We start from the raw sequence: 211,238 nt of genomic DNA, 5'->3' as shown, positions 1-211,238 counted from the left end.
CGCCTCTTGTATCTGTCAAGCGGTTATTTTAAGAAGTTTTCAAAGTTTCCTGATCAACTTCAACCACTTGCGCTTCGTTCGACTTAACGTCTCACATCAGCGGGAGGCGAATTCTACAGCGTTACAACCTGCTGTCAACTGCCTTTTTCACCGCTGTCGATTCAAGCATCTGAACCGAAGCATTCCTCGCTACTACTTCGTCCAACTCTTTGATTATCAAGGAGTTTTCCGTTTCGTCTGCGCCGGAAGTGGGGCGAATTATAGACAGATCCGGAGAGGCGTCAAGTACTTATTTAAACTTTAGTAGCACCGCTACTGCTCTTGACCCGACGACGCTGGATACGTCCAGCAATTACGGGGATCCTGAGGACCAGAAGCAATGCGCCGATCGTTGCATATACAGACCACTCCTTCAGATCCGCCCGCACAATCCACAGCATATGCAGCAAACCCAGCCCCAGAATCAGGTAACTGAGCCGATGAAGTTTCTTCCAGCGGACTCCCAAACGGCGCTGGCTATAGCGATTGGAGGTGACCGCCAGCGACAACAGACCCAGAAAACCAAGCGCGCCGACAATGATATAGGGCCGCTTGAGCAACTCTACGCCCAATTGCCCCCAATCGAATCCCAGAATAAAGAAGCCATAACCCAGCATATGCAGCGACACATAGGTGAAACACCACAAGCCCAACTGGCGGCGAACCGCAATCCAGCCGGGCCAGCCGGTTGTGCGCTGTAACGGAGTCATGGCCAATGTGATCAAAAGCAACACCAACGTTCCCAACCCGAGACGATCCACTAGCACCTTCCCCGGATCAGGCCCTAACGCAAAAATCCAGGCCTGGTAGAGCCAATACGAGGGGACTACAGCTGCAGCGATGAACACCGACACTCGCCAGTAGATGAAACGCATCAATAGTTTTTCCGTAGATCCAGGCCTGCATAGAGAGAAGCAACTTGCTCCCCATACCCGTTGAACATCTCGGTCTGGCGAATATTCGGGCTGAACAGCCCGCTGGGTAGACGTCGCTCGTGCGCCTGGGTCCAGCGAGGGTGATCAACAGTCGGGTTCACGTTGGCATAGAAACCGTACTCGCTCGCCGCAATGCTTTGCCACGTGGTCTTTGGCTGCTCGCTGGTCAGGCTGATGCGCACGATGGACTTCACGCTTTTAAAGCCGTATTTCCACGGCACCACCAAACGCAACGGCGCACCGTTCTGATTGGGCAGCTCCCTCCCATACATGCCCACTGCCAGAATCGCGAGGGGATTCATCGCCTCATCCAGGCGCAGTCCTTCTACGTAAGGCCAGTCGATCAACGCGAACCCTGAGCGCTGACCAGGCATCGTCTTCGGGTCCTGCAGCGTTTCGAAGCGGATGTATTTGGCATTCGCCGTCGGTTCAACCTGCTTAAGCAGCTCGGAGATCGGGAAACCCAGCCACGGAATCACCATCGACCACGCCTCCACGCAGCGCAGACGATAGATACGTTCCTCCAGCTGATAGGGCTTCATGAGGTCTTCGAGCGCGTAGCGGCCAGGCTTTGCCACCTCCCCGTCGATGACAACGCTCCACGGCTCGGTTTTCAGGGAGCCGGCGTTTTGCGCAGGATCACCCTTGTCGGTGCCGAACTCGTAGAAATTGTTGTAGTGGGTCGCGTCCTTGAACGGCGTGATCGTCTCGTCCTTGACGGTGACGGCTTGCCACTTCGTCGCAGGCAATTTGCCTTTGAACCAGTCGGGGGCAGCGCCGGCTTCGACGTCGGCATAGCGAGAGGCTTCGTCGGCTTGCGCCCAACGGGGCATTGCACTGACGGCGAGCCCCGCAAGGCTGCTGCCGAGCAATGCGCGGCGGGAGAGGTAAAGGGATTCGGGCGTGACATCCGACTCTTTGCAATCGGATGTGGAGGGGATCTTGATCAGCATGATGACTCCGCAGTTATAGAGAAACTGAAGCATCTATAGCTGCGGAGTATGCGGGAAATAACGGTCGGCCAACTACCTCTGGCGACGCAGACGCAGCAGGTATTGGATCGGACCCGATGCTGCGTAGCCGAGGAAGATCAGCAGCAGAATGCGCGGCGGATCACTGAACACCACGGCAAAGACCAAGACAACCGCCAGAATCGCAACGAACGGCACGCGCCCCTTCAGATCCAGCTCTTTGAAGCTGTTGTATTTGATATTGCTGACCATCAGCATCCCGGCCGCAGCAACCAATAGCGCGACCAGGAACGACAATTTCGAACCCTGAATGCCGTAATCGCTGAAGGCCCAGACGGTGCCCGCGACGACGCCCGCGGCGGCAGGACTTGCCAGACCAATGAAGTAACGCTTGTCGGCCTTACCCACCTGAGTATTGAAGCGGGCCAGACGCAATGCTGCCCCCGCAACATAGATGAAGGCGACCATCCAGCCGACCTTGCCCATGTCGCCCAGTGCCCAGCCAAACGCCAACAGCGCCGGCGCCACGCCGAAAGCAACCATGTCGGACAGCGAGTCATACTCTGCGCCGAATGCGCTTTGGGTGTTGGTCATCCGCGCGACGCGGCCATCCAGACCATCCAGCACCATGGCAACGAAGATAGCGATGGCGGAGAACGCGAAATATTTGCTCGCGCTCACCTGATCACCCGCACTCAATGCGCTCTGCGCACTCATGGCGCTGATGATTGCGTAGAAGCCGGCGAACAGGTTGGCGGTGGTGAACAGATTGGGCAGCAGATAGATGCCACGATGGCGCACCTTGCGACCTTCGGCGTCATGACCCTCTTCAATGTGTTCATCAATCGGTAGCAGGCTTTCGGCGTCAGAAGCCTTGTTCGGCTCTTCGGGACGTTCGCTCATGGACAATACCTTGCAGCTGAAGAATTTCGACAAATGCTTGCGACCGGTCGGCCGACAAACGATGCAGCTTTATACCAGATGAGCCCCCATAACGAAAAAACGCGACCCGAGGGCCGCGTTTTTTCATGCAAGAACCGGATCTGTGATCTTAGTTCTTGGCTTGGTCGACGATCTTGTTCTTCGCGATCCAAGGCATCATCGAGCGCAGTTGCTCACCGATGATTTCCAGGCCGTGCGCCTTGTTGTTGCGACGCTTGGCGGTCATCGACGGGTAGCCGCTGGCGCCTTCGGCGATGAACATCTTGGCGTATTCGCCGTCTTGAATGCGCTTCAGAGCGTTGCGCATGGCCTGACGGGATTCGGCGTTGATGACTTCCGGGCCGGTCACGTACTCGCCATATTCAGCGTTGTTGGAGATCGAGTAGTTCATGTTCGCGATACCGCCTTCGTACATGAGGTCGACGATCAGCTTCAGTTCGTGCAGGCACTCGAAGTAGGCCATTTCCGGCGCGTAACCGGCTTCAACCAGCGTCTCGAAACCGGCTTTGACCAGTTCAACGGTACCGCCACACAGAACGGCTTGTTCGCCGAACAGGTCGGTTTCGGTCTCGTCCTTGAACGTGGTTTCGATGATGCCGGTACGGCCGCCGCCAACGCCCGAAGCGTACGACAGAGCGACGTTCTTGGCGTTGCCCGAAGCGTCCTGGTAAACGGCGATGAGGTCAGGGATGCCGCCGCCTTTGACGAACTCGGTACGCACGGTGTGGCCCGGTGCTTTTGGCGCGATCATGATCACGTCGAGGTCAGCACGAGGAACAACCTGGTTGTAGTGAATCGCGAAGCCGTGGGAGAAGGCCAGTGTTGCGCCCTTCTTGATGTTTGGCTCGATTTCGTTCTTGTACAGCTGGGACTGGAATTCATCCGGGGTCAGGATCATGACCAGGTCTGCAGCGGCGACAGCGGAAGCGACGTCAGTCACTTTCAGGCCGTGAGCTTCAGCTTTGGCGACAGTGGCCGAACCCTTGCGCAGACCAACAGTGACATCAACGCCGGAGTCTTTCAGGTTGCACGCTTGAGCGTGGCCCTGAGAACCGTAACCGATGATGGCAACTTTTTTGCCCTGGATGATCGAAAGGTCGCAGTCTTTGTCGTAATAAACTTTCATGAAATTCCCCTGATAACTTGGCCGCAAGGCCATTTGCAAAATTAGGTTAGATGCTCAGCACTTTGTCGCCGCGGGCAATACCCGTGACGCCGCTTCGTACGGTTTCCAGAATGGCAGTGGTGCCAATCGCCTGGATGAAGCTGTCCAGCTTGTCGCTTGTCCCGGTCAACTGCACGGTATAGACGCTGCTGGAGACGTCGACGATCTGGCCGCGGAAAATGTCGGTGGTGCGCTTGATCTCGGCACGCTGTGCGCCAGTGGCTTTCACCTTGATCAGCATCAGCTCGCGCTCAATGTGGGCGCTCTCCGACAGATCGACCAGCTTGACCACCTCGACCAGCTTGTTGAGGTTCTTGGTGATTTGCTCGATCACTTCATCATGGCCAACGGTGGTCAGCGTCAGACGCGACAGAGTCGGGTCCTCGGTTGGCGCCACTGTCAGGCTCTCGATGTTGTAGTTGCGCTGCGAAAACAGGCCGACCACACGAGACAGCGCGCCCGGTTCGTTTTCCAGCAATAGCGAAATGATGTGGCGCATGGTTATGTCCGCTCCGTCTTGCTCAGCCACATGTCGCGCATGGACCCGTCTCTGATCTGCATCGGATAAACGTGCTCACTGACGTCAACCTGGATGTCGAGGAATACCAGACGATCTTTCATGGCGAACGCCTCTTCCATCTTCGGCTTCAGATCCTTGAGATCGGTGATGCGCATGCCGACATGCCCGTAGGCTTCGACCAGCTTCACGAAGTCAGGCAGCGACTCCATGTAGGAATGCGAGTGACGGCCGCTGTAGCTCATGTCCTGCCACTGACGGACCATGCCGAGCACGCCGTTATTGAGCAGGATGATCTTCACCGGCAGGTTGTACTGCAGGCAGGTCGACAGTTCCTGGATGTTCATCTGAATGCTGCCTTCGCCAGTGACGCAGGCGACATTGTCATTCGGGAAGCTCAGCGCAACGCCCATCGCAGCCGGCAGACCGAAGCCCATCGTGCCGAGACCGCCGGAGTTGATCCAGCGATTGGGTTTGTTGAAGCGGTAGTACTGAGCCGCGAACATCTGATGCTGACCCACATCGGAGGTGACGTAGGCATCGCCTTTGGTCACTTCACACAGCGTCTCGATCACGGTCTGCGGCTTGATGACGCTTCCGTCGCCACGGTTGTACGGGAACAGGTCGCCGCCGGCACGCCATTCTTCGATCTGCTTCCACCACGTCGCGACCGATTCCTTGTTAGGGGTTTCGGCAAGCTCTTTAAGGGTCGCAACCATTTCGGTCAAGACGCTCTCAACCGGCCCGACGATTGGCACGTCGGCCTTGATGGTCTTGGAGATGGATGCAGGGTCGATATCGACGTGAATGATTTTGGCGTTCGGGCAGAACTTCGCCGGGCCGTTGATCACGCGATCGTCGAAGCGCGCGCCGACCGCAAGGATCACATCAGCGTGGTGCATCGCCAGGTTGGCGGTGTAGCTGCCGTGCATCCCCAGCATGCCGACGAACTGGCGATCAGTGCCAGGGTAGGCGCCCAGCCCCATCAGCGTGTTGGTGACCGGCGCGTTTAATTGCTGCGCCAGTTCGGTCAATGGCGCCGAACCGTTGCCCATGATCACACCGCCACCGGCGTAGATGACCGGGCGCTTGGCCGCGACCAGCATTTCCACGGCTTTGCGGATCTGGCCGGAGTGGCCACGAACCGCCGGGCTGTAGGAACGCAGCTTGGCCTTTTTGGGGAAGATGTATTCGAACTTTTCCGCCGGGTTGGTCATGTCTTTCGGGATGTCGACGACGACAGGGCCGGGACGACCGGATTGAGCGAGGTAGAACGCCTTCTTCAAAACTTCCGGGATTTCCGACGGGTGCTTGATCATGAAGCTGTGCTTCACGATTGGCCGGGAGATACCGATCATGTCGGTCTCCTGGAACGCGTCGGTACCGACCATGTTGCTCGGAACCTGGCCGGACAGCACGACCATCGGAATCGAATCCATATAGGCAGTCGCGATACCGGTGATGGCGTTGGTTGCGCCGGGACCCGAAGTCACCAGCACAACGCCTGCCTTGCCGGTGGCGCGGGCGTAACCGTCAGCCATGTGAGTTGCGGCCTGTTCGTGACGAACGAGGATATGGCTCACAGCCGGCTCTTTGAACAGCGCGTCGTATATATGCAGGAGGGCCCCGCCAGGGTACCCGTAGATGTGCTCTACGCCTTCGTCACGCAAAAAGCGGACGACCATTTCAGCGCCAGATAAAAGCTCCACGTTGTTCACCTCTAAAACGCCAGAATACCGTCCACACAAGCGAGGAGACGGGTCTTAATAGGTTTACTGCAAAGCAGAGCATGAGCGACGGTGGTCGCCGACTACGTCAGCACTGACTGAGCAAGTATTGGGATCGCCCCTTAAGTGTTTCGGGGTCTTCCCACCCAGCGCGAGGTAACGCGTTGCGGGTGTTACGGGTCGGCGCGGGTGTGCGCCTCATGATCTACCGAGACGGTCTGCTTCTGGCAGTCCCTCTACAGCGAACTTTGGATTGTTCGGATTCGCCCCTCTCAAGTCAAGTCATCGATGCGCTTTCTTCGTCCGCCTTCCGCCAAAAGGCACCGAATGAGGTCGTGGCGTCACGCTTGTGATAGGTTTCCGGCCATTGCCACAGAAGTAAGGAACCGGGAATGCGCTGGATGATACTTGCAGCGACGCTGACACTTGCCATCGCCCCGGCGGTCGGCCAGGGCGCGCAGATATACAAATGGGTCGACGCTCAGGGCGTCACGCATTTCGACGCCCAGCCGCCTGCCGGGCAGACAGCACAGGAAATCAATACAGGGAGCCCTGTCGCTGCGCCACCTGCCCCCCCGCCGCAGAACCAGGACGGCGCACGTGAGCAGGAGGCAGTCGACGCCAAGGTCAGGAAGCAGGTCGCCGCTCAGGAAGAGAAGCGTAAAGAGGCTTGCGACCAGCAGCGCACCAACCTGGCCCAACTGCAAAACAACCCTCGGGTACGACAGGAAGTGAATGGCGAGTTCAGAAGGTTCACGGAAGAAGAGCGGCAGGCCCGCATCGCCGAGGTCAAGAAGTACCTCGACGATCAGTGCAACTGAGGGTCAGACAGCTTCGGTAATCAACCGGTCGAAGTCTTTCAGCAGCGCCAGCAAGTTGCGCGCATCACGGATACGGCTGGCGTAAACCATCTCCGCCATTTCCAGGATGCCGGATGCCGCGGGCAACGGCAGATCCTGCTCAAGGATGATCTTCATGCGTGGCAGGAAGATCCATTGCAGCCACTGATCAAAATCCAGCGTGTCGACGCAGAAGGGTTCACGACTGGACAGCGACTCAGCGCTGGGCGGCACTTCCTTCCACCATCCCAGCACTCGCAATTCGCGCTCGATCAATAGCAACTGGTCGGCGATTTTCGGAAAGCGTTTATCCATTGGCTTTCTGCCGCGCCAGCGCTGCACCGGCAGCGTCACCCTGCTTTTCACGCGACTGGGCAATCAATCCCCAAAGACTGGCTTGAAGGCTGGCGCGACCGTTGGCGTAGGTCAGACCGCGACGCGCCAGTTGCTCAGCCTGAGGCGCATCACCCTGAGCCAGACGCACTTGCGCCAGACGGTAAAGGACCTGCGGCTCACGAGGGGCCACGCGTTGCGCCCGCTCAAGGCTTGATGCCGCGCCGTTGAGATCACCACCGGATTGCTGCTGCTGGGCGGTGGTCAACAACGCCAGCACCGGCCCATCGAGCTGCTCATCTTCCGACAATCCGCCGCTGGACGCCGACGGAATGCCAGTCGGTGCCGAAGCCGGCATGTTGTAAGTATTGCTGGTCGCTGGCGGCGGTGTGTACGTACTGTTCACCGGGGCTTGATTGACCGGCGCGGTATTGATCGGAGCCGTGCTGATCGGAGCCGTAGTGGGTGGCACGAACGTCGAAATCGGCGCGCCGCTGGCGTTGGCGCCGCCGGGGACCATGACCGTGACACCGGAATCTTCCTGGATCGTCTGCGACTGCGCTGGCGCCTGCACCGGCGCGCGGTAGGTGTTATTGCGTGTCGACGAAACGCGCTCGCCGTTTGAAACGCGTGACCCTGAGTCCACCACCGGAATCGCACTGCGCGTCTGGGACGCGCAACCGTTGAGCAAAGCCAGAGCCGTTACAGCCGGAATCCACCACTTGTTCACGTCACATCCTCTTTGCTTAATTCAACCAGGCTTAGTTCAACCAGCCCTTGACCCAGTCCATGACCGAATCGGCAGGCGCTGCAGGCCCACCGCAAGTCGGGCCGGGTTGCGGCTCACTGCCGCGAATATACGGCATCTGCACGGCGTTCGGGCAGCTGGCATCGGTGCCTTCGCCGGTACTGGCATTGACCCAGGCCTGCACGACGTTATCGGGCATCGCCATGTCCAGTGGCAGCGGATCGGCCTTCTTCATGAAGCTGGTCCAGATCTGCAGTGCGCCAGTGGCCCCGGTAAACGGCGTCTTGCCGTTGTCATCGCGGCCCATCCAGACGATCGCCAGCAAGTCCTGGCTGAAGCCGGCAAACCAGCTGTCGCGGGAGTCGTTGGTGGTGCCCGACTTGCCCGCCAGATTCAGCGTGCTCGGGAGCACGTTGTAAACCGATTTACCCGTACCTTCGCGCATCACCCGCTGCATCGCGTTCTGCAAGAGATAGATCGAACCCGGGTCGAAACGTTGCTGAATCTGGAACGGGTAGCGCTTGAGCGGCTCCCCTTCGGCGGTCAGTACGCTGCGAATTCCGCGCAATGGTGTATTGAAGCCGCCGCTGGCGATGGTCTGGTACATCGTCGCCACTTCGATCGGCGTCAGCGCGCCAGCACCCAGAAGCATCGACGGAAAGGCCGGCCACTCACGGGTGACGCCCAGCTTGGTCAGGGTTTTGAAGACATTCGGTATGCCCAGATCCAGACCCAGCTTCGCGCTGGACAGGTTGTAGGAATGCGCCAGGCCTTGATACAGGAAAATATTGCCGTGGGCTTTGTGATCGTAGTTCTGCGGCTTCCAGATCTGGCCGTCGGCGCCTTTCACCTGGAAGGGTTCATCGGGCACCCAGCTGGTCAGCGTGTATTGCTGCGGGCGCTCAAGAGCAGTGAGGTAGATGGCCGGTTTGACCAAAGACCCAATCGGCCGAACGGCATCCAGCGCCCGGTTGAAACCCGCGAAACCTGCCTGGCGGCTGCCGATCAGCGCCTGGACTTCGCCGGTTTCAGGATTGGTCACGACCATGGCCGTTTCCATCTCGTCGGCGCCTTTGCGGCCAGAAATTTTGGCGAAGCTTTCGCGCACGGCGGCTTCGGATTTCATCTGCAGAATCGGATCGAAGCTGGTGAATATCCGCAGGCCCTCCTCGGTCAAGTCTTCGTCGCGGTAGTCCTGACGCAACTGGCGTTTGACCAGATCAAGGAAATCCGGGAACGAGCTGTCGGCCAGCGACCCGACCTTGCTCACGCCCAGCGGCATCTTCTTCGCCGCAGCAACCACTTCGGGCGTCGCGACACCCTGCTGCTCCAGCAGATCGAGAACCAGATTGCGCCGTTCCAGCGCACGCTCCGGGTTGCGGCGCGGGTTGTAATAGGAAGGCCCCTTGACCAGACCGACCAGCAAGGCGACCTGGTGCAGCTTCAACTCCGATAACGGCTGACTGAAGAAATACTGACTCGCCAGACCGAAACCGTGCACTGCCCGCTGACCGTCCTGTCCCACGAACACTTCGTTGAGGTAGGCCTCGAGAATCTCCTGCTTGCTGTAATGGATCTCCAGCAGAACAGCCATCATTGCTTCGGTCAGCTTGCGAGTGATGCTGCGCTCGTTGGTCAGGTAGAAGTTCTTGACCAACTGCTGAGTCAGCGTCGATCCGCCCTGGCGCATCTGGCCAGCGGATGCGTTGATCCAGAACGCTCGCACGATCCCCTTTGGCGATACCCCGAAGTGGTGATAGAAATCCCGGTCTTCGACAGTGACGAGCGTGTCGAGCAGATAAGGCGGCGCCTGATCAAGCTTGATCAGAATCCGGTCTTCGAGATTCTTCGGGTACAAGCCGCCGATCATCAGGGGCTCAAGCCGCGCAACAGCGAGCTTGGCGCCATTGGCGGCGGTCAGCTCCGCGACGTAATCGCCGGAGAAGCGTACGTGGATCTGCTGGGCCGGATCAGCGCCTTCATAGAACTGAAAGCCGCGGGTGTTGAGATCGACACTGTTGCCGTTGACCGCAGCAGCGCCCGGCCCGTTGGCGACGCCTTCGCGGCGGTAGCCCAGTGCATCGAGCTCCAGAAGGAAGTCATCGCGTGACAGCTTCTGGCCGACGAACAGCTCCAGCGGCCGCGCATAGACTTTGGCCGGAATGGTCCAGCGCTTGCCGGAGAATTTTTCCTGAACGATGGAATCCAGGTAAACGGCGAAGCAGCCAAGGATCACCAGCCCGACAAGACTGAGTTTCAGGGCCCAGCCCAACAGGCTGCGCAGGCGGCTGTTGGTGGGTTTGGGGGATTTTTTCGGGGTACGGGATCGGGTCATGGCGGCGGATTATACGCACTTTCAAAGCCCCCGACAGACCACCCTTTAAGCGGTTTGCAGCAATGTCTCCAGCGGCCATAATGGCCGCCTTTCGCTACTTCTCTATCGACTTATCACCTTTCAAGGATCGTCCGTGAGCCAGACACTGATAGCCGCGCTGCAAAACCCCGCCCTGTTTCCTCACCCGGTCGAACAGTTTCAGGTCATCGAGACGCATATTTCCTGGGTACTGCTCACCGGCCCGTACGTTTACAAGATGAAGAAGCCGGTCAATTTCGGTTTTCTGGACTTCACCAGTCTGTCTGCGCGCCAGCATTTCTGCGAGCAGGAGCTGATGCTCAACCAGCGCCTGACGAACGATCTGTACCTGGAAGTGCTGCCCATCACCGGCAGCATCGAGGCCCCGCAGTTGAATGGCGAAGGCGAAGCGATCGAGTACGTGCTGAAAATGCGTCAGTTTCCGCAGGACGGATTGCTCAGCACCTTGCAAGCCAAGGGCGAACTGACCACCGCGCACATCGACGATATGGCCCGGCAAATCGCCGAGTTTCATCTCAAGTCGCCTAAAGTGCCGATGGAAAACCCGCTCGGCAGCGCAGACAGCGTCATGGCGCCGGTCACGCAGAATTTCGAGCAGATTCTGCCTTTCCTCAGCGAAAAATCTGACCTCATCCAGCTGGAAGCGCTGGAAGCGTGGGCCAACACCAGTTTCGAGCGTCTCAAGCCGCTGATGAACCAGCGCAAGCTGGACGGTTTTGTTCGCGAATGCCATGGCGACATTCACCTGGGCAACGCCACGCTGATCGATGGCAAGGTCGTGATTTTCGACTGCATTGAATTCAACGAGCCCTTCCGCATGACAGACGTCTATGCCGACATCGGCTTCCTGGCCATGGACCTTGAAGATCGCGGCCTGAAAAGCCTTTCCCGTCGGTTTGTCAGCCAGTACCTGGAGCTGACCGGCGACTACGCAGGCCTGCAACTGCTCAATTTCTACAAAGCCTACCGCGCACTGGTCCGCGCCAAAGTGGCGCTGTTCAGCCTGAATGCCGACGCCGACCAGGTGCAGCGCGCCGCGACACTGCGCCAGTATCGCAACTACGCCAACCTGGCCGAAAGCTACAGCGCGATTCCGTCCAACTTTCTGGCCATCACCCATGGTGTTTCCGCGGTCGGCAAAAGCCAGGTTGCGATGCGGCTGGTGGAAGCGCTGGGCGCGATCCGTCTGCGCTCAGATGTCGAACGCAAGCGTGCATTCGCCGACCATGAAGATCTGTATTCCGCCGACGTCAGCGCTGCTACTTATCAACGCCTGAATGAGCTGGCCGGTGTTGTGCTCCGCGCAGGCTTGCCGGTGGTCATCGATGCAACCTATTTGAAGCTCGCACAGCGGCAGGCGACTGCGCAGATTGCCGAGGCGATGGGCGTTCCTTTCCTGATCATTGACTGCGCCGCGCCAAAGGCGGTTATCGAGGGTTGGCTGGCACAACGTCGGGCACAAAATCAGGATCCTTCCGACGCCACCATGGAAGTCATTGAAGCGCAGCTGGCCAGTCGCGAGGCGCTGACCGCCGATGAATTATTGCGCAGCCGGCACGTAGAGACCAATGTCAGCGGCGATCTGGACACGCTGGTCGCCGACATTCGTCAGCACCTGCCGGGGCTCTGATATCCAGGGTCCACCAGTGGTCGAGTCGTGGAGGATATTGCTTCACGGCCCGACATTGGTGGCATTATAGTGGCGTCAGAATTCCAACAATGGAGACGTCAGATGAACCAGCCCAAACAGCTCGACTCGCCTCTGTTCGCGCTACTGCGAAAAGACGACGTGGCCGCCTTCAATCTCGAACGGCCAAAACAGGGCCAGGTTGATCTGTCAGGGGGAGATTTTCGCGGTCTTGACCTGCGTGAGCTCAATGCTGACGGGATCGATTTCAGCGACGCCTATTTCAGGTCCGCAGACCTGCGTGGCGTGGACTTTCGGACAACCAGGCTCGAGGGTGCGAGCATCGCCCACGCTCAGATATCCGGCGCGTACTTCCCGCCAGAGCTGAGTGCTGACGAAATCCTTATGTCGGTCAATTTCGGTACGCGCCTGCGTTATCGCACCCGCTAACGTCACACCCGCCAAACCTCGCTTATTTCTCGCCCTGCATGCTCAGCCGTGCCGGGCTCGCGCGCGCCCTTTCTTCTCGTTTGATCCCTACCGTTCGGCAGCTGCCCTCCATATCAACTGTTGTCTCTTCGCAGGTTCATTTGACGTCGTCTATGCTCAAGGGCATGGCTCGCCCTTTCAGTTTGTGTCGGGTCATTGGAGAAGTTTTTACATGGAATGACAGGACGGATTGCGCGTATGGACGACGAATTGCTTGGCATGAAGAACTTGGGGAAAACCTCGGTTCAATGGCTTCACGCTGCGGGTATCCACACTATTGCCGATTTGCGCCGACTTGGCGCAATCCAGGCCTATCGGGCCGTTCAGGTCAGGGGCTTCCGAGTCTCTAAGGCGCTGCTGTATTCACTGGAAGGCGCATTGTCAAATTGCTCCTGGAGCATGCTGCCTAAACAGTACAAGGATTCCCTGGACTTCGAATTGAAGAACGCCAGTCCCGGGGGCAATCCAGGAGCGCCGAGCGCCAAAAGCAAAATAGTGTGAACAACACTGTTGACTTACAAATGAGAATCACTATGATTATCACATCCAGTCGCGAGACTGGCCGATAACCTGAAAGGCTCCTTGGTTCGGACTCTCAGATTATCTCCTCATCAGGCTAATCACGGTTTTTGACCCGGCTCTTTGCCGGGTCTTTTTTTGCCTGCGATTTAAGCGCCTACGCCTAAGTGGCTTAACAGATCATCCAGCAGGCTGGTCGCCCCGAGCCGCAGCCTCCCCTGTTCAAGCCAGCGTGGGCCGAAGCGTGCCTTGACAAGATCCATGTGAACCCGCGCTTCATCGAGCGTCCGCACATTTCCGGAAACGTTGATGCCCACATGCGCGCCTGACTCGGCGATAGCCGCAATCAAAATCCGGCTGGCCTGGGGCGTCGCGTTGAGGATATGTTTCCCCGTGCTGGTTTTCAGGAAGTTGGCGCCCTCTTGAATCGCCACACAGCTTGCGCCGTGAATGACCTGCGGATCACGCAGCACGCCGGTTTCCAGCGTAACGGTCAAAGCTGACCGACCGCACCTGGCTTTGCAGGTACTGATGATGTCCGCGCCGATCTGCCTGTCCCCACCAAGCAGAGCATGGAAGGGATAGACCAGATCGATCTCGTCGGCACCCGCGAGGATCGCCGCCTGGGTTTCCGAATCGGCGGAACTCACAGAAGGCGAACCGCTCGGGAAATTAACCGCGGCCACGACTTTGATCTCCCGCGCATGAAGGCTGTCGAGCGTGCGCCGCGCCAGTCCCACGAATCTGGGCGTTACGCAGACGGCGGCAACATGCCCCACAGGTGTCAGGGCTCGATGACACAACGCGATAATCTTTTCCGGCGTGTCATCGGCATTCAACGAAGCCAATTCCATCAGACCAATAGCCAGTTCCGCCAGTGACGCATCGACCTCATGCACGTTAATTGCCTCATTTATCTCGTTCATTACACACCCTCGATGCCTTTGCTTGAGGCGACGATAATCGAGAACGGCTGTGCCTGAACGGCCACAAAGACGCAAAAGAGCAGGCCTACATGATTACAAGAATTGTCCGAAGGACATTGCCCGCACGAGGCTCGGAAATGGGGTGCAACGCAGAGAAAGGCAGCTCATGCCGGTCGATACGAGCCCATTTCAGCGAGCGATCACCAGCGGATGTCCACGCTCGGGATGGGGTTGCACCAGAACATCCAGACCAAATACCCGATTCAGCGCTTCTGGCGTCAGCACTTGCCGCGGTGTACCGGCTAGATGTGCGCGCCCTTGGCTTAGCAGCAACAGGTGATCGCAATAGCGGGCGGCCAGATTCAAATCATGCAAGATCACCATCACCGCACCGCCACGGTCGGCGAACGCGCGAACGGCCAACAGCGTGGTGTGTTGATGCAGCGGGTCGAGCGCCGACGTGGGCTCGTCCAGCAAGAGAATCTGGCCCTCCTCGCCCGGCCACACCTGCGCCAGCACGCGCGCCAGATGAACCCGCTGACGCTCGCCGCCCGACAGCGTCAGATAGCTGCGACCCAGCAGATGAAGCCCATCGGCCGCCGCAAGGGCGTGCTGGATAATTTCACCGTCGCGTTGCTGACCGCTGTCATGGGGCAAGCGGCCCATCGCGACCACCTCCTCGACCTTGAACGCGAAATTCAACGTCGAGGCCTGCGGAAGTACAGCCAGCCGCCGCGCCCGCTCGGGGCCACGCCATTGATTCAGGGAAATGTCGTCCAGCAGCACCCGACCGTGGGTCGGGGCAAGCTCGCCGCACAGGGCCGCCATCAGCGTACTTTTACCGGCCCCGTTGGGGCCCAGCACGCCGAGCATCTGACCAGGCGCCAATGCCAGGTCGATGTCGGCAACTACCTGCTTGCCATTACGCATAACGCCCAGGTCATTGGCGATCAACATCAGCGACGCCCTCGAACCAGCAGGAAAAGAAAAAACGGTGCGCCAATGAACACGGTGACAATCCCGATCGGCAGCTCCGCCGGCGCCATCACCAGTCGGGCGAAGATGTCTGCGAAGAGCAGCAACGTTGCGCCCGCCAGCGCTGAGGCAGGAAGCACAACGCGGTGGTCCGGCCCGGTCAACAATCGCACCAGGTGCGGCACAATCAGACCGATGAAGCCGATCAGCCCCGCCGCTGCAACGGCGGCTCCGACACCGAGAGCAATGCACAGGATCAGCTCTCGCTTGAGGCGTTCGACCTCGATGCCCAGATGGCGCGCCTCCGATTCTCCCAGCAGCAGCGCATTGAGCGCCTTGGCTCGGCGCGGCAGCCAGAGGATCACCGCCACGCAAACCAGCAAAAGAGGCCAGAGCCGGGCATAGCTGGCACCGTTGAGCGTGCCCAGGTTCCAGAACGTCAGCGTCCGCAGGCTCGCGTCGTCGGCCAGATACGTGAACAGGCCGATCACCGAGCCGGCCAGCGCAGTCATCGCCACACCCGCCAGCAGCATGGTGCTGACGCTGGTTCGGCCACTGCGGCGTCCAAGCCGATACACGATTGCGGTCACTCCAAGCCCACCAACGAAGGCGCAGATTGACAGGAGATAAGGCTGGAACGGTTCAGGCAATCCGCCCAGGGATGCGCCGGCGACAATGGCCACCGCCGCGCCCAATGCCGCGCCACTGGAAACCCCGACCAGACCGGGATCGGCCAAGGGGTTGCGAAACAAACCCTGCATCGCCACGCCGGACAAGGCCAGCACTGCGCCCACCGCTAGCCCGAGCAACGTACGGGGCAGGCGGATCTGGCCCACGATCAGTTCCGCCTGCTGCAAGTTGTCCTCCGCAACGGGCACGCCCACCAGATGGAGAACCGCGCGCAAGGTATCGATCATCGGCAGACTGACAGGACCTAGCGCGAGGGACAGCCATACCGCCAGCAAACAGGCTAAGCCCAGCGCGATCCAGATCACTTGAGAGGTGAAGCGCATAAAAAGGTGCATCCTCTATAAAAGGAAGGCTCAGTCAATCACCTCAAGGCGCGACCGACTGGATTTCGTTCATCGACTGGCGGGTTTGACTGCTGGCAGAATGCGCAGCCTGCCTCGCTCAGGAATTCGATAATTATTTGCAATTGAGCGTCAAACGCCAAGGAGACCATGCTGAAATACCTGTGCGACAGCGCTGCGCTGATGGAAGGCAAAAGCCTTGGATTCGAAGTTGATGAAATCAGGATTCTGGCCGTCCGGCGAGCGGGTCAGGTGTATGCGTACGCCAATCGGTGCCCTCATCGAGGGGTGGCGCTGGAATGGCAGGCCGATGAGTTTCTCGATGCCAGCGCCAGTCTGATCCAGTGTGCCACTCACGGTGCCCTGTTTCTCATCGAGAGCGGCGAGTGCGTGGCGGGCCCCTGCGAGGGCAAGTCCCTGCGGGCTATCGACTGCGGCGAGGACGCTCAGGGCATCTGGATCAACCCGGTTGCACCGGACTGAGCGGGCGCGTCTCCGTAAGGTGAATTTCGAGACGCCGATCAATGCGCACTTCGTCAGGGGTGAGCTGCACCCCATACGCGAGCACTTCAACCCCTGCCGCAGCCGCCTCTAGCAGGGCAGCGGCATAAGCTGCGTCGATTTCGGCGGCAGGCCGCACGGCATCGATGCCTGTCAGGTTCACGCAATACAGCAACATCGCGCGCACGCCCTCCCGGGCCAGGGCCGCCAGTTCGCGCAGGTGCTTCGCGCCGCGCTGAGTGACCGCGTCGGGAAACGCAGCGACCCGGCTGTCATCAAAGCCCAACGTTACGCTTTTGACTTCCAGGTACAGCGGGCCATCGGGGAAATCAAGACGGAAGTCGACGCGGCTGTTTTCCTGACCGTAGGCGACTTCGCGCTTGAGTGCCGTAAACCCTGCCAACTCCGTGATCACGCCGGCCAATAGTGCTTCTTCCACCAGCCTGTTGGCGCGCGCGGTGTTGACGCAGGCGAGCCGGCCCTGTGGTGTTTCAGTGATTTCCCAAGTGCCCGGCAGCTTGCGCTTAGGGTCATTGGATCTGCTGAACCAGACGCGGCCACCCGGCATCATGCAGTTGAACATGGAGCCCGTGTTGGGGCAGTGAATCGTCAGCAGCTCGCCGCTGGCGGTCTCGATGTCGGCAAGGAAGCGCTTGTAGCGCTGAATCAGCCGGCCTTCTTCAAGGGGAGGAGAAAATCGCATCAGCCTTGCCAGCTCCGCAGGCCACGACCTATTCGCTCGACCGCTTCCTCAAGCCTAGGCAGGCTTTGGGTGTAGGCGAAGCGCACATGATGGCCGGCGCGGTACCGACCGAAATCCAGCCCGGGTGTGAACGCGACGTGCTCGGTTTCCAGGAAGTGATGGCAGAACGCGAACGCGTCGCCGCCGAACGCGCTGATGTCTGCATATAGATAGAAGGCGCCCTCTGGCTCAACGGCGATGTTGAAACCCAGTTCGCGCAGCGCCGGAAGCAGGAAGTCGCGACGGCGGGCAAACTCGGCGCGACGTTGTTCGAGGATCTCCAGGGTCTGCGGCTCGAAACCGGCAAGCGCCGCACTTTGCGCCATGCTCGGCGCGCTGATGTAAAGATTCTGCGCCAGCTTCTCCAGATCACCGACCGCGGCCTCAGGGGCAACCAGCCAACCGAGTCGCCAACCGGTCATGCCGAAATACTTGGAAAAACTATTCAGCACGAAGGCGTCGTTATCGACTTCCAGCACGCTGCTCGCGTCCGTGCCATAGGTCAGACCGTGATAGATCTCATCAACCACGAGGTGGCCATCGCGTGCCTTGAGCGACGCGGAAAGCGCGGCGAGTTCGTCGCGGTGCAGCAATGTACCGGTCGGATTGGCCGGAGAAGCCACCAGTGCGCCGACGCTGTCCTCGTTCCAGTATTGAGCCACCAGATCGGCCGTCAGCTGATAACGCACGTCCGGCCCTACAGGCACCAACTGCGCGGCGCCCTCCACCAGACGCAGAAAATGCCGGTTGCATGGGTATCCCGGATCGGCCAGCAACCAGTGTTTGCCGGGATCGACCAGCAGACTCGCCGCCAGCAGCAACGCGCCCGAACCGCCAGGGGTAATCAGAATTCTGCCCGGATCGACATTCACACCGTAACGTTGAGCGTAAAAGCCTGCGATCGCCTCGCGCAATTCCGGCAAACCACGGGCCGCCGTGTAACGGGTCTTGCCAGCGGCCAACGCCGCCTGACCGGCCTTGATGATCGGCTCGGCCGTGGTGAAATCCGGCTCGCCGATCTCCAGGTGGATAACGTCATGCCCCGCCGCTTGCAGTTCATTCGCCCGCGCCAGCAGCGCCATGACATGAAAGGGTTCTATGGCGCGGCTGCGCGCACTGTAGGGCTGGGGCATGGGCCTTCCTTTGGTGAGGGGTGGCGAGATAATTCGCCGATTCTACTCATCCGCCCGGGCGGGCTACAGCGTTTATCGGGCTGAGCAGCAGCGACTTGCGGCCGGCAGTCCAGAAAACCGGGGGCTTACGTCGCAGGCGCTAAACTCAGCGCACTGCAAAATAGATAAAACCGGGCGCTCAGGCTGTGGTCATAGTCCACGTGCGTGCTGCAGGCCATCCTCGACAACCGGGAGTAGCGCGCTCCGATTCGATCTGGTAAGTTCGCCCGCTTGCAGCCGCAGGGCCGGCAGGTGTCGGCGATGGATCTTAACCTGTGTAATGGCTTAGAAGAGTGAGAGGCGGTCCGTTCATGCCCACCGAAGAAAAGCAAAAGAGCACCCCGGCAATCAGTGGTTTCGAACCTTACGTCGCGACGAAGGGTGAGGAATACATGGGCGACCCGATGCGCAAGCACTTCACCAAGATCCTGTCCAAGTGGAAACAGGAGTTGATGGTAGAAGTTGACCGCACGGTTGTTCACATGAAGGACGAGGCGGCTAATTTCCCTGACCCTGCAGACCGTGCAAGTCAGGAAGAGGAATTCGCGCTGGAACTGCGCGCCCGTGATCGTGAGCGCAAGTTGATCAAGAAGATCGACAAGACGCTGCAGCTGATTCAGGACAAGGAATACGGCTGGTGCGAATCGTGCGGCGTCGAGATCGGCATCAAGCGTCTTGAGGCCCGCCCAACGGCCGACATGTGCGTTGACTGCAAAAGCCTCGCTGAAATCAAGGAAAAGCAGGTCGGTAAGTGATCCTGTTGATCCAGTAGAAAAGGACGCCTCGGCGTCCTTTTTTGTTTCCCGGCACTGATCGCGCAAACGCGCGACGGTGTGGACTGGAAAGCGCCACACGAGCACGTCGCGCTTTCCCACACGACACGCCATGTCGTCCGGTATTTCGTACGTTTTATTTCCAGTACCATCAGCGCCCATGAAAACCCCCTCTTATATAGGGCGCTTTGCGCCAACCCCCAGCGGTTATCTGCACTTCGGTTCTCTGGTCGCGGCGCTGGCCTCCTACCTCGACGCCCGCTCGGTGGGCGGAAAATGGCTGATGCGCATGGAAGATCTCGACCCTCCCCGCGAGGTTCCGGGTGCCCAGGCAGGGATACTCCAGACGCTTGAAGCCTACGGATTCGAATGGGACGGCGAACTGGTGAGGCAAAGCGAACGGCATGAGGCTTACCAGGCGATCATCCATCGCTGGTTCAGCCACGGCCTCGCTTACGCCTGCACCTGTTCGCGCAAACAACTGGAAGGCTACAACGGCATTTATCCGGGCTTTTGCCGCAATGCGGGGCATTCACCGGAGGACGCGGCCATCCGCATTCGAGTGCCAGAGCTGGAATACCGCTTCGAAGACCGGGTGCAGGGCGAGTTTCGTCAACACCTGGGGCGCGACTCGGGTGATTTCATCATTCGTCGCCGGGACGGCTTTTACGCCTATCAACTGGCGGTTGTCCTCGACGACGGCTGGCAAGGCGTGACCGACATCGTACGCGGTGCTGACCTGCTCGATTCCACGCCGCGTCAGCTGTACCTGCAAGAGCTGCTGGGCGTGCCGCAACCGCGCTACCTTCATGTGCCGCTGATCACCCAACCCGACGGCCATAAACTGGGTAAATCCTACCGCTCGCCGCCACTGCCGCCCGATCAGGCCACGCCGTTGCTGCTTCGGGGTTTACGTGCCCTGGGGCAAAAGACGCCGGCTGAACTGGACGAGGCTACGCCCCGGGAGGTGCTGGATTGGGCCATTGCGCACTGGGATGCCGATTCGATCCCCCGCCTGGGCGCAATCGAGGAAGCTCGAATAGACTGAGCTGCCTCGGCCGATTCATAGGGAGGCAGCACAACGCTGGCGCAAACGTCGCTTGCAGCCCCATCGCCATCCGTTACCATGCCGCTCCATCATCGTCCGGTCAGTCAACCTGGGAGGCCAAATGTACATTTATCGATTGGTCCTGCTGCTGGTGGTGGGCATCTATCTGTTTTCCCCGGCCATCATGGACTGGTGGATCGACGCTACGGGCGCCTGGTACAGGCCGTACATGCTGTGGCTGATCCTGATTGTCGTGACCTTCATTCTGCAGAGCCAACGAGATGCCGATGAGCTTTAGCCTGACCCAGATGATTCTGGTCAGTGCCGCCTACCTGACGGTGCTGTTCGGCGTTGCCTGGATCAGCGAACGTGGCCTGATCCCGCGCTGGATCATCCGTCACCCCCTGACCTACACGCTGTCACTCGGCGTCTACGCCAGTGCGTGGGCGTTCTACGGCACGGTGGGGCTGGCTTACGAATACGGCTACGGTTTTCTGTCGAGTTACCTAGGGGTGTCCGGCGCGTTCCTGCTTGCCCCCGTCCTGCTCTACCCCATTCTCAAGATCACCCGCACCTACCAGCTCTCTTCACTGGCCGATCTGTTTGCGTTCCGCTTTCGCAGCACCTGGGCGGGCGCCCTGACGACCATCTTCATGCTGATCGGCGTCTTGCCGTTGCTGGCACTGCAGATCCAGGCCGTGGCCGACTCCATCGGCATTCTTACCCGGGAACCGGTGCGCAACTACGTGGCCTTCGCGTTCTGCGTACTGATCACGCTATTCACCATCTTCTTCGGCTCGCGCCACATCGCCACGCGGGAAAAACACGAAGGGCTGGTGTTCGCCATCGCCTTCGAGTCGGTCATCAAACTGGTCGCCATCGGCGGCATCGGCCTGTACGCGCTGTATGGCGTGTTCGACGGGCCGCAGAGCCTTGAACAATGGCTCCTGCAAAATCAGAGCGCACTGGCGGCGTTGCACACGCCATTGCAGGAAGGCCCGTGGCGGACGCTGCTGCTGGTGTTCTTCGCCTCGGCCATCGTGATGCCGCACATGTATCACATGACCTTCACCGAAAACCTCAACCCGCGCTCGCTGGTCAGCGCCAGTTGGGGTCTGCCACTGTTTCTGCTGCTGATGAGCCTGGCGGTACCCCTGGTGCTGTGGGCCGGCTTGAAACTGGGCGCCACCACCAGCCCCGAGTATTTCACTCTGGGTATTGGCATCGCAGCCCACAGCAAGACCCTGGCATTGCTCGGCTATATCGGCGGGCTTTCCGCGGCGAGCGGGCTGATCATCGTCACCACGCTGGCGCTGTCCGGCATGGCGTTGAACCACCTTGTGCTGCCGCTTTACCAGCCGCCTGCCGAAGGCAATATCTATCGCTGGCTGAAGTGGACCCGGCGCGGTCTGATTGTCGCGATCATCATGGCCGGCTTTGGCTTCTACCTGTTGCTTGGCGCCAAGCAGAATCTGGCGAACCTGGGCATTGTCGCGTTCGTGGCCACATTGCAGTTTCTGCCGGGCGTGCTGTCGGTGCTCTACTGGCCGGCGGCCAACCGACGCGGTTTCATGGCTGGCCTCATTGCCGGCATCGTGGTCTGGACCATCAGCATGTTGCTGCCGCTGATCGGCGACTTCCAGGGGTTCTACATCCCGCTGCTGAACATGATCTACGTGCTGGATGACACCAGCTGGCATATGGCAGCGATCGCCTCTCTGGCGGCCAACGTGCTGGTCTTCACCCTGATTTCACTGTTCAGCAATCCCAGTCCCGAAGAGGCAAGTGCGGCCGAGGCCTGCGCGGTGGACAACGTTCGCCGCCCACAGCGCCGCGAACTGCACGCGGCCTCCCCTCAGGAATTCGCCACTCAACTGGCCAAGCCCTTGGGCGCTAAGGCTGCGCAGAAGGAAGTCGAACAGGCGCTGCGGGATCTCTATCTGCCGTTCGACGAGCGCCGGCCTTATGCGCTGCGCCGTTTGCGCGACCGTATCGAAGCCAACCTTTCCGGCCTGATGGGGCCAAGTGTTGCGCAGGACATGGTCGAAACCTTCCTGCCGTACAAGTCCGGCAGCGAGAACTACGTCACCGAAGACATCCACTTCATCGAAAGCCGCCTCGAGGATTACCATTCCCGCCTCACCGGCCTGGCTGCCGAGCTTGACGCCCTGCGCCGTTATCACCGCCAGACCTTGCAAGAGTTGCCGATGGGCGTGTGCTCCCTGGCCAAGGATCAGGAGATCCTGATGTGGAACAAGGCCATGGAAGAGCTGACCGGCATCGGCGCTCAGCGCGTCGTCGGGTCACGGCTCGAAACCATCGTCGATCCCTGGAAGCAGCTGCTGCTGGGTTTCATCAACGTCCCTGACGAGCACTTGCACAAGCAGCGCCTGGGCCTCGACGGTCAGACTCGCTGGCTCAACCTGCACAAGGCCGCCATCGACGAGCCGCTTGCGCCGGGTAACAGCGGGCTGGTGATTCTGGTTGAAGACCTGACCGACACCCAGATGCTCGAAGACAAGCTGGTGCACTCCGAGCGGCTTGCGAGCATTGGCCGACTGGCTGCCGGCGTTGCCCATGAAATCGGCAACCCTATTACCGGCATTGCCTGCCTGGCGCAGAACCTGCGCGAAGAACGCGAAGAAGACAGCGAGCTGACGGAAATCAGCAGCCAGATCATCGAGCAGACCAAGCGCGTCTCCCGCATCGTGCAATCACTGATGAGCTTCGCCCACGCCGGCGGACATCAACACGCCGACGAACCGGTTTGCCTGGCCGAGGTGGCGCAGGATGCCATTGGTCTGCTGGCGCTGAACCGGCGCAATTTCGAAGTGCAGTTCTATAACCTGTGCAACCCGAACCACTGGGTGGACGGCGATCCACAACGCCTCGCACAGGTATTGATCAATCTACTGTCCAACGCCCGCGATGCATCGCCCGCCGGCAGTGCGGTGCGGGTGAAAAGCGAAGCCTCCGAACACACGGTCGATCTGATCGTCGAAGATGAAGGCAGCGGCATTCCGAAAGCCATCATGGACCGCTTGTTCGAACCTTTCTTCACCACCAAGGATCCGGGCGAAGGAACAGGACTGGGGCTCGCGCTGGTCTATTCCATCGTTGAAGAGCATTATGGACAAATCACCATCGACAGCCCGGCTGACCCCGAGCACCAACGCGGAACCCGGATTCGGGTGACCTTACCGCGACATGTCGAAGCGACGTCCGCCGTGAACTGAGACCGTCGAGAGAACCGAATCAATGCCTCACATTTTGATCGTGGAAGACGAAACCATCATCCGCTCCGCCCTGCGTCGACTGTTGGAACGTAATCAGTACCAGGTCAGCGAAGCCGGATCCGTGCAGGAAGCTCAGGAACGTTTCAGCATCCCTTCGTTTGACCTGATCGTCAGCGATTTACGCCTGCCCGGCGCCCCCGGCACCGAGTTGATCAAGCTCGGCCAGGGCAAGCCGGTGCTGATCATGACCAGTTACGCCAGCCTGCGCTCGGCCGTGGATTCGATGAAAATGGGCGCGGTGGATTACATCGCCAAACCCTTCGACCACGACGAAATGCTTCAGGCCGTCTCGCGCATCCTGCGCGATCGCCAGACGCTGCAAAGCATGCAGGCCGAACGCGCCGCCACCGCAAAAACTGCGACTGGCGACAAGTCCGGTCCGGACAACAGCAACGGCGAGATCGGCATTATCGGCTCGTGCCCGCCGATGCAGGACATGTACAGCAAGATTCGCAAAGTCGCGCCGACTGACTCCAACGTGCTGATTCAAGGCGAGTCCGGAACGGGTAAGGAACTGGTAGCGCGCGCGCTGCACAACCTGTCCCGTCGGGCCAAGGCCCCGATGATTTCGGTCAACTGCGCAGCAATCCCCGAATCCCTGATCGAGTCCGAGCTTTTCGGCCATGAAAAAGGCGCGTTCACCGGTGCCAGCGCCGGGCGTGCCGGTCTCGTTGAAGCAGCTGATGGCGGCACCCTGTTTCTCGACGAAATCGGCGAACTTCCGCTGGAAGCTCAGGCAAGACTTCTGCGCGTACTGCAAGAAGGCGAAATCCGCCGGGTGGGTTCGGTGCAGTCGCAGAAAGTCGACGTGCGCCTCATCGCAGCGACTCATCGCGACCTCAAGAGCCTTGCTAAAGTCGGCCAGTTCCGCGAAGACTTGTACTACCGCCTGCACGTGATCGCGCTGAAGCTGCCCGCATTGCGTGAACGCGGCGCGGACGTCAATGAAATCGCCAATGCGTTCCTGGCGCGGCAAAGCCTCAAGGCCGGGCGCAATGACCTGCGTTTCGCACCAGATGCCGAGCAAGCGATTCGACACTATTCGTGGCCGGGTAACGTCAGAGAGCTGGAGAATGCAGTCGAGCGCGCGGTCATCTTGTGCGAAAGCCCGGACATTTCTGCAGAGCTGCTGGGCATCGATATCGAGCTGAGCGACCTCGACGTGAATGAGTTCATCGGCCTTGCACCGCAAACGTCAGGCTCGTCGAGTTCCACGGCTGGCGAGCCAACCGAAGACTTGTCGCTGGAGGACTATTTCCAGCACTTCGTTCTCGAGCATCAGGACCACATGACGGAAACCGAGCTGGCTCGCAAGCTGGGTGTCAGCCGCAAGTGCCTGTGGGAGCGTCGCCAACGCCTGGGCATTCCGCGACGCAAGACCGGAGTGGCCAGCGAAACGTGAGTGCTCCCCCGCGCGGGCTCTGGCACGCGGGTTACAAGGGATGTGAAAAAACTGTTACCTCATAAAGGGTGACGTAACAAAACCGGGGCGTACGGTAACGAACCCCCGGTTTTTTTTCGCCCGTGCAAAATAGCGTCAATTTGCCACACCCTTGAATTCAGCGGCGTGCAGCACGTTTTTCCGAAGTTGGCACAGGTACTGCAATATGTATTCGTACAAGAACAACAAAAATCAGTCACCCGAAACACCAACATAATAAAAACAAGACGAATCGACTCACGCATAACAAAAACAACACGGCGGAGGCGCAGCTAACTGATTCTTTTGGAGAGGCGTTGCATTTGGGACTTGTCCCGCAACCAGGCCGAGAACAACAAAAACTACCCTTAGGTAGAGCCTGAACTGGTTGGATCGATAGATCACTGCCGCACAGCGACCAAAGCAATCCGTTTGCTCTTGACTCCCGATTGGGAGGTTTCACAGACGAAAGTCGTGAATCGGGCGGTTAACAAAAATAAAAAGCCCATCAGACAATAAAAATAAGAGCACGCACTTTGGGGGAGCTTCGGCTCCCCCAGTAGCATCTGCGATAAACCCCTTCCCCGATCCACACCCCGCACCAAGTCCACAGTCACCCCCCGTACGCACCCATCGCGCTGCCTCCTACACCATCCCTCGACTAAATGCTAGAATCCCCGCCCATCGTGCGGTCACTCTTCGAAATTGGCCGAATATTCCTTCAAACAGTGCCTCCCATGCTGAAGAAGCTGTTCCAGTCATTCCGTTCCCCACTGCGCAAGCCGCAGCAACATGTGCGCACAACGCCTGAAGTGCTCAGCAGCAGTCAGCATTCGTTGCAACGCAATCAATTCAGCCGCTATGCGGTGAATATCGTCGAGCGCCTGCAGACCGCCGGCTATCAGGCCTATCTGGTTGGCGGCTGCGTCCGCGACATGATGCTCGGCATCACGCCCAAGGATTTCGACGTCGCCACCAGTGCCACGCCAGAGCAGATCCGCGCCGAATTTCGCAACGCCCGTATCATCGGCCGCCGCTTCAAGCTGGTTCACATCCATTTCGGCCGTGAAATCATTGAAGTCGCGACCTTCCGCGCCAACCACCCGATCGACGACGAAGACGAAGACAGCAATCAGTCTTCACGCAACGAGAGCGGGCGCATTCTGCGTGACAACGTTTACGGCACCCTCGAAGACGACGCCCAGCGTCGGGACTTCACGATCAACGCCCTGTATTACGATCCGGTCACCGAGCGCGTCCTCGATTACGCCAATGGCGTTCACGACATCCGCAATCGCCTGATTCGTCTGATCGGTGATCCGCAGCAGCGTTACAAGGAAGACCCGGTGCGCATGCTGCGGGCCGTGCGTTTCGCCGCCAAGCTGGATTTCGGCATCGAGAAGCACAGCGCCACGCCCATTCGCCCGTTGGCGCCGATGCTGCGTGACATCCCTTCGGCGCGTCTGTTTGAAGAAGTGCTGAAGCTGTTTCTCTCCGGATACGCCGAGGCGACGTTCGAGATGCTCGTTGATCTTGAACTGTTCGAGCCGCTGTTCCCGGCCAGCTCCAAAGCCCTGGAATACAACCCGACTTACACCCACACGTTGATCAGCGAGGCGTTGGCCAATACCGATCTGCGCATCAAGCAGAACAAACCGGTCACGCCGGCGTTCCTGTTTGCCGCATTGTTGTGGCCTGCCCTGCCCGCGCGGGTGCTGCGTCTGCAAGAGCGCGGTATGCCGCCCATCCCGGCCATGCAGGAAGCGGCTCACGAGCTGATCACCGAACAGTGCCAGCGGATCGCGATTCCGAAACGCTTTACCCTGCCGATCCGCGAGATCTGGGACATGCAGGAACGTCTGCCGCGTCGCTCGGGCAAACGTGCGGACCTGCTGCTGGAAAACCCGCGTTTCCGTGCCGGCTACGACTTCCTGTTGCTTCGCGAGTCCGCTGGCGAAGAAACCGACGGCCTGGGTGAATGGTGGACGGACTATCAGGACGCCAATGATTCCGGACGCCGCGACATGATTCGTGACTTGGGCAGCAAGCCCGACGCCACCGGCCAGGGTCCACGCAAACGTCGTCGCAGCAGCAGCGGCAAGCGCAAACGCGCCGGCGTCGACGGGGCGGAATAACAGCCGATGATCGAGCGCGTTTACGTCGGCCTGGGCAGCAACCTGGCCGACCCCGCCGAACAGTTGCGAGAAGCGATCAAGGCCATGGGCCAATTGCCGCAAAGTAGCCTGTCAGGCGTTTCCTCTTTTTATGTCAGCGACTCGCTGTTACCGGGTCAGCCGCGTTACACCAATGCGGTCGCCGCCCTCGACACCTCGCTCCCCCCGCTGGCGCTGCTCGACGCCTTGCAAGGCATCGAAAACGATCAGGGCCGCGAGCGCCTCGAACGCTGGGGGCCGCGCACGCTGGACCTCGACATCTTGCTGTTCGGCGATCGCCTTATCGATGAGCCGCGACTGAAGGTGCCGCATTACCAGATGCAAGTGCGCGCGTTTGTGCTGTATCCGCTGGCCGAACTGGCGCCGGGGATTACCCTGGCTGATGGCCGCGCGCTGAATGAGCTGCTTGCCCAGTGCCCGTTCGAAGGCCTGGAGCGTTTGCCGAGCTGACGCCGTTCTGCGGGCACGTTGAAACCGGCAACACCCGGAATTGACTTCCCGCCCCCTCCTCACGAAGATAAGCGTCCCAAAGCCGGACGACCGGCCAAAAGGCGCGGATCAGGCCGTTGCAAACATCGCGAAACGACGATGTGCCTGCCTCCCAAGATGAATCACGCGTTGATCGCCGCAGTATTCACAGCGCCTGAATGAGGACTTTCCATGCCCGATATCACCGTTACGTCCCTGCTGGCTCTGAAGCAAAAAGGTGAAAAAATCACCATGCTGACCTGCTACGACGCGACTTTTGCCCACACCGCCAGCCAGGCCGGCGTGGAAGTGCTGCTGGTCGGCGACTCGCTGGGCATGGTCCTTCAGGGCCACGACAGCACGCTGCCCGTTACCACCGCTGAAATGGCGTACCACGTGGCTGGCGTCAAACGCGGCAACCAGGGCGCGCTGATTCTGGTGGATCTGCCGTTCATGTCCTACGCCACTCCTGAGCAGACCTTCGCCAACAGCGCCACGTTGATGCAAGCGGGCGCGCACATGGTCAAGATCGAGGGCGCGGCATGGCTGGCCGACTCGATCCGGCTGCTCGCCGAGCGCGGCGTTCCCGTCTGTGCACACATGGGTCTGACGCCTCAGGCGGTCAACGTGCTGGGTGGCTATAAAGTACAGGGTCGCCTGGAGTCGCAGGCGCGGCAGATGCGGGCCGACGCGATCACCCTCGAGCAGGCCGGCGCCGCGATGATTTTGCTGGAGTGCGTGCCAAGCGAACTGGCCCAGGAAATCACCCATGCCGTGAAGATTCCGGTGATCGGGATAGGCGCCGGCAGCGCCACAGACGGTCAGGTGCTGGTGCTTCACGACATGCTCGGGCTGTCGATCAGCGGCCGCGTGCCCAAATTCGTGAAGAATTTCATGGCCGGTCAGCTGGACATTCAGTCGGCGATCGCCGCTTATGTCAGCGCGGTCAAGGACGTCAGCTTCCCCGCTCCAGAACACGGATTCTCGGCATGAACACAGTTAAAACCGTTCGCGAGTTGCGCGCCGTCGTCGCCCGCGCACGCAGCGAAGGCAAACGCATCGCACTGGTGCCCACGATGGGCAACTTGCACAGCGGCCATATCGCTCTGGTCACTAAAGCGGTTCAACGCGCTGATTTCGTGATCGCCAGCATCTTCGTCAACCCGCTTCAATTTGGTCCCAACGAAGACCTGGCGTCTTACCCGCGCACCCTGGCCGCCGATCAGGAGCAATTGCTTCAAGCCGGTTGCCACCTGTTGTTTACGCCGACGGTCGAAGAAATGTACCCCCATGGCATGGCCGACCAGACCATCGTGCGCGTGCCGGTGGTGTCTGAAGGTCTGTGTGGCGGCAGCCGTCCTGGTCATTTCGACGGCGTTTCGACGGTGGTCAGCAAGCTGTTCAACATGGTGCAGCCGGACATCGCGATTTTCGGTCAGAAGGATTTCCAGCAACTGGCCGTCGTCAACGCGTTGGTGCGTGACCTGAATATGCCCATTCAAATCATCGGCGAACCCACCGTGCGTGCCGCCGATGGCCTGGCTCTGTCGTCGCGTAATGGCTACCTGACTGAAGACCAGCGCGCTGCGGCGCCCGCCCTGTACCGCGTCATCAAGCAGATCGGCACGGCATTGCAGAATGGCGAGCAGGATCATCAGCAGTTGATCAGCGATGGCGTCAAAGCCCTCGAAGCCGCAGGATTTCGCTCTGATTATCTTGAGATTCGCAATGCAGTCAGCCTGCGTCCTGCGACCCCGGATGATCATGATCTGGTGGTGCTGGGCGCGGCGTTCATGGGCAAGACGCGCTTGATCGACAACCTGCATCTGGTCAAGGAATAACCTGCACAACCGGCTGAAGGATGCACCCGGTCACGTGTAAAACAAAAGTCACGTGATCGGACGACCATCTGCGCCTATGCTCAGTGCGCTAAACCGAGTGTAAAGCGCAGGCCTCGGCCCTCGTAGGGCGCTGGCGATGAACTTAGCCGCACCCGGAATGCCATACCGATACAGTTCGTGTCAGACCAGCAACTTTACTCTGTGAGAAAAAGTACCGAGCAAAGGTAAAGCAAGGCGCAGACATCGGCGTTGCCGGGGACTAGTCTCTGACGCACCCACGAATTCATGTCCAATCCTGCTTTTCAGTGTCCAAAAGGCAGTTCAAGTACAAGGAAACCCGCAGCGATGGCGTACTACCGCACTCCTCATGACGTCACTACCCTGCCCGCCTGGCAGGCGCTCAAAGATCACCGCGAAGCGATGCAGCATTTCAGCATGCGCGAAGCATTCAACGCAGACCCCAAGCGTTTCGACGAATTCACGCTCAGCAGTGCCGGCCTGTTTCTCGACTACTCGAAGAACCTCATCACTGCCGAGACCCGTCAGTTGCTGGTGAATCTGGCCAACGAAGTCGGCCTGAAAGACGCCATCAAGGCGCAGTACGACGGCGAACTGGTCAACGCTTCGGAAGGCCGTCCTGCGCTGCACACCGCGCTGCGTCGTCCGGTTGGCGACAAGCTGCTGGTCAACGGCGTCAATGTGATGCCGGAAGTGCACAAGGTGCTGAACCAGATCACTGATCTGGTCGGCCGCATCCACGATGGTCTGTGGCGCGGCTACACCGAAAAGCCGATCACCGACGTGGTCAATATCGGCATCGGCGGCTCGTTCCTGGGCCCGGAGCTGGTGTCCGAGGCGCTGTTGTCCTACGCGCAGAAAGGCGTTCGCTGCCACTACCTGGCGAACATCGACGGCACCGAGTTGCACGAGCTGACTCAGAAGCTGCGCGCCGAAACCACGCTGTTCATCGTTTCGTCCAAAACCTTCACCACCCTCGAAACCCTGAAGAACGCCACCGCTGCCCGCGCCTGGTACCTCGCTCAGGGCGGGTCCGAAGCCGAGTTGTATCGCCACTTCATCGCGGTATCGAGTAACAACGCCGCGGCCGTTGCGTTCGGCATTCGTGAAGAGAACATCTTCCCGATGTGGGACTGGGTCGGTGGTCGTTACTCGCTGTGGTCGGCCATCGGTCTGCCTATTGCGCTGGCGATCGGCATGTCCAACTTCAAGGAACTGTTGTCCGGCGCCTACACCATGGACCAGCACTTCCAGAACGCCGAGTTCGAAGAGAACATGCCGGTGCTGCTGGGCTTGCTGGGTATCTGGTATGGCAACTTCTGGGGCGCGCAAAGTCACGCGATCCTGCCGTACGACCATTACCTGCGCAACATCACCAAGCACCTGCAACAGTTGGACATGGAATCAAACGGCAAGAGCGTTCGCCAGGACGGCGTGCCGGTCAAGACCGACACGGGCCCAGTCATCTGGGGTGGGGTCGGCGCGAACGGTCAGCATGCTTACCACCAGCTGCTGCACCAGGGCACACAAATGATCCCGGCCGACTTCATTGTGCCGATCGTCAGCTTCAACCCGGTGTCTGACCACCATCAGTGGCTGTACGCCAACTGCCTGTCCCAGAGCCAGGCCTTGATGCAGGGTAAAACCCGCCCCGAAGCCGAAGCCGAACTGCGCGCCAAGGGCGTACCGGAAGAAGAAGTGCAGCGTGTCGCGCCGCACAAGGTCATTCCGGGCAACCGTCCGAGCAACACCATTGTCGTCGAGCGCATCAGCCCTCGCCGCTTGGGCGCACTGGTCGCCATGTACGAGCACAAAGTGTTCGTGCAAAGCGTGGTCTGGGGCACTAACGCCTTCGACCAGTGGGGTGTTGAACTGGGCAAGGAGCTGGGCAAAGGCGTTTACAGCCGCCTTGTCGGCACCGACGAAACGGTCGCTGAAGACGCGTCGACCCAGGGCCTGATCAACTACTTCCGCGGTCGTCACCGCGGCTGAACTGCCGTCCTGTAACACCCTCGAAACCCGCTGTCTCGCAAGAGGCAGCGGGTTTTGTGCGTTTGAGCTTCTCAGTCTTCGATGTCAGGAAGCACCGTCGGGTCGAGTTGAACGGTGTGCTGCGCCGGATTGCGCATGCAGATGAACTGATTGTCACGCGGGCCTTCCTTGGGACCAACGCGGCGCAGGTGCATCAGGGACCCACACCAGGGGCACTGCGCGGTGAGGCGATTCACCCGCAGCCGTCCGGTCTGGCTGATTTCAAGGTAGTGCCGGGAGCCGAAGAAATGCTCGAACTTGCGTCGACGGAGGACGGCTGACATCCCAACGGAGATGACCGCGACGATGAAGGAAAACATGAACAACGTTGACCATGAGCTCTGGCCACCAAGGGGCGGCTGGAACACGGTGAAGTACAGCCCGAGCAGGCTGGCAAGGCCGGTGATGTAGCAGAAGACCGACACGTTATGGCTGTCGACGCTGCGCCCGCCAAACGCCGGATGGCGCTGAATGTGCAATTGCTCGGGTGTAAATGTCGGGCGCTCGTTGTGACTGATGTTCACGTTGGCGCCACGAAAGTCGCCGACGCCGACGTTCAGGCTGTGGTCGCCGCTTTGAGTGCCATGGTTATCGTTGGACAAAAGGGGGCTCCTGAAGCATGACAGCTGGGATGGCCGGCGATTGTCACTGGGTTCACAGGTGCCGGACATCAGCCCGATCCGGAACTCGGGTGGGAATCAGAGACACTTCCTGTCATACATTTCCGAAGGAGAAAGCTCGGGGCTCCGTCTGATCAGTCACCACACAACCAAGCGACAAAGGGCTTAAATTACCATCGTCATTCATGCAACCATGCTCTCCCTTGATCCAGCTGCCCGCGCTGTTTGCTTCACATCTTCACGCCCGGGCGGCGCCGCGTCGTACACCTTTGAGGATTCGCACATGCAAGACGTCGTAATCGTTGCCGCTACCCGCACGGCTGTGGGCGGTTTCCAGGGTTCGCTGGCGAATATTCCTGCGGTGGATCTCGGTGCTGCCGTCATCCGTCAGCTGCTGGCGCAGACCGGTCTGGACGGTGCGCAGGTCGATGAGGTGATCATGGGCCAGGTGCTGACGGCGGGGGCCGGGCAGAATCCTGCACGTCAGGCCGCGATCAAGGCGGGTTTGCCGTTCACGGTGCCGGCCATGACGCTGAACAAGGTCTGCGGTTCGGGGCTCAAGGCGCTGCATCTGGGGACGCAGGCGATTCGCTGCGGCGACGCGGAAGTGATCATCGCCGGGGGCCAGGAAAACATGAGCCTGTCCAACTATGTGATGCCGGGTGCGCGGACCGGTCTGCGCATGGGCCACGCGACGATGGTCGACACGATGATCAGCGACGGTCTCTGGGATGCGTTCAACGATTACCACATGGGCATCACTGCCGAGAACCTGGCCGATCAATACGACATCAGCCGTGAGGCGCAGGATGCATTTGCTGCGGCGTCGCAACAGAAAGCGACTGCCGCCATTGAAGCCGGGCGCTTCGTGGATGAAATCACCCCGATCCTGATCCCTCAGCGCAAAGGCGATCCGCTGTCCTTCGCCACCGACGAGCAACCCCGCGCAGGCACCACCGCTGAATCCCTGGGCAAGCTCAAACCGGCGTTCAAAAAGGACGGCTCGGTCACGGCAGGCAATGCGTCGTCGCTGAACGACGGTGCGGCAGCGGTCATTCTGATGAGTGCCCGAAAGGCAGAGGAGCTGGGTTTGCCGGTGCTGGCGCGGATTGCCGCTTACGCGAATGCTGGCGTTGACCCGGCGATCATGGGCATCGGCCCGGTGAGCGCCACCCGCCGCTGCCTGGACAAGGCGGGTTGGTCGCTGGATGAGTTGGATCTGATCGAAGCCAATGAAGCCTTCGCCGCGCAGTCATTGTCGGTAGGGAAGGAGCTGGGCTGGGACATGAACAAGGTCAACGTCAACGGCGGCGCCATCGCCATCGGCCACCCGATCGGCGCGTCGGGCTGCCGCGTGCTGGTGACCCTGCTGCACGAAATGATGAAGCGCGACGCGAAAAAAGGCCTGGCGACGCTGTGCATTGGTGGCGGACAAGGCGTGGCGCTGGCGTTGGCCCGCTAGAAGCAAAGGCTCTTGTAGGAGCGCGCTTGCCCGCGAAGAGGCCGGTGAATCAGACATATCTTCGGTGTCTGACCCAGAGCATCCGCGGGCAAGCGCGCTCCTACGGCCTTCGGCCAGAATCAAAAGCAATTCGTGTTGATCGTTCCCGCGCTCCGCGTGGGAATGCCGCCCCGCACGCTCCCCCTTCCGGCACGGGTGACGCGGAGCGTCAAGGGATGCATGCCCACGCGGAGCGTGGGCACGATCAACTCAGAAGAACCGGCGCCTCACTGCCAGCCAAACTTGCGAACATAGAACCCTTTCACCGCCTGGGTCAGCGCCACGTACGCGATCAGGATCAGCGGCAGGATGGCGAAGTACAGCGGTGGCAGTGCCTGCAACTTGAAGTAGTGCGCCAGCGGGCCCATCGGCAGGAAAATGCCCACGGCCATGATCACCCCGGTCATCACCATCAACGGCATCGCCGCACGGCTTTGCAGGAACGGGATTTTCGGCGTGCGGATCATGTGCACGATCAGCGTCTGCGTCAGCAGGCCCACGACAAACCAGCCGGACTGAAACAGGGTCTGATGCTCAGGCGTGTTGGCGCCGAACACGTACCACATGACCGCGAACGTGGTGATGTCGAAGATCGAGCTGATCGGCCCGAAAAACAGCATGAAGCGTCCCACATCCGCAGGCTGCCAGCGCTGGGGTTTTTTCAGCAGTTCCTCATCGACGTTATCGAACGGGATGGCGATCTGGGAAATGTCGTACAGCAGGTTCTGCACCAGCAGGTGCATCGGCAGCATCGGCAGAAACGGGATGAACGCACTGGCGACCAGCACCGAGAACACGTTGCCGAAGTTCGAGCTGGCCGTCATCTTGATGTACTTGAGCATGTTGGCGAAGGTCCGGCGCCCTTCCAGCACGCCCTCCTCCAGCACCATCAGGCTCTTCTCCAGCAGAATGATGTCGGCCGCTTCCTTGGCGATGTCCACTGCGGTGTCCACGGAAATACCGATGTCCGCCGTGCGCAGCGCAGGCGCGTCGTTGATGCCGTCGCCCATGAAACCCACCACGTGCCCGTTGGCCTTGAGCAGCCGAACGATGCGTTCCTTGTGGGAAGGCGTCAGCTTGGCGAAGACGTTGGTGGTCTCGACCGCGACCGCCAGTTCGGCATCGCTCATCCGTTCGATGTCACCGCCCAGCAGCAGGCCTTGGCGCTCCAGCCCGACTTCGCGGCAGATCTTCGCGGTGACGCGCTCGTTGTCGCCGGTCAGCACTTTCACCGCCACGCCATGCTCGGCCAGCGCTTTAAGCGCCGGCGCCGTGCTTTCCTTCGGTGGATCGAGAAACGCCACATAACCGATCAGGGTCAGGTCGCTTTCGTCAGCCAGACCATACGTGTCGCGACCTGCCTCCATAGGACGCGCGGCCACCGCCACTACGCGCAGCCCTTCTTCGTTGAACGCGGCGGTGACGCTCAGAATGCGCTCGAGCAGTTCAGGGGTCAGCGCTTCTTCGGCATCGCCGTGGCGCACGCGGTTGCACACGCTCAGCACTTCTTCCAGCGCGCCTTTGCAGATCAGCAGATGGGGCTCGCGCAGCTGTTGCACCACCACCGACATGCGCCGGCGATTGAAATCGAACGGGACCTCATCGACCTTGCTGAACGCAGTGCCGACTTGCAGCTCGCGGTGAATCTCGACGTGCTCCAGCACCGCGACATCCAGCAGGTTTTTCAGGCCGGTCTGGTAGTAGCTGTTGAGGTAGGCCATTTCCAGAACGTCGTCGGACTCATCGCCCCAGACATCCACATGGCGTGCGAGAAAAATCTTGTCCTGGGTCAGCGTGCCAGTCTTGTCGGTGCACAGCACGTCCATGGCGCCGAAGTTCTGGATGGCGTCGAGACGTTTGACGATGACTTTCTTGCGCGACAGAAACACCGCGCCCTTGGCCAGCGTCGAGGTGACGATCATCGGCAGCATTTCCGGCGTCAGCCCGACAGCAATGGACAGCGCGAACAGCAGCGCTTCCATCCAGTCGCCCTTGGTGAAGCCGTTGATGAACAGCACCAGCGGCGCCATCACGAACATGAAGCGGATCAGCAGCCAGCTGACTTTATTGACCCCGGCCTGAAACGAGGTCGGTGCGCGGTCGGTGGCGCTGACCCGTTGCGCCAGCGCGCCGAAATAGGTGTGGTTGCCGGTGGCCAGAATGACCCCCGTCGCAGCGCCGGAGACCACGTTGGTGCCCATGAACAGAATGTTTTCCAGGTCCAGCGGGTTGCCTGTTTCAACGTCCTGACGCCGCGCGAATTTCTCCACCGGCATGGATTCGCCGGTCATCGCGGCCTGGCTGACGAACAGGTCCTTGGCGCTGAGCACGCGGCAGTCCGCAGGGATCATGTCGCCGGCAGACAGCACGATCAGGTCGCCCGGCACCAGTTGCTTGATCGGCAGCTCAATGCGTTTTTGCTTTGCGTTATCGGAGGCGTCGAACGCGCTGTCGGCGCGGCGCATGACGGTCGCGGTGTTGCTGACCATCGCCTTGAGCGCGTCGGCGGCCTGATTGGAGCGCGCCTCCTGCCAGAAGCGCAGCAGCGTGGAGAGCACGACCATGGAGAAAATCACCGTGGCGGCTTTCATGTCTTCGGTCAGCCACGAGATGAACGCCAGCAGGGTCAGCAGCAGGTTGAACGGGTTTTTGTAGCAGTGCCACAGGTGTACCCACCACGGCAGCGGCTGTTCGTGCTCGACTTCGTTGAGGCCGTGCTGCTCGCGCAGGCTTTGCGCTTCGGTTTCGGTGAGACCGTCGGCGTGACTGCTCAGGCGTGCGAGCAATTCAGGCACATCGCTGCTGGCGCCCCGGGTCAGGGTTTGCGCGAGGGTGGGCGGCACTTCGCGGCTGACGGTGGCGTCGGTCACGCTGTCGAGCGTCGCCAGCCGGCGGAAGTGCCGGCCGAGTTTGCGGGTGCGGACAAAGTCTGCGAGGAATTCTTTCAGGAGGGTGTACTTCATGGTTATGTCCCCTGGACTGAAGGCTGCTGGAGCTGAAAGCACAGGAACCTTGAGCAGGTACGGCCGACCTCGGGGGCCGCGCTCGTTCATGAGCGGCCACCGCAGCTGGCCCGCGCAGCAAAAAGCCGCGCGCGTCCGATACGCAGACGAACGACAGACGCGTCGGTCATCACGCAGGATTGGGCGTCAGGGAAAGGACAGGGAGCGGGCTCTGATCAGAGTCCGCTGGCACTGCCGCTTCTCACGTTGTCGGCGAGATAGCGGCAGTGAAAAGACTGCGCGTTATCGTGCCGCGGATTGGCCGGTCGTCATCACCGGCTGACGTCTGTCACTCGAACAAGTACCCACTGTGGGTCTCCGCATTGGTTGAAAACGGGCGAAGCATACGCCCGGGTTGTATGAGAGTAAATCGCCAGTACTGAGGGTGTGGGGGTTAATGCGGATGTCTTCAGGGAAGGTTCAGGAATCGGCGGATGACGCCCGTTGTAGGAGCGCGCTTGCCCGCGAACGCGGTGGGTCAGCCGGCAAGTGAGGTGCCTGAATTGACGCTTTCGCGGGCAAGCGCGCTCCTACAGGGTTTGCGCCGGATGGGTGATTGTGGTGGTCCAAAAAACCGTAGGAGCCGGCTTGCTGGCGAACCGGTCGCAACACCGGCATTGACCTTGCTGATAAACTCGCACGCCCTCATTCCTGCCCCAAGGCCGAGCATGTCTTCGTTGAATCAGGCGCTCAGCGTCGCCCTCGATAATCGTCAATCCCTGCTGGCGGAACTGCACGCACAAGGCACCGATTGTTATCGCCTGTTCCACGGCAGCCAGGAAGGCGCGAGCGGGCTGACCGTTGACCGCTACGGCCCGCAACTGCTGGTGCAGAGTTTCCACAACAGCCTGGATCTCGACTCGCTGCTGGCGCTGCATGCCGCCGTTAATGCGCGGCTCGGCCTGGAACTGATGCTGGTCTACAACGACCGCTCCCAAGGCAACTCGCGGGTTGACCGGACAGACCCGATCTATAAAGCCGACGATGATGCGCTGGCCGATCTGGTCGGCCATGAATGGGGCCTCAATTACCGGGTGCGCGGTCGTCATGCCGGGCAGGATCCGCTGCTGTTTCTCGACCTGCGCAACGCGCGCGGCTGGGTCAAGCAACAGGCCGCCGGCAAGAGCGTGCTCAATTTGTTCGCCTACACCTGCGGCGTCGGCCTGAGCGCGGCGGCAGGTGGCGCGCGTGAGGTGTGCAACCTGGATTTCGCCGAGGGCAATCTGGCCGTCGGGCGCGAGAACGGCCTGCTCAATCCGCAGCTGCCGACCATGCAATTCGTTCAGTCCGACTACTTCCCGGCCATTCGCCAACTGGCCGGGCTGCCCATTGCTTCCCGTCGGGGCCACAAACTGCCGAATTACGTGCGCCTTGAGCAACGCCAATACGACCTGGTCCTGCTGGATCCGCCGGCCTGGGCCAAGAGCGCCTTCGGCACCGTCGATCTGCTGCGTGATTATCAGAGCCTGCTCAAACCCGCGCTGCTGACCACCGCCGAAGACGGTGTGCTGATCTGCTGCAACAATCTGGCGAAGGTCAGCCTGGACGACTGGCGCGAGCAAGTGTTGCGTTGCGCGAGCAAGATCGGCCGGCCCGTGCTCGACTGTCAGGTGCTGACCCCGGGCGCCGACTTTCCGTCACAGGACCAACAGCCCCCGCTCAAGACCTTGATCTTGCAGCTGTGATGCTCGAGCAGGCCTGACGAAATTTCCCACAAGGATTGAAGCGACTGGATTCGGAACCAGATTGGCGTGCCATACTCCAAGGACCTCCCATCGAGAGAGTCGGCGACCTACATGCCCAAAGGATTGAAACGCGCCATCGGCGCCCTGCTGGCCGTATTCGCCATCTACAGCGTGCTGGGGTTTCTGATCCTGCCAGGCGTGGCACTGCGAATCATCAATCAACAGTTGGCGAATTACGCCACGATGCCGGCCAGACTGGACCGTCTCGAACTCAATCCCTACAGCCTTGAAGTCACCCTCTGGGGCCTGAACATCGGAGCGCCGGGCAAGGAACAAATCGGTTTCGCACGGCTTTACGCCAACCTGCAAATCGACAGCCTGTGGACCAAGGCCCTGCACCTCAAGGCCGTCGAACTCGATAAACCCAAGACCGAGTTGCTGTTTGCCAAAGACGGCACGCTCAATCTGGCCGGACTGTTCAAGCTGCCCGCCAGCGAACCTGCTAAACCTGACGAACCCCCAAGCAAGCCGTTTCCGCTGCGTATCGGCGAGATCAAGCTGGCGGACGGTTACGTGCATTTCCAGGACATGCGCCCCAGCGAGCCCATCGAGTTTCTCTACGACGCGCTGAATTTCGAGCTGAAAAACCTCAGCACACTGCCGGAAGACAACGCCGACATGACCCTGGTCGCCGCCGGACCTAACGGCGGTCAGATCGACTGGGTCGGGCGTATCAGCCTGGTGCCTATCTCGTCCGAAGGCACGCTAAAAGTCACCGACGGCAAGATGGAGGTCTGGTGGCCTTACGTTCGTGACGCGTTGCCGCTGGTACTCAAAGACGGCGTGCTCAATTTCAACACCCATTACAAACTCAGTCTGGCCAAGGAAACCGAGCTGCTGCTGGACAACACGTCCCTGAGCGTTGCGCCCTTCGCGATCGATGCCCCGGACGGCAGACCGCTCGCCCGCCTGAAGAAACTGAGCGTGAGCGAGACGTCGATCGATCTGGCCAAGCAGTTGGTGAGCGTCGGCAAGATACGCAGCGAAGGGCTGGAAACCTGGGCGACGCGGGAGTCGGACGGCGAGCTGGACTGGCAGAAGCTGTTCGCCAGCCAGCCGTCCAAAGCCCAAACCCAAGCCCAGTCCAAGAAAGTCGAGGCTGAAAAACAGCAGCCCGCCACCGCCACCGGCACTGAAACCACCGCTAGCGCAAAACCAACAGCGCCGAGCAAACCGTGGCAGGTGTTGCTGCGCGACACGCAGCTGCGCGATTACCGGATTCATCTTGCCGACAAGGTGCCAAAAGAGCCTGTCGCGATTGATGTCGGCCCGCTGAACCTGGACCTGACCGGCTTCGACAGCCTGAACAAGTCGCCCTTCAAACTCAAGCTCGACACCGGCGTGAGCAAGCAAGGCAAGCTGACCGCCGATGGCGAGGTGAATCTGGCGCCCGTTCGCGCCAATTTGAATGTCACCACGCGCGACATCGACCTGCGGGTCGCTCAGTCCTACGTCACGCCGTTTATTCGTCTGGAAGTGCGCAGCGGCATGCTCAACAGCGATCTGGCGGTGGACCTGAAAAGCACCGAGCCTTTAGCGCTGGGCATTACCGGCAAGGCGCAGGTTGACCAGCTGCACACTCTGGACACGCTCAAGTCGCGGGACTTCGTGAAGTGGCAGCGGCTGAATGTCGACGGATTGAATTTCCAGTTGGGCGACAGCCTGACGATCGCCTCGATCAATGTCGATCAGCCCTATGCGCGTTTCGTGATCGCTGACGACCGCTCGACCAATATCGACGACCTGCTGATTCCCCAGCCTGCAGATCAGGCGCCTGCCGCGCCGAAAGCCAAGGCTCCCGCCAGCAGCGAAAAGCCGATGGGCATTCGCATTGGCGAGGTCAACATCACCAACGGCTCGGCCAACTTCGCGGACTTCAGCCTCACGCCGAACTTCGCCACGGCCGTTCAGCAACTCAACGGCAAGATCGGCACGCTGGATAACCGCCAGGACAAACCCGCGACGGTAAACATCAACGGCAAGGTTGATCGCTATGCGCCGGTGACCATCAAGGGCGCGCTGAACCCGTTCAACCCGATGGCGAGTCTGGACATCGCGACCAGCTTCAAGCGTGTGGAACTGACCACGTTGACGCCCTACTCCGGCAAGTTCGCCGGTTATCGCATTCGCAAGGGGCGTTTGAATCTGGACCTGCATTACCTGATCACCAAAGGCCAGCTGAAAGCCGAGAACAAGGTGGTGGTCGAGCAGCTGCAATTGGGTGAAAAGGTCGACAGCCCGGACGCGGTGAATCTGCCGCTGAAACTGGCGATTGCCCTGCTCAAGGACACCGATGGCAAGATTTCCATCGAGCTGCCCGTGACAGGCGATCTCAACAACCCGCAGTTCAGCGTGATGCCGATTGTCTGGCAGACCCTGCGCAATCTGGTGGTGAAGGCTGCGGCGGCGCCGTTCAAATTCATTGGCGGATTGATCAGCGGCGGTGGCGGATCGGAGGATTTGGGCACGGTGGCCTTCGCGCCGGGGGCTGATGAGTTGAGCCCTGAAGCGATGGCGTCGCTGGACAAGCTGGCGGCAGGCTTGAAAGCGCGGCCGGCGTTGCGTCTGGAGATTGAAGGCACCAGCGCTGAAGCGAGCGACGGGCCGTTGATTGCCCAGCAACGGCTTGAGCGCGAATACCAGAGCACGTACTACAAGATTCTTCAGCGCCGCGGCGACAAGGTGCCTGCGCAGCCGAGCGATTTGACGGTACCTGCGGATGAGAAGGCGCCGATGCTTGACGGCATTTATCGCACGCGCCTGAAACAGCAACCGCCGGCCGAGTGGGTGAATCTGGGCAAGGAAGAGCGTCAGAACAAGCTGCGCGAGGCGGTGCTCAAATCCTGGAGTTCAAGCGCGCTGCTGTTGCGTCAGCTCGGTCAGGCCCGGGCCGGAAGCATCAAGGACTATCTGGTCGACAAGGGCCAGCTGGCAGACGAGCGGGTGTATTTCATCGACACCACCCTCGGCCAGCCGGAAAAAGACGGCCGCGTCATCAGCCCCCTGCACCTCGACAGCGAGTAATGATTTTGACGAATGCGATAACGAGGATGGCGTTGGCTCTTGGTTTAACCGCGCTGATTGACGTAGCTCAGGCGGGTACGCTGCGCTGTGGCAGCCAGTTGATAAGCGAAGGTGACCGGATGTTTGAAGTGCAGCAGAAATGCGGCCAGCCGGTCAGCCAGGACATCATCGGCTACAAGGAAACCGTCAACGACTACCGCCAGGTGGATCAGGTGCAGGTCCAGGAATGGGTCTACGGCCCGAGTAACGGGATGTATCAGTTCCTGAGATTCGAAGGCGGGCGTTTGGTGAGGATTGATAGCAAACGCGGGAATTGATAGCGCATTCGGCTGCTCTTCAGTGGGACCGCGCGATGCAAGCCCTGTAGGAGCCGGCTTGCTGGCGAACCGGGTGGGTCAGTCACTGCTGCAGGGCCTGGGTGAATGCCTTCGCCAGCAAGCCGGCTCCTACAGATCGTTGCTCGGCGAAGATCCATCGTCGGCCGTGAAAACGGCGATCAAGCTGGCCGTTTCCCGGCTGAGCCGGTCCCACAAAGTGCAGCGCCCTCAACCATCAACGCTCGTGCAGTGCCTCGGCGCGGGCTTTTAGCACGGGTTTGAGCAGATAGCTCAGGATGGTTTTCTTGCCGGTGATGATGTCCACCGAGGCGACCATGCCGGGGATGATCAGCAGCGGGTGCTCATCGGTGCCGAGGTGGCTGCGGTCAGTGCGCAGTTTGATCACGTAGAAGGTGTTCTTCTTCTCTTCGTCCTGAATGGTGTCGGCGCCGATCTGTTCCAGCTTCCCTTTCAGCCCGCCGTAGATCGTGTAGTCGTACGCTGTGAACTTGATCATCGCTTCCTGACCCGGGTGCAGGAAGGCAATGTCTTGTGGACGAATGCGCGCTTCGACCAACAGCGTGTCATCCAGCGGCACAACTTCCGCGATGTCGCTGCCCGGCTGAATCACGCCACCTACGGTGTTGACCAGCATCTGCTTGACCACGCCACGCACCGGCGATGTCACCATCGTCCGGTTTACGCGGTCTTCAAGGCCTTTGGCCGTCGACTGCGCTTTCGAAAGGTTGGTGCGCGCTTCATTCAGTTGCGTCAGCGCGTCGCTGCGGAATTTGCCACGGGTTTCATCGATCTTGCGCTGCACTTCGGCAATCGCCGCTTGGGCGCGAGGGATCGCCAGCGTGGTGCCGTCCAGCTGACCACGGGTTTCCACCTCGGAGCGTTTCAGTCGCAGGATGTCCACCGGCGAGACGGCGCCTTGGGACACCAACGGCTCGGACATGCCGATCTCCTGGCGCAACAGGCCCAGGCTGCTGCGGTACTGCTCCTGCTTGGAGCCAAACTCGCGCAATTCCTGCTGACGCTGAATCAACTGCTGCTGCAAACCACCGATCTCATCGACCAGTTGCTGACGACGGCTCTTGTACAGCGACTCTTCGTTGGACGCCTGATTTGGCACCAGCTTGCGCGCTTCGGCGCTGATATTCAGGGGACGATCATCGACCTCGGCGCTCAGACGCTCAACGCGCAGCTGCATGGCCAGACGATCAGCCTCGGTTTCGCCCACATTGGACGCAAAGCGGGTGTCATCGAGGCGAATCAGCGGGGCGCCGGCGTCGACGATCTGGCCGTCATGGGCGTAGATCTGGGCGACGATGCCGCCTTCCAGGTTCTGGATTTTCTGGATCTTGGTCGACGGAATGGCCTTGCCCTCGCCCTTTGTCACTTCATCGATCACGGCATAGTTAGCCCAGACCAGCAGAAAGACGAAGAACAGGATCACGGCCCAGATGGTCAGCCGCACGATGCGCGGAGCGTCGTCCACCAACGCCTTTTTGACTTCCGGCAGTGCCTGGCCTTCCAGCGAAGGCGAGCCCTTGAAGTAGCCGAAGATGCCGCCACCGGAGTTTTGACCTGACTTAAGCAACACTGATCTGCCCCTTCTTCAACGCTTCCATAACGGCGGCTTTCGGGCCGTCGGCCACGATCTGGCCGCGGTCGATGACCACCAGGCGATCAACCAGGCTGAGCAACGAAGCTCGGTGTGTCACAAGAATCACGGTCTTTTTCTCGATAACGCCAAACAGGCGCTGCTTCAAACGTTCTTCGCCGGTGTTGTCCATGGCGCTGGTGGGTTCGTCGAGCAACAGGATCGGAGGATCGAGCAACAAGGCCCGCGCCAGGGCAACGTTCTGCCGCTGACCGCCGGACAGGTTCTGCCCGCGCTCGCCTACTTGCAGCTCGTAGCCTTGGGGATGAAGACTGGCAAATTCATGCACGCCCGCCAGTTCAGCGGCCTGCAGCACCATCTCGTCGTCCACGTAACGCGCGCCGGAAATCAGGTTGTCGCGCAGCGTGCCCGACAAGAGTTGTATGTCCTGAGCGACGTAGCCGATGTTATGGCGCACTTCGCTGACGTCGATCTGACGAATGTCGACGCCATCGACCAGCAGCGAGCCTTCATCCGGCTGATACAAACCCACCAGCAGTTTGGCCAGGGAGCTTTTTCCCGAACCGCTACGGCCGATGATGCCGACCTTCTCGCCGGGGCGGATCACCAGATTGATGTTGCGCAGCGCCAGGTTCTGCTGATTCGGGTACGTGAACTCAAGGTTGCGGAATTCCATGGCGCCTTGCAGGACCTGACGGCTGAGCGGGCGCTCGTCGAAGTTGCGTTCCTGCGGCAGCTCCATCATCTGATCGACCGAGACCATGGTCACTTTCGCTTGCTGATAACGGGTCAGCAGGCCGGACAGTTGCGCCAATGGGCCAAGGGCGCGACCGCTGAGCATGTAGCACGCCACCAGGCCGCCCATGCTGAGTACGCCGTCCATGATCATGTAGACGCCGAAACAGATCATCGCCACGCCCGCCAGTTGCTGGATCAGCAGGGTGATGTTCATGGCCAGACCGGAAAGCACTTTGACGCGTAATTCCAGGCGGCTGAGCGTGCCGATGGTGTGTTCCCACTGGTACTGGCGCTCGCTTTCGGCGTTGTTGACCTTCACCGCGTCGAGGCCGGCGAGGGTTTCGATCAGGCTCGACTGACGCTCGGCACCCAGCGCCATGGTGCGCTCAAGGGTGGAGGTCAGCGGTTTTTGCAGGAAGTGGCCGATACCCAGCGCCAGCGGGAAGGCAATGATCGGAATCCACACCAGATGCCCGCCCAGCAGCGCGATCACCAACAGGATGATCAGGGTGAACGGCAGGTCGATAAGGCTGGTAAGGGTCAGCGACGTGAGGAAGTCACGCATGCCCTGGAACTCATGGATATTCTGGGCGTAGCTGCCGACCCGCGCCGGGCGAAACTTCATTGCCATGCCGACGATACGTTCGAACAGCGTGGCGGAAATGATCAGGTCGGTTTTCTTGCCGGCCAGGTCCAGGCATAGACTGCGCAGGCCCTTGAGCAAGAGGTCAAACAGGAACGCGCCACAGATACCGGTCGCCAGCACCCACAAGGTTGCGGTGGCCTGGTTGGGCACGACACGGTCGTAGACGTTCATCACGAAAAGAGGGGTAGCGAGCGCGATCAGGTTGATCACGAAGCTGGCAGCGATCGCGTCGACGTAAAGCCAGCGAGACAGCTTGAGGGTGTCCTTGAACCAGGAGCGAGCGCGGGGAATGAGCGAGCCCTGGGTCACGTCAAATTTATGTTGCGGCTGTGCGAAAAACACTCGACCGCTGTAGTCCTGCGCCAGCGCTTCGGTTTCGATCAGCACTTCGCCGCCGTTGCTTTCGCTGATCAGCAGGCGAGCCGATTCGCCCTCCCAACCGAGCAGAACGGCAGAGCGCCCGTCCTTCAGCAACAGCAAGGCGGGCAATGCGATCTCGGGAATCTGAGTGAGTTTGCGTTGCAGCAAACGCCCCTGCAAGCCCGCCCGGGCTGCGGCGCGGGGCAGCAAATCCGGGCTCAGGCGTTGATCGGGCAATGGCAGACCGGTGGTCAGCATGGCCCGGCTCGCCGGCTTGTGATGCAGGGCACAGAGTGTCAACAGCCCGTCGAGTAGCGGATCGTCGTGCTGGCTGCGTGGATCATGACCTAATTGAGCTGAAGGTAATTCCAAGTCCACGCTGACACTCTCTTTCTTAACGGTTAAAAGAAGCTGACTCCGTCAAGAATCAGTTCATGCCCGGCAGCTGAACTGTCGGTTTCACATCGTTCTGCACAACCGATGCCATCGGGGCCACAACGCCCTGGCTTTTTAGCAATGTGCCCATGTCCGCCTTGATGCGGTATTGGGTGTACGTCTGCAGGTTTTTCAGTTGCACCAGACGCTGTTGCGCGGTGAACAACTCGTTCTCGCTGTCGAGAAGGTCGAGCAGGGTACGCTCTCCCAGGCTGAATTGCTGCTGGTACGAGGTACGCACGCTGTTGGCTCGCTCGACGTACTGCTGAGCGATCGGCACTTGGGCGTTGGCGTTGTTGTAGGCGTTCCAGGCCAGGCCCAGTTCTTCGTTCAACTGACGCAGCGCGTTGTTGCGGATATCCAGTGCCTGGCTCGACAGGTACGACTTGGATTGCAAGTCAGCCTTGTTGCTACCACCGGCGTACAGGTTAAAGCGCATGCGCACCATGGCTTCCCAGCCATTGTTGTGGCCTTCGTCGCCGCCAATGTTGTTATCGGCATTACGGCCCAGTTCTGCATCGAAACGCGGGTAGTAATTGGACTGCGCGGAGGTGTACTGCTTTTCAGCAGCCACGATGTCGGCTTCGGCCGAGCGCAGCACCGGGCTGTTCTCCAGCATCTGGCGGCGGGCTTCGTTGAGATCGGCAGGCATCATCGCGAACGGCGACGGTGCTTCAAGTTGATCAGCTTCCAGACCAACGGCGCTCAAGTAATTGGTTTGGGCGTCGGCCAGGTTGGTTTGTTCGGTGATCAGGTTGTTACGAGCCTGTGCCAGACGGGCATCGGCCTGGTCCATATCGGCCATACGACCTACACCGCGGGAAGTGCGCAGTTTGATTTGGTCGTAAATACGTTCGTGACTCTTCAGGTTTTCTTCGGCCAGCCGAACCATTTCACGTTGAGTAAGAACATCCAGATAGACCTGTGCAACAGTCAAAGCGGTACGTTCGGTTGTATTTAACAGCGAGTAGGCCCGGGAATTGGCGGTGGCTTGTTGACGCGCAACTTCGTTACTTGTTGCATAGCCGTCAAACAGCATTTGCTGAAGACGGATTGCTGACTCGCCGCGGTCCAGCGTCTGGTAATCGTGACGGCCGGTCGAGGCACGAGTGCTTGGCGTATCGGAACCGGCCCGGCCGTAGCCCGCCGTGACGTCGACACGCGGCAGGTAGCCGCCTTTTGCAGCACGTAGTGCGTAGTCCTGGGCGATACGGGCATTGATGCCGGCCTGCACCTCGGGATGCTCGTCCATGGCTTTTTGCATGGCGGACTGCAGCGTCTGGGCCTGGACGAAGCCGGCACAAAGGATAAGGGGTACAGCAGTGTAAAGGTGCTTACGCATTTTGGTGATTCCCGAGAACGTACTTGTTCAAAATGCAGCAATACACACTGCCGCATCGTAAAAATGGCCATTGAAAGTGAGCGTTTCGAGAGTGTTCTGAAGGGCGCTTGCGATCACACTGCAGAAATCCGCGATCTCATCAAATATCAATGTGACATTACGGAAGCGATTGTTTAGGATGTCGCCGAATAGGTCAATACTTTGGCAGAAAGTTAATTCCTGTGCCGACCTGCTGTTGATAAATTGACGCCAGATTACGTGCAACTTAATTAGTTCCCTAAGTTGTTATCCGGCATCGAAACAAATGCAAATCTTTACGTATTCCAGTATGAAGCGGCGTTAGTTAAGGCCGGTCGGCATGATGGATACCAACTGAACGGTAATTTCGGAGAGTCCCCCCCATGAGCAGTGTTGTTGCCATCGTCAAAAGCATTGTTGGCCAGGTAGTCGCAGTTTCCCCGGAAGGGATTCGTCGTGTGCTCATCGAGGGTGACCGGTTGTTCACCGGCGAGCAGGTTCTGACAGGCCCGGGAGGCGCAGTCACGCTGCAGCTTGCTGACGGCCGTCAACTGGACATGGGCCGCGACAGCCAGTGGAGCGCAGACGCCCCGGCTTCCACTACCAACCTTGCCGAAGCCACCGCACAAGCGGCACCGTCAGTGGCTGAATTGCAGCAGGCCATCGCGGCCGGCGCCGACCCGACCAAAGACCTCGAAGCCACTGCCGCGGGTCCGCAGGCAGCGCCAGGTGATGGCGGCAACGCAGGCGGCGGCCACAGTGTAGTGATGCTCACCGAGACGGCGGGCGAAGTGGATCCGACCATCGGCTTCCCGACCAACGGCCTGGGGACAACAACCGCGCCGCCTCCTACGCTGAGCAACGGCCTGGCGATCGACAACGGCAACGGCAACACCGTCGTGCCGCAGCCGACGGGCAACCTGACACTGACCGCCACTCCGACGTTGACCGAGGCCGGTGGCGCGCTGGTTTACACGGCGAACGTCACTCAGGCCCCGACGTCGGACCTGACGATCACCCTGTCCAACGGTTCGACCATTGTGATTCGTGGCGGCGACACGTCCGGCTCGACCACTGTTCAAGTGGCCGACATCAACACGCCGTACATCGACCCTTCAGTCATCAGCGCCACGATCACTGGCACAACGGGCGGTGGCGGTCTGGTCGTGACGACCGATCCGACTCCGGCGGTGACTAACATCACCGACACCATCGACACCACCACGGTCAGCCTCAGCGCTGCGCCGACGTCTGTCGAAGGCACCTCGATTACTTACACCGCCACGCTGACCAACCCGGCACAGACCCCGGTCAACGTCACCCTGTCCGACGGTTCGACCATCACCATCCGTGCGGGCGAGTCCACTGGCTCGGTTGTCGTCGCGGCTCCGGCGAATGACGTCTACAACACCGACACCGTTATCAACACCACGATCACCGGCGCAACCGGCGGCAACTTTGAAAATCTGGTGCCTGATACGGCGCCGGCTGTGGTGCAGATCGTCGACAGTATCGACACCACCGTTGCCAGCATCACCGGCACCCAGTCGGTGACTGAAGGCCAGGCCGCCACGTACACCATTACGCTGAGCAACCCGGCGCAGACCGAAGTTACGATCAACCTGACGTACAGCGGCACCGCAACCAACGGCACCGACTACACGCAAGTGGTCAGCGTGAAGATCCCTGCCAACAGCAGCAGCGTCACCTTCGACCTGAACACCCTTAATGACACGATCCCGGAAGGCGTTGAAAACGTCACCGTGGCGATCGGCGCCATCACCGGCGGCAACTTCGAGAACATCGTTGCCAGCGCGACCAATGGCAGCGTCACCACCACGATCATCGACAACGACGCTCTGCCGGTTGTCGACCCGAATGGCGGTGGTAACGGTACCAACAGCGAAACCACCTTCACCGAAGGCCAGGCCGGCGTTTCGATCGCCGACCAGTTGACCGTCACTGACGCCGACAGCCCTACCCTGCAAGGCGCGAAAGTCACCCTGACCAACGCTCAGGACGCCGACACCCTGGTGGTAGGCAGCCCGAACGCGAACATCGCGGTCAGCACCGCCACCGTCAACGGCCAGATCGTACTGACCCTGACCGGCGCCGCCACCGCCGCCGAATACGAAGCCGTGATCAAGTCGATCACCTTCCAGAACGGCAGCCAGGACCCGAGCGTCGTTGATCGCGCCATCACCGTGACCGTCAACGATGGCCAGAATGATTCCGTGCCGGCCACCAGCATCGTGCACGTCGTCGCCGTCAACGACGCCCCGACTGTCACGTTCACCAGCACCGATTACGTCGAAAACGGCGCTCCTCAGGCACTGGTCAACAACCTGCAGATCGGCGACGTCGACGGCGGCCAGCTGAGCGGCGCGAAGATCACCGTGACCGGCGTTCAGGCCGAAGACCTGATCGCTTCGACGTCCTTCCAGGGTGGCAACACCGGCACCACGGCTTCGGGCATCAGCTACACGCTGGGCAACGACGCCAGCGGTAACGTCGTCATTCAGTTGAGCGGCAACGCCTCGATCGCCGACTACACCACCCTGATCAACTCGATCACTTACGCCAACAGCAGTGATGCCCCGATTACCACCCCACGCGGCGTGACAATCGAAGTGACGGACGTGGACACCCACGGCACCAACAACCTGACGGGCAGCGCCACCGGCGAAGTCGACATCACCCCGGTCAACGATGCACCGACCGTCACCGACGCATCGGGCAGAGGCGACGAAGACACCGCCATTGCGGTCAAGCTGACCGGCGCTGACGTCGACGGCACCATCGACCACTTCAACCTGGTCACCCTGGCGGCCAACGGCACCTTCTATGCCGATGCTGCCGGTACCCAGGCGCTGACCAACCTCAGCAACATCGCCGCCACCGCCAACAGCGCGACGATCTACTTCAAGCCGAACGCCAACTGGGCGGGCGACACCAGCTTCACCTACACCGCTGTGGACAATCAGGGTCAGACCGCTGGCGCGCCAGCCAACGGCATCATCAACGTCACGCCAGTGGCCGATGCGCCGATCGTTACCGTTGCCGACGCGCAAGGTAACGAAGACTCCGCGATCAAGATCAACGTCGGCACCGCATTGGTCGACACCGATGGCTCGGAATCCCTGGGCCCGTTCATCGTGTCCGGCATTCCGGTCGGCGCCGTGCTGACGGATGGCACCCACAGCTACACCTCGATTCCGACCGGCGACGGCGCGGTCTACATCAATGGTTGGGATTTGACCAACCTGACCATCACCCCGCCGAAAGACTTCAACGGCCCGATCACCCTGCAAGTGAGCTCGACGTCGACCGAAGGCGCCAACAAGGATTCGGCCACCACGACACAGTCTCTGGTCGTCAATGTGACGCCAGTGAACGACGGCCCGGCGGTCAACTTCGACAGCGTGACCTACACCGAAAACGGTGCGCCGATCGCGCTGGTCAACAACTTCAGCATCACCGACATCGACAGCACGCAGCTGAGCAGCGCGAAGATCACGCTGACCGGCATTCAGGCTGAAGACCTGGTTGTGTCCCAGTACTACAAAGGCGGCACCACCGGTGTTACCGACCTGGGCATCACCTACACCCTGAGCAACGACGCCAACGGCAACATCGTGATCGACCTGACGGGCAATGCCTCGGTCGCCAACTATGAAACCCTGATCAAGTCGCTGACTTACGCCGACAACAGCGAAAACCCGAGCACCGTACCGCGTGGCGTGAGCATTTCCGTCACCGATCTGGACGCCAACGGCACCACTAACCTGACCGCCGTGCACGACGGCCAGATCAACGTGATTGCCGTCAACGACGCTCCGACCGTCAACGCGGCATTGGGCCAGGGCAACGAAGACACCGCCATTGCGGTCAAGCTGACCGGCGCTGATGTCGACGGCACCATTGACCACTTCAACCTGGCCACCATGGCCGAGCACGGCACGTTCTACGCCGATGCCGCCGGTACCCAGGCGCTGACCAACCTCAGCAACATCGCCGCTAGCAACAACAGTGCGACGATCTACTTCAAGCCGGACGCCAACTGGGCCGGTGACACCAGCTTCACCTACACCGCTGTCGACAATCAGAACCTGCCAGCCGGCGCGCCAGCGAACGGCATCATCAACGTGACGCCGGTGGCCGATGCCCCGATCGTCACCGTCGCTGACGCCCAAGGTAGTGAAGACTCCGCGATCAAGCTGAACGTAAGCACCGCGCTGGTGGACACCGATGGTTCGGAATCCCTGGGCCCGTTCGTCGTGTCCGGTATTCCAGTGGGCGCCGTGCTGACTGACGGCACCCACAGCTACACCTCGATCCCGACAGGCGATGGCGCGGTCTACATCAATGGCTGGGACCTGACCAACCTGACGATCACGCCGCCGAAAGACTTCAACGGCCCGATCACCCTGCAAGTGAGCTCGACGTCGACCGAAAGCGCCAACAAGGATTCGGCCACCACGACCCAGTCCCTGACCGTGAGCGTCGGCCCGGTCAACGACGCGCCAACCGTAACCTTCACCAACCCTGACTACGTCGAAAACGGCGCACCTCAGGCGTTGGTCAGCAACCTGCAGATCGGTGACGTCGACAGCGCTCAATTGAGCAGCGCGAAGATCACGCTGACCGGCATTCAGGCTGAAGACCTGATCGTTTCCCAGTACTACAAAGGCGGCACCGACGGCACCACCGGTACCACCGATCTGGGTATCAGCTACAAGCTGAGCAACGACGCCAACGGCAACATCGTTATCGACCTGACCGGCAAGGCGTCCATCGCTGACTACACCACGCTGATTAACTCGATCACCTACGCCAACAGCAGCGATAACCCGAGCACCACGCCACGTGGCGTGACCATCGAAGTGACCGACGTTGATGCCAATGGCACCAACAACCTGTCGGGCAGTGCCACCGGTCAAATCGACGTGACTGCGGTCAACGACGCGCCGGTAGTCAACGCCGCCTCGGGTTCGGGCAACGAAGACACCACCATCGCGGTCAAGCTGACCGGCGCTGACGTCGACGGCACCATTGGCCACTTCAACCTGGTCAGTGCGCCTGCACACGGCACCTTCTACTCGGACGCTGCCGGCACCCAGCCGCTGACCAACTTGACCAACATCGCCGCCAGCAACAATGGTGCGACGATCTACTTCAAGCCGGATGCAAACTGGGCGGGCGACACCAACTTCACCTACACCGCGGTCGACAACCAGAACCTGCCAGCCGGCAACACCGCCACGGGCACGATCAACGTCACGCCAGTGGCTGATGCCCCGATCGTCAGCGTCACCAACGCCCAGGGCGATGAAGACACCGCGATCAAGCTGGACCTGAGCGCGGCACTGGTCGACACCGACGGTTCTGAGTCCCTCGGACCGGTCATTGTGGGTGGCATTCCAGTGGGCGCGGTGCTGAGCGATGGCAACGGCCACAGCTACACCTCCATCCCTGTTTCTGAAGGCGGCGATGGCGAGGCTTACCTTACTGGCTGGAACCTGAGCACCCTGACCATCACGCCGCCGAAAGACTTCAACGGCTCGATCAACCTGCAAGTGAGTTCGACGTCCACTGAGCTGACCGGCCAGTCGGCAACCACGACTGTGCCCCTCACTGTCAACGTCGCGTCAGTAAACGATGCGCCAGTGGTCAATACGACCACAGGCAATGGCAGCGAAGACACGCTCGTTGCCGTCAAATTGACCGGCTCTGACGTCGACGGCACCATTGACCACTTCACCCTGGTCAACACGCCTGCCAACGGCACGTTCTACTCCGACGCCGCAGGCACCCAGCCGCTGACCAACTTGAGCGACATCACCGCGACCAACAATGGCGCGACGATCTACTTCAAGCCGGACGCCAACTGGAATGGCAGCACGCCGTTCACGTATACCGCCGTCGACAACCAGGGCACGGCTTCCACCACCCCGGCAACCGGCACCATCACCGTTACGCCTGTGAACGACGCGCCGGTGGTCAACTTCGGCAGCATCACCTACACCGAAAACGGTGCACCGATCGCGATCGTCAAAGACTTCAGCATCGCTGATGTCGACAGCACTGAGCTGAGCAGCGCGAAAATCACGCTGACCGGCATCAAAGGCGAAGACCTGATCGTTTCCCAGTACTACAAAGGCGGCACCGATGGCACCACCGGCACCACCGATCTGGGTATCAGCTACAAGCTGAGCAATGACGCCAACGGCAACATCGTCATCGACTTGACCGGCAAAGCTTCGGTTGCCAACTACGAAACCCTGATCAAGTCGATCACCTACGCCGACAACAGCGAGAACCCGAGCACCGCTCCGCGCGGTGTGACCATCGCCGTGACCGACGTGGATGCCAACGGCACCAACAACCAGACCGTCGTTCACGACAGCCAGATCAACGTCATTGCCGTGAACGATGCGCCGGTTGTTAACGCCGCTTCGGGTGCGGGCAACGAAGACACACTCGTTGCCGTCAAGCTGACGGGTTCTGACGTGGACGGCACTATCGGCCACTTCAACCTGGTCAACACGCCTGCACACGGCACGTTCTACTCCGACGCTGCCGGCACCCAGCCGCTGACCAACTTGACCAACATTGCTGCCAGCAACAATGGTGCGACGATCTACTTCAAGCCGGATGCAAACTGGGCGGGCGATACCAACTTCACCTACACCGCTGTCGACAACCAGAACCTGCCCGCCGGCAACACTGCCACGGGCACGATCAACGTCACGCCTGTGGCTGATGCCCCGATCGTTACCGTCACCAACGCCCAAGGCGATGAAGACACCGCGATCAAGCTGGACCTGAGCGCTGCACTGGTGGACACCGACGGTTCTGAGTCCCTCGGACCGGTCATTGTGGGCGGCATTCCAGTGGGCGCGGTGCTGAGCGATGGCAACGGCCACAGCTACACCTCCATCCCTGTTTCTGAAGGCGGCGATGGCGAGGCTTACCTCACTGGCTGGAACCTGAGCACCCTGACCATCACGCCGCCGAAAGACTTCAACGGCTCGATCAACCTGCAAGTGAGTTCGACGTCGACCGAAGGCGCCAACAAGGATTCGGCCACCACGACGCAGTCGCTGACCGTGAACGTCGCGTCAGTGAACGATGCGCCGCTCGTTAACACGGCCACAGGCAATGGCAACGAAGACACGCTCGTCGCGGTCAAGCTGACCGGCTCCGACGTCGACGGCACCATTGACCACTTCACCCTGGTCAACACGCCTGCCAACGGCACGTTCTACTCCGACGCCGCAGGCACCCAGCCGCTGACCAACTTGAACGACATCACCGCGACCAACAATGGCGCGACGATCTACTTCAAGCCGGACGCCAACTGGAATGGCAGCACGCCGTTCACCTACACCGCCGTCGACAACCAGGGCACGGCTTCCACCACCCCGGCAACCGGCACGATCACCGTTACGCCTGTGAACGACGCGCCGGTGGTCAACTTCGGCAGCATCACCTACACCGAAAACGGTGCACCGATCGCGATCGTCAAAGACTTCAGCATCACCGACGTCGACAGCACCGAACTGAGCAGCGCGAAGATCACGCTGACCGGCATCAAAGGCGAAGACCTGATCGTTTCCCAGTACTACAAAGGCGGCACCGATGGCACCACCGGCACCACCGATCTGGGTATCAGCTACAAGCTGAGCAATGACGCCAACGGCAACATCGTCATCGACTTGACCGGCAAAGCTTCGGTTGCCAACTACGAAACCCTGATCAAGTCGATCACCTACGCCGACAACAGCAACAATCCGAGCACCGCACCGCGCGGCGTGACCATCGCTGTGACCGATGTGGATGCCAACGGCACCAACAACCAGACCGTCGTTCACGACAGCCAGATCAACGTGATCGCCGTGAACGATGCGCCGGTGACCAAGTCAGCGTCGGCCACGGGCGACGAAGACAACACCGTTGCGGTCAAACTGACCGGCACCGACGTTGATGGCACTGTTGACCACTTCAACCTGGTCAACCTTGGGCAGCACGGTACGTTCTACGCCGATGCCGCCGGCACTCAGGCACTGGACGGCACCAGCGTCATCAAGGCGACCGGCAACAGCGCAACCGTTTTCTTCAAGCCGGACGGCGACTGGAGCGGCAGCACCCAATTCACCTACACCGCCGTCGACAATCAGGGTAAAGCAGACACCACGCCCGCCAACGGCACCATCAACGTGGCGCCTGTCGCCGACCAACCGCTGATAACGCTGGGCTCCGGCATTGTTCAGTCGACCGGTCTGGTCAAGGACGTCTATGTCGGCACGCTGAGCAATATGGGCACCGACGGTAAAGGCGCCAACGAAGCGACCCTCAAGGCCGGCTTCAACACCACCGTTGAACCGACCGCCCACAGTGTCGCGACCGCTGCACAGGATTCGTCCGTTGCCGCTGGCACCGGCGTCAAGCTGTCGGGCCTGATTTACCTGGAAGCCGGCCACACCTATAACTTCACCGGTACCGCAGACGACAGCCTGTTGATCACCGTCGGCGGACAGACCGCCGCCACCGCCACAATTGGCGAAAGCGGCGTCGTGCAGAACGTGGGCGCAGGCTTTGTTCCTTCGGCCTCCGGTTACTACACGCTGGATATTTACCACTACAACCAGGACGGCCCGGGCAATTACAACATCGGCCTGACTGACACGAACAACAGCACCAACGTCGCTCAAAACGTCGCCCTGGACGGCAGCGACGTGCTGCTGTTCGCATCGGTCGATGACCTCAAGGCTTCCGGCCTGAACGTCTCGCCATTGCACGAAGGCAAAGCGGGCGGCGGTGAGGGTTATTACACCGCTTACGAGTTGAACCACGGCACCGAAGGCAGCGCGATCAAGCTCAGTCCGGTCAGCGCGGTATTCGGCGACAGCCTCGACGGTTCGGAGACTCACGTCACCACCCTCAGCGGCGGCGCACCGGCCGGCTCGATTCTGACCGACGCAGCGGGCCACTCGGCCACCGTGACGACTCACGCCGAAAACGGCAAAACCGTGATGGACACGATCGACGTCAGCAACTTCGACCTGTCGACGCTGAGCATCACCACGCCTAAGGTCTTCTCTGGCACGTTCTCGCTCAATATCACCGCGACAGCCACTGAAGCGACGATACCTGGCGTGCCGAGCGCAGTTGCAAGTGCCAGCGACAGCAAGGCGATCACCGTCACAGTTGATGCCTGGAATGACGCTCCGACCGTGAACACGGCTTCGGGCCAAGGCAACGAAGACACCACCATTGCGGTCACGCTGACGGGTTCTGACGCGGACGGCACCATCGACCACTTCAATCTGGTGGATGTGCCTGCACACGGCACGTTCTACTCCGACGCGGCCGGCACTCAGCCGCTGACCAACTTGAACGACATCACCGCTACCAACAACGGTGCGACGATCTATTTCAAGCCGGACGCGAACTGGAATGGCAGCACACCGTTCACCTACACCGCCGTTGACAACCAGGGCCTGCAAGCCGCTACGACGGGCACGGGCAGCATCAACGTCACGGCTGTGAACGACGCGCCGGTGGTCAACTTCGGCAGCATCACCTACACCGAAAACGGTGCAGCGACGCCAATCGTCAACAACTTCAGCATCACCGACGTCGACAGCACCCAACTGAGCAGCGCGAAAATCACGCTGACCGGCATCAAAGGCGAAGACCTGATCGTTTCGCAGTACTACAAAGGCGGCACCGACGGCACTACCGGCACCACCGACCTGGGTATCAGCTACAAGCTCAGCAACGACGCCAACGGCAACATCGTCATCGACTTGACCGGCAAGGCTTCGGTTGCCAACTACGAAACCCTGATCAAGTCGATCACCTACGCCGACAACAGCGAGAACCCAAGCACCGCACCGCGCGGTGTGACCATCGCTGTCACCGACGCCGACGCCAACGGCAGCAATAACCAGACTGTCGTACACAACAGCCAGATCAACGTGATCGCCGTGAACGACGCGCCGGTGACCAAGGCAGCGTCGGCAACGGGCAACGAAGACACCACCATCGCGGTCAAGCTGACCGGCTCTGATGTGGATGGCGCGATCGACCACTTCAACTTGGTCGACATGGCTGCACACGGCACGTTCTACGCCGATGCGGCCGGCAAAGTGGCGCTAACCAGCCTGAGCAACATCGCGGCAGTCGGCAACGCTGCAACGGTGTACTTCAAGCCAGCCGCCGATTGGGCGGGCAGCACCTCGTTCACCTACAAGGCCGTCGACGATCAGGGTCTGGCGAGTTCGGTCAAAGCTACCGGCACCATCAACGTGGCGCCTGTCGCCGACCAGCCGTTGGTAACGCTGGGTACAGGCGTCGTTCAGTCGACCGGCCTGGTCAAGGACGTCTACGTCGGCACGCTGACCAATATGGGCACCAACGGCCAGGGCGCCAACGAAGCGACCATCAAGGCCGGCTTCAACACCACCGTTGCGTCGACCACTCACACCGTCGCCGCCGCTGCGCAGGACGCTTCCGTAGCTGTCGGTACCGGCACCAAGTTGTCCGGTCTGGTCTACATGGAAGCCGGCCACACCTACACCTTCTCCGGTACCGCGGACGACAGTCTGCTGATCACCGTAGCGGGCCAGACTGCAGCCAACGCCACATGGGGCGCGGGCGGCAAGATCCAGAGTGCGGGCTTCACGCCGACGGAGTCCGGCTACTACACCCTGGACATCTACCACTACAACCAGGCGGGCCCGGGCAACTACAGCATCAACCTGGTCGACAAGACCCTCAGCACCGGCGCCACTCAGACCGTCGCGCTGAACAGCACCAACGTGCTGCTGTTCGCAACGGTCGATGACCTCAAGGCGTCCGGCCTGAACGTCTCGTCGCTGCACGAAGGCACGGTTGGCAGCGGTGAGGGTTATTACACCGGTTACGAGCTGAACCACGGCACCGAAGGCACCGCGATCAAGCTGAGCCCGGTCAAAGCGGTGTTCGGTGACAGCCTTGACGGTTCGGAGACTCACGTCACGACCCTGAGCGGCGGCGCACCGGCCGGTTCGGTCCTGACCGACGCAGCAGGTCACACGGCCACCGTGACGACTCACGTCGAAAACGGCAAAACCGTGATGGACACGATCAACGTCAGCCCATTCGACCTGTCGACGCTGAGCATCACCACGCCTGACTACTTCAGCGGCAAGTTCACGCTGAACGTGACGGCGACGGCGACCGAAGCAACGGTGCCAGGCGTCCCAAGCGCGGTAGCCAGCGCCAGCGACAGCAAGGCGATCACCGTCACCGTCGAGTCTCAGACCTACACCTCGAGTGAAGGCCTGGCCGGCAGCGACCCGACGCCGATCACTGGCACCACCGGTGGCGACATCATCGTCGGCGACGTCAGCGGCACGACCATCGTGCAGGGCAAGAGCTACAACATCGCCTTCATCGTCGACAGCTCGGGCAGCATGGGCAAATCCCTCGACACGGCGAAGACGCAGTTGCAGTCGGTGTTCGAGAAACTGGCGAACGGCGCTCAAACGGCCAACGCTGGCAAGATCAACGTCCTGCTGGTGGATTTCGACACCAACGTGCGTTCGACCGTGTCGGTGGACATGTCTGACAAGGCTGCTGCGCTGAAAACATTGGCCGCTGCTCTGGCGACCATGACATCGGGCGGTACCACCAACTACGAAGATGCCTTCAAGACCACGGCGAACTGGTTTGCCGGCTTGAACAGCACCAACCCGACGGGCGAGAACCGCACTTACTTCATCACCGACGGCGAGCCTAACGTCTACCAGAACACCAGCACGGTGCTCGGTACGGTGAGCGGCACGACCATCACGCTGGCGACCGCGCTGGACAGCTGGCATCTGGGCAGCACGTACACGGTAAACGGCAAAGTCGCCATCGACACCGTGGGCCATGTGTACAGCTACGCCAGCAACAGCAACGGCGCGCTGGTCGGCACGCTTGCCAGCCACGCCGACGGCAAGGGCGGTCAGGAATACAGCCTGAATTCACCTGAAACCAACGGCAGCAGCGTTGTCCTGGCTGAAGCGGACACCGGCTACGCCCTGCTGCTGAAGCAGTCGCCGACCATCGAAGCGATCGGCCTGAGCTCGGCCGTCAAGACGAGCACGCTCGATCACTACGACAGTGACGGTCACGCGCAGACCAACGTCAACGCTGACGATCTGGCGAAGGCGGTACTGGGCGACCAGAAGGATATCGCGCCGGGCAGCGACACCCTCAACGGTGGCGACGGCAATGACATCCTGTTCGGTGACCTGATCACCTACAACACGCAGGGCGGCATCACGGCGCTGAAGGCGTTTGCGGCAGACACCCTGCACGTGAACGTGTCGACCATCGATGACAAGACGCTGCATTCGTTCGTGACCAACAACCTCGATGCGGTGGCTCACCTGAGCAATTCCTCGTCGACGTCGCAGGACGGCAACGACACCCTGCTGGGCGGCAATGGCAATGACATTCTGTTCGGCCAGGGTGGCGACGACATCCTCAACGGTGGTAACGGCAACGACATTCTGATTGGTGGTAAAGGCAACGACATCCTTACCGGTGGCGCAGGTACCGATACGTTCGCCTGGAAAGCAGGCGACACCAACAGCGGTGGCTTTGACGTGATCAAGGACTTCAACAAAGGCGAAGGCGACCGCATTGACCTGCGTGACCTGCTGCAAGGTGAAGACACCGACACCCTCAGCAAGTACCTGCAAGTCACCAATGATGGCCGTGACACCATTCTGCAAGTCAGCACCACCGGGCAGTTCGCGTCGAATGTCACGGCGGCTGCCGCGGCGACCACGGCCGATGTGCACATCAAGGTGGAGGGCGTGACCTGGAGCAATGCCATGGTCAACTCGCTGGTGAGCGGTGCGGATCCGACCATCAAAGTCGATCACCACTGATAGCTGAGCCAAGAGAGCTGTTGTACTGTGCTGGCAATCGTCCCTGACGGTTGCCAGCACAGTTAGTCCCCTGAGGAATGAGCCATGTTTTACGTTCAGCGCGATGCCGATGGAACGCTAGTTCGCGTGGAAGCAACAGCTTTTGCCGAAGCAAGCGAGCAACTGCCGCCCGATGACCATCAGGTGCAAGCCTGGTTTGCCAACGAAGTGGTCGAGAAAAGCCTGATCCAGCTCAAGTCCAGCGACATGGACATGATCCGGGTACTGGACGACTTGATTCAGGTCCTGACCAGCAAAGGCATCCTCACCATCACCGACCTCCCCGCCGCCGCACAGGCAAAATTGATGGATCGTACCCAGGCCCGGGAAACACTGGGCGGCCTGAGCGACCTGATCAATGATGATGAACAACGGCTGATCTGAAGCCCACCTCCCCGACCTTGGCGCTTACCCGCTTAGGGCATGCCATTCGAAAATAAGGCTGGCTGACGCGCTAGATGCAAGAGCGCGCGGGCCCGCGAATGCGTTTTCCGAGGCGACGGGCTTAACGCCTGACACGACGCCTATTGATCCACCCACACAAATCCGTAGGAGCCGGCTTGCTGGCGAACGCGTGCTGTCAGTTGCTAAAAGGGTGACTGACACCACGCATTCGCGGGCAAGCGCGCTCCTACAGTTGATTTGCGCCGTCCATCAATCTGCGTTCCCGCAGGTAATCCGCGTTTGATGACCATCCCACAGGTCTAAAGTCCCAAGATGAAATGGCAGGATCACGTTCTGCCTCTGCCCGAAGGGCGTAGGAGCGCGCTTGCCCGCGAAGGCGGTTTCCGACGCGCCGCGCTTCACGCCTGACACAACGGCCATTCATCAACCCACTCAATCCGTAGGAGCCGGCTTGCTGGCGAACGCGTCCTGTCAGTGGCTAAAAGGGTGACTGACACCACGCATTCGCGGGCAAGCGCGCTCCTACAATTTCACGCCTGCATCCAAAACATGCGTCGAGCGCCAATCGTCCTGCAGGAGCGTGGCTTGTCCCACGATCTGGCGCGAAGCAACGGCGCAGCCGACATATTAAAGACGACCGATCAGTACTGCTTACGTCGGACCTTGATGTCGCCCTGCTGGTATTGCTGATACCCCGTGTAGGGAAGCAGCACGGTATCGGCGACCGCGGAAAGGGCCATGTCCAATGCAATGGTGGGCGCAGACCAGTGGGGCCCGGAAACTGGCGGAGCGTTCAAGGTGCAGAACTGGTAAACCGCACCGCTGTAGGCACGGGGGATGGACTGGCAATTGGAGCTGTGGCGCGCCAAGGTATCTGCGGCCCCTTTTTCGTCATTGAGGGTTTTGATCGTGCCGCACCCCGATAGGGTCGCGATCATGCAGGCGGCAATCCATGGCTTCATAAGTGCTCTTCCATTGTTTGATTTGAAATAACGACGCGGGTCGCGTGTCGATGTAAACCCAAGCTTGACCACTCAACGCAATGGCGGACGACGCACCGCCGGCAGTCCGCGTTGGATCACGCCCCTGTTGGTCGGCAATATACCCGAAAGGATGGCATGGATCGCGGTCCGCCTCTGCCCGAAGGGCGTAGGAGCGCGCTTGCCCGCGAATGCACTTGCCGACGCCGCACTCCACCCCTGATACCACGACTACTGATCAACCCACGCAAATCCGTAGGAGCCGGCTTGCTGGCGAACGCGTTCTGTCAGTCGCTAAAGGGGTGACTGACACCACGCATTCGCGGGCAAGCTCCTGCACATAGCGCGTCAGCCATCGACATTGAGTAAAACAGCAAGCGCGTTCCTCAGCCCATCACTTCCACGGCGCAGGATCACCGAACAGCTGCCCCTGTACCCCTTCAATCCCCATCTCAACGATCACCCGGTGTTCGCCGTCGGTCTCAACGCGCTCGGCAATCAGCGGCAGGTCGATACTGTGTGCCGCGCGCTGGACCGCTTCGATGAACAACCGCTTGTGGCTCTCCTGGTCAATGGTGCGGATGTAGCTGCCATCGATCTTCAGGTAAGCCAGCCCCAGATGCGCCAGGTTGCCGATCATGCTGAAACGCCCACCAAACCGCTGCAGCGCCAGGGAATAGCCGGCTTCTTGCAGGCGGCGGGTCAGCTTCTCCAGCACCGCTTGCTCCGGCACTTGCTCCTCGCCGATCTCGAAGGTCAGGCGCGCGCCGAGTTTCGGGTGCTGGCGCAGGGCGTTGAACACTTCATTCAGCGCCGACGCATCGTTGAGCGTGGCCGCCGACAGATTCAGCGCCAAGCGCTCATTGTGCGTACCCAGATGCCTCAGTACCTGCTGCAGCATCAGCATATCCAAGCGGCTCGACCAGCCAAACCGCTCCAGCCACGGCAAAAAGCGCCCGGCCGGAATCGTCTCGCCGTCAGCATCGACCAGCCGCGACAGCACTTTGTAATGCAGCACCTTCGCGGCATCACCAGATTCAACCACCGGCTGAAAGAACAACTGAAAGCGCCCGTGCTCAAGGGCATGATCCAGGGTCATGTGCCACGCGTGCTGGTCTTCACCCAGATCGCCAATCGCGCCACGCTCGATGCAATACCACGATTGCTCGCCACCGCTTTCCGCCTGGGACAGCGCCTGATCCGCCAGCGTCAGCAGCGTCAGCGAGGCATCGCCCGGGCTGTACGGCGCCAGCCCCATATGCGCGACGGGCGAGACATCGGAGGCGCCGGTGGCTTCCAGACTCTGCAGCGCCGCCTCAAGATTCTGCACCAGTTGCACGGCTTCATCGTGAACCATGCCCGGCGCCAGCACGGCGAATTCCCCGCCACGGCTGCGACTGATGAGGTTGCGGGTTTCAGGGTATTTCTCGCAGTGACGCACCAACTGCTCCGCCACCGCCACCAGCAAGGCATCGGTACGCTTGCCACCCAGACGCTGGTTCAAACCGGCCAGGTCGTTGACGCGCAACATCATCAAATAGCCCGCGCGTCCGTCTTCCAGATGACTGACGTGGGCATTGAGCTGCATATCGAAATAACGACGGTTGGACAGCCCGGTCAGGCTGTCCTGATACGACTCGATGCGCAGCTTCTCACTGCGCTCGGTGCTTTCCTGAAACAGCGCCTTGAGCTTCTCGACCATCTGGTTCATCGCCTGCACCACCCGGCGCAGCTCCGGCGTGCGCGGCAGTTCGGGCAGAACGAGGAACTCGCGACGGCCAATCGCCTGGGACTGCGCCACCATGTAGTCCAGCGGCTTCAGCTGCCGACGCAACAGCATCGCGCCGAGAATCGCACTGACCACGCCACACACCAGCAACCAGCCAAGGCTGCCCAGCGCGCTCTGCCACAACTTGGCCAGCGCGAACATCGGGTGGCTCACCACTTCGACCCGCGCCGTCTGCTGCCAGCCACGGCTGACAATCGCCTCGCCGCCCGCCGGCTCAAGCCCGATGGCGTTGATGAACCACTGCGGCACGCCCTGATTGTCCGGCGTCGCACTGCGCTCGACGATGGCGTCGCCACTGGCCAGGTCCACCACCCGGATGCTCGCGTAATAACCGCTGTCGAAGATCGACGACACCATCAGCTCAACCATCGCCGGGTCGTCGATATTGGACGTCAGCGACAGCGCCAGCGAGGTCGCGGCGTCCTGGGCGTGGGAGCGCAACTGATTGACGTACTGCGCCCGCGAGCTTTCCAGGCTGACGACAAAACTCCCCGCAAAGGCAACCACCAGAAACAGACAGATCGCGATCAACAGCTGTTTGAACAGAGACATCAGTACTCCTAATTCTCGGGCTCGGTGGGGAAGCCTTCTGCAGACATTTTTTTCAGCACGTCCTGCCACCGGGACAGACGTTTGGTGTCGCTCACTTTCTTGTTGCCCTGCGCGCCCGGCAGCCACAGCCCTTCAGCGTTGAAGGCATACACCGGCAACAGGTCCGTGCGTTCGCTGGCGGGTTTGATGTCGTTGATCAAGCTGTCGAGCACCAGCGGCATCGCGTTCGGACTCGAGTAATACGTCAGCACCATGTGCGCGCGGTTCAGGCGCAGGGCCTTGACGTACGTGATCAGCAGCTTCTCGCTGGGCACGCCCAAGCGCCGAAGGCTGAAATACTTGGCGATCGCATAATCCTCACAATCCCCCGCGCCCTTGATCAGCGACTCGACCGGCGTCGCCCAGTAATCGACCTCGTGCCACAGGTCGATGTCTTCGGCGTAGCGCATCTGCTTATTGAAGAACAGATTCACGACGTTGAGCTTGTCCATCTCGCTGACCTGCTTCTCGGTCGCCAGCAAGTTCTGCCAGGCATCGATGCGCTGCTTGCCGGCGCCCAACGGCCCGTACAGCGCTTCGGCGCGACGGCTGATCAGGGAAAAATCCCAATCCGCGCTCAGATAGCCGACACACGCCGTGCACGTCAGTGCAAGCGCCAGCAGCATCCATAATCCGGGGCGCTTTTGAGCCGGGCGTGTCGCCAATTTGTCTCGTCCATCAGGCAATGGATAACGGAAAGCGATGGTGAGGGGTTGAGGGAGGAAACGCAATGGCGCGGTGAGATCATGCGCGGAAGCAAATGCCCGAAAACGCGACTCATGATAGGCTCGCGCCCCTTGATTTCATGACTCACCGGGTTGGTTTGGAAACGCGTATGGATATTGGTTTGAGCTGCACCGTCTGGGCAGGATGTGAACGTGCCGGTCATCTGGATGGCATCGGCGTTTACACCCGCTCTCTTTGGCAGGCGATGGAGGAGCTCAAGCAAAGCGAAGAGCCAGGCATTACCGTCAAGCCTTATGCGTTCGGCCGCAGTCTCCCCGAACTGGCCTGCGGCGTACCCAAGACGCTCTCGGCTGATTTCCGCATTCAGGTGCTGGCAAGCGGCTTGCTTAGCCTGCCGCTGCCCAACTCCTCCACCATCGCTCGCGATGTCGACATCCTCCACGCCTCCGATCATCAGATCCCGAGACTCAGCGGCGTGCCCGTGGTTGCCACGGTCATGGACGCCATTCCGCTGATTCATCCGGAGTGGATCCGCCAAAACCTCAAGACCCTCAAGGGCTGGCTGTTCGCGCGAAGCGTGCACAGCGCCGATCACTTGATCACCATCTCCGAGCACAGCAAGCAGGATCTGGTCACGCACATGGGGATTGCCCCCGAGAAAATCAGCGTGACGCCGCTGGGCGTGGACCCGGTGTATTTCGAGCGCATCCCCCTTGAAACCCGCGACGCTGTGCTGGACAAGCACCAACTCAAACCCGGTTTTTTCCTGTTCATCGGCACGCTGCAGCCGCGCAAGAATCTGCCGAAGGTGCTGGAGGCGTTCAATGCATTGCCAGAATCTGTACGCAAACAGCATCCGCTGATTGTGGTGGGACGTGATGGCTGGGCCAACGAAGATCTGATTCCACAGCTCAAGGCGCTGGAAGCAAAAGGTGAAGGGCGCTGGCTCAGCTACCTGCCGCAATCCGACGTGTTCGCACTGCTCCAGAGCGCCAGCGCGCTGGTGTTCGCGTCTTTGTACGAAGGGTTTGGCTTGCCGGTCATCGAAGCATTCGCTGCCCGGTGCCCGGTCATTGCATCGAACACCACGTCCTTGCCAGAGGTCACCGGCAATGCAGCCTGGGGCGTCGACCCACTCGACGCGTCGAGCATCTCGGCGGCCATGCTCGATGTGTTGAGTAACGAAGCGCTCCGGACCGAACGGGTTGAAATAGGGCTGGAACGCGCGCGTCAATTCACTTGGCAGGAATGCGCGCGGCAGACGCTGGCGGTGTACCGCAAAGTGTTGGCGGCACACCCCAAGGCGTAAGTGGCTGCAGGCTACTTAGGGGTGACTTTGGTGTTACTGGGGGCTGAATTATTCAGGTCCTTCAGCGCTTCCGAATCATCCCCGCCCAGCCACACGTTGACGCTGGCAACGCTCTCTTGCGAGAGCTTGCCCGCCCAGCGATTCAAGATGAACAGGTTGGTGATGAAGTCGTATTGGGATTTCAGCAAATCCCCACGGGCCTTGAATTCGTTCTGCACGGCGGTCAGTACATCCACTGCGTTCACCACGCCATAAGTGAATGCTTTCTGCGCGGCGATGCTCGATTGTTTGGCCGAGGACAACGCATTCTGCCCGGCGCGGATCTTGTCCACGGCAGACTGAGCAGTGAGGTACGCATTGGTGGTTTCCTTCACCACTTGCCGGCGAACGCCCTCAAGATCCTGCTCGGCCGCGTATTGCTCGTCATACAGCCCGCTCACCCGCGCGGAAGTCGAGCCGCCGCTGTAGATCGGCACTTTCAAACCGATGGTTGCGACATAGCTGTCACTGCGCGGGGTCAGGGTGTTGTCGTAACCGACATCACTCTGCGAAGCGCCGAGGTTAAAGCTGAGCGAGGGATAATGGCCGCCCTTGCCTTCACGCACTGCGGCATCGGCCGCCGCCAGATTGCTTTCATAAGCTTTGAGTCGCGGGTTGCTGTCGAGCGCCTGGGCAATCCAGGCGTCCAGCGGCAGCGTCGGTGCTTCCAGCGCGATATCGTTGCGGATCCGGCTCAAGCGATCGTTGATCGGCCGGCCAACGATTTCCGATAACCCTTCACGTGACAGGCGCACCTGATTGCGCGCTTCGATTTCCTGAGCAATCAGCAAATCGACCCGAGCTTTGAGATCCAGCATGTCGGTGACCTTGGCCATCTGCCTGGCGTACAGAGCGTTGACGCGATCGAGGCTGCCCTGGGTGGCGCGTCGCTCCGCCGAGACCAGCTCCAGCGCATCATCAGCAGCCAGCGCAGCAAAATAACGCTTGGCCAGATCAACCGTCGCTTCGGCCTGAGAGTCCTCGGACTGCGAGCTCTTCTGCAGCGTGACGCTCTTGGCCTTCTGATACCGCTCCCACGCCTCCTTGTTGTAGATGAGCTGACTCAGGTTCAGACCATAGCTTTTGTTGTCGTAGATATCCCGCGACTGCTCGTCCTTGCGCAGAATCCGATTGATGTTGCTGCTCGCCGACACCTGGGGCAGCAACCCACCAAACGCTTCACGCTCCTGCTGCCTGGCAGACCGAGCATGGGCGTAAGCCGAAAGAATGCGTGGATCTTCAAGCCGCGACTCTTTGTAGAGCGTCATCAGGTCCAGCGAATAGGTCGAAGCGCTGACCTGTTGTGGAGCGGCGGGCTGCGCAGCATTGGCACTGAACGCAAACAAACCAAAAAGCAGACCGGGAAGCATACGGACCACGGTCATTCCTCGATCATCGATTTGGCGAACATGTTGCGCGCAGGCTTGAGCAGGTACTGCAGCATCGTGCGTTCGCCGGCATTGATCAGCACCTCGGCCGGCATGCCCGGTTGCAGTTTGCGGTTGCCCAATCGCTGCATGCCTTCGTCGGTGACTTTCACGCGCACCAGGTAATAGCCCTCGCCAGTCTTCTCGTCGGTAAGACGGTCAGCCGAGATGCGCGTGACCTGTCCCTGAATCACCGGCGTGGTCGCAGCGTTGAACGCGCTGAAGCGGATATCGGTGAGCTTGCCGAGGGTGATGCGGTCGATGTCGTTGGTCGAGACATGCGCCTCCACGACCAGGTCCGAAGACTCCGGCACGATGTCCAGCAGCGGCGTCCCCGCGCTGACCACCCCGCCAATGGTGTGCACTTTCATGTCCAGCACCATCCCGTCTTCCGGCGCGCGAATGACGATGCGCGACAGCCTGTCCTTGAGCGCGCTGGCTTTCTCCTGCAAATCGAAGACCTGCGCCTGCACGTCACTGAGGTCCTTGGCTACGTCGGAGCTGAATTTCTGATTGGTCTGAACGATCTGCATCTCGGTTTCGTTGATCTGCAGACGCGTCTTGGTGATGGTCGACTGGTGGTCGGCGACCTCTGACTTGAGCATGTCCAGCTTGCGTTCCTGTTCGAGCAGGCGCTGCTTGTCAACGAAGCCCTGACGCAGCAGGTCCCTCAGCTCGGTGATCTCACCGGTGTAGGACTTTTCGAGACTGACCTTGGTGGCGATCATGTCGTTGAGGCCGATAATTTGCTGCTTCAACTGGCCGATGCGCTCTTTCTGCACCGAGATTTCGCCCAGCCGCGCGTCGTGCCGCGACCTGAACACCTGAGCCTCGCCATCAATGGCCTCACGGGCACGATCACTTTCGACGCCGTCGATTTTCAATGCCGGAATGGCCGGCTGATCGTCACGCTCGGCACGAAGCCGCGCCTCTTTGGCGCGGGCGGTGATGAGCTGGTTGCGGGTGGATTCGTATTCCGAACTGAGCTGACCATCGTCAAGGATGATCAACGGGTCGCCCTTGTGCACCGTGTCGCCGTCACGGGCAAGCAGCTCTTTTACGATGCCTCCCTCAAGGTGCTGGACGGTTTTGCGGTAGCTCTGCACGGTGACAACACCGGAACCGTAAACGGCGTTGCCCAGCGGGGCAAAAGCGGCCCACGTGCCAAACAAGCCGAAGGTCACCAGGACAATCGTCATCCCGACCCGGCGAATGCCGCGATCAGAAGTCGGCATGTCGTCAGACGGCTCGTCGAGCACGGTAATCGCGTTACTGGTCATTCAAGAATTCCTGTCAGGCGCTGGGCTGAATGGCGCCGGTCGATGCCGGCGCAACCCGGGGCGGGTTTTGACCCTGCGCTTGGCCCTGTGCCTGGGCTTGGGCTTGGGCTTTGGCCTGTTGCTGAGCCAGTTCGGCAATCACCTGATCACGTGGGCCATACATCGTCATCGCACCGCTGTTCAAGACCATGATCCGGTCCAGTCGCGAAAGAACATTGGGACGGTGGGAAATGATGAACACCGTCGCGCCGGTCTCTTTCATCTTTAGCAGCGCCACACCCAGCGCACGTTCACCGACCTCATCGAGGTTGGAGTTGGGCTCATCCAGCACGATCAACCGAGGGCTGCCATACACCGCACGCGCCAGACCAATGCGCTGGCGCTGGCCGCCCGACAGGTTGACGCCCTCGCTGCCAATCACTGTGTCGTAACCGTCGGGGAGTTGCAGGATCATCTCGTGGACGCCAGCCGTGCGTGCCGCGAGCACCACTTTCTGGGGATCGATCTTGCCGAAGCGGGCGATGTTATCGCTGATACTGCCTTCAAACAGCTCGATATCCTGAGGGAGGTAACCCAGGTGCGGACCGAGCTTTTGCTTGTCCCACGCACTGATGTCCGCGCCGTCGAGCCTGACAACGCCATGCTGTGGCGGCCAGATGCCGAGCAACGCACGCGCCAGCGTCGATTTGCCCGCCGCGCTTGGCCCGACGATACCGACGATGCTGCCGGCCGGCGTCACGAAGCTGATGTTTTTGATCACCGCCGCTTTCGCGCCCGGCGGCGCCACGAACAGGCTTTCGACCTGCAGGTGCCCTTCCGGATCCGGCAACGACATGCGCTCGGGCTCGGCGTTGAGCTTGTCCAGGGTTTCATTCAAGCGCTGGTACTGCACGCGCGCTGAGACGAAGCCTTTCCAGCTGCCGATCATCTGATCGATCGGCGCAAGTGCGCGGCCCAGCAGGATGGAGCCGGCCATCATCAAGCCTGGATTAATCTCATGGGTAATCACCAGGTAGGCGCCTGCCGCCAGCATCATCGACTGCGCCCAGGCCCGGAATGTCTTGGAAATGGACGTGATCACGCCGCTCTTGTCGCTGGCCCCGGACTGCAACACCAGCACCCGCCGCTGCCGAACCGCCCAGCGACCCATCAGGGTGTCAAGCATGCCCATCGACTCGATGACTTCAGCGTTGCGCAGGCTTTTGGTGGTGTGCAGATTGGCGGTCAGGCTTTGCTTGTTGGCCTCGGCCAGCGCGCTGCCGGTGTAGCGATGATTGACGTACGCCAGCGCTACCAGCACCACCGCCGAGACAACCGTCATCCAGCCAAACCAGGGGTGAAACAGAAACATCACGGCGGTGTACACCGGAAGCCACGGCGCATCGAAAAACGCAAACAGCCCGTTACCGGTGAGAAATTGCCGCAGTGATGTCAGGTCATTGAGGGACTGGGCTGAGGCGTCCATGCCGCCGCTGTTCAGCGCTTTACGAAAACTGGCGCGGTAGACATCGCGACTGAGCAGCACATCCAGCCGGTTGCTGATACGCACCATGATGCGCGAACGCACCCACTCCAGCGACCCGAGCGTCAGCATCAGGATCGTGAGAATAAGGGTGAGCATGATCAGCGTGGACGTGCTGCTGCTGGGCACCACCCGTCCCGAGACCTGAATCATGTAGAAGGTGGGAACCAGCATCAGCGTATTGACGAAAAGACTGAAGAACCCGACCGAGAGGAAACTCCCGCGACAAGCCTTGAGCGCCGCTTGCAGGTTGTTTTCGTGTGAGCGATTCATAGAATCCATGATTAAAGATAGAGGGCTGCGAAGCCGAGGAAATGCGGCAACGGCTAAGGCCGGCAGCATAAGAGCCGTCAACCGGCGTAGCGTTCCGCGTTCAGATTCATTTCCTGCTATCTCGACACTGGGCTACCGGTGTTATTCGTTGCCCGGCGCTCAATCCGACGAGCTGCTGACCCCAAGATCTGACCGGATCAAGTAATGCTGATGTCTGCTCGATATTGCAGCGATTGGGGATGGCGTGCCACTACCGTTGCTCGCTTAAACGACCTGCTCCCTTGAGTGGCCTCATGTTAGCGGCGCTCCGGCGCTGCTGGCTCAGGGGCTGTGTTGTCCGGATCACAAGCCAAGAAGTTGGATCCTGTCGGATCGCCACAGCGACGCCTGCCGACGACTGAAATGTCCTACAGCATGCAAACCTACTCGGGGCACACGCATGTCGACGCCACTCTGATATTCTTGCGCCCTTCGCACGGGCCGCCACACGAAAACGACAGCCGTCCCCTGCTAACCGCATTTGTCGGATGAGGCCTCGCGCCTGGTCCGACCTCACTTCAAACATCACTGCCTGGCTACGCGCAAGGATCTAGAAATATGGAATTGATACCGGTAATTTTGTCCGGCGGTGTAGGTAGCCGGTTGTGGCCCGTCTCGCGCGAGGCCCACCCAAAACCGTTCATGACATTGCCCGACGGACAGAACCTCATTCAGAAAACCTTCCTGCGCGCTGCTGCGCTTGAAGGGGTCTCGGAAATTCTGACGGTCACCAACAAAGAGCTGCTGTTCAAGACCGAAGACGAATACCGGCATGTTGCCAAATCCGGCCCGGCTCAGGCGTTCATCCTTGAGCCTTTCGGCCGCAACACCGCTGCAGCCGTCGCCATGGCCGCGTTGCAACTGAAGGACGCGCACGGTCCGGAAGCGTTCATGCTCGTGCTTGCAGCTGACCACCTTATCCAGAATGAAGTCGCCTTTTCCGAGGCCGTCGCCAAAGCGGTTCGACTCGCCGCCAACGGTTGGCTCGTCACGTTCGGCATCAAGCCGCAGTACCCGGAAACGGGCTTCGGGTACATCGAAGCCGGCGAGCCGATCCCGAGCGAAAGCGGCCTGAAAGTCGCACGTTTTGTGGAAAAACCAGATCTGCCAACCGCCCAGTCCTACGTGGCAGCGGGTAACTACTTCTGGAATTCGGGCATGTTCTGCTTCCAGGTGGGCGCTGTTCTTGAAGAACTCGCAAAGCATGCGCCTGACGTTCTGTCTGCTGCTGCCGAATCCATCAGCCTGTCTCGTCAGACCAAAGGCGACGCCTACCGCTGCCTGAACCTGGACGCAGAGTCCTTCGCCAAAGTCCCGGACATCTCGGTTGACTACGCACTGATGGAGCGCTCTGACAAGGTCGCCACCGTCCCATGCGACATTGGCTGGAGCGACATCGGCTCGTGGAACGCCGTGAGCGAACTGACCAATGCCGATGCCAATGGCAACCGCTTTGAAGGCGAAGTGCTGTCCCACGGCGCGCGCAACAACTACGTCAACAGCGAAGAACGCCTGACCGCACTGGTCGGCGTGGAAGACCTACTGGTCATCGACACCGCCGATGCCCTGATGATCGCGCACAAGGATCATGCCCAGGACGTCAAACACATCGTCACCCAACTGAAGAAGTCAGGCCACACCCTGCATCAGCTGCACCAGACGGTGCATCGCCCATGGGGTACTTACACGACCCTGGAAAACGGCGAGCGCTTCAAAATCAAGCGCATCGTGGTCAAGCCCAAAGCATCGCTGTCCCTGCAGATGCACCACCACCGCAGCGAGCACTGGATCGTGGTCAGCGGCATGGCGATTGTCGTGAACGACGATCAGGAGCTGATGCTGAATACCAATGAATCGACGTTTATTCGTGCTGGGCATCAGCATCGCCTGACCAACCCGGGCGTGATCGACCTCGTGCTGATTGAGGTGCAGAGCGGCGATTACCTGGGTGAGGACGATATTGTTCGTTTTGAAGATGTCTATGGCCGCGCGGGTCAATAAGGCAACCGAAACTTTGGTCTTGGTAGCCATGGTTTCTGGTGTCTGCCGACGACCATGGACCGCACTTGACCTTCCCAAAGGCCCTTCTCGCCAGGAACATAGTTCCCGGCGAGACTGGGTCTGCTTCCAGAATGCCCAACTGTTGTCCTTCATCTGATCAGTTTATGCGCGTCTAGATCGACGCCAGACCGCGGGAGAAGCAATGCCAGTGAGTGAGCCCCATTTGAAGTTTCAGGATTTTAAGGTGAACACATGTTTGGATTGTTGAGAGGGCTGTACAGTTACAGGAGCTTTATCGGCACTTCTATCCGCAACGAATTCGTCTCTCGGTTCTCCCGCAGCAGCCTCGGCGGGTTGTGGATGATCATAAACCCGTTGGCGAACGTGCTGATTTACGCACTGATTCTGTCGAATGTGCTCGCGGCGAAGCTGCCCGGCATCGAAAACAAATACGCCTACGCGCTGTACCTGATGGCCGGGACGCTCGCGTGGAGCCTCTTTTCCGAGATCATCAACCGATGCCTGACGCTGTTCATCGAGAACGGCAATCTCATGAAGAAGATGAGATTCCCGCGGATCACCCTGCCCTTCATCGTGCTGGGCTCGGCGCTGCTGAATAATCTGCTGCTGCTGCTCTCCGTGCTGGCGGTGTTCATCTGTCTCGGCCAATGGCCGACCTGGGAGATGCTGTGGGCCATTCCCCTAATTCTCATCGTCGCAGCGCTGGCTGTGGGGCTGGGCCTGATTCTGGGTGTGCTCAACGTATTTGTGCGTGATATCGGACAGGTCATCCCGATCGTGCTGCAGATTCTTTTCTGGTTCACGCCGATCGTCTACCCGATCAACATCATTCCCGAAGACCTTAAGTCACTGATCGCCTGGAACCCGATGTACCCGATCGTGACGGCGTATCACGATGTCTTCGTTTACAACGTGGCGCCTGACTTCTCGCAGATAGGTATCACTGTTCTGATCACATGCCTGCTGCTGGGCTTCGGCCTTTACATCTTCCGCCGAGCAGCGCCTGAAATGGTGGACGCCCTATGAGCCTGTTGCGCGCGAAAGACCTTGGCAAAGCCTATCGGACGTACCGCAGCGAGTGGCAGCGCATTGGCCGCTGGTTGGGTATCAAAAGTGCTCCCCGCGAAGAGCATTGGGTTCTCCAGCACATCAATTTCGAGATTAACGCAGGCGAGGCCATTGGCATCGTGGGCCAGAACGGTGCGGGCAAGTCAACGCTGCTGAAAATGCTGACCGGCACTCTGCAGCCGACAACGGGCTCCGTTGAGGTGCACGGCCGGATCGCGGCGATTCTGGAACTCGGTATGGGCTTCAACCCGGAGCTGACGGGTCGTCAGAATGTTTATCACGCTGCCGGCTTGATGGGTTTTACCACTCAGCAGATTGATGAAGTGATGGGTGAGATCGAGGCGTTCGCCGAGGTTGGCGAATACTTTGATCAGGCGGTCCGGACGTATTCCAGCGGCATGCAGATGAGGGTCGCCTTCGCGGTCGCCACTGCCAAGCGCCCGGAAATCCTGATCGTGGACGAAGCGCTTTCGGTTGGGGACAGCTATTTCCAGCACAAGAGTTTCGACAGGATTCGCGAGTTCCAGGATCAAGGCACCACGCTGCTGATCGTTTCCCACGACCGAAGCTCAATCCAGGCGCTGTGCGACCGTGTACTCCTGATTGAAGGGGGCACGGTGATCAAGGACGGCGCGCCGGAAGAGGTGATGGATTTTTACAACGCCATTATTTCCGAGAAGGAAAACGCCACTGTTCAAGTGCACAAGCTTGCCGACGGCAGCGTGCAGACCCGTTCGGGATCAGGGGAGGCGACTATCGAGAGTCTTGCGCTCTACAACGAACTCGATGCGCCGGTCGAATTCGTATCCGTCGGGCAATCGCTCAGTCTTAAGATAAAAATCAGCGTCAACAGCCCCATTCCAGAGCTGGTGGTCGGCTACATGATCAAGGACCGGCTGGGTCAGCCCATTTACGGGACCAACACCCATCATCTGGACAAGAAGATGGGCGCGCTCGAAGGGGGTACCCAGTTGGAGTATGTCTTCAGGTTCGACGCCAATATTGGCGTTGGCTCATACTCTATCGCTGTCGCCTTGCATACGGCAGACACTCACCTCAACGCAAATTACGAATGGCGAGACTTGGCACTGGTGTTTAACGTGATCAACGCGGACAAAATTCCTTTCGTTGGCTCAGCCTGGATACAACCCACCGTGGAGTGTAGTCAGTGACCCAGCAGTTCTATCGTGCCTTTGAAGACAAGCATCGCGGCTCTCACGAAACTATCAAGCAGCGACTGCAGGTGTACCTTCCGTTCATCCTCCCGCTGCAGGGTCTCTATGACGACTGCCGTGCCCTCGACGTAGGTTGCGGCCGCGGCGAGTGGCTGGAAACGTTGGTGGAAAACGGCTTCAACGCCACGGGTGTTGATCTGGACGAAGGCATGCTGGAAGCCTGCCAGGCCCGACACTTGCCTGCCGAGAAAGCGGACGCGCTGCTCTATCTGAAGGCGATGCCAAGCGATTCGCTCTGCGTATTGACCGGTTTTCACATCGTCGAGCACATCCCCTTCGAAGACCTGAAACAACTGGTCGCCGAAGCGAACCGGGTGCTCAAGCCCGGGGGACTGTTGATTCTCGAAACGCCGAACGCAGAAAACCTGATTGTTGGAACGCAGAACTTCTATCTCGACCCAACACATGAAAAACCTATTCCGCACATGCTGCTGGAATTTCTCGTCTCGTTCAGCGGCTTTTCGCGCTCTAAGCTACTGCGCCTTCAAGAAAACCCTACGCTGGTGGACAGTCCCACCGTTGGATTGATGGACGTGATTGGCGGAGCAAGCCCGGATTACGCGATCGTTGCCCAGAAAGATACAGAAACGCTGGATATGTCGGCGTTCGACTCGGCATTTGATGCCGCATATGGACTGAGTCTTGACGAGCTGGCACGTCGTTACGAGGAGACTCAAGCCTCAAAACTCGGTGAAATGGAGCAGCGTCTGGCAGCGAATCAAACGGTGACTCTTGGGGAGTTCCAACAACGTTTCGACGAGATTCAAACTGCAAAGCTGGATGATCTGCAATCGCGTCTTGTGGACAATCAGGCAGAGAAACTGGAAGAGCAGCGCGAGATTCTGGACAGCACTGCTGCTCTGCTCAACAGCCGGTTCGATCACGTCGCGCGTGAGTACTCCGCGATGACCCACCAGGTGGATGACGTCAAGGCTGCCGTCCTCGAGTTCAAGCTGGACAAGCTCAAAACTGCCAATGCTTCGCTGGAAAATGCCAACACCTCGCTCGAGTTCGCAAACGCGTCGCTGGTCAAACTGCTCGATGAGTCGTCCAGAAACGCGCACATGTGGTACACCGAGGCAGAAAATCGCCTGAGCCAGATCAATGCGTTGAAAGACGATGCTGCTCACAAAGATGAAAGAATCAAAACGTTGGCCGGCGAACATCACTCGTTGAACGAGTACCTCACTCAACTGAAAAACAGCACCTCATGGCGGGTGACAAGCCCGCTTCGAGGCGGTGCCGTGCTGGGCAGATCGGTGACTTCATCGCCGTCGCAGACACTCAAGCGGGCTGTCAAAAGAGTCTTGAAAGGCGTTCTGAACCGACCCGGCCTGCGCAAGAACGTCAAGCGCGTGCTGTTTCGCATCCCCGGCCTGCAAACCAGATTGCAAGCCCTTGCCGCTCGTCTCAGGGCGGAAACAGTGGTCACGCCGCAGACGGTCCAGTACCCGGAGCCGACTCCGAGCTTTACCCCTGATCCGAGTGATGTCCCCGCTGCTCCGGCTCACCTCACGGAAAATGCCAAGGCTATCTACAACCGCCTCAACAGCAACGAACAACGTAAGGATACGAATTGATGCGCGTCGTTATTGACCTTCAGGGCGCCCAGGCGGAAAACAGAAATCGGGGCATCGGACGGTACGCGCTGTCGTTCACCAAGGCCTTCATCAAAAACCGTAGCGACGTGGAAGTCTTCGTCGTCCTGAATGGGCTGTTCGGCGACGCCGTCGATTACGTTCGGGACGAGCTTTATGGCCTGTTGCCACCCAGCCATATCCAGACATGGCGGCCCAGCAGCAAGGTCAGCGCGCTCAATCCGGAGAATGCCTGGAATCGGCAGGCTTCCGAATTGGTGCGTGAGGCGTTCATTGCCAATCTGGACCCGGACCTCATCCTGATCACCAGCCTGTTTGAAGGTCTGGTGGACGACGTGGTGACCAGCATCAAGGCGCTGAACTCGTCGATCCCCACGGCAACGATCGTCTACGACCTCATTCCCTACATCAATCCCGACGCTTACCTGGCATCACCGCCGGTTCGCAGCTGGTACGAAACCAAGCTTCAGCATTTGCGCCGCGCCGATCTGGTGCTGGCGATCTCCGACTCATCGCGATCGGAAGTCATTGATCACCTCGGGTTCACTCCCGAGGAAGTCGTCAATATTTCCACCGCTATCGACACTGACCATTACCGGCCGAAGCTCGACGAACAGCAGGACGCAAGCCTGAAAAACCGACTGGGGATTGACCGCCAATTCGTCATGTACACGGGTGGTATTGATCCGCGAAAGAACATCGAAGGTCTGATCAGCGCTTTCGCCAAACTGTCCAAGCCGGTTCGCCGCGAGCATCAGTTGGTGATCGTCTGCAACATTCAGCCGGACGAACGCTCTCGTCTTCAGGACCTAGTTGTCTCAACCGGCTTGAAGAAAGCGGACGTGTGTTTCACCGGTTACGTGAGCGAAGACGATCTGATCGCCCTGTATAACGCATGCAAGCTGTTTATCTTCCCGTCGCTGCACGAAGGTTTTGGCTTGCCCGCGTTGGAAGCCATGTCCTGCGGCAAGCCCGTCATCGCCTCGAACACATCGAGTCTACCGGAAGTGCTCGGGAACCCCGAGGCGCTGTTTGATCCGTATCAGATCGATTCCATCACCGCGAAGATGGAACAAGTACTGGTTGATGATGCGCTCAGGGCCGGGCTGGCGGACTTGGCCATCCAGCAGTCTCGTCAATTCAGTTGGGAGGAGACAGCGATTCGAGCCGTGCGGGCCGTCAAGGAATTGATCGCCGGCCGCCGTTCGATTTTGAATCCGGTGCGTGCGCCGAAGCGACCTCGCCTGGCCTATGTGTCTCCGCTCCCGCCTGCCCGTAGCGGGATCAGCGATTACAGCGCCGAATTGCTTCCTGAACTTGCGGCCCACTACCAGATTGATGTGATCGTGGCCCAGGAGTCTGTTTCGCCCGCTGACGCTGGAATCAATTACAAGCTGCGCTCGGTCGCCTGGTTCGAAGAAAACGCCCACGTGTTTGATCGCGTTATCTATCACTTCGGCAATTCCAGCTTCCATGAACATATGTTCCACCTGATCGAAAAAATCCCGGGGACCGTCGTCCTCCACGATTTTTTCCTGTCGGGGATTGCGGCGCACATGGAGGTTCATCTAGGGCATCAGGGCTTCTGGACCCGGGCTCTGTACCTCGGTCACGGTTATAAGGCGGTCAGCCAGCGTGTCAACGGCGCTGACACGGCAGATGCGGTGTGGAAATACTCGTGCAACTTGCGAGTCCTTCAACAAGCCGAGGGGATCATTGTTCATTCCCATTACTCGATTCGGCTGGCACAGCAGTGGTACGGCGAAAACTCAGGCCTGAAGTGGGCCGAGATTCCCCTGCTGCGCACACCTCGCTTCCCCAACGCGCGTACCCACGCAGAGACAAAAGAGAAGCTGGGGTTCTCAGAACGCGACTTCGTGGTCTGCAGTTTTGGTTTGCTGGGCCCGTCCAAGCTCAACAATCGTCTGCTGGACGCCTGGCTGGAATCCGAGCTGGCGCAGGATGAGCACTGTCATCTGGTCTACGTCGGCCAGAACAGTGAAGGTGAATTTGGCGAAAATCTGCTCAAAAAGATCAACGCCAGCCCCTGCCGCGACCGTATCAAAATCACCGGCTGGGCGGACGCCGATATGTTCAAAGCGTATCTGGAAGTCGCGGATGCGGCGGTTCAGTTGCGCACCCTGTCACGCGGGGAAACCTCCGCCGCCGTCCTCGATTGCCTGAATTACGGCATTGCCACGATCGTAAACGCCAATGGCAGCATGTCGGACATACCGACCTCCAGCCTGGTCAAGCTGCCGGATGACTTCGACGACGCCGAGCTTTCGGACTCGCTGAATCTTCTGCGCCAGGACTCTGCCGCCCGCGAGCGCATCGGCGCGCAAGGGCAGCAACTGATTCACACCCGACATTCTCCACGGGCATGCGCCTTCCTCTACCGGCAGGCCATCGAGAAGTTTCACGAAGATTCCTATCACTCGGTGTCGGAGGTTGTGACGTCGATTGCAGGTCTGGAAAAACAGGGCTTCAGCTATGAAAGCTCGATGGCCGTGGCTGAGTCCATAGACCAAAGCTTGAAGCCGACCATCTGCAAACCACAGTTACTCGTAGACATTTCCGAACTGGTTAATCGCGATGCCAAAAGCGGTATCCAGCGCGTTGTCCGGAGCATTCTTGAGGTGTGGCTTACGACGCCTCCGGGCAATTATCGTGTTGAGCCGGTCTATGCCACCGAGGACGCGGATGGCTACCGGTACGCAAGACAGTTCACCTTGGGGTTCCTGAATTGCCCGACTCATCTTCTTGAGGATGAGCCGGTGGTTTACCACTCCGGGGACCATTTCGTTGGTCTGGATCTGCAACCCGTCATTGTCCCGAGACAGCGGCAGGCGCTGGCAGAGATGAGGCGCCGTGGCGTCACGGTGCAATTCGTGGTGTATGACCTGCTGCTCAAAAAGCTGGCGCAGTGCTTCCCTGTAGGGGCGGCCGACATTCTGGATGGATGGCTGGAAACCGTTGCAGAGTCGGACGGTGTGATTTGCATCTCCAAAGCCGTTGCGGATGAGATGGCTGAGTGGGTGGCGGAGCATCGCAAACCTTCCAAGCGACCTTTCAATATCTCGTGGTTCCATCTGGGGGCTGACATCACCAAGCCAACCAGTGCCGAAGGCACGTCTGCCATTCCCAAAAATGTCCTCTCCAGCCTTCAGGCGCGTCCGTCATTTTTAATGGTGGGCACTGTAGAGCCAAGAAAAGGCCATGCTCAGGTCCTGGACGCTTTCGAGTTGCTTTGGGCCAATCAGCAGGACGCCAATCTGCTGATCGTCGGGAAGCAGGGCTGGATGGTTGAGGCGCTTGTCGAGAGGCTGAGAGAGCACCCGGAATCCGGGAAGCGCCTGTTCTGGTTTGAGGGCATCGACGATGACTATCTGTGTAGCCTTTATGCACAGTCCGATGCGCTGATTGCTGCATCACTTGGTGAAGGTTTCGGCCTGCCACTCATTGAGGCGGCGCAATACGGGTTGCCTTTGATTGCCCGGGACATCCCTGTGTTTCGCGAAGTGGCGGGTGAGCATGCCTTCTACTTCGAGGGACAGGATGCGCAGTCACTTGCGAAGAGCGTTACGGCGTGGATCGAACTGCATCGCACTGCAGCGCAGCCGAAGTCTGATGGAATGCCGTGGATGACGTGGGAGCAGAGCGCTGGACAGCTGTTTCACTCATCACAGGCGCTGGCTGAGTAAGCACCGGGATACCCTCCCCCTGGCTTGATTACAGGCAGGGGGAGGATTCTGTTCATGGACTTGTCCAAAAGCCGCAACGCGGCTTATAGATGAAAAAGCTGCAGTAGCACTTGGCGCTGACGGCAGCGCCAAGTGCTAAAGGACAAGATCACTTGTCACTCAGGATCCGCATTGATACAAACCCGATGCCAAGGATCCGATCATCCATACTCCCGGTCAGCTGCTTGGGCGAGATCGGCTTAGGCGGGATGAAAGTTATGCGGTCAGCGCTTGAGCCCTCCAGGTCCACATTCACACGCACTTCCGATGTCCCTTGAGGAATCTGAACGCTATAGACATGACTGCCTATTTCGACGCGAGTCGGGTCGGTCGCGTTTGGCCCAAAGGGCATAGCCTTCAGCACAAGAGTAAACTTTTGAGGCAGTGGATCGGTAAAATCGAACACCGCTTTTGCAGAAGACCAACGCCCCCACGGCTCTACATTATAAAAGCCCTCAGCGGCGCGTATGAACTCAGGCATCCCGCCGCGGGTAAAGTCGATCCCGGTCGCCAGGTTACCGCTGTAACGCCCACCCATAGCGTCGACAACAAAGCCTGCCTGCTGCTGAATCTGTTTTGTGGAGAGACCGCTTAAATCGGGATGCTGGCTGCCATCGAGCCTGAAGAACACCAGTTCTTTGTTGTCACTCTGAAGCAGTGGCTGTTGCTGCAGCAGGCCAGAAAGCTCCTGCACCAGTGCCTGGCCGTTATCTGCATAACCTCGGCGATCGATATAAATGCCGTCGAAGCCCAGCTTGCGGATGACCTCAAGCTGACGCGCCATCGGTTCTTGCGCAAGTCCGCGATAGAACTGATCACCTGGCCGGCCTTTCATACCGCCAAAGCTCCAGTGCAATGCCTTCGATTGCAGCACGCCTGCCAGAAGCTGATAGTTGGAAAGGCGGTTCATGATCGGCTCTTCGGGAAAGCCAATATAGGGCAGTTGGTAAACAGCACTGCCCGCAGGGAGCGTATTTTCGATTGCTGCTACAAAGCGTTTATCGCTGTCGAATGCCTCTTCAACGGCTGCATTGCAACGCTTACAGACTGGTCCGGTCTGGTCATATAGACCGACAAACAGCAGCACTGCGGAGATAGCTACTGAATATTTAGCGAACTGAGGGGCTTTCTTCTGCAATATGAGCTGCAGCGAGATGAAGAAGAACAGCAACGCGCCGCATGCTATGAAGATGCTGACCCTGTTCCACCCCCTGATGGAAGGGGACACTAGCATTGCGAACAGCGAGCCTAACCCACCAATCGTTGCGAATAGAAACAACACCAAGGTAACGGCAGCCAGCAGGCGCAGCCTAGCGTCAGGCTCCGAACGAGCGGGGGCGAATATCAAATACAACAATGCCAGCATGAACCCCGCTGCACCGATGACCCCCAAGGATGCGGTGTAGTTCTCATTGATCAGCGGCGCCCCTTGGTAATATTTCACACCCACTTGCCCCAGGGGGCCTACGCGATGGTCCGGGCGTGGCATCAAGAGTTGCATCATCTTCAGACCGAAGATTTCAGACTCGGCGAACGAGCGCTTAGCGACTTCCTGGTTAGGACCGTTTCTATAGGTTCCAAGCATATTGGGTGCGAGGTTGAGAAAAACACCGAACGCAATGGCAATACTCAGCAGCATTGCTTTTTTTGCGCCATGAATGTTCTTCCATCTGACGGCACTCAATACCCCTGCTGATGCCAGAATGATCAGCCCGAACAGCGCGTAGTACACGCCAAAGGAGGCCAGCACCACCATGCACAACGCAGTTAGAGAAAGTTTGCGTAACACAGACTTGATGGGAGCTTTGGCTTGGGCCGCTTGCGTGTGATAGATATCGAGCGCCAGATAGAAAAACACCGGGGCGACGAAGTACCAAGTATAAAAAAGGTGATTCAATCGTAAGAAATGGAACGGGACAAACGTGTAAAGCACGCTCATGGTGGCCGCAAACTTGCGGTTCAGGCCGAACGCCCGCGCGGTTATGTAGGTGCCGACAAAGCAGGAAGAAAAGCTGAGCAGATAAAACAGCTTTACGCCCGCTGGCCAGCCACCCGCGATGAGCGCGAGCACTTTGATCAATAAGTGGTCAGCAGCATCCGAGCCCGGGAAATCAAGGAAGCTCGAACCGAAAGGATAGCCACTGCGCGCATTATCAAACAGCCAGCCTTCCGTAACCCGCTGCGCCATCCACGCATGAAGCATCCCGTCGCCTTCGTACCCATATGGCCGGGACAGGTCCGGGATCAGCCCGTGCAAGCCGCTCATGAAGAAGCTGGCTAGGAAGAATGTCGCAATGGCACCAACGAGCAGAAGCTTCCACTCGCAAGCAAGCGTTGTCCGCCACGTAGGGAAACCGCCTATGTCGCCATGGCGGTGCGGACGTGTACTGATTTCTGAATTCAAAGTCTTTGCTCGGATTGGTTAGTCAAAATTTACGCGTTCGCTTTCAACCACGAGCGGCATATTGCGAATTTTGGTATGAACCGAACCCAGATACTCACCCAGCATCCCCAGGAACAAAATCTGAACCGAACTGAAGAAGAACAATGAAATGAGCAGAGGAGCGATACCCACCTGGAATGAGTTCCAGAACACGAGCTTGGCGATCAGGAAACCAAACGCTGCCAACAGGCTTAATCCTGCAAGCAAGGCTCCCCCCATTACCATGAGCCGAAGCGGCACTTTGGAATGGTTGGTGATACCCAGCATGGCAATGTCATACAAGGTATAGAAGTTGTTGCTGGTGATGCCGCGCAGGCGCCGTGGTTGCTTGAACGGCACGGTGGCAATCGGGAAGCCGATTTCACACAGCAGACCACGGAAGTACGGATACGGGTCGTCAATCTTCTTGAGAATGTCCAGGACCGCACGATCAAACAGGCCCGCGCCTGTTGCGTTCTGCACCAGCGGGACTTCGGAGATGCGGGTCACGAAGCGGTAGTAGGCGCGGCGTGCGATGAACATCAGGCGAGACTCTTCGCTCTCTGGCTTCACTGCCATCACGGTCTTGAAGCCCTCCTCCCACTTCTTCACGAACTCTTCGATCATCTCGGGCGGGTCTTGAAGGTCGGAGGCGATCAGCACGGCCGCGTCGCCCCGAGCCTGCAGCAGGGCGTAGTAGGGCGAGCGGATATGACCGAAGTTTCGGGCGTTAAGGATCAACTTGACCCGGTTGTCCTGCGCCGCAAGTGCGCGCAACTTCACGATGCTGTTATCGGTCGAGCAGTTATCAATGAAGATATGTTCGTAATCGTAGTCAAGGCGCGACATCACCTCGACGATGCGCTGGTGCAGCTCATCAATATTGGCTTCTTCGTTGTAGCAAGGGGTCACTATGCTGATGAGCTTACGCATAATTGAAAACATACCTGTTATTAATGACGAATGAGAGTAAAGCCATGGGCACGATCAGAGCGATGCCGGCTAAGTAGGGGTTTACGCCCAGCAACTTCAGCGCAGCGATCCCGGCCACGTTGGCTGCGTAGACAACGGCGTAGCCGGCCACGAAACGAAAAATGAGTTTGTTGTTCTTCGAACCGAACACTAGGGCGCCAGTGCTCTTGAAGTTGAACAATACGCCCAGGATCGTGGCGAACAGCAATGCCATGCTGTAATGCAGACCGAGGTAGAGAAAGCCCGCAAAGCAGCCGTAGCCGAACGCCGCGTTCAACATCCCCACCAACGCAAACCGGACCAGTTTTATCTTGAGAAGCGCGTGAAGCCGTGGCCACGCTTTTTCAGTCTCTTGCATGCAGCGCCTGCCTGATTTCGCGCAACACGCCGCTCAGCGATGAATCGCCGGGGACATAGCCGAACAACTGCTCAGCCCTGCGATTGTGCGAATAGTAATGAGCTTTGGGTCCCGTAGCATTGACCCGCGCCTGCTCACCGGCAACCGTAAACTTCAGACCGAACTCCTCGCTCACCGCTGCCAGCAATTCGAACTTGCCCACCGGCGCAAGGCTGTAGCAGTCCACTGCATCGTTACCGGGAGGTGCCTGCAAAACACGGTCGATCAACTGCATGAAGTCTGCAGGCGTGAGGTAATCGCGAAGCATGTCATCGGGCGCGACTTCCAGCACGGTGCCCGTATGCAGGGACCGCAGGATGTCACTCAGGAAGAACCGCGCCTCGCACGACTGGCGATGGCTGAAGTAGCTGAAGACTCGCACATCGGTGATGGCCGCTTCCGGCAGCGCGCGGTGGCGACATTCTGCCTGAAACTTGGCCGCGCCATACCAGTGCTGCGGCTGCAGCGCGTTGATGGGGAACACGGCAGCCGAGTCGCCAGTGATCGGCGCTGAGAAGTTGGCGCCGTAGGCGGCGCCGCTGCTCAGGTAGATGTATTTGCAGGCAGGGTGGCTACGCAAGTAGGCCAGGGCCAGATTGTCGTATTGCTCCGTGACGCTGAAGATCGCCTGGCCCATTTGTACGGCCCGCGCCGGATCGCCTACACCAACGAAGTTGATGATCGCATCGAACTCGCCGCTGTCATCGAAAGCGGCGTAGTCGAGAACCGGAAAGCCCTCGCGTGCCGCGATCGTTTGAACGCCTGCGTCCAGGGTGGCGGGCGTACGCACAAACAGCGTGCATGTGTACGCCGTGGATTGAGCGAGACTGGCTATCAGGTCCTTGGCGATGTGGCTGCTGGCTCCAAGGATGGCAACCTTCATTGACCCATGTCCAGCAACGGCGACTGCTCGTGGATAGGACGGCCGAACTCAAGGCGCGGTCGGCATTCGCGGGCGTCTGGCATTAACACTTCGATAAGCATCGGCTTACCGTCTGCCAGGAATTCCACGACCGCAGACTTGAACGCCTCCAGGTTGATTACGCTGCGCGAATCAATGCCGTAGGCTTCGCCCAGGGCCTTGAATTGCGAGGTATAGCCATCCCAGTAAGTCGAGGAGTTACGACCCTCGAAATACATTTCCTGAAAACCGCGCACCATGCCCAACGAGTGGTTGTTCAAGACCACGGTCAGGATAGGCAGCCGCTCACGGGCAATGATGTCCAGCTCCTGGATATTCAGCTGGGCCCCGCCGTCGCCGGTAATGACCACCACTGGCTTGCCACCTGCAACGCAGGCGCCCACTGCCGCCGGAATGGCAAAACCCATTGTGCCGAGACCGCCGGAGTGGTGCATGGCTTGACCGGGGTTCAGGCGCAAGGTGTGCGCCGCCCACATCTGGTTATTGCCTACATCGGCCACGTAGTCGAGCGCCCGGCCTTCGGTCAATTCGTTGAGGGCACCGAACAAAGCGAAAGGGCTGAAACTCCAATCGGTGTACTCGTCCTTGAACGATTGCTCGAATACCTGCGCCAGACTTGCATGCCAGGACGGCGGCGAGGGCGGCAGCATCGGAGCGCGAGCCAGGAAGGAAGCAAACACCGCTTCAAGGTCGGCATTGATCGACTGTTGCGCCTTCACCCTGTTGTCCAGTTGAGCGGCGTCCAGATCGAACTGCACAATGTGCGCGTGTTGCGCGAAGGTTTCGGGCTTGGCGCCGGTTTGACGGACGTCCATGCGACTCCCGAACACAATCAGCAGGTCGCAATGCTGCACGGCATAGTTGGCCGCCCTCGTCCCGTAAGCACCGAGCATCCCGATGTAGTGCTCGCTGGCGGGCACCTTCTCGGCGCCCTTCAGGCTCGCAACGTGAGGGATGCCCAGTCTACGGACCTCGCTCAACCATTGGCTGAACTGAGGCGTATTCACGGCACCGCCACCGATCAGGAATAGCGGCTTCTGAGCTTTTTCCAACAACGCCCAGACGTCCGCATGCGAGTCTTTCTGCGCCGGCGCAACGTCCGACTCACGAGCCCACGCGTTCAGCAATTCCTCAAGCACAGCGTCGTCAACTTCGGCGCGCTGAACGTCCATGGGAATGTCCAGAAGCACGGGCCCTGGCCGGCCTTCGCGGGCGGTTGTGATCGCCTTGAGCAAGCAGGGAATCAGTTCGTCAACATGGGTGACCTGGTGAGCGTACTTGGTGATGCTGCTCACCAAGGCGACGCTGTCCAGTTCCTGGAAACCCTGCTGGCGGATAGCCCGTTCGCCCTTCAGCTCATGGGTGTTGACCTGGCCGGTCAGGAACAGGCACGGATGGCTGTCCAACCAGCAGTCTGCAATTCCTGTGATCAGGTTAGTGGCACCCGGGCCGCTTGTGCCCAGTGCCACGCCCATCACTTTGTGATTCGTCGCGCGTGCGACGGCGGATGCAGCGAAGGCGGCGCCTTGCTCATGGTGCATGGATACCAACTTGGTCTTGCCGAGCAAGTTAATACTGTCCACCAAGTGGGCAATCATTCCACCGATGAGCTCGAAACCGTAGAGGACTTGAGTGTCCGCCAGAACCTTGGCTACTGCATCCGATGCTTTCATAAGTTAGAAACCGATCCCGAAGAACTCTTCCAGTTTTTCACCAACGTAGTCGAACTGCTCCTGACCCAGCGCCGGTTGCACGCCCAGCCAGAAAGTCTGGTTCATCGTACGGTCGGTATTGGTCAGTTCGCCCACTACGCGGTGCTCAACGCCATGGAAATACGGTTGGCGAGTCAGGTTGCCTGCGAACAGCAGACGGGTGCCGATCTTGTTCTGATCCAGGAACTTCAGCAGATCCACACGCTTGACGCCGGACGACTCTTTGAGAGTGACCGGGAAGCCGAACCAGGAAGGATCGCTGTTAGGCGTAGGCTCGGCGATTTCCAGGAAGTCGCTCAGGCTGGACAGACGCTCTTTCAGCAGCTGGAAGTTGCGCTTGCGGGTTGCGATGAACTCCGCCGCGCGGTCGAGCTGGGCCAGGCCGCAGGCAGCTTGCATGTCGGTGATCTTCAGGTTGTAGCCCAAGTGCGCATACACGTACTTGTGATCGTAACCCTGTGGCAGGCTGCCGAACTGCTGCCCGAAACGGTTGCCACACGTGTCGTCGCAGCCTGGTGCGCAGTAGCAATCACGGCCCCAGTCACGGAACGATTCAGCGATCATTCGCAGTTGGGCGTCGTTTGTGAACACCGCGCCGCCTTCACCCATGGTGATGTGGTGGGCCGGGTAGAAGCTGAGCGTGCCGATGTCGCCAAAGGTGCCGACCATCTTGCCGTCGTAAGTCGCACCCAGCGCGTCGCAGCAATCTTCGACCAGCCACAGGTTGTACTTTTCGCACAGCGCTTTCACCTTGCCCAGATTGAACGGGTTACCCAAGGTGTGGGCGAGCATGATGGCCTTGGTCTTAGGCGTGATGGCCGCTTCGATCAAGTCTGCATTGATGTTGTGGGTGTTCATTTCCACGTCGACGAACACAGGGATCGCGCCGAACTGAACAATCGGGTTGACGGTGGTCGGGAAACCCGCCGCAACGCCGATGACTTCGTCGCCCTTCTTGATCGCACGATCACCCAGTTTCGGTGAAGTGAGGGTGCTGAACGCAACCAGGTTGGCCGAAGAACCGGAGTTCACGGTCAGCAGGTGGTTCACGCCCAGGAACGCAGCGAGTTTCTTCTCGAATTCAGCGTTGAAGCGACCAGTGGTCAGCCAGCCGTCCAGCGAAGCCTCAACCATCAGCTGCAGTTCACGCGCGCCGATTACCTTGCCCGACGGAGGGATGACGGTTTCGCCCCCGACAAAAGGTTTGGCAGCCAAGGCAGCCTGGGCGTAGCGCTCAACGAGCTGGCTGATTTCCTGACGGAGCATATCGGGGGTCATAGTATTTCCTGCTCAAGCTAATTATCGGTTAGGCGCCAGTGGCATGGCTGCCATGTAGCTATTGATTTCTTCTACGCAACGGACATGCATGTCGGCACTCTCCATCCAGGCTCTGTGCCAGTTGACGATGCGAGTCAGCGTTGTTTCCAGGCCCCAGGTTGGTTCCCACTTCAGGTGAGCGCGGGCCTTGGATATGTCCAGTTTCAAATAGCGTGCTTCATGCGGCTGCGGGTCACTGTCAAGCTGCCAGCTAGCGCCAGCTCCCCACGCCTGCACCATGTGATCGAGTATCCATTCGACAGGTTGGGCGTCTTCGTCGCGAGGACCGAAGTTCCAGCCCTGAGCGAATGACTGGCCATGCTCCCATAGGTGCTGGGCCAGAACAAGATAACCGCTGAGCGGCTCAAGTACGTGCTGCCAAGGACGGGTGGCCTTAGGGTTGCGCACGACAACAGGCTTGCCCTGTTCGACAGCACGCAGGATGTCGGGAATTAACCGGTCGTCGGCCCAGTCGCCACCGCCGATGACATTGCCGGCACGCGCCGAGGCCAATGCAGCGGAGTGTTCGGTGTTAAAGAACGAGTTGCGGTAAGCGCTGGTGACCAGCTCCACACAACCTTTACTGTTGCTGTACGGGTCGTGGCCACCCATGGGCTCGCTCTCGCGATAGCCCCATTCCCATTCCTGGTTCTCGTAACATTTGTCGGTGGTGACATTGACAATGGCACGCAGGCCGGGGCATTTGCGCGCGGCCTCCAACACATGAACGGTGCCCATGACGTTGGTGGCGTAGGTTTCGACCGGCTCGCGGTACGACAGCCTGACCAGCGGTTGCGCCGCCATGTGGATCAGGATGTCCGGATTGAAGGCAACCATGCTTTCGGTCACGGCCTGCAGGTCGCGGATGTCGCCGATCTGCGACTCCATGCCCCGCTCAACCTGCGCTTGGTCGAACAGTGAAGGCGTAGTGGGCGGCGCCAGGGCAAAGCCTTTCACATGCGCGCCCATGCCCTGCAACCAAAGGGCAAGCCAGCTTCCCTTGAAGCCGGTGTGGCCGGTGAGGAAAACCTTTTTGTCTTTCCAGAAATCAGCGGAGACAGAAGCTTTCATAGTTATTCTCAGTCCCAGAATTTCCAAGGCGCGTCGCCGCTCTGCCACAATTTCTCGAGCAGATTTTTATCGTGCAGGGTGTCCATCGGTTGCCAGAAGCCCGGGTGTTCGAAGGCCATCAGTTGGCCCTGTTCGGCGAGGCTCATCAACGGACCTTGTTCCCAGACCGTGCTGTCGCCTTCCAGGTAATCCAGCACCTGCGGAGAAAGCACGAAGAAGCCGCCATTGATCATGGCGCCGTCACCCTTAGGCTTTTCCTTGAAGTTCAGCACCCGGCCTTCGGCGATGTCCAGTGCGCCAAAGCGGCCTGGCGGGAAGGTGGCGGTCAGCGTGGCGGCTTTGCCATGACTCTTATGGAAGGCGACGGCAGCGCTGATGTCCATGCTTCCGACACCATCGCCGTAGGTGAAGCAAAAAGCCTCATCATCGCGCACGTAATCCGCTACACGGCGCAGGCGACCACCCGTCATCGACGTTTCGCCCGTGTCGACCAGCGTCACATTCCAGTCTTCAGCACGCTGGTCGTGAACCTTCATGGTGTTATCGCGCATGTTGAACGTGATGTCCGACGTGTGCAGGAAGTAGTTGGCGAAGTATTCCTTGATCATGTAGCCCTTGTAGCCACAGCAAATGATGAAATCATTGATGCCGTGGGAGGAGTACATTTTCATGATGTGCCACAGAATCGGCTTGCCGCCGATTTCTACCATTGGCTTGGGCCGTGTACCCGTCTCTTCGCTTAAACGCGTGCCGAGCCCACCTGCCAGAATGACCGCTTTCATAACCGCTCCTTGTTAGTTCGAACTCACGAATGCATCGGAGTAAAAGTGTTTGACAGGCAACCCGGCACTATTCAGAGCTTCACGCGCGGAATGGATCATGCTTTCCGATCCGCAGGCATACACCACTGCATGATCAAGTTCGATCCCATCATCAAGCAGAGCGGTCTGGACGTAACCAGTTCGGCCCTGCCATTGCGCATCCGGCCGTGAGAGCACAGGAATAAATACCGCGTTCAGGCCCTCAAGATGAGGTGCCCAGTAGATATCGGTAAGGCTGCGCCCACCCCAATAGATGAAGATTTTCTTGCCCGCCGCCAGCTCCGGATTGGCCTGTAACTGCTCGAGCATCGCCTTGACCGGCGCAATGCCAGTACCGGTAGCGAGAAAAATCAGAGTGCTAGCGCTCTTGTCACGCAGACAGAATGTACCCAGCGGGCCTTCCAGGCGCAGGAGGTCATTGGGTTTGGCGTCGCCGAACCAGTAACGGGACATCGAGCCGTGCTCGACTTGCCGGATCTGGAGTTCCAGCTTGCCATCGGTGCGCTGGGCATTGGCAATGGAATAACTGCGACGCAAGCCGCCCGCCCCGATCACGTCCAGATACTGACCAGGCAGGTAATGAAGCTTGCTGGCAGGGGGGACGCGCAGGATGACTTCAACTACGTTGTCCGCAAGATGAGTAATCGTGTCAATCCGGCAAGGGAGGGTTTTGACTTCGATGTCACCCAGCGCACCGATATCCTCGGCGTCTATCTCCACATCGGTTATCGCACGGCGACAGCAGGTCAGAATCATTCCTGCGGCCATCTCCTCCGCGGTCAGTGACGCCTCTCCTTTGAGGGCCTCAGTGTCACCGCTGAGCACCGTGGTTTTGCACACGCCGCAACGACCCGTGCGACAGCTGTACTCAAGCGTGATGCCGGCAGCTTTTGCGCTGTCCAGCAACGAGACGCCAGGCTCGGCACTGAATGTCTGCCCACTGTGGAGCTTTACTGAAACCATGGGGTTACCGGATTCTAAATACTGAAAGGCTGCAGAAGTTAACGTCTGGCAACGCCTGTGAAAAAGACTTCGGACGACGAACATAACAAAAGCGGCGGGCGGAAGATGCTCCAGGACCACACCGTACAGGGCGAGGCGTGAAGTACCGCGCGCGTATTGAGCGCATCTGAAGTTGCTTCGGGGGACGGAGTTTACACTCTGGTGCCCGGTTTAGTGCAGGATTTTGCGAGGCGGTTCCTGTCGGGGATGGCCCTTGGGCGGAAACTCACGCCGCCCATGCAGGCACCGCGCGTTAAGGATCGCCGACAGGCTAAGGTAGTTGGGGCGCGAGCCTGATGGCGTCGTTTGCGGTGCTCTTACGTAGTTAGCACAACCCTCGTTCGTAGTTGGCACAACCCTTGTAAGAGGATTCAGTGCTGCGTCCCGAACTTTAGAGAACAGTTTTAGCGGGCGCCTATCGAGCCTATTGCCAGTTCCGTGTATATTTCCCGGCAAACAATTCGCGCGCGCCAGCGGTCGCTGCAACGCTGCCGGCTCTTCGCCACCAATACATAATTACCAACGGAGCTTGATCCCCGCATGAAAGCAATTGTTACCGGCATCACTGGTCAAGACGGCGCCTACCTGGCTGAACTGCTGCTTGGCAAGGGCTACACCGTCTACGGCACCTATCGTCGTACCAGTTCTGTCAATTTCTGGCGGATCGAAGAACTGGGCATCCAGAACAATCCAAACCTGCACCTGGTCGAGTACGACCTGACCGACCTGTCGGCCAGCATCCGCCTGCTGCAGTCCACTGAAGCCACCGAGGTGTACAACCTCGCCGCGCAGAGCTTCGTGGGCGTTTCCTTCGAACAGCCAATCACCACCGCCGAAATCACCGGCCTGGGCGCTGTGAATCTGCTGGAGGCCATCCGTATCGTTAACCCGAAAGTCCGCTTCTACCAGGCGTCGACTTCCGAGATGTTCGGTAAGGTTCAGGCCATTCCTCAGGTTGAAGACACGCCGTTCTACCCGCGCAGCCCTTACGGCGTCGCCAAGCTGTACGCTCACTGGATGACCATCAACTATCGCGAGTCGTACGGTATTTTTGCGACCAGCGGTATTCTGTTCAACCACGAGTCGCCACTGCGCGGCCGTGAGTTCGTAACACGCAAAATCACTGACACCGTTGCCAAGATCAAGCTGGGTCTGCAGGACTCGCTGGTACTGGGCAACATGGACGCCAAGCGCGACTGGGGCTTTGCCAAAGAGTACGTCGAAGGCATGTGGCGCATGCTGCAGGCTGATGAGCCGGACACTTTCGTCCTGGCCACTAACCGCACTGAAACTGTCCGTGACTTCGTCGCCATGGCATTCAAGGCCGTCGGCATCACCATCAACTGGAGTGGCGAAGCGGAAGAAGAGAAAGGCACCTGCGCTGCCACTGGCAAGGTCCTGGTTTCGGTCAATCCGAAGTTCTACCGCCCGACCGAAGTTGAGCTGTTGATCGGTAACCCGGCCAAAGCCAAGGAAGTCCTGGGCTGGGAGCCTAAGACCAATCTGGAAGAGCTGTGCCGCATGATGGTCGAAGCGGACCTGCGTCGTAACGAAAAAGGGTTCTCGTTCTGATGAGTATCGCCGGCAAGCGAGCGCTGATAACGGGTATTCATGGATTTACGGGGCGCTACATGGCGGCCGAGCTCACAGCCCAGGGCTGCGAGGTCGTTGGCCTGGGCAGCAATCCGTCCGATGAAGCCAATTATTATCAGGCCGATCTCACCGATCTGGTGGGCCTGAGCAAGCTGCTGGCGGACCTTCAGCCGGACATCGTCGTTCATCTCGCGGCGTTGGCATTTGTCGGGCATGGCGCGGCGGATGCGTTTTACCAGGTCAATCTGATTGGTACGCGCAACCTGCTCGAAGCCATCGCCAACTGCGGCAAGGCGCCGGAAAGCGTTTTGCTCGCCAGCAGTGCCAACGTGTATGGCAATGCGTCGGAAGGGTTGCTTGATGAAAGCACCAGGCCGGCGCCCGCCAACGATTACGCCGTCAGCAAGCTGGCCATGGAGTACATGGCCAGTCTGTGGTTCGGACTGTTGCCGATCATCATCGCGCGCCCGTTCAACTACACCGGCGTGGGGCAGGCGGAAAACTTCCTGCTGCCCAAAATCGTCAAGCACTTCCGCGAGAAGGCCGAGAAGATCGAGCTGGGCAACCTGGACGTCTGGCGCGATTTCAGCGACGTCCGTTCGCTGGTGGCCGCTTACCGTGGGCTGCTGGAAGCCAAGCCGTTCGGTCAGTACGTGAACGTCAGTTCAGGCAAGACTCACTCGCTGCGTGAAGTGATCGACATGTGTCGCACCATCACCGGCCACGACCTTAGCGTCGAAGTGAACCCTGCCTTCGTGCGGGCCAACGAGGTCAAGACCTTGTGCGGCGACAACAGCAAGCTGAAGTCGCTGGTCCCGGGCTGGCAGACTCCCGAGCTGAGCGAAACGCTTGGCTGGATGCTGGCCGACGCGTAACGCCGCAGTACCCAACCCGAAGCGCTGTGAGGCGCTTCGGGTTTTCCTTTATTCTCCGCTCCACACATCCCCGCTCTGCCCGCAACGCACCTATCGCGAGAACAGCGGACGTTATCGTTTCGTCAGAGAATCCTGATGACCAAAGTTTTGCACTTCTTCAAGACCTACTTCCCGGAAAGCAAGGGCGGTGGCGTCGAGCAAGTCATCTTCCAACTCGCACAGGGTTGCCAGGCCCACGGGATCGAGTCCCAGGTGCTGTCGCTGAGCACAAAAGGCGCGGCGCGCAACGAGACAGTGGGCAATCACATCGCGCACCGCTCCAAACAGGATCTGTACGTCGCGTCGACGGGCTTTTCCCTGTCAGGCATTCGGGACTTCAAAGAGCTCGCAAGCGAAGCTGACATCGTGCATTACCACTTCCCGTGGCCGTACATGGACATCGCGCACTTTGCCGCGCAGATCAAAAAGCCGACGGTAGTGAGTTACCACTCGGACATCATCAAGCAGAAGACGCTGCTCAAGCTGTATGCGCCGCTGATGAATCGTTTTCTCGGCAGTGTTGATCGGATTGTCGTTTCTTCGCCCAATTACGCCGCCAGCAGTGAGGTGCTGACCCGGTTCAGGGATAAGGTCGAGATCATTCCGTTTGGCCTTGATCGGGCCACCTACCCTGCCCCGTCTCAGGCGAAACTCGAGCACTGGAAGCAGCAATTAGGCGAACGCTTTTTTCTGTTTGTCGGTGCGCTGCGCTACTACAAGGGGCTGGATTTCCTGCTTGAAGCGGCGCACAAGAATCGCCTGCCGGTGGTGATCATGGGCGGCGGGCATCAGGAGCTGGAGCTCAAGGCGAAAGCCAAGGAGCTCGGGCTCGACAATGTCGTGTTTGTGGGCAGCCTGCCGGATGAGGACAAGAACGCGCTGCTGATGCTTTGTGAGGCGTTTGTCTTCCCGTCGCACCAGCGTTCGGAGTCTTTCGGCATTTCGCTGCTGGAGGCGGCGATGTACGGCAAGCCTATGATCTCGTGCGAGATGGGCACTGGCACCACCTTCATCAACATTGCAGACGAGACGGGGCTGGTTGTCCCGCCACGGGATCCGGATGCGTTGGCGGCCGCGATGAATATGCTGTGGAACGACAGAGAGCGAGCGAAGCAGATGGGGTTGAAGGCGGTGCAGAGGTTTGAGTCGATGTTTACGGCGCAGAAGATGGTGCAGGGGTATGCAGATCTTTATCAGGATGTGCTGAGCAGGCGTTAGGTCCTTTTGAGTGTGTCAGCTGTCCATGGGTTGGCCGAGAGACTTTTCGCGGGCAAGGTGGAGCGCCACCCGGGCGCTCCTACAATGGATTGCGCCGGACGGGAAATGTGTGTGGTGCGCTCAATCTGTGGCAGCCGGCTTGCTGGCGAACGCGATGGGGCAGCTACGAAAATGTCGACTGACTTGACGCATTCGCCAGCAAGCCGGCTCCTACAATTTGTGCGCTGTGTCAGTTGTTGCTGGGTTGGCCGGGAGAGTTTTCGCGGGCAAGGTGGAGCGCCACCCCGGGCGCTCCTACACTGGATTGCGCTGCCAATAGACTGCGCCGTTCGGGCAGTGATGACTCTGCCCGGACTCTGCCGCCGTTCTTCTTACGGCTTACGCTTGCGCGGGCCAGTGTTGAACACAGGTACTTTGCGCACTGGCTTGACCGCTGGAACGTCTGCCGCCGCTTCCCCGCTCTCCACCCACTTGCCCAGATTGCGTTTGCCGCCTCCGCCACCGCTTTTTGGTTTCTTCGGCTTTTTCGGCTTTTTCAAAACCTGCCCGGTCGCATCGGTGGCCGGTACGCGGTGTTCTGGAATGAAGTCAGGCTCCTCGCGGCGCTGCAGGGTCTGGCGGGTGAGCATTTCGATGGCGCTGAGCAGGTCGACTTCGTCCGCGCACACCAGGGAGATCGCTTCACCGGTCTGGCCCGCGCGACCGGTGCGGCCAATGCGGTGGATGTAGTCTTCGGCAACGATCGGCAGGTCGAGGTTAACCACAGTCGGCAGGTCATCAATATCTAGACCGCGAGCCGCCACATCGGTGGCGACGAGGATCTGCACGTCACCGCTCTTGAACCGGTCCAGCGCGCGCTGGCGAGTGGCCTGAGGTTTGTCGCCGTGAATACCGTCTGCGTTGAGACTCAAACCTTGCAGGCGCTCCACCAACTGGTCGACGCCGACGCGGGTTTTCGCAAACACCAGCACCTGACCCCAGCGATGCTTTTTGAACAGATGAATGAACAGCTCGCTCTTGCGCTTCTTGTCGACGGTGACGATCCACTGCTTGACCGACGAGGCCGCGACGTTGCGCGGACTGACTTCGATGGTCAGCGGGTTGTCGAGCATCTGCCCGGCCAGCGCGCGGATCGCATCGGAGAAAGTCGCGGAGAACAGCAGGGTCTGGCGGCGCTTCGGCAGTGCGGCGTAGATGTCACGCAGCTCTTCGGAGAAACCGAGGTCAAGCATGCGATCGGCTTCGTCGAGGATGAGGGTCTGCAGCTGGGAGAACTTCACGGCGTTCTGGCGATACAGATCGAGCAAACGACCTGGAGTGGCGACCAGCACGTCAACGCCTCGGCGCAGCTTCATCATTTGCGGGTTGATGCTGACGCCGCCGTAAGCCGCGTAGGTGGTCAGCGGCAGGTGCTCGGCGTATTGCGCAATGGCTTCGTGAACCTGCTCGGCCAGTTCGCGGGTCGGCACCAGCACCAGCGCGCGCACGGAGTTGGCGGCGACTTTCGGGCCTTCCATGGTCAGGCGTTGCAGCAATGGCAGCGCGAAACCTGCGGTCTTGCCGGTGCCGGTTTGGGCGGCGGCCATGAGGTCGCGGCCTTCGAGCACGGGCGGAATCGCCTGGGCCTGAACGGGGGTGGGAGTCTGGTAGCCCAGTGTTTCGAGGGCACGCAGCAGGGGTTCGATCAGGCCGAGGGAGGCGAATGTCATTTCAGTACCGTTGGAAAAAGGTCAGCGCACAAGAGTCTGTAGAAGACAATGGCGCGCAGTTTACCCTTTCTGCAACGGCTTCTGCTTGCGCCACTGCGGCAGGCCGATGAGCACGACGGCGCTGATGATCACCGCCATCGCCGCACCTTCCGCCCAACCGATGTGTTCGCCGGCGAACAGCACACCCAGCAACACCGCCACCGCCGGGTTGACGTAGCAATAGCTGGTCGCGGCGGCGGGCCGCACGTTCTTCAGCAGGTACATGTAGGAGCTGAACGCGACGATGGAGCCGAACACCACCAGATACGCCATCACCAGCCAACCGGACAGGCCGGGGGATTGGGTCATGCGCTCGCCGCTCACGAAGCTGCCGAGCAACAGCACCGCGCCGGCCACCAACATTTCGCAGCCGCTGGCCATCGGTCCGGCGGGCAATGGCAGGTAGCGGCTCCACACCGAACCGAACGCCCAGGTTGCGGCGGCGAAGATCACCAGCGCGGCGCCCATGGGGCTGGCCTGCAGGTTCGAGCCGAGGTTGAGCAAGGAGATACCGACAAGGCCGAGCAGGATGCCGGCCCACTCTAGCCCGGTGTTGCGATGGCCCCAGATCAGGCCGAACAACAACGTGAACAGCGGCACCACGGCCACCGCCAATGCGGCGACGCCGGAGGCAACGCCTGCGTGCTCTGCCAGGGTCACGCCACCATTGCCGCACGCGAGTAGAAGAAAGCCGATCATCCCTGCGGATTTCCACTGTTTCCAGGTTGGCATCGGTGCGCCACGAAAGCGCATGAAGGCAAACAGAATGGAGCCGGCGGTGGTGAAGCGCACCCCGGCCATCATCAGCGGAGGCCAGGTTTCGATACCGATGCGGATGGCCAGATAGGTTGAGCCCCAGATCACATAAAGCGCGAAAAAGGCCCCGATGAGCAGCAGGGGAAAACGGCGGGCGGCAGGCATGAAGGGCTCTAGTACAGTCGTTTATTGTGGGACTGATTCTAGAAATCTCAGGGCCGCCGGCGTCAGTTACAAATGTGGTTTATTCGACCCATACACTTTTGCTGGCGAGGTGTTCGCAGCCGCTGACGTGGGAGCGGCAAGATGGTCGGGGAATGCAAGTACGCAGTAAGCGTTAGGCGCCGTGACAGCCCGGCGGGCAGCCTGCCGACGACGCCTGCCCAGCCATCGCCTTCCTCCAACCTCTCCCAGCGGTATTTCATCGGCTCCAGGAAAAACCGCCTTCAGTCGCCAGAAAGCATGCCGACAACTTCATCAGGAATGGGCATCGCGAGTCTTCGACCGTGCCCTGCCGTACCTTCTCGAAGAGCCACGCCATCGTGAAGATGAAGGCGGGTCAAACGCGCGTGAAGGTCATGTAGCCAGCTTTCAAACCTGGCCCAGCGGATTGAACTCATCACCGATCCATACCCGATTATTGCGTCATTGACTTGGCCAGGCATGCCTTGCCGCGGAGCTTCTACATGTGTTCGATGTGCGATGCACTCACCCAACTCTGGACTGACGGAGCGACCGGCCAGGGTGTGAGCCAACAGACAGCCACCAGCCAAGCGACGCTTGGGCACCTGACGCTTGATCAGCAAGCCAACTACCTGACTGATGGCTATTGGCACGACGCCTATGGCGGTTCCCAGCACCACTTTGACGTGCACGCCGGTGGGTCGCTCACTGTCAACCTGGCAAGCTTGAGCACAAGCGCTCAGGTTGTAGCTCGATATGCGCTGCAAACCTGGACCAATGTCAGCGGCCTAAAATTTGTGGAAACCACCGCTGCCGCTGCGATCAATTTCAGCGAAAACAAAAGCGGTGCGTACAGCAGCTCCAATTATGCAGGCAGCATCACCTCTGACAGCACCGTCAACATCGCTTCCGACTGGGTGAAATACGGTTTGTATTATCAGCAAACCTACATTCATGAAATTGGCCACGCGCTGGGGTTGGGCCATGCGGGCAATTACAACGGGAGCGCAACCTTCCCCAACGATGCCTTCTATCAAGAGGACAGCTGGAAGTATTCGGTGATGTCCTACTTCAGTCAGAACGAGAATACCTATTCCAATGCCTCTTTCGGCTATGTCGCTACCCCTATGCTGGCGGACATCGTAGCCATCCAGTCACTGTACGGCACCGCCGTTACCCGCACGGGTGACAATACCTACGGTTTCAACATCAACACCGTAACCGACTTCACCCCCGGCCTGGAGGGGACGATCTATGATTCGGGCGGCAACGACACGATCAACGTCAGCACCTATGCCGGCGCTCAAACGGTCGATCTGAGAAGTGAAGCTTTTTCCAGCCTGTACGGCGGTGTATCGAACATCGCAATCGCGCGCGGCACGGTTATCGAGAACGCCATCACCGGTGCAGGCGCGGATACGCTGATCGGCAACGCCAGTGACAACTTCCTCAATGGCAACGCTGGCAATGACCAGTTGTTTGGCGGCGATGGCAACGATCGGCTGATGGGTGGGGCGGGCTCGGACATGCTCAATGGCGGCAACGGCATCGATACCGCCTCGTATGCCGAAGCAGGTGCCCGCTACTTTGCAAACTACGATGCCGCGCTTGCGAGTGGTGCCAGCCTCAGCGTTCATGACGCGCAAACGTCCGATGTGGACACGCTTTCAAGCGTCGAAAAGTTGGAGTTCATGGACCGCAACGCCAATCTTGACGAACTGCTCATGGCTTTTCGCAGCCGATATGGCGCCTTCAACGCCGAGAGTGACGCCACTGTTTCGTTGAGCTTTGGCATGGATCTTCATCACATTGCGCTCACCGAGGATCAGGCTGACATTGCCAGGCTCTACTCACTGTTCGGTCGGACGCCCGATTATCAGGGCTTGAATTACTGGCTGACACAGCAGGCGATGGGCAGTTCGGATGCAGCGATTCGCGATGCCTTTCTGAATTCCGCTGAAGCGATGCAGCGCTACAACGGGCTTGGTAGTCGGGACTTTGTAGTTGATCTCTATCAGACCGTACTGCATCGCACAGGCGATGACTCAGGTGTGGCGTACTGGAACACGCTGCAGCAGCAAGGTTTGAGCCGAACAGCGGTCATTGATGGCTTTCTGAATTCGCGCGAGAGCCATGACCTCTCGGAGGGCGAGACAGGCTACATCAGGATCGTGGCACACAACGCCTGGAACAGTCTGGATATGGTGGTGGGCAAGGGCGTGGCCACCGGCACGGCTGGCGACGATCAGATCAGTGAGCAGGAAGTCAGACTTGACGGCAATGCGGCTTCGCATCTGGCGGGCAACGCCGGTATCGACACCTTTATTTTCAACGACGCTGCATCCGCCTACACGATCAACGCGCTCGACACCGACACGCTGTCAGTCAGTCGCTCCTCGGGAGCTGCAGCGAAATTCGAACTGAGTGGCTTCAATGTGCTCGATTTCGCAGATCGCGAACTGTTCGTTCTCGACTCGGCGCAGGCAAACATTGGTCGTCTGTATACCATTCTGGGTCGTGCTCCCGATACCGAAGGCCTGAAGTTCTGGCTGTCTCACAGCGCCGCAGGCGAAACCGGTGCCCAGCTCGCGGATGGCTTTGTGCAATCTGCCGAATTTACCCAACGCCTGCCCGATGGCAGCAACGCAGCCTTTGTCGAAAATCTGTATCACAACGTCCTGGACCGAGGCGGCGACGTTAACGGCGTTGCCTATTGGGTCCAAACGCTGGAAGGCGGCACAAGCCGTGGGCAGGTCGCCTTCAGTATCGCCAACTCCCCGGAGTCTGCTGCACTGACTCAAGGCGATGCCGGCTTCATTCACCTGGTAGGGCATGCTGATTGGGTTTGAGCCACCTGCACCAAAGACTGGCTAGAGCCCCGATGCTTGCTGATGGCATCGGCAATCTTCTTGGCCGGGACTTTTTGCAGCGTGCACAGCAATTGGTGGGAAACGCCGTCGAGCCCATGGGTGTCGCGCAGTTGGTGGCCCAGGTGCAGCGTAAGGTTCGCGGCCATTTCGGCATCGGCCATGGCCCGGTGAGCCTTGCCGGTGTGGGGCAAGCCGGCCCAGCTGGTGAGGGTGCCGAGCTTGTGGTTCGGCGCGTGTGGCAGGAGGCGTCGCGCCAGCAGCATGGAGCAGGCGAAGCTCTGCACGCGATTGCGCTTGATGCGCGACAGCTCGAAGTCCCAGAACTTTTGGTCGAACGAGGCGTTGTGCGCCACCAGCGGCGTCAGGCCGACGAACTCGGCGACTTCGTTCATGACGCGGTCAGCCGGCGGCGCGGTGCGCAGCATGCTGTTGCTGATGCCGGTCAGGGACTCGATGAAAGACGGGATGCGCACGCCGGCGTTCATCAGGCTTTGATAACGCTCGACGATAACGCCCTGCTCCACGATCACCACGGCGATTTCCGTGGCGCGGCAGTGGATGCCGGGGGAAATGCCGGTGGTTTCGAAGTCGATGACGGCGATGCGTTCCTGCATGGAGTGGCCTTCAGAAGTAGCTGGTTTTGCATTTTAAGGAGTAGCGGTGCGCGGATGCCGCCTCGGGTATTGCAAAGGGCAACTGTAGGAGCTGCCGGAGGTTACGACGGTGGCGAACGCGGTGGGTCAGTCGGCAACTGTTTATCTGAGGGACCGGGTTCGCCAGCAAGCCGGCTCCTACCGTTTTGCAGCGCCAGGAAAGCCTGCGTTGCATCAGGTCTTGAGCAGCAACCCGCCCTCGATCGGCACATAACGACTCGCCGCGCGGATCAGTGAATTGGCGGTCAACCCCGGCACGCCGTAGGCAATCGCTTCGACGCCATGCTTGCTGATGATGCGTTCCAGTAAAAGGTCAAAGTCGCCATCACCTGACGCCAGCACGACTTCATCGACATTCGGCGCAACGTCCATGATGTCGATGGTGATGCCCACGTCCCAGTCGCCTTTGGCCGAGCCGTCGCTGCGCTGGATGTAGGGTTTGAGTTTGACGGTGAAACCGAGGTTGCGCAGGATCTGCTGGAATTGCTGCTGCTTGCTGTCGCCACGGTCGATGGCATACGCATACGCCTCGACGATCTGTCCGCGCTGGCTGATATCAGCCCACAGGGCCGCGTAATTGAAGTGACAACCGTGAGCCTGACGCACTGTGTAATACAGATTCTGCACGTCGGCGAAGACCGCGATTCTTCTCACCCAAATTCCTCGATGCGCTGACAAGCGACAAGGGCCCGAAAACCGGACCGGCGCTCAGTATGCCAGTTTGGGGAGGGGATTGAAGGATTGGGTGTTGGGGGTGATTGCCGTGCGAAGACGCGGACGGCTGACACCCCACGGTCCTGATGTTTCAAATACCCCTGTAGGAGCGCGCTTGCCCGCGAAGACGTTGATACATCCGATACATCTCTATCGTCTGAACGAGTTTTCGCGGGCAAGCGCGCTCCTACAGTGGCGTGGAGCGTGCAGCTACGCTGTCAGACGAACGAATCGTCGTCGTCAAACATGCCACCGCCGGTGTCGCTGCCGTAATCGGTATCGGCAAAGCCATTTGAATCACTGCCCCAGCTGTCATTGCCGGTATTGTCGTTGCCGGTGCTGTCGTTTCCAGTGACGCGCTGCTGGTCATCACCCCAACCGCCGCTGCCGCCCTGATCATGTTCGGCGGCAGGCTGGGCCGGCTCCTCCTTGATGATCTCGACGACTTCCTGCGGTTGGCTGTTGTGGTGGAACAGACTGCTGATGCCTTCCGCCAGCATCACGCCACCGGCCACGCCCGCTGCGGTTTTCAATGCGCCGCCGAGGAAACCACTGCCGACTGGCGCCGCCGGTGCCTGTTGCGGCTGAGCATAGTTTTGCGGTGGCTGAGCGTAGTTCTGCTGCGGCGCGTTATAAGGCGGCGGGTTAGCAGTGCCACTTTCACGCCAGCCGCCCGAGGAAGGCTGCGGGTTCGACGGACGGGAGAACGACGAAGCCGGCTGCTGAGCCTGTGGCTCGCGCGAACCGCCGCCGAAGATGCTCGACAGAAACCCGCCGCCACTGCCGGACGGGGCAGGCGCCGCTGATTTTGCGCGCTCCAGTTCGGCCTGTAGCTGTTGAATCTGCTCGTCGCGCTGACGGCTCTGGGCCTCCAGCTGCTTGATCGCGACTTCCTGCACCAGAATCGACTGCGCCATGTAATAAGGCGCGGCGGGCTGGCGAGTCAGGTGCTCCTTGATCAGCGCTTCGGCCTGCGCATCACGGGGGGCCGATTCGGTTTCTGCTTGCTTGAGCTTGCCAAACAAGCCGTCGATCAGGGTTTGTTCTTCGCTGTTCATGGCGACCTCGTTAGATTGCCGTAGGAATTCTGTTGTGAGCCATTGCTCACACACATCCAGTAATGGGGCTGTTCAAGGGCGTTTCAATAGGATGTAAAAAAAGTTAAGAAGGCCGTTCTGCGGCCGCCGGTTGGCCGGTTCTGCGGCGCTACGTTACAGTGTCGGCCTGCTTATCCCTGTGATCCGTTCATGAATCCGCTGACCCTTCTGCAAGACTCGTTTTACTTCTTCCGACGCAACTTCGGCAGCATTCTTACGCTGTGCCTGCCGCTGGTGGTGCTGGAGGCCCTGACCAAACAGCTCATCGGCCTCGGGCAAAGCACCGGGGTCTCGCAACTGTTGATCAGTCTGCTTTTCTACCCGCTGTACACCGGCGCGCTGATCCTTTTTATGGACGCCAAAACCCGGGGCGAAGAACCGGTCAAATCCAACCTGTGGGCCCTCGCGTTGCGCATGTGGCCTACCTTCGCGGTGCTGACGGCGCTGAGCATGCTGCTGATCATGGCCGGCATGTCGCTGTTCATCCTGCCGGGCGTGTGGGTGATGATCAAACTGCAGCTGTCGGAATACTTGCTGGTGTTGCGCGGGATGGGGCCGCTGGAGGCGATGCGCGAAAGCTTCAGAATGACCCAGGGCCATGCGGTGCGGATATTCGTCTGCGTGGTGTGCATTTATATCCCGCTGTCGCTGCTTGAGGCGCTGAGTTATTACGTGCTGCCAGACCAGCAAAGCCCAATCCTGTCGATCGCCGTGGACAGTGTTTCCAGCTTCTTGCAGCTGCTTATCAGCGTGACGATGTTCCGGTTGTTCATGCTCATCGACCCACCCGCGCGGTCGGTCTAAGAAGATGCCACGTCCGACGCGGTATCTGCTTTACCTCGCGGTAGGTGCCGGGCTGTTCGTGATACTGCTTTATGACATGACCTGGCACCCTGCCCGGCACGAGAATGCGGCCGTGTCCTGTAACGCGATGGACGGAAAGCCACCGGTATTGGCGCCGGGTCAGACGCTCAAGGTGATGACATGGAACATTCAGTACCTGGCCGGCAAACGTTACGTCTTCTGGTACGACCTGCCCGACGGCAGCGGCCCTGACGAGCGCCCGACCCCGGAAGACCTGGCCTACAATCTTGATGAAGTGGCGCGGGTCATTCGCGACGAGCAGCCAGACGTCGTCTTGCTACAGGAAGTCGACGACGGCGCGAAGAACACCGACTACGGCAATCAACTCGCCCTGCTCCAGGCGCGCGTCGCCGATCTGTACCCCTGCAGCAGCGAGGCGTTTGACTGGAAGTCCGACTTCGTGCCGGATCGGCACATCTTCGGCAGCGTCGGCCGCAAACTGGCAACACTCAGTCGCTACCAAATGGACAGCGCTGAGCGCCTGCACCTGCCCTCGCCGTCCGGCCATTTCATCAGCCGACTGTTTCAGCCTCAGCCTGCGCTGCTCGTCAGTTACCTGCCACTGAGCGATGGCCGACGTCTGGCGGTGACCAATACGCACCTGAGCGATGCCGAGTCGGGCGGCGACGTGCGAAAGCGGCAAGTGGCGTCGGTTCGTCAGTTGCTACAGACCTTCGAACAGAACGGCACGCTGTGGATAACCGGCGGAGATTTCAATCTGCTGCCACAGGGGCAATATCAGCGGCTACCCGTCCAACAGCGCGCGCCGTTTGCGGCAGAGAGTGAGCTTCGGGATTTGTGGGAAAGCTTCCCGATGATCCCGAGCAATGACGACGTGACTGGTGAGGATCGTCGCACGTGGTACACCCGCTTCCCCAATGACCCGAGCATCAGCGGCCCGGACCGGACGCAGGATTTTCTGTTTTACAGCCCGAAGCTGAAGCGGGTCGAGGCGCGGGTGAGGCAGGCGGATACGCTTTTGATCTCTGATCACATGCCGGTGATTGCACGGTTGAAGGTGCCCATGGGGGGCGAGTAAATACACAGGTCACCCACGTTCACGTTCCATCGTGCGGCACGTTCAAACTGAGTCTTGTGGAAGGCCCTCTCGCGCCAAGAAACCCCGCCGGGACATCGGCGGGGTAAGGCATCTTAATGTTGGTAGATGGTGGCGGTGTTGCCGCCGCCGCCCGTCTGGCTGACGTTGGCGACCATGTTATTGCCGGTCTGAGTGACACCGACCAGATTAGTGGTGCCCGACACAGCGCCGCCCAGGCCGGTCTGGCTAACCACCGCGCGGTTGTTGTTGCCGGTCTGTAGCAAGGTTTCTTCGTTAAAGGTGCCGCTCTGCGTACTCGACGAAAAGTTGTTGTTACCGCGCTGTTGGACATCACCTTTCAGCCCGTCGCCGGTCTGATACAGGGTGGCGGTGTTGAAGTTACCACTCTGCAGCATGTTGGCGGAGGCCAGTTGAGTGTTGGTTTGCTGAATGGAGCCGGTGTTGCTGTTGCCGTTCTGCTGCAGAATGGCCGACACCCGATTCGAGTTGTGCTGCTGCGAAACTGTACCTGTGTTGCCGTTGCCCGCCTGTATAACAGAGCCGGTCACCGTGTTGTTGTTATTTTGTTGTGTAAGGTTGCCAACGTTGTAGCTGCCCGATTGGGTAATGCCGCCCCCTACGATGGTACTGTTACTTGCCTGGTAAAGACCCGCTGCGTTATAGCTCCCTCCGCCTTGAGTAATGCTGGCGCTTGTGCGGTTGTTGTTATCCTGGGCGATAGTGGCGGTACTGTAGCTACCGGACTGGTCCAGCTCCGCGACTTGAGGCAGCGAACTACCGCCGCCCTTTTGCGTCACGCTTGCCGTGTTGTTGTTTCCGGCCTGCTTGGCCGAAGTGAAGTTATAGAAACCATCCTGCTTGATGCTCAGAGTGCTGTAGGTCGCACTCTGAAGGGCGCCTGCGCCGTTCCGGGTCCCCGTCTGATTAATATTGACCGTCGACTGGGTCGCGCCTCGCTGCTCGGCGTTCAGGCTATTACTTGTGCCGTCCTGGGTGGTATTCACGGTGCTGGAGTCTGCCAGGGCGGATCCAGACAGTGCAGCCAGGACCGCGAGGGACAGAAGTGCTTTACGTGCGTGCATGGAAAATCATCCTTTTTAAAAGAATTGTCGGCGTTGATCATCGAGAATTGCCCGAAAAATCTGTGCTGCGGCATCAGCTTCAATATCAGGGACGAATGTGCGGTACGTATGCCGTTGCAGCAACGAATGGTCGGAGGGCCCTGCGGACAAGGCCTCGAATGCTGCCTGTTATTAGCCCCCAACAGATTGGGGCTCTCGCTAGTTATATACGAGTTACCGCGCTTCGCCAGTCGACAGGCGAAATAAACACTCCTTTTTTATTGGCGCCAACTATCAACATGCATTCGGTCAACTGCCTTTCAAACTGGCGACATGATCATTGCTCAAAAGCATGACGCCATTTTTCTGCCTAAAACTATTAACCCACATTCAAAAGCTAATAACGAAATACCGAAAGGTTTTGCATCGGTCCGTTAACAACCATGAGCTTTGTTGTTAACACGTTAAAACATTAAGTATTGATATGGGCAGACTTCCAGAATCACTTCCTCGGCTTCACCCGCGCAGTCGGTTCGGCAATCAACGGATCATCCGGCCAATAGTGCTTCGGGTAGCGGCCCTTCAAATCCTTCTTCACCTCGGCATAGGTGCTGCGCCAGAAGTTGGCGAGGTCTTGGGTGACTTGCACCGGGCGGCGGGCGGGGGACAGGAGGTGCAACTTGACGATCTGCCGGCCGTTGGCGATGCGCGGGGTGTCGGCCAGGCCGAAGAGTTCCTGCAGGCGCACCGCCAGAATGGGCGGGGATTCGCTGTAATCCAGGCGCACCGATGAACCCGACGGCACGGTCAGGTGGTGCGGCGCTAACTCGTCCAGCCGCTGGGGCAAGGGCCATGGCAGCAGGTTGTGGAGGATCGATGACAGGTCCAGATTGCCAAAGTGGCTCAGTCGCGTGACCTTGCCCAAATACGGCAGCAGCCAGTGCTCCAGCGTCGTCAGCAACCCATCGTTGCTCACATCAGGCCACTCGCTTTCGCTGAGCTTTTGCAGATCCATCTGACGCAGCAGACCGACTCGCGCCTGCCACTGGCGCAGTTCCGGTGTCCAAGGCAGCAGCTCCAAGCCCTTGCGCCGGACCAGCGCCAGCAGCGCCTGACCCCTTGCTGAATCGTCCAGCCCGGTGAGCGGCTCGCGGCTGATGATCAGCTCCCCGGCCTTGCGCTGACGTTCGGCGCGGAACACGCCCTCGCGCTCGTCCCAGTCCAGTTGATCGAACTGCGTCACCTGTTCGGCGAGCACTGTGTTGAACAGGTCGGGATCGAACTCGGCGGCCAGATAGATGCGCTCTTCGCGCTGGCCCTGGCGGCTGCCCAGATCGGCCACCACCAGCCACGGCTGTTTCATCAACGCGTCTGGCTCGGCGAACAACGCGGCGCGGCCGTTGGCGAGTCGATACTCCGCGCCGCCAGCACGGCGTTGTTGTGCAACGCGATCGGGATAGGCCAGCGCCAGCAGTGCGCCGAGCCAGCGCGGGTGATCAGGATCGACGACCGGTTTGCGCGCCGTGCCCCTCAGATACCCGCGATATTGGCGGGACAACTGCCGCGCTCGCTGCACGCCGCCCTGCGCGCCTTTCGCTGCGCGTTCTGCGCCCGCCAGTAATGTCAGTCGGCTGTGCAGATCGGCACCGGCGCCGCGTAAAATGTCGCGCTCGCCGAGCAATGCTGCGACGTCGCACGCCAGTGGCCCCAGACCCAGTTCATGACCGCGCAACAGCAAATGGGCGATGCGTGGGTGCGCGGGCACCTGCGCCATTGACTGGCCGTGGGGCGTGAGTTTCCAGTCTTCGCCCGGCTTGCGCGTCAGCGCGCCCAGCCGCGCCAGCAGGTCCTGCGCCTGGGCATAAGCGGCGGCAGGCGGCAGGTCCAGCCACGTCAGCTGCGCCGGTTCGACACCCCAACGCGCCAGTTGCAAGGCCAGGCCGGCAAGATCGGCCTGATGAATCTCCGCCGCGCCGTAGGCCGCCAATTGATCGTGCTGCGCCTCGGACCACAACCGATAACACACGCCCGGCTCAAGCCGCCCTGCCCGACCCGCCCGCTGGGTGGCACTGGCCCGGGAGATGCGCTGCGTGTCGAGGCGCGTCATGCCGCTGCCGGGATCGAAACGCGGCACCCGCGCCAGCCCCGCATCGATGACGACCCGCACGCCGTCGATAGTCAGGCTGGTCTCGGCGATGTTGGTGGCCAGCACGACTTTACGCTTGCCCTTGGGCGCGGGTTCGATCGCCGCGCGCTGGGCGCTCAGGTCGAGCTCACCATGCAGCGGGCAAAGCAGCACGTCGCTGCGATCGCCGACGGCCTCGATCAACTGTTGATTGACCCGACGGATCTCGGCCTGCCCCGGCAGGAAAACCAGCACGCTGCCGGACTCATTGCCCAGCGCATCGAGGACCGTCTGCACGACGCGGGGCTCGATGAACTCCCCCGGCTGAAACGGCCGCCCCCACTGCATCGACACCGGGAACATGCGCCCTTCGCTGCTGATGACCGGCGCGTCGTTGAGCAAGCTCGACAACCGCGCGCCTTCGAGCGTCGCCGACATCAGCAAAATCTTCAGCGGCTGGTCGTCTCGAAACAGCGCGCGACCGTTGAGGCTCAGGGCCAGCGCGAGATCGGCGTCGAGGCTCCTTTCATGAAATTCGTCGAAAATCAGCAGCCCGACACCTTCCAGCGAAGGGTCTTCCTGCAAGCGCCGGGTGAGGATGCCTTCGGTGACCACTTCAATGCGGGTATCGGGGCCGACTTTGCTGTCCAGACGAATCCGGTAACCCACCGTCTCGCCGACGCCTTCCCCCAACTCGCTTGCCAATCTTTCAGCAGCAGCGCGAGCAGCCAGACGCCGGGGCTCAAGCATCAGGATCGTCTGCCCGGCCAGCCAGGATTCGTGCAAAAGCGCCAGCGGCACACGGGTGGTCTTGCCCGCGCCGGGCGGCGCTTCGAGCACGGCCTCGTCCCGGTCGGCAAGGGCCTGGCGCAGAGCGGGCAGAACGGCATTGATGGGCAAAGAATTCATGTGACCTCCAGAAACAGGGCGACGATTATACGGCGAGCCGATGCGGCTTTTGCTCATCCCCTAAACGAACTGTCTTGCCCCACGGATACTCTTATTGATTAGGCATTTGCCTTGTATAGTTGCGACTTCTTATGAGGAGATTCCCATGCGCATTCCATCCCGTTTGATTGGCGGCGTTCTGGTTGCCACGCTGCTGACACAGCTCACCGCGTGCGGCAGTATTTTTTACCCCGAGCGCCGTGGCCAGATTCAAGGCAGCGGCCGAATGGACCCGGCCATCGTGATACTCGACGCCATCGGCCTGTTGTTCTACATCATCCCCGGCGTGATCGCGTTCGGCGTTGACTTCGCCACTGGCGCGATCTACCTGCCAGGCGGCACTCACGCTCAGATCGATCCGCAAAAGCTTGAACCTGCCGTGCGCACTGACGGCACGGTCGACAACGCCAAGCTGCAGGCCATCATTCAAACCGAGCTCGGCCGCACGCTGCCACTGGATGACCCTCGTCTGATCCAGCACAAAGGCAGCACCCAGCAACTTGCCTCCCTGGGCCTTGCACCGTCCGCTTGAGCTTTATGATTTGAAGGAAGCGCCATGAGCACCAGTCCCGAACACGCCCGCTTATTGCGTCTGGCAACCCGTGCATCGCTTGCTGTGGCAAGCATTCTTATCGTTGCCAAAGCAGTGGCGTGGTGGCTCAGCGGATCGGTCAGTCTGTTGGCCGGCCTGACGGATTCGATGCTCGATGGCGCCGCCTCGTTTCTCAATCTGCTGGCGGTGCATTATGCGTTGCGCCCGGCTGATGACGATCATCGCTATGGCCACGGCAAGGCCGAGGCGCTGTCGGGCATGGCTCAGGCGCTGTTCATTGCGGTGAGTGCCTTCTTGATCGGTTTTCAGGCAGTCGACCGCATCCAGCACCCGCAACCCCTTGGCGATCCGGGCCTGGGTTTGCTGGTGATGGTGTTGTCGATTGGCCTGACGATCGCATTGCTAATGTTGCAGCACCGCGTAGTGAAAGCGACGGGGTCAGCGGCGATCCGCGCAGATTCTTTACATTACCGCTCTGACCTGCTGCTCAACTTCAGCATCATGCTGGCCCTGGGCCTGGCCTATTTCGGCTACTCCCAACTGGACGCCTATTTTGGTCTCGCGATCGCGTTCTACATTCTGTGGAGCGCGATTTCCATTGCCCGGGAGACGGTGTCGGTGCTGATGGACGCTGAGCTGCCTGTGGATGTCAGCGCCAAGATGCTCGAACTGGCCCAGGCCGTGCCGGGCGTACTGGGCGCCCACGACCTGCGCACGCGGATTTCGGGCAATCACTGGTTTGTGCAGCTGCACCTGGAGTTGCCGGGCACGCTGACGCTATCGGTGGCCCACGATTTGTGCGAGCGGGTGGAAGCGGCCATTCAGGACGAATTCCCCAAAGCCGAAGTGCTGGTGCACGCGGACCCACAGGAAGTGGTGGGTCGCGGGGATGGACCGGTTTTGAATTGAAGACGTATCGAGTTAACAGAGGCCTTCCCGGCTGAAGCCGGTCCTATTTAAAAGCCTCGCCCACGTGCTGGCGGACTGGCTTCACTAGCGACGTGCGGTCTTACGCGGGCCATTGTAGGAGCGCGCTTGCCCGCGAAACGGGTTGATCAGGCAATACAGTTGTCGCAGTTCAAACGCCTTCGCGGGCAAGCGCGCTCCTACAGGATGCGCGTCAGCCAGCATTATTATGTCTCCCGCCCTGACCCATAGGCTGGCCCCGCGGCAGTACTTAGTGGGACTGGCTTTAGCCAGGAAGGCGTCAGGCGGCACACTCCCGCGCTCTTACTGCTGAATGCTATACCCCCGCCCTGCATAACAACTGGCCATCGCCTGTTGGTACACACCCAGCACCTCCGGTGCGGGCTGATACGCCGCGCCGGCCGGGTCGAAATTGCTTTGTTGTACGGCATAGCGGTAGCAGTCGTAGCGGTCCTGTTCGATTTCCTGTTGAGGCTTGCCTTGCGGCGGATAGGCGACAACGTCATAGGGGTTCGCGGCCTGCTGAACAGGCTGCGGCTGCTGCGGCGAATACACTGGCTCGACGTTCTGCGGAGGCTCGGCGACTACGTATTCCTGGGTGTTCTGCTCGTAGGTGTAATAGGTGCCGGCGGCAACAAAGAACAAGGCGCTGCCGAGCCAGACCTGCTGCGCATAGTCGGGCAAATAGCGGACGCGAACGCCACGTGGAGGCTCGACGACCACATAACGCGGGCCCTGCGGGCGATACCAGTAACCGCCTGAGTAAAAGTAATCCCCGCCACGATACGGCACCCGCGAATACCCGCCCGGCATGCGATCAATCTCGTAACCCGGCCGATAGCGCGGGCCTGAACCCCAGCCGTCGCCATGACCGCCGGGGCGACCAGCCTGCCAGTTACCGTTATCGGGACGACGGTCGCCGTCGCGCCAGCGGTTGTCTCGGGGCTGGTCGCGGTAGAAGCCCTGACGAGGCTCCTGGGTCTGAACCACCGTGTCCGGCCGACCCTGAATGGGCAGGCCGCCCTGACGGTCCTGCAACTGACGCTGTTGTTGCTGCTGCTCTTGCTGACGTCGTTGCTGATCCTGTTGTTGCTGGCGTTGCTGCTGCTGATCATCGCGTTGCTGATTGCGCTCGCGATCCTGCTGCTGGCGCTGCTGATTGGCGCGCTCCTGCTGGTTCTGCTGAATCTGCCGCTGTTGCTGCACCTGTTCCTGCTGGCGCTGCTGTTGTTGCTGATTCTGCTGCTGACGTTGCTGCTGCTGCTGCTGCTGACGCTGCTGGTTGTCATTGAAGCCGCGCTGATTCTCCTGCTGCTGGCGCTGCATCTCGAAACCACGTTGCTGCTGTTGGTGCTGCTGCTCATTGCGCTGCTGTTGTTGCTGCTGCTGCTGCTGATTGTTGTTGTCGTCGGCCAACACCTGAGCACTGATGCTCAAGGCCAAGAGACTGACACCTGCCAAACGCCAGATGCGCATGTTCATGCTTTCCTCACTGGGGCGCGGATACCTGTTGATAGGACTGCGAGTCGGGTGCGCCGTTCGCCGCACTCTATCAGCGTGGCGGATGAAACCATAGAAGCGCACGTTCCGGTGCTGGCCAAAAGCCGGGCACAAAAAAAGAGGGCCCAATGGCCCTCTCTGGAATGCTTCGTCCTGGCTCGACGCTTTTGACGTCGGCTCACCTCGCATCGTCTTCTGGACAGTGCGTAGCCCGGTGGCCTGATCAACCCTGTCGGGCTGGAGGCCGCGGCTGGCCTGATTCGGCGGGCCGCGCTGGACGCTGTGTCCGGGCAGTGATTCTGGTTAAAAGAATAGGCTTTGGCGGACGACACAGGATTGCGAATATTGCTGATGAAAACACCACTTGCGCAATAAATCACTTCAGATGAATAATCCTGCGCAATCCATTCAATAAAGGCGCTTATCGTGAGCAAGCTCGACAGATATGACTTGAGTATTTTGGCCGAACTGCAAAAAGATGCGCGCATCTCCAATCAGGAGCTGGCCGAGCGCATTGGCCTGTCGCCTTCGCCCTGTTCGCGTCGCGTCAAACAGCTGGAAGACGACGGTTATATCGTCGGCCAGGTCGCGCTGCTGGACCGCAAGAAGCTGGGCCTTAGTCTGACGGCTTACGTGCTGATCGGCATGGACCGCCACACGCCCGACCGCTTCGAGAATTTCGAGCAGCACATCCGCAACCTGCCGCAGGTGCTGGAATGCAGCCTGGTGACCGGTATCGACGCCGACTACCAGTTGAAAGTTGTCGTCCCGGACATGGATCACTATCAGAAATTTCTGCTGGGCCATCTGACCCGCATCGACGGCGTGACCAGCGTGCGCTCCAGCTTCGTGCTCAACCAGGTGCTGGCGAGCACCGAACTGCCGCTGGTGCATTTGCGCGGCTGACCTGCACCCGCGCAGATACAGGTTTTTGCAGGAGCGACCGGGGTGGCGATCCACCTTGCCCGCGAAGACGGCGTTCCTGCCGCTGAGGATTTAGCGAATGTACCGGCGCCTTCGCGGGCAAGCGCGCTCCTACAGGGAATTCACGCGGCATTCAGATGAGTGTCTTGCCGCAGTTCTCCAATCAAAGCTTCGCCGGCACTTCCCGCCATTGCCCTTGATCAAGCCCTTCAAGGCTCCAGTCGCCAATCCGCACGCGGACCAGTCGCAACGTCGGCAGCCCGACCGCCGCAGTCATCCTGCGCACCTGGCGGTTGCGGCCCTCCTTGATCACCAGCTCCAGCCAACGGGTCGGCACGCTTTTGCGAAACCGCACAGGGGGGTTGCGCGGCCACAGCTCCGGTTCGTCCAGCTGCCGCGCTTGTGCGGGCAAGGTCGGGCCGTCGTTCAGCTCGACGCCGTCACGCAGCTTCTGCAGTTGCTCTTCGGTGGGCTCGCCTTCCACCTGCACCCAATAGGTTTTTGCCAGTTTGTGTTTGGGGTCGGCGATGCGCGCCTGCAACTGGCCGTCGTTGGTCAGCAGCAGCAAGCCTTCGCTGTCACGGTCCAGGCGACCGGCCGGGTAGATGCCGGGGATGTCGATGAAATCCTTGAGCGTCGCCCGGCCTTCGCCATCACTGAACTGGGTCAGCACGTCGAAGGGTTTGTTGAACAGAACCAACCGAGGTTCGGCGGGCGGTGCTTTGGCGACACGCCGGGGCGCGCCCGTGCGATCAAGCGAAGGACGGCGGGGATCAGGACGTTGATTGCGGGGCATGGGAAACCGGTAAAAAAATGACGGAAACAGAAAGGGCCACTTTAGTGGCCCTTTCGTTGAACGCCTAGCGCCTTAACGGAGCCTTATCGGAACGGCGGCTCGTCGAAGCTGCGCAGTTTGCGCGAATGCAGCGAGTTGAGCTGCGTGCGCATCAGGTCCAGCGCGGCAATGCCGATCTTCAAGTGCTGGGTGACCGCACGCTCATAAAACGCGTTGGCCGAGCCCGGCAGCTTGATCTCGCTGTGCAGCGGTTTGTCCGACACGCAGAGCAAGGTCCCGTAAGGCACCCGCAGGCGATAACCCTGGGCCGCAATCGTGCCGCTTTCCATGTCCACCGCCACGGCGCGGGAAAGGTTGATCAGCGGCCGCTCCTGGGCCCAGCGCAGTTCCCAGTTGCGATCATCGTAGGTCAGGACCGTGCCAGTGCGCAGACGCTTCTTCAGATCGTCACCGCGTTCGCCGGTGACTTGGGCCGCAGATTCCTGCAACGCCATTTGCACCTCGGCCAGTGCCGGGATCGGGATGTTCGGCGGCAACACGCGGTCCAGAATACCGTCGCGACGCATGTAGGCGTGGGCGAGCACGTAGTCGCCGATGGTCTGCGACTGACGCAGGCCGCCGCAGTGCCCGATCATCAGCCAGCAATGAGGACGCAGGACGGCGAGGTGGTCGGTGATGTTCTTGGCGTTGGACGGGCCGACACCGATGTTGACCAATGTCACGCCATGGCCGTCTTCGGCAATCAGGTGGTACGCCGGCATCTGGTAACGGTGCCAGACCACGCCGGAGACGATGGCCTGGGCCTCGCCGTAATCCATGCTCTTGTCGACGACGACGTTGCCCGGCAGAACCATTTTCACGAAGCGCGGGTCGTCGCGCAGTTTTTCCAGGCCATGCACGATGAACTGGTCGACGTAGCGGTGGTAGTTGGTCAGCAGGATCCACGGCTGAACATGGCGCCAGTCGCTGCCGGTGTAATGCACCAGACGACGCAGCGAGAAGTCCACCCGGGCGGCGTCGAACAATGCGAGCGGCAGCGGATCGGTATTGGCCCAGTCGTAGAGACCGTCGGCGATGCCATCGGTGGCGGCCGACAAATCGGTGCTCGGGAAGACGCGGGCCAGGGTCGCAGCAGTGACGCCGGTACCGGCCAGCTCATCGCCCTGCTCGACCACGTAGGGATACGGGATGTTCTGTTCGCTGACGCCCACTTCCACCGTCACGGTGAAGTCGTTCATCAACGGCACGAGCTGTTCGAGCAGATATTTGCGGAACGCCGCCGGGTGGGTGACGGTGACGCTGTAGGTGCCCGGCAACTGAACCTTGGCGTAGGCGCGTGTGGTCAGCGGCACTTCGCCCTGGCAGTGGTAGGTCAGGCGCAATTCGGGGTAGCGGAACGTCAGACGCTCGGCGGCATCCGGTTCAACGCGGTCTTTGAGGTAGCGCTTGAGCGCCTGGCTCAAGGCGGTGGTTGCTCGTGCGTGGAGCTCAGCGAGCCGGTCCACGGCTTGTTCGGCAGTTTCTACGACAATGAAAGCTTCGGTCACGATGCATATCCTTCTGATCTTGCAATCGCCTATCTTGCCTGCAACAGATGACGAAGGCACGAGTTGTGTCAGAGAGGCCTGCTCCGGATATCCCGTGTGTGGGCGCGCTTGCCCGCAAAAAATGTGGCATTCACCGAATGTGTGCCTGACACACCCCATTCGCAGGCAGCGCACACACAGATCATTCGATTTGCGGCGATGACCGCGCGACCAACGCCTGAACATCCACCCCGCGCGGCAGGGCGCCGTAGACCCGCCCCGGCCTTTCCAGGCGTCCGGCGATAAACCCGTCGCTGACCACCGAATTGCCTGCTTCCAGCAGCAGTTTTGCCTGCAGCGCGACGGCGATGTCTTCGGTCAGTTGCCGGGCGCGGTACTGGATGTCGCCGGTGTCCTGAAAAGCCTCCTTCAAGCCATGAATATGCGCGGCCAGACGCTTGTCGCCATGACCATCCCCAAGCTCGTCAAACAATGCATCCAGCACGCCGGGCTCTTTGGACAATGCACGCAGGACGTCCAGGCACTGCACGTTGCCGGAACCTTCCCACGTCGAATTGACCGGTGCCTCACGGTAAAGTCGCGGCAGAATGGTGTCCTCCACGTACCCTGCGCCGCCCATGCATTCTGCGGCTTCGTTGATCATTGCCGGCGCGCGCTTGCAGATCCAGTATTTGCCCACAGCCGTCACCAGCCTTGCGAAACGGGCTTCGTGGCCGTCATCCAGACGCTCCAGCGAGCGTCCCATGCGCAGGGTCAATGCGAGGGCCGCTTCACTTTCCAGCGCCAGATCGGCGAGCACGTTTTGCATGAGCGGCTGTTCGCTGAGCAAGCGACCGGCGACGCTACGGTGGGCGCAATGGTGCGCGGCCTGGGTCAAAGCCTGACGCATCAGCGCGCTGGACCCGGTCATGCAGTCGAATCGGGTCATCGCCACCATTTCGATGATGGTCGGCACGCCGCGCCCCTCCTCGCCTACCATCCAGGCCAGGGCGCCGCGAAATTCCACCTCGCTGGACGCGTTGGACCAGTTGCCCAGTTTGTTCTTCAGCCGCTGTATGTAGAACTCGTTGCGGGTGTCGTCCGGGCGATGGCGCGGCAGCAGGAAACAGGTCAGGCCTTTGTCGGTCTGCGCCAGGGTGAGAAACGCGTCGCACATGGGCGCCGAACAAAACCATTTGTGCCCAACCAGTTCATAGGCCTGACCGGGCCCGGGCTGGCCGACCGGATAGGCCCGCGTAGTGTTGGCGCGCACGTCGGTGCCGCCCTGTTTCTCGGTCATGGCCATGCCGATGGTGGCGCCGGCCTTGTGGGCGATGCCGACGTTGCGCGGGTCGTAGTAAGTGGCGAGGATTTTCGGCAGCCAGGTCTCGGCCAGATCCGGTTGCAGGCGCAGAGCGGGAACGCTGGCGAAGGTCATGGTCAGCGGACAACCGCTGCCCGCTTCGGCCTGGGTGTGTAAATAGCTCATCGCCGCGCGGGCGACGTGGGCGCCTTCCCGGGGATCGGTCCATGGCAGCGACGGGATGCCGTGCTCGACCGCGGTTTGCATCAGTTGGTGATACGCGGGATGAAACTCCACCAGGTCGATGCGATGGCCGTAGCGATCATGGCTGGCGAACACCGGCTTGTTCTGGTTGGCGAGGAAACCCGCTTCCATCAACGGGCCACCGGCCAGCGCGCCATAGGCGTCGATTCGGTCCCGTGCCCAACCCGCGCCGAAACGCTGCGACCACTCTTGCAGCGGCAGGTCGATGCGATACAGGTTGGTGCCGTCCAGGGAAGGCGGCTGATTGGTGACTTCGTGGGTCTCGGCGAACTGATGCAGGTTGATGCGCTGGTCCATGAGGCGACTCCGGTCCGGGCAGCACGCGGCGGTCGTGCAGCTGACCTAGTGAATCACGCACCCCGCCCCGGCGACAGCGCCATAGAAGACGAAATCACGGCGGTTTTGCCTTGTCGGCGCACGATCTCGGAATGGATGCAGATCAACTGTAGGAGCGTGGCTTGTCCCGCGATCTGGCGCGGAGCGGCAGCACACCTGGCATCGATTTCTCCCTGATCCACCGCATGCACCGATTCGACGACCGGTTCCCGGCCGATCGCGGGACAAGCCACGCTCCTACACCGATTGCGTCGCGATCTGCACATCCAGGCTCAAGCGGAACTGGCTGCCATTGCCCGGTTCGGACTGATGGCTGAGGCGCCCGCCCTGCAATTCAATCAACTGTCGGCAAATCGCCAGGCCGATGCCCAGCCCGCCGTACTCCCGTGTCGTCGAGCCGTCCACCTGGAAGAAGTTGGCGTACAGCGTCTCCTCATCCAGCCGGCTGAAGCCGATGCCGGTGTCGATGACGTCGACCACCAGACGCACGTGCTCGGCGTCTGAGCGCTGGCCGTTGACGCGGACTCTGATCGAACCGGTTTTGGTGAACTTGATCGCGTTGTCCAGCAGGCACTCCAGGCACTGGCGCAATTTCACGCCATCGCCTTCGAGGCTGTCCGGCAATGCCTCGTCCAGCTCCACACTTAGCGCCAGCGCCTTGCTGCGGGCCTGCGGCTCGAAGCCACTGCGAAGCTGAAACAGCACATGCCGCAGGCTGAACGGCTCGTTGCGCACGGTGATGCGTCCGGCTTGCAGCTCGGTCAGCGTGAGGATGCCGTTGACGATGCCCATCATGTTTTGCGCCGAGTCGGCGGCGGTCTGGCGATACAGCTCGATCTCGCTCTCGGCCACGTCCATCTGCATCAACTCCAGCGAACCGATCACGCCGTTCATGGGCGTGCGTAGTTCATGGGTCAGCGTGGCGAGAAACTCATCTTTCAATCGGTTGCTCACGGCCAACTGCTGGTTAAGGGTTTCAAGCCCCTGCTGCGATTCGGCCATGATCTGCGCCTCTCGCTCGCGCATTGCGTTGATGCGGTCGGCCAGCGCCAGCGACAGTAACGCCACCTCGATCACCGAACCGATCTGGCTGGCGTACATGGTCCAGAAGTTGTTGGGCAGATGCCCGAGGAGCATGGTCGCGTTGACCACCCCGCCGATCAGAAACGCCGACCAGCCAATGATGAAGTACCGCGCGACCCGCCGCCCCTTGAGCCACGCCGCCAGCCCGATGAGCAGCACGACCGGCGTGAACAGCAATACCAGCCCGGTCACCAGGCGCAGCGCAACGCCGTAATCCATGCTCAACGCGAGGGCCATGATCACCGCCGCACAAACCATCATCACCAACAGCGGCACGTCCAGCCAGCGACCCAGGCTGGGCGTCTGCAGGAATTTGCGGGTGAACTGGCTGGCGAACAGGATCGCGGCGGCGATAAGGAAGGTGGTCGAGGTGTTGGCCCACCACGGGTTGTCGGGCCAGAAATACTCAATCGCCGCGCCGTTGACCGACACCTGATACAGGCCGAAGCAGGTGATGTAGAGGATGTAATGCAGGTACGCGGTGTCTCGCACGCTCAGGTAGATAAACAGGTTGTAGACCAGCATCACCGCCAGCACGCCGTAAATCATGCCGAGGATGTAGAGGCGCGATGGCTGCTCTTCTATATAGGCGTGACTGGCCCACAGATTGAGCGGCGCCTGCACCGAACCGTGGCTGGCGACGCGCAGGTAAACGGTTTTGGTCTCGTGGGCGTTCAGGTCCAGATCGAATACGTAGTTGTTCTGCTTAATCTGCCGGCTGGCAAACGGCAGCATGTCGCCGGTCTGCCAGGCCAGACGGGGGCGCGCGTCGCCGTTGCCGAGGTAGAGATCGACATGGTCCATCGGCGGATAGGCCAGTTCCAGCAACCAGTCGGCGGACGCCAGCGGGTTGGCCGGACGATAGGTCAGACGCACCTTTAGCCAGAACGCCGAGCGCGAGTACCCGGCGTTGAGCGACTGACCAACAAGCGGTTGAAAGCGTGCGGCGCCCTCGGGGGACGAGACTTGCTGGATGGTCGCATCGCCGGTGGGGTCTTCGAACACTTGGGTGTCGCGCCCCAATGCCAGGCTGCGGGTCTTCTCATCGAAATCGACGGCGTTGGCAAACATCGGCAACAGGCAGAACAGGGCGATCAGCACCAGACGCATGGGACACCGCCTTGGCGCTGATGACGGGCACGAGCCGCCGTGGAATCGTGGAACGGCTTCGCAATTCTGCGTGCGACCGCTGTATCGGTCGAAGGGGTCAGCGGGCAACGCACTTGCATTCACTCTTTTGGCGGAACAGATAAAGCGCCACAGGATAGCGACTGATAGCTCGATGACACCATCTAAATCTCCGGTGCCGCGGGATGTCCCCGATTTCACCGTAGGAGCCGGCTTGCTGGCAAACGCGTTGTGTCAGGCGCTATAGCAGGGAAAGGTCCACCGCGTTCGCCAGCAAGCCGGCTCCTACAGACGGGTCAGTGCTGCAAAATTGATGGCGTACGCACTGGCCTCTTCCCTGCTGAAACCGGTCCCACTGGATTTACGCAATTTCACCGTAGGAGCCGGCTTGCTGGCGAACGCGTTGTGTCAGGCGCTATAGCAGGAAAAGGTCCACCGCGTTCGCCAGCAAGCCGGCTCCTACAGGCTGGTCAGTACAGACTGATCAGTGCCGCAAAATTAATGGCGTTTGCACCGGCCCCTTCCCGGCTAAAGCCGGTCCTACTAAAGGCAGGGGCGCACTCAGTGGGACCGGCAAAAACTTTAGTGGTAAGCTCGCGCACCATGAATATCTATAGCTCCCGCCCCGTTGTCCTCTGTCTCTCCGGTCACGACCCCAGTGGCGGCGCCGGCTTGCAGGCAGATATCGAAGCCCTGCTTGCTCAGGGTTGCCACGCCGCTCCCGCCGTCACTGCCCTGACCGTTCAGGACACCGTGAATGTCACTGACTTTCGCGTGCTGGATCGCGGGTGGGTGCTGGCGCAAGCCAATGCCGTGCTCAACGATTCCACTGTCGCGGCAGTGAAGCTGGGCATGTTGGGCTCGCTGGAAATGGTCGACACCGTCGTCGAACTGCTGGCGGCGCATCCGCATCTGCCGATGGTCTGCGATCCGGTGTTGCGCGCCGGTGGCGGCGGCCGGCTGGGCAAGGACGAAGTGGGTTACGCGATGCGCGAGCGCCTGCTGCCCCTGGCCACCATCGCCACGCCTAACCTGCCGGAAGCGCGCATCCTCGCCGAGCTGCCCGAGGGCACTGCCGATGAATGTGCCGAAAAGCTGCTGCCGTTCTGTGAGCATCTGTTGATCACCGGCGGTCACGGCGATGAGCACGAAGTTCACAACCGCCTGTACATCCGCGGCGGGCAGTCACGCACCTTTACCTGTCAGCGTCTGCCGGGCAGCTACCACGGCTCCGGCTGCACACTGGCCAGCGCACTGGCGGGAAGACTGGCGCTCGGCCAGGACCTGATCGGCGCTGTGCAAATCGCGCTGGACTACACTTGGCGCACGCTGCGCGATGCCGAACAGCTGGGCCGCGGACAGTTTGTTCCGCGTCGCCTGCCGCTGGATTTCTGCTCGTAACGCCACGAAAAAGAGGCACCTTGATGAGATTACGTGGCTTGTATGCCGTGACCGACAGCCAGCTGTTGGCCGGCAAATTCCTGTCTTACGTCGAAGCCGCCCTCGATGGCGGCGTAACCCTGCTGCAATACCGCGATAAATCCGGTGACGAGACCCGCCGCCTGCGCGAGGCCTCGGCGCTGCTCAAGCTGTGCGAGCGCTACAAGACCCGCCTGATCATCAACGACGACGCCGAAGTGGCCGCGCGCCTGGGCGTCGGCGTGCACCTGGGGCAATCCGACGGCTCGCTGCCAGACGCCCGCGCCCTGCTCGGTCACAAAGCCATTGTCGGCGCGACCTGCCACGCCCAGCTGGAGCTGGCCGACAAGGCCAAGGCCGACGGCGCCACCTATGTCGCCTTCGGACGCTTCTTCAATTCCCAGACCAAACCCGGCGCGCCGACCTGCAGCCTCGACCTGCTCAGTCAGGCGCGCAAGCGCATCAATCTGCCCATCGCGGTGATTGGTGGCGTTACCCTGGAAAACGCCGCGCCGCTGGTGGCCCATGGCGCCGATCTGCTGGCCGTCGTGCACGGCCTGTTCGGCGCAGAAACCACTCAGGAAGTCACCCGCCGCGCCCGGGCTTTCAACGATTTGTTCAAGCCTGCCTGATCCTGAATCAGGCCGGTTACGCACTCATTCATTCCCGATTCAAACAGAGACCTCACCATGTCCCGTTCTGAAACCCTCTTCGCCAATGCCCAGAAACACATCCCCGGCGGTGTCAATTCGCCAGTCCGTGCGTTCAAAAGCGTCGGTGGCACGCCGCTGTTTTTCAAACACGCGGTCGGCGCCTACGTTACCGATGAAGACGACAAGCGTTACGTCGATTACGTCGGCTCGTGGGGGCCGATGATTCTGGGCCACAGCCACCCGGACGTGCTGGATGCCGTGCGCAAACAGCTTGAACACGGGCTGTCGTACGGCGCGCCGACGGCGATGGAAACCGAGATGGCCGATCTGGTCTGCTCGATCGTACCGTCGATGGAAATGGTGCGCATGGTCAGTTCCGGCACCGAAGCGACCATGAGCGCGATCCGTCTGGCCCGCGGTTTTACCGGCCGGGACAGCATTATCAAATTCGAAGGCTGCTACCACGGCCACTCCGACAGCCTGCTGGTGAAAGCCGGTTCGGGCGCGTTGACCCTGGGCGTGCCGAGCTCGCCCGGCGTACCGGCGGCGTTCGCCAAGCACACGCTGACCCTGCCGTTCAACGACATCGACGCGGTCAAGGCGATGCTGGCTGACGTCGGCCAGGAGGTGGCGTGCATCATCGTCGAGCCGGTGGCCGGCAACATGAATTGCGTGCCGCCTGCGCCGGGTTTCCTGCAAGGCCTGCGCGAGGCCTGCGACGAGCACGGCGTGGTGCTGATTTTCGACGAAGTGATGACCGGTTTCCGCGTCGCACTCGGCGGGGCGCAGGCCTATTACGGCGTGAAGCCGGACCTGAGCACGTTCGGCAAGATCATCGGCGGCGGTATGCCGGTCGGCTGTTTCGGCGGCAAGCGCGAGATCATGTCGCACATTGCGCCCCTGGGCCCGGTGTATCAGGCCGGCACGCTGTCGGGTAACCCGCTGGCGATGGCGGCGGGTCTGACCACCCTGCGCCTGATCAGCCGCCCGGGTTTCCACGACGAACTGAGTGCGTTCACCGCGCGCCTGCTGGAAGGCCTGCAACAGCGCGCCGACGCCGCCGGCATCCCGTTCGTGACCACCCAGGCGGGCGGCATGTTCGGCCTGTACTTCAGCGACGCCAAAGAAATCGTCACCTTCCAGGACGTGATGACCAGCGACGCCAATCGCTTCAAGCAGTTCTTCCACCTGATGCTGGAAGGCGGCGTGTACCTGGCGCCGAGCGCGTTCGAAGCCGGTTTCACCTCGATCGCCCACGGCGACGCAGAGTTGCAGCAGACACTGGATGCGGCAGAAAAGGCGTTCGCTCAGTTGAAATAACGGGCAGACCGGGCGGAACGGATTCCGCCCGGCCATCACCTGGCCAATTCAACCGCGTTCGCCAGCAAGCCGGCTCCTACAAAAGCGAGAGCTGCGCCCGCCAACCCCACCGCGTCCGCCAGCGAGCCGGCTCTGCAGAATGCGAGCTGCGCCCGCTATCAATCCGTAGGAGCCGGCTTGCTGGCGAACGCGAGGCGCCAAGCGATTTTTACGGCACTGACCCACCGCAATCGCGGGCAAGCGCGCTCCTACAGGTTTGTTCGCCATCGGAGAACCGCCCTGAATTCAGGCCAATCAAGCCCGCGCAGCAGAAAATCAGTAAAGACTTTGTAAGGTTGCCCTCGCTTATTTCATAATGCGCAGCCAGCACGTTTCGCTGGACGGGCATGCCCGCACCTTTTTCAGAGGTAAGTCGACTTCCATGAATCGCACCGGCCGCACCCTTGCATTGGGCTGCCTGTTGCTTCTTCATCCCCTGCTGGCTAATGCAGGTGGCAACTCGTTGTTGATCCCGGCGGTGGGTCGTTGCACCCTCAATACCCAGCCAGACAACCTGCCAGCAGCGTTGTCCGCTTGTCAGCAGGCGGCTCAGGATGGGGATGCGCAGGCGCAATACGAGTTGGGGGAGTTCTATTACGAGGGCAAAAGTGCGCCACGTGACTTGCCTCAGGCACTCAACTATTTTGAAAAAGCTTCGTTGCAGGGGCATGCCCAGGCGCAGTACCAACTGGGCTTGATGTTCTTTCGTGGCGAAGGGGTGCAGGCCAATAACATTCAGGCGTATATCGTGCTGAAGATGGCGGCGGTCAACGGTTCGGAAGATGCGCTGGATCAAGCGGATGAAGTGTCCGCGCAAATGAAGCGCGAAGATCTGGAAGTGGCCACCCAGGTGCTCGGGCAGATCTTCCGCAAATACCTGGCGGAGCTGCAAACGGCTGAAGGACGCACACCGTTTGCGCCCTTCCCTGACGACAGCGCCAAGCCCTGACCTGGACTATTTGTCCGGCATCGGCATCGGAAACGGCATGACGTTGCCGGTGTGACGCGCTTCGGTGATCTTCGCTGTCCCCATCCGCTCGACTTCATCGATCCGCACAATCGAGTGCATCGGCACAAAGCTGCGCACCACGCCATCGAACTGCGCCTTGAGCTTCTCTTCGCTGGGGTCGACCACGACGGTGGTGCGCTCGCCGAAGACGAATTCTTCCACTTCCAGAAAACCCCACAGATCGCTCTGATAGATCTGTTTGGCGTACATCTCGAACACCTGTCCCTGGTTGAGAAAAATCACCTTGTAGATTGGAGCTTCGCGTTTGGTCATAACAGGCAGGCAGTGGTCAGCGTTTTGAAAAGGGCGCGAACTATAGCATGCCGCTGGTTAGACGACGCTAGGAACCCGGGGCCCGCATCCCTATAATGCGCGGTTCTTTGAATCACCTGATGAACCCCCGCATGGCCAAGAAGCTTTACATCGAAACCCACGGTTGCCAGATGAACGAGTACGACAGCTCGCGCATGGTCGATCTGCTGGGCGAACATCAAGCACTGGAAGTCACCGCACGGGCGGAAGACGCTGACGTCATCCTGCTCAACACCTGCTCCATCCGCGAGCGGGCGCAGGATCGGGTGTACTCCCAGCTTGGCCGCTGGCGCGAATTGAAGCTGGCAAATCCGGAAATGGTCATTGCCGTCGGTGGCTGCGTGGCGAGTCAGGAAGGCGCGGCCATCCGCGACCGCGCGCCGTATGTCGACGTGGTGTTCGGCCCGCAGACCCTGCACCGCCTGCCGGAAATGATCGACGCGGCGCGCATCACGCGTCTGCCGCAGGTCGACGTCTCGTTCCCCGAAATCGAAAAATTCGACCACTTGCCCGAGCCCCGTGTCGATGGCCCGAGCGCTTATGTGTCGGTGATGGAAGGCTGCAGCAAGTACTGCACGTTCTGCGTGGTGCCTTACACACGTGGCGAAGAAGTCAGCCGGCCATTCGACGACGTCATCAACGAGGTGCTTCATCTGGCCGAGAACGGCGTGCGTGAAGTGACCCTGCTGGGCCAGAACGTCAACGGCTATCGCGGCACGACCCACGACGGCCGCCTCGCTGACCTGGCCGAACTGATCCGCGTCGTCGCTGCCATCGACGGCATCGACCGCATTCGCTACACCACCTCGCACCCGCTGGAGTTCTCCGACAGCCTCATTCAGGCCCACGCCGAAGTGCCGGAACTGGTGAAGCATCTGCATTTGCCCGTGCAATCTGGTTCCGACCGGATTCTCGCGGCCATGAAGCGCAATCACACCGTGCTCGAATACAAGTCACGCCTGCGCAAGCTGCGCGCGGCGGTGCCGGACATCTGCATCAGCTCCGACTTCATCGTCGGCTTCCCGGGCGAAACCGAGAAGGATCACCTGCAGACCATGAAGCTGGTGGAAGACGTCGGCATGGATTTCTCGTACTCCTTCGTTTACAGCGCGCGCCCCGGCACACCGGCCGCCGATCTGGCCGACGACACGCCGGAAGAAGTGAAGAAAGAACGCCTGAAACAGCTGCAGGATCTGATCAACCGTCAGGGCCTGGACATCAGCCGCAAGATGGCCGGCACGGTGCAGCGCATTCTGGTGACCGATTATTCGAAGAAGGACCCCGGCGAGTTGCAGGGCCGTACCGAAAACAACCGGATCGTCAATTTCCGCTGCGACAACCCTCGGCTGATCGGCCAGTTCACCGACGTCTACATCGACAGCGCCCAACCCCACTCGCTGCGCGGGTCGTTGTTGCAATAAGCCAAAGCGCCCCAATGTAATCGCCACGCATGATTTTTTCTGTGCAGGCCCGGGCGTGAAATCAGGTGCCGGACAGCCGCCATACGTCGGCTGCACCGGCGCGCGGTTCAGCTCGTGAGCCCGGCGGGCTGCCTGTTAGAGCGTGTCCTGCCGGGCGTCTGCGCAGCTCATTTATCCATTCGTGAGCGAACCCTTCCGGACACTGCCTGCAGGGGTTATCCTTCACGTCACTTCACATTGCCGTCGGGCGGCCCAAAACCACTTTGAACGCACCTATCGAACCACATCGCTTTACCCTCGAACCTATCGAGGCTCACCGCTTCGCCAATCTGTGCGGGCAATTCGACGAGCATCTGCGCTTGATCGAACAGCGCCTGGACATCGAGATCCGCAATCGCGGAGGCCAGTTCGAGATGATCGGCGAGCGCAAACAAACCACCTCGGCAGAGAACCTGTTGCGCCGGCTGTATCGGGAAACGAAAGCGACCGAGCTGTCCCCGGACATGGTTCATCTGTTCCTGCAGGAATCCGGCGTCGAAGAGCTGGACAACCACCCTGCTGCCGAAGTCGGCGTCGCCTTGCGTACCAAGAAAGGCATGATTCGCCCGCGTGGCTTGAATCAGCAGCGGTACGTGAAGGAAATCCTCGCCAACGACATCAACTTCGGCATAGGCCCGGCCGGTACCGGCAAGACCTATCTGGCGGTGGCGGCAGCGGTCGATGCCCTTGAGCGCGAGACCATCCGCCGCATCCTGCTGGTGCGTCCTGCTGTAGAAGCGGGCGAAAAGCTCGGCTTCCTGCCCGGCGACCTGTCCCAGAAAATCGACCCGTACCTGCGCCCGCTGTATGACGCGCTGTACGAAATGCTCGGCTTCGAATACGTCGCCAAGCTGATCGAGAAGCAGGTGATCGAAGTCGCGCCACTGGCTTACATGCGCGGTCGCACGCTTAACAATAGCTTCATCATTCTCGACGAGAGTCAGAACACCACCGTCGAGCAGATGAAAATGTTCCTGACCCGTATCGGTTTCGGCTCCACGGCCGTGATCACCGGTGACGTCACCCAGATCGACCTGCCCAAAGGCACGAAATCCGGTTTGAACCACGTCATCGAAGTGCTCAAGGACGTGCCGGGCATCAGCTTCACCCACTTCAAGCCCAAGGACGTCGTGCGCCATCCGCTGGTGCAGCGCATCGTCGAAGCCTACGAGCGCTACGAAGAACGCAACGACAACCCGGTCGCTCCACAGGGTTCACGGGACACTCGCCGCGATGCTTGAGCTGGATCTGCAACTCGCGAGTCAGGCCAGCGCCCCGAGCGAAGCCCAGTTTCGCCTCTGGTGTGAAATGGGCCTGCGCCAGCGTTCGGCTGACTCGGAACTGACCATTCGCCTCGTCGACGAAGCCGAAGGCCGAGAGCTGAACAACACCTGGCGGCACAAGGATTACGCCACCAATGTGCTGTCGTTTCCTGCCGATGTCCCCGACGAGATGCTGGACATTCCGCTGCTGGGCGATCTGGTCATCTGCGTGCCGGTCGTTACCCGTGAAGCCGCTGAACAGAGCAAATCACCAGACGCTCATTGGGCGCATCTGGTGATTCATGGCTGTCTGCATCTGTTGGGCTACGATCACATCGATGACGACGAAGCCGAAGAGATGGAGGCGCTGGAACGAGAGTTGCTTGCAGAGCTTGGCTATCCGGATCCTTACGCAGACGACGAATCTGTCGACGCGCTCCATCCAGAAGCACCCAATTCCGACACACCCCATTTAGAAACATCAGCCAAGGATCACGAGTAAGGGCTATGAGCGAAGACCGATCGAGCAACGGGCAAAAGTCATGGTTGGGCAAACTGACCCAGGCATTTGCCCATGAGCCGAAAAACCGCCAGGAGCTCCTGGAGCTGCTGCGCGAAGCCCATCAGAACAAGCTGCTGGACAGTGAAGCGCTGGCCATCGTCGAGGGCGCTATTCAGGTCGCCGACCTGCAGGTCCGCGACATCATGGTGCCGCGCTCGCAGATGATCAGCATCAAGGCCAGCCAGACCCCACGCGAGTTTCTGCCTGCCGTGATCGACTCGGCGCACTCGCGCTACCCGGTCATCGGCGAAAGCCACGATGACGTGCTGGGCGTATTGCTCGCCAAGGACCTGCTGCCGCTGATCCTCAAGGAAGACGGTGGCAGCGGCGACGTGAAAAGCCTGCTGCGCCCGGCGACCTTCGTCCCTGAATCCAAGCGCCTGAACGTGCTGTTGCGGGAATTCCGCGCCAACCACAATCACATGGCCATCGTCATCGACGAATACGGCGGCGTGGCGGGTCTGGTGACCATCGAAGACGTGCTCGAGCAAATCGTTGGCGACATCGAAGACGAGCACGACGTCGAGGAAGACAGCTACATCAAGCCACTGCCCAGTGGCGACTTCCTGGTCAAGGCGCTGACCCCGATCGAGAGCTTCAACGAGTTCTTCGACAGCGGGTTCTCCGATGACGAATTCGACACCGTCGGCGGTCTGGTGATGAACGCGTTCGGGCATCTGCCCAAGCGTAATGAAATCACCGAAATCGGCGCGTACCGTTTCCGCATCCTGAATGCCGACAGCCGTCGTATTCACTTGCTGCGCCTGAGCCCGATCAACCGCACGTAATGCCCTACCCGCTTTAAGGAATGTAAATGCGCTGGATCACCCGCCCCGGCTGGCCCGGTAACCTGCTGGCCATGGTGGCCGGCGCGTTGATTACCCTGGCCCTGGCACCCTTCGATATCTGGCCGCTGGCGATTGTCGCGCTGGTGGTTTTCTATCTCGGTCTGCGCGACCTCACACCGCGTCAGGCCCTCTGGCGCGGCTGGTCCTACGGGTTCGGCCTTTTTGGTGGCGGCACCAGCTGGATTTACGTCAGCATCCACACCTATGGCGAGGCGCCGGTCTGGCTGGCGGCTTTCCTGATGGTGCTGTTCTGCGCGGCAGTGGCGTTCTTCTTCGCCCTGCCGGCGTGGGTCTGGGCCCGCTGGATCCGCCGCAACGAAGCCCCGCTTGCAGACTCACTGGCCTTCGCGGCCCTGTGGTTCGGCCAGGAAATGTTTCGCGGCTGGTTCCTCACCGGCTTTCCCTGGCTCTATTCCGGCTACAGCCAGCTCGACGGGCCTCTTAAAGGACTCGCGCCACTGGGCGGCATGTGGCTAATCTCCTTTGTACTCGCGCTGAGTGCGGCGTTGCTGTGCAACCTGCCTCGTTTGCGCACGCGCGCGCCGAAGTTGGCGGCTGGCATTGTCTTGCTGCTGGCGCCGTGGGTTGCCGGGCTGGCGCTGAAGCATCACGCCTGGACCGAGCCTTCCGGCAAGCCGCTGACTGTCGCAGCCATGCAGGGCAACGTCGAGCAGAGCATGAAGTGGGACCCGGCGGCGCTCAACGCGCAACTCGCGCTGTACCGCGACATGACTTTCAGCTCGAAGAAAGCTGACCTGATCATTTGGCCGGAAACGGCGGTGCCGGTGCTCAAGGAGTCGGTCGAAGGTTATCTGTCGGTGATGGGCAAGTTTGCGGCCGAGCGCGATTCGGCGCTGATCACTGGCGTGCCACTGCGCGAGAAAGGCACCCATGGCGAATATCGTTATTACAACGCCATTACCGTAACGGGCGAAGGCGATGGCACCTACTTGAAGCAAAAGCTGGTGCCGTTTGGTGAGTACGTGCCGTTGCAGGACCTGCTGCGCGGGCTGATCGGGTTCTTCAACCTGCCGATGTCCGACTTTGCGCGCGGGCCGTCCGGGCAAGCGCTGTTGCAGGCGAAGGGTTATGAGATCGCGCCGTTCATCTGTTATGAGGTGGTATACCCGGAGTTCGCCGCAGGGCTGTCGGCGCAAAGCGATCTGCTGCTGACGGTGAGCAATGACACATGGTTCGGCACCTCGATCGGCCCGCTGCAGCATTTGCAGATGGCGCAAATGCGCGCACTGGAAGCCGGCCGCTGGATGATCCGCGCCACCAACAACGGCGTCAGCGCGCTGATCGACCCGTTTGGCGAAATCACCACCACCGTGCCGCAATTCGAACGCGCCGTGATGTATGGCGAAGTCACCCCGATGCAAAACCTCACGCCGTACCTGCACTGGCGCTCGTGGCCGTTGATCGTGCTGTCGTTGCTGCTGATCGGCTGGGCGTTCTTTGCGGGCAGGATAGCGAAGGCGGTGTAGCGGGTCCCGACTGACGTCGGTGAACTCAATCTGTAGGAGCCGGCTTGCTGGCGAACCGGTCAGTCACCGTTGTAGTGCCTGGCCTGACGCATTCGCCAGCAAGCCGGCTCCTACAGATTCGGGTGTGTCAGTTCCAGCTTCGAAAGCAGTGAACCCTTTCGCGGGACAAGGGGAAGCGACGCCCCGGCAGCACCTACAGGCAGCCGCATAACGCTGGCTACCGGTAAAACAACCGATACCCCACCAATCCCGCCGCTTCGTTGATCAATTGCCCGTTCTGCCACACCGCCCTCGCCTCTGGCGTCCAGCCACCGAACGGGCGGGCGTTGTCCACGCTCAGGAATCCCACAGGCGCCGGAACCACGCTGAATCCGGCCTTCTCGAAACTCCACACCGAACGCGGCATGTGCCACGCCTGTGTCACCACGACCACACGCTTGATGCCCTGCGGCAATAAAATCGCGGCCGACATCTTGGCGTTTTCCCAGGTCGTGCGGCTTTCACCTTCCTGCCAACGCACACTCACGCCAAAGTCGTCGTGCAGGGAGTCGGCCATGATTGCCGCCTCGCTCGGCGGCTCGCCGTAATGCAGCCCGCCGGTGGTGAGGATCGGCAGACCCGACGCTTTGGACAAGCGCGCGGCATACCGCATGCGTTCCAGCGCAACGCCCGTCGGGATGTCAGTGCCCCAGCTCGGGTCATTGCGTTCGCGGCCAGAACCGAGAATTACGATCGCATCGGCACGCTGGGCCAATGTCGCCCACTCGCTCTGCGGCAGCGGCGGGATACTCTCGATACCCTTCGCCGACCACTCCACCACAATCGGCAAACTCATTGCGGTCATGCCGCCAACGCCGATGACGAACAGCACCCGCGCCAGCACCGGCCGGCGATTTCTCAACCACCAGGCGAGCACTAACAACAGCAGGAAAAGGCCCGGAGGCAGCAGCAGGTTCTTGATGAAATAACGAAAAGGCATCGGGCATCTCCAAAGATGCCCGAAGCCTAAAAGCAATGACGCTAAGCAGCAATGCTCGATTGGCCGGGGTCAGCCCCCGCAGAAGTTAACGCTTGAAATGTTTGGTGGAACTGTAGCGACTCAACTTTGCCGACACCTTGGCTCGGCGCTGATCCTTGAGCCAGATGACATTGGCATGAGGATGGGGCGCTCGTATCGGCTCGGAAGGCTCCCGTGAGGTGCTGGAACTTCCCCTCGTGACGAGCAGTGAATCGTCTTTGAAGACGACTTCGGTTCGGCCCAGATAAGCCTTGATCAACTCAAACTCGGCGTGACTCAAGCCACGCAACTCAAGCTCGGCAGGGGACTCGTTTCGAAGTCGCACGGCTGTTTTTGCTGTGTCCAGAGCCAGGCCCAGACGATTGATCAGACGGTCATACACATCAGGTTGCTCTACTTCATGCTGCAGCTCTGCCATCCGCTCACCTCACTGAAGATAAACACTTACCCCCGTCAGTGAGCTTAGCGCCGCTTCCAAAACCGGCGCGATGCCGCGACCAACGGCGGATGCCGCAGATGCCGAGTCTTGAGCACGCAATCAGGGTTTCCCTCGGCTTGGTAGCCTCATGTATGCTACGGCGCTTCCTGTAAATCCACTTCCGCCCCACCGGGCATGGATGCATCGCAATGCGGACGGCCTCGTCTGGCATGCGAAGGCTTCTGATCCGGTCACGCCGAGAAGCGGTCAAGGGTCACTCATTTCAGCCAAAAGTAGCCATGCACGAACTCTACCAGCCCCGCGAAATCGAAGCCGCCGCCCAGACCTTCTGGGACGAGCAAAAGTCTTTTGAAGTCGGTGAACAGCCAGGCAAGGACACCTTCTACTGCCTGTCGATGTTCCCTTACCCCAGCGGCAAGCTGCACATGGGCCACGTGCGCAACTACACCATCGGCGACGTGATCGCCCGCTATCAGCGCATGCAAGGCAAAAACGTCCTGCAGCCGATGGGCTGGGACGCGTTCGGCATGCCGGCGGAAAACGCCGCGATGAAGAACAACGTCGCACCCGCCAAGTGGACCTACGAAAACATCGCCTACATGAAGAACCAGCTCAAGAGCCTGGGTCTGGCGATCGACTGGTCTCGCGAAATCACCACCTGCAAACCGGATTACTACCGCTGGGAACAATGGCTGTTCACTCGCCTGTTCGAAAAAGGCGTGATCTACCGCAAGAACGGCACCGTGAACTGGGACCCGGTCGACCAGACCGTCCTGGCCAACGAGCAAGTCATCGACGGGCGCGGCTGGCGTTCGGGCGCGGTGATCGAAAAACGCGAAATCCCGATGTACTACTTCAAGATCACCGCATACGCGGATGAGCTGCTGGAGAGCCTCGACGAGTTGCCGGGCTGGCCTGAACAGGTCAAGACCATGCAGCGCAACTGGATCGGCAAATCCCGCGGCATGGAAGTGCAGTTCCCGTACGACCAGGCGTCCATCGGCGAAGCCGGCGCCCTGAAAGTCTTCACCACCCGCCCCGACACCCTGATGGGCGCGACCTACGTGGCCGTTGCCGCCGAGCACCCGCTGGCGACCCTGGCTGCGCAGAACAATCCCGAGCTGCAAGCGTTCATCAACGAATGCAAGAGCGGCAGCGTCGCTGAAGCCGACGTCGCCACCCAGGAAAAGAAAGGCCTGCCGACCTCGCTGTTCGTCGAGCACCCGCTGACCGGTGAGAAACTGCCGGTGTGGGTCGCCAACTACGTGCTGATGCATTACGGCGACGGCGCGGTCATGGCCGTGCCTGCACACGACGAACGTGATTTCGAGTTCGCCACCAAGTACAGCCTGCCGATCAAAGCCGTTGTACGCACCAGCGCGGGCGATGAAACCCCTGCGCCGTGGCAGGACGCGTACGGCGAGCACGGTCAGCTGATCAACTCCGGCGAGTTCGATGGCCTGGATTTCGCCGGCGCATTCGACGCCATGGAAGCCGCGCTGCTCAAGAAAGACCTCGGCAAGTCACGCACCCAGTTCCGTCTGCGCGACTGGGGCATCAGCCGCCAGCGCTACTGGGGCTGCCCGATCCCGATCATCCACTGCGACACGTGCGGTGACGTGCCTGTCCCGGAAGATCAACTGCCGGTCAAGCTGCCTGAAGACGTAGTGCCGGACGGCGCGGGCTCACCGCTGGCGCGTATGCCCGAGTTCTACGAGTGCAGCTGCCCGACCTGCGGCGCGCCGGCCAAGCGCGAAACCGACACGATGGACACCTTCGTCGAGTCCTCGTGGTACTTCGCCCGCTACGCCTCGCCTCACTACGAAGGCGGCATGGTCGACCCGAAGGCCGCGAATCACTGGCTGCCGGTTGACCAATACATCGGCGGTATCGAACACGCGATCCTGCACCTGCTGTACGCGCGCTTCTTCCACAAGCTGATGCGCGACGAAGGCCTGGTCAGCTCCAACGAGCCGTTCAAGAACCTGCTCACCCAGGGCATGGTCGTGGCCGAGACGTTCTATCGTCTGGAAGCCAACGGCAGCAAAACCTGGTTCAACCCGGCGGAGGTCGAGTTCGAACGTGACAGCAAAGCCAAGATCATCGGCGCCAGGCTTATTGCCGATGGCCAGCCGGTTGAAATCGGCGGCATCGAAAAGATGGCGAAATCGAAGAACAACGGTGTCGACCCTCAGTCGATGATCGACCAGTACGGCGCAGACACCTGCCGCCTGTTCATGATGTTCGCCTCGCCACCTGACATGAGCCTGGAATGGTCTGACTCCGGCGTGGAAGGCTCGCACCGCTTCCTCAAGCGCGTCTGGCGTCTGGCTCAGGCTCACGTGACGGCGGGCGCAGCAAGCGCACTCGACAAAACCGCGCTGAACGATGACCAGAAGGCCATTCGCCGCTCGATTCACCTGGCCATCAAACAGGCCGGTCAGGACGTTGGGCAGCACCACAAATTCAACACTGCCATCGCGCAAGTGATGACGCTGATGAACGTACTGGAAAAGGCACCGCAGGTTTCGGCTCAGGACCGCGCGCTGTTGCAGGAAGGTCTGGAGACGGTCGCGCTGTTGCTGGCGCCGATCACCCCGCACATCAGCCACGAGCTGTGGGCTGCACTGGGTCACCCAGGTCCGATCATCGACGCCGGCTGGCCTGTGGTCGATGGCTCGGCACTGGTGCAGGACACGCTGCAGCTGGTGATTCAGGTCAACGGCAAGCTGCGGGGCCATATCGAGATGCCGGCCAGCGCCTCCCGCGAGGAAGTCGAGGCTGCCGCACGGATCAATGAAAACGTGCTGCGCTTCATCGACGGCCTGACGATCCGCAAAGTCATCGTGGTGCCGGGCAAACTGGTTAACATCGTTGCCAGCTGACGCAATCATCGGGCGCCCGCATGCAGGCGCCGCATCAATTTCAAGAACCCGGGATGCCGGGTTCTAACGGATTCAAGGGAGCAACAAGATGATCAAACGCAATCTGCTGGTAATGGGACTCGCGGTTCTGCTGAGCGCCTGCGGTTTCCAGCTGCGCGGCACCGGCACCAATGCCCTGTCGGTCAAAGAACTCGACGTGAGTGCGCGCGACGCTTATGGCGACATCGTCACTCAGCTGCGTCAGACCCTGACCAACAGCGGCGTGCACGTCTACACCGGCGCCCAGTACAAATTGTTCATCGCCCGTGAGGACGAAACCCAGCGCACCGCGAGCTACGCCGGTTCCGGCCGTTCCGCCGAATACGAGCTGACCACCGTGCTGAAGTATGAAATTCACGGCAGCAAAGACGTCCTGCTGCTTGATGACTCGGTTCAGTCGCAGAAAGTCTTCGTTCACGACGGCAACAACCTGATCGGCTCTGACCAGGAAGCCGACCAGATCCGTAAGGAAATGCGCACTGACCTCGTGCAGAAGGTGCTGGCCCGTCTGCAGCAGCTGACACCTCAGCGCCTTGACGAGCTGCAAGCCACAGCCGACGCCGCTGCCCGCGCCCAGGCGGATGCCGAAGCCGCTGCTCAGCGTATTCGCGACGAGACGCCACAGCAGTCGCCTATTGAAATCCCGTCCAAGTGACGGCATCAGGGCCGGTTCGCCGGCCCTGATCTTTTCTGACCCATGAAACTCGCCCCCGCCCAGCTTTCCAAACACCTCCAAGGTGCGCTTGCGCCTGTCTACATTGTCAGCGGCGATGACCCGCTGCAGTGCCAGGAGGCCTGCGACGCCATTCGTGCGGCTGCGCGCCAGCAAGGCTATGACGAACGTCAGGTGTTCAGCGCCGACTCAAGCTTTGACTGGGGCACCCTGCTTCAGGCGGGCGCGAGCATGTCGCTGTTCGCCGAGCGCCGGCTGCTGGAGTTGCGCCTGCCGTCCGGCAAACCCGGCGACAAAGGCGCCGCCGCGCTGCTGGAGTATTGCGGCCGTCCCGCCGAGGACACGCTGCTGTTGATCAGCCTGCCCAAGCTCGACGGCTCGGCGCAGAAAACCAAATGGGGCAAGGCGCTGGTCGAAGGGCCGCAGACCCAGTTCGTGCAGATCTGGCCGGTGGACGCCAGCCAGTTGCCGCAATGGATTCGTCAGCGCCTGTCACAGGCCGGCCTCGCAGCAACGCCAGACGCCATCGAGCTGATCGCCGCGCGGGTGGAAGGCAATCTGCTGGCGGCCGCTCAGGAAATCGAAAAGCTCAAGCTGATGGCCGACGAAGGCCAGATCACGGTGGAGACGGTGCAGGCGGCGGTGGCCGACAGCGCGCGCTTCGATGTCTTCGGTCTGACTGACGCCATTCTTAATGGCGAAGCAGCGCACGCACTGCGTATGCTCGAAGGGCTGCGCGGCGAAGGCGTTGAGCCTCCGGTCATTCTCTGGGCGCTGTCCCGCGAGTTGCGTGTACTGGCCAATCTGGCGTTGCAGTTCAGTCAGGGCATCCCGCTGGACAAGGCCTTCAGCCAGGCGCGCCCACCCATCTGGGACAAGCGCAAACCGCTGATGAGCAAAGCCCTGCAACGCCACTCCGCGCGACGCTGGGGCCAGCTGCTGATGGACGCGCAACACATCGACGCGCAGATCAAAGGCCAGGCCCAAGGCTCGGTCTGGAGCAGCCTGAGTCGACTGACGTTGCTGATGGCCGGACAACGGCTGGCATTGCCGGCGGAATAATCTGTAACGTTTCGATAGCTCAGGTTAATTGGACAGCGGCACCGAACTGGCAGAATATCCCCGCTGCTCCACCCCATCACTTGAGCGAGAACGCCATGAGCAAAGCCAAAAAGCGGCCGAACAAGGCCAAATCCATCATCGCCCAGCCACTGTTCCGCAGCCGTCAGGAACAACCCGGCAAAGGCAAAGGCAGCTACCGCCGCGAAGCCTTCCAGTCTAAAAGCTGGGAGGCTTCTTCCGTTATGGCGGCTTGAAAACTTCAGGTTACTGACTGACGCCCCACCAACAGGGCCGGCATGTTAAGGTCTGCACCTTCCGGTTTAGCCCTGTGGACCCCAGAATGCCCCCAAGCTTTCCCCGTCGCTGGCACCTTCGCCAGTTGATCGCCGCTTCCAGCCTCTTCGCGCTGGTTGCCTGTGCCGAGCAGCCTACCGCTGCCGTTGCCACCCCTCTCCAGTCCGCGCCCGCGGCGCAAGTCGTCAAGAACCTGCCCACGCCTTCAGGCGCCGTTGCGCAACCCGACGACGGCAACTTTGAAATCCAGCCCGCAATGACCTTCAGCGAGTGGCAGAGCCAGTTTCGTGCTCTGGCGCTGAACGCGGGTGTGCGCCCCGAGGTGTTCGATAACGCATTTGCCGGTGTCACGCCGGACATGAGCGTGGTCAAGGCCGATCGCAGCCAGCCGGAATTCAGTCGCCCGGTGTGGGAATACCTCGACGGCGCGATGTCGGCCGTGCGCGTGCGCAAGGGGCAGGCATTGCTCAATCAATACGCCGACGCGCTCAGCGCCATCGAGCAGCGTTATGGCGTCGATCGCCAGGCACTGGTTGCCGTGTGGGGCATGGAGAGCAGCTTCGGCCAGTTCCAGGGCACTCAGTCAGTGATTCGCTCACTGGCGACGCTGGCCTATGAAGGCCGCCGGCCGCAGTTCGCCCAGGATCAACTGATCGCCGCGCTGCAGATCATTCAGCACGGCGACATCGATGCGCCGAGCATGCTCGGATCATGGGCCGGCGCCATGGGTCAGACGCAGTTCATACCGACGACCTACAACACCCACGCGGTGGACTTCGACGGCGACGGTCGCCGTGATATCTGGAACTCTCCGACCGACGCCCTCGCCTCCACTGCGCATTACCTGCAAAGCTCCGGCTGGCAGAAAGGCCAGCCGTGGGGCTTCGAAGTGCAACTGGCTCAGGGTTTCGACTACGCGCTGGCAGACGCCTCAACCCGCAAATCCATTGGCGAATGGCAGCAGCTGGGTCTGAAGCTGCCGAACGGCTCTGCACTCCCGGCCAATCTGCTGCAGCAACAGGCGGCGTTGCTGCTGCCCGCTGGCTACAAAGGCCCGGCCTTTCTGGTGATGGATAACTTCCGCGCCATCCTGAAGTACAACAACTCGTCGTCCTATGCGATGGCCATCGGATTGCTGTCCGAGCGCTTCAATGGCGGCGGTTATGTGCAAGGCAGTTGGCCACGGGGCGATCGTCCGCTGAGCCGCACCGAGCGTATCGAGTTGCAGACGCTGCTCTCGGCCCGACAGTACGACGCAGGCGCGCCGGACGGGATCATCGGCGCCAACACGCGCAAGGCGATCCGCAGTGCACAGCAATCCTTTGGCTGGCCAGCGGACGGGTATCCAACCCAGGAATTGCTGGAGCAGTTGCGCAAGCCGTAACTGCTGCAGACATGATCCTCAGGCGAGCACACAACCTGTAGGAGCTGCCGGAGGTTACGACGGTGGCGAATGCGGTCCGTCAGGCTATATAAGTTTGTCGGGGCAACCGCATTCGCCAGCAAGCCGGCTCCTACAGAATGCGTGTGCCGTTATGGCGATGCAGGTTAGCCATACCGCCGTGAACGCCACGCATAAAAAAACGGGCCGGATATTTCTATCCGGCCCGTTTTGCGTTCTGCATCAACGACGCTGTGATCAACCCGCCGTGAGCAGCGACTTGACCAGCTTGGCTTGTTCGTCCGCGTGGTACGAGGAGCGAACCAGCGGGCCGGAGGCGACGTTCTTGAAGCCCATCTTGTAGCCTTCTTCGGCAAACCAGTCGAAGACGTCAGGGTGCACGAAGCGCTGCACTGGCAAATGATTGCGCGACGGTTGCAGGTACTGACCCAGAGTCAGCATGTCGATGTTGTGCTCGCGCATGCGCTGCATGACTTCGATGACTTCTTCGTCGGTCTCGCCCAGCCCCAGCATCAGCCCGGACTTGGTCGGCACGTGGGGGACCATTTCCTTGAAGCGCTTGAGCAAGGTCAGCGACCACTGGTAATCCGAACCCGGACGCGCAGCCTTGTACAGGCGCGGCACGGTTTCCAGGTTGTGGTTGAAGACGTCTGGCGGCGTCGCGGCGGTGATTTCCAGCGCGATGTCCATGCGGCCACGGTAATCCGGAACCAGGGTTTCCAGCTGCACGTTCGGCGACAGCAAGCGGATCTCGCGGATGCAGTCGGCAAAGTGCTGAGCACCGCCGTCGCGCAGGTCGTCACGGTCCACGGAAGTGATAACAACGTACTTGAGTTTCAGGTCCGCGATGGCAACGGCGAGGTTTTTCGGCTCATCGGTGTCCAGCGCCTTCGGACGGCCATGGCCGACGTCGCAGAACGGGCAGCGACGGGTGCAGATGTCGCCCATGATCATGAAGGTCGCGGTACCGCCGGAGAAGCACTCGCCCAGGTTCGGGCAGGACGCCTCTTCGCACACGCTGTGCAGCTTGTGCTTGCGCAGCAGCGCTTTGATGCGGTCGACTTCCGGCGACACCGGAATGCGCACGCGAATCCAGTCCGGCTTCTTCGGCAGATCGACCGTCGGAATGATCTTCACCGGGATGCGCGCGACTTTTTCCGCGCCGCGCAGCTTCACGCCGGCTTCCACTTTCGGGCGAGCCACACGCTCAGGCGTGGCCACGCTCACTGTCGGGATCAGGGTTTGTACGGCATTCTCTGTATTCACGACAGTGTCAGCTGCCTCATACGCGGTAGTCATATCAATCGATTCCGCCCGTTAGGGTCGTCTGCTCAGCGTAGTCGAGGTGGTTGACGAGCTGCGCACGCAGCCGGGCACTAACCTCGGCAAATTCAATCGGACCTGCCTGTTCACGCAGCTGGGTCATCGCCAGCCCCGCATATCCGCAGGGGTTAATCCGTTTAAAAGGGTCCAGATCCATATCGACGTTCAACGCAAGGCCGTGAAACGAACAGCCGTTGCGGATGCGCAACCCCAAAGAGGCAACTTTGGCGCCGTCGACATAAACCCCCGGTGCATCGGGCTTGGCTGCGGCGTCTACGCCGTAACTGGCCAGCAGATCGATCAGGCTGCGCTCGATCCGGGTGACCAGTTCGCGAACGCCAAAGCCCAGACGGCGCACGTCCAGCAGCAAATACGCGACCAGTTGGCCGGGGCCATGATAAGTCACTTGGCCGCCGCGATCGACCTGCACCACCGGGATATCACCCGGCAGTAGCAAATGCTCGGGCTTGCCGGACTGGCCTTGAGTGAAGACAGGTGGATGCTGCACCAGCCAGACCTCATCGGCGGTTTCGCGGTCGCGACCGTCGGTGAAGCGTTTCATGGCCTGCCAGGTGGGCTCGTAGTCGGTCAGCCCGAGTTCACGAAAGCCCAGAACCGCACCCATCACAGCACCATGTGCACGAAGCCGGTGGCCCGCAATTCACTGTTGATGTCGTAAAGCTGGTCTTGACCGGTGGCGATGATGTGCAACTGAACGGTGGTGTACTTGCCGTTGCTGCTCTGGCGCTCGGCCAGGGTGTTCATGTCGACGGTGGCGTGCTTCTCGAGAATCTCGATGACTCTGTCTTTGAAGCCCACACCCGTGTCACCGATGATCTTGATGGGATAGTCGGCGCAGGGAAATTCGATTTTTGGCGCTTTTACTTCGGTATCTGTCATGGCAGTAACGGCCTCGTAAGCCGGAAAACGGACAGGCCCCCGGCGCGGTCGGCGACGGGGGCGTACGGAGCAACGGTCAGCTTTTGATCAATCGTTGATCAGTTGAACAGACCGTAGAAGAACAAGCGGATGCTATCCCACAGGCGGCGGAAGATACCACCTTCGTCGACGGCGTCCAGGGCGATCAGGTTGGCGCTGTGCACGACCTTGTCGTCCAGTTTGACTTCAACCTTGCCGATGACGTCGCCTTTGGCGATCGGTGCAACCAACTGTGGGTTCATGGTCATGCTGGCGGCCAGCTTCTTCAGCTCGCCTTTTGGCATGGTCATGGTCAGGTCGTCAGCCAGACCGGCTTTGACCAGACGCTCTGTGCCTTTCCAGACCGGTGCCTGAGCCAGCTCGGTGCCCTTCTGATAGAAGGTCTGGGTTTCGAAGAAACGGAAACCGTAGGTCAGGAGCTTCTGAGTCTCGGCAGCACGAGCTTGCTCGCTGTTGGTGCCGAACACCACTGCAATCAGACGCATGCCATCACGAACGGCCGAGGACACCATGCAGTAGCCGGCTTCTTCGGTGTGACCGGTTTTCAGACCGTCGACGGTCTTGTCACGCCACAGCAGCAGGTTGCGGTTCGGCTGTTTGATGCCGTTCCAGAAGAACTCTTTCTGCGAATAGATTGCGTAGTGAGCCGGGTCTTCGTGGATGATCGCGCGCGCCAGCAGGGCCATGTCATGGGCGGTGGCGTAGTGATCAGAGTTCGGCAGGCCGGTCGGGTTCATGAAGTGGCTGTTGACCATGCCCAGGTCGGCAGCGGTCTTGTTCATCAGGTCGGCGAAGGCGTCTTCGCTGCCGGCGATGTGCTCGGAAAGCGCAACGCTGGCGTCGTTACCCGACTGAATGATGATGCCGTGCAGCAAGTCGCTGACGGTGACCTGGCTGCCCACTTTGATGAACATCCGCGAACCGCCGGTGCGCCAGGCGTTTTCGCTGACGGTCACAGGGTCGTTTTCGCCGATCTGGCCACGACGGATTTCCAGCGTGGCGATGTAGGCGGTCATCAGCTTGGTCAAACTGGCCGGTGGCAGGCGCTGGTCGCCATTGTTTTCGACCAGAACGTTACCGCTGTTGGCGTCCATCAGCACATAAGCCTTGGCAGCCAGTTGCGGTGGCGATGGCGTCATCTGTTCTGCCGCAAACACGGCAGGCGCGGTGAATAACGGGATTAGCAGGCAAAGGCGTTTTGCAAAGCTGGTGATGTTCATCCGTCTCTCGAAAATGCTAATGGGCAAACATGCCCTTGCGGGCAAAGCGGGTGCCGGGCTACCCCGGCAAACGGGCTCACATTCTACAGAACGTGCCGTGAAAAGCTGCTGACAACGACAAAGCCGGTTGGCAGGTCGTCGGTCAGGCGGCGAAACCCGCCTCCGTTTCCAGGGCGGGCATCGCTGATAAAGCGTTACTGGTCCGACGTGACGACGCTTGGCGAGCCGAGATTGGCCGACCTTACGCTGTTTTGCAGTTGCTGGGCCTCACCCGGCGTGTCGACCGGTCCCATCCGCACGCGATAGAGCGTCTGTTGATTGCGTGCGATCGAACTCACGAACACCGGCGCTCGGACCATCCCGCTCAATTTCGACCTCAGGAGTTCCGCAGCGTCCGGGTTGGCGAAGGCTCCCACCTGGAGAAACAGCCCAGACGCTTGTCCGGAAGCGTTTTTTTTTGCGTCGATCGGCACAGGTGTGACCGGGGCGGCGTGTTGCTGCGGCGGCGGCGTCCATTGCTCGATCGTACCCGCAGATGCGGTGATCACCGGAGCGCCCGGTTGCGGCTGACGCGCCGGCGTATTGCTGGCCACTTGCGGCTGATCCAGCATCAGCGGCGCCGGTTTGCCGCGCTGCGCCCAGTATTGGGACGGGTCGATGCCTTCGACTTTTACCCGCGCCGTGCCGGTTTCGGCATACCCGAGCTTTTTGGCGGCGGCGTAGGACAGGTCGATGATGCGGTCGGAATAGAACGGGCCGCGATCATTGACCCGCAGGATCACCGTACGGTTATTGTCCAGGTTGGTCACGCGAACATAGCTGGGCAGCGGCAAGGTCTTGTGCGCCGCGCTCATGCCATACAGGTCGTAGACTTCGCCGTTGGCGGTGTTCTGGCCGTGGAATTTGGTGCCGTACCAGGACGCTGTTCCCGTCTGGGAGTAGGTCTTGGAATCGCTGAGCGGGAAATAGGTCTTGCCCAGCACGGTGTAGGGGTTGGCCTTGTACGGGCCGGTGTGCAGGGTCGGAATGGCGTCGGGGATGCGCGAAACATCAACGTCCCACCACGGCGCGCCGTCTTTGTGCGCCCGGTTGATGTCCAGCCCGGGCTGCGAGCGGATCACGTTGCCCGACTGTCGCTGCGTCGTGGTCGTCGGGCGGCTGGTTGAGCAACTGACGATCAGCAAAGTCAGCGCCGCGAAGGCCATCAGTTTCAATGGTTGTTGCATCGGCAGTGACCGCATTACTTGACGTCCCGGGCTTGAACAAGCATTTCAGACAGCTGATGCACGGCCATGGCGTACATCACGCTGCGGTTGTACCGCGTGATTGCGTAAAAATTCTTCAAACCCATCCAGTATTCAGGGCCTTTGTCGCCATCGAGGCGAAACGCCGTGACCGGCATGTCGTCGCGCAGCGCATCATGACTCGCCCAGCCCAACGCTCGCAACTCCCCAACGTTCTTCACCGGGTCAATGCCGGGGCTTAAGCCCTCATCAACGCGGTCACCGCGCACGTCCGCGCGACTGACAACCGGCTGGCCGGCCACCCAGCCGTGACGCTGGAAGTAGCTGGCCACGCTGCCGATTGCATCGTCCGGGTCGTTCCAGATATTGATGTGGCCATCGCCGTCGAAGTCCACTGCGTAGGCGCGAAAGCTGCTCGGCATAAACTGAGGCAAACCCATTGCGCCGGCGTAGGAGCCTTTGAGCGTCAGCGGATCGACCTGCTGTTCGCGGGACAGCAGCAGGAACTCGCGCAGCTCCTTGCGGAAGAAATCGGCGCGCTGGGGATAGTCGAACGCCAACGTCGACAAGGCGTCCATCACCCGGTAATTACCGGTGTTGCGGCCGAAAAACGTCTCCACGCCGATAATCGAAACGATGACCTGAGCGGGCACGCCATACTCTTGCTCGGCGCGCGTCAGGGCGGCCTCGTGCTGACGCCAGAAGTCGACACCCCGGGCAACCCGCGCGTCGGTGAGGAACATCGGGCGATAGTCTTTCCACGGTTTGACGCGTTCGGCGGGCTTCGAAATGGCATCGAGGATCGCCTGCTTGCGCTGCACATCGCGGAACACATCGATCAGTTGCTCGCCCGCAAAACCATAATCGCGAGTCATTTCGCTGACGAACTGGGCGACTTGAGGAGAGCCGTCATAGTCACCGGCAAGTGATTCCTGCACTGAGCCGAAGATGCCCATCAGACCGACCAGCGGCGCATATCGAGCAGCCCAGCCACGCACTACTTGCATTGAGTTCTTCACCTTAATCAAACCTGAGCGATCCACTTGCGATGTGTATGGACCGACATCAAAACACCAAACGCTGACAGCAGCGTCACCAGCGAAGTTCCGCCGTAGCTAATGAAGGGCAGCGGCACGCCTACGACCGGCAGCAGACCGCTGACCATACCGATATTGACGAAAACGTAAACAAAAAAGGTCATGGTCAGGCTGCCCGCGAGCAGCTTGCCGTAGAGGGTCTGCGCCTGGGCGGTGATCACCAGCCCGCGGCCGATCAGCAACAGGTAGATCAGCAGCAGCGCGCAAATCCCCACCAGGCCGAATTCCTCGCCAAGCACCGCAATAATGAAGTCAGTGTGGCTTTCAGGCAGGAAGTCCAGGTGCGACTGTGTGCCCATCAGCCAGCCCTTGCCGAACACGCCGCCCGAACCAATTGCCGCCTTGGACTGAATGATGTTCCAGCCGGTGCCGAGCGGATCGCTCTCCGGGTCGAGGAAGGTCAGGATCCGCTGCTTCTGGTAGTCATGCATGAAGAAGAACCACATGCCGACGGCCACCGGGACCGCGGCCGCAACCACGCTGATGATCCAGCGCCAGCGCAGGCCGGCCATGAACAGCACGAAGGTGCCGGACGCCAGAATCAGCAGCGAAGTGCCGAGGTCTGGCTGACGCACGATCAGAATGAACGGCAGACCAATCAGCCCGAGGCTCACCGCCACGTGCTTGAGGTGCGGCGGCAAGGTGCGTTTGGACAGGTACCAGGCGATGGTCGCCGGCATGATGATCTTCATGAATTCCGAGGGTTGAAAGCGGATGACCCCGGGAATGTTGATCCAGCGCGTTGCGCCCATGGCGTTGTGGCCCATGACGTCCACCGCCACCAGCAGCAGAACGCCGATCACATAGGCGGCGGGCACCCAGCGGGCCATGAATCGGGGTTCGAGCTGCGCGATGACGAACATCGACACCAGGCCAATGCCGAAGGAGGTCGCTTGCTTGATCAGCAGGTCCCAACTCTTGCCGCTGGCCGAATACAGGACAAACAGACTGCCCGCCGCCAGCGTCAGCAGCAGGATCAGCAGCGGGCCATCGACGTGGATTTTCTGCAGGAACGTGGCGCGACGGCGCATCACATCTTCGCTGGAAAGGATGCGGTCGAAATTACTCTTCACGGGCCGCGGTCTCCGGAGGCTGTGCATTACTGGCGTATTCGGGTTTCAGATGGCCCTGGGGATCGAGCAGCCAGGCGTCCATGACCTGCCGCACCACCGGCGCGGCAACACCCGACCCCGACTCACCGTTTTCGATCATCACCGCAACGACGATCTTCGGGCTGTCGGCCGGCGCGAAGCCGACGAACAGGGCGTGGTCGCGGTGGCGTTCCTGGACTTTCGAACGGTCGTACTTCTCGCCCTGCCGAATGGCGACGACCTGGGCGGTACCACTCTTGCCGGCGATGCGGTACTGGGCACCAATGGCGGCTTTGCGCGCGGTCCCGCGAGCGCCGTGCATCACTTGCTGCATGCCGTGGTTGACCTTGGCCCAGTCCGACGGATCACGCAGAACGATGTCCGGCATCGGGTTTTCGTCCACCGGCTTCTGCCCTTCGACGGTCTTGGCCAGGTGCGGACGGTTCCATTTGCCTTTGTTCGCCACCAGCGCGGTGGCCTGGGCCAACTGCAGCGGGGTGGCCTGCATGTAACCCTGACCGATCCCCAAAATGAGTGTTTCGCCCGGGAACCATGCCTGTCGCCGCGTGACACGCTTCCAGTCACGGGACGGCATCAGGCCGGGGGATTCTTCGAACATGTCCAGCGAGACTTTCTGGCCGATGCCGAACTTGTTCAGGTACGCCGACAGCCGATCGATCCCGACCTTGTGGGCCAGATCGTAAAAGTAGGTGTCGTTGGAGCGCATGATGGCGGTGTCCAGATCCACCCAGCCATCGCCGGTGCGGTTCCAGTTACGGTATTTGTGGTCGTAGTTCGGCAGCATGTAATAGCCGGGGTCGAAAACCCGGGTGCTCGCCGTGATCACACCGGTGTCGAGGCCGGCGATTGCCACTGCCGGCTTGATGGTCGAGCCCGGAGGATACAGGCCCCGCAGAATGCGGTTGAACAGCGGGCGATCAACCGAATCGCGCAGCTCGGAGTACGCCTTGAAACTGATGCCGGTGACGAACAGGTTGGGGTCGAAGCTCGGTTGGCTGACCATCGCCAGCACCTCGCCGGTGCTGGGGTCCAGCGCCACCACCGCACCGCGACGTCCGGCCAGCGCCGCTTCGGCGGCTTCCTGCAACTGGATGTCGAGGCTCAGGACAATGTCCTTGCCGGGCACCGGATCGGTTCGCTTTAGCACGCGCAAGACGCGGCCGCGGGCGTTGGTTTCGACTTCTTCGTAACCGACCTGACCGTGCAGCTCGGGTTCGTAAAAGCGCTCGATGCCGGTTTTGCCCATGTGATGGGTGCCGCTGTAATTCACCGGATCGAGGCTTTTCAGCTCTTTCTCGTTGATCCGCCCCATGTAACCCACCGAGTGCGCGAAGTGCTCACCCTGCGGATAGTGGCGAACCAGCTGCGCCACCACTTCAACGCCCGGCAGGCGAAACTGGTTAACGGCGATGCGGGCGATTTGTTCTTCGGTCAGCTCGAACAGAATGGGCACCGGCTCAAACGGCCGCCGGCCCTGCTTCATGCGTTTTTCGAAGATGATCCGGTCATCCGGCGTCAGCTCAAGCACCTGAACGATGGTGTCCAGCACTTGGGTCCAGTCACCGGAACGTTCGCGGGTCATGCTCAGGCTGAAACTGGGCCGGTTGTCGGCGATCACCACACCGTTACGGTCGTAGATCAGCCCACGACTCGGCGAGATCGGCTGCACGTGAACGCGATTGTTCTCGGACAGCGTCGAGTGATACTCGTACTGGATGACCTGCAGGAAATACAGCCGCGCGATCAACACGCAGATCAGCACCACCACCGCGACTGCACCGACCACGACTCGGCTGCGCACAAGGCGTGCGTCTTTTTCGTGGTCTTTCAGGCGGATCGGCTGAGACATTTAGGGCAGGTTCACAGTAAAGGCAGCGGCGCTACTTGTGATAAGGGTGACCGGACAGCACGGTCCAGGCACGATAAATCTGCTCACCGATGAGGATGCGCACCAGCGGGTGCGGCAACGTCAGCGGCGATAACGACCAGCGCTGCTCGGCCCGGGCACAGACTTCCGGCGCCAGCCCTTCCGGACCGCCGACCATCAGGTTGACCGTGCGCGAATCCAGGCGCCAGCGATCGAGTTCGCCGGCCAGTTGCTCGGTGCTCCATGGCTTGCCATGCACTTCAAGCGTGACGATCCGCTCGCCCGGCTGCACCTTCGCCAGCATGGCCTCGCCTTCCTGACGGATGAGGCGTGCCACGTCGGCGTTCTTGCCACGGGTGTTGAGCGGAATTTCCACCAGTTCCAGCGCCAGTTCGGATGGCAGACGCTTGGCGTATTCATGCCAACCCTCTTCCACCCACTTGGGCATGCGGGAACCGACAGCGATCAGGCGCAGACGCACAACGACGCCTTAGGCCTGGTCTTTGTTCAGCTTGTCGAAATGCTCGTGAGCGTTTTCCGGGCTGTGGTGTGCAGCGCTGGCCGAACGGCTCTGCTCGGCACCGGCCCACAGACGCTCGAGGTCGTAAAACTGGCGAGCGGAGGCGGTCATCATGTGGACGATGGCGATGTCCAGGTCCAGCAGCACCCAGTCGCTGTCGCCCTTGCCTTCTTCGCCCAGCGGCTTGAGGCCCTGCTTTTTGACTTCTTCGCGGACCTTGTCGAGCATCGCGTTGATCTGGCGGTTGGAGGTACCGGTCGCGATGACCATGTAGTCAGTGATGCTCTGCTTGTCACGAACGTCCAGCACCTGGATATCCTGGGCTTTGACGTCTTCCAGGGCAGCCCTGATCACTTCGATGATTGGATTTACAGCGCGTTTGTCAGTCATAAAAAACTCTTTCAACTCGTATGTTTGGGCGTTTCTTCGCGCACTTGGCTGCGTAGCAACACACCTTCAGTTCGACGCACGGTACAGCCCGTGCGTATCGATATAGGCCAGTACCGCGTCTGGCACCAGAAAACGTACCGACTTACCGCTGGCCAGCAGTTGACGGATCTGGGTGGCAGACACCGAAAGCGGCGTCTGCCAGACGAACGTAATCTTTCCGCCGGGCCCTTTGAGGGCCTTCGGATCACTGACGGCACGTCCCGCGAGCAGATTTCGCATCGCATCCGGGGACTCGCTGTCGGCGTCCGGGCGTTGCAGCACCACGATATGGCAGTGCTCCAGCAACTCTTCCCACCGATGCCAGGATGGCAGCCCGCAAAAGGCGTCCCAACCCAGCAATAAAAATAGCTGATCATCGGCGGCGAGTTCCGCGCGCATCGATTCCAGCGTGTCGATCGTGTACGACGGCTTGTCGCGCAACAGCTCGCGATCATCCACCGTCAATGGCGGCACCCCGGCGACCGCGCACTGGACCATCGCCAGACGGTCCTGCGCCGAAACGCTCGGCGTGTCGCGATGAGGCGGCCGGGCGCTGGGCGTCAGACGCAGCTCATCGAGTTTCAGCAGCTCGGCGACTTCCAGTGCGCCACGCAAATGGCCAATGTGCACCGGGTCGAACGTGCCGCCGAGAATGCCGACACGCTTAGGCACCCGGGCCGTGTTCTGCGGAACGGCAATCGGATCGGCCATTGCCTGCGCGCCGCTGCCTGAAGGCTGACCGACGTCGGCCAAGTCAGACCGGCCCCTGCCCGCGCAATTGTGTGCCATCGCCGACAACGATGTATTTCTCGCAGGTCAGGCCTTCGAGCCCTATGGGGCCGCGGGCGTGAATCTTGTCGGTGGAAATGCCGATTTCCGCTCCCAGGCCGTATTCGAAACCGTCGGCAAAGCTGGTGGGCGCGTTGACCATCACCGAGCTCGAGTCGACTTCAGCCATGAAGCGGCGAGTCTGGGCTTGCGAGTCGGAGATGATGGCGTCGCTGTGATGCGAGCCGTAGTGATTGATGTGTTCGATGGCCTGATCCAGACCGGTGACGATGCGGATCGACAGGATCGGCGCAAGGTACTCGGTGTGCCAGTCTTCTTCGGTGGCCGGCAAGACGTCGATCAGGTCGCGAGTGCGTTCACAACCGCGCAGTTCGACGCCTTTTTCGCGGAACTGGGCGGCCATGGGCGGCAGGAAGTCTGCAGCGATGGCTTGATCGACCAGCAGGGTTTCCATCGCGCCGCAGATGCCATAACGGTAGGTCTTGGCGTTGAAGCTGATGCGCTGGGCAGCGGCGAGGTCGGCATGGGCGCTGACGTAGACGTGGCAGATGCCGTCCAGGTGTTTGATGACCGGGACTTTGGCGTCGCGGCTGACGCGTTCGATCAGGCCTTTGCCGCCACGGGGAACGATGACGTCCACGTACTCGGGCATGGTGATCAGCGCACCCACGGCGGCGCGGTCGGTGGTTTCGACGACTTGTACGACGGCGGCAGGTAAACCTGCGTCATCGAGGCCGCGCTGGATGCAGGCGGCGATGGCGCGGTTGGAGTTAATTGCTTCGGAGCCGCCACGGAGGATGGTGGCGTTACCGGATTTGAGGCAGAGGCTGGCGGCGTCGATGGTTACGTTGGGGCGGGACTCATAGATGATGCCGACGACGCCTAGTGGCACGCGCATTTTGCCGACCTGGATGCCGGACGGCTGGAAGTTCATGTCGCGCAGGGTGCCGATGGGGTCTGGCAGGCTGGCGACCTGGCGCAGGCCGGCGATCATGCTGTCGATGCGGGCCGGGGTCAGGGAGAGGCGTTCGAGCAGAGCGGGTTCGAGTCCATTGGCGCGGCCGGCGGCGAGGTCTTGTTCGTTGGCGGCGGTCAGTTCGGCACGGGAAGCGTCCAGCGCGGCAGCGGTGGCTGCGAGGGCGCGGTTCTTCTGTGCGGTGCTGGCACGGCCGATCACGCGGGAGGCTTCGCGGGCGGCGCGACCCAGGCGGGTCATGTAGTCAAGAACGGACTCGGTCATGGTCTCGGGTGGCTTGGCAAATGGGAAAGCGGCGGATTATAGCTGTCGGGCGTGCTGAACGACAGCGGCGACGGGCGGATGGTCGGAATAAGCCGGATTTGGTGCGTCAAAGACGTCCGCGGCGGTTGTGCTATCGGGTGTATATCCGTTTTCTCGGGTGCCGCAGATTAGGGTTCCGCCCTTACGGCGGGTCACTTTTTCCAACAGCCGAAAAAGTAACCAAAAAGGCCGTGCTCCTGGTTGGGTTCCTCCTTCGTCGGAATACCTTCACTTCGGTCTCGCTCCATGGGCACGCGCCGAACGGACATCCATGTCCGCAACGGCGCTCTCGCCGCATCCATGCGGCTCGGCCCACTGCGCGAGACCTGCGTTCAGCCTGCACCCAAGTCGCGATTGGCGGAGGCTGGACTTTTTGTATATGGAGATCAAGATCAAAAGCGCGTTAAAGCAGATCAAAGGCTTCCCGGCTGAAGCCGGTCCTACAGGGGTCGCAGCCGGCCCTGCTGACAGCACGCGGCCTTATGGCTGATTGAATCCCCCTGTAGGAGCGTGGCTTGTCCCGCGATCGGCTGCGCAGCAGTCGTGAACCTGACGACCCTATTGGGCCTGTCACTGCTAGGTTGCCGGATTTGCTGCCGCTGCGCGTCAGATCGCGGGACAAGCCACGCTCCTACGATGACGGCGGTGCGTTGCCAAAACGGGTGTAATCCCACGACGGCCTCCTCTCACCCATTCAGCTCCAATTAAGGCCGATGTTGATATGATCGCGGTCCATTCTCTGACTGCACTCATCCATGCCTGACCCATCGCCACGCGCCCTGCCGGACAGTTTCTTTCATCGAGATGCTCAAACCCTCGCCCGGGATTTGCTCGGCAAGGTCATCCGTCACAAGGTCGACGGGTTGTGGCTGTCGGCGCGGATTATTGAGACGGAGGCGTATTACGTGGCCGAGAAAGGCAGTCATGCGTCCCTCGGTTATACGGAAAAACGTAAGGCTTTGTTTCTGGAGGGCGGGCACATTTATATGTATTACGCTCGCGGCGGTGACTCGTTGAACTTCAGTGCGGAAGGTCCGGGCAATGCCGTGTTGATCAAATCGGCCTATCCGTGGGTCGATGCGGTGTCCGATGAGAACGCCCTCGCCCGCATGCTGCTCAACAATCCCGACGCCAGCGGAAACGTGCGCACGCCAGAGCGGCTGTGCGCCGGGCAGACGTTGCTGTGCAAGGCGCTGGGGCTGAAAGTGCCGATGTGGGACGCCAGGCGCTTCGATGAAGAGCAACTCTTTGTCGAGGACGTGGGTCAGCGACCGCCGCGGATCATTCAAACGACGCGCCTGGGCATTCCCGCCGGCCGCGACGAGCACCTGATGTACCGGTTCGTTGACGCCGCCTATGCCCGTTTCTGCACACGGAACCCGGTCAGACGCGGGCAAGTCGAAGGACGCGACTATATTTTCATCGAGCAAGGAAACTGAACCCATGGGCGCGTGGCTCGACAGCATTACCTCCTGGCTAAGCGCCAACCCTTCCTGGCTCGGCGCGGCGATTTTCATCGTCGCGTTCATCGAGTGCCTGGCCATTGCCGGCATCGTCGTCCCCGGCACCGTTGTGCTGTTCGCGATCGCCGCACTGGCCGGCAGCGGCATACTCCCGCTGAGTGAAGCGCTTCTGCTGGGTTTCCTCGGCGGGATACTGGGCGATCTGGTGTCGTACTTCCTCGGCCGGCGCTTCCATCAAAGGATTCGGCAATTGCCGGGGCTGCGCAATCACCCGGAGTGGATCGGCGGCGCCGAGACCTACTTCCAGCGCTACGGGATTGCCAGCCTGCTGGTCGGCCGTTTCATCGGCCCGCTGCGCCCGATGCTGCCCATGGTGGCCGGAATGTGTGACATGCCATTCGTGCGCTTTGCCGGTGTGAGCCTGATTGCCGCCGCTGGCTGGTCTGTGGCCTACATCCTGCCGGGCTGGGCCACCGGTGCGGCCATACGCCTGCCGCTGCCGGAAAACTTCTGGCCCCAGGCTGCCGTAGTCGGCGGCGGGCTGGCGCTTCTGCTGGGCATCAGCATCCAGAGCAGCCTGCGGCAAAAGCCCTACGACACCAAAGTCATCGCCCTGACGTGCTTCGTGCTGCTGGCAAGTGTGTTTCTGGGCTGGCCGTACCTGGCCGATTTTGATCAAGGCATCATGACCGTGGTACAGGCCGGCCGAAGCGCCGCGGCCGAAGACTTCGTGGTGATGGTGACGGGCCTGGGGGATTTCCGGACGCAGTTCTGCGCTGCCGCCCTGCTCACGGTCCTGCTGATCGTCACCCGAAAATGGCGCCATGCGATCTTCGTGATCGGCACGACCCTTGGCGCGGCGCTGATCAATCAAAGCATGAAATACACTTTCGCACGCGCACGGCCTGAGGTACTGACGGAGGCTCTGGGGACTTACAGCATGCCGAGCGGGCATGCGTCTGCCTCGTTTGCGCTGTTCATGTCGCTGGCGGTGCTGGCCGGCCGCGGTCAGCCGGTGCGGCTGCGATTGACCTGGCTGCTGCTGGGTGGGATTCCGGCGCTGGCGATCGCCATGTCACGGGTGTATCTGGGCGTGCATTGGCCGACAGATGTCACCGCCGGGATGCTGCTGGCGTTTTTCACCTGCGCGGCGAGCCTGGCGTTCGTGCAGAACAAGAAGCCGCTGGAGGCGCTGCCGATCAAGGTGTGGTGGCTGGTGCTGCCGGCGATGGTCGCGCTGTTCGCCGGCTTTGGACTGCACTCGTTCTCGCACGGTTTGATCCGTTATCAGTACTAAGCGGCGTAGATGCGGCCCGACGGGGTAACTATCCGGGCCGCGCTAACGCGAGCAAAAACGACAATCAGGGCTGCATGTCGCCCTGCATCTCGTCGAGCAGGTCCTGAATCGCATCGAGCCGTTGCTCGGCATCTTCGATTTCCAGCAGCTCGATCTTGTCTTCTTCGGCGAACGGCAGCAGGTAGGCCAGCTGATTGGCCAGCGAGTGCTGACCGCTGGCGGTGAGGCCCATGTTCAGCGCAGCCACCATCGGGTGCTCGGCCAGCGCGGCGAGTAACGCGACCAGGTCGTCGTCCTCCTCTTGCAGCGGTTGTTCCTGGGGATCGTCCAGCCACTCGACCTCGCCGACCAGGAGGTTGTCGCGCTGGGTGCTGTAGTCCTTCACCCGAAAGCGTCGAGCACCCACTACCCGAATGCCCAGCAGGCCGTTGTCCTGCTTCTGGAAATCGGTGACCCGCGCTTCGCAGCCGATCAGCGAGAAACCGCCCGGCACGTCGCCCGTCTCACTGCCTTCAGTGATGCAGACCACGCCAAAGCCTTCGCCCTGCTTCATGCAGCGGCCAATCATGTCGAGGTAGCGCGCCTCGAACAGCTGCAGATCGAGCACGCACCCCGGGAACAGCACGGCGTTCAGTGGAAACAGCGGCAGCGTAAACAACGGCAACGACATAAACCCATCCTCAAGCAACCAGAGACACCGCCAACGGCAGGAACAAGGCCGTGGCGACACCCATCAAACTCATCGCCAACGCCGCAAAGGCGCCGCATTCCTCACTTTCCTGCAGGGCCGCAGACGTGCCCACCGCGTGAGCCGTCAGCCCCAGCGCCATGCCTCGGGCTTCCGGGCTGGTTACCCGCGCCAGGGTCAACAGGCCGGGGCCGAATATGCCGCCGATCACCCCGGTTATCAACACAAACACGGCGGCCAGCGCCGCCACGCCACCAATCTGCTCGGCCACCAGCATGGCGATCGGCGAGGTGACGGACTTGGGCGCCATGGTCATCAGGATCATGTGATCAGCGCCGAGCAGCCAGCCCAGCCCCACGCACAGCCCGGTGGCCAGTACGCCGCCCACCACCAGCGTAGTCAATACCGGCCAGAACAACTGCCGGATGCGCCGCAGGTTCAGATAAAGCGGCACGGCCAGCGCAACCGTGGCGGGGCCCAGCAGAATGCTGAGGATCTCGGTGCTTTTGCGGTACTCGACATAGGAAACCCCGCAGCTCACCAACACGCCAATCACCACCAGCATCGAGATGAGCACCGGTTGCAGAAACACCCAGCGGGTTTTCTCGTAGCCGGCCAGCACCAGTTGATAAGCGCCCAGGGTGATGGCGATGCCGAACAAGGGGTGATGAATCACCGACAGCCAGGCGCCGTGCCAGTCCAGACTCATGAAGGCTCCCGGCGATTGGCCTGACGGTCGATGAGTTTCTGCATCAGCCAGCCGGCGAAGGTCAGCGAGACCATCAGCGAGATGACCAGCGAGCCGACAATCGCCCAGAAGTCCTCGGCGATCTGGTCGGCATACACCATCACACCGACGGCGGGCGGCACCAGCAGCAGCGGCAGGTATCGCAGCAGGCTGCTGGCCGCCAGACTGATGGGTTGGCTGACTTCGCCGCGGGTCATCAGGTAGATCATCAACAGCACGAGCCCGATGATCGGACCGGGCAATATCGACAGAAACAGGTGATTGAGCGCAGTTCCGATCAATTGGAACAGCACAAGCCAGGTCAGGCCTCTTAGCAACATAGAAAACTCCAGCAGATTCGCGGCGACATTATAGACACGCCACCCGCGCTGCCTATGGGGTGGTATTCGCCAGTTGAGGGCACGTTGACCCGCGCAGTGGGGCGTGCTGATCTTCAATGCCAAGCAATAACAGCGCCGACGCCACCGTGCCTGTGAAGATCGCGCGCAAAAACAATAACTGGCATGGAGAGTAGCGATGCCCCACGTACCCGTTGCAGAACTCAAAAACTATGAAGGCAAGGACCTGGGATGCTCCGACTGGCTGACCATCGATCAGGCACGCATCAATCTGTTCGCCGAAGCCACCGGCGACTTTCAGTTTATCCACGTCGATCCGGTGAAAGCGGCGCAGACGCCGTTCGGATCGACCATCGCCCATGGCTTTCTGTCGCTGTCGCTGATGCCCAAGCTGATGGAGTCCTTGATGGTCGTGCCCGAGGGCATGCAGATGGCGATCAACTATGGGCTGGACAGCGTGCGATTCATTCAGCCGGTGAAGGTGAATTCGCGCGTTCGTCTAAAAGTCAGTCTGGCGCAGGTCACCGAAAAGAAGCCGGGCCAATGGCTGCTCAAGGCTACGGCAACGCTTGAAATCGAAGGCGTGGACAAGCCTGCGTTCATTGCTGAACCGCTTTCGCTGTGCTTTGTGTAACCCCCGTCGTCCCTCCATAAAGCCTCCGCGACCCCCCCGAAACATGAAACAGTCGTAACAGACTGTTTCATGAGCGTTCCTCGCTGCGGCATACTCGCTGCGGCTGTGTGAGCGACTCGATACACGTACGCGATCAGATCACGCCGAAACATCTTATTTTCGGGATTTACCATGCGCGCGTTTGCTCCTTTGGCCCTGACCTTACTTCTCACCGCTTGCGGCGACGGCGAATCGCTGTTGCCCCCGGACGCTCGCCTGCCCGACGGTGGACGCTATCGCGGCGACGTGATCAATGGCGTGCTTCAGGGCAAGGGCCGGATCGATTACCCCAATGGCAGCTGGTACGCCGGGGAATTCAAAAACGGGCAGTGGAACGGCCAGGGCGAGTGGCACGCCAGCAATGGCGACGTCTACCGGGGCGGGTTTCAGGACGGGCTTTTCCATGGCCAGGGTTCGCTGACCACCAGCGCCGGCAGCTACGTCGGCGGCTACAAGCTGGGGCGGCGCGACGGCGAAGGCACGCTCAAAGAGCACGGCATGAGTTATCGCGGCGAGTTCAAGGCCGATCTGTATGACGGCGCCGGGCATCTGGAACTGGACGACGGCAGCGAGTATCAGGGCCAGTTTGCCCACGGCAAACCCAACGGCGAAGGCCAGCGCAACGATTCGGCGGGCAACCAGTTCAGCGGCAAGTTCGTCGACGGCCAGCTTGAGGGCACGGGTAATTTCAACAGCGCCGATGGTGATCAGTACGTCGGTGGTTTCCATAACAATCAGCTCAATGGCCGCGGTCGCTACGAAAACGCCGATGGCGATGTCTGGTCGGGCCAGTTCAAGGATGGCGCGTTCACCGGCAAGGGCGAGTTGATCGGCTCCGACGGCACGCGTTATCAAGGTGACTTCAAAAACTGGCGTTTCTCCGGTTCAGGCAGCCTGAAGCTCCCGGACGGCAGCGTGTACATCGGGCAATTCGAGAACGACAACTATCAAGGCAGCGGCGTGCTGACCACGGCGGAAGGCGAAGTCCAGAGCGGCACCTGGTCCAACGGCCAGCGCGTGCGCGACGCGGCGGGGAAGCTGTTGCCGGATCCCTTGGAAATCGGCTTGCTCGCCCAGGGCGCCTTGGTCGAGAAAGCCCTCGCCGCCGTGCCCGCCTCCACGCCGGCCATCGAGCTGTATAGCCTCGTTGTGGGTGGTGATGGCAAGCAGAGCGTCTTCCTGCGCGAGGCCGATTACGTCAACAAGCTGCTCGCCACGCGCTTCGGTGCTTCCGGCCAGATCACGTTGGTCAACCATCGCGATCACATGGCCGATCGCCCGCTGGCCACGCGCGAGACCATCAGCCGCGCCGTGCAAACGCTGGCCAAGCGCAGCGGTCCGGAAGACTTGATCTTCATTTACCTGACCAGCCACGGCACCCATGAACACGAGCTGGTGCTGGATCAGCCGCGTCTGGAGCTGTCCGACCTGCCCGCCAACGAGATGGCCGGCGTGCTGGCGCCGCTGAAGAATCGCGACAAGGTGGTGGTGATTTCTGCGTGCTATTCGGGCGGTTTCATTCCGGCGATCAAGGACGAGCGGACGATGGTGATTACCGCATCCCGTGAAGATCGCGTGTCCTTTGGCTGTTCTGAAGAGGCCGATTTCACCTACTTCGGCGAAGCGCTGTTCGGCAAGGCGCTGGTGGAAACCGACGATCTGGTGCAAGCGTTCAATGAAGCAAAAGACATCGTCGCCCAGCGTGAGACGGACGAAAGCTTCGAGGCCTCCGAGCCGCAGATGTGGGCGCCGAAAGGCGTGGTCAACCATTGGCGGCAGCTGCGCAAGAGTCAGGCGGAGCGGGCGCTGAATACCGTTCGACGCTGAGTGCCGCCGATGACGCGGAACCTGTTTGAGCCGGCTTGCTGGCGAAAGCATTCGTTGAAGCGCTGCGATGTTGAATGCTCGATCGGGTTCGCCAGCAAGCCGGCTCCTACGGATTGAGGCAGGCCTAAACACCGAGATGCATGAACATTTCATGTGTTTTTGTGAAACCCTCCCGCGTCGCCCGCAGTCTGTTCCGGTACAGCGCCTATGCTTGTGGCGTATCAAGGGAGAAAGATCATGTACTTGACGCCTCAGCACATTTTGCTTGCCGGAGCTACCGGATTGACTGGCGAGCACTTGCTCGACCGCCTGCTTAACGAACCCACTGTCACCCGCGTTCTCGCCCCCAGCCGTCGTCCTCTGGCTGAACATCCACGTCTGGAAAACCCCGTCGGCGATCTTCAGAACCTGCTGCCCACACTGGCAGGCCCTGTCGACATCGCTTTCTGCTGCCTGGGTACCACGATCAAACAGGCCGGTTCCCAGGAAGCGTTTCGGGCGGTGGATCTGGACATGGTCGTCGCATTCGGCAAACGTGCCCGCGAGCTGGGCGCGCGTCACCTGCTGGTGATCAGCGCGGTGAACGCCGACCCGCAATCGAGCATCTTTTACAGCCGCGTCAAAGGCGAGATGGAAGAAGCGCTGAAGCTTCAGGGCTGGCCGCAACTGACCATCGTCCAGCCGTCGCTGTTGATTGGCGAGCGGCAGGATCAGCGTCTGGTGGAACAACTGGCCGGGCCGATTGCCAAGCTGATTCCCGGCAAATACGGCGGCATCGAAGCCTGCAACCTCGCCCGCGCGCTATGGCGTCTGGCGCTGGAAGAGCAGGACGGCGTGCGGGTGGTTGAGTCGGATGATTTGCGCCGGCTGGGGAAATAACTCCCCGACAGGCGCTACATCCCGCCCGTAGCCTGGAATCCCACGCCCAGCGCGGTCAGAATCGACAACGGCAGCAGCAGCGTGTCGAGCAGCGCGCTGCCGGGCAGGTCGAGCATCGGGTATTTCGGCGCCTCGGTGCCGAAGCGATCCTTCTCGCAGCAGCCCCCTTCGATGGCGTACAGGTCCAGTCGCGTCCCGGCGTACACAACCGGTGCGCCGGGCTGGTTGGCGTCGAGGGTGCGGACCGTCGAGCAGCCTGTCGTCAGCAACAGGCCCAGCGCGATGACCACAAGCTTATTCATCGGCGCCAAAATGATGCTCGCCCCAACGCGGCAGCATGTCCTGAGGGATGTTGAGCAAGTTGAGGATTCGTGCGACGACGAAATCCACCAGATCATCAATCGTCTGCGGCTGGTGATAGAAACCGGGCGACGCCGGCAGAATCACCGCGCCCATGTTCGACAGCTTGAGCATGTTCTCCAGATGGATGCTGGAAAACGGCGCCTCGCGGGGCACCAGAATCAACTGCCGGCGCTCCTTCAACGTCACGTCCGCAGCCCGTTCGATCAGGTTGTTGCAGGCGCCCGTGGCGATTGCCGACAGCGTTCCGGTCGAACACGGCACCACGACCATCGCACTGGGCGAACCGGAACCGGACGCCACCGGTGACATCCAGTCTTCCTTGCCGTACACCCGAATCTGGCCCGCGGTCGCGCCGGTGTATTCGTTAAGGAAGGCCTGCATCATCTGCGGTTTGGGCGGCAGGTTGACGTCGGTTTCGGTGGCCATGACCAGCTGCGCGGCCTTGGAAATGAGGAAATGCACTTCGCGGTCTTCGCGCACGAGGCAGTCCAGCAGGCGCAGACCGTATTGCGCGCCGGAAGCGCCGGTCATTGCCAGGGTGATGCGTTCCGGGCCGCTCATTGCAGGGCCTCCGCGAGTTTGCCGTGCAGGCCGCCAAAACCGCCGTTGCTCATGATGACCACGTGGGTGCCGGGCTCAGCCTGGTTTTTCACGAGATCGATGATGCCGTCGAGACTGTCGCAGACCAGTGACGGAATGGTGCACTGGGCCGCTGTTGCCGCCAGATCCCACCCCAGATTGGCCGGCGCATACCAGACCACCTGATCGGCCTGGACGACGCTTTCGGGCAGACCGTCGCGGTGGGCACCGAGCTTCATGGAATTGGAACGCGGTTCGACGATGGCAATGATCGGCGCATCGCCGACCTTCTTGCGCAGACCGTCCAGCGTGGTGGCAATGGCGGTCGGGTGGTGGGCGAAGTCGTCATAAATGGTGATGCCGCGCACTTCGGCGACCTTCTCCATGCGCCGCTTCACGCTTTTGAAAGCACTCAACGCCTCAACGCCCTGCTGCGGCACAACGCCCACGTGGCGGGCAGCGGCGAGGGTGGCCAAGGCATTCGCCACGTTGTGCTGGCCGGTCATGCCCCAATCGACGACGCCCTGAACTGCACCTTCGAACAACACTTCGAATGTTGAACCGTCTTCGCTGAGCAGATTCGCTTGCCATTGGCCGCCCTCGCCCGTGGTTTGCACCGGCGTCCAGCAGCCCATTCGAATCACGCGCTCAAGGGCGGGCTCGGTGGTCGGGTGAATGACCAGGCCTTCGCTCGGGATGGTGCGCACGAGGTGGTGGAACTGCCGTTCGATGGCCGGCAGATCCGGGAAGATGTCGGCGTGATCGAATTCCAGGTTGTTGAGAATGGCGGTGCGCGGGCCGTAATGGACGAACTTGGAGCGCTTGTCGAAGAAGGCGCTGTCGTATTCATCCGCCTCGACGACGAAGAACGGCGTATCCCCCAGACGCGCCGAAACATCGAAGTTCTGCGGCACGCCGCCGATCAGGAAGCCCGGGGCCATGCCGGCGTGCTCCAGCACCCAGGCGAGCATGCTGCTGGTGGTGGTTTTACCGTGGGTGCCTGCGACGGCCAGCACCCAGCGACCGCGAAGGACGTGATCGGCCAGCCACTGCGGCCCGGAAACGTAGGGCAGGCCTTTGTTCAGGACATATTCGACCGCGGGATTGCCGCGCGACATGGCGTTGCCGACCACCACCAGATCCGGTGCCGGTTCGAGGTGCGAAGGGTCGTAACCCTGCATCAACTGAATGCCCTGCGCTTCGAGCTGCGTGCTCATCGGCGGGTAAACGTTGGCATCGGAGCCCGTGACTTTATGGCCCAGATCCTTGGCGAGCACCGCCAACGAACCCATGAACGTGCCGCAGATACCCAGAATATGAATGTGCATGACCGACCTCTTAGAACATGGGCCGCAGGTTAGCGTAGAAGGCAGTGGATGCGCACGGGGGAATTACCGAGAGCGGCTGCCGCGCTTGGGGACGACCCACGTGATTGTGAGTGAACGCGTCGTAGGACCGGCTTCAGCCGGGAAGGCGTCACGCGTCACACCGCAGAATCGATGGCGCCCACACCGGCCTATTCCCGGCTGAAGCCGGTCCCACTGAAAAGCCTCGCTCCTACAGGATGCATGTCAGCCAGCATTATTCCGTTTTCCCGCCCTGGCCTCATTTGCCGGCCAAGAAGCACATACTGAGTGGGACCGCGATCCCCATGTAGGACCGGCTTCAGCCGGGAAGGCGTCACGCGTCACACCGCAGAACTGATGCCGATGCCGTTGGTACCCGCCCGCGCTTTGCTCTACGCTCTACCCATGCGCCGCAACGCGTTATCCCCAGACAATCACAAGACCAGGAGATATTCACCATGCGTTATGCCCACCCCGGTACTGAAGGCTCAATCGTTACCTTCAAGACCCAGTACGGCAACTACATCGGTGGCGAATTCGTGCCGCCGGTCAAAGGCCAGTACTTCGAAAACATCTCGCCGATCACCGGCAAGCTGATCGCAGAATTCCCACGTTCCACCGCCGAAGACATCGACAAGGCCCTCGACGCCGCACACGCTGCTGCCGATGCGTGGGGCAAAACCTCGGTGCAGGAACGCTCGCTGACCCTGCTGAAAATCGCTGACCGCATCGAACAGAACCTGGAGTTGCTGGCCGTCACCGAGACCTGGGACAACGGTAAAGCCGTGCGCGAGACCCTCAACGCCGACATCCCGCTGGCAGTCGACCACTTCCGTTACTTCGCCGGCGTGCTGCGTGCTCAGGAAGGCTCCGCTGCGGAGATCGACGGCAACACCGTGGCCTATCACATCCACGAGCCGCTGGGCGTGGTCGGGCAGATCATCCCGTGGAACTTCCCGCTGTTGATGGCCGCCTGGAAACTCGCGCCGGCCCTCGCCGCCGGTAACTGCATCGTCCTCAAACCCGCCGAGCAAACGCCGCTGGGCATCACCGTGTTGATGGAGCTGATCGGTGATCTGCTGCCAAAAGGCGTACTCAACGTCGTGCAGGGTTATGGGCGCGAAGCGGGTGAAGCGCTGGCCAGCAGCAAGCGTATCGCCAAGATCGCTTTCACCGGTTCGACGCCGGTGGGTTCGCACATCATGAAGCTGGCGGCTGACAGCATCATCCCGTCCACCGTGGAACTGGGCGGCAAGTCGCCGAACATCTTCTTCGAAGACATCATGCAGGCCGAGCCGGAGTTCATCGACAAAGCCGCGGAAGGCGTGGTGCTGGCGTTCTTCAACCAGGGCGAAGTCTGCACCTGCCCGTCCCGCTGCCTGGTTCAGGAATCGATCTACCCGCAGTTCATGGAAGTGGTGATGAAGAAGGTCTTGAAGATCCAGCGCGGCGATCCGCTGGACACCGACACCATGGTCGGCGCGCAGGCGTCTCAGCAGCAGTTCGACAAGATTCTCTCGTACCTCGAAATCGCTCAGGGCGAAGGCGCCGAGTTGCTGACCGGCGGCAAGGTCGAGAAGCTCGAGGGCTCGCTGGCGACCGGTTATTACATCCAGCCGACGCTGCTCAAAGGCAACAACAAGATGCGCGTCTTCCAGGAAGAAATCTTCGGCCCGGTGGTGAGCGTGACCACCTTCAAGGACGAGGCGGAAGCGCTGGCCATCGCCAACGACACCGAGTTTGGCCTGGGTGCCGGCGTCTGGACCCGCGACATCAATCGCGCGTATCGCGTAGGCCGGGCAATCAAGGCCGGTCGCGTGTGGACCAACTGCTATCACCTGTATCCCGCCCATGCGGCGTTCGGCGGCTACAAGAAATCCGGCGTCGGCCGCGAAACCCACAAGGTCGCGCTTGAGCACTATCAGCAGACGAAAAACCTGCTGGTGAGCTACGACATCAATCCGCTGGGCTTCTTTTGATTAGCGCGTTCGGGTGACAAGCAACGGCCTCTTCGGAGGCCGTTTTTGTTGGCAGATAGCGACGATGCAATCTGTAGGAGCCGGCTTGCTGGCGAACGCGGCAGGTCAGGTACATCAATGTTTGCTGACAAGGTGGGTTCGCCAGCAAGCCGGCTCCTACAGAATCGCAGTGTGTCCGTGAACATTGTGAGCGCTGACAGTCCGTGTTCGTCCCGAGGCGATCCAGAACAAGCGCGCGCCTACAAAGTCAGTGCGATTGACAGAAACGGTATGTCGCGACGCCCGCTACAGCCACATTGCATTGCATGCCTCTATAATGCCGCGCACATTTCCCCTCTTCGCCCCGCACGACCCGGATCGGGTCTCAAAACCAGGTGCCTACATGGATTTCAATCCGCTTGATCTGATTCTTCACCTCGACGTTTACCTCGACCTGCTTGTGACCCAATACGGCACCTGGGTTTACGCCATCTTGTTCCTGGTGATCTTTTGCGAAACCGGCCTGGTGGTCATGCCGTTCCTGCCGGGCGACTCGCTGTTGTTCATCGCGGGCGCCGTGGCGGCCGGTGGCGGCATGGACCCGGTGTTGCTGGCGTGCCTGCTGATGGCAGCGGCGATACTTGGCGACAGCACCAACTACATCATCGGCCGCACCGCCGGCGACAGGCTGTTCAGCAACCCGAATTCGAAAATATTCCGGCGCGATTACCTGACCAAAACCCAGGAGTTCTACGGTCGCCACGGCGGCAAGACCGTTACCCTCGCGCGTTTTCTGCCGATCATCCGCACCTTCGCGCCGTTCGTGGCCGGTCTTGGCCGCATGCCGTACCTGCGCTTTCTCGGGTTCAGCGCGCTGGGCTCGGTGCTGTGGGTCGGCGGGCTGGTGACCCTGGGTTTCTTCTTCGGCAACATCCCTTTCATCAAGAAGAATCTGACGCTGCTGGTGCTGGCGATCATTCTGCTCTCGCTGCTGCCGATGATCATCGGCCTGATCCGCAGCCGCGCAGGTCGCTCCGCCGAGGCGCGCTGAGCCCATGTGGTCGTTCCGGGAATGGCGCAAACGGCGCACGCTGGCCCGCCATCCGGTCGATCCGCAACTGTGGGAGCGCGTGCGCCAGCGCCTGCCGATCCTCGACGGCCTGAGCGCCGAAGAGGACCGCTACCTGCTCGACAGCTGCGTGCTGTTTCTGCAAGCCAAACACCTGACCGCGCTCGAAGGCGTCGAGCTGGACGATGAATCGCGGCTGTTTCTCGCTGCTCAAGCGCAGTTGCCGTTGCTCGCTCTGGGCGATCTGAACTGGTATCAGGGTTTTCACGAGATCATCCTTTACGGCGACGATTTCATCAGCCCGCAACGCCACCGCGATGCCAGCGGCGTCGAGCACGAATGGGACGGCGAGCACAGCGGCGAGGCGTGGTCCCAGGGCCCGGTGATTCTGGCTTGGCCCGGCGTGCTGACCAGCGGCGGATGGGAAGCCTATAACCTGGTGATCCACGAACTGGCGCACAAGCTGGACATGCTCAACGGCGAAGCAAACGGGCTGCCGCCGCTGCACCACGACATGCGCGTCAGTGACTGGGCCAGCGCCATGCAGAGCGCGTACGATGATCTCAATCGGCAACTCGACGCCAACCCGGACGCCGAGACTGCCATCGATCCCTACGCGGCGGAAAACCCCGCCGAGTTCTTTGCGGTCATCAGCGAATACTTCTTTAGCGCACCGGATTTGCTCGTCGAGGCCTATCCCGCCGTCTACGGGCAACTGAAAGCGTTCTATCGGCAGGATCCGTTGGCGCGGCTGACGGCACTTCAGCGCGACAACCCGGTCTATCAGGCTCAACACGACGCCTGAAGCCCGCCGTCACGCATGGCAACGCTTCAGGAATGTGCCTATAATCCGGGCCACTTTTTGGCGTTGCATGCCAGATTCTGAATGGTCAACCAAGGGGGCAAAGCCCAATGAGCTACAGCAAAATTCCGGCCGGTAAAGACCTGCCGAATGACATCTACGTCGCAATCGAGATCCCGGCCAACCACGCGCCGATCAAGTACGAAATCGACAAAGATAGCGACTGCCTTTTCGTTGACCGTTTCATGGCCACCCCGATGTTCTACCCGGCCAACTACGGTTTCATCCCTAACACCCTGGCTGACGACGGCGACCCCCTCGACGTGCTGGTCGTGACACCTTATCCGGTGACACCGGGTTCCGTGATTCGCGCCCGTCCGGTTGGCGTGCTGAACATGACCGACGACGGCGGCGGCGATGCCAAAATCATCGCAGTCCCCCACGACAAGCTGTCCCAGCTGTACGTGGACGTGAAGGAATACACCGATCTGCCAGCGCTGCTGATCCAGCAGATCGAGCACTTCTTCGCGAACTACAAAGACCTCGAAAAAGGCAAGTGGGTGAAGATCGAAGGCTGGGCTGGCGCTGACGCCGCTCGCGAAGCGATCACCAAATCGGTCGCCGCCTACAAGGGCTGATCCGGTTGTGCCCCGCCGAAGCGCTCGCCGCTTCGACGGGGCCACTTTTTACACCCACGTCCCCTGCCCCTGTGTTTTTGTGCCCCCTCCCCCCGTGAATCCCGTTTTTTTCGCCCTCCGTCATTACACACATGTTTAAAACTCGCTTTGCGCACACAATGTGTTTAAAGGGGCCGTCTGATTTTCTAGTTTTAACAACATCGATTAACTCAAACTTCCCCGACATCCGCTTTAGTCGGGCGCCTGTGCCCGTTAATCGCTAAAACCTATCAATCACATCGGTTTCAACCATTGTTGACGCAAACGAAAACAGTGAACGCATCGGCCTACAAAAACAGCCGAAGGTTGTAATCCCTACATTCACGCGCAAGCATGACGGCCAGCTCATTTGAACACTTCGTTCATTTAAACGAGCTTCAAGCCGCCGTAAACTTCGGTCCATGAATACATCAGGTGATCGACTGCGCGGCCTTCTGCGAGAGTGCCATCTCTCCGCAACGGACTTTGCCGCCAACCGAAAAGTTACGCCGCAACACGTGAACAACTGGTTCAAGCGCGGCATCCCCATGGCGCGCATTGAAGAAGTCGCTGAACTGCTGAGCGTCAACGCGCGTTGGCTGCGCAGCGGCGAGGGCCCAAAGCACCCCGGACAGGACCGCCTCATTGCCCAGCCGCCAGACAGCCAACCAACCCGGGCCGAGCGAAGCGTGCGCGAAGAACTGGAAATGCCGGTCTACACCGAATTGCAGACGCAAAGCTCCGGCAGGACCGCCGTCGGCGAAATCCATAACCACAAAGTGCGCCTGTCCCGACGCGTGCTTGAAACCATGGACGTGGAGCTGCACAACGCGATTTGCGTGGCGATGGTCGGCAACAGCATGGCGGACAAGATTCAGGACGGTTCGCTGATCGGCATTGATCGCGGCCGCGTGCAAGTCATCGACGGGGAAATGTACGCCCTCGAACACGACGGCATGCTCCGGGTGAAATACCTGTATCGCCTGCCGGGCGGCGGTTTGCGCCTGCGCAGCCACAATTGCGCCGAGTACCCGGACGAGATCTTCAGCGCCGAACAGGTGCAGGCGCAGCACATTCAGATTCTGGGGTGGATCTTCTGGTGGTCGACGCTCAATAACCGTCGCCATCCGGCAACGTTGCGGTGAGGTGCGCAATGAGCGTGTTTCAGAACTGGGCAGACGCTAGCAACATGGGTATCCTGCACGCCTTCGTTTCAGCACCCGTCGGCCACACGCGGATGGGTGATCGACCTGGCATCGTCTCCGCGACCTGCCCGGCCTACCTGACAAGCGCCTCCTCGCAGCGCGCACTTTTGCGGACGGGTGCGGTTAGCCAAAAACTAATCAAACCCGTCACCGAGAAGCCGGCCACAAGCCGGCTTTTTAACTTCCCATGAATACGTCAAACCGCTAACCCACGCGGCGCCTCCACGCGCCCGTCAATCGGCAATCAATGGACTGAGCGCCTTAACCAACGAAGCGAACAACCGCCTTCGTTTCACTACAGGAAGTTCATCATGAGTTATCGCAACAAGACTTACATCGCGTTCGCCAGTGAAGACATCAAACATTACTGGCTGATGAAAGCCTGGAAGCAGAACGAGAATATTGACTTCGACTTTTTCAATGCCCATGACTTGTTCGAAGCGCGGGACAGCAGTTCGCCAGAGACCATCAAACGCCGACTTCGCGAACGCCTGAACAACACCAAGCAAGTCATCTTTCTCGGCAGCGAAGATGGCCGTCGCAAAGGCGGCGACGGGGATTCGTTTCTCGCCTATGAGATCGAGGTCATTCTCGAACTCGATCTTCCCATCGTCATCGCGAATCTCTGCCAAAGCAGAAACATCGTCATGGACAACATTCCCCAGCCGCTCATCGATCAAAAACACTTCAGCGTCTCGGTTTCTTTCCAGCCGAAAATCATTCAGTACGCGCTGGACAACTACGTCGACGGCTACGCGAAGAGCGAGATGCAGGGTCCCCATCGGTATGTGGGCAGAATCTACGACGAGTTGGGCATGTGATGACCATTCTTCAAGACATGCAAACGTGGCGCTTCTGGCGCCACTTCCTGGTGGCATTGTTCGCCTGCGTCGGCGGACTGTCGACGATCATGCAGACTTTCAACGTCATTTACCCCGGCAGCCATGCGATGGAGGGTTTCGGCATCCTGATAGCGATCATCGCGTTGTCAGTTTCGGCCGCGCTGTTCAAGGCCTGGCCGCGCCCGATTGCCGAGGAATACAACGCGCCGAAAACGCGGATCACCATCGTGCCCGGGGACATCCTCAAGGAGACCGGCCATCTGGTGATCGGCACCAACGACACCTTCGACACGGAAACGCCGAACATCATTGCCACCTCCAGCCTGCAGGGCCAGGCGCTGCAGGTGCTCTACGGCGGCGACCTGAAAGAACTTGATCGGCACCTGGACGACGCGCTGGTCAACACGCCCTGCGTCGGCACGCTCAACAAGCCAGGCAAACAGGTGCAATACGGTGTCGGCACCATTGCGACCCTCAAACATGCACACCGGCTGATCTTCTTCCTGGCCTATTGCGAGATGGACGCCCAGAACGTCGCGCGCTCCACGCCGGACAAAGTGTGGAAGGGCTTGCTCGCGCTGTGGGCCGAAGTGTCCCGGCGCGGCAACGGCGGGAGGATCTCGATTCCGGTGATCGGCGGCGGACAGGCGCGACTGTCCAGCGTGCTCCCGGCCCAGGACGCCATCCGCTTCACCCTGCTGTCGTTCATGTTCGCCTCCCGCAACTCTAAGGTCTGCGACGAATTGCGCATCGTCGTGCGGCCTGACGACTACCGAAAACTTGACAGAGAATCTGCTCATCTAACGATGTCTTAAATCTTCGAATTACCTGATTGGTCAGTGTATCGCTAGGTAAAGGTTATCCATGCGGTATTCTCAAACCAAATCTGAAAGCGAATACCAGAGTATAACCAACCAACGTGTTCCGCATGGGTTGGTAGAGCTTCTCCAAGTACTGCTCAACAAACGGAGGGGCATCCACCATAAGGGGGTAATCATCATAGGTGGCGTAATACCAGTAAAGAAATTTCATGTTTCCGGGGGTACGTTTGGCTTTAATGAAAAGGTCACTGCGTCCTGTTAGTGCGTTCATACCGAGTATCAATAAGGTAGCTTTTAGCATTGAGATTTTACAGGGCACTTGCCAGAACTGTCACTAACACCTGAATCTAGGGCATAATCGCGCAGCACTAATTACCCAAAGATTACTTTGACAACAAACAGAGCGTAACGGGAGCATAACCATAAGTAAATCAGGCATCTTTTTAGCTTCAATAAAGCCCTAATAAATTATCAACCAAACCAATAAGTTGACGGACTATCTAATTTTACTTTTCCGCCTCCCTTAGCAAATAACTTAGATATAAGCGCCGGATTTTTAACACTCATAAACCCCCCCTACTGGAGGGGCTAATAAGATACTATTACTTTTGAAACCGAGCGAACCATTCATCGCACCGGCCTTTTGAAGCAGCCCTAACCTGAAGCCTCTCATCATCCGGCAAATCAACTACATTAAGTTCTTTCTGCCGTAACTCTTCAAGCTTCTTATACTGTAGGTCTTGAATCTGCAAGCGAAGAGCGTTACGCTCGGAGGCAAGCTTGCCTCTCAAGATTTCTTCTGTAGGACGCCAAATTTCTAAGATCAAATAACGATATCTTGGCCACTCATCTGGTTGCATTTCCAACCCAGGATGCACGATATCCCTGAAGCTTGTATTAGTTGGCGCGATTGTCACCACACCATCTTGAACAGTCAACTTACCCATGAAAACATCAGACATTCGAGTTACATCCGAGTCTTTAACCGGAGTAAAGAACTTGTTAAGCTGAACTACATAATCCGTGAAAAGCTCGGACTGTGGTACTTGACAGCCAGCCTCAACTGCGGCTTCAGTAGAGTCGATAAACGTCATAAGAAGCGCAGTTTGAAAAGCAGTTGTGGAAAAAACTTTTTCAATAACTTCATCAGATAGTTTCTGAAGATGAAGTTGTGAAGGATTAGCTTTAAGCAGAGCTTTAAACTCACCCGACTTAAGATTCTCGTAAAAATTAGTTGAACGCTTGTCCTTTAGGGCCTTTACTACGCCCTTACGCTGTTCATTTAACGTATCAATAGTATTTCGAGTGGCTTCAATTTCTGGGGCATCCCATTCAGAAGGATCATCTTTCATTTTTTGCGAAAGGTTTGACTCGAAATCTTCGAATGTACGAGAGGTGCCTTGGCCATCGAAAAGCATAGACTTCAGAGCTGCCGACCCCGCCTGCCGATCCAACCACGTTGATTGCTCAAGCACTGCTGTTTGGTGCGACTTATAAGGATGAAGATCGCCTAGCAAGCTATTGACCAACGGTGCGAATATTTCGCTCCAGCTTTTTTTGAATGCCATGGCTACTTTGTCAGAATAATTATCTCGTTTCGTTTCTTGTTGCTCTTGCTGGGAAAGTATATCTTTTAATTGCAATCTCTCAATTGCAGCAGAGGCATCCTTCCTCGCGCCCATCCGTATTGAATTCTTTTGAAGACCAGAAAGTCTATCTGAAAAGAAGAGAACTCTCTCGCAGATATAATAAAGGTGCGAAACACTAGTTATTGCCAAGGGATTAGATATCACCGAGCGGTCACGCTGATCCAGCTCGACATTGTAAATTCTTAACGAGGATGCGGAGCGAGTATTAGCAGACTTAATAATCGATAGTGTTTCACGAAGGCATTCAGAAGCTAGGTCTTGATCATCAAGTAGTTTATTTCGAGAATCAGAGACCTTACGAGCGTTTTTATTAAGCGTCAAAAATATTCTTCGAGCCGCACGCACTACGTCTATATCACCCAGATTATCTTTGTCAAGGTCAGGGAAAGTGCAGAGCATAACGGGCAATTGAATCGAACGAGTGTCAAATTTTTTAATTACTGACTCAGGCCAAACTTCGTAATAATGCTTATACGGCTGCCTGGCAGCCTGCCCCCATGCGCCTTTTAGATTTCGATACAGGGCCAACAAAGCCATCGCCCGATGCTGACCATCGACGATGGCTAACGCGGAATTTTGTGTAGATATACGCAGCTTTGCACCATCTGCTTTGTATCGTTGATTTTTTTTTGACATCTGTTCAAAACTAAAAACTTCCAATCCATCTTCGCCGCACATCATTACTTCTTTTAGCACATCAGGTTGGGACGGTGAGTATGGCTGCCTATTAGTCGTTACTTTAGGATAGTGCTTGGCGGGCCTTTTACTAAGTCGCTCCAACGGAAGTACAACAGCAACGATAGGTGGAAACAACTTAATCAACCCTGAATTCTTATCCTCTAAAAGATAGGGAATAAGCTCCAGCGAAACTCTTGCATCGTCTATATCCCGCTGCATTATCTCATCAAAATCTAATTCATCCAAATTGAAGACTTCTCTAACAGGAGAAAGCTGATCTAACAGCCTTTGATCCTTCGTAGAAAGTTCATCCAAGCTCACATGAGTCAAGAGATACTTAACCTCTATAGACTTATGGTTATTTTCCTTATTTGAAACGGAAAACTCACCTATTGTGCCATCCAATTCTAAATCAAGCGCAGATTGTGTGTCGCCGATAAAAAGATCCATTTTAGTTCCTTCCAAAAATAGGGAAATTAATTCGATTTAAGACGTTTTCAATATCGACATGCTCGTTGCTAATAGAATTAACCAAACGGACATGAACAAAAAGATTAGTTGGGTCAAACTGTCTGGCCACTATCTGCCGTGCGAAACCCGCATCGCCATCAATCATCTCTTCTGTAGATCTTCGGCTTTTGGCATCTCTAAGTTTCTCTATAAGCGTTTTATGCTTCATGAGCCGCTCCCGCAAAGAAGTCGCCATTCCGATATAAAGAGGCGCGGTAAATGCAGGAGCTGCGACTGACAATGTTTCTGCAATGATCGCTAACCGTGTCGGATCGGCACACAGTCTTTCCACTAAGCTCTGGGATAGAGATATTTGATGAGCGGCCTCGCCCACGTATCTCGGCTTAAGAGGACCGGAGACCGTGACTTGATAATTATCTTCATGATAGCGTCGAAATATAAGTCTTTCTAAAGCTTCTGCAACGTAAGTTCGGGGATCCTCTCCTCTGATATTTAGCCGATTAACGTTATCTGTAAAATCGGTCAAATCGGCTGAACCTATAAGAAGTTTTGCATACCAAGCATATACCCCAGATGCTTCGGGAGCAGTGCTTAGCTCGCGCCAACCATATCGACCATTGTCACCGCTCACTTGTGACATACCAAACATGCCCCCCCACCTTCATCTAAGAAAAATAGGTCGTCGATATCTATCGGCCCATCGGTAACCTCCCTAAGAGGGTTCGGCTTACGCCGCAACCGTTCACGCTCCTTACGGGCGTTGAAATCAGAAACAATTTGGGAAATCCGCTCAGGCTGTTCAAGGTCGACTAATGATTCCCCTTGGCTCCATGTAAAAGGAGAACCGCTGTCAACAGCATTTTTTTCATACTCCTTTGCTTCTTCAAAACGGTCGGGATGATTTTGCTTAAGGTTTACCCATTCTATTTTTTGCTGAAAGAAGCAAAAAGTACAACCGCTACGAGAGCGCCAGTCGTAGTATTTCGGTAGCCCAAGGCCAGAAGCTTCCAAAATATCGATAATTCCAGGCTTATCAACACCACCTTCTCTGAAGGGAAGTTTGACCACAAGATTATCTTCTCTTGCGATCATACCCTCACGGTGCTCTTCATCAGCGCGTATTGCCACGTAGCTGTAAACCCTATCACCAGCTTTTAACCACGGGTGAATCCACTGCTTGAATGGATCTAACTTTAACTTTCGCGTGCACCATCGGGTATTTGGTGACGGCAAAAAATTATTGTATTGGCGAAGCCAGAAATCGAAATCCCTATGAGGGTTAAGGCGCTCAATTGGCTTACCCAAAAAACCTTCCAACCGGCCTAAAAATTCATACACTTCAGGGAGTTCTTTGCCTGTATCAGTAAAAAAGTATTGAATGTTGAGATCAGGATAGTGTTGGCTCATGTATACGGCAAGCGCAGCACTATCCTTACCACCGGACAGCCCGAGGACGTGATGCTCAGTCATTTCGTTGCTCCTTAATCCGCTGACTCATGAGAAGCGCTCCCGCCTCGGCCAAAGCAGCGATAACAATGTCTCGATTTTCGCTGTGAGCCATGGCAAGCAGACGCTTCACAACATCGTCTACAGCTACAACGTCTGTCTCTGCGATATCAACTGATCCAGTGGCGTCTTGGCCATGCTTAGATCCAAAAACCACACCAATGACTCTCCGCGATGCAGGTCTACCATGCAAAGGGGCCATGGCTTCTTCCTTCCTGAGATCAATAGACCAAGAGCCAATCTGCGAAAGGGCGGCGTCAATATCGCGGTCTACCCATTGCGCTGGTGGCTTACTAGTCGCCAAGCTAATTATTTTCTCAACGCTGGCAGTATCGCCATCAAATGTTTCCAGGCGAGTTGCGAATGCGTCGAGCAAAAAGTCACCAGTAATACCTTTAACCCCAGTAGCTCGCCTTTGCAGCTCTTCCACGCTTCTTCCAGAGTGGTCAAGTGCGGAGAACAGCTTTTCCTTCACCCGCTCCAACATCGCTGGATAGGCAGAGAAAAGCTCATCCGTCACGAGTTTCAACTTAGAAATCAGATCATCAGAATCAAGGGCCCCTAGAACTGTAGGCAGATCCGCAAAAATAACTTTATGTGGATCATTAGCTTTAAGTAACATAGCCCTAACGTCTTGAGCCATTTGAGATACAGAGGTAGTTCTCCTAGTCCAAGCAGGTAAATTGACTACCATGCTCACTAACCCCCGAGCCGCGTCTAAAGGTTCAATTTCAGCACCGTGCTGTGAAAAAACAGAAACCGTATTAGCAATCGCTGATACCAGCTTAGCCTTATCCTTGGATGCCTCAACAAACTGAAATCTAATTCTCTTTGGATCTTGGAGCCACTCATCTACAGCAGCTTCTGTGATATCTGGCGTGAATCCTTCATCTATATACATCGCCAATGCGGAACGATTGGCCAAGAAAAAAGCCAACGCTAGAACGGGCATCAGGCCCGAGCGAACTCCATAGGGCGGCGCCCCCCAAAATTCATATAAGGAGGCTAGCGTAGTTCTCTTTCCAGCTTGTAATAGATAACTCTCCGTATCCCACCATAGAGATGTCATATCATCAGACTTATAACCCGCAGGAGGTGCGCCAAAAGCCCACCCCTGCTCTCTATGCGCATGCAAACCTGTGCCCTGAAGGACCGTATAGTAGAGACCCGCGTCAGCGGGGTGACTGTGGTAACCTAAGTCAGCTTCGAACGTATGCGAAATCATTCGGTATAAAAGATCTTTACGAGCCTTGCTGGAGTTGCTAGAGAGCTCCTCTCTATTAATCAACTCACTCAATATACGAGGACTTTTGAAAAATATTTCTTTTGCAATCGCAGATGCCGTCATGGAAAGAGAGGCCGACTTTGCTCTCGTCTGGATCACTCCATTGTGATACCACTTCGATAGACTGAACGCATCAGTCAACTCTTCCTCAAGTGAAGACTTAATTGCGGCAACTCTGCCTGTCAGTTCACGCTTTGCTACTGAGTCTCCCTCTAGCTCAGGTCTCGTCCGCATTACTCGCTCAGACGCCGCCAACTCAAGACTTAAATCTGCGATTTTTTCCGCGTTTGCAGGAACTCCAAACAATAACGCCCGCTCACTATTTTCTGAGCTCAGCTTTTTAGCGGCCATATCAGCAGATTGGGCAGACTGACCAACTTCAGGCAAACAAAGAAGAAATGCCCCTACACTGTTTCTTTCGGGTTTTAACTTTTTTAGGTGCTCCCCAGCCTCAGATAAACGAATTATCTGACGACCGAACCAACGCATGGTCCCAGTCTCTTGGTACAACCGCTTAGCAAGTATAGGCTGGAGATCACTTAGGGCCGATACTTGAGAGAGCGCATAAGTACCGATTTCATATCTAGCCTGATTGACTGCCGCTTCGATATCAAAGTCGCTGCCAGCGTAAACGCCGTAAGCTCCGAGATGCTTCCTCTCAATCAAGATCTTCCAATTTACCAAGTCCGCTAGTGTCTTGTGTATATCCACTGGAGAGATCATTGGGATTGAAGCTGAAAGCACTTTCTCCTCTGGCACTATCCCAGAGCCATTTCTAAACATCTCAATGAGAGCGACAACTTTCGTAAGCTCGACGTGCAGTGATTCTCCCTTCGCCTCAGCCCGCTCAACAGCATCACAAGCGACTGCCCAACGATGACCATCGGGGGACGCAATGATAGCCGGTTCTAAATTGGCTTTAAGATAATCCCAGTAACGCGCAGGTCCGTATGTGAGATTATCGGAGCAGTTTGTTCCTTCCAAGAACTCAAGAAAGCCCAGCGGTTCTCTCGAAGCCAAAAAGCCGAAGGTACTTCTTTCATTCTGACCAAATCGACGCTTAGAAATCGGTCCCAAAAGACCGGCAGTGATGGGGTGAAGTGGCCAACATTTTGTTAGCCCAGCACTCAGTCCAGGCGGCGTACTTGGTCTTCTTGCCTTTATCGATTTAGCTATTGCATCCGACTGAGTACGAGCCACCACTAAATGATCGTCTACTGAAACCTCAATGGCCTTACCAATAAGTTCAACTACTTCATCTGTGGCAGAAACTAGGGGTATGTCAATAAATCTACCTTGGACTTTCGTCCAATCATCTTGAGATTGCCTTCCGAGCCTTGAAGCATATGCATCAAAAGCCTGATGTAGAATACCCACAATAACAAGTTTCCCACTGCTACGGCTCGCAGCCTCCGCAAGCTCTTGAAATATGTAGATATCGTCGCCATCTTGAGCCGCGGCTTCTAGTAGCTTCCCTAATTCGTCGATAACTACAAGCACGCCTTGCGGATGGAGCTCAGCAGTGGAAAGAAGCTCACCAACAACATCATGAGACTTTTTCTTGGTGGGTGCCTCACCTTTGGCCTTTACCAATGCACTTGAAAGCTCACTGACGATACTTGCCCGCTTTCCAACTAAAGGCACCACTACCCAGCCATTATCCCGAGCATCAAAAGCTTTATAAACGACGCTATCGGAGGGAAGATCTAGGATGTTCTTTGCTTTTGCCCTAACTAATTCATTAGAGCCGACTAATGAACAAAGCATAAGAGCGAGAGATGATTTCCCCCCTCCATATGGACCTGTCCATGTGAATGCTCGCTGCTTAGTTTCAGTCACCTGCCGAGCCATATTTTCAAGCAATGCTCTTGCCGTACCCTGGCACACGTAACCAGACAAGGCATCATCACGACCTAGATCCGCATCTAAGCGAACAGAGCGAAGAAACTGCCGAGAAATATGAACTACATCCGACAACTTTTTAGCATTCGGCTCTGCATTCTGCTTAAGCTTTGGCATAGGCGGCCTTCAAAAATGTGTTTTTAGCTTTTTTAATATCGTTCAGTGCATTGCCCTGACGAGTAACCTGCCGAATACCAGCCTGTTCCGTCCATAGCAGCTGCCCCTTACTCAGCTGCTCTAGCCCCATAAGGCGATCAGCTACCGCATGCTCATCTAGCTTGAAGACTCGACCAGGAGAACCATAGTCGTGAGCTACACGATCAAACGCCATGACTGAGCCCGACTGACCCAAGTTTTCCCAATAGTCGAGTAAGGCATACGCAAATACGCCCTCAGGTAATGACCGTTTGGCGCCACGCCGAAATTCAAAGCTATCTTTGGTGTTTTGCTGAATCAAACCCAATTCACCAAGAAGGGGCTCACTCATTTCCTCGGGTGAATCGCCCCCAAGCCTGGGCACATAGCTTCTAATACAACACTCGACATCTCTTTTCAGTGTTGCTAGTGATATACGCAGATTGTGTTCAGAAATCATTCCCGACAAGGCATCGACAACGCTCTCTCGCTTGAAGACCTGCTGAACTACGTGGTTATAGATGAAATACCATGTTGTGGTCTTCTCTGGACTACTTGCGAGAAACCAATGCATGAGCCAAGTAGTCGCAGGCTGCTCGGCAAACGGGTCAAGCCCGGTTTCCGGATCAAACAGCATGTCTGCCAATTCAGTTGGCACGAATCCACCATCCGATTCCTCGATGATGTGACAGGCTGTAGCCCAAAACCTTATAGACGTGACCATATTTTTCCCCACCCCGAACCGAGCGATGGCGGAATCCTCCGAAAATACGGTCTTGGGCGCGGTAAGCCCTAAATTCCTATAGTAGGCAACAGCATCATAGGCTTTGCGCAGCCAAAGCTGACGAAGAGGGAAGGTCTCGTGACCCGAGAATTGGGGGCGTTGGTTAGGGCGTAATGTGATCATAGGCACCAATACTATCCCAGACTGGACGGAGTCACCAGTCTGCTCAGGCAGCAATAGTACTGTATAAATACACAGCCCTAAAGAGGGCTGAGTTTTTTACTTCGCCCTTTCGCGCTGACGGTTTCCATATTGCCAAACGCGACGTTAAATTTCATTTAGCTATCACTGGCGCAACATCAATAGCCATGGACTATGCATTCCTCGACTGGCTGTGGGAGCACGCATATTCAGCAAAAGTGTCAAAGTGATACTCGCTCGATACGTCAGTGGGGTACAAAAAAGGATTTCTTAGTAATTCGCCAGAATCAATACGTCAAGAACGTCGGCGTCAAGAACTCAGCCTCGACGCCCTCATTTGGGAAAGATATCGCGTGACATAGATGCGAGCGAGGCAACCCCGCCATAAGCGACGCTGTTGCCGGAACATCACTCAAACCTTGGGAAAAACACCTTTAACCGTTCTACGGTCCAACGCCACTTCGGCGTACTCGGACGGCAGATCGTGTTCTGATTACCAAAGAATCCAACCTCTCGCACTGCTTGCGAAAGCGGGACCGTCTGCAGCCATTCAACGCCAACGAAGTATTCGCACCGCTCCAGGTCATCGAAAAACTCAACGTGATAACTGCCGCGTGTCGCCGCTTCCAGTACGGGGACGTCGACGCCATCCCTCATGACTGTAAACGCACTGGCCGGCGCAGCGGCGGCGATGACCCGACATACGCCGACGTAACCTTGCTGCGGAACGTTCACCCAAACGCGGTCGCCTGGAGCAAGTACCCGCAAGGTTTTGCTGTACCAACTTCCGCCGCCCCCAGAGATGAATCCGAATTCGACAGCGTCATCCCACGAGCGCGCCGTTGATACCCCGTACGAGCAGTAAAACTCACCATTCCACGGTTCGTTTTGAGCCTCCCCCGTTGATGCCGCATTGACCTGAGTTTGCGCAGGGTCGAGCAGCCACGATCGACTGAGCAGTTGACGTACTCCAGCCTGAAAAATCTGAAAGCACAAGACGTTGATCGGGATGTCTCGCTCACTTAGATAGGAAACGATGCGCTCGCTGCTTGCATCCAGTTCTGTGGCGACAATGATTAACTGATGGCTGTTGTTCAGATCGCCTTCACCCAGCACGCGCCCAAATCGCTGACGAAAGTCTTCGCCCAAGCTGCGTCCCGGCCGGAAACGTTTGTAGATCAGTTCGATTTCGTCGCTGCGTAGTTTTTCAATCCAAACCGCGTAATCAATCGCTTGAGCAACGACCTCACGCGGAGTGCGATCCCGTTTAAGCTCAATCAGCACCAGCGCACCGTCGGGAGCCACTGCAAGCAGGTCGATTCGCCCGCCCATACCCGTGCTTTCTTGTCGTCCGATAAGCATCCACTCGTCCGAGAGAATGTCCGGCGCATTCACGATCATGTCTTCGAGAAACTGCTCACTTGGCAATCGGCTCGGTACGAGCTTGATGGGCGCAGCATCTACTGTCCAAATATCCGTTTTGATTGGCAAAGTCAGATCCTTCCGTATTGAAAAAAAACGCTTGAGCTACTTCACTGAGGAGCTCCGGAGGGTACCGGCGATTGACCTTATTCCGCCAATACATGTTTGAAAAAACAGTCCCCTGCCGAGCACATGATACCGGGGCACAGCATTCGGAATCCGCAAGCCAAGCAATAGAGTGTGAGGCTTATAGAGCGCTCACATTTGGTCAGCAGGCCGCTGACCAAACTGATTGCCGTGCCGTAGCTGACCCGTTCAATTGGAAACACTCAAGCCCATCAACCCCCCGGATACCGCTCCCAAATCTCATCATCATACTCCCCGCCATACCCCGAATAATCCCTCGGCACCCGCTCGATATCCTCCGCCACCGCCTCAATCACCCCACGCAACTCGAGCGGTTCAAGCCAACGATCAGGAATCGCTTCCACGCCGTGCTGAATACCCAGCAGATGCCCGGCAATCAGTCCGGTGCTGTCACTGTCCCCGCTGTGGTTCACGGCATTGATCACGCCGTCTTCGAACGATCTGGCAGTGAGTGCGCACCAGATGCCAATCGCCAAAGCTTCTTCCGCAATCCATCCGCCGCCCAGTTCGTCGATGCGCTCGGGGGTCGGGCGGTGGCCTTCGTAGCTAAAGAAGAGCACGCGCTCGACGATCGCTCGGGTTTCCTCCATGCCGCGTTTGTCCCCGTACTCGGCCAGGCTTTTGGCAATGGCGTCTTCGAGGTGGTCCTGGCCGTCGACGATGCGCTGGAGAATGTCGGCGAACAGCCCGGCGGCCATGTAGCCCGTTGGATGACCGTGGGTCAGCCGGCCGGATTCAGCGGCGTTGTCGAAGGCATTGCGGAAGAATGCGCACGGCGCGACGCGCATGACGGCGCCACAGCCTTTGCTGTTGTTTTGGGCGAGAAAGCCCAAGCTCGAGCTGGCCTTCAGCGCGCTTAAACACGTCTGGCCGGGCGCGCGACGGGACCACAACGCGCGCTCCTGCACCAGCCAACCGTTGACGCTAACGTCGACGGAAGTGGCAGGCGAGTAGTCCTGGGTCATCAGCCAGCGCAGCAACGCATGGTGGATGACGCCGGGTACGTTGCAAATACCGCGGGAGATGCCGCGCACATAGGCGCGCAGCAGACCTTCAGCGGTGAAGAGCATCATTTGCGTGTCGTCGGTGATGGCGCCCACGCGACCGTAAGCCGGGGCGAAATCGATAATGCCACGCGCACCGAAGGTGGCGCGGATGGCACTCCAGTCGAGAAACTCGACCGGCGCACCCAGCGCATCGCCCACCGCGCCGCCGAGCAGGCAGCCTTTGATCCGTTCAAGTCTGTTCATCTGTGCTTCCTTACACTGGCTGCATCATGGTTTGGAGCGATTCGAGCGTTCTTTCAAGTGGCTCAACATAGGCTCTTTTTGCACGCGAAGTCCTGATCTTCTATTTGTTAATCCTCAAATTCAGGCCCAAGATCTTGCTCACGTCGACGCGACCTCCAGCTCTTATACCCCTCCGAAATCTCCACGTCGGTCATCACCATCCCGAACCTCGGAAACGCCTGCTTCAGCTCCAGCTCAGCGGGAATGAAGTAATCCCCGCCCCTGATTGATCGGAACATACCGTTGGGCACCTCACCGAAGGCGATGAGATCCGGCGCCTCAACTGGCAGCCCTTCTCCTTCATAGGCATCGTATGCAGCCATGTAGAGCACATCATTGATATGCGCCTGAACGCTTCGGTCGCTACGCTTGAAAAAATGTACGGGCTGGAGGCTTTCTTCCCACACGTCGACGTGTCGCTGGAGCTCGGCCTGAGGTGGCATTTCCCCGCGTACGTTGACCGCCAGCACGAGCAGTTCAGCGAGATACCGTGAGTTGAACTGCTCCAGAAAACCCTTCATGTCGTTGCGTTTCAGGCCGACGAACATCATCGCGTAGCGCGTGTCGACTTTCATGGCGAGCAGGACATGGGTCTTGCCGAATGTGGCGACGTGCAGTTGCCAGCGATCCACTCGCTCGTGGGCTGCGCTGTCCGCTTCCAGCGATTGGGCAGCGGCAGAGGGCTTCACAGCGCTGATGATTTTGCCCTTCGCTTTTTTCGAGAAAAAATCAGCAGCGTCTTTGGTGCAATCAAAAATCAGCATAGGGATGGGGGTCCATTCGGCGATGCTCGAGGATACCGACGCTGGCCTCGAGGCGCCAACACGCGGAAAAGACGAGTCGGCTGCCGGTAGCTTTTCAGTGTCTGGACAGGCCCCTTCCCGGCTAAAGCCGGTCCCACTAACTGACCGCGTGCATTCAGTGGGACTGGCTTTAGCCGGGAAGGCCGTAAGCGCGCCCTCACCGCCCCATCTGCCTAACCCCAAGCATCACAATCACCGCCCCGCACACCCGATCAATCGCCTTCTTCTTGCTGGCATACGCACCGGCAATCCGCGGCCGTGACAGCGCGGTAGCGATCAGTGCATACCAAGCCGACGAAACGAGGCCGACCATCGCCAGCATCGCCGCGAAGGTTTCAAACTCGACATGGCTCGGCGCGGCAGCGGAGAAGATTGCGGCGTAAAACGCAACTGACTTGGGGTTGGCAATGTTGGTCGCGACGCCCTGTTTGAATGCGCTTCGCAGCGCTGGGCATCTGGCCGGGACGGGCGTTAAGTGTGGGAGGTTTGCCGGAGGCAAATATCAAGCGCATTCCGAACCAGATGAGGTAACCCGCGCCGAGGCATTTGACGACAAACGCCAGCCACGGCAGCAGCGAGAAAACCGCGCCAATGCCCAGGATGGCGCACGTCGCCCAGAACAGATTCACCACCACGATGCCCGCCACCAGCATCAGTGCGTGAGCCGTTGTCGCAGAAACCGCTTTGTGCGCGACCGCCACGAAGTTGGGACCGGGGATGATCACGCCGGCGCAGTAGACCGAGAAGACAGCTGTTACGGCGGGCCAATTAACCATGATGTGTTCCTCGTAATCGGAGGCGGCGAATCACGCCAGATGGGTCAGGTTGATCCCTCGAAAGGCACCCGCCAGTATTCGCAGGCTTTCGCGGGTGTGGGCATCCATGTGGCGCGAATACATCACCATCGCCACGTTCGGCAAGGGCGGCAGTTGAAAGCCCTCGCCCACATCAATCAGTCGCGACGACGCCAGCCGCACCGGCAAAGGTGCGACGCCGATACCAGCGGCTGCGGCATAGAGCGCGGTCGCGACACCACCGCCAATGAAGCTGTCTGACCACTCGATGCCGGCCTGAGCCAGCAGCCGGGTTGCGATGCTGCGTATCCCGCATGCGTCGTCGACGGTGACGAGGGGCATGGGCTCGCCGCGCGTACGCATCGACAAACTCGCGAACCAGCCATAGCGATCTTCAAACAGCGGCTCGGCATCGCGGCGGTTTTTCTCGGAGCGAACGATAGCTACGTCGATTTCCTCACGATCGTATTCGGCCAACAGCTCAGACGACGCCCCTACCCTCACGCTGATGGCCAGGCCCGGATCGTAAGATTTTATTTTTTCCAGAACGCTCGGCAGTTCAGGTCCGGCGACATGGTCACTGATACCCAGGCGCAACCTACGAGACGTACGAGCCACTTCAACCAGAGCAAGTTGCTGCGCGACCAGCAGCGTGCGGGCGCGTGGCAGAAAAACTTCGCCGTCGGGGGAAAGCTGTATCGAACGGGGCGTGCGGATCAGCAGGCGTCGGTTGAGCGCACGTTCGAGCCGCGAAACCTTCAAGCTCACCGCGGCCTGGGTCAGCCCGAGCACGTCCGCAGCCTGGGTAAAGCTGCGCAAATCCGTGGTAAGCACGAATGCTTCCACGGTGGAGAGGTCGAGATGCTGTGTCATTAAGGATAACCGTTGGTTATGTCTGAAATAGGCTAGCATAAATGTACAACGAGCCACGTACTCGTCACCCTTCGTAGCCAGTGGCCCGACTCCGGGCCTGGACATGGAATTGGGTTGCGATGGGAAATGTGAAAGTGCTGGACCGGATGCACAGCGGCACCGACAAAGCCAACCGCCACCGCTGGATCGTGCTCGCCGTTGGCGTGGCGGCGCAGGCCAGTTTTTCCATGGGCTTTCAAGGGATCCCCGCCACCGGCCCTCTGTTGCAGGAGGCCTACCGCCTTACGCTGGATCAGTTAGGCCTGGTGCTCGGCGCGATCGCGCTGGGAATTGCTGCATCGGAGGTTGTCTGGGGCCTGCTGACCGACAAACTCGGTGACCGCTTTGTGCTGCTGACAGGCTTGCTCAGTACCAGTCTGATTTTCGCTTTGCTTGCCATGTTTGGTGCGCCGCGTGCGGACTCGATCCCCGGGGTAATGTTGCTCGGCGCAGGGTTGCTCGCCCTCGGCATATTCGGCGGCAGCATCAATGGCTCAAGCGGCAAGGCTGTCATGACCTGGTTTCAGGACGGTGAGCGCGGCTTTGCCATGAGCATTCGTCAGACCGCCGTGCCGGTCGGCGGCGGCATCGGTGCGGCGATCCTGCCGTGGGTTGCCCTGCACATGGGGTTCATCAGCGTTTTCACGACGCTGGCGGTGACCAGCCTGCTCGCCGCCGGCGCCGCCTGGACCTGGCTGACGCCCGCGCCGGTACAACCCGCGCCCAAAGTGAGTAGCAACGGGCCGGTGAGCAGTACGTTGCGCGACTGGAGCATCTGGCGTCTTTTCGTGGCCAGCGGTCTGTTGACGGTGCCGCAATTTGCCGTCCTGACCTTCTCGGCGATTTACCTGATCAACGAATACAAGTACGGCATCGCGATCACCTCAGCCGTGATTTTCGCGGTGCAGGTCATTGGGGCTATCGCTCGCGTGTGGAGCGGCTGCTGGACGGACAAACATAAAAATCGTCGCACTGTCGTGCGCGCCATCGCGGTACTGGCGGCGGTGGCGCTGCTGCTGTTGCAGCTCAATATCATGACGATCAACGTCCCGCTGCTCAGCGTGGTGTTGCTGATTGCCGCTGGTGTGTTCGGTTCGGCCTGGCACGGCGTGGCCTACACCGAAATCGCGGTCATGGCCGGCGCGTCGAGGGTCGGCACTGCACTGGGGATCGAAAACACCGCCGTATTTGCAGCCGCTTTTGCAACGCCTGCGCTGATTCCCTGGTTACTGCGGGTTTGCTCCTGGCCGCAATTGTGGGGAGGCATCGCCGTGCTGTGCCTGATCGCTGCGGCCCTGGCGCCCAAATCGGAGTCCTGACCCAGACAACTGGCCTTTATACGGGAGCGGCCTAAATCGCTTCCGTAGCCCATCCTTATTGGCGTTAGTTCACCTCACCACGCCAACACATGCCGCAAAAACAACGCCCCCGCGACCGACAATCCTTCCCGCGATCTCACGCAGACGTTGAGTTCGCGACTGGCCCATTCCTCCTCCAGCTGAACCACTTTCGCACCGTCCATTCGGTAAATCCCTGCGCTGCCCTCGGGCATGATGCCGATGCCGACGCCCGCTTGAACCATCAGGCTCAGAGCGTCGTAGCTGGCGACTTCCATGCGGATTCTGAGGGAGCGACCGAGGTCGTTCGCGGCTTTGATTAACTGAAAATTCAAGTGGGTGCCGCTGCGCAGGGCCACGTATTCGTGGTCGAGGGTGTCGCTGAAGCGCACTGACTCGCGGCCTGCCAGCGGGTGATCGTTGGGCATGATCAACACCAGGCGATCGGTGCGGAATGGGAAGACTTCGATGTCGGCGCCATGGGGCAGGCGCGTGAAGATGCCGATCTCGGCGCGGTTTTCGGCGACGGCTTTGGTGATCGCCAGGCTTTGCTGTTCTTCAAGGATGATGTTGATCAGCGGGTAAAGCGCCATGAATGACTTGATCAAGCCGGGCATGAATTGGGTGATCGCGGAGATGTTCGCCAGCACGTGCACCGAGCCGCGCGTGCCGTTGGAGTAGTCGCGCATCTGCAAGACGATGTCGTTGAGGGTGTTCAGCGCGCTGCGGGCCATGAACAACAGTGACAGGCCGGCGTCGGTTGGGGTGATGCCTTTGTTGGTGCGGTTGAGCAATCGCGAGTCGAGCAGTTCTTCCAGTTCGCTGAGCCGTTTGCTGACGGCCGCCGCCGCGATGTGTTCGCGCTTGGCGGCGGCAGCAATGGTGCCTTCTTCGACGACGCTGACGAAGAGGCGCAGCGAAACGGGGTCGAGTTTCATATGGGGTACCGGGCGTGCTGGCCTGAATGGCCGCCATAGTACCCCGTCAGACATCGCCTCAGAACGCGCCCGACAACAGATGGCCGGCGTTGGGAACCTGGGCTTTGAGGCCGAGGGTTTTGAGCATTTGATAAACCGTCGCCACGGACGCAGACAGCACCGGTTTATCCAGTCGATCCTGTACGACCTGGATGGCGGGCAGCGACGGCATTTGTACGCAACACGACAGCACCACGCCGTCGGCTTGACCGATGTTGAGCCGGTCGGCGTGGGCAACCAGATCCATCGGGTCAAGGCGCCCGACTTGCAGGTTGTCGGAGACTTCCAGGCTGATGGCGTCCACCACCTCGATGCCGGCCGCTTCGATGTAGTCGATGACCTGTTGGGTGAGTGGCTTCATGTAGGGCGTGATGATCGATACTTTCTTGTAGTCGAGCATGTGGAGGCTGTCGATCAACGCGCCGGCCGAGCTGAGCACGGGGGCGTCGGAGGCGTTGCTGGCGACCGTCTTGCTCAGGCGTTCCTGGGACACTTTGTGGTAGCCGGCGCCCTGACACATGATTGCCACCAAGCAGGCGTACGCCATGACATCGACCCGCGCATCGCTCAGTTCCAGCGCGCAACGGTCGCTGTCGATGTCCATTTTCTTCAATTCTTCGGGGCTGACTTTCATCATGCGCATGCGGGAGGAATGGAAGGTGAAGCGCTCGTCCGGGAACAAGGAATACCGCGACGTGAGCATCGCCGGGATCTCGGTTTCCATGGTGGTGTTGGAGCTGGGGACGATCTGGCCAATCCGGAAATTTCTCACAGGGTCTTCTCCATTTCGCCGACGGCGAGGTCATGTGCGACCGATGCTAGGAGTGACCGAGAGCTGCGTATATCAGGGAATGGCGAGCCTGCCATCGCGGCTGGCGATGGCGGTTAGAAAAGGGGAGGATCATTGCTCGATCCGACACCGCCTCATCAAAGTGAACTCGACCAACCTGTAGGAGCCGGCTTGCTGGCGAATGCGGTGGGTCAGCTACTTTTACATCAACTGACAGGTCGCGTTCGCCAGCAAGCCGGCTCCTACGGATATGCATTTGCCGCGATGCGCAAATCTGGCGCCTGGCACCGACGTTGTTCTCGCTGACACACCGCATTCACCGGTCTACTGCCGCTGCGCGCCAGATCGCGGGCAAGCGCGCTCCTACGCCCTGCGGGCAGAGGCAGACTGCGATCCATGCTTTCACCTGTAATTTCACATCTGCAGGATGGTCATCCAACGCGGATTACCATCGGGCACGCAGATTAACGGACGGCGCAAATCCACTGTAGGAGCGCGCTTGCCCGCGAACGCGTCCTGTCAGTCACCTCTCCGTCAACTGACAGGTCGCGTCGCCAGCAAGCCGGCTCCTACGGATTTGCATTTGCCGCGAGCGCAAATCTTGCGCTGTCGCCGCACGTTGTTCTCTCTGACACACCGCATTCGCCGGTTTACTGCCGCTTCGCGCCAGATCGCGGGCAAGCGCGCTCCTACGCCCTGCGGGCAGAGGCAGACCGCGATCCAGCCCAATTCACCTGCGATTTCGCACTGCGGGGTGGTCATCCAACGCGGATTACCAAGACGAACGCAGATTAACGGACGGCGCAAACCAACTGTAGGAGCGCGCTTGCCCGCGAACGCGGTGGGTCAGTCACCTCTCCATCAACTGACAGGACGCGTTCGCCAGCAAGCCGGCTCCCACGGATTTGCATTTGCCGCGAGCGCAAATCTTGCGCTGTCGCCGCACGTTGTTCTCGCTGACACACCGCATTCACCGCTCTACTGCCGCTGCGCGCCAGATCGCGGGCAAGCGCGCTCCTACGCCCTTCGGGCAGAGGCAGACCGCGATACATGCCATTTCGCCCTTAGCGCAGAGGCAGACCGCGATACATGCCATTTCGCCCTTCGTGCAGAGGCAGACCGCGATCCATGCCATTTCACCTGCGATTTCACACTGCGGGGTGGTCATCCAACGCGGATTACTAACACCAACGCAGATTAACGGACGGCGCAAATCACCTGTAGGAGCGCGCTTGCCCGCGAACACGGTGGGTCAGCCACTTTTCCATCAACTGACAGGACACGTTCGCCAGCAAGCCGGTTCTTACAGGGAAAACGGTGTCCGCTCTGTCCCCATTACGCGTGAGAAAGCACCTCGCCTCGCCCAGGCGCTTCGGCCTTGTGATTGCCCAGCATCGCCCGCGGAATCGACAGAATCAGTCCGGCGCTGATGAACAAACAGGCGCCCAGCACGTAGGTGCCATTATTGATATTGCCCGTTAGGTTCTCGGCAACAGCGGTGATCATCGAGCCCGTGAAGCCTGACAGGTTGCCGATGGCGTTGATCATGCCGATCCCCGCAGCGGCCGCAACACCGGACAGCACGGTGCCCGGCAGGGTCCAGTAGATTGGCATCAGGCTCAGCACGCCGGAGGCGGACACGCTGAGGAAGATGATCGACAGCACCACGTTGCTGGCGAAGTAGGCGCTGAGGATCAAGCCGATACCGCCGATGATCGCCGGAATTGCGGCGTGCCAACGGCGTTCGCCGGTCTTGTTGGAGTGCCGCGCGTTGAGGGTCATGGCGATCACAGCGATCCCATAGGGAATGGCCGTCAGCAAACCAATGTCCATCGGGTTGGAAACACCGGCGCTTTTGATGATCGACGGCATCCAGAACGCCAGCCCGTAGAACCCGGTGTTGAACGTCAGCAGGATCAGCACCAGCAGCCATACGCGTCCGTTGAAAAAAACCTCGCGCAGGTTGGTCGCCTTGCCTTTACTGTCGGTCTCCAGGTTGGCCTTGAGCATGGCCTTTTCCTGGGACGACAGCCATTTGGCCGCGTCGATGTTATTGGCCATGAACGCCAGCACCACGAAGGCCATCACCACCGAAGGGAGGCCTTCGATGATCAGCAGCCACTGCCAGCCGGCCATGCCGTTGACGCCCTGCATTCGAGTCATCAACCAGCCGGAAATCACACCGCCCAGCGTCAGACTGATCGGCATTGCCATGAGGAAACCTGCCATCACCCGGCTCTGCCGACGGGTAGGAAACCAGTAGTTGAGGTAAAGGATGACGCCGGGAAAGAAGCCTGCCTCACAGATGCCGAGCAAAAAGCGCAGCACGTAGAACATGGTTTCCGACTCGATGTGGAAAAACTTCGCCAGTGGCACGGTAAACGCGACGGCCATGGACACGATGGCCCAGGTGAGCATGATCCGGGCGATCCAGAACCGCGCGCCGAAGCGATGCAGCAGGAGGTTACTGGGGACTTCGAAGAGGAAATAGCCCCAGAAGAACATGCTCGCGCCGAGGGCATAGATGGTGTTGCTGAATTGCAGGTCGTTGAGCATGTCCAGCTTGGCGAAGCCGATGTTCACGCGGTCGAGGTACGCCGCCATGTAACACAGGAGCAGGACGGGAAGGATGCGCAGGATGACTTTGCGGTAGGTGCGGTCTTCAAAGCTGGCGTGCCCGGGACCCGAGGACTCGGGCAGGCGCTGGAAAACGGTTTCCATGGTGGGACCTCCAGGCACTCGGAGGCGCCCGTATTGTTGTTATGTGAGGGTCGAAACACGGGCCGATGTTACTGACAACAGCATTGATTAGGATAATGACTTGTTTCCATTGATTGATAACGCAGCGTTATCGATCACTGCCGCGCCAGCCGGGCATTCGCCAGCAGGATTTCGGCAAATTCCGATGCAGCACCGAGCAGAGGCTCACCGCGTCTGGTGAGGATTCCGTAATCCTGGGGCGCCAGTTTCAGCGGCGTGTTCAGCACTTTCAGCAAGCCCGAATCCAGATGCGGCTGCGCCATGGACGCCGGCAACATGGCGATCATCGGCCCTGCCTGCAGCACTTGCAGGAAGGTCTGCATCGAAATGGTGTCGATGGTGTTCTTCGGCGTCGCAATACCGGCTTTGGCGAAGGCCTGCTCCATGCGCGCGCGGATCGGTGTGCCCAGCGGATACAGAATCCATGGCCAGTTTCCGAGATCTTGCAGCGGCGTCTGCGCCAGCTCGGTCAGGGGGTGGCGGCTGTTGACGACCATGCAGAACGGCTCCGGCGCCAGCGCCTGAAAGTCGTACACCTGCTGCTGGTTCTCGTTGGTGTAGCGCGCCACCGCGAGGTCAAGTTTCTTGTCGTCGAGCATTTCCATCAGGTGGTCGCTGGTCTGCTCAACCACCTCGATCGACAGCAGCGGCCAGCGCGCTTTCAACTGCACGATGGCTTCCGGCAGCACCACCGCGGTCGCCGCGAAGATCGCCCCCACCTTCAGGAAACCATGCCCACCCTCGCGCAGGCTGCTGATCTGATCAACGAACTTGCTCGCGTCATTCAGAGCGATCTGCGCATAGCGAACCACGTGCTCGCCGAGGGCGGTCGGCGGCATGTTGCGCGGCAGACGCTCGAACACATCGAAGCCCAGCAGCCGCTCGATCTCGCGCAGCATCTTGCTTACCGCCGGCTGGCTGAGGTTCATGTGCTGCGCCGCCGCATGCATGTTGCGGGTGCGTGCGAGAGTTTCGATGAGCACCAGATGCTTGAACTTGAGCCAGTTACAGACTGCGGAAAAGGAAATGTCTGACATGAGGACGGCCTCGATAAGCGATAACCCAGTGTTATCGATTGCTAAGCAGATGTCATTGGAGTTTATCGCCGGTGCTGATTAGGGTCGCTGATACACCATAAGTAGAAACCATAAAAAGCGTCGAGGACTTCACCATGCCGATTCAGCTCACTCCGGATAACACCCTCCCCGCCGACGGCCTGAATGGCACATTGGTTGGCCGCGCGTGGGTGCCCGGCCCCATCAGCGGCCCATCGCCTGTGGTGTTGCGCAACGACGGGGTGTTTGATCTTTCGTCGAGCTTTGCCACGTTGAGTGAGTTGCTGGAGCTCGAGTCACCTCTGGCCGCCGTGCGCGAAGCCCAGGGCACGCGCGTCGCCAGCCTCGAACAATTGCTGGCGAACTCGACCGCTACGCCTGATCCCAACAAGCCGTACCTGCTGGCGCCGGCGGACCTGCAAGTGATCAAGGCCGCCGGCGTCACCTTCGCCGCGAGCATGATCGAACGGGTGATCGAGGAGCAGGCGGCCGGCGATCCGGCCAGGGCGGCAAGCGTGCGCGCGATCGTGCAGAACGCGATCGGCGACAATCTGCGCAACATCAAGCCGGGTTCCGAACAAGCCAGCACACTCAAGGCGCTGCTGATCGAGCAAGGCATGTGGTCGCAGTACCTTGAAGTAGGCATCGGGCCGGACGCCGAGATTTTCACCAAAGCGCCCGTGCTGGCGGCGGTGGGCAGCGGCAGCCAGGTGGGCATTCATCCGAAATCGGAGTGGAACAACCCCGAGCCGGAAGTAGTGCTGGCAGTGAACAGCCGCGGGCAGATCCACGGCGCGACCCTGGGCAACGACGTCAACCTGCGCGACTTCGAAGGCCGTAGCGCGCTGCTGCTGAGCAAGGCTAAGGACAATAACGCTTCGTGCTCGATCGGCCCGTTCATTCGGCTGTTCGACGAAACGTTCTCCCTCGATGACGTGCGCAACTGTGTGGTCGATCTGCAGGTAAAAGGCGATGACGGTTACGTGATGAAGGGCTCAAGCTCGATGTCGCAGATCAGCCGCGATCCCGCTGACATCGCTGGCCAGGCGCTCAACGCCAACCATCAATACCCGGACGGCTTCCTGCTGTTTCTCGGCACCCTCTTCGCCCCGACCGCCGACCGTGACCATGCCGGCGGCGGTTTTACCCACAAGCTGGGCGATCAGGTCAGTATCAGCAGCAGCCTGTTCGGCGGCCTGCACAATGAGGTGACCCACAGCAGTGACGCGGCGCCGTGGACATTCGGCGTCGGCGCGCTGTTGCGCAACCTCGCCGTGCGCGGTTTGTTGTAGTCCTGAGCGATCATCGGCTCGCCTGATACTGAATGAACGGGCTCGCTGGCAAACTTCGGTGCCCTGTAGGAGCCGGCTTGCTGGCGAACCCGCGGTGTATCAGACAGACCTGCGTCGCCTGACGCAGCATGGTTCGCCAGGAAGCCGGCTCCATCAGAAACGCATTCTCCCAGCGCGACGCACACCCCCTAATTCCAAGAGAGACCCGACCCATGTCCGACACGCCGAAACGCCCGCTTCGCAGCCAGCAATGGTTCGATGATCCGGAACACGCTGACATGACGGCGCTGTACGTCGAGCGCTACATGAACTACGGCATGACCCGCGAGGAGCTGCAATCGGGCCGACCGATCATCGGCATCGCCCAGACCGGCTCTGATCTGGCGCCCTGCAACCGCCATCACCTGGAGCTCGCCCAGCGAGTCAAAGCCGGCATTCGCGATGCGGGCGGGATCCCGATGGAGTTTCCGGTGCACCCAATGGCCGAGCAAACCCGTCGCCCGACCGCCGCCCTGGACCGCAACCTGGCGTACCTCGGACTGGTAGAAGTTCTTCACGGCTACCCGCTGGATGGCGTCGTCCTGACCACCGGCTGCGACAAAACCACGCCGGCTTGCCTGATGGCCGCGGCGACCACCGACCTGCCGTCGATTGTGTTGTCTGGCGGGCCGATGCTCGACGGTCGTCACAAGGGCGAGCTGATTGGCTCCGGCACGGTGCTCTGGCATGCGCGTAATCTGCTGTCCGCAGGCGAGATCAATTACGAAGGCTTCATGGAAATGACAACGGCGGCGTCGCCGTCGGTGGGCCACTGCAACACCATGGGCACGGCGCTTTCGATGAACGCGCTGGCCGAAGCGCTGGGCATGTCGCTGCCGGGCTGCGCGAGCATTCCGGCGGCGTACCGCGAGCGCGGGCAGATGGCCTACATGACTGGCAAGCGCATCTGCGATCTGGTTCGTGAAGACGTGCGGCCTTCGCAAATCATGACCCGCGAGGCGTTTGAAAACGCGATTGCGGTCGCATCGGCGCTGGGTGCGTCGAGCAACTGCCCGCCTCACCTGATCGCCATCGCACGGCACATGGGTGTCGAGTTGAGCCTCGACGACTGGCAGCGCATCGGCGAAGACGTGCCGTTGCTGGTCAATTGCATGCCGGCCGGGAAGTATCTGGGCGAAGGCTTCCACCGCGCAGGCGGCGTGCCGGCGGTGATGCACGAGCTGCAGAAGGCTGGCAAGCTGCATGAAGACTGCGGCTCGGTCTCCGGCAAAACCATCGGTGACATCGTGCGCAATGCTGTCGCCCATGACACCGACGTGATCCGCCCGTACGAAGACCCGCTCAAACACCGCGCCGGTTTCATCGTGCTGAGCGGCAATTTTTTCGACAGCGCGATCATGAAGATGTCGGTGGTCGGCGAGGCGTTCCGCAAGACCTATCTGTCCGAGCCGGGCGCAGAGAACAGCTTCGAGGCGCGAGCCATCGTGTTCGAGGGCCCGGAGGACTATCACGCACGGATCAACGACCCTTCGCTGGAAATCGACGAGCGCTGCATTCTGGTGATCCGCGGCGCCGGCACGGTCGGTTATCCCGGCAGCGCCGAAGTGGTAAACATGGCGCCACCTTCCGCGTTGATCAAACAAGGTATTGATTCGCTGCCGTGCCTGGGTGATGGCCGGCAGAGCGGCACCTCGGCCAGCCCTTCGATCCTGAACATGTCGCCGGAAGCGGCGGTGGGCGGCGGTCTTGGGCTGCTGAAAACCAACGACCGGCTGCGCGTGGATTTGAACAACCGCAGCGTCAACGTGCTGGTCAGCGACGAGGAAATGGCCGAACGCCGCGCGCTGTTCGAACCGAAAATGCCCGCCTCGCAAACCCCTTGGCAGGAGCTGTATCGGCAGTTGGTGGGGCAGTTGTCCACCGGCGGATGCCTCGAGCCGGCGACATTGCATCTGCGGGTGATTGCACGGAGTGGCGAGCCGCGGCATTCCCATTGAGCAGCCGCGCGCGCTCTTGTTGGAGCGTGGCTTGTCCCGCGATTGGCTGCGAAGCAGTCGTAGATTGACTTCCTCGGGAAGGCTTCCACACCGAGATGACAGGTTTTGCGACGACTTTGTCGCCGATCGCGGGACAAGCCACGCTCCTACAGGGACATCATTGGGCCGAGAGTTGCGCCATGGACGCAGAGGGTTGGGCAGTACTCACAACAACGCCGGCAACCCCTTTTCCATGCCGGCAAAGCGGTTTTTCAACAACGAATGCAGCTGTTGCACCGCCGGGGAAAACTGTTTGCGGTGGGGGCAGACGAGGTTGAGCGGGGTCGGCTCGCCCGGGTAATCGGGCAGCACCAGTTCCAAGCGCCCGGCGTGCACGTCCTCGCAGACATCCAGCCACGACTTGTACGCCACGCCCTGCCCCGCCACCGCCCAGCGCCTCACCAGATCAGCGTCATCGGTGAGTAACGGGCCTGACACCGAGAACACCCGCCCACCGAGCCGCCATTTGTCGTACACCCGCCCCGCCAGGGTGAACAGCAAGCACTCATGGCGCAGCAAGTCGTCCGAGACCATGGGCCGCCCCTTGCGCGCCAGATACTCCGGCGAAGCCACCAGCACCCGGCGATTCCACGGCGCGAGCGCCAACGCAATGTAGTTCGCGTCTTCGATCACGCCGTAGCGAATTGCAACGTCCACCGGATCGCGAAACAGATCGGCCACTTGATCGGAGATAAACAGGCGCAGATTCAGCGCCGGGTGCTGACTGCGAAAGTCCGTCAGCCAGGGGAGCAGCATGTTTCGCCCCAGATCCGAGGGCGCCGCCACCTGCAGCGTGCCTTGCAGCTCGGCACTTTCCCGCTGCAGCTTTTCCCGACCATCCCGTAAGGCATCGAGCACTGTCTGGGCGGTCGGCAGGTACTGCTCGCCTTCAGCGGTGAGGCGCAAGCTGCGCGTCGAACGGGCAAACAGGCGGATATCCAGCTCGCGTTCAAGGCGCTTGATGGCCGCCGCGACTTGCCCCGGCAACAGATCCACCTCACGCGCGGCATTGGAGAAGCTGCCCAGCGCAGCAGTGCGAACGAACAAGGTTAGGTCGTCGATGCGGATCATTTTCACTCCAGCCGTGAAAGTGTTGCCGGATTCTGCGGGTTTTTCTGCCTGACGAACAAGAACAAGATGGGTCCAACGTTTCAGCCACCTTCTGTCCACTGATTAGAGAGATCGCCATGAAAGCCATCGCCTTCACCCAGCACGGTCTGCCCATCGAAGACCCCAATGCGCTGCTCGACATGGACCTGCCCAAGCCAACACCCGGCCCTCGTGATTTGCTGGTCGAAGTCAAAGCGATTTCGGTGAACCCGGTGGACACCAAAATCCGCGCCGGCTCTGCCGCCACCGAACCCAAGGTGGTCGGCTGGGACGCCGTCGGGGTTGTTCGCGAAACGGGCAGCGACGTCACGCTGTTCAGAGCCGGGGACGAAGTGTTCTACGCCGGCTCCATTGCCCGTCCTGGCAGCTACAGCGAGTTTCACCTCGTCGACGAGCGCATCGTTGGGCACAAACCCAAGAGCCTGGACAACGCCCACGCCGCCGCGCTGCCGCTGACCTCGATCACCGCGTGGGAATTGCTGTTTGATCGCCTGGGCATCGAGGAAGGCGGCGGCGAAGGTGACAGCCTGTTGATCATTGGTGCCGGTGGCGGCGTCGGGTCGATACTGGTGCAACTGGCCCGCCAACTGACCAAACTGACCGTGATCGGTACCGCGTCGCGTCCGGAAACCCGCGAATGGGTCGAGAGTCTGGGCGCCCATCACGTTATCGATCACAGCCAGCCGCTGGTCGAGCAACTGAATCAGATCGGCGTCGGTCAGGTGAGCCATGTCGCCAGCCTGACCCACACCGATTCGTACTTCACGCAACTGATCGAGGCCTTGAAACCACAAGGCCAGTTGGCGCTGATCGATGACCCGAAATCCCTCGATGTGGTGCCGATGAAGCGCAAGGCCCTGTCGCTGCACTGGGAACTGATGTTCACCCGCTCGCTCTACGAAACACCGGACATGATTGCCCAGCATGAACTGCTCAATCGGGTCGCCGATCTGATCGACCAAGGCGTGCTGAAGACCACCCTCGGTGAGCATTTCGGCGCGATCAATGCTGAAAACCTGCGCCGCGCCCACGCCGTGATCGAAAGCGGCAAGGCCAAGGGCAAGATCGTCCTCGAAGGTTTCTGAACCTGTTTCCATTATTTGAATGGCCTGCTGCGGCAGGCCGGGAGCCGTTTGTGTCCATGAAGCAGCACATGATGTTGTCAGCGCTGGCCCTGTCCGTCGCGTTGATCAGCCAGACCGGCATCGCCGCCACGATCGCAACCAACGCTTTGCCCGCCGATGCACCGGCGGAGAAAACCATCGGCCAGCTTGAGCAGGTGTTCTCCTTCCACGACGCCATGCCCACCGGCGTGACTGTCACGGAAACCGGGCGCATCTTCGTCAATTACCCGCACTGGGGCGACGACGTGCCGTTTACCGTGGGTGAAATCCGTGACGGCAAGGTCGTCGCCTACCCCGATGCAGCCATCAACAAGGAAGACCCCAAAGACCCGGCCAAAGGCCTGATCAGCGTGCAGAGCGTGGTCGCCGACGGTCAGGGCCGTGTCTGGCTGCTGGATACCGCCGCACCTAATTTCGCCGCGCCGAAAGCCGGCGGCGCCAAGCTGGTGGCCGTTGATCTGGCCAGTAACAAGGTGGTGAAGACCCTGGTCTTTCCGGCCAACGTCATCCTGCCGAGCACCTACGTCAATGACATGCGCTTTGATTTTCGCGCGGGCAAGGAAGGCACGGTCTATGTGACGGATTCGTCGGTCTCCGGGCCCGGCGCGATCATCGTCATGGACATCGCCAGTGGCAAGGCGACCCGTCGCTTGAGTGGCGCAAAATCTACTTCGGCCGACCCTGACTTCAAGCCGGTGGTCGAAGGCCAAACCGCACTGGTCACCAAAGGCCCGGACGGTAAGCCGAAAACCATGGCCGTTGCGTCTGACGGCATCGCCCTGTCCCCTGACGGCAAGACGCTGTATTTCAGCGCGCTTTCCAGTCGCCACCTGTACGCCGTGCCTACGGCGATGCTGCGTGATGCCGGCGTGAGCGATGCGAAACTGAACGCTGCGGTCAAAGACCTCGGCGAAAAAGGTGCCTCGGACGGTCTGGAAGCAGACGCCAATGGCGCGGTCTACGCCGGCGACTACGAACACAACGGCATCCGCAAACGCCTGGCCGACGGTAGCTGGCAGACCATCGTTCACGACCCTCGCGTGCTGTGGCCGGACACCTTGTCGGTCGGGCCCGATGGCTACCTGTATTTCACGGCCAATCAGTTGCAGCGCCAGGCCGGTTTCCACGATGGCAAGGACCTGCGCGAGAAGCCCTACAGCCTGCTGCGGGTGAAGATCGACGCTGCGCCTGCGCCGACCCGTTGATTCAGTTTCCCCATTTCGGAGATTCATCATGCAACTGACCGCACTGGCAAAATCGCGCTACACCACCAAAGCCTACGATGCCTCACGCAAGATTCCCCAGGAGACGATCCACGAGTTGCTGGAACAACTGCGTCACAGCCCGTCGTCGGTGAACTCGCAGCCTTGGCACTTCATCGTCGCCTCCGATGAGCAGGGCAAAGCGCGGGTGGCCAGGTCGGCCGAAGGTGGTTTTGCCTACAACGAGGCGAAGATGCTCAATGCGTCCCACGTTATCGTGTTCTGCACTCGCACCGAAATGCCCGAGTCCCACCTGCACGCCGTACTGGCTCAGGAGGAGGCTGACGGACGTTTCGCCAACGACGAGGCCAAAGCCGGCCAGGACAAAACCCGTCGTGGCTATGTGGATATGCATAAATTCGATCAGAAGGACGTGCAGCACTGGATGGAAAAGCAGACCTATCTGGCGTTGGGCACGTTGTTGCTGGGCGCTGCATCGCTGGGCCTGGACGCGACGCCGATGGAAGGCTTCGATTTCAAGAAGCTCGACGAAGAACTGGGCCTGCGTGACAAGGGTTTCACCAGCCTGGTCGTAGTCAGCCTGGGCTACCGCAGCGACAGCGATTTCAACGCCAAACTGCCGAAATCGCGCCTGCCGGCCGAGACGGTGCTTACCTTCCTGTAACCCCGCCGCACACACCTAGAGGAGTGAGTTTGCTCGCGATTCCGCCGCTTCAGACGATCATGCGTTGACTGAAATGCCGCTTTCGCGGGCAAGCGCGCTCCTACACCGAATCGGCGTCAACACTCAAACCCTGCGCCGTGCATGGATCCGTAGGAGCCGGCTTGCTGGCGAACAGGTTGGATCAGATAAATCTCTGCCATCTGAAACGACGCCTTCGCGGGCAAGCGCGCTCCTACAATGAATCGGCGTCAACACTCAAACCCTGCGCCGTGCATGGATCCGTAGGAGCCGGCTTGCTGGCGATTCCGCCGCTTCAGACGATCATGCGGTGACTGAAATGCCGCTTTCGCGGGCAAGCGCGCTCCTACACTGAATCGGCGTTAACACTCGAAACCTGCGCCGTGCATGCATCCGTAGGAGCCGGCTTGCTGGCGAACACGTTGGATCAGATAAATCTCTATTTGCTGACACAGCGCGTTCGCCAGCAAGCCGGCTCCCACAGATTGGGGTCAGACGAAGGATTGAGGGTGAAAACACTTTCCTGTAGGAGCGTGGCTTGTCCCGCGATCTGGCGCGCAGCGGCAGCAAGGCTTCACCCGCCTCACCCTTCTCATTTGCCCCGATGCCTGCGCTCTGCTAGTGTCGCGCCGGTTTAACGTCTACCGGGATAGCCGCCATGGCCCGCAAGAAAGCTGCACTGGATTTCGAACAGTCCCTCACGGATTTGCAAACGCTCGTCGAGCGTCTGGAGAACGGTGAGCTGTCGCTGGAAGACTCACTGACCGCCTTCGAACAAGGCATCCGCCTGACCCGCGAGTGCCAGAGCGCGCTGGCCCAGGCCGAGCAGAAGGTGCAGGTCTTGCTGGAACGTGACGGCGAACTGGCCGAAGAACCCTTCGACGCGGAACAGCCGGAATGATCGCGGCGTATCAGGCACTCAGCCAGGCTCGCGTCAACGCGGCGCTGGAGACTCTGTTCGATGCGCCCGCCCCTGAATTGACCCGCCTTTACGCCGCCATGCGCTACAGCGTCACCAATGGCGGCAAGCGCGTGCGCCCGCTGCTGGTCTACGCCGCCTGCGAAGCCTTGGGTGGCAACGCCGAACACGCCAACGGCGCCGCCTGCGCTGTTGAATTGATCCACGCGTATTCACTGGTGCACGACGACCTGCCGGCCATGGACGACGATGATTTGCGTCGCGGCCTGCCCACCACCCACAAAGCCTTTGACGAAGCCTGCGCGATTCTCGCCGGCGACGGTCTGCAAACCCTGGCCTTCAGCGTGCTGAGCGATAACGCGCTGACCCCGCAGAACGCCGAGACCCGGCTGAAGATGGTCGCCACCCTCGCCCTTGCATCCGGCCCTGCCGGCATGGTCGGCGGACAGGCCATTGATCTTGGCTCGGTCGGACTCAAGCTCGACCAGGAGGCGCTGGAATTCATGCACCGGCACAAGACCGGCGCACTGATCGAAGCCAGCGTCAGGCTCGGTGCCCTGGCCAGCGGCAACGCAACCCAGGTCCAGCTTGATTCGCTGCAGATCTACGCCCGCGCCATCGGCCTGGCGTTTCAGGTGCAGGACGACATTCTCGACGTCGAGAGCGATACCGCCACGCTGGGCAAACGCCAGGGTGCCGATATTGCCCGGGACAAGCCGACCTACCCGGCGCTGCTGGGCCTGGAAGAAGCCAAGCATTACGCACTTGAACTGCGCGATCAGGCCCTCGTGGCACTGCGACCGTTCGACGAGGCCGCGGAGCCCTTGCGCGCGTTGGCCCGTTATATCGTCGAACGCCGCAACTAGTCGAACGCTGCAACCTGGTGCAGGTCATAGCACTTATTGGGCGTAAACAGCCTCGCTGCCGCCGCCCTATTTCGCCGGCAATCGTGTCGCCTGAACATCGCATTGCTGCACACCGTGCGCAGCCGACGATGCATCAGGTAAACTGCCGCCTCTTTTACTTATAACGATTCGCCTGATGCCCACGACGTTCAAAGAGATTCCCCGCGAGCGCCCGTCCACGCCGCTGCTCGACAAGGCAGTGACGCCGGACGGCCTGCGCCGCTTAGGTGAAGCAGAGCTTGAAGCCCTGGCGGACGAACTGCGCCTGGAGCTGCTCTATACCGTTGGCCAGACTGGCGGCCATTTCGGCGCCGGCCTCGGCGTCATCGAACTGACCGTGGCCTTGCACTACGTCTTCGACACACCTGACGACCGGCTGGTCTGGGACGTCGGTCATCAGGCGTACCCGCACAAGATCCTCACGGGTCGTCGCGAGCAGATGTCGACCCTGCGCCAGAAAGGCGGTGTGGCGGCTTTCCCGCGTCGCAGCGAAAGCGAGTACGACACCTTTGGCGTCGGTCACTCCAGCACCTCCATCAGCGCCGCGCTGGGCATGGCGATCGCCTCCCGTCTGCAAGGCAGTGAGCGCAAGTCCATTGCCGTGATCGGCGACGGCGCACTGACCGCCGGCATGGCCTTCGAGGCGCTGAACCACGCGCCCGAAGTCAACGCCGACATGCTGGTGATCCTCAACGACAACGACATGTCGATCTCGCGCAACGTTGGCGGGCTGTCGAACTACCTGGCGAAAATCCTCTCAAGCCGCACTTACGCGAGCATGCGCGAAGGCAGCAAGAAAGTGCTGTCGCGTCTGCCCGGCGCGTGGGAAATCGCCCGCCGCACCGAAGAATATGCCAAAGGCATGCTGGTCCCCGGCACGCTCTTCGAAGAACTCGGCTGGAACTACATCGGCCCGATCGACGGCCACGACCTGCCCATCCTGATCGCTACCCTGCGCAATATGCGTGATCTCAAGGGGCCGCAGTTCCTGCACGTGGTCACCAAGAAAGGCAAAGGCTTCGCCCCGGCTGAAGTGGACCCGATCGGTTATCACGCCATCACCAAGCTTGACCCGCTGAACGCCCCTGTCGTGCCCAAAAAAGCCGGCGGACCGAAGTATTCCGGCGTGTTCGGCCAGTGGCTGTGCGACATGGCCGACGCGGACGAGCGCCTGGTCGGTATCACGCCGGCCATGAAAGAAGGCTCGGATCTGGTGGCGTTCAGCGAACGTTTCCCGGAGCGCTATTTCGACGTCGCGATTGCCGAGCAGCACGCAGTCACGTTGGCGGCGGGCATGGCCTGCGAAGGCGCCAAGCCGGTCGTGGCGATTTATTCGACGTTCCTTCAGCGCGGCTACGATCAGCTGATTCATGACGTCGCCGTGCAGAATCTGGACGTGCTGTTCGCCATCGACCGCGCGGGGCTGGTGGGCGAAGACGGCCCGACCCACGCCGGCAGCTTCGATCTGTCTTACCTGCGTTGCATCCCCGGCGTGCTGGTCATGACGCCGAGCGATGAAAACGAGCTGCGCAAGATGCTCACCACCGGTCACTTGTTCAAAGGCCCTGCGGCCGTGCGTTATCCACGCGGTAATGGACCCGGTGCCGTGATCGAGAGCAGTCTTGAGCCGCTGGAAATCGGCAAGGGTGTGGTTCGTCGTCAAGGCAGCAAAGTCGCGATGCTGGTGTTCGGCGTGCAGTTGAGCGAAGCGCTGATCGTGGCGGCAAAGCTCGACGCTACCGTGGTCGACATGCGCTTCGTCAAACCGCTGGACGAGGCACTGGTGCGCGAAATGGCCGGCAGCCACGACTTGCTCGTGACGATAGAAGAGAACGCCGTCATGGGTGGCGCGGGTGCGGCGGTCAGCGAGTTCCTGGCACGTGAGAACATTCTCAAGTCGGTGCTGCACCTGGGCCTGCCGGACGTTTACGTCGAACACGCCAAACCGGCGCAGATGCTGGCTGAGTGCGGCCTGGATGCTGCCGGGATCGAAGCGTCGATCAGTCAGCGCCTGCTGAAGATGTAGTTTTTTGTGGTCGTGACCGCGGTGGCGCTCCCCCTTGCCCGCGATTGCGATCTGTCCGTTGAGACGCTTGCAACAGACAGATCGCTTTCGCGGGCAAGTGCGCTCCTACAGTGACCTGTCAAACCAACTGACTCGGCCAACCACAGACTGGTGGGAGTGACCGGGGTGGCGCTCTTCAGGTTTGCGATCAATACGATGACAATTTCCCGCTTCGCCCTCGCCATTTCCCTCATCCCCGCCACGCAGGCCTTTGCCGATCAGCCTGATCGCCAAAGCGCCTTGAAACTGGACAGCTTGCTGATCAGCGCCAATCGCCAGGTCGAGCAGCGTGACGCCAGCAGCGCGGCGAACACCGTGTTCACCCGCGCCGACATCGAGCGGCTGCAACCCGGCAGCGTCACTGACCTGCTGAGTCGCGTGCCCGGTGTGCAAGTGGCGCCCAGCGGTGGCCGGGGCAGTCTGCCGGGGATTTTCATTCGCGGGACCAAGGCCGCGCAGACTCTGGTGTTGGTCGATGGCCAGCGCATTGCTAACGCCACGTCGGCGGACAGCAACCTGCAATACCTCGACGTCGCGCAGATCGAGCGCGTGGAAGTGCTGCGCGGGTCACGCTCGGTCATCTACGGTGCGGACGCCATTGGCGGGGTGATTCAGATCTTCACCCGACGGGGCGCCGAGCAAGGGCTGCAAGCTCGGCTGCACACGGGTTTTGGCAGTCGCGGCACGCAGCAGCAGAGCCTCGGCGTGTCGGGCGGCGATCAGCAGACGCATTTCAACCTCAGCACCAGCCTGGATGAAACGGCAGGCATCGACCGCACCGGCCCGTCCTTCGCCAGCGATGACGATCACGACGCCTACCGCAATAAATCCCTGAGCCTGAACCTCAGCCACTGGCTCAGCGACGACGTGGAAGTCGGTTTCAACGCGCTGGATAACCGGGGCAAGACCGAGTTCGACAACCCGTTCGGTCTGTTCGACCCGGTCACGTTCAATACCGTGGGTCAGAAGCAGTACAGCAAGTTCGACCTGAGCAGCCTGGGCACCTACGTCGACGCCCGCATCAACCAGACCTGGAAAACCCGCCTGGAGCTGGGCCACAGCGAGAACCGCGAAAAGACGCTGGATAAGCTGAGCGACGATCACTACGTGTTCAACACCTACCGCGACTCGCTCAATTGGCAGAACGACCTGACCCTGGACGATCGCAACAGCCTGATGCTGGGTGGCGACTGGTACGAAGACCGCGTCAACAGCAGCACGGCGTTCGACGAGGACAGCCGCTGGAACCGCGCGGCGTTCATTCAGCATCGCTTCAAAGGCGAGCACTTCTCCACCGAACTGGGCCTGCGCCACGACCAGAACGAACAATTCGGCAGCCAGAACACCTGGAGCGGCACGCTCACCGTGCCGCTCAACAACGCCAACGATGTGCTGCTTTCCTACAGCGAAGGCTTCCGCGCGCCGACGTTCAATGACCTGTATTACCCGGACTTCAGCAACCCGAATCTCAAGCCCGAGCATTCGAAAAGCTACGAGCTGCAGTGGCGCAGTCGCCTGAGCGACACGGCTCGTCTTGAGGCCTCGCTCTATCGCACTGACCTTCAGGACGCCATCGCCCTCGACAGTGACTTCCGCCCTGAAAATATCGGTTCGGCACGGATCAACGGTTTCGAAGGGTCGCTTGAGCAGCGATTGTTTGGCTGGACCGGGAAGCTGGGCGCGTCGGTTATCGACCCGCGTGACCGTGACACCGGGCACACGCTCAACCGTCGCGCTCGGCGCACCCTGAACCTGGATCTCGACCGTCAGTTTGATCGCCTCGGCGTCGGCGCCAGCTGGCAGGCCGTCAGCGACAGCTACAATGACGAGGCCAACACCCAACATTTTGGCGGCTATTCGCTGTTCGGGTTGCGCAGCAGCTGGAAAGCCAGCGACGAAGTAAGACTCGAGTTCAAGCTGGATAACGCCCTGGACAAGCGCTATAGCCGAACGCTGTACAGCTTCGATGGGAGCAGCAACTACGGCTATCGTGAAGAGGGTCGGACGTGGATGTTTGGCGTGACCTGGACGCCGGCGCTGTAGATTTGCAGCCGCCTGATCTAGCGCTCTGGCGCTATCATGCTGCACACCTTCGCCACCGCCGCCACCATTTGCCCACTGGCTCGTTCGAGGCCTTTATCGGGCACGGCAATCAGGCGACCGGCTTTCACGGCCTTCAACTGCGACCACGTTTTCCATGCCGGCAACAACGCAGCGTCGCTGGCGAGAATCACGTCCGGGTCGCGCTGCAGCACTGACTCGAGACTGACCTGGGGCGCCGGCAGTTTGAGGTCGTCATAGACGTTGCGTGCGCCGCACACGGTCAGTGCATCGCTGATGATCTGCCCGCCGCCTACCGTGTAGAGCGGCGGGTCCCACACTTGGTAGAACACCGTCAGCGGGACATCGCGCCGGTACCGCTCACGCAACGCGGCCAGTCGCTGCCGAAAATCTGCCGCGACTTGACGCCCACGATCCGCACGGCCAAGGCGTTCACCAATTTGCTCGATCTGGTCAGCCAGCTTGTTCAGCGTGTGGGGCTCGGCGGTGTAGGTGGGAATGTTCAGGCGCTTGAGTTGGTCGCGCTGGGCCGCGCTGACACTACCGGGCCACAGCAACAACAGATCGGGCTGCAAACTGAGCAGACGCTCGATGTCGAGCTGCCCGTATCGACCCACCGAAGGCAGGCCCAATACCGGTTCCGGGCGCGGGCCGCCGTCGATCACGCCGACCAACAGATCGGCGGCATCCAGTTCGATAACGATTTCAGTCAAAGAGGGAGCGAAGCTGACTACCCTCTGGGCAGCGCCAGCCTGAAAGGCGATCAGCAACAACAGGCAGGCAATCAGCGGGCGCATCAAGCGCGTCCAGCCTGCGCCAGACGAAGGCGCAGGCGGCCAGGTATCACGCCGGATCGGCTTCGCTCTGATGCTCGTTGCCCATCATGTGACCCAGCTTGCCGGCCTTGGTCGCCAGATAAAGCTTGTTGTGCGGATTGTGGCCGGTGTGCAGCGGCACACGCTCGGCGACGGTGATGCCCATGTCGGTCAGCGCTTTGACCTTGCGCGGATTATTGGTCATCAGACGCAGGGACTTGATGCCCAGATGCTCCAGCATCGGCAGGCAGATGCCGTAATCGCGCTGGTCAGCGGCAAAGCCCAGGCGCTCGTTCGCCTCAACGGTGTCCGCACCGCCGTCCTGCAATTCATATGCGCGAATCTTATTCATCAGGCCGATGCCGCGACCTTCCTGGCGCAGATACAACAGCACGCCACGTCCTTCGGCGGCGATGGCGCGCAACGCCGCTTCAAGCTGGGAACCGCAATCGCAGCGCTGACTGAACAGCGCATCACCGGTCAGGCATTCGGAATGCACACGACCGAGCACCGGGGCGCCATCTGACACATCGCCGAGGGTCAGTACGACATGCTCGCGGCCGTTTTCCGGCTCGAGAAAGCCGTTCATCTTGAAAGTGGCAAAGGGGGTAGGCAGCTTGGAAGCCGCGACAAATACGACGGGCACCGGGTGCTCCTGATCAGTATGAGGGCTGGAAATTCGCAACATTGTAACAGCAGGTTCCGACAGACGCTTAGGCTGAATTGTCGGCCAATCAGATCAACAAGTTTGATCAGTGGGCAGCATCAGTACCGGACTGACGACCGTCTGTGTCGAACGGATACGGGTGCTTCCAGCGTGCAAAGATCGGCCGCAGCTTGCCGCTGTGCACGAGATCGCCCATCCGCACATCAAACAGATCCCGCAGCGCGTGCCCTCGCGGGGTGTCTGCGAAGCTCAGGTACAAGGGGATGACGGTGAGGTACGTCAGTCGATAGCGTTGGGGATCGTTGCTTTGGGCGAGGATGAAATCCATCTCCGGCTTGGCGTCGATGTACAAATCCGCACGCCCGTATTCGAGCATCGGCAGAATGTGATCGCGCCGGGGGACTTCGTTGAAGTGCGTGACGTTGGGCAGATAGTGCTGAAACTCGTAGCCGCGGACCCAGGCCAGACGATAATTGGCCAAAGTCTGCAGGGTTGGAAGTGGTTTCGAGGCCAGACCCAGCGTGTAGATTTCGTCATTGTCGTAGTGCCACTTCGAATAAAGCGTGCCCTTGACCTCATCTTTGTAGGCAGCGACCCAGGCATCAGCCTCGCCGCGCTGCACCAGCCCGACCGCGCGGGTATAGGGCTCGATGCGCTGCTCGACCTTCACGCCGGCCGGCTCAAAAATCTCGCGCATCAAATCCCAACCCAGCCCACTGCCGTCGTTTTCGGTATAGCCGTTCCAGTGTTCGCTCACCAACTGGATGTCAGTGGGTTTGTCGGACATCGGCGCAGGGGGCGCTGCGTCGGCGGTCGCCCAGACACTGGTTATCAGCAACGCCAGACCCAGCAGCCATCCCACGCCTGAACGCCTCATGAGCGCCGCCCCTACATGACAGCCCACAGCCAGACCAGCCCCTGCATTGCCAGCCATGCGAAAACACCGGCCAGGACATCATCAAGCATGATGCCGACGCCGCCGTGCACATGCTTGTCGATCCAGTGAATGGGCCAGGGCTTGAGGATGTCGAAAAAGCGGAACACCAAAAAGCCCACCAGCAGCCAGACCCAACCCTCGGGCACCAGCCACAAGGTGATCCACATCCCGACCATTTCGTCCCAGACGATGCCTTCATGGTCGTGAACGCGCAGGTCATCGGCCACCTTACCGCACAGCCAGAAGCCGAACAGCATGGTCAGGCCGAGCATCAGCCAATAGCCCCAGTCCGGCAGCATTTGCCACAGCGGGATAAAGGGTACAGCGACCATTGAGCCCCAGGTGCCGGGCGCTTTGGGCAATGTGCCGGAGCCGAAACCGAAGGCCAGGAAATGCCACGGATTGGTCCACACCGACGGAGGAACGTTCTCCGCCGGGACCTGATTAGGATGATCTGTCACCGTGTCTCCTGAAAATGTTGATAGCCCCGAGTCAACGGGGTGACGTCCTGCCCAAGTGCGTCAGTCAGCACCACGCCGTGGCCTTCGACCACCCGACCCAGAACGAAAACAGGCAAGCCGGCGGCCTGTAGCTCAGCCAGCCATGATGGCGGCAACGTGAAGGCCAGTCTGTAGTCATCGCCTCCACTGAGCGCGGCATTCAACGCCGCGTCAGGCCCGAAAAACGTCAGCAACGCGTCAGACATCGGCACTTTTTCGCGCTCTACCAGCAAGCGTACGCCTGAAGCCGTTGCGATATGTCCGCAATCGGCGAGCAGTCCGTCGGAGATGTCCAACGCCGCGCTGGCCTTGCCGCGTAATGCGATGCCCAGCGCGAATTGCGGCTGCGGCGACCAGTAACTCGCCAGCAAGGCCTGAGTGGTAGACGCCTCGGTGCTGCGCTGGTTCAACACCAACGGCAGCGCCCCGGCCGCGTCGCCGAGCGGGCCGCCCACGCACAACAGATCCCCAGGCCGCGCGCCGCTTCGGGTCAAGGCCTGCCCGGTCGGGACGGTGCCGAAGACCGTGAGGGTCAGGCTCAAAGGCCCGCGCGTCGTGTCGCCGCCGATCAGGCGCAGGCCGCAGCCTTGAGCCATGGCGTTCAAACCACGGGCGAACGCTTCCAGCCAGTCGGCGGAAACCTGCGGCAGGGTCAGGGCAAGGGTAAATGCGAGGGGACTGGCGCCCATGGCAGCCAGGTCGCTGGCCGACACGCCGAGTGCGCGCTGGCCGAGCAGGAAAGGATCGCAGACGTCGGGGAAATGCACCCCGGCGACCAGCGTGTCGGTGGAGATGGCGAGTTGTTGGCCAGCGACCACCGACAACAGGGCGCAGTCGTCGCCAATCCCCAAGGCAACGCCTTCGCCGGGCTGCGCGCAGGGCGCAGCGGCAAAGTAATTGCGGATCAGCTCGAACTCGCCCATGGCGGAGACGCTCAGGTTCTGGAGAAACCCAGAAGCCTCAGCGTTTGTGCGCCTTCACTTCGACTTCGCGCAGACGCGGAGCCAGCTTGTCGAGCACGCCATTGACGAACTTGTGGCCGTCGGTCGAACCGTAGACTTTCGCCAGCTCGATACCTTCGTTGATGACCACGCGGTACGGCACGTCGATGCGCTCCAGCAGTTCCCAGGTCGACAGGCGCAATACCGCCAGTTCAACCGGATCCAGCTCTTCGATGGTCAGGTCCAGACATGGCGCCAGCGCAGCGTCGATCTTGTCCTGATTGGCCGGAACGCCGTGGAGGATGTCGTGGAAATAGCTGGCATCGACGGAAGTGAAGTCGTTGTCGACGCGGAACTGCGCTTCGATCTCGTTCAGCGACTGACCCGCCATGTGGCGCTGGTACAGGGCTTGAGTGGCCATCTGGCGAGCCGCACGACGCTTTTCGCTTTTGGATGGCTTGCCAGCGTCTGCCGCACGTGGATCACGCGGGTTGAACTGATCGCTTTCGTCGTTAATCACTTGGCCTCCAACTGCGCCAACAGGCTGACCATCTCGATGGCGGACAATGCAGCTTCAGCGCCTTTGTTGCCGGCCTTGGTGCCGGAACGCTCGATCGCCTGTTCGATGGAATCGACGGTCAGTACGCCGAATGCAACCGGCACGCCGAATTCCATGGACACCTGGGACAGGCCCTTGGTGCATTCGCCAGCGACGTATTCGAAGTGCGGGGTGCCGCCACGAATGACGGCGCCGAGCGCGATGATGGCGGCGAATTCGCTGCGTTGAGCGACCTTCTGCACAACCAGCGGGATTTCGAACGCGCCCGGTGCGCGGATGATGGTGATGTCGCTTTCGCTCACGCCATGGCGAACCAGGGCATCAACGGCGCCGCTGACGAGGCTTTCGACGACGAAGCTGTTGAAGCGGCCAACCACCAGGGCATAGCGACCTTGGGGGGCGATGAAGGTACCTTCGATGGTCTTCAGGGTCATTCGGCTGAGTCTCGTGTTCTCGTATTAAAGAGCATGAAAGCGCGCATCGGGCGCGCGCTTTCAGGGATTTTAGGCCACGAATCGGGCGACTGCAGGGACAAAAACCACCAACGGCTGAACGCTGTCGGGGCCTGTCACCTGCCGGTCATTATTCGGAGGGCACGTATTCTACAACTTCCAGATCGAAACCGGATATCGCATTGAACTTCATTGGCGAACTCATCAGGCGCATTTTGCGCACGCCGAGGTCACGAAGGATCTGCGAACCGGCACCCACGGTGCTGTAAGTGGTCGGTGTCTTGATCGGCGTGCCGCCTGCGGTTTCACGCACATGGGCCAGAACCGTGTCGCCATCGAGCGGGTGACCAAGCAGCAGCACCACGCCGCTGCCGGCGTCGGCCACGGTCTTCATGGCGGCCCGCAGGCTCCAGCGGCCGGGCTGTTTGACCATCAGCAGGTCGCGCAGCGGGTCCATGTTGTGCACGCGAACCAGTGTGGCTTCTTCCGCGCAGATCTTGCCCAGCGTCAGCGCCAGGTGCACGTCACCTTCGACGGAATCGCGGTAGGTCACCAGATTGAAATGGCCCAGTTCGCTGTCCAGCGGCTGCTCGGCAATCCGCTGAACGGTACGTTCGTGGATCATCCGGTAATGGATCAGGTCGGCGATGGTGCCGATCTTGATGTTGTGCTCGGCCGCGAAAGCCTCCAGCTCAGTACGGCGGGACATCGTGCCGTCGTCGTTCATGACTTCACAGATCACGCCGGTCGGTTCGAAACCGGCCATGCGCGCCAGGTCGCACGCTGCTTCCGTATGGCCTGCGCGGGACAGCGTACCGCCGGCCTGGGCCATCAGCGGGAAGATGTGGCCCGGGCTGACGATGTCTTCGGCCCTCGCATCCTTGGCGGCAGCCGCCTGAACGGTGCGCGCGCGGTCGGCAGCGGAGATCCCGGTGGTCACGCCTTCGGCGGCTTCGATGGACACGGTGAACTTGGTGCCGAAGCCCGAGCCATTGCGCGGCGCCATCAGCGGCAGTTTCAGGGTCTCGCAGCGCTCGCGGGTCATCGGCATGCAGATCAGGCCACGGGCATAACGCGCCATGAAGTTGATATGCTCGGCCTTGACGCACTCGGAGGCCATGATCAGATCGCCTTCGTTCTCGCGGTCTTCGTCATCCATGAGGATGACCATCTTGCCTTGGCGAATGTCTTCAACCAGTTCTTCGATGCTGTTGAGCGCCACGCGGCACCCCCTTCGATTCAGGATTTGAGGTAGCCGTTGGCGGCCAGAAAGCTTTCGGAGATGTTGCCGCCCTGGGCCGGCGTCGGATCGGCCGCTTTGTCACCGAGCAGCAAACGCTCGAGGTAACGCGCCAGCAGGTCGACTTCCAGGTTGATCTTACGGCCCGCGCGGTAGTCGCCCATGATGGTTTCGGCCAGGGTGTGCGGGACGATGGTCAGCTCGAACTCGGCGCCATTGACCGCATTCACGGTCAGGCTGGTGCCGTCGACGGTGATCGAGCCTTTGTGGGAGATGTACTTGGCCAGCTCGCGGGGTGCACGCATGCGGAACTGGATCGCGCGGGCGTTTTCTTCCCGGGACAGCACCTCGCCGACGCCATCAACGTGGCCGCTGACCAAGTGGCCGCCCAGGCGCGTGGTCGGGGTCAGGGCTTTTTCCAGATTCACGCGGCTGCCGGTTTTCAGATCGACGAACGCAGTGACGTTCAGGGTTTCGCGGCTGACGTCAGCCCAGAAGCCGTCGCCCGGCAATTCAACGGCGGTCAGGCAGACCCCGTTGACCGCGATGCTGTCGCCCAACTTGACGTCGGAAAGGTCGAGCTTGCCGGTCTCTACGTAAACGCGGACATCGCCGCCTTTCGGAGTGATGGCGCGGATGCTGCCGATGGATTCGATGATGCCGGTAAACATGGGTGCTCCTGGAAAACAGGGCCAGCGCTGAGCGCGGAAGCCGGAATTATACGCCGGGGTGCGACGCGGGTATCGCAATGACTCGCCAGTCATTGCCGACCGCGCGCATTTCGACAATCTTGAGTTCGAGCGCTTCGCTCATCTGCGCCAGCGGCAGGTCCAGCAGCGGTCGCGCCGACGAGCCCATGAACTTGCCCGCCACGAAGATCTGGAATTCATCCACCAGGCCCAGCCGGGTGAAGGCGCCAGCAAGTTTAGGGCCGGCCTCGACCAGCACGTCGTTGACGCCACGGGCGGCCAGTTCGACCAACAGTTTGCGCAGATCGACGTGCCCGCCACTGCTCGGCAGCGCCAGCATGTCGTGGCCTTCGTCGTGATAACGCTCGCGGGCCGAGGCTGCCGCACAGGTCACCACCAGCGCATTGCCCGCTTTAAAGAACGGCGCATCGAGGGGCACCCGCAAACGCCCGTCGACCAACACGCGCAACGGCGGTCGGGTCGCGGCCAGCGCAGTGAGTTCGGCGTTCAGGCCCAATTCGTCAGGGCGCACGGTGAGCCGCGCATTGTCGGCCAGCACGGTATCGGCGCCGGTCAGCACCACACTCGACTGCGCTCGCAGGCGCTGCACGGCGGAACGCGCTTCGGGGCCGGTGATCCACTGGCTTTCGCCGCTGGCCATGGCCGTGCGTCCGTCGAGACTCATCGCCAGCTTGACCCGCACATACGGCAGGCCGTGCTCCATGCGCTTGAGAAACCCTTTGTTCAGCGCCCGCGCTTCGCTTTCGAGCACGCCGCTTTGCACCGCAATGCCCGCGCCCATCAGACGCAACAGACCACGACCGGCAACATCGGGATTGGGGTCCTGCATGGCGGCAACCACACGCGCCACACCGGCGTTGATCAGCGCGTCGGCGCACGGCGGGGTGCGGCCATGATGACTGCAGGGCTCGAGGGTGACGTAAGCGGTCGCGTCCTTTGCCTTGTCGCCCGCCTGACGCAATGCATGCACCTCGGCGTGGGGTTCACCGGCGCGGACGTGCCAGCCTTCACCGACAATCTCGCCATCACGCACGATCACGCAGCCGACACGCGGGTTGGGGTGCGTCGAGTAGACGCCCTTGCGGGCCAGTTCCAGCGCCCGCGCCATATAGGCTGCGTCGAGCACGCTTTGCTCTGTGGAGGTCATGCTCACTCTTTAACCGGCTCGCGAGCCAGTCGGTCGATTTCTTCGCGGAATTCGTTGAGGTCCTGAAACCGCCGATAGACAGAAGCAAAGCGGATGTAGGCCACCTCGTCGAGTTTTTGCAGTTCGCCCATCACCAGCTCACCGACGATCAACGATTTGACCTCGCGTTCGCCGGTCGCACGCAGCTTGCTTTTGATGTGGGCCAGGGCCGCTTCCAGACGTTCGACACTGACCGGGCGCTTCTCCAGCGCGCGCTGCATACCCGCGCGCAGCTTCTCTTCGTCGAAGGGCTGACGGCTGCCGTCCTGCTTGATCAGCCGGGGCAGTACCAATTCAGCGGTTTCGAATGTGGTGAAGCGTTCTTCGCAGGCGACGCATTCACGACGGCGGCGAACCTGATCGCCTTCAGCAACGAGGCGCGAGTCAATGACTTTGGTGTCGTTGGCACCGCAAAAGGGACAGTGCATGGTGGCAGGCAACAAAAAAAGGGAGGGCCATGGTAGCGCATCTCGCTGGCAAGACAAGTCCGAGGCTTTCAGGTATATAGACGCGCATTCAGTGCAGTGAAACCCGTCGCACTCAGCGATACTGCGCCATCCCGTGCGTATCTCGCCCGCCTTCCGCTTTTCTGGAGCTGTTCATGACGCTACGTACGCTTGCTGTAATCAGCCTTGTGGGCCTGCTCGCTGCGTGCAGCACGGCCGAAGCGCCAAAACCTGCGGCACCCGCCAAACCTGCGCCCAACGCCATTACGCTGCCGGAAGGGCAAGGGCCGTTGCAGCCGTTCCAGCGCGAACTGAGCGGCCAGTTGCTGGGCGTGCCGGCCGGCGCAGAAGTCGAGCTGGCGTTGTTGGTCATTGACGATCGCAACCGCCCGCAGAAGCTGTTGACCAGCACCAAGCTGGTGGGGAACAACCAGTCGCTGCCGTTTCAGTTGCGCTTCAACCCGGAAGCCTTCCCGGTGGGCGCGCGCGTCGAACTGCGCGGCCGCGCCAGCAAGTCGGGTCAGTTGATTCTGCATCTGCCGTCCGTGCTGATCACCCAACCCACCACTCAGGCACTGGGCCAGCTGCAATTCGCTCCTGCGCCGTGACTGCCCCGCTTCACCTGCAAGCCGCATTGAGCGAGCTGCTGGGCGATGCACAACTGGTGGCCGAAGCGCTGCCGGGGACGGACCTTAAGTTGTGGCTGATTGACGCGAACAATATGGATCGCGCGTTCAGCCCCGAGGAAACCCGGCGCATTCTCGAAGATCCGCCCTATTGGAGTTTCTGCTGGGCCAGTGGCCTGGCGCTGGCGCGCTTTCTCGCCGAGCAGCCGCACTGGGTCGCGGGCAAGCGGGTGTTGGACTTCGGCGCGGGCTCGGGCGTCGCAGGCATTGCGGCGATGAAAGCCGGCGCGCTCGCAGTCGTCGCCTGTGATCTTGATCCGCTGGCGATCGAGGCCTGCCGGGCCAACGCCGAGCTGAACGGCGTGACGCTTGAGTATTCGAGCGACTTTTTCGCCGAGGAGGACCGTTTCGACCTGATCCTGGTGGCGGACGTGCTGTACGACCACGCCAACCTGCCGCTGCTGGATCAGTTTCTCAGTCGTGGGAAGCAAGCGTTGGTGGCCGACTCCAGGGTACGGGACTTTCAGCATCCTCTGTATGAGCGGCTGGGAGTTCTTGAGGCGCTGACGCTGCCGGATCTGGCCGAGCCGTGGGAGTTTCGCAGGGTGAGTCTTTATCATGCGCAGCGACAGGCCTGAGCTGACCTGACCCACCCCGTAGGAGGGTGGCTTGTCCCGCGATCTGGCGCGCAGCGGCAGCAACCCACCCAACACGGTGCGTCAGCCTTACCCAGTTGACCCGTTTTACGACGACTTCGTCGCCGATCGCGGGACAAGCCACGCTCCCACAGGTCATCGGCAAACCGCACATCTGCTGTCGCGCTTCCGACAATCCCCCCAGCCCTTTATAGTTCGCGCCATCAAGCCTTCTTTCGAGACCCGCGATGAGCCAGGACACGCCGTACATCTTCGATGCGACCACCGCCACTTTCGATCAAATGGTCATCGAGAATTCCTTTCACAAACCCGTACTGGTGGATTTCTGGGCCGAGTGGTGTGCGCCGTGCAAGGTGCTGATGCCGCTGCTGCAACAGATTGCCGAGAGTTATCAGGGCGAATTGTTGCTGGCCAAAGTCGATTGCGACGCTGAACAGGACATCGTGGCGCGCTTCGGCATTCGCAGTCTGCCCACGGTGGTGCTGTTCAAGGACGGCCAGCCGGTGGATGGGTTCTCCGGTGCCCAGCCTGAATCACAAATCCGCGCGCTGCTTGAGCCCCATGTGCAGATGCCGCCGCCGGCCGCCGCCGACCCGCTGAAAACCGCGCAGGCGATGTTCGCCGAGAGCCATTTCGCCGAAGCCGAAGCGGTTCTGCAGACCATCCTCGCCGAGGACAACACCAACGCCGCCGCGCTGATTTTGTATGCGCGCTGCCTGGCCGAACGCGGCGAACTGACCGAAGCCCGCGCGGTGCTGGACGCGGTTAAGGGCGATGAGCACAAAGCCGCGCTGGCCGGGGCGAAGGCGCAGTTGACGTTTCTGGCTGAAGCCGCCGCGTTGCCTGACGCCGCCCAGTTGAAGTCGCGCCTGGCGCAGAACCCGCAGGACGATGAAGCCGCACACCAGTTGGCGAT

At 60.0% G+C, this 211,238-nt stretch carries 171 protein-coding genes (1 of these 171 only partly in view); 77 read left to right on the top strand and 94 right to left on the bottom strand.

The genetic code is table 11. The features are described 5' to 3' along the window. Positions 1-293: 293 nt before the first annotated feature. From msrQ to EC919_RS20315, 6 genes are all read right to left on the bottom strand, one after another. Complete coding sequence (gene msrQ / locus EC919_RS20340) at positions 294-914, bottom strand: protein-methionine-sulfoxide reductase heme-binding subunit MsrQ (protein ID WP_133776152.1); 621 nt, start codon at positions 912-914, stop codon at positions 294-296. Further along, positions 914-1,927 (bottom strand): protein-methionine-sulfoxide reductase catalytic subunit MsrP, encoded by a 1,014-nt coding sequence (msrP, locus tag EC919_RS20335; protein ID WP_133776151.1) that lies wholly within the window; start codon positions 1,925-1,927, stop codon positions 914-916. The genes msrQ and msrP overlap by 1 nt, the downstream gene beginning before the upstream one ends. Before the next feature lie 72 nt (positions 1,928-1,999). Beyond that, the gene (pssA, locus tag EC919_RS20330; protein WP_133776150.1) at positions 2,000-2,848 is read right to left on the bottom strand and encodes a CDP-diacylglycerol--serine O-phosphatidyltransferase; all 849 of its coding nucleotides are present in this window, start codon (positions 2,846-2,848) and stop codon (positions 2,000-2,002) included. 148 nt (positions 2,849-2,996) lie between these two features. Next, entirely contained in the window at positions 2,997-4,013 is a 1,017-nt protein-coding gene (ilvC, locus tag EC919_RS20325; RefSeq protein WP_037018564.1) for a ketol-acid reductoisomerase, read from the bottom strand. A 46-nt stretch (positions 4,014-4,059) separates the two neighbouring features. Next, on the bottom strand, positions 4,060-4,551 hold the full coding sequence (gene ilvN / locus EC919_RS20320) for an acetolactate synthase small subunit (RefSeq protein ID WP_093469284.1): 492 nt from the start codon (positions 4,549-4,551) through the stop codon (positions 4,060-4,062). Positions 4,552-4,553: 2 nt separating this feature from the next. Then, positions 4,554-6,278 (bottom strand): acetolactate synthase 3 large subunit, encoded by a 1,725-nt coding sequence (locus EC919_RS20315; RefSeq protein WP_133776149.1) that lies wholly within the window; start codon positions 6,276-6,278, stop codon positions 4,554-4,556. Between the two features lie 410 nt (positions 6,279-6,688). Here EC919_RS20315 and EC919_RS20310 point away from each other — a divergent pair, with 410 nt between their 5' ends. Continuing rightward, positions 6,689-7,117: a DUF4124 domain-containing protein gene (locus EC919_RS20310; protein WP_133776148.1), complete on the top strand. Its 429-nt coding sequence runs from the start codon at positions 6,689-6,691 to the stop codon at positions 7,115-7,117. A gap of 3 nt (positions 7,118-7,120) precedes the next feature. Here EC919_RS20310 and EC919_RS20305 read toward each other — a convergent pair whose 3' ends face one another. Genes EC919_RS20305 through mrcB form a run of 3 tightly spaced genes read right to left on the bottom strand, consistent with a single transcriptional unit; the run spans position 7,121 to position 10,551 of the window. Continuing rightward, entirely contained in the window at positions 7,121-7,450 is a 330-nt protein-coding gene (locus EC919_RS20305; RefSeq protein WP_133776147.1) for a YqcC family protein, read from the bottom strand. Beyond that, on the bottom strand, positions 7,443-8,198 hold the full coding sequence (locus EC919_RS20300; protein ID WP_133776146.1) for a tetratricopeptide repeat protein: 756 nt from the start codon (positions 8,196-8,198) through the stop codon (positions 7,443-7,445). Before EC919_RS20300 ends, EC919_RS20305 begins: the two co-directional genes overlap by 8 nt. A gap of 31 nt (positions 8,199-8,229) precedes the next feature. Beyond that, positions 8,230-10,551 (bottom strand): penicillin-binding protein 1B, encoded by a 2,322-nt coding sequence (mrcB, locus tag EC919_RS20295; RefSeq protein ID WP_133776145.1) that lies wholly within the window; start codon positions 10,549-10,551, stop codon positions 8,230-8,232. 133 nt (positions 10,552-10,684) lie between these two features. Between mrcB and EC919_RS20290 the strand changes: the two genes are divergently transcribed. The 3 genes from EC919_RS20290 to EC919_RS20280 all read left to right on the top strand — a co-directional run bounded on the left by EC919_RS20290 (position 10,685) and on the right by EC919_RS20280 (position 13,207). Continuing rightward, positions 10,685-12,220, top strand: coding sequence for a bifunctional aminoglycoside phosphotransferase/ATP-binding protein (locus tag EC919_RS20290; RefSeq protein WP_133776144.1), 1,536 nt, complete (start codon positions 10,685-10,687; stop codon positions 12,218-12,220). Positions 12,221-12,322: 102 nt separating this feature from the next. Beyond that, positions 12,323-12,667 (top strand): pentapeptide repeat-containing protein, encoded by a 345-nt coding sequence (locus tag EC919_RS20285; RefSeq protein ID WP_133776143.1) that lies wholly within the window; start codon positions 12,323-12,325, stop codon positions 12,665-12,667. 237 nt (positions 12,668-12,904) lie between these two features. Then, a complete protein-coding gene (locus EC919_RS20280; protein ID WP_133776142.1) occupies positions 12,905-13,207 on the top strand; it encodes a TfoX/Sxy family protein in 303 nt (100 codons plus the stop codon). A 167-nt stretch (positions 13,208-13,374) separates the two neighbouring features. On the opposite strand, the gene deoC is transcribed toward EC919_RS20280, so the two are convergent. The 3 genes from deoC to EC919_RS20265 form a co-directional block, all read right to left on the bottom strand. Continuing rightward, a complete protein-coding gene (gene deoC / locus EC919_RS20275) occupies positions 13,375-14,151 on the bottom strand; it encodes a deoxyribose-phosphate aldolase (RefSeq protein WP_133776141.1) in 777 nt (258 codons plus the stop codon). Positions 14,152-14,340: 189 nt separating this feature from the next. Then, entirely contained in the window at positions 14,341-15,108 is a 768-nt protein-coding gene (locus EC919_RS20270; RefSeq protein WP_133776140.1) for a heme ABC transporter ATP-binding protein, read from the bottom strand. Beyond that, the gene (locus EC919_RS20265) at positions 15,108-16,091 is read right to left on the bottom strand and encodes a FecCD family ABC transporter permease (protein WP_166650596.1); all 984 of its coding nucleotides are present in this window, start codon (positions 16,089-16,091) and stop codon (positions 15,108-15,110) included. The genes EC919_RS20270 and EC919_RS20265 overlap by 1 nt, the downstream gene beginning before the upstream one ends. Before the next feature lie 219 nt (positions 16,092-16,310). Between EC919_RS20265 and EC919_RS20260 the strand changes: the two genes are divergently transcribed. Beyond that, positions 16,311-16,640: a Rieske (2Fe-2S) protein gene (locus EC919_RS20260; protein WP_133776160.1), complete on the top strand. Its 330-nt coding sequence runs from the start codon at positions 16,311-16,313 to the stop codon at positions 16,638-16,640. On the opposite strand, the gene sfsA is transcribed toward EC919_RS20260, so the two are convergent. Beyond that, positions 16,618-17,361, bottom strand: coding sequence for a DNA/RNA nuclease SfsA (sfsA, locus tag EC919_RS20255; RefSeq protein WP_133776138.1), 744 nt, complete (start codon positions 17,359-17,361; stop codon positions 16,618-16,620). The two genes, EC919_RS20260 and sfsA, sit on opposite strands and share 23 nt — an antisense overlap. Beyond that, positions 17,361-18,533, bottom strand: a complete 1,173-nt coding sequence (locus tag EC919_RS20250; RefSeq protein ID WP_133776137.1) for a pyridoxal phosphate-dependent aminotransferase — start codon at positions 18,531-18,533, stop codon at positions 17,361-17,363. Before EC919_RS20250 ends, sfsA begins: the two co-directional genes overlap by 1 nt. 350 nt (positions 18,534-18,883) lie before the next feature. Between EC919_RS20250 and dksA the strand changes: the two genes are divergently transcribed. From dksA to pgi, 10 genes are all read left to right on the top strand, one after another. Further along, entirely contained in the window at positions 18,884-19,327 is a 444-nt protein-coding gene (dksA, locus tag EC919_RS20245; protein WP_065988293.1) for an RNA polymerase-binding protein DksA, read from the top strand. A 178-nt stretch (positions 19,328-19,505) separates the two neighbouring features. Next, on the top strand, positions 19,506-20,393 hold the full coding sequence (gene gluQRS, locus EC919_RS20240) for a tRNA glutamyl-Q(34) synthetase GluQRS (RefSeq protein WP_133776136.1): 888 nt from the start codon (positions 19,506-19,508) through the stop codon (positions 20,391-20,393). 121 nt (positions 20,394-20,514) lie between these two features. Continuing rightward, positions 20,515-20,691: a hypothetical protein gene (locus EC919_RS20235; protein ID WP_002552060.1), complete on the top strand. Its 177-nt coding sequence runs from the start codon at positions 20,515-20,517 to the stop codon at positions 20,689-20,691. Then, complete coding sequence (locus EC919_RS20230) at positions 20,675-23,629, top strand: sensor histidine kinase (RefSeq protein WP_166650593.1); 2,955 nt, start codon at positions 20,675-20,677, stop codon at positions 23,627-23,629. Before EC919_RS20235 ends, EC919_RS20230 begins: the two co-directional genes overlap by 17 nt. Before the next feature lie 22 nt (positions 23,630-23,651). After that, entirely contained in the window at positions 23,652-25,091 is a 1,440-nt protein-coding gene (locus EC919_RS20225) for a sigma-54-dependent transcriptional regulator (RefSeq protein ID WP_133776134.1), read from the top strand. 755 nt (positions 25,092-25,846) lie between these two features. Further along, positions 25,847-27,244 (top strand): polynucleotide adenylyltransferase PcnB, encoded by a 1,398-nt coding sequence (locus EC919_RS20220; RefSeq protein WP_133776133.1) that lies wholly within the window; start codon positions 25,847-25,849, stop codon positions 27,242-27,244. Positions 27,245-27,250: 6 nt separating this feature from the next. Continuing rightward, the gene (folK, locus tag EC919_RS20215; RefSeq protein ID WP_133776132.1) at positions 27,251-27,733 is read left to right on the top strand and encodes a 2-amino-4-hydroxy-6-hydroxymethyldihydropteridine diphosphokinase; all 483 of its coding nucleotides are present in this window, start codon (positions 27,251-27,253) and stop codon (positions 27,731-27,733) included. A gap of 210 nt (positions 27,734-27,943) precedes the next feature. Next, positions 27,944-28,744 carry a 3-methyl-2-oxobutanoate hydroxymethyltransferase gene (panB, locus tag EC919_RS20210; RefSeq protein WP_133776131.1) on the top strand — a complete coding sequence of 267 codons (801 nt, stop codon included), beginning with the start codon at positions 27,944-27,946 and terminating at the stop codon, positions 28,742-28,744. Then, complete coding sequence (gene panC / locus EC919_RS20205; RefSeq protein WP_133776130.1) at positions 28,741-29,592, top strand: pantoate--beta-alanine ligase; 852 nt, start codon at positions 28,741-28,743, stop codon at positions 29,590-29,592. Before panB ends, panC begins: the two co-directional genes overlap by 4 nt. A 345-nt stretch (positions 29,593-29,937) precedes the next feature. Next, on the top strand, positions 29,938-31,602 hold the full coding sequence (gene pgi, locus EC919_RS20200; RefSeq protein ID WP_133776129.1) for a glucose-6-phosphate isomerase: 1,665 nt from the start codon (positions 29,938-29,940) through the stop codon (positions 31,600-31,602). A 71-nt stretch (positions 31,603-31,673) separates the two neighbouring features. Here the strand turns inward: pgi and EC919_RS20195 are convergent, their stop codons facing one another. After that, complete coding sequence (locus tag EC919_RS20195; protein WP_133776128.1) at positions 31,674-32,243, bottom strand: hypothetical protein; 570 nt, start codon at positions 32,241-32,243, stop codon at positions 31,674-31,676. A 301-nt stretch (positions 32,244-32,544) separates the two neighbouring features. Here EC919_RS20195 and EC919_RS20190 point away from each other — a divergent pair, with 301 nt between their 5' ends. Next, entirely contained in the window at positions 32,545-33,723 is a 1,179-nt protein-coding gene (locus EC919_RS20190; RefSeq protein ID WP_133776127.1) for an acetyl-CoA C-acetyltransferase, read from the top strand. Positions 33,724-33,989: 266 nt separating this feature from the next. Here the strand turns inward: EC919_RS20190 and mgtA are convergent, their stop codons facing one another. Continuing rightward, positions 33,990-36,725, bottom strand: a complete 2,736-nt coding sequence (gene mgtA, locus EC919_RS20185; RefSeq protein ID WP_133776126.1) for a magnesium-translocating P-type ATPase — start codon at positions 36,723-36,725, stop codon at positions 33,990-33,992. A gap of 707 nt (positions 36,726-37,432) precedes the next feature. Here mgtA and EC919_RS20180 point away from each other — a divergent pair. From EC919_RS20180 to EC919_RS20170, 3 genes are all read left to right on the top strand, one after another. After that, entirely contained in the window at positions 37,433-38,449 is a 1,017-nt protein-coding gene (locus EC919_RS20180; RefSeq protein ID WP_133776125.1) for a class I SAM-dependent rRNA methyltransferase, read from the top strand. A 111-nt stretch (positions 38,450-38,560) separates the two neighbouring features. After that, entirely contained in the window at positions 38,561-41,533 is a 2,973-nt protein-coding gene (locus EC919_RS20175) for a DUF748 domain-containing protein (protein ID WP_133776124.1), read from the top strand. After that, positions 41,533-41,850: a DUF2845 domain-containing protein gene (locus tag EC919_RS20170; protein ID WP_133776123.1), complete on the top strand. Its 318-nt coding sequence runs from the start codon at positions 41,533-41,535 to the stop codon at positions 41,848-41,850. The genes EC919_RS20175 and EC919_RS20170 overlap by 1 nt, the downstream gene beginning before the upstream one ends. Before the next feature lie 235 nt (positions 41,851-42,085). Here EC919_RS20170 and EC919_RS20165 read toward each other — a convergent pair whose 3' ends face one another. From EC919_RS20165 to EC919_RS20155, 3 genes are read right to left on the bottom strand one after another with little or no spacing between them, the layout of a single operon-like run. Next, a complete protein-coding gene (locus EC919_RS20165) occupies positions 42,086-43,459 on the bottom strand; it encodes an HlyD family type I secretion periplasmic adaptor subunit (protein ID WP_133776122.1) in 1,374 nt (457 codons plus the stop codon). Further along, entirely contained in the window at positions 43,449-45,602 is a 2,154-nt protein-coding gene (locus tag EC919_RS20160; protein WP_133776121.1) for a type I secretion system permease/ATPase, read from the bottom strand. Before EC919_RS20160 ends, EC919_RS20165 begins: the two co-directional genes overlap by 11 nt. Positions 45,603-45,651: 49 nt before the next feature. Continuing rightward, on the bottom strand, positions 45,652-47,001 hold the full coding sequence (locus tag EC919_RS20155; RefSeq protein WP_133776120.1) for a TolC family outer membrane protein: 1,350 nt from the start codon (positions 46,999-47,001) through the stop codon (positions 45,652-45,654). A 401-nt stretch (positions 47,002-47,402) separates the two neighbouring features. Between EC919_RS20155 and EC919_RS20150 the strand changes: the two genes are divergently transcribed. After that, on the top strand, positions 47,403-59,951 hold the full coding sequence (locus tag EC919_RS20150; RefSeq protein ID WP_133776119.1) for a retention module-containing protein: 12,549 nt from the start codon (positions 47,403-47,405) through the stop codon (positions 59,949-59,951). 84 nt (positions 59,952-60,035) lie between these two features. After that, entirely contained in the window at positions 60,036-60,374 is a 339-nt protein-coding gene (locus EC919_RS20145; RefSeq protein ID WP_133776118.1) for a tryptophan synthase subunit beta, read from the top strand. A gap of 662 nt (positions 60,375-61,036) precedes the next feature. On the opposite strand, the gene EC919_RS20140 is transcribed toward EC919_RS20145, so the two are convergent. The 3 genes from EC919_RS20140 to lapG form a co-directional block, all read right to left on the bottom strand. Then, the gene (locus EC919_RS20140) at positions 61,037-61,357 is read right to left on the bottom strand and encodes a YceK/YidQ family lipoprotein (protein WP_133776117.1); all 321 of its coding nucleotides are present in this window, start codon (positions 61,355-61,357) and stop codon (positions 61,037-61,039) included. A gap of 412 nt (positions 61,358-61,769) precedes the next feature. After that, positions 61,770-63,716 (bottom strand): cyclic di-GMP receptor LapD, encoded by a 1,947-nt coding sequence (lapD, locus tag EC919_RS20135; protein ID WP_133776116.1) that lies wholly within the window; start codon positions 63,714-63,716, stop codon positions 61,770-61,772. A gap of 8 nt (positions 63,717-63,724) precedes the next feature. Further along, complete coding sequence (lapG, locus tag EC919_RS20130) at positions 63,725-64,420, bottom strand: cysteine protease LapG (RefSeq protein WP_432213833.1); 696 nt, start codon at positions 64,418-64,420, stop codon at positions 63,725-63,727. A 170-nt stretch (positions 64,421-64,590) separates the two neighbouring features. Here lapG and EC919_RS20125 point away from each other — a divergent pair, with 170 nt between their 5' ends. Next, the gene (locus tag EC919_RS20125; protein WP_133776114.1) at positions 64,591-65,751 is read left to right on the top strand and encodes a glycosyltransferase family 4 protein; all 1,161 of its coding nucleotides are present in this window, start codon (positions 64,591-64,593) and stop codon (positions 65,749-65,751) included. An 11-nt stretch (positions 65,752-65,762) separates the two neighbouring features. Here the strand turns inward: EC919_RS20125 and EC919_RS20120 are convergent, their stop codons facing one another. Genes EC919_RS20120 through EC919_RS20110 form a run of 3 tightly spaced genes read right to left on the bottom strand, consistent with a single transcriptional unit; the run spans position 65,763 to position 70,292 of the window. Further along, positions 65,763-67,175, bottom strand: coding sequence for a TolC family outer membrane protein (locus tag EC919_RS20120; protein WP_133776113.1), 1,413 nt, complete (start codon positions 67,173-67,175; stop codon positions 65,763-65,765). Further along, positions 67,172-68,497: an HlyD family type I secretion periplasmic adaptor subunit gene (locus tag EC919_RS20115; protein WP_133776112.1), complete on the bottom strand. Its 1,326-nt coding sequence runs from the start codon at positions 68,495-68,497 to the stop codon at positions 67,172-67,174. The genes EC919_RS20120 and EC919_RS20115 overlap by 4 nt, the downstream gene beginning before the upstream one ends. A gap of 13 nt (positions 68,498-68,510) precedes the next feature. Next, complete coding sequence (locus EC919_RS20110) at positions 68,511-70,292, bottom strand: type I secretion system permease/ATPase (protein WP_133776111.1); 1,782 nt, start codon at positions 70,290-70,292, stop codon at positions 68,511-68,513. Positions 70,293-70,889: 597 nt separating this feature from the next. Here EC919_RS20110 and EC919_RS20105 point away from each other — a divergent pair. The 5 genes from EC919_RS20105 to EC919_RS20085 all read left to right on the top strand — a co-directional run bounded on the left by EC919_RS20105 (position 70,890) and on the right by EC919_RS20085 (position 79,958). After that, on the top strand, positions 70,890-72,332 hold the full coding sequence (locus tag EC919_RS20105) for a mannose-1-phosphate guanylyltransferase/mannose-6-phosphate isomerase (RefSeq protein WP_133776110.1): 1,443 nt from the start codon (positions 70,890-70,892) through the stop codon (positions 72,330-72,332). Positions 72,333-72,584: 252 nt separating this feature from the next. Further along, a complete protein-coding gene (locus EC919_RS20100; protein ID WP_133776109.1) occupies positions 72,585-73,379 on the top strand; it encodes an ABC transporter permease in 795 nt (264 codons plus the stop codon). Then, positions 73,376-74,593 carry an ABC transporter ATP-binding protein gene (locus EC919_RS20095; RefSeq protein ID WP_133776108.1) on the top strand — a complete coding sequence of 406 codons (1,218 nt, stop codon included), beginning with the start codon at positions 73,376-73,378 and terminating at the stop codon, positions 74,591-74,593. The genes EC919_RS20100 and EC919_RS20095 overlap by 4 nt, the downstream gene beginning before the upstream one ends. After that, on the top strand, positions 74,590-76,236 hold the full coding sequence (locus EC919_RS20090; protein WP_133776107.1) for a methyltransferase domain-containing protein: 1,647 nt from the start codon (positions 74,590-74,592) through the stop codon (positions 76,234-76,236). The genes EC919_RS20095 and EC919_RS20090 overlap by 4 nt, the downstream gene beginning before the upstream one ends. Further along, positions 76,236-79,958 carry a glycosyltransferase gene (locus tag EC919_RS20085; protein ID WP_133776106.1) on the top strand — a complete coding sequence of 1,241 codons (3,723 nt, stop codon included), beginning with the start codon at positions 76,236-76,238 and terminating at the stop codon, positions 79,956-79,958. Before EC919_RS20090 ends, EC919_RS20085 begins: the two co-directional genes overlap by 1 nt. A 148-nt stretch (positions 79,959-80,106) precedes the next feature. On the opposite strand, the gene EC919_RS20080 is transcribed toward EC919_RS20085, so the two are convergent. Genes EC919_RS20080 through EC919_RS20040 form a run of 9 tightly spaced genes read right to left on the bottom strand, consistent with a single transcriptional unit; the run spans position 80,107 to position 90,594 of the window. Further along, complete coding sequence (locus EC919_RS20080; protein ID WP_243842298.1) at positions 80,107-82,401, bottom strand: DUF7024 domain-containing protein; 2,295 nt, start codon at positions 82,399-82,401, stop codon at positions 80,107-80,109. 18 nt (positions 82,402-82,419) lie between these two features. Further along, positions 82,420-83,352, bottom strand: coding sequence for a glycosyltransferase family 2 protein (locus tag EC919_RS20075; protein WP_133776105.1), 933 nt, complete (start codon positions 83,350-83,352; stop codon positions 82,420-82,422). After that, the gene (locus EC919_RS20070) at positions 83,345-83,749 is read right to left on the bottom strand and encodes a GtrA family protein (RefSeq protein WP_133776104.1); all 405 of its coding nucleotides are present in this window, start codon (positions 83,747-83,749) and stop codon (positions 83,345-83,347) included. The genes EC919_RS20075 and EC919_RS20070 overlap by 8 nt, the downstream gene beginning before the upstream one ends. After that, positions 83,736-84,671 carry an NAD-dependent epimerase/dehydratase family protein gene (locus EC919_RS20065; protein ID WP_133776103.1) on the bottom strand — a complete coding sequence of 312 codons (936 nt, stop codon included), beginning with the start codon at positions 84,669-84,671 and terminating at the stop codon, positions 83,736-83,738. The genes EC919_RS20070 and EC919_RS20065 overlap by 14 nt, the downstream gene beginning before the upstream one ends. Next, positions 84,668-86,383 carry a thiamine pyrophosphate-binding protein gene (locus EC919_RS20060; protein ID WP_133776102.1) on the bottom strand — a complete coding sequence of 572 codons (1,716 nt, stop codon included), beginning with the start codon at positions 86,381-86,383 and terminating at the stop codon, positions 84,668-84,670. Before EC919_RS20060 ends, EC919_RS20065 begins: the two co-directional genes overlap by 4 nt. Positions 86,384-86,386: 3 nt before the next feature. Next, positions 86,387-87,700: a lipopolysaccharide biosynthesis protein RfbH gene (gene rfbH / locus EC919_RS20055; RefSeq protein WP_133776101.1), complete on the bottom strand. Its 1,314-nt coding sequence runs from the start codon at positions 87,698-87,700 to the stop codon at positions 86,387-86,389. Between the two features lie 21 nt (positions 87,701-87,721). Next, on the bottom strand, positions 87,722-88,810 hold the full coding sequence (rfbG, locus tag EC919_RS20050; protein WP_133776100.1) for a CDP-glucose 4,6-dehydratase: 1,089 nt from the start codon (positions 88,808-88,810) through the stop codon (positions 87,722-87,724). 8 nt (positions 88,811-88,818) lie between these two features. Further along, entirely contained in the window at positions 88,819-89,592 is a 774-nt protein-coding gene (gene rfbF / locus EC919_RS20045; protein WP_133776099.1) for a glucose-1-phosphate cytidylyltransferase, read from the bottom strand. A 12-nt stretch (positions 89,593-89,604) separates the two neighbouring features. Next, positions 89,605-90,594, bottom strand: coding sequence for an FAD-binding oxidoreductase (locus tag EC919_RS20040; RefSeq protein ID WP_133776098.1), 990 nt, complete (start codon positions 90,592-90,594; stop codon positions 89,605-89,607). 579 nt (positions 90,595-91,173) lie between these two features. Between EC919_RS20040 and gmd the strand changes: the two genes are divergently transcribed. From gmd to EC919_RS20025, 3 genes are all read left to right on the top strand, one after another. Further along, complete coding sequence (gmd, locus tag EC919_RS20035; protein WP_133776097.1) at positions 91,174-92,205, top strand: GDP-mannose 4,6-dehydratase; 1,032 nt, start codon at positions 91,174-91,176, stop codon at positions 92,203-92,205. Continuing rightward, positions 92,205-93,101: a GDP-mannose 4,6-dehydratase gene (locus EC919_RS20030; protein WP_133776096.1), complete on the top strand. Its 897-nt coding sequence runs from the start codon at positions 92,205-92,207 to the stop codon at positions 93,099-93,101. Before gmd ends, EC919_RS20030 begins: the two co-directional genes overlap by 1 nt. 135 nt (positions 93,102-93,236) lie before the next feature. Beyond that, a complete protein-coding gene (locus tag EC919_RS20025) occupies positions 93,237-94,358 on the top strand; it encodes a glycosyltransferase family 4 protein (RefSeq protein ID WP_133776095.1) in 1,122 nt (373 codons plus the stop codon). 371 nt (positions 94,359-94,729) lie between these two features. Here the strand turns inward: EC919_RS20025 and EC919_RS20020 are convergent, their stop codons facing one another. Then, positions 94,730-96,067 carry a DEAD/DEAH box helicase gene (locus tag EC919_RS20020; protein ID WP_133776094.1) on the bottom strand — a complete coding sequence of 446 codons (1,338 nt, stop codon included), beginning with the start codon at positions 96,065-96,067 and terminating at the stop codon, positions 94,730-94,732. Positions 96,068-96,127: 60 nt separating this feature from the next. Beyond that, a complete protein-coding gene (gene yedA, locus EC919_RS20015; protein WP_133776093.1) occupies positions 96,128-97,027 on the bottom strand; it encodes a drug/metabolite exporter YedA in 900 nt (299 codons plus the stop codon). 521 nt (positions 97,028-97,548) lie between these two features. On the opposite strand from yedA, the gene EC919_RS20010 reads away from it, so the two are divergent. Beyond that, positions 97,549-99,894, top strand: a complete 2,346-nt coding sequence (locus tag EC919_RS20010) for a DUF4214 domain-containing protein (RefSeq protein ID WP_133776092.1) — start codon at positions 97,549-97,551, stop codon at positions 99,892-99,894. Here EC919_RS20010 and EC919_RS20005 read toward each other — a convergent pair. The 3 genes from EC919_RS20005 to EC919_RS19995 form a co-directional block, all read right to left on the bottom strand. Then, the gene (locus tag EC919_RS20005) at positions 99,864-100,529 is read right to left on the bottom strand and encodes a 3'-5' exonuclease (RefSeq protein WP_133776091.1); all 666 of its coding nucleotides are present in this window, start codon (positions 100,527-100,529) and stop codon (positions 99,864-99,866) included. The genes EC919_RS20010 and EC919_RS20005 overlap by 31 nt on opposite strands. Before the next feature lie 213 nt (positions 100,530-100,742). Next, on the bottom strand, positions 100,743-101,222 hold the full coding sequence (locus tag EC919_RS20000) for an NYN domain-containing protein (protein WP_108121635.1): 480 nt from the start codon (positions 101,220-101,222) through the stop codon (positions 100,743-100,745). A gap of 278 nt (positions 101,223-101,500) precedes the next feature. After that, positions 101,501-102,340 (bottom strand): DUF2076 domain-containing protein, encoded by an 840-nt coding sequence (locus EC919_RS19995; protein ID WP_133776090.1) that lies wholly within the window; start codon positions 102,338-102,340, stop codon positions 101,501-101,503. A gap of 189 nt (positions 102,341-102,529) precedes the next feature. On the opposite strand from EC919_RS19995, the gene EC919_RS19990 reads away from it, so the two are divergent. Together EC919_RS19990 and EC919_RS19985 are read left to right on the top strand one after the other, a co-directional pair. Further along, the gene (locus EC919_RS19990; protein ID WP_133776089.1) at positions 102,530-103,183 is read left to right on the top strand and encodes a YciC family protein; all 654 of its coding nucleotides are present in this window, start codon (positions 102,530-102,532) and stop codon (positions 103,181-103,183) included. A 4-nt stretch (positions 103,184-103,187) separates the two neighbouring features. Continuing rightward, positions 103,188-104,282: an endonuclease/exonuclease/phosphatase family protein gene (locus EC919_RS19985; RefSeq protein WP_133776088.1), complete on the top strand. Its 1,095-nt coding sequence runs from the start codon at positions 103,188-103,190 to the stop codon at positions 104,280-104,282. A 113-nt stretch (positions 104,283-104,395) separates the two neighbouring features. On the opposite strand, the gene EC919_RS19980 is transcribed toward EC919_RS19985, so the two are convergent. Continuing rightward, positions 104,396-105,385 (bottom strand): hypothetical protein, encoded by a 990-nt coding sequence (locus tag EC919_RS19980; RefSeq protein ID WP_133776087.1) that lies wholly within the window; start codon positions 105,383-105,385, stop codon positions 104,396-104,398. A gap of 481 nt (positions 105,386-105,866) precedes the next feature. After that, positions 105,867-108,398, bottom strand: coding sequence for an ATP-dependent helicase HrpB (gene hrpB, locus EC919_RS19975; RefSeq protein WP_133776086.1), 2,532 nt, complete (start codon positions 108,396-108,398; stop codon positions 105,867-105,869). A gap of 145 nt (positions 108,399-108,543) precedes the next feature. Here hrpB and EC919_RS19970 point away from each other — a divergent pair, with 145 nt between their 5' ends. Beyond that, entirely contained in the window at positions 108,544-108,969 is a 426-nt protein-coding gene (locus EC919_RS19970) for a polyribonucleotide nucleotidyltransferase (protein WP_133776085.1), read from the top strand. A 24-nt stretch (positions 108,970-108,993) separates the two neighbouring features. Further along, positions 108,994-109,899: a cation diffusion facilitator family transporter gene (locus tag EC919_RS19965; protein WP_133776084.1), complete on the top strand. Its 906-nt coding sequence runs from the start codon at positions 108,994-108,996 to the stop codon at positions 109,897-109,899. A 321-nt stretch (positions 109,900-110,220) separates the two neighbouring features. Here EC919_RS19965 and EC919_RS27665 read toward each other — a convergent pair whose 3' ends face one another. Then, positions 110,221-110,955: a DUF6515 family protein gene (locus EC919_RS27665; RefSeq protein WP_208295005.1), complete on the bottom strand. Its 735-nt coding sequence runs from the start codon at positions 110,953-110,955 to the stop codon at positions 110,221-110,223. A gap of 60 nt (positions 110,956-111,015) precedes the next feature. Between EC919_RS27665 and EC919_RS27660 the strand changes: the two genes are divergently transcribed. Beyond that, on the top strand, positions 111,016-111,588 hold the full coding sequence (locus tag EC919_RS27660) for a hypothetical protein (protein WP_347876988.1): 573 nt from the start codon (positions 111,016-111,018) through the stop codon (positions 111,586-111,588). Positions 111,589-111,843: 255 nt separating this feature from the next. Beyond that, positions 111,844-112,323 (top strand): Lrp/AsnC family transcriptional regulator, encoded by a 480-nt coding sequence (locus EC919_RS19955; protein WP_074893299.1) that lies wholly within the window; start codon positions 111,844-111,846, stop codon positions 112,321-112,323. A gap of 181 nt (positions 112,324-112,504) precedes the next feature. Here the strand turns inward: EC919_RS19955 and EC919_RS19950 are convergent, their stop codons facing one another. The 4 genes from EC919_RS19950 to EC919_RS19935 form a co-directional block, all read right to left on the bottom strand. After that, entirely contained in the window at positions 112,505-113,137 is a 633-nt protein-coding gene (locus EC919_RS19950) for a pseudouridine synthase (RefSeq protein ID WP_133776082.1), read from the bottom strand. Positions 113,138-113,220: 83 nt separating this feature from the next. Then, the gene (gene amn / locus EC919_RS19945; RefSeq protein ID WP_074893296.1) at positions 113,221-114,684 is read right to left on the bottom strand and encodes an AMP nucleosidase; all 1,464 of its coding nucleotides are present in this window, start codon (positions 114,682-114,684) and stop codon (positions 113,221-113,223) included. 181 nt (positions 114,685-114,865) lie between these two features. Beyond that, positions 114,866-116,515: an acyl-CoA dehydrogenase family protein gene (locus EC919_RS19940; protein WP_133776158.1), complete on the bottom strand. Its 1,650-nt coding sequence runs from the start codon at positions 116,513-116,515 to the stop codon at positions 114,866-114,868. Between the two features lie 288 nt (positions 116,516-116,803). Further along, positions 116,804-118,759, bottom strand: coding sequence for a sensor histidine kinase (locus tag EC919_RS19935; RefSeq protein ID WP_133776081.1), 1,956 nt, complete (start codon positions 118,757-118,759; stop codon positions 116,804-116,806). 621 nt (positions 118,760-119,380) lie between these two features. Between EC919_RS19935 and EC919_RS19930 the strand changes: the two genes are divergently transcribed. From EC919_RS19930 to EC919_RS19915, 4 genes are all read left to right on the top strand, one after another. Next, the gene (locus tag EC919_RS19930; RefSeq protein ID WP_133776080.1) at positions 119,381-120,178 is read left to right on the top strand and encodes a hydroxymethylpyrimidine/phosphomethylpyrimidine kinase; all 798 of its coding nucleotides are present in this window, start codon (positions 119,381-119,383) and stop codon (positions 120,176-120,178) included. A gap of 23 nt (positions 120,179-120,201) precedes the next feature. Beyond that, positions 120,202-120,828 (top strand): thiamine phosphate synthase, encoded by a 627-nt coding sequence (gene thiE / locus EC919_RS19925; protein ID WP_133776079.1) that lies wholly within the window; start codon positions 120,202-120,204, stop codon positions 120,826-120,828. Positions 120,829-120,885: 57 nt separating this feature from the next. Then, complete coding sequence (gene hemL, locus EC919_RS19920; RefSeq protein WP_133776078.1) at positions 120,886-122,169, top strand: glutamate-1-semialdehyde 2,1-aminomutase; 1,284 nt, start codon at positions 120,886-120,888, stop codon at positions 122,167-122,169. 421 nt (positions 122,170-122,590) lie between these two features. Continuing rightward, entirely contained in the window at positions 122,591-123,157 is a 567-nt protein-coding gene (locus EC919_RS19915; RefSeq protein ID WP_074892697.1) for a tetratricopeptide repeat protein, read from the top strand. A gap of 6 nt (positions 123,158-123,163) precedes the next feature. Here the strand turns inward: EC919_RS19915 and EC919_RS19910 are convergent, their stop codons facing one another. After that, positions 123,164-123,490: a DUF1820 family protein gene (locus EC919_RS19910; RefSeq protein WP_065988358.1), complete on the bottom strand. Its 327-nt coding sequence runs from the start codon at positions 123,488-123,490 to the stop codon at positions 123,164-123,166. A gap of 131 nt (positions 123,491-123,621) precedes the next feature. Between EC919_RS19910 and miaB the strand changes: the two genes are divergently transcribed. The 5 genes from miaB to lnt all read left to right on the top strand — a co-directional run bounded on the left by miaB (position 123,622) and on the right by lnt (position 129,148). After that, positions 123,622-124,950 carry a tRNA (N6-isopentenyl adenosine(37)-C2)-methylthiotransferase MiaB gene (miaB, locus tag EC919_RS19905; RefSeq protein WP_166650592.1) on the top strand — a complete coding sequence of 443 codons (1,329 nt, stop codon included), beginning with the start codon at positions 123,622-123,624 and terminating at the stop codon, positions 124,948-124,950. Positions 124,951-125,213: 263 nt separating this feature from the next. Further along, entirely contained in the window at positions 125,214-126,230 is a 1,017-nt protein-coding gene (locus EC919_RS19900) for a PhoH family protein (protein WP_133776076.1), read from the top strand. Beyond that, positions 126,223-126,753, top strand: coding sequence for an rRNA maturation RNase YbeY (gene ybeY / locus EC919_RS19895; RefSeq protein WP_133776075.1), 531 nt, complete (start codon positions 126,223-126,225; stop codon positions 126,751-126,753). The genes EC919_RS19900 and ybeY overlap by 8 nt, the downstream gene beginning before the upstream one ends. 5 nt (positions 126,754-126,758) lie before the next feature. Continuing rightward, complete coding sequence (locus tag EC919_RS19890) at positions 126,759-127,601, top strand: HlyC/CorC family transporter (protein WP_065988361.1); 843 nt, start codon at positions 126,759-126,761, stop codon at positions 127,599-127,601. A 26-nt stretch (positions 127,602-127,627) separates the two neighbouring features. Then, the gene (gene lnt, locus EC919_RS19885) at positions 127,628-129,148 is read left to right on the top strand and encodes an apolipoprotein N-acyltransferase (protein WP_133776074.1); all 1,521 of its coding nucleotides are present in this window, start codon (positions 127,628-127,630) and stop codon (positions 129,146-129,148) included. A gap of 217 nt (positions 129,149-129,365) precedes the next feature. Here lnt and EC919_RS19880 read toward each other — a convergent pair whose 3' ends face one another. After that, on the bottom strand, positions 129,366-130,127 hold the full coding sequence (locus tag EC919_RS19880; RefSeq protein ID WP_133776073.1) for a YdcF family protein: 762 nt from the start codon (positions 130,125-130,127) through the stop codon (positions 129,366-129,368). 85 nt (positions 130,128-130,212) lie between these two features. Further along, the gene (locus EC919_RS19875; protein ID WP_133776072.1) at positions 130,213-130,584 is read right to left on the bottom strand and encodes a hypothetical protein; all 372 of its coding nucleotides are present in this window, start codon (positions 130,582-130,584) and stop codon (positions 130,213-130,215) included. Between the two features lie 299 nt (positions 130,585-130,883). On the opposite strand from EC919_RS19875, the gene leuS reads away from it, so the two are divergent. The 5 genes from leuS (at position 130,884) to EC919_RS19850 (ending at position 136,942) form a co-directional block, all read left to right on the top strand. Beyond that, the gene (leuS, locus tag EC919_RS19870) at positions 130,884-133,490 is read left to right on the top strand and encodes a leucine--tRNA ligase (protein WP_133776071.1); all 2,607 of its coding nucleotides are present in this window, start codon (positions 130,884-130,886) and stop codon (positions 133,488-133,490) included. 88 nt (positions 133,491-133,578) lie between these two features. After that, positions 133,579-134,184 (top strand): LPS assembly lipoprotein LptE, encoded by a 606-nt coding sequence (lptE, locus tag EC919_RS19865; RefSeq protein WP_133776070.1) that lies wholly within the window; start codon positions 133,579-133,581, stop codon positions 134,182-134,184. Between the two features lie 42 nt (positions 134,185-134,226). Then, positions 134,227-135,264 (top strand): DNA polymerase III subunit delta, encoded by a 1,038-nt coding sequence (gene holA, locus EC919_RS19860; RefSeq protein ID WP_133776069.1) that lies wholly within the window; start codon positions 134,227-134,229, stop codon positions 135,262-135,264. Positions 135,265-135,359: 95 nt separating this feature from the next. Further along, positions 135,360-135,518 carry an alternative ribosome rescue factor ArfA gene (gene arfA, locus EC919_RS19855; protein ID WP_037017982.1) on the top strand — a complete coding sequence of 53 codons (159 nt, stop codon included), beginning with the start codon at positions 135,360-135,362 and terminating at the stop codon, positions 135,516-135,518. Positions 135,519-135,604: 86 nt separating this feature from the next. Next, entirely contained in the window at positions 135,605-136,942 is a 1,338-nt protein-coding gene (locus tag EC919_RS19850; RefSeq protein WP_133776068.1) for a lytic murein transglycosylase, read from the top strand. Between the two features lie 255 nt (positions 136,943-137,197). Here EC919_RS19850 and lipA read toward each other — a convergent pair whose 3' ends face one another. The 12 genes from lipA to EC919_RS19790 form a co-directional block, all read right to left on the bottom strand. Then, on the bottom strand, positions 137,198-138,259 hold the full coding sequence (lipA, locus tag EC919_RS19845; protein WP_122536892.1) for a lipoyl synthase: 1,062 nt from the start codon (positions 138,257-138,259) through the stop codon (positions 137,198-137,200). 1 nt (position 138,260) lies between these two features. After that, entirely contained in the window at positions 138,261-138,908 is a 648-nt protein-coding gene (gene lipB, locus EC919_RS19840; RefSeq protein ID WP_133776067.1) for a lipoyl(octanoyl) transferase LipB, read from the bottom strand. Continuing rightward, positions 138,908-139,183, bottom strand: coding sequence for a DUF493 domain-containing protein (locus EC919_RS19835; protein WP_133776066.1), 276 nt, complete (start codon positions 139,181-139,183; stop codon positions 138,908-138,910). The genes lipB and EC919_RS19835 overlap by 1 nt, the downstream gene beginning before the upstream one ends. 98 nt (positions 139,184-139,281) lie before the next feature. Continuing rightward, positions 139,282-140,442: a D-alanyl-D-alanine carboxypeptidase family protein gene (locus tag EC919_RS19830; RefSeq protein ID WP_133776065.1), complete on the bottom strand. Its 1,161-nt coding sequence runs from the start codon at positions 140,440-140,442 to the stop codon at positions 139,282-139,284. 194 nt (positions 140,443-140,636) lie between these two features. Continuing rightward, complete coding sequence (locus EC919_RS19825; RefSeq protein ID WP_133776064.1) at positions 140,637-141,683, bottom strand: septal ring lytic transglycosylase RlpA family protein; 1,047 nt, start codon at positions 141,681-141,683, stop codon at positions 140,637-140,639. Next, on the bottom strand, positions 141,683-142,693 hold the full coding sequence (mltB, locus tag EC919_RS19820) for a lytic murein transglycosylase B (RefSeq protein WP_133776063.1): 1,011 nt from the start codon (positions 142,691-142,693) through the stop codon (positions 141,683-141,685). Before mltB ends, EC919_RS19825 begins: the two co-directional genes overlap by 1 nt. A 17-nt stretch (positions 142,694-142,710) precedes the next feature. Beyond that, a complete protein-coding gene (gene rodA, locus EC919_RS19815) occupies positions 142,711-143,814 on the bottom strand; it encodes a rod shape-determining protein RodA (protein ID WP_065988478.1) in 1,104 nt (367 codons plus the stop codon). A 31-nt stretch (positions 143,815-143,845) separates the two neighbouring features. Further along, entirely contained in the window at positions 143,846-145,744 is a 1,899-nt protein-coding gene (gene mrdA / locus EC919_RS19810) for a penicillin-binding protein 2 (RefSeq protein ID WP_133776062.1), read from the bottom strand. Positions 145,745-145,775: 31 nt separating this feature from the next. Beyond that, positions 145,776-146,243 (bottom strand): 23S rRNA (pseudouridine(1915)-N(3))-methyltransferase RlmH, encoded by a 468-nt coding sequence (gene rlmH, locus EC919_RS19805; protein ID WP_037017961.1) that lies wholly within the window; start codon positions 146,241-146,243, stop codon positions 145,776-145,778. A 9-nt stretch (positions 146,244-146,252) separates the two neighbouring features. Continuing rightward, entirely contained in the window at positions 146,253-146,672 is a 420-nt protein-coding gene (gene rsfS / locus EC919_RS19800) for a ribosome silencing factor (protein WP_065988378.1), read from the bottom strand. Between the two features lie 66 nt (positions 146,673-146,738). After that, positions 146,739-147,383, bottom strand: coding sequence for a nicotinate-nucleotide adenylyltransferase (gene nadD / locus EC919_RS19795; RefSeq protein WP_166650594.1), 645 nt, complete (start codon positions 147,381-147,383; stop codon positions 146,739-146,741). Positions 147,384-147,465: 82 nt separating this feature from the next. Next, the gene (locus tag EC919_RS19790; RefSeq protein WP_133776060.1) at positions 147,466-148,740 is read right to left on the bottom strand and encodes a glutamate-5-semialdehyde dehydrogenase; all 1,275 of its coding nucleotides are present in this window, start codon (positions 148,738-148,740) and stop codon (positions 147,466-147,468) included. Positions 148,741-149,534: 794 nt separating this feature from the next. Between EC919_RS19790 and EC919_RS19785 the strand changes: the two genes are divergently transcribed. Further along, complete coding sequence (locus tag EC919_RS19785) at positions 149,535-150,218, top strand: DNA-3-methyladenine glycosylase (protein ID WP_133776059.1); 684 nt, start codon at positions 149,535-149,537, stop codon at positions 150,216-150,218. Between the two features lie 4 nt (positions 150,219-150,222). Beyond that, a complete protein-coding gene (locus EC919_RS19780; RefSeq protein WP_133776058.1) occupies positions 150,223-151,539 on the top strand; it encodes a bifunctional DedA family/phosphatase PAP2 family protein in 1,317 nt (438 codons plus the stop codon). Positions 151,540-151,603: 64 nt separating this feature from the next. Here EC919_RS19780 and EC919_RS19775 read toward each other — a convergent pair whose 3' ends face one another. Genes EC919_RS19775 through EC919_RS19765 form a run of 3 tightly spaced genes read right to left on the bottom strand, consistent with a single transcriptional unit; the run spans position 151,604 to position 153,295 of the window. Next, positions 151,604-152,209 carry an LON peptidase substrate-binding domain-containing protein gene (locus tag EC919_RS19775; protein ID WP_133776057.1) on the bottom strand — a complete coding sequence of 202 codons (606 nt, stop codon included), beginning with the start codon at positions 152,207-152,209 and terminating at the stop codon, positions 151,604-151,606. 10 nt (positions 152,210-152,219) lie between these two features. Further along, positions 152,220-152,930 carry an LrgB family protein gene (locus EC919_RS19770; RefSeq protein ID WP_208295004.1) on the bottom strand — a complete coding sequence of 237 codons (711 nt, stop codon included), beginning with the start codon at positions 152,928-152,930 and terminating at the stop codon, positions 152,220-152,222. Positions 152,931-152,932: 2 nt separating this feature from the next. Continuing rightward, entirely contained in the window at positions 152,933-153,295 is a 363-nt protein-coding gene (locus EC919_RS19765; RefSeq protein WP_133776055.1) for a CidA/LrgA family protein, read from the bottom strand. A 196-nt stretch (positions 153,296-153,491) separates the two neighbouring features. Between EC919_RS19765 and EC919_RS19760 the strand changes: the two genes are divergently transcribed. The 3 genes from EC919_RS19760 (at position 153,492) to EC919_RS19750 (ending at position 156,692) form a co-directional block, all read left to right on the top strand. Next, positions 153,492-153,947, top strand: coding sequence for a MaoC family dehydratase (locus tag EC919_RS19760; protein WP_133776054.1), 456 nt, complete (start codon positions 153,492-153,494; stop codon positions 153,945-153,947). 171 nt (positions 153,948-154,118) lie between these two features. Next, positions 154,119-155,813 (top strand): C13 family peptidase, encoded by a 1,695-nt coding sequence (locus EC919_RS19755; protein WP_133776053.1) that lies wholly within the window; start codon positions 154,119-154,121, stop codon positions 155,811-155,813. 237 nt (positions 155,814-156,050) lie between these two features. Further along, positions 156,051-156,692 (top strand): oxidoreductase, encoded by a 642-nt coding sequence (locus tag EC919_RS19750; RefSeq protein WP_133776052.1) that lies wholly within the window; start codon positions 156,051-156,053, stop codon positions 156,690-156,692. A 14-nt stretch (positions 156,693-156,706) separates the two neighbouring features. On the opposite strand, the gene EC919_RS19745 is transcribed toward EC919_RS19750, so the two are convergent. From EC919_RS19745 to mpl, 3 genes are read right to left on the bottom strand one after another with little or no spacing between them, the layout of a single operon-like run. Further along, complete coding sequence (locus EC919_RS19745; RefSeq protein WP_122536988.1) at positions 156,707-156,994, bottom strand: YceK/YidQ family lipoprotein; 288 nt, start codon at positions 156,992-156,994, stop codon at positions 156,707-156,709. Continuing rightward, the gene (gene ubiX / locus EC919_RS19740) at positions 156,987-157,616 is read right to left on the bottom strand and encodes a flavin prenyltransferase UbiX (RefSeq protein ID WP_065988388.1); all 630 of its coding nucleotides are present in this window, start codon (positions 157,614-157,616) and stop codon (positions 156,987-156,989) included. Before ubiX ends, EC919_RS19745 begins: the two co-directional genes overlap by 8 nt. Then, positions 157,613-158,962, bottom strand: coding sequence for a UDP-N-acetylmuramate:L-alanyl-gamma-D-glutamyl-meso-diaminopimelate ligase (gene mpl / locus EC919_RS19735; RefSeq protein WP_133776051.1), 1,350 nt, complete (start codon positions 158,960-158,962; stop codon positions 157,613-157,615). The genes ubiX and mpl overlap by 4 nt, the downstream gene beginning before the upstream one ends. A 476-nt stretch (positions 158,963-159,438) precedes the next feature. Between mpl and exaC the strand changes: the two genes are divergently transcribed. From exaC to EC919_RS19700, 8 genes are all read left to right on the top strand, one after another. After that, a complete protein-coding gene (gene exaC, locus EC919_RS19730; RefSeq protein WP_065988391.1) occupies positions 159,439-160,959 on the top strand; it encodes an acetaldehyde dehydrogenase ExaC in 1,521 nt (506 codons plus the stop codon). Positions 160,960-161,341: 382 nt separating this feature from the next. Further along, positions 161,342-161,989, top strand: coding sequence for a DedA family protein (locus EC919_RS19725; RefSeq protein ID WP_133776050.1), 648 nt, complete (start codon positions 161,342-161,344; stop codon positions 161,987-161,989). 4 nt (positions 161,990-161,993) lie between these two features. Next, a complete protein-coding gene (locus tag EC919_RS19720) occupies positions 161,994-162,812 on the top strand; it encodes a zinc-dependent peptidase (RefSeq protein ID WP_133776049.1) in 819 nt (272 codons plus the stop codon). Between the two features lie 107 nt (positions 162,813-162,919). Next, positions 162,920-163,447, top strand: a complete 528-nt coding sequence (gene ppa, locus EC919_RS19715; RefSeq protein WP_133776048.1) for an inorganic diphosphatase — start codon at positions 162,920-162,922, stop codon at positions 163,445-163,447. Positions 163,448-163,887: 440 nt separating this feature from the next. Beyond that, positions 163,888-164,610, top strand: a complete 723-nt coding sequence (locus tag EC919_RS19710; RefSeq protein WP_133776047.1) for a S24 family peptidase — start codon at positions 163,888-163,890, stop codon at positions 164,608-164,610. Between the two features lie 8 nt (positions 164,611-164,618). Further along, the gene (locus EC919_RS27290) at positions 164,619-164,861 is read left to right on the top strand and encodes a hypothetical protein (protein ID WP_208295002.1); all 243 of its coding nucleotides are present in this window, start codon (positions 164,619-164,621) and stop codon (positions 164,859-164,861) included. 120 nt (positions 164,862-164,981) lie between these two features. Continuing rightward, complete coding sequence (locus EC919_RS19705) at positions 164,982-165,491, top strand: TIR domain-containing protein (protein ID WP_074893155.1); 510 nt, start codon at positions 164,982-164,984, stop codon at positions 165,489-165,491. After that, a complete protein-coding gene (locus tag EC919_RS19700; protein ID WP_133776046.1) occupies positions 165,491-166,327 on the top strand; it encodes a macro domain-containing protein in 837 nt (278 codons plus the stop codon). The genes EC919_RS19705 and EC919_RS19700 overlap by 1 nt, the downstream gene beginning before the upstream one ends. Positions 166,328-166,935: 608 nt before the next feature. Here the strand turns inward: EC919_RS19700 and EC919_RS19695 are convergent. The 11 genes from EC919_RS19695 to EC919_RS19650 form a co-directional block, all read right to left on the bottom strand. Beyond that, positions 166,936-169,110 carry a DNA sulfur modification protein DndB gene (locus tag EC919_RS19695; protein WP_133776045.1) on the bottom strand — a complete coding sequence of 725 codons (2,175 nt, stop codon included), beginning with the start codon at positions 169,108-169,110 and terminating at the stop codon, positions 166,936-166,938. A 1-nt stretch (position 169,111) separates the two neighbouring features. Continuing rightward, the gene (locus EC919_RS19690) at positions 169,112-169,780 is read right to left on the bottom strand and encodes a hypothetical protein (RefSeq protein WP_133776044.1); all 669 of its coding nucleotides are present in this window, start codon (positions 169,778-169,780) and stop codon (positions 169,112-169,114) included. Beyond that, the gene (locus tag EC919_RS19685) at positions 169,759-170,601 is read right to left on the bottom strand and encodes a phosphoadenosine phosphosulfate reductase family protein (protein ID WP_133776043.1); all 843 of its coding nucleotides are present in this window, start codon (positions 170,599-170,601) and stop codon (positions 169,759-169,761) included. The genes EC919_RS19690 and EC919_RS19685 overlap by 22 nt, the downstream gene beginning before the upstream one ends. After that, positions 170,594-173,941, bottom strand: coding sequence for an ATP-binding protein (locus tag EC919_RS19680; protein WP_133776042.1), 3,348 nt, complete (start codon positions 173,939-173,941; stop codon positions 170,594-170,596). Before EC919_RS19680 ends, EC919_RS19685 begins: the two co-directional genes overlap by 8 nt. Continuing rightward, complete coding sequence (locus EC919_RS19675) at positions 173,928-174,866, bottom strand: DUF4007 family protein (protein WP_133776041.1); 939 nt, start codon at positions 174,864-174,866, stop codon at positions 173,928-173,930. The genes EC919_RS19680 and EC919_RS19675 overlap by 14 nt, the downstream gene beginning before the upstream one ends. Positions 174,867-175,292: 426 nt before the next feature. Next, the gene (locus EC919_RS19670) at positions 175,293-176,375 is read right to left on the bottom strand and encodes an endonuclease NucS domain-containing protein (RefSeq protein ID WP_133776040.1); all 1,083 of its coding nucleotides are present in this window, start codon (positions 176,373-176,375) and stop codon (positions 175,293-175,295) included. Between the two features lie 269 nt (positions 176,376-176,644). After that, positions 176,645-177,703 (bottom strand): ADP-ribosylglycohydrolase family protein, encoded by a 1,059-nt coding sequence (locus tag EC919_RS19665; RefSeq protein WP_133776039.1) that lies wholly within the window; start codon positions 177,701-177,703, stop codon positions 176,645-176,647. A 107-nt stretch (positions 177,704-177,810) separates the two neighbouring features. Further along, on the bottom strand, positions 177,811-178,506 hold the full coding sequence (locus EC919_RS19660) for a DUF6933 domain-containing protein (protein WP_133776038.1): 696 nt from the start codon (positions 178,504-178,506) through the stop codon (positions 177,811-177,813). Positions 178,507-178,702: 196 nt separating this feature from the next. After that, positions 178,703-178,954, bottom strand: a complete 252-nt coding sequence (locus tag EC919_RS27595; protein ID WP_279587568.1) for a LysE family transporter — start codon at positions 178,952-178,954, stop codon at positions 178,703-178,705. Continuing rightward, positions 178,881-179,321: a LysE family translocator gene (locus EC919_RS19655; RefSeq protein ID WP_279587567.1), complete on the bottom strand. Its 441-nt coding sequence runs from the start codon at positions 179,319-179,321 to the stop codon at positions 178,881-178,883. The genes EC919_RS27595 and EC919_RS19655 overlap by 74 nt, the downstream gene beginning before the upstream one ends. 30 nt (positions 179,322-179,351) lie before the next feature. Beyond that, positions 179,352-180,251 (bottom strand): LysR family transcriptional regulator, encoded by a 900-nt coding sequence (locus tag EC919_RS19650; protein ID WP_208295001.1) that lies wholly within the window; start codon positions 180,249-180,251, stop codon positions 179,352-179,354. An 80-nt stretch (positions 180,252-180,331) separates the two neighbouring features. Here EC919_RS19650 and EC919_RS19645 point away from each other — a divergent pair, with 80 nt between their 5' ends. Continuing rightward, a complete protein-coding gene (locus EC919_RS19645) occupies positions 180,332-181,570 on the top strand; it encodes an MFS transporter (protein ID WP_208295000.1) in 1,239 nt (412 codons plus the stop codon). A gap of 74 nt (positions 181,571-181,644) precedes the next feature. On the opposite strand, the gene EC919_RS19640 is transcribed toward EC919_RS19645, so the two are convergent. The 4 genes from EC919_RS19640 to EC919_RS19625 form a co-directional block, all read right to left on the bottom strand. After that, positions 181,645-182,526 carry a LysR family transcriptional regulator gene (locus tag EC919_RS19640; RefSeq protein WP_133776037.1) on the bottom strand — a complete coding sequence of 294 codons (882 nt, stop codon included), beginning with the start codon at positions 182,524-182,526 and terminating at the stop codon, positions 181,645-181,647. Positions 182,527-182,584: 58 nt separating this feature from the next. Then, positions 182,585-183,337, bottom strand: a complete 753-nt coding sequence (locus EC919_RS19635) for a maleate cis-trans isomerase family protein (RefSeq protein ID WP_133776036.1) — start codon at positions 183,335-183,337, stop codon at positions 182,585-182,587. Between the two features lie 1,353 nt (positions 183,338-184,690). Then, a complete protein-coding gene (locus tag EC919_RS19630) occupies positions 184,691-186,076 on the bottom strand; it encodes an MFS transporter (protein ID WP_133776035.1) in 1,386 nt (461 codons plus the stop codon). A gap of 134 nt (positions 186,077-186,210) precedes the next feature. Then, complete coding sequence (locus tag EC919_RS19625) at positions 186,211-187,152, bottom strand: LysR family transcriptional regulator (protein WP_133776034.1); 942 nt, start codon at positions 187,150-187,152, stop codon at positions 186,211-186,213. 134 nt (positions 187,153-187,286) lie between these two features. Between EC919_RS19625 and EC919_RS19620 the strand changes: the two genes are divergently transcribed. Next, the gene (locus tag EC919_RS19620; RefSeq protein WP_133776033.1) at positions 187,287-188,462 is read left to right on the top strand and encodes a fumarylacetoacetate hydrolase family protein; all 1,176 of its coding nucleotides are present in this window, start codon (positions 187,287-187,289) and stop codon (positions 188,460-188,462) included. A 212-nt stretch (positions 188,463-188,674) separates the two neighbouring features. Beyond that, entirely contained in the window at positions 188,675-190,459 is a 1,785-nt protein-coding gene (locus EC919_RS19615; RefSeq protein WP_133776032.1) for an IlvD/Edd family dehydratase, read from the top strand. Positions 190,460-190,663: 204 nt separating this feature from the next. Here EC919_RS19615 and EC919_RS19610 read toward each other — a convergent pair whose 3' ends face one another. Further along, positions 190,664-191,569, bottom strand: a complete 906-nt coding sequence (locus tag EC919_RS19610) for a LysR family transcriptional regulator (RefSeq protein WP_133776031.1) — start codon at positions 191,567-191,569, stop codon at positions 190,664-190,666. Between the two features lie 116 nt (positions 191,570-191,685). Between EC919_RS19610 and EC919_RS19605 the strand changes: the two genes are divergently transcribed. The 7 genes from EC919_RS19605 (at position 191,686) to EC919_RS19575 (ending at position 200,569) form a co-directional block, all read left to right on the top strand. Next, a complete protein-coding gene (locus tag EC919_RS19605) occupies positions 191,686-192,693 on the top strand; it encodes a zinc-binding alcohol dehydrogenase family protein (RefSeq protein ID WP_133776030.1) in 1,008 nt (335 codons plus the stop codon). Positions 192,694-192,749: 56 nt separating this feature from the next. Next, entirely contained in the window at positions 192,750-193,937 is a 1,188-nt protein-coding gene (locus tag EC919_RS19600) for an L-dopachrome tautomerase-related protein (RefSeq protein ID WP_133776029.1), read from the top strand. A 28-nt stretch (positions 193,938-193,965) separates the two neighbouring features. Next, positions 193,966-194,619 carry an oxygen-insensitive NAD(P)H nitroreductase gene (gene nfsB, locus EC919_RS19595; protein WP_133776028.1) on the top strand — a complete coding sequence of 218 codons (654 nt, stop codon included), beginning with the start codon at positions 193,966-193,968 and terminating at the stop codon, positions 194,617-194,619. A 676-nt stretch (positions 194,620-195,295) separates the two neighbouring features. After that, the gene (locus EC919_RS19590; protein WP_062384761.1) at positions 195,296-195,538 is read left to right on the top strand and encodes an exodeoxyribonuclease VII small subunit; all 243 of its coding nucleotides are present in this window, start codon (positions 195,296-195,298) and stop codon (positions 195,536-195,538) included. Further along, a complete protein-coding gene (gene ispA, locus EC919_RS19585) occupies positions 195,535-196,422 on the top strand; it encodes a (2E,6E)-farnesyl diphosphate synthase (RefSeq protein ID WP_133776027.1) in 888 nt (295 codons plus the stop codon). The genes EC919_RS19590 and ispA overlap by 4 nt, the downstream gene beginning before the upstream one ends. A gap of 175 nt (positions 196,423-196,597) precedes the next feature. Then, a complete protein-coding gene (dxs, locus tag EC919_RS19580; protein ID WP_133776026.1) occupies positions 196,598-198,487 on the top strand; it encodes a 1-deoxy-D-xylulose-5-phosphate synthase in 1,890 nt (629 codons plus the stop codon). Positions 198,488-198,682: 195 nt separating this feature from the next. Then, entirely contained in the window at positions 198,683-200,569 is a 1,887-nt protein-coding gene (locus tag EC919_RS19575; RefSeq protein WP_133776025.1) for a TonB-dependent receptor domain-containing protein, read from the top strand. 17 nt (positions 200,570-200,586) lie between these two features. On the opposite strand, the gene EC919_RS19570 is transcribed toward EC919_RS19575, so the two are convergent. From EC919_RS19570 to nrdR, 11 genes are all read right to left on the bottom strand, one after another. Next, a complete protein-coding gene (locus EC919_RS19570; protein WP_208294998.1) occupies positions 200,587-201,384 on the bottom strand; it encodes a cobalamin-binding protein in 798 nt (265 codons plus the stop codon). A 46-nt stretch (positions 201,385-201,430) separates the two neighbouring features. Continuing rightward, positions 201,431-202,048, bottom strand: coding sequence for a GTP cyclohydrolase II (gene ribA, locus EC919_RS19565; protein WP_166650591.1), 618 nt, complete (start codon positions 202,046-202,048; stop codon positions 201,431-201,433). A 106-nt stretch (positions 202,049-202,154) separates the two neighbouring features. Continuing rightward, positions 202,155-202,946, bottom strand: a complete 792-nt coding sequence (locus EC919_RS19560) for a substrate-binding periplasmic protein (protein ID WP_133776022.1) — start codon at positions 202,944-202,946, stop codon at positions 202,155-202,157. An 11-nt stretch (positions 202,947-202,957) separates the two neighbouring features. After that, the gene (locus tag EC919_RS19555; RefSeq protein ID WP_065988427.1) at positions 202,958-203,467 is read right to left on the bottom strand and encodes a phosphatidylglycerophosphatase A family protein; all 510 of its coding nucleotides are present in this window, start codon (positions 203,465-203,467) and stop codon (positions 202,958-202,960) included. Further along, on the bottom strand, positions 203,464-204,429 hold the full coding sequence (gene thiL, locus EC919_RS19550) for a thiamine-phosphate kinase (protein ID WP_133776021.1): 966 nt from the start codon (positions 204,427-204,429) through the stop codon (positions 203,464-203,466). The genes EC919_RS19555 and thiL overlap by 4 nt, the downstream gene beginning before the upstream one ends. Before the next feature lie 37 nt (positions 204,430-204,466). Then, positions 204,467-204,967 carry a transcription antitermination factor NusB gene (gene nusB / locus EC919_RS19545; RefSeq protein ID WP_133776020.1) on the bottom strand — a complete coding sequence of 167 codons (501 nt, stop codon included), beginning with the start codon at positions 204,965-204,967 and terminating at the stop codon, positions 204,467-204,469. Continuing rightward, the gene (gene ribH / locus EC919_RS19540; RefSeq protein WP_037017809.1) at positions 204,964-205,440 is read right to left on the bottom strand and encodes a 6,7-dimethyl-8-ribityllumazine synthase; all 477 of its coding nucleotides are present in this window, start codon (positions 205,438-205,440) and stop codon (positions 204,964-204,966) included. Before ribH ends, nusB begins: the two co-directional genes overlap by 4 nt. A gap of 148 nt (positions 205,441-205,588) precedes the next feature. Continuing rightward, positions 205,589-206,680 carry a bifunctional 3,4-dihydroxy-2-butanone-4-phosphate synthase/GTP cyclohydrolase II gene (gene ribBA / locus EC919_RS19535; protein ID WP_133776019.1) on the bottom strand — a complete coding sequence of 364 codons (1,092 nt, stop codon included), beginning with the start codon at positions 206,678-206,680 and terminating at the stop codon, positions 205,589-205,591. Positions 206,681-206,697: 17 nt separating this feature from the next. Then, positions 206,698-207,369, bottom strand: a complete 672-nt coding sequence (locus tag EC919_RS19530; protein WP_133776018.1) for a riboflavin synthase — start codon at positions 207,367-207,369, stop codon at positions 206,698-206,700. A gap of 46 nt (positions 207,370-207,415) precedes the next feature. Next, a complete protein-coding gene (gene ribD, locus EC919_RS19525) occupies positions 207,416-208,555 on the bottom strand; it encodes a bifunctional diaminohydroxyphosphoribosylaminopyrimidine deaminase/5-amino-6-(5-phosphoribosylamino)uracil reductase RibD (protein WP_166650590.1) in 1,140 nt (379 codons plus the stop codon). 2 nt (positions 208,556-208,557) lie between these two features. Continuing rightward, positions 208,558-209,022: a transcriptional regulator NrdR gene (gene nrdR, locus EC919_RS19520; protein ID WP_065988433.1), complete on the bottom strand. Its 465-nt coding sequence runs from the start codon at positions 209,020-209,022 to the stop codon at positions 208,558-208,560. A 173-nt stretch (positions 209,023-209,195) separates the two neighbouring features. Here nrdR and EC919_RS19515 point away from each other — a divergent pair, with 173 nt between their 5' ends. From EC919_RS19515 to trxA, 3 genes are all read left to right on the top strand, one after another. After that, positions 209,196-209,648 (top strand): hypothetical protein, encoded by a 453-nt coding sequence (locus EC919_RS19515; RefSeq protein WP_133776016.1) that lies wholly within the window; start codon positions 209,196-209,198, stop codon positions 209,646-209,648. Continuing rightward, entirely contained in the window at positions 209,645-210,304 is a 660-nt protein-coding gene (locus tag EC919_RS19510; RefSeq protein WP_133776015.1) for a class I SAM-dependent methyltransferase, read from the top strand. The genes EC919_RS19515 and EC919_RS19510 overlap by 4 nt, the downstream gene beginning before the upstream one ends. Positions 210,305-210,549: 245 nt before the next feature. Then, a protein-coding gene (trxA, locus tag EC919_RS19505) for a thioredoxin (protein WP_133776014.1) crosses the window boundary here: on the top strand, positions 210,550-211,238 show its 5' portion. Its footprint extends 184 nt past the window's final position; 689 of the gene's 873 nt are visible here — the first part of the coding sequence; its start codon is at positions 210,550-210,552; its stop codon lies off the right edge, out of view.

The sequence above is a fragment of the Pseudomonas graminis genome (assembly GCF_004364335.1).
In the GTDB taxonomy this organism is placed as follows: Bacteria; Pseudomonadota; Gammaproteobacteria; order Pseudomonadales; family Pseudomonadaceae; genus Aquipseudomonas; species Aquipseudomonas graminis_D.
The sequence above is the reverse complement of the archived record's forward strand: the minus strand, read 5'-3'. Positions and strand labels throughout refer to the sequence as shown.

Coding starts and splice junctions, on each gene's coding strand:
- msrQ (WP_133776152.1), bottom strand. CDS start 914: ATGCGTTTCATCTACTGGCGAGTGTCGGTGTTCATCGCTGCAGCTGTA.
- msrP (WP_133776151.1), bottom strand. CDS start 1,927: ATGCTGATCAAGATCCCCTCCACATCCGATTGCAAAGAGTCGGATGTC.
- pssA (WP_133776150.1), bottom strand. CDS start 2,848: ATGAGCGAACGTCCCGAAGAGCCGAACAAGGCTTCTGACGCCGAAAGC.
- ilvC (WP_037018564.1), bottom strand. CDS start 4,013: ATGAAAGTTTATTACGACAAAGACTGCGACCTTTCGATCATCCAGGGC.
- ilvN (WP_093469284.1), bottom strand. CDS start 4,551: ATGCGCCACATCATTTCGCTATTGCTGGAAAACGAACCGGGCGCGCTG.
- EC919_RS20310 (WP_133776148.1), top strand. CDS start 6,689: ATGCGCTGGATGATACTTGCAGCGACGCTGACACTTGCCATCGCCCCG.
- EC919_RS20305 (WP_133776147.1), bottom strand. CDS start 7,450: ATGGATAAACGCTTTCCGAAAATCGCCGACCAGTTGCTATTGATCGAG.
- mrcB (WP_133776145.1), bottom strand. CDS start 10,551: ATGACCCGATCCCGTACCCCGAAAAAATCCCCCAAACCCACCAACAGC.
- EC919_RS20285 (WP_133776143.1), top strand. CDS start 12,323: ATGAACCAGCCCAAACAGCTCGACTCGCCTCTGTTCGCGCTACTGCGA.
- EC919_RS20280 (WP_133776142.1), top strand. CDS start 12,905: ATGGACGACGAATTGCTTGGCATGAAGAACTTGGGGAAAACCTCGGTT.
- deoC (WP_133776141.1), bottom strand. CDS start 14,151: ATGAACGAGATAAATGAGGCAATTAACGTGCATGAGGTCGATGCGTCA.
- EC919_RS20270 (WP_133776140.1), bottom strand. CDS start 15,108: ATGTTGATCGCCAATGACCTGGGCGTTATGCGTAATGGCAAGCAGGTA.
- sfsA (WP_133776138.1), bottom strand. CDS start 17,361: ATGCGATTTTCTCCTCCCCTTGAAGAAGGCCGGCTGATTCAGCGCTAC.
- EC919_RS20250 (WP_133776137.1), bottom strand. CDS start 18,533: ATGCCCCAGCCCTACAGTGCGCGCAGCCGCGCCATAGAACCCTTTCAT.
- dksA (WP_065988293.1), top strand. CDS start 18,884: ATGCCCACCGAAGAAAAGCAAAAGAGCACCCCGGCAATCAGTGGTTTC.
- gluQRS (WP_133776136.1), top strand. CDS start 19,506: ATGAAAACCCCCTCTTATATAGGGCGCTTTGCGCCAACCCCCAGCGGT.
- EC919_RS20235 (WP_002552060.1), top strand. CDS start 20,515: ATGTACATTTATCGATTGGTCCTGCTGCTGGTGGTGGGCATCTATCTG.
- EC919_RS20230 (WP_166650593.1), top strand. CDS start 20,675: ATGCCGATGAGCTTTAGCCTGACCCAGATGATTCTGGTCAGTGCCGCC.
- EC919_RS20225 (WP_133776134.1), top strand. CDS start 23,652: ATGCCTCACATTTTGATCGTGGAAGACGAAACCATCATCCGCTCCGCC.
- EC919_RS20220 (WP_133776133.1), top strand. CDS start 25,847: ATGCTGAAGAAGCTGTTCCAGTCATTCCGTTCCCCACTGCGCAAGCCG.
- folK (WP_133776132.1), top strand. CDS start 27,251: ATGATCGAGCGCGTTTACGTCGGCCTGGGCAGCAACCTGGCCGACCCC.
- panB (WP_133776131.1), top strand. CDS start 27,944: ATGCCCGATATCACCGTTACGTCCCTGCTGGCTCTGAAGCAAAAAGGT.
- panC (WP_133776130.1), top strand. CDS start 28,741: ATGAACACAGTTAAAACCGTTCGCGAGTTGCGCGCCGTCGTCGCCCGC.
- pgi (WP_133776129.1), top strand. CDS start 29,938: ATGGCGTACTACCGCACTCCTCATGACGTCACTACCCTGCCCGCCTGG.
- EC919_RS20190 (WP_133776127.1), top strand. CDS start 32,545: ATGCAAGACGTCGTAATCGTTGCCGCTACCCGCACGGCTGTGGGCGGT.
- mgtA (WP_133776126.1), bottom strand. CDS start 36,725: ATGAAGTACACCCTCCTGAAAGAATTCCTCGCAGACTTTGTCCGCACC.
- EC919_RS20180 (WP_133776125.1), top strand. CDS start 37,433: ATGTCTTCGTTGAATCAGGCGCTCAGCGTCGCCCTCGATAATCGTCAA.
- EC919_RS20175 (WP_133776124.1), top strand. CDS start 38,561: ATGCCCAAAGGATTGAAACGCGCCATCGGCGCCCTGCTGGCCGTATTC.
- EC919_RS20170 (WP_133776123.1), top strand. CDS start 41,533: ATGATTTTGACGAATGCGATAACGAGGATGGCGTTGGCTCTTGGTTTA.
- EC919_RS20155 (WP_133776120.1), bottom strand. CDS start 47,001: ATGCGTAAGCACCTTTACACTGCTGTACCCCTTATCCTTTGTGCCGGC.
- EC919_RS20150 (WP_133776119.1), top strand. CDS start 47,403: ATGAGCAGTGTTGTTGCCATCGTCAAAAGCATTGTTGGCCAGGTAGTC.
- EC919_RS20145 (WP_133776118.1), top strand. CDS start 60,036: ATGTTTTACGTTCAGCGCGATGCCGATGGAACGCTAGTTCGCGTGGAA.
- EC919_RS20140 (WP_133776117.1), bottom strand. CDS start 61,357: ATGAAGCCATGGATTGCCGCCTGCATGATCGCGACCCTATCGGGGTGC.
- lapD (WP_133776116.1), bottom strand. CDS start 63,716: ATGTCTCTGTTCAAACAGCTGTTGATCGCGATCTGTCTGTTTCTGGTG.
- EC919_RS20125 (WP_133776114.1), top strand. CDS start 64,591: ATGGATATTGGTTTGAGCTGCACCGTCTGGGCAGGATGTGAACGTGCC.
- EC919_RS20120 (WP_133776113.1), bottom strand. CDS start 67,175: ATGACCGTGGTCCGTATGCTTCCCGGTCTGCTTTTTGGTTTGTTTGCG.
- EC919_RS20115 (WP_133776112.1), bottom strand. CDS start 68,497: ATGACCAGTAACGCGATTACCGTGCTCGACGAGCCGTCTGACGACATG.
- EC919_RS20110 (WP_133776111.1), bottom strand. CDS start 70,292: ATGAATCGCTCACACGAAAACAACCTGCAAGCGGCGCTCAAGGCTTGT.
- EC919_RS20105 (WP_133776110.1), top strand. CDS start 70,890: ATGGAATTGATACCGGTAATTTTGTCCGGCGGTGTAGGTAGCCGGTTG.
- EC919_RS20100 (WP_133776109.1), top strand. CDS start 72,585: ATGTTTGGATTGTTGAGAGGGCTGTACAGTTACAGGAGCTTTATCGGC.
- EC919_RS20095 (WP_133776108.1), top strand. CDS start 73,376: ATGAGCCTGTTGCGCGCGAAAGACCTTGGCAAAGCCTATCGGACGTAC.
- EC919_RS20085 (WP_133776106.1), top strand. CDS start 76,236: ATGCGCGTCGTTATTGACCTTCAGGGCGCCCAGGCGGAAAACAGAAAT.
- EC919_RS20075 (WP_133776105.1), bottom strand. CDS start 83,352: ATGCGTAAGCTCATCAGCATAGTGACCCCTTGCTACAACGAAGAAGCC.
- EC919_RS20070 (WP_133776104.1), bottom strand. CDS start 83,749: ATGCAAGAGACTGAAAAAGCGTGGCCACGGCTTCACGCGCTTCTCAAG.
- EC919_RS20065 (WP_133776103.1), bottom strand. CDS start 84,671: ATGAAGGTTGCCATCCTTGGAGCCAGCAGCCACATCGCCAAGGACCTG.
- EC919_RS20060 (WP_133776102.1), bottom strand. CDS start 86,383: ATGAAAGCATCGGATGCAGTAGCCAAGGTTCTGGCGGACACTCAAGTC.
- rfbH (WP_133776101.1), bottom strand. CDS start 87,700: ATGACCCCCGATATGCTCCGTCAGGAAATCAGCCAGCTCGTTGAGCGC.
- rfbG (WP_133776100.1), bottom strand. CDS start 88,810: ATGAAAGCTTCTGTCTCCGCTGATTTCTGGAAAGACAAAAAGGTTTTC.
- rfbF (WP_133776099.1), bottom strand. CDS start 89,592: ATGAAAGCGGTCATTCTGGCAGGTGGGCTCGGCACGCGTTTAAGCGAA.
- EC919_RS20040 (WP_133776098.1), bottom strand. CDS start 90,594: ATGGTTTCAGTAAAGCTCCACAGTGGGCAGACATTCAGTGCCGAGCCT.
- gmd (WP_133776097.1), top strand. CDS start 91,174: ATGAAAGCAATTGTTACCGGCATCACTGGTCAAGACGGCGCCTACCTG.
- EC919_RS20030 (WP_133776096.1), top strand. CDS start 92,205: ATGAGTATCGCCGGCAAGCGAGCGCTGATAACGGGTATTCATGGATTT.
- EC919_RS20025 (WP_133776095.1), top strand. CDS start 93,237: ATGACCAAAGTTTTGCACTTCTTCAAGACCTACTTCCCGGAAAGCAAG.
- EC919_RS20020 (WP_133776094.1), bottom strand. CDS start 96,067: ATGACATTCGCCTCCCTCGGCCTGATCGAACCCCTGCTGCGTGCCCTC.
- yedA (WP_133776093.1), bottom strand. CDS start 97,027: ATGCCTGCCGCCCGCCGTTTTCCCCTGCTGCTCATCGGGGCCTTTTTC.
- EC919_RS20010 (WP_133776092.1), top strand. CDS start 97,549: ATGTGTTCGATGTGCGATGCACTCACCCAACTCTGGACTGACGGAGCG.
- EC919_RS20005 (WP_133776091.1), bottom strand. CDS start 100,529: ATGCAGGAACGCATCGCCGTCATCGACTTCGAAACCACCGGCATTTCC.
- EC919_RS19995 (WP_133776090.1), bottom strand. CDS start 102,340: ATGAACAGCGAAGAACAAACCCTGATCGACGGCTTGTTTGGCAAGCTC.
- EC919_RS19990 (WP_133776089.1), top strand. CDS start 102,530: ATGAATCCGCTGACCCTTCTGCAAGACTCGTTTTACTTCTTCCGACGC.
- EC919_RS19985 (WP_133776088.1), top strand. CDS start 103,188: ATGCCACGTCCGACGCGGTATCTGCTTTACCTCGCGGTAGGTGCCGGG.
- EC919_RS19980 (WP_133776087.1), bottom strand. CDS start 105,385: ATGCACGCACGTAAAGCACTTCTGTCCCTCGCGGTCCTGGCTGCACTG.
- hrpB (WP_133776086.1), bottom strand. CDS start 108,398: ATGAATTCTTTGCCCATCAATGCCGTTCTGCCCGCTCTGCGCCAGGCC.
- EC919_RS19970 (WP_133776085.1), top strand. CDS start 108,544: ATGCGCATTCCATCCCGTTTGATTGGCGGCGTTCTGGTTGCCACGCTG.
- EC919_RS19965 (WP_133776084.1), top strand. CDS start 108,994: ATGAGCACCAGTCCCGAACACGCCCGCTTATTGCGTCTGGCAACCCGT.
- EC919_RS19950 (WP_133776082.1), bottom strand. CDS start 113,137: ATGCCCCGCAATCAACGTCCTGATCCCCGCCGTCCTTCGCTTGATCGC.
- EC919_RS19935 (WP_133776081.1), bottom strand. CDS start 118,759: ATGCGTCTGGTGCTGATCGCCCTGTTCTGCCTGTTGCCGATGTTTGCC.
- EC919_RS19930 (WP_133776080.1), top strand. CDS start 119,381: ATGAATATCTATAGCTCCCGCCCCGTTGTCCTCTGTCTCTCCGGTCAC.
- thiE (WP_133776079.1), top strand. CDS start 120,202: ATGAGATTACGTGGCTTGTATGCCGTGACCGACAGCCAGCTGTTGGCC.
- hemL (WP_133776078.1), top strand. CDS start 120,886: ATGTCCCGTTCTGAAACCCTCTTCGCCAATGCCCAGAAACACATCCCC.
- EC919_RS19915 (WP_074892697.1), top strand. CDS start 122,591: ATGAATCGCACCGGCCGCACCCTTGCATTGGGCTGCCTGTTGCTTCTT.
- EC919_RS19910 (WP_065988358.1), bottom strand. CDS start 123,490: ATGACCAAACGCGAAGCTCCAATCTACAAGGTGATTTTTCTCAACCAG.
- miaB (WP_166650592.1), top strand. CDS start 123,622: ATGGCCAAGAAGCTTTACATCGAAACCCACGGTTGCCAGATGAACGAG.
- ybeY (WP_133776075.1), top strand. CDS start 126,223: ATGCTTGAGCTGGATCTGCAACTCGCGAGTCAGGCCAGCGCCCCGAGC.
- EC919_RS19890 (WP_065988361.1), top strand. CDS start 126,759: ATGAGCGAAGACCGATCGAGCAACGGGCAAAAGTCATGGTTGGGCAAA.
- lnt (WP_133776074.1), top strand. CDS start 127,628: ATGCGCTGGATCACCCGCCCCGGCTGGCCCGGTAACCTGCTGGCCATG.
- EC919_RS19880 (WP_133776073.1), bottom strand. CDS start 130,127: ATGCCTTTTCGTTATTTCATCAAGAACCTGCTGCTGCCTCCGGGCCTT.
- EC919_RS19875 (WP_133776072.1), bottom strand. CDS start 130,584: ATGGCAGAGCTGCAGCATGAAGTAGAGCAACCTGATGTGTATGACCGT.
- leuS (WP_133776071.1), top strand. CDS start 130,884: ATGCACGAACTCTACCAGCCCCGCGAAATCGAAGCCGCCGCCCAGACC.
- lptE (WP_133776070.1), top strand. CDS start 133,579: ATGATCAAACGCAATCTGCTGGTAATGGGACTCGCGGTTCTGCTGAGC.
- holA (WP_133776069.1), top strand. CDS start 134,227: ATGAAACTCGCCCCCGCCCAGCTTTCCAAACACCTCCAAGGTGCGCTT.
- arfA (WP_037017982.1), top strand. CDS start 135,360: ATGAGCAAAGCCAAAAAGCGGCCGAACAAGGCCAAATCCATCATCGCC.
- EC919_RS19850 (WP_133776068.1), top strand. CDS start 135,605: ATGCCCCCAAGCTTTCCCCGTCGCTGGCACCTTCGCCAGTTGATCGCC.
- lipA (WP_122536892.1), bottom strand. CDS start 138,259: ATGACTACCGCGTATGAGGCAGCTGACACTGTCGTGAATACAGAGAAT.
- lipB (WP_133776067.1), bottom strand. CDS start 138,908: ATGGGTGCGGTTCTGGGCTTTCGTGAACTCGGGCTGACCGACTACGAG.
- EC919_RS19835 (WP_133776066.1), bottom strand. CDS start 139,183: ATGACAGATACCGAAGTAAAAGCGCCAAAAATCGAATTTCCCTGCGCC.
- EC919_RS19830 (WP_133776065.1), bottom strand. CDS start 140,442: ATGAACATCACCAGCTTTGCAAAACGCCTTTGCCTGCTAATCCCGTTA.
- EC919_RS19825 (WP_133776064.1), bottom strand. CDS start 141,683: ATGCGGTCACTGCCGATGCAACAACCATTGAAACTGATGGCCTTCGCG.
- mltB (WP_133776063.1), bottom strand. CDS start 142,693: ATGCAAGTAGTGCGTGGCTGGGCTGCTCGATATGCGCCGCTGGTCGGT.
- rodA (WP_065988478.1), bottom strand. CDS start 143,814: ATGCGCCGTCGCGCCACGTTCCTGCAGAAAATCCACGTCGATGGCCCG.
- mrdA (WP_133776062.1), bottom strand. CDS start 145,744: ATGTCTCAGCCGATCCGCCTGAAAGACCACGAAAAAGACGCACGCCTT.
- rsfS (WP_065988378.1), bottom strand. CDS start 146,672: ATGACTGACAAACGCGCTGTAAATCCAATCATCGAAGTGATCAGGGCT.
- EC919_RS19790 (WP_133776060.1), bottom strand. CDS start 148,740: ATGACCGAGTCCGTTCTTGACTACATGACCCGCCTGGGTCGCGCCGCC.
- EC919_RS19785 (WP_133776059.1), top strand. CDS start 149,535: ATGCCTGACCCATCGCCACGCGCCCTGCCGGACAGTTTCTTTCATCGA.
- EC919_RS19780 (WP_133776058.1), top strand. CDS start 150,223: ATGGGCGCGTGGCTCGACAGCATTACCTCCTGGCTAAGCGCCAACCCT.
- EC919_RS19775 (WP_133776057.1), bottom strand. CDS start 152,209: ATGTCGTTGCCGTTGTTTACGCTGCCGCTGTTTCCACTGAACGCCGTG.
- EC919_RS19765 (WP_133776055.1), bottom strand. CDS start 153,295: ATGTTGCTAAGAGGCCTGACCTGGCTTGTGCTGTTCCAATTGATCGGA.
- EC919_RS19760 (WP_133776054.1), top strand. CDS start 153,492: ATGCCCCACGTACCCGTTGCAGAACTCAAAAACTATGAAGGCAAGGAC.
- EC919_RS19755 (WP_133776053.1), top strand. CDS start 154,119: ATGCGCGCGTTTGCTCCTTTGGCCCTGACCTTACTTCTCACCGCTTGC.
- EC919_RS19750 (WP_133776052.1), top strand. CDS start 156,051: ATGTACTTGACGCCTCAGCACATTTTGCTTGCCGGAGCTACCGGATTG.
- EC919_RS19745 (WP_122536988.1), bottom strand. CDS start 156,994: ATGAATAAGCTTGTGGTCATCGCGCTGGGCCTGTTGCTGACGACAGGC.
- ubiX (WP_065988388.1), bottom strand. CDS start 157,616: ATGAGCGGCCCGGAACGCATCACCCTGGCAATGACCGGCGCTTCCGGC.
- mpl (WP_133776051.1), bottom strand. CDS start 158,962: ATGCACATTCATATTCTGGGTATCTGCGGCACGTTCATGGGTTCGTTG.
- exaC (WP_065988391.1), top strand. CDS start 159,439: ATGCGTTATGCCCACCCCGGTACTGAAGGCTCAATCGTTACCTTCAAG.
- EC919_RS19725 (WP_133776050.1), top strand. CDS start 161,342: ATGGATTTCAATCCGCTTGATCTGATTCTTCACCTCGACGTTTACCTC.
- EC919_RS19720 (WP_133776049.1), top strand. CDS start 161,994: ATGTGGTCGTTCCGGGAATGGCGCAAACGGCGCACGCTGGCCCGCCAT.
- ppa (WP_133776048.1), top strand. CDS start 162,920: ATGAGCTACAGCAAAATTCCGGCCGGTAAAGACCTGCCGAATGACATC.
- EC919_RS19710 (WP_133776047.1), top strand. CDS start 163,888: ATGAATACATCAGGTGATCGACTGCGCGGCCTTCTGCGAGAGTGCCAT.
- EC919_RS27290 (WP_208295002.1), top strand. CDS start 164,619: ATGAGCGTGTTTCAGAACTGGGCAGACGCTAGCAACATGGGTATCCTG.
- EC919_RS19705 (WP_074893155.1), top strand. CDS start 164,982: ATGAGTTATCGCAACAAGACTTACATCGCGTTCGCCAGTGAAGACATC.
- EC919_RS19700 (WP_133776046.1), top strand. CDS start 165,491: ATGACCATTCTTCAAGACATGCAAACGTGGCGCTTCTGGCGCCACTTC.
- EC919_RS19695 (WP_133776045.1), bottom strand. CDS start 169,110: ATGGATCTTTTTATCGGCGACACACAATCTGCGCTTGATTTAGAATTG.
- EC919_RS19690 (WP_133776044.1), bottom strand. CDS start 169,780: ATGTTTGGTATGTCACAAGTGAGCGGTGACAATGGTCGATATGGTTGG.
- EC919_RS19685 (WP_133776043.1), bottom strand. CDS start 170,601: ATGACTGAGCATCACGTCCTCGGGCTGTCCGGTGGTAAGGATAGTGCT.
- EC919_RS19680 (WP_133776042.1), bottom strand. CDS start 173,941: ATGCCAAAGCTTAAGCAGAATGCAGAGCCGAATGCTAAAAAGTTGTCG.
- EC919_RS19675 (WP_133776041.1), bottom strand. CDS start 174,866: ATGATCACATTACGCCCTAACCAACGCCCCCAATTCTCGGGTCACGAG.
- EC919_RS19665 (WP_133776039.1), bottom strand. CDS start 177,703: ATGAACAGACTTGAACGGATCAAAGGCTGCCTGCTCGGCGGCGCGGTG.
- EC919_RS19660 (WP_133776038.1), bottom strand. CDS start 178,506: ATGCTGATTTTTGATTGCACCAAAGACGCTGCTGATTTTTTCTCGAAA.
- EC919_RS19655 (WP_279587567.1), bottom strand. CDS start 179,321: ATGGTTAATTGGCCCGCCGTAACAGCTGTCTTCTCGGTCTACTGCGCC.
- EC919_RS19650 (WP_208295001.1), bottom strand. CDS start 180,251: ATGCTAGCCTATTTCAGACATAACCAACGGTTATCCTTAATGACACAG.
- EC919_RS19645 (WP_208295000.1), top strand. CDS start 180,332: ATGGGAAATGTGAAAGTGCTGGACCGGATGCACAGCGGCACCGACAAA.
- EC919_RS19640 (WP_133776037.1), bottom strand. CDS start 182,526: ATGAAACTCGACCCCGTTTCGCTGCGCCTCTTCGTCAGCGTCGTCGAA.
- EC919_RS19630 (WP_133776035.1), bottom strand. CDS start 186,076: ATGGAAACCGTTTTCCAGCGCCTGCCCGAGTCCTCGGGTCCCGGGCAC.
- EC919_RS19625 (WP_133776034.1), bottom strand. CDS start 187,152: ATGTCAGACATTTCCTTTTCCGCAGTCTGTAACTGGCTCAAGTTCAAG.
- EC919_RS19620 (WP_133776033.1), top strand. CDS start 187,287: ATGCCGATTCAGCTCACTCCGGATAACACCCTCCCCGCCGACGGCCTG.
- EC919_RS19615 (WP_133776032.1), top strand. CDS start 188,675: ATGTCCGACACGCCGAAACGCCCGCTTCGCAGCCAGCAATGGTTCGAT.
- EC919_RS19610 (WP_133776031.1), bottom strand. CDS start 191,569: ATGATCCGCATCGACGACCTAACCTTGTTCGTTCGCACTGCTGCGCTG.
- EC919_RS19605 (WP_133776030.1), top strand. CDS start 191,686: ATGAAAGCCATCGCCTTCACCCAGCACGGTCTGCCCATCGAAGACCCC.
- EC919_RS19600 (WP_133776029.1), top strand. CDS start 192,750: ATGAAGCAGCACATGATGTTGTCAGCGCTGGCCCTGTCCGTCGCGTTG.
- nfsB (WP_133776028.1), top strand. CDS start 193,966: ATGCAACTGACCGCACTGGCAAAATCGCGCTACACCACCAAAGCCTAC.
- EC919_RS19590 (WP_062384761.1), top strand. CDS start 195,296: ATGGCCCGCAAGAAAGCTGCACTGGATTTCGAACAGTCCCTCACGGAT.
- ispA (WP_133776027.1), top strand. CDS start 195,535: ATGATCGCGGCGTATCAGGCACTCAGCCAGGCTCGCGTCAACGCGGCG.
- dxs (WP_133776026.1), top strand. CDS start 196,598: ATGCCCACGACGTTCAAAGAGATTCCCCGCGAGCGCCCGTCCACGCCG.
- EC919_RS19575 (WP_133776025.1), top strand. CDS start 198,683: ATGACAATTTCCCGCTTCGCCCTCGCCATTTCCCTCATCCCCGCCACG.
- EC919_RS19570 (WP_208294998.1), bottom strand. CDS start 201,384: ATGCGCCCGCTGATTGCCTGCCTGTTGTTGCTGATCGCCTTTCAGGCT.
- EC919_RS19560 (WP_133776022.1), bottom strand. CDS start 202,946: ATGAGGCGTTCAGGCGTGGGATGGCTGCTGGGTCTGGCGTTGCTGATA.
- thiL (WP_133776021.1), bottom strand. CDS start 204,429: ATGGGCGAGTTCGAGCTGATCCGCAATTACTTTGCCGCTGCGCCCTGC.
- ribH (WP_037017809.1), bottom strand. CDS start 205,440: ATGACCCTGAAGACCATCGAAGGTACCTTCATCGCCCCCCAAGGTCGC.
- EC919_RS19530 (WP_133776018.1), bottom strand. CDS start 207,369: ATGTTTACCGGCATCATCGAATCCATCGGCAGCATCCGCGCCATCACT.
- ribD (WP_166650590.1), bottom strand. CDS start 208,555: ATGACCTCCACAGAGCAAAGCGTGCTCGACGCAGCCTATATGGCGCGG.
- nrdR (WP_065988433.1), bottom strand. CDS start 209,022: ATGCACTGTCCCTTTTGCGGTGCCAACGACACCAAAGTCATTGACTCG.
- EC919_RS19515 (WP_133776016.1), top strand. CDS start 209,196: ATGACGCTACGTACGCTTGCTGTAATCAGCCTTGTGGGCCTGCTCGCT.